The sequence below is a fragment of the Pseudomonas lini genome, from assembly GCF_030812475.1.
Lineage (GTDB): Bacteria > Pseudomonadota > Gammaproteobacteria > Pseudomonadales > Pseudomonadaceae > Aquipseudomonas > Aquipseudomonas lini_A.
In genome coordinates, this window is sequence record NZ_JAUSSR010000009.1 from 1 (window position 1) to 226,476 (window position 226,476).

226 protein-coding genes, 1 tRNA gene and 8 pseudogenes (1 of these 235 only partly in view) are annotated in these 226,476 nt (G+C 57.7%); 144 read left to right on the forward strand and 91 right to left on the reverse strand.

The features are described from left to right. Positions 1-488: 488 nt before the first annotated feature. The 3 genes from J2W17_RS17700 to J2W17_RS17710 form a co-directional block, all read right to left on the reverse strand. On the reverse strand, positions 489-1,178 hold the full coding sequence (locus J2W17_RS17700) for an endonuclease I family protein (RefSeq protein ID WP_307336732.1): 690 nt from the start codon (positions 1,176-1,178) through the stop codon (positions 489-491). A gap of 4 nt (positions 1,179-1,182) precedes the next feature. Then, on the reverse strand, positions 1,183-1,452 hold the full coding sequence (locus J2W17_RS17705) for a DUF1654 domain-containing protein (protein WP_307336735.1): 270 nt from the start codon (positions 1,450-1,452) through the stop codon (positions 1,183-1,185). A 195-nt stretch (positions 1,453-1,647) separates the two neighbouring features. Then, positions 1,648-2,736: an asparaginase gene (locus J2W17_RS17710; protein WP_307336739.1), complete on the reverse strand. Its 1,089-nt coding sequence runs from the start codon at positions 2,734-2,736 to the stop codon at positions 1,648-1,650. Between the two features lie 463 nt (positions 2,737-3,199). Here J2W17_RS17710 and J2W17_RS17715 point away from each other — a divergent pair, with 463 nt between their 5' ends. The 7 genes from J2W17_RS17715 to J2W17_RS17745 all read left to right on the forward strand — a co-directional run bounded on the left by J2W17_RS17715 (position 3,200) and on the right by J2W17_RS17745 (position 10,274). Beyond that, a complete protein-coding gene (locus J2W17_RS17715) occupies positions 3,200-4,156 on the forward strand; it encodes a sugar ABC transporter substrate-binding protein (RefSeq protein WP_307336742.1) in 957 nt (318 codons plus the stop codon). 57 nt (positions 4,157-4,213) lie between these two features. Continuing rightward, complete coding sequence (locus tag J2W17_RS17720) at positions 4,214-5,767, forward strand: sugar ABC transporter ATP-binding protein (protein ID WP_307336745.1); 1,554 nt, start codon at positions 4,214-4,216, stop codon at positions 5,765-5,767. Continuing rightward, complete coding sequence (locus J2W17_RS17725) at positions 5,764-6,741, forward strand: ABC transporter permease (protein ID WP_307336748.1); 978 nt, start codon at positions 5,764-5,766, stop codon at positions 6,739-6,741. The genes J2W17_RS17720 and J2W17_RS17725 overlap by 4 nt, the downstream gene beginning before the upstream one ends. Before the next feature lie 3 nt (positions 6,742-6,744). Beyond that, a complete protein-coding gene (locus J2W17_RS17730; RefSeq protein WP_307336751.1) occupies positions 6,745-7,764 on the forward strand; it encodes a LacI family DNA-binding transcriptional regulator in 1,020 nt (339 codons plus the stop codon). Between the two features lie 117 nt (positions 7,765-7,881). Next, a complete protein-coding gene (rbsK, locus tag J2W17_RS17735; protein WP_307336754.1) occupies positions 7,882-8,799 on the forward strand; it encodes a ribokinase in 918 nt (305 codons plus the stop codon). Then, positions 8,796-9,200 carry a D-ribose pyranase gene (gene rbsD / locus J2W17_RS17740; protein ID WP_307336757.1) on the forward strand — a complete coding sequence of 135 codons (405 nt, stop codon included), beginning with the start codon at positions 8,796-8,798 and terminating at the stop codon, positions 9,198-9,200. The genes rbsK and rbsD overlap by 4 nt, the downstream gene beginning before the upstream one ends. Positions 9,201-9,245: 45 nt before the next feature. Next, positions 9,246-10,274: a nucleoside hydrolase gene (locus tag J2W17_RS17745; protein WP_307336761.1), complete on the forward strand. Its 1,029-nt coding sequence runs from the start codon at positions 9,246-9,248 to the stop codon at positions 10,272-10,274. Between the two features lie 29 nt (positions 10,275-10,303). Here the strand turns inward: J2W17_RS17745 and J2W17_RS17750 are convergent, their stop codons facing one another. Further along, positions 10,304-10,516, reverse strand: coding sequence for a hypothetical protein (locus tag J2W17_RS17750; protein WP_307336764.1), 213 nt, complete (start codon positions 10,514-10,516; stop codon positions 10,304-10,306). Between the two features lie 132 nt (positions 10,517-10,648). Here J2W17_RS17750 and J2W17_RS17755 point away from each other — a divergent pair, with 132 nt between their 5' ends. Beyond that, positions 10,649-10,954: a hypothetical protein gene (locus tag J2W17_RS17755; RefSeq protein ID WP_307336767.1), complete on the forward strand. Its 306-nt coding sequence runs from the start codon at positions 10,649-10,651 to the stop codon at positions 10,952-10,954. Between the two features lie 165 nt (positions 10,955-11,119). Continuing rightward, on the forward strand, positions 11,120-11,440 hold the full coding sequence (locus J2W17_RS17760) for an I78 family peptidase inhibitor (RefSeq protein ID WP_307336770.1): 321 nt from the start codon (positions 11,120-11,122) through the stop codon (positions 11,438-11,440). A 72-nt stretch (positions 11,441-11,512) separates the two neighbouring features. Here J2W17_RS17760 and J2W17_RS17765 read toward each other — a convergent pair whose 3' ends face one another. Continuing rightward, the gene (locus J2W17_RS17765; protein ID WP_007905882.1) at positions 11,513-11,725 is read right to left on the reverse strand and encodes a cold-shock protein; all 213 of its coding nucleotides are present in this window, start codon (positions 11,723-11,725) and stop codon (positions 11,513-11,515) included. 292 nt (positions 11,726-12,017) lie between these two features. Beyond that, positions 12,018-12,320 (reverse strand): hypothetical protein, encoded by a 303-nt coding sequence (locus J2W17_RS17770; RefSeq protein WP_307336774.1) that lies wholly within the window; start codon positions 12,318-12,320, stop codon positions 12,018-12,020. A 373-nt stretch (positions 12,321-12,693) separates the two neighbouring features. Between J2W17_RS17770 and thrS the strand changes: the two genes are divergently transcribed. The 9 genes from thrS (at position 12,694) to J2W17_RS17815 (ending at position 20,150) form a co-directional block, all read left to right on the forward strand. Beyond that, entirely contained in the window at positions 12,694-14,616 is a 1,923-nt protein-coding gene (thrS, locus tag J2W17_RS17775) for a threonine--tRNA ligase (RefSeq protein WP_307336778.1), read from the forward strand. Next, complete coding sequence (infC, locus tag J2W17_RS17780) at positions 14,616-15,167, forward strand: translation initiation factor IF-3 (RefSeq protein WP_176469887.1); 552 nt, start codon at positions 14,616-14,618, stop codon at positions 15,165-15,167. Before thrS ends, infC begins: the two co-directional genes overlap by 1 nt. 60 nt (positions 15,168-15,227) lie before the next feature. Next, a complete protein-coding gene (rpmI, locus tag J2W17_RS17785; RefSeq protein ID WP_002553160.1) occupies positions 15,228-15,422 on the forward strand; it encodes a 50S ribosomal protein L35 in 195 nt (64 codons plus the stop codon). Positions 15,423-15,450: 28 nt separating this feature from the next. Then, the gene (gene rplT / locus J2W17_RS17790) at positions 15,451-15,807 is read left to right on the forward strand and encodes a 50S ribosomal protein L20 (RefSeq protein WP_307336783.1); all 357 of its coding nucleotides are present in this window, start codon (positions 15,451-15,453) and stop codon (positions 15,805-15,807) included. 109 nt (positions 15,808-15,916) lie between these two features. After that, positions 15,917-16,933 (forward strand): phenylalanine--tRNA ligase subunit alpha, encoded by a 1,017-nt coding sequence (gene pheS / locus J2W17_RS17795; RefSeq protein WP_007905876.1) that lies wholly within the window; start codon positions 15,917-15,919, stop codon positions 16,931-16,933. A 26-nt stretch (positions 16,934-16,959) separates the two neighbouring features. Beyond that, entirely contained in the window at positions 16,960-19,341 is a 2,382-nt protein-coding gene (gene pheT, locus J2W17_RS17800) for a phenylalanine--tRNA ligase subunit beta (protein ID WP_307336786.1), read from the forward strand. Between the two features lie 3 nt (positions 19,342-19,344). Then, entirely contained in the window at positions 19,345-19,647 is a 303-nt protein-coding gene (ihfA, locus tag J2W17_RS17805; protein ID WP_002553164.1) for an integration host factor subunit alpha, read from the forward strand. Next, positions 19,628-19,984, forward strand: coding sequence for a MerR family transcriptional regulator (locus J2W17_RS17810; RefSeq protein WP_003179985.1), 357 nt, complete (start codon positions 19,628-19,630; stop codon positions 19,982-19,984). The genes ihfA and J2W17_RS17810 overlap by 20 nt, the downstream gene beginning before the upstream one ends. An 89-nt stretch (positions 19,985-20,073) precedes the next feature. Next, positions 20,074-20,150, forward strand: a tRNA-Pro gene (locus J2W17_RS17815). 78 nt (positions 20,151-20,228) lie between these two features. On the opposite strand, the gene J2W17_RS17820 is transcribed toward J2W17_RS17815, so the two are convergent. The 6 genes from J2W17_RS17820 to J2W17_RS17845 form a co-directional block, all read right to left on the reverse strand. Then, on the reverse strand, positions 20,229-21,392 hold the full coding sequence (locus J2W17_RS17820) for a tyrosine-type recombinase/integrase (protein ID WP_307337677.1): 1,164 nt from the start codon (positions 21,390-21,392) through the stop codon (positions 20,229-20,231). Next, a complete protein-coding gene (locus J2W17_RS17825; RefSeq protein ID WP_307336793.1) occupies positions 21,278-21,697 on the reverse strand; it encodes a hypothetical protein in 420 nt (139 codons plus the stop codon). The genes J2W17_RS17820 and J2W17_RS17825 overlap by 115 nt, the downstream gene beginning before the upstream one ends. A gap of 42 nt (positions 21,698-21,739) precedes the next feature. Beyond that, entirely contained in the window at positions 21,740-22,024 is a 285-nt protein-coding gene (locus J2W17_RS17830) for a hypothetical protein (RefSeq protein WP_307336794.1), read from the reverse strand. 58 nt (positions 22,025-22,082) lie between these two features. Next, positions 22,083-22,475, reverse strand: a complete 393-nt coding sequence (locus J2W17_RS17835) for an ASCH domain-containing protein (protein WP_307336797.1) — start codon at positions 22,473-22,475, stop codon at positions 22,083-22,085. A 4-nt stretch (positions 22,476-22,479) separates the two neighbouring features. After that, entirely contained in the window at positions 22,480-22,791 is a 312-nt protein-coding gene (locus J2W17_RS17840) for a hypothetical protein (RefSeq protein ID WP_307336800.1), read from the reverse strand. 1,152 nt (positions 22,792-23,943) lie between these two features. Further along, a complete protein-coding gene (locus tag J2W17_RS17845; RefSeq protein WP_307336803.1) occupies positions 23,944-25,041 on the reverse strand; it encodes an HNH endonuclease in 1,098 nt (365 codons plus the stop codon). Between the two features lie 220 nt (positions 25,042-25,261). On the opposite strand from J2W17_RS17845, the gene J2W17_RS17850 reads away from it, so the two are divergent. Further along, positions 25,262-25,909 (forward strand): SLATT domain-containing protein, encoded by a 648-nt coding sequence (locus tag J2W17_RS17850; RefSeq protein ID WP_307336806.1) that lies wholly within the window; start codon positions 25,262-25,264, stop codon positions 25,907-25,909. Here the strand turns inward: J2W17_RS17850 and J2W17_RS17855 are convergent. After that, entirely contained in the window at positions 25,906-26,775 is an 870-nt protein-coding gene (locus J2W17_RS17855) for a hypothetical protein (RefSeq protein WP_307336808.1), read from the reverse strand. The two genes, J2W17_RS17850 and J2W17_RS17855, sit on opposite strands and share 4 nt — an antisense overlap. Before the next feature lie 87 nt (positions 26,776-26,862). On the opposite strand from J2W17_RS17855, the gene J2W17_RS17860 reads away from it, so the two are divergent. Continuing rightward, positions 26,863-27,120, forward strand: a complete 258-nt coding sequence (locus J2W17_RS17860; protein WP_307336815.1) for a hypothetical protein — start codon at positions 26,863-26,865, stop codon at positions 27,118-27,120. Between the two features lie 85 nt (positions 27,121-27,205). Beyond that, on the forward strand, positions 27,206-27,772 hold the full coding sequence (locus tag J2W17_RS17865) for a hypothetical protein (protein WP_307336818.1): 567 nt from the start codon (positions 27,206-27,208) through the stop codon (positions 27,770-27,772). Here the strand turns inward: J2W17_RS17865 and J2W17_RS17870 are convergent. The 10 genes from J2W17_RS17870 to J2W17_RS17915 all read right to left on the reverse strand — a co-directional run bounded on the left by J2W17_RS17870 (position 27,737) and on the right by J2W17_RS17915 (position 32,930). Next, positions 27,737-28,087 carry a hypothetical protein gene (locus J2W17_RS17870; RefSeq protein WP_307336820.1) on the reverse strand — a complete coding sequence of 117 codons (351 nt, stop codon included), beginning with the start codon at positions 28,085-28,087 and terminating at the stop codon, positions 27,737-27,739. The genes J2W17_RS17865 and J2W17_RS17870 overlap by 36 nt on opposite strands. 72 nt (positions 28,088-28,159) lie before the next feature. Continuing rightward, positions 28,160-28,693: a hypothetical protein gene (locus tag J2W17_RS17875; protein WP_307336823.1), complete on the reverse strand. Its 534-nt coding sequence runs from the start codon at positions 28,691-28,693 to the stop codon at positions 28,160-28,162. Then, positions 28,690-29,457: a lambda exonuclease family protein gene (locus J2W17_RS17880; protein ID WP_307336826.1), complete on the reverse strand. Its 768-nt coding sequence runs from the start codon at positions 29,455-29,457 to the stop codon at positions 28,690-28,692. The genes J2W17_RS17875 and J2W17_RS17880 overlap by 4 nt, the downstream gene beginning before the upstream one ends. Next, positions 29,454-30,212 carry an ERF family protein gene (locus J2W17_RS17885; RefSeq protein WP_307336829.1) on the reverse strand — a complete coding sequence of 253 codons (759 nt, stop codon included), beginning with the start codon at positions 30,210-30,212 and terminating at the stop codon, positions 29,454-29,456. The genes J2W17_RS17880 and J2W17_RS17885 overlap by 4 nt, the downstream gene beginning before the upstream one ends. Before the next feature lie 10 nt (positions 30,213-30,222). After that, complete coding sequence (locus J2W17_RS17890) at positions 30,223-31,380, reverse strand: hypothetical protein (protein WP_307336832.1); 1,158 nt, start codon at positions 31,378-31,380, stop codon at positions 30,223-30,225. A 153-nt stretch (positions 31,381-31,533) separates the two neighbouring features. Further along, entirely contained in the window at positions 31,534-31,773 is a 240-nt protein-coding gene (locus J2W17_RS17895) for a hypothetical protein (protein ID WP_307336837.1), read from the reverse strand. Continuing rightward, entirely contained in the window at positions 31,770-31,964 is a 195-nt protein-coding gene (locus tag J2W17_RS17900) for a hypothetical protein (RefSeq protein ID WP_307336840.1), read from the reverse strand. The genes J2W17_RS17895 and J2W17_RS17900 overlap by 4 nt, the downstream gene beginning before the upstream one ends. Then, entirely contained in the window at positions 31,961-32,152 is a 192-nt protein-coding gene (locus J2W17_RS17905; protein WP_307336842.1) for a hypothetical protein, read from the reverse strand. Before J2W17_RS17905 ends, J2W17_RS17900 begins: the two co-directional genes overlap by 4 nt. Next, entirely contained in the window at positions 32,149-32,568 is a 420-nt protein-coding gene (locus J2W17_RS17910) for a hypothetical protein (protein WP_307336844.1), read from the reverse strand. Before J2W17_RS17910 ends, J2W17_RS17905 begins: the two co-directional genes overlap by 4 nt. Before the next feature lie 101 nt (positions 32,569-32,669). Further along, complete coding sequence (locus J2W17_RS17915; protein WP_307336847.1) at positions 32,670-32,930, reverse strand: hypothetical protein; 261 nt, start codon at positions 32,928-32,930, stop codon at positions 32,670-32,672. A gap of 631 nt (positions 32,931-33,561) precedes the next feature. Between J2W17_RS17915 and J2W17_RS17920 the strand changes: the two genes are divergently transcribed. Both J2W17_RS17920 and J2W17_RS17925 read left to right on the forward strand, forming a co-directional pair. Continuing rightward, positions 33,562-33,891, forward strand: a complete 330-nt coding sequence (locus J2W17_RS17920; protein ID WP_307336850.1) for a DUF1654 domain-containing protein — start codon at positions 33,562-33,564, stop codon at positions 33,889-33,891. Between the two features lie 150 nt (positions 33,892-34,041). Continuing rightward, positions 34,042-34,299 carry a hypothetical protein gene (locus tag J2W17_RS17925; RefSeq protein ID WP_307336854.1) on the forward strand — a complete coding sequence of 86 codons (258 nt, stop codon included), beginning with the start codon at positions 34,042-34,044 and terminating at the stop codon, positions 34,297-34,299. A 125-nt stretch (positions 34,300-34,424) separates the two neighbouring features. On the opposite strand, the gene J2W17_RS17930 is transcribed toward J2W17_RS17925, so the two are convergent. The 3 genes from J2W17_RS17930 to J2W17_RS17940 form a co-directional block, all read right to left on the reverse strand. Further along, on the reverse strand, positions 34,425-34,919 hold the full coding sequence (locus J2W17_RS17930) for a DUF4411 family protein (RefSeq protein ID WP_307336856.1): 495 nt from the start codon (positions 34,917-34,919) through the stop codon (positions 34,425-34,427). 25 nt (positions 34,920-34,944) lie between these two features. Continuing rightward, complete coding sequence (locus tag J2W17_RS17935) at positions 34,945-36,117, reverse strand: XRE family transcriptional regulator (protein WP_307336859.1); 1,173 nt, start codon at positions 36,115-36,117, stop codon at positions 34,945-34,947. Positions 36,118-36,238: 121 nt separating this feature from the next. Further along, positions 36,239-37,105, reverse strand: coding sequence for a LexA family transcriptional regulator (locus tag J2W17_RS17940; protein ID WP_307337680.1), 867 nt, complete (start codon positions 37,103-37,105; stop codon positions 36,239-36,241). Between the two features lie 83 nt (positions 37,106-37,188). Here J2W17_RS17940 and J2W17_RS17945 point away from each other — a divergent pair, with 83 nt between their 5' ends. The 11 genes from J2W17_RS17945 (at position 37,189) to J2W17_RS17995 (ending at position 43,556) form a co-directional block, all read left to right on the forward strand. Continuing rightward, a complete protein-coding gene (locus J2W17_RS17945; protein ID WP_307336862.1) occupies positions 37,189-37,428 on the forward strand; it encodes a hypothetical protein in 240 nt (79 codons plus the stop codon). Between the two features lie 35 nt (positions 37,429-37,463). Further along, positions 37,464-37,817 (forward strand): hypothetical protein, encoded by a 354-nt coding sequence (locus J2W17_RS17950; protein ID WP_307336865.1) that lies wholly within the window; start codon positions 37,464-37,466, stop codon positions 37,815-37,817. A 22-nt stretch (positions 37,818-37,839) separates the two neighbouring features. Continuing rightward, positions 37,840-38,079 (forward strand): hypothetical protein, encoded by a 240-nt coding sequence (locus tag J2W17_RS17955; RefSeq protein ID WP_307336867.1) that lies wholly within the window; start codon positions 37,840-37,842, stop codon positions 38,077-38,079. A 171-nt stretch (positions 38,080-38,250) separates the two neighbouring features. Further along, a complete protein-coding gene (locus J2W17_RS17960) occupies positions 38,251-38,673 on the forward strand; it encodes a phage regulatory CII family protein (RefSeq protein WP_307336870.1) in 423 nt (140 codons plus the stop codon). A gap of 169 nt (positions 38,674-38,842) precedes the next feature. Continuing rightward, entirely contained in the window at positions 38,843-39,718 is an 876-nt protein-coding gene (locus J2W17_RS17965) for a replication protein (RefSeq protein ID WP_307336872.1), read from the forward strand. Next, the gene (locus J2W17_RS17970; RefSeq protein ID WP_307336875.1) at positions 39,708-40,514 is read left to right on the forward strand and encodes an ATP-binding protein; all 807 of its coding nucleotides are present in this window, start codon (positions 39,708-39,710) and stop codon (positions 40,512-40,514) included. The genes J2W17_RS17965 and J2W17_RS17970 overlap by 11 nt, the downstream gene beginning before the upstream one ends. Continuing rightward, positions 40,514-40,702 (forward strand): DUF1382 family protein, encoded by a 189-nt coding sequence (locus J2W17_RS17975; RefSeq protein WP_307336879.1) that lies wholly within the window; start codon positions 40,514-40,516, stop codon positions 40,700-40,702. The genes J2W17_RS17970 and J2W17_RS17975 overlap by 1 nt, the downstream gene beginning before the upstream one ends. Continuing rightward, on the forward strand, positions 40,699-41,169 hold the full coding sequence (locus J2W17_RS17980; protein WP_307336882.1) for a hypothetical protein: 471 nt from the start codon (positions 40,699-40,701) through the stop codon (positions 41,167-41,169). The genes J2W17_RS17975 and J2W17_RS17980 overlap by 4 nt, the downstream gene beginning before the upstream one ends. Positions 41,170-41,275: 106 nt before the next feature. Further along, positions 41,276-41,878: a recombination protein NinG gene (locus J2W17_RS17985; protein ID WP_307336885.1), complete on the forward strand. Its 603-nt coding sequence runs from the start codon at positions 41,276-41,278 to the stop codon at positions 41,876-41,878. Beyond that, the gene (locus J2W17_RS17990; protein ID WP_307336888.1) at positions 41,875-42,552 is read left to right on the forward strand and encodes a hypothetical protein; all 678 of its coding nucleotides are present in this window, start codon (positions 41,875-41,877) and stop codon (positions 42,550-42,552) included. Before J2W17_RS17985 ends, J2W17_RS17990 begins: the two co-directional genes overlap by 4 nt. A 494-nt stretch (positions 42,553-43,046) precedes the next feature. Further along, on the forward strand, positions 43,047-43,556 hold the full coding sequence (locus J2W17_RS17995; protein ID WP_307336892.1) for a hypothetical protein: 510 nt from the start codon (positions 43,047-43,049) through the stop codon (positions 43,554-43,556). 647 nt (positions 43,557-44,203) lie between these two features. Here the strand turns inward: J2W17_RS17995 and J2W17_RS18000 are convergent. Then, positions 44,204-44,920, reverse strand: coding sequence for a type II toxin-antitoxin system HicB family antitoxin (locus tag J2W17_RS18000; protein ID WP_307336895.1), 717 nt, complete (start codon positions 44,918-44,920; stop codon positions 44,204-44,206). Between the two features lie 51 nt (positions 44,921-44,971). After that, positions 44,972-45,151 (reverse strand): type II toxin-antitoxin system HicA family toxin, encoded by a 180-nt coding sequence (locus tag J2W17_RS18005; RefSeq protein WP_307337683.1) that lies wholly within the window; start codon positions 45,149-45,151, stop codon positions 44,972-44,974. A 147-nt stretch (positions 45,152-45,298) separates the two neighbouring features. On the opposite strand from J2W17_RS18005, the gene J2W17_RS18010 reads away from it, so the two are divergent. Beyond that, positions 45,299-45,622, forward strand: coding sequence for a phage holin, lambda family (locus J2W17_RS18010; protein ID WP_307336898.1), 324 nt, complete (start codon positions 45,299-45,301; stop codon positions 45,620-45,622). Continuing rightward, positions 45,619-45,996, forward strand: coding sequence for a hypothetical protein (locus J2W17_RS18015; protein WP_307336901.1), 378 nt, complete (start codon positions 45,619-45,621; stop codon positions 45,994-45,996). Before J2W17_RS18010 ends, J2W17_RS18015 begins: the two co-directional genes overlap by 4 nt. 240 nt (positions 45,997-46,236) lie before the next feature. On the opposite strand, the gene J2W17_RS18020 is transcribed toward J2W17_RS18015, so the two are convergent. Beyond that, positions 46,237-46,428, reverse strand: coding sequence for a hypothetical protein (locus J2W17_RS18020; RefSeq protein WP_307336904.1), 192 nt, complete (start codon positions 46,426-46,428; stop codon positions 46,237-46,239). A gap of 75 nt (positions 46,429-46,503) precedes the next feature. Between J2W17_RS18020 and J2W17_RS18025 the strand changes: the two genes are divergently transcribed. The 17 genes from J2W17_RS18025 (at position 46,504) to J2W17_RS18105 (ending at position 61,077) form a co-directional block, all read left to right on the forward strand. Next, positions 46,504-47,112 (forward strand): hypothetical protein, encoded by a 609-nt coding sequence (locus J2W17_RS18025; protein ID WP_307336907.1) that lies wholly within the window; start codon positions 46,504-46,506, stop codon positions 47,110-47,112. 1 nt (position 47,113) lies between these two features. Next, positions 47,114-48,595, forward strand: coding sequence for a terminase (locus J2W17_RS18030; protein WP_307336910.1), 1,482 nt, complete (start codon positions 47,114-47,116; stop codon positions 48,593-48,595). Positions 48,596-48,673: 78 nt separating this feature from the next. After that, entirely contained in the window at positions 48,674-49,987 is a 1,314-nt protein-coding gene (locus J2W17_RS18035) for a DUF4055 domain-containing protein (RefSeq protein ID WP_307336913.1), read from the forward strand. A 119-nt stretch (positions 49,988-50,106) separates the two neighbouring features. After that, the gene (locus tag J2W17_RS18040) at positions 50,107-50,865 is read left to right on the forward strand and encodes a DUF6651 domain-containing protein (RefSeq protein WP_307336916.1); all 759 of its coding nucleotides are present in this window, start codon (positions 50,107-50,109) and stop codon (positions 50,863-50,865) included. Between the two features lie 16 nt (positions 50,866-50,881). After that, complete coding sequence (locus tag J2W17_RS18045) at positions 50,882-52,036, forward strand: P22 coat - protein 5 family protein (RefSeq protein ID WP_307336919.1); 1,155 nt, start codon at positions 50,882-50,884, stop codon at positions 52,034-52,036. Between the two features lie 51 nt (positions 52,037-52,087). Continuing rightward, positions 52,088-52,261: a hypothetical protein gene (locus J2W17_RS18050; protein ID WP_307336922.1), complete on the forward strand. Its 174-nt coding sequence runs from the start codon at positions 52,088-52,090 to the stop codon at positions 52,259-52,261. Between the two features lie 41 nt (positions 52,262-52,302). Beyond that, on the forward strand, positions 52,303-52,695 hold the full coding sequence (locus J2W17_RS18055; protein ID WP_307336925.1) for a hypothetical protein: 393 nt from the start codon (positions 52,303-52,305) through the stop codon (positions 52,693-52,695). A gap of 1 nt (position 52,696) precedes the next feature. Then, entirely contained in the window at positions 52,697-53,335 is a 639-nt protein-coding gene (locus J2W17_RS18060) for a hypothetical protein (protein ID WP_307336927.1), read from the forward strand. A 2-nt stretch (positions 53,336-53,337) separates the two neighbouring features. Beyond that, on the forward strand, positions 53,338-54,213 hold the full coding sequence (locus J2W17_RS18065) for a hypothetical protein (RefSeq protein ID WP_307336930.1): 876 nt from the start codon (positions 53,338-53,340) through the stop codon (positions 54,211-54,213). After that, a complete protein-coding gene (locus J2W17_RS18070) occupies positions 54,210-54,731 on the forward strand; it encodes a hypothetical protein (protein ID WP_307336933.1) in 522 nt (173 codons plus the stop codon). Before J2W17_RS18065 ends, J2W17_RS18070 begins: the two co-directional genes overlap by 4 nt. Continuing rightward, on the forward strand, positions 54,724-57,555 hold the full coding sequence (locus J2W17_RS18075) for a phage tail protein (protein WP_307336936.1): 2,832 nt from the start codon (positions 54,724-54,726) through the stop codon (positions 57,553-57,555). The genes J2W17_RS18070 and J2W17_RS18075 overlap by 8 nt, the downstream gene beginning before the upstream one ends. 82 nt (positions 57,556-57,637) lie before the next feature. Further along, positions 57,638-57,808, forward strand: coding sequence for a hypothetical protein (locus J2W17_RS18080; RefSeq protein WP_307336938.1), 171 nt, complete (start codon positions 57,638-57,640; stop codon positions 57,806-57,808). A 61-nt stretch (positions 57,809-57,869) separates the two neighbouring features. Further along, complete coding sequence (locus J2W17_RS18085; protein WP_307336940.1) at positions 57,870-59,426, forward strand: phage tail protein; 1,557 nt, start codon at positions 57,870-57,872, stop codon at positions 59,424-59,426. A gap of 57 nt (positions 59,427-59,483) precedes the next feature. Next, complete coding sequence (locus tag J2W17_RS18090) at positions 59,484-59,909, forward strand: hypothetical protein (RefSeq protein WP_307336943.1); 426 nt, start codon at positions 59,484-59,486, stop codon at positions 59,907-59,909. Between the two features lie 90 nt (positions 59,910-59,999). Continuing rightward, positions 60,000-60,407 carry a hypothetical protein gene (locus J2W17_RS18095; RefSeq protein ID WP_307336946.1) on the forward strand — a complete coding sequence of 136 codons (408 nt, stop codon included), beginning with the start codon at positions 60,000-60,002 and terminating at the stop codon, positions 60,405-60,407. A gap of 35 nt (positions 60,408-60,442) precedes the next feature. Further along, positions 60,443-60,589, forward strand: a complete 147-nt coding sequence (locus J2W17_RS18100; protein ID WP_307336949.1) for a hypothetical protein — start codon at positions 60,443-60,445, stop codon at positions 60,587-60,589. 2 nt (positions 60,590-60,591) lie between these two features. Then, positions 60,592-61,077: a hypothetical protein gene (locus J2W17_RS18105; RefSeq protein ID WP_307336952.1), complete on the forward strand. Its 486-nt coding sequence runs from the start codon at positions 60,592-60,594 to the stop codon at positions 61,075-61,077. Here the strand turns inward: J2W17_RS18105 and J2W17_RS18110 are convergent. Both J2W17_RS18110 and J2W17_RS18115 read right to left on the reverse strand, forming a co-directional pair. Further along, positions 61,067-61,375, reverse strand: coding sequence for a hypothetical protein (locus J2W17_RS18110; protein ID WP_307336955.1), 309 nt, complete (start codon positions 61,373-61,375; stop codon positions 61,067-61,069). The two genes, J2W17_RS18105 and J2W17_RS18110, sit on opposite strands and share 11 nt — an antisense overlap. A 4-nt stretch (positions 61,376-61,379) precedes the next feature. Continuing rightward, positions 61,380-61,622, reverse strand: coding sequence for a hypothetical protein (locus tag J2W17_RS18115; RefSeq protein ID WP_307336958.1), 243 nt, complete (start codon positions 61,620-61,622; stop codon positions 61,380-61,382). 31 nt (positions 61,623-61,653) lie between these two features. On the opposite strand from J2W17_RS18115, the gene J2W17_RS18120 reads away from it, so the two are divergent. From J2W17_RS18120 to J2W17_RS18160, 9 genes are read left to right on the forward strand one after another with little or no spacing between them, the layout of a single operon-like run. Continuing rightward, positions 61,654-63,768: a hypothetical protein gene (locus J2W17_RS18120; RefSeq protein WP_307336961.1), complete on the forward strand. Its 2,115-nt coding sequence runs from the start codon at positions 61,654-61,656 to the stop codon at positions 63,766-63,768. 3 nt (positions 63,769-63,771) lie between these two features. Next, positions 63,772-64,755 carry a hypothetical protein gene (locus tag J2W17_RS18125; RefSeq protein ID WP_307336964.1) on the forward strand — a complete coding sequence of 328 codons (984 nt, stop codon included), beginning with the start codon at positions 63,772-63,774 and terminating at the stop codon, positions 64,753-64,755. Next, positions 64,748-65,863, forward strand: a complete 1,116-nt coding sequence (locus tag J2W17_RS18130; protein ID WP_307336967.1) for a rhs element Vgr protein — start codon at positions 64,748-64,750, stop codon at positions 65,861-65,863. The genes J2W17_RS18125 and J2W17_RS18130 overlap by 8 nt, the downstream gene beginning before the upstream one ends. Further along, positions 65,860-66,438, forward strand: a complete 579-nt coding sequence (locus J2W17_RS18135; protein ID WP_307336970.1) for a phage baseplate assembly protein V — start codon at positions 65,860-65,862, stop codon at positions 66,436-66,438. The genes J2W17_RS18130 and J2W17_RS18135 overlap by 4 nt, the downstream gene beginning before the upstream one ends. Beyond that, on the forward strand, positions 66,435-66,800 hold the full coding sequence (locus J2W17_RS18140) for a phage tail protein (protein ID WP_307336972.1): 366 nt from the start codon (positions 66,435-66,437) through the stop codon (positions 66,798-66,800). The genes J2W17_RS18135 and J2W17_RS18140 overlap by 4 nt, the downstream gene beginning before the upstream one ends. Before the next feature lies 1 nt (position 66,801). Then, entirely contained in the window at positions 66,802-67,929 is a 1,128-nt protein-coding gene (locus J2W17_RS18145; protein WP_307336975.1) for a baseplate J/gp47 family protein, read from the forward strand. Then, the gene (locus tag J2W17_RS18150; protein ID WP_307336978.1) at positions 67,930-69,246 is read left to right on the forward strand and encodes a phage head spike fiber domain-containing protein; all 1,317 of its coding nucleotides are present in this window, start codon (positions 67,930-67,932) and stop codon (positions 69,244-69,246) included. Positions 69,247-69,301: 55 nt separating this feature from the next. Next, complete coding sequence (locus tag J2W17_RS18155) at positions 69,302-71,056, forward strand: hypothetical protein (RefSeq protein WP_307336981.1); 1,755 nt, start codon at positions 69,302-69,304, stop codon at positions 71,054-71,056. 2 nt (positions 71,057-71,058) lie between these two features. Beyond that, a complete protein-coding gene (locus tag J2W17_RS18160; protein WP_307336983.1) occupies positions 71,059-71,298 on the forward strand; it encodes a hypothetical protein in 240 nt (79 codons plus the stop codon). Between the two features lie 52 nt (positions 71,299-71,350). On the opposite strand, the gene J2W17_RS18165 is transcribed toward J2W17_RS18160, so the two are convergent. Then, positions 71,351-73,264 carry an acyltransferase family protein gene (locus J2W17_RS18165; protein WP_307336986.1) on the reverse strand — a complete coding sequence of 638 codons (1,914 nt, stop codon included), beginning with the start codon at positions 73,262-73,264 and terminating at the stop codon, positions 71,351-71,353. A gap of 87 nt (positions 73,265-73,351) precedes the next feature. On the opposite strand from J2W17_RS18165, the gene J2W17_RS18170 reads away from it, so the two are divergent. After that, on the forward strand, positions 73,352-73,777 hold the full coding sequence (locus J2W17_RS18170; protein WP_307336989.1) for a cell wall hydrolase: 426 nt from the start codon (positions 73,352-73,354) through the stop codon (positions 73,775-73,777). A 100-nt stretch (positions 73,778-73,877) separates the two neighbouring features. After that, complete coding sequence (locus J2W17_RS18175) at positions 73,878-74,192, forward strand: hypothetical protein (RefSeq protein ID WP_307336992.1); 315 nt, start codon at positions 73,878-73,880, stop codon at positions 74,190-74,192. A gap of 5 nt (positions 74,193-74,197) precedes the next feature. Here the strand turns inward: J2W17_RS18175 and J2W17_RS18180 are convergent, their stop codons facing one another. Next, positions 74,198-74,407, reverse strand: coding sequence for a hypothetical protein (locus J2W17_RS18180; protein ID WP_282314828.1), 210 nt, complete (start codon positions 74,405-74,407; stop codon positions 74,198-74,200). Between the two features lie 520 nt (positions 74,408-74,927). Between J2W17_RS18180 and J2W17_RS18185 the strand changes: the two are divergent. Beyond that, positions 74,928-75,052: pseudogene (locus J2W17_RS18185) on the forward strand (MFS transporter); the annotation flags it as partial. Between the two features lie 205 nt (positions 75,053-75,257). On the opposite strand, the pseudogene J2W17_RS18190 reads toward J2W17_RS18185, so the two are convergent. The 5 genes and pseudogenes from J2W17_RS18190 to J2W17_RS18210 all read right to left on the reverse strand — a co-directional run. After that, positions 75,258-75,564 (reverse strand): annotated as a pseudogene (locus tag J2W17_RS18190) (DeoR family transcriptional regulator); the annotation flags it as partial. Between the two features lie 117 nt (positions 75,565-75,681). Continuing rightward, positions 75,682-77,025 (reverse strand): CitMHS family transporter, encoded by a 1,344-nt coding sequence (locus J2W17_RS18195; RefSeq protein ID WP_307336996.1) that lies wholly within the window; start codon positions 77,023-77,025, stop codon positions 75,682-75,684. A gap of 119 nt (positions 77,026-77,144) precedes the next feature. Next, on the reverse strand, positions 77,145-77,888 hold the full coding sequence (phbB, locus tag J2W17_RS18200; RefSeq protein ID WP_307336999.1) for an acetoacetyl-CoA reductase: 744 nt from the start codon (positions 77,886-77,888) through the stop codon (positions 77,145-77,147). A 133-nt stretch (positions 77,889-78,021) separates the two neighbouring features. Further along, positions 78,022-78,810 carry a hydroxypyruvate isomerase family protein gene (locus tag J2W17_RS18205; RefSeq protein ID WP_307337002.1) on the reverse strand — a complete coding sequence of 263 codons (789 nt, stop codon included), beginning with the start codon at positions 78,808-78,810 and terminating at the stop codon, positions 78,022-78,024. Positions 78,811-78,839: 29 nt separating this feature from the next. Beyond that, positions 78,840-79,499: an aspartate/glutamate racemase family protein gene (locus J2W17_RS18210; RefSeq protein ID WP_307337005.1), complete on the reverse strand. Its 660-nt coding sequence runs from the start codon at positions 79,497-79,499 to the stop codon at positions 78,840-78,842. Positions 79,500-79,662: 163 nt separating this feature from the next. Here J2W17_RS18210 and J2W17_RS18215 point away from each other — a divergent pair, with 163 nt between their 5' ends. Beyond that, positions 79,663-80,601, forward strand: a complete 939-nt coding sequence (locus tag J2W17_RS18215) for a GntR family transcriptional regulator (protein WP_178964931.1) — start codon at positions 79,663-79,665, stop codon at positions 80,599-80,601. Here J2W17_RS18215 and rraA read toward each other — a convergent pair. Continuing rightward, positions 80,594-81,076 (reverse strand): ribonuclease E activity regulator RraA, encoded by a 483-nt coding sequence (rraA, locus tag J2W17_RS18220; protein WP_307337009.1) that lies wholly within the window; start codon positions 81,074-81,076, stop codon positions 80,594-80,596. The genes J2W17_RS18215 and rraA overlap by 8 nt on opposite strands. A 194-nt stretch (positions 81,077-81,270) precedes the next feature. Between rraA and J2W17_RS18225 the strand changes: the two genes are divergently transcribed. The 5 genes from J2W17_RS18225 to J2W17_RS18245 all read left to right on the forward strand — a co-directional run bounded on the left by J2W17_RS18225 (position 81,271) and on the right by J2W17_RS18245 (position 86,790). Beyond that, positions 81,271-82,407 (forward strand): isocitrate/isopropylmalate dehydrogenase family protein, encoded by a 1,137-nt coding sequence (locus tag J2W17_RS18225; protein WP_307337011.1) that lies wholly within the window; start codon positions 81,271-81,273, stop codon positions 82,405-82,407. Positions 82,408-82,513: 106 nt separating this feature from the next. Then, on the forward strand, positions 82,514-83,782 hold the full coding sequence (otnK, locus tag J2W17_RS18230; RefSeq protein ID WP_307337014.1) for a 3-oxo-tetronate kinase: 1,269 nt from the start codon (positions 82,514-82,516) through the stop codon (positions 83,780-83,782). Then, on the forward strand, positions 83,772-84,653 hold the full coding sequence (locus J2W17_RS18235; RefSeq protein WP_087694042.1) for a LysR family transcriptional regulator: 882 nt from the start codon (positions 83,772-83,774) through the stop codon (positions 84,651-84,653). The genes otnK and J2W17_RS18235 overlap by 11 nt, the downstream gene beginning before the upstream one ends. A gap of 35 nt (positions 84,654-84,688) precedes the next feature. Then, the gene (locus J2W17_RS18240) at positions 84,689-85,753 is read left to right on the forward strand and encodes a lactonase family protein (protein WP_307337019.1); all 1,065 of its coding nucleotides are present in this window, start codon (positions 84,689-84,691) and stop codon (positions 85,751-85,753) included. Further along, positions 85,750-86,790, forward strand: a complete 1,041-nt coding sequence (locus J2W17_RS18245; RefSeq protein ID WP_307337022.1) for an AbrB family transcriptional regulator — start codon at positions 85,750-85,752, stop codon at positions 86,788-86,790. The genes J2W17_RS18240 and J2W17_RS18245 overlap by 4 nt, the downstream gene beginning before the upstream one ends. Positions 86,791-86,827: 37 nt before the next feature. Here J2W17_RS18245 and J2W17_RS18250 read toward each other — a convergent pair whose 3' ends face one another. Further along, complete coding sequence (locus J2W17_RS18250) at positions 86,828-87,568, reverse strand: ABC transporter substrate-binding protein (RefSeq protein ID WP_307337024.1); 741 nt, start codon at positions 87,566-87,568, stop codon at positions 86,828-86,830. A 214-nt stretch (positions 87,569-87,782) separates the two neighbouring features. On the opposite strand from J2W17_RS18250, the gene acnA reads away from it, so the two are divergent. Then, the gene (gene acnA / locus J2W17_RS18255) at positions 87,783-90,467 is read left to right on the forward strand and encodes an aconitate hydratase AcnA (RefSeq protein WP_307337027.1); all 2,685 of its coding nucleotides are present in this window, start codon (positions 87,783-87,785) and stop codon (positions 90,465-90,467) included. 65 nt (positions 90,468-90,532) lie between these two features. On the opposite strand, the gene otnC is transcribed toward acnA, so the two are convergent. The 4 genes and pseudogenes from otnC to J2W17_RS31150 form a co-directional block, all read right to left on the reverse strand. Further along, positions 90,533-91,171 (reverse strand): 3-oxo-tetronate 4-phosphate decarboxylase, encoded by a 639-nt coding sequence (gene otnC, locus J2W17_RS18260; RefSeq protein WP_307337031.1) that lies wholly within the window; start codon positions 91,169-91,171, stop codon positions 90,533-90,535. A gap of 20 nt (positions 91,172-91,191) precedes the next feature. Continuing rightward, entirely contained in the window at positions 91,192-92,133 is a 942-nt protein-coding gene (locus tag J2W17_RS18265) for a GntR family transcriptional regulator (RefSeq protein WP_307337035.1), read from the reverse strand. Positions 92,134-92,288: 155 nt separating this feature from the next. After that, positions 92,289-93,152, reverse strand: a complete 864-nt coding sequence (locus J2W17_RS31145) for a methyl-accepting chemotaxis protein (protein WP_373459998.1) — start codon at positions 93,150-93,152, stop codon at positions 92,289-92,291. After that, positions 93,150-93,917: pseudogene (locus J2W17_RS31150) on the reverse strand (MCP four helix bundle domain-containing protein); the annotation flags it as partial. The pseudogene J2W17_RS31150 and the gene J2W17_RS31145, both read right to left, overlap by 3 nt. 303 nt (positions 93,918-94,220) lie before the next feature. Between J2W17_RS31150 and pyk the strand changes: the two are divergent. The 7 genes from pyk (at position 94,221) to J2W17_RS18305 (ending at position 102,051) form a co-directional block, all read left to right on the forward strand. Beyond that, positions 94,221-95,669: a pyruvate kinase gene (gene pyk / locus J2W17_RS18275; RefSeq protein ID WP_307337041.1), complete on the forward strand. Its 1,449-nt coding sequence runs from the start codon at positions 94,221-94,223 to the stop codon at positions 95,667-95,669. Between the two features lie 14 nt (positions 95,670-95,683). Next, the gene (locus tag J2W17_RS18280; protein ID WP_307337043.1) at positions 95,684-95,845 is read left to right on the forward strand and encodes a hypothetical protein; all 162 of its coding nucleotides are present in this window, start codon (positions 95,684-95,686) and stop codon (positions 95,843-95,845) included. Continuing rightward, positions 95,838-97,139, forward strand: a complete 1,302-nt coding sequence (gene eno / locus J2W17_RS18285) for a phosphopyruvate hydratase (protein ID WP_307337046.1) — start codon at positions 95,838-95,840, stop codon at positions 97,137-97,139. The genes J2W17_RS18280 and eno overlap by 8 nt, the downstream gene beginning before the upstream one ends. 3 nt (positions 97,140-97,142) lie before the next feature. Continuing rightward, positions 97,143-97,940 (forward strand): triose-phosphate isomerase, encoded by a 798-nt coding sequence (gene tpiA, locus J2W17_RS18290; RefSeq protein WP_307337049.1) that lies wholly within the window; start codon positions 97,143-97,145, stop codon positions 97,938-97,940. Positions 97,941-98,018: 78 nt separating this feature from the next. After that, positions 98,019-99,644, forward strand: coding sequence for an NADP-dependent glyceraldehyde-3-phosphate dehydrogenase (locus tag J2W17_RS18295; protein ID WP_307337052.1), 1,626 nt, complete (start codon positions 98,019-98,021; stop codon positions 99,642-99,644). 8 nt (positions 99,645-99,652) lie between these two features. After that, positions 99,653-101,176: a 2,3-bisphosphoglycerate-independent phosphoglycerate mutase gene (gpmI, locus tag J2W17_RS18300; RefSeq protein ID WP_307337056.1), complete on the forward strand. Its 1,524-nt coding sequence runs from the start codon at positions 99,653-99,655 to the stop codon at positions 101,174-101,176. A 158-nt stretch (positions 101,177-101,334) separates the two neighbouring features. Next, entirely contained in the window at positions 101,335-102,051 is a 717-nt protein-coding gene (locus J2W17_RS18305) for a TerC family protein (RefSeq protein WP_307337059.1), read from the forward strand. 58 nt (positions 102,052-102,109) lie between these two features. Here J2W17_RS18305 and J2W17_RS18310 read toward each other — a convergent pair whose 3' ends face one another. The 3 genes from J2W17_RS18310 to J2W17_RS18320 are packed head-to-tail and all read right to left on the reverse strand — an operon-like array spanning position 102,110 to position 104,096. Beyond that, positions 102,110-102,589, reverse strand: coding sequence for a MaoC family dehydratase (locus J2W17_RS18310; protein WP_307337062.1), 480 nt, complete (start codon positions 102,587-102,589; stop codon positions 102,110-102,112). Between the two features lie 31 nt (positions 102,590-102,620). Then, positions 102,621-103,454 (reverse strand): 3-methyl-2-oxobutanoate hydroxymethyltransferase, encoded by an 834-nt coding sequence (gene panB, locus J2W17_RS18315; protein WP_307337065.1) that lies wholly within the window; start codon positions 103,452-103,454, stop codon positions 102,621-102,623. Between the two features lie 24 nt (positions 103,455-103,478). Next, on the reverse strand, positions 103,479-104,096 hold the full coding sequence (locus tag J2W17_RS18320) for a LysE family translocator (RefSeq protein WP_087693308.1): 618 nt from the start codon (positions 104,094-104,096) through the stop codon (positions 103,479-103,481). Between the two features lie 147 nt (positions 104,097-104,243). Between J2W17_RS18320 and J2W17_RS18325 the strand changes: the two genes are divergently transcribed. Continuing rightward, entirely contained in the window at positions 104,244-104,696 is a 453-nt protein-coding gene (locus J2W17_RS18325) for an Lrp/AsnC family transcriptional regulator (RefSeq protein ID WP_087693310.1), read from the forward strand. A 311-nt stretch (positions 104,697-105,007) separates the two neighbouring features. On the opposite strand, the pseudogene J2W17_RS18330 reads toward J2W17_RS18325, so the two are convergent. Then, a pseudogene (locus tag J2W17_RS18330) lies at positions 105,008-105,264 on the reverse strand (Arm DNA-binding domain-containing protein); the annotation flags it as partial. A gap of 956 nt (positions 105,265-106,220) precedes the next feature. On the opposite strand from J2W17_RS18330, the pseudogene J2W17_RS18335 reads away from it, so the two are divergent. Then, positions 106,221-106,355 (forward strand): annotated as a pseudogene (locus J2W17_RS18335) (IS3 family transposase); the annotation flags it as partial. Between the two features lie 151 nt (positions 106,356-106,506). Here the strand turns inward: J2W17_RS18335 and J2W17_RS18340 are convergent. Then, complete coding sequence (locus J2W17_RS18340; protein ID WP_307337687.1) at positions 106,507-107,439, reverse strand: TIGR03571 family LLM class oxidoreductase; 933 nt, start codon at positions 107,437-107,439, stop codon at positions 106,507-106,509. A gap of 405 nt (positions 107,440-107,844) precedes the next feature. Next, positions 107,845-108,705 (reverse strand): type 1 glutamine amidotransferase domain-containing protein, encoded by an 861-nt coding sequence (locus tag J2W17_RS18345; protein ID WP_307337071.1) that lies wholly within the window; start codon positions 108,703-108,705, stop codon positions 107,845-107,847. A gap of 124 nt (positions 108,706-108,829) precedes the next feature. On the opposite strand from J2W17_RS18345, the gene J2W17_RS18350 reads away from it, so the two are divergent. Continuing rightward, positions 108,830-109,774 (forward strand): LysR family transcriptional regulator, encoded by a 945-nt coding sequence (locus J2W17_RS18350; protein WP_307337074.1) that lies wholly within the window; start codon positions 108,830-108,832, stop codon positions 109,772-109,774. Here the strand turns inward: J2W17_RS18350 and J2W17_RS18355 are convergent. Beyond that, the gene (locus tag J2W17_RS18355) at positions 109,759-110,859 is read right to left on the reverse strand and encodes an alkene reductase (RefSeq protein WP_307337077.1); all 1,101 of its coding nucleotides are present in this window, start codon (positions 110,857-110,859) and stop codon (positions 109,759-109,761) included. The two genes, J2W17_RS18350 and J2W17_RS18355, sit on opposite strands and share 16 nt — an antisense overlap. Before the next feature lie 254 nt (positions 110,860-111,113). On the opposite strand from J2W17_RS18355, the gene J2W17_RS18360 reads away from it, so the two are divergent. Beyond that, on the forward strand, positions 111,114-112,016 hold the full coding sequence (locus J2W17_RS18360) for a LysR family transcriptional regulator (RefSeq protein ID WP_307337080.1): 903 nt from the start codon (positions 111,114-111,116) through the stop codon (positions 112,014-112,016). A 14-nt stretch (positions 112,017-112,030) separates the two neighbouring features. Here J2W17_RS18360 and J2W17_RS18365 read toward each other — a convergent pair whose 3' ends face one another. Genes J2W17_RS18365 through J2W17_RS18385 form a run of 5 tightly spaced genes read right to left on the reverse strand, consistent with a single transcriptional unit; the run spans position 112,031 to position 115,642 of the window. Beyond that, positions 112,031-112,450, reverse strand: coding sequence for an SRPBCC family protein (locus tag J2W17_RS18365; RefSeq protein WP_307337083.1), 420 nt, complete (start codon positions 112,448-112,450; stop codon positions 112,031-112,033). Beyond that, complete coding sequence (locus J2W17_RS18370; protein ID WP_307337086.1) at positions 112,447-113,769, reverse strand: Nramp family divalent metal transporter; 1,323 nt, start codon at positions 113,767-113,769, stop codon at positions 112,447-112,449. The genes J2W17_RS18365 and J2W17_RS18370 overlap by 4 nt, the downstream gene beginning before the upstream one ends. 3 nt (positions 113,770-113,772) lie before the next feature. Beyond that, positions 113,773-114,150 carry a hypothetical protein gene (locus J2W17_RS18375; protein ID WP_307337088.1) on the reverse strand — a complete coding sequence of 126 codons (378 nt, stop codon included), beginning with the start codon at positions 114,148-114,150 and terminating at the stop codon, positions 113,773-113,775. Then, positions 114,147-115,205 (reverse strand): L-dopachrome tautomerase-related protein, encoded by a 1,059-nt coding sequence (locus J2W17_RS18380; RefSeq protein ID WP_307337091.1) that lies wholly within the window; start codon positions 115,203-115,205, stop codon positions 114,147-114,149. The genes J2W17_RS18375 and J2W17_RS18380 overlap by 4 nt, the downstream gene beginning before the upstream one ends. Then, complete coding sequence (locus J2W17_RS18385) at positions 115,202-115,642, reverse strand: cupin domain-containing protein (RefSeq protein ID WP_008024140.1); 441 nt, start codon at positions 115,640-115,642, stop codon at positions 115,202-115,204. The genes J2W17_RS18380 and J2W17_RS18385 overlap by 4 nt, the downstream gene beginning before the upstream one ends. Positions 115,643-115,916: 274 nt before the next feature. Between J2W17_RS18385 and J2W17_RS18390 the strand changes: the two genes are divergently transcribed. From J2W17_RS18390 to J2W17_RS18415, 6 genes are all read left to right on the forward strand, one after another. After that, on the forward strand, positions 115,917-117,041 hold the full coding sequence (locus tag J2W17_RS18390) for a zinc-dependent alcohol dehydrogenase family protein (RefSeq protein WP_307337094.1): 1,125 nt from the start codon (positions 115,917-115,919) through the stop codon (positions 117,039-117,041). A gap of 11 nt (positions 117,042-117,052) precedes the next feature. Further along, positions 117,053-118,531: an NADP-dependent succinate-semialdehyde dehydrogenase gene (gene gabD / locus J2W17_RS18395; protein WP_307337097.1), complete on the forward strand. Its 1,479-nt coding sequence runs from the start codon at positions 117,053-117,055 to the stop codon at positions 118,529-118,531. A gap of 289 nt (positions 118,532-118,820) precedes the next feature. Then, positions 118,821-118,958 (forward strand): hypothetical protein, encoded by a 138-nt coding sequence (locus J2W17_RS18400; protein ID WP_307337100.1) that lies wholly within the window; start codon positions 118,821-118,823, stop codon positions 118,956-118,958. A 61-nt stretch (positions 118,959-119,019) separates the two neighbouring features. Next, on the forward strand, positions 119,020-120,228 hold the full coding sequence (locus J2W17_RS18405; protein WP_307337103.1) for an efflux RND transporter periplasmic adaptor subunit: 1,209 nt from the start codon (positions 119,020-119,022) through the stop codon (positions 120,226-120,228). After that, on the forward strand, positions 120,225-123,407 hold the full coding sequence (locus J2W17_RS18410) for an efflux RND transporter permease subunit (RefSeq protein ID WP_307337106.1): 3,183 nt from the start codon (positions 120,225-120,227) through the stop codon (positions 123,405-123,407). The genes J2W17_RS18405 and J2W17_RS18410 overlap by 4 nt, the downstream gene beginning before the upstream one ends. Continuing rightward, positions 123,400-124,782 (forward strand): efflux transporter outer membrane subunit, encoded by a 1,383-nt coding sequence (locus J2W17_RS18415; protein ID WP_307337109.1) that lies wholly within the window; start codon positions 123,400-123,402, stop codon positions 124,780-124,782. Before J2W17_RS18410 ends, J2W17_RS18415 begins: the two co-directional genes overlap by 8 nt. 130 nt (positions 124,783-124,912) lie before the next feature. On the opposite strand, the gene J2W17_RS18420 is transcribed toward J2W17_RS18415, so the two are convergent. The 7 genes from J2W17_RS18420 to J2W17_RS18450 all read right to left on the reverse strand — a co-directional run bounded on the left by J2W17_RS18420 (position 124,913) and on the right by J2W17_RS18450 (position 132,764). Beyond that, the gene (locus tag J2W17_RS18420; RefSeq protein ID WP_307337112.1) at positions 124,913-126,220 is read right to left on the reverse strand and encodes an MFS transporter; all 1,308 of its coding nucleotides are present in this window, start codon (positions 126,218-126,220) and stop codon (positions 124,913-124,915) included. Between the two features lie 203 nt (positions 126,221-126,423). Then, positions 126,424-127,404, reverse strand: a complete 981-nt coding sequence (locus tag J2W17_RS18425) for a transketolase family protein (protein WP_307337115.1) — start codon at positions 127,402-127,404, stop codon at positions 126,424-126,426. A gap of 2 nt (positions 127,405-127,406) precedes the next feature. Further along, on the reverse strand, positions 127,407-128,294 hold the full coding sequence (locus J2W17_RS18430) for a transketolase (protein WP_307337118.1): 888 nt from the start codon (positions 128,292-128,294) through the stop codon (positions 127,407-127,409). Positions 128,295-128,399: 105 nt separating this feature from the next. Continuing rightward, the gene (locus J2W17_RS18435) at positions 128,400-129,491 is read right to left on the reverse strand and encodes a glycerol dehydrogenase (RefSeq protein ID WP_307337121.1); all 1,092 of its coding nucleotides are present in this window, start codon (positions 129,489-129,491) and stop codon (positions 128,400-128,402) included. A 129-nt stretch (positions 129,492-129,620) separates the two neighbouring features. Next, complete coding sequence (locus tag J2W17_RS18440) at positions 129,621-130,313, reverse strand: SDR family NAD(P)-dependent oxidoreductase (protein WP_307337124.1); 693 nt, start codon at positions 130,311-130,313, stop codon at positions 129,621-129,623. A gap of 30 nt (positions 130,314-130,343) precedes the next feature. Next, entirely contained in the window at positions 130,344-131,144 is an 801-nt protein-coding gene (locus tag J2W17_RS18445) for a shikimate dehydrogenase family protein (RefSeq protein WP_307337127.1), read from the reverse strand. Between the two features lie 15 nt (positions 131,145-131,159). Next, positions 131,160-132,764 (reverse strand): GMC family oxidoreductase, encoded by a 1,605-nt coding sequence (locus J2W17_RS18450; protein WP_307337130.1) that lies wholly within the window; start codon positions 132,762-132,764, stop codon positions 131,160-131,162. Positions 132,765-132,985: 221 nt separating this feature from the next. Between J2W17_RS18450 and J2W17_RS18455 the strand changes: the two genes are divergently transcribed. The 8 genes from J2W17_RS18455 to J2W17_RS18490 all read left to right on the forward strand — a co-directional run bounded on the left by J2W17_RS18455 (position 132,986) and on the right by J2W17_RS18490 (position 143,176). Then, positions 132,986-134,137 carry a glycerol dehydrogenase gene (locus J2W17_RS18455; protein WP_307337133.1) on the forward strand — a complete coding sequence of 384 codons (1,152 nt, stop codon included), beginning with the start codon at positions 132,986-132,988 and terminating at the stop codon, positions 134,135-134,137. Between the two features lie 40 nt (positions 134,138-134,177). Continuing rightward, the gene (locus J2W17_RS18460) at positions 134,178-135,350 is read left to right on the forward strand and encodes an iron-containing alcohol dehydrogenase (RefSeq protein WP_307337137.1); all 1,173 of its coding nucleotides are present in this window, start codon (positions 134,178-134,180) and stop codon (positions 135,348-135,350) included. Between the two features lie 125 nt (positions 135,351-135,475). Continuing rightward, positions 135,476-136,753, forward strand: a complete 1,278-nt coding sequence (locus J2W17_RS18465; protein ID WP_307337139.1) for a carbohydrate porin — start codon at positions 135,476-135,478, stop codon at positions 136,751-136,753. A gap of 141 nt (positions 136,754-136,894) precedes the next feature. Continuing rightward, positions 136,895-138,400: an aldehyde dehydrogenase gene (locus J2W17_RS18470; protein WP_307337141.1), complete on the forward strand. Its 1,506-nt coding sequence runs from the start codon at positions 136,895-136,897 to the stop codon at positions 138,398-138,400. A gap of 79 nt (positions 138,401-138,479) precedes the next feature. Then, positions 138,480-139,721, forward strand: coding sequence for a sugar ABC transporter substrate-binding protein (locus J2W17_RS18475; protein ID WP_307337144.1), 1,242 nt, complete (start codon positions 138,480-138,482; stop codon positions 139,719-139,721). An 87-nt stretch (positions 139,722-139,808) separates the two neighbouring features. Then, entirely contained in the window at positions 139,809-141,320 is a 1,512-nt protein-coding gene (locus J2W17_RS18480) for a sugar ABC transporter ATP-binding protein (RefSeq protein ID WP_307337147.1), read from the forward strand. Further along, positions 141,313-142,368, forward strand: coding sequence for an ABC transporter permease (locus J2W17_RS18485; RefSeq protein ID WP_307337152.1), 1,056 nt, complete (start codon positions 141,313-141,315; stop codon positions 142,366-142,368). The genes J2W17_RS18480 and J2W17_RS18485 overlap by 8 nt, the downstream gene beginning before the upstream one ends. A gap of 127 nt (positions 142,369-142,495) precedes the next feature. Next, positions 142,496-143,176 (forward strand): GntR family transcriptional regulator, encoded by a 681-nt coding sequence (locus tag J2W17_RS18490; protein ID WP_307337155.1) that lies wholly within the window; start codon positions 142,496-142,498, stop codon positions 143,174-143,176. An 84-nt stretch (positions 143,177-143,260) separates the two neighbouring features. On the opposite strand, the gene J2W17_RS18495 is transcribed toward J2W17_RS18490, so the two are convergent. Beyond that, positions 143,261-144,265 (reverse strand): zinc-binding dehydrogenase, encoded by a 1,005-nt coding sequence (locus J2W17_RS18495; protein WP_307337159.1) that lies wholly within the window; start codon positions 144,263-144,265, stop codon positions 143,261-143,263. 229 nt (positions 144,266-144,494) lie between these two features. Between J2W17_RS18495 and J2W17_RS18500 the strand changes: the two genes are divergently transcribed. Beyond that, positions 144,495-146,063 carry a xylulokinase gene (locus tag J2W17_RS18500; protein WP_307337162.1) on the forward strand — a complete coding sequence of 523 codons (1,569 nt, stop codon included), beginning with the start codon at positions 144,495-144,497 and terminating at the stop codon, positions 146,061-146,063. A gap of 17 nt (positions 146,064-146,080) precedes the next feature. Here J2W17_RS18500 and J2W17_RS18505 read toward each other — a convergent pair whose 3' ends face one another. Continuing rightward, complete coding sequence (locus J2W17_RS18505) at positions 146,081-147,007, reverse strand: LysR family transcriptional regulator (protein ID WP_307337165.1); 927 nt, start codon at positions 147,005-147,007, stop codon at positions 146,081-146,083. 290 nt (positions 147,008-147,297) lie between these two features. Here J2W17_RS18505 and J2W17_RS18510 point away from each other — a divergent pair, with 290 nt between their 5' ends. The 8 genes from J2W17_RS18510 (at position 147,298) to J2W17_RS18545 (ending at position 155,435) form a co-directional block, all read left to right on the forward strand. Beyond that, the gene (locus J2W17_RS18510; RefSeq protein ID WP_307337168.1) at positions 147,298-147,813 is read left to right on the forward strand and encodes a flavin reductase family protein; all 516 of its coding nucleotides are present in this window, start codon (positions 147,298-147,300) and stop codon (positions 147,811-147,813) included. A gap of 58 nt (positions 147,814-147,871) precedes the next feature. Beyond that, a complete protein-coding gene (locus tag J2W17_RS18515) occupies positions 147,872-148,858 on the forward strand; it encodes an ABC transporter permease (protein WP_307337171.1) in 987 nt (328 codons plus the stop codon). A gap of 59 nt (positions 148,859-148,917) precedes the next feature. Beyond that, the gene (locus J2W17_RS18520; protein ID WP_307337175.1) at positions 148,918-149,868 is read left to right on the forward strand and encodes a sugar ABC transporter substrate-binding protein; all 951 of its coding nucleotides are present in this window, start codon (positions 148,918-148,920) and stop codon (positions 149,866-149,868) included. A 22-nt stretch (positions 149,869-149,890) separates the two neighbouring features. Beyond that, on the forward strand, positions 149,891-151,402 hold the full coding sequence (locus J2W17_RS18525; protein WP_307337177.1) for a sugar ABC transporter ATP-binding protein: 1,512 nt from the start codon (positions 149,891-149,893) through the stop codon (positions 151,400-151,402). 29 nt (positions 151,403-151,431) lie between these two features. Then, complete coding sequence (locus tag J2W17_RS18530) at positions 151,432-152,229, forward strand: SDR family NAD(P)-dependent oxidoreductase (protein WP_307337180.1); 798 nt, start codon at positions 151,432-151,434, stop codon at positions 152,227-152,229. Positions 152,230-152,377: 148 nt separating this feature from the next. Continuing rightward, the gene (locus J2W17_RS18535; protein ID WP_307337182.1) at positions 152,378-153,481 is read left to right on the forward strand and encodes an LLM class flavin-dependent oxidoreductase; all 1,104 of its coding nucleotides are present in this window, start codon (positions 152,378-152,380) and stop codon (positions 153,479-153,481) included. Positions 153,482-153,560: 79 nt separating this feature from the next. Continuing rightward, positions 153,561-154,451 (forward strand): transketolase, encoded by an 891-nt coding sequence (locus tag J2W17_RS18540; RefSeq protein ID WP_307337185.1) that lies wholly within the window; start codon positions 153,561-153,563, stop codon positions 154,449-154,451. A 3-nt stretch (positions 154,452-154,454) separates the two neighbouring features. Next, positions 154,455-155,435, forward strand: a complete 981-nt coding sequence (locus J2W17_RS18545; RefSeq protein WP_307337188.1) for a transketolase family protein — start codon at positions 154,455-154,457, stop codon at positions 155,433-155,435. A gap of 425 nt (positions 155,436-155,860) precedes the next feature. Here J2W17_RS18545 and J2W17_RS18550 read toward each other — a convergent pair whose 3' ends face one another. After that, positions 155,861-156,886: an IS110 family transposase gene (locus J2W17_RS18550; protein ID WP_307337193.1), complete on the reverse strand. Its 1,026-nt coding sequence runs from the start codon at positions 156,884-156,886 to the stop codon at positions 155,861-155,863. Positions 156,887-157,478: 592 nt separating this feature from the next. Further along, positions 157,479-158,384 carry an NAD-dependent epimerase/dehydratase family protein gene (locus tag J2W17_RS18555; RefSeq protein WP_307337197.1) on the reverse strand — a complete coding sequence of 302 codons (906 nt, stop codon included), beginning with the start codon at positions 158,382-158,384 and terminating at the stop codon, positions 157,479-157,481. Between the two features lie 146 nt (positions 158,385-158,530). On the opposite strand from J2W17_RS18555, the gene J2W17_RS18560 reads away from it, so the two are divergent. Together J2W17_RS18560 and J2W17_RS18565 are read left to right on the forward strand one after the other, a co-directional pair. Next, entirely contained in the window at positions 158,531-159,454 is a 924-nt protein-coding gene (locus tag J2W17_RS18560; RefSeq protein WP_307337201.1) for a LysR family transcriptional regulator, read from the forward strand. Between the two features lie 117 nt (positions 159,455-159,571). Further along, positions 159,572-160,354: an SDR family NAD(P)-dependent oxidoreductase gene (locus J2W17_RS18565; RefSeq protein WP_307337204.1), complete on the forward strand. Its 783-nt coding sequence runs from the start codon at positions 159,572-159,574 to the stop codon at positions 160,352-160,354. Between the two features lie 100 nt (positions 160,355-160,454). On the opposite strand, the pseudogene J2W17_RS18570 reads toward J2W17_RS18565, so the two are convergent. Then, a pseudogene (locus J2W17_RS18570) lies at positions 160,455-160,974 on the reverse strand (aldehyde dehydrogenase family protein); the annotation flags it as partial. A 605-nt stretch (positions 160,975-161,579) separates the two neighbouring features. Between J2W17_RS18570 and J2W17_RS18575 the strand changes: the two are divergent. Beyond that, on the forward strand, positions 161,580-161,936 hold the full coding sequence (locus tag J2W17_RS18575; RefSeq protein ID WP_307337208.1) for a hypothetical protein: 357 nt from the start codon (positions 161,580-161,582) through the stop codon (positions 161,934-161,936). Positions 161,937-162,612: 676 nt separating this feature from the next. Beyond that, positions 162,613-163,380, forward strand: a complete 768-nt coding sequence (locus tag J2W17_RS18580) for an SDR family NAD(P)-dependent oxidoreductase (RefSeq protein ID WP_307337211.1) — start codon at positions 162,613-162,615, stop codon at positions 163,378-163,380. Between the two features lie 35 nt (positions 163,381-163,415). Here J2W17_RS18580 and J2W17_RS18585 read toward each other — a convergent pair whose 3' ends face one another. Beyond that, the gene (locus J2W17_RS18585) at positions 163,416-164,294 is read right to left on the reverse strand and encodes a LysR substrate-binding domain-containing protein (RefSeq protein WP_307337214.1); all 879 of its coding nucleotides are present in this window, start codon (positions 164,292-164,294) and stop codon (positions 163,416-163,418) included. Between the two features lie 180 nt (positions 164,295-164,474). On the opposite strand from J2W17_RS18585, the gene J2W17_RS18590 reads away from it, so the two are divergent. From J2W17_RS18590 to J2W17_RS18605, 4 genes and pseudogenes are all read left to right on the forward strand, one after another. Continuing rightward, on the forward strand, positions 164,475-165,752 hold the full coding sequence (locus tag J2W17_RS18590) for a ribulose-bisphosphate carboxylase large subunit family protein (protein ID WP_307337218.1): 1,278 nt from the start codon (positions 164,475-164,477) through the stop codon (positions 165,750-165,752). Positions 165,753-165,755: 3 nt separating this feature from the next. Further along, positions 165,756-167,144, forward strand: a complete 1,389-nt coding sequence (locus tag J2W17_RS18595; protein WP_307337222.1) for a four-carbon acid sugar kinase family protein — start codon at positions 165,756-165,758, stop codon at positions 167,142-167,144. Positions 167,145-167,213: 69 nt separating this feature from the next. Beyond that, positions 167,214-168,557 carry an MFS transporter gene (locus J2W17_RS18600; RefSeq protein ID WP_307337225.1) on the forward strand — a complete coding sequence of 448 codons (1,344 nt, stop codon included), beginning with the start codon at positions 167,214-167,216 and terminating at the stop codon, positions 168,555-168,557. A gap of 154 nt (positions 168,558-168,711) precedes the next feature. Further along, a pseudogene (locus J2W17_RS18605) lies at positions 168,712-169,370 on the forward strand (pyruvate kinase); the annotation flags it as partial. A 439-nt stretch (positions 169,371-169,809) separates the two neighbouring features. On the opposite strand, the gene J2W17_RS18610 reads toward J2W17_RS18605, so the two are convergent. After that, positions 169,810-170,556, reverse strand: coding sequence for an SDR family oxidoreductase (locus tag J2W17_RS18610; RefSeq protein WP_307337229.1), 747 nt, complete (start codon positions 170,554-170,556; stop codon positions 169,810-169,812). A 135-nt stretch (positions 170,557-170,691) separates the two neighbouring features. On the opposite strand from J2W17_RS18610, the gene J2W17_RS18615 reads away from it, so the two are divergent. Then, positions 170,692-171,579, forward strand: a complete 888-nt coding sequence (locus J2W17_RS18615; RefSeq protein WP_307337233.1) for a LysR family transcriptional regulator — start codon at positions 170,692-170,694, stop codon at positions 171,577-171,579. Between the two features lie 405 nt (positions 171,580-171,984). On the opposite strand, the gene J2W17_RS18620 is transcribed toward J2W17_RS18615, so the two are convergent. Beyond that, positions 171,985-172,560 carry a TetR/AcrR family transcriptional regulator gene (locus J2W17_RS18620; RefSeq protein WP_307337236.1) on the reverse strand — a complete coding sequence of 192 codons (576 nt, stop codon included), beginning with the start codon at positions 172,558-172,560 and terminating at the stop codon, positions 171,985-171,987. A 146-nt stretch (positions 172,561-172,706) separates the two neighbouring features. Between J2W17_RS18620 and J2W17_RS18625 the strand changes: the two genes are divergently transcribed. The 4 genes and pseudogenes from J2W17_RS18625 (at position 172,707) to J2W17_RS18640 (ending at position 175,996) form a co-directional block, all read left to right on the forward strand. Then, the gene (locus J2W17_RS18625; protein ID WP_307337239.1) at positions 172,707-173,807 is read left to right on the forward strand and encodes an alkene reductase; all 1,101 of its coding nucleotides are present in this window, start codon (positions 172,707-172,709) and stop codon (positions 173,805-173,807) included. Positions 173,808-173,834: 27 nt separating this feature from the next. Continuing rightward, a pseudogene (locus tag J2W17_RS18630) lies at positions 173,835-174,005 on the forward strand (SDR family NAD(P)-dependent oxidoreductase); the annotation flags it as partial. A 47-nt stretch (positions 174,006-174,052) separates the two neighbouring features. Beyond that, entirely contained in the window at positions 174,053-174,922 is an 870-nt protein-coding gene (locus tag J2W17_RS18635) for an alpha/beta fold hydrolase (RefSeq protein ID WP_307337243.1), read from the forward strand. A 75-nt stretch (positions 174,923-174,997) separates the two neighbouring features. Continuing rightward, positions 174,998-175,996 (forward strand): NADP-dependent oxidoreductase, encoded by a 999-nt coding sequence (locus J2W17_RS18640; RefSeq protein WP_307337248.1) that lies wholly within the window; start codon positions 174,998-175,000, stop codon positions 175,994-175,996. A 239-nt stretch (positions 175,997-176,235) separates the two neighbouring features. Here J2W17_RS18640 and J2W17_RS18645 read toward each other — a convergent pair whose 3' ends face one another. Beyond that, positions 176,236-177,294 (reverse strand): hypothetical protein, encoded by a 1,059-nt coding sequence (locus J2W17_RS18645; protein ID WP_307337251.1) that lies wholly within the window; start codon positions 177,292-177,294, stop codon positions 176,236-176,238. A gap of 245 nt (positions 177,295-177,539) precedes the next feature. Between J2W17_RS18645 and J2W17_RS18650 the strand changes: the two genes are divergently transcribed. Further along, complete coding sequence (locus tag J2W17_RS18650) at positions 177,540-178,466, forward strand: FadR/GntR family transcriptional regulator (protein WP_307337253.1); 927 nt, start codon at positions 177,540-177,542, stop codon at positions 178,464-178,466. A 134-nt stretch (positions 178,467-178,600) separates the two neighbouring features. Here the strand turns inward: J2W17_RS18650 and J2W17_RS18655 are convergent, their stop codons facing one another. Next, entirely contained in the window at positions 178,601-179,287 is a 687-nt protein-coding gene (locus tag J2W17_RS18655; RefSeq protein WP_307337258.1) for a TetR/AcrR family transcriptional regulator, read from the reverse strand. 171 nt (positions 179,288-179,458) lie between these two features. On the opposite strand from J2W17_RS18655, the gene J2W17_RS18660 reads away from it, so the two are divergent. The 6 genes from J2W17_RS18660 (at position 179,459) to J2W17_RS18685 (ending at position 185,757) form a co-directional block, all read left to right on the forward strand. Beyond that, positions 179,459-180,598, forward strand: a complete 1,140-nt coding sequence (locus tag J2W17_RS18660) for a hypothetical protein (protein WP_307337260.1) — start codon at positions 179,459-179,461, stop codon at positions 180,596-180,598. 203 nt (positions 180,599-180,801) lie between these two features. Continuing rightward, a complete protein-coding gene (locus tag J2W17_RS18665; RefSeq protein WP_307337263.1) occupies positions 180,802-181,725 on the forward strand; it encodes an SDR family NAD(P)-dependent oxidoreductase in 924 nt (307 codons plus the stop codon). Between the two features lie 177 nt (positions 181,726-181,902). After that, positions 181,903-182,817 (forward strand): crotonase/enoyl-CoA hydratase family protein, encoded by a 915-nt coding sequence (locus J2W17_RS18670; RefSeq protein WP_307337266.1) that lies wholly within the window; start codon positions 181,903-181,905, stop codon positions 182,815-182,817. Beyond that, a complete protein-coding gene (locus tag J2W17_RS18675; protein ID WP_307337269.1) occupies positions 182,817-183,626 on the forward strand; it encodes an enoyl-CoA hydratase-related protein in 810 nt (269 codons plus the stop codon). The genes J2W17_RS18670 and J2W17_RS18675 overlap by 1 nt, the downstream gene beginning before the upstream one ends. 80 nt (positions 183,627-183,706) lie before the next feature. Beyond that, positions 183,707-184,606, forward strand: coding sequence for a crotonase/enoyl-CoA hydratase family protein (locus tag J2W17_RS18680; RefSeq protein WP_307337272.1), 900 nt, complete (start codon positions 183,707-183,709; stop codon positions 184,604-184,606). 59 nt (positions 184,607-184,665) lie between these two features. Beyond that, positions 184,666-185,757, forward strand: coding sequence for an NAD(P)H-dependent flavin oxidoreductase (locus J2W17_RS18685; protein ID WP_307337275.1), 1,092 nt, complete (start codon positions 184,666-184,668; stop codon positions 185,755-185,757). An 83-nt stretch (positions 185,758-185,840) separates the two neighbouring features. Here the strand turns inward: J2W17_RS18685 and J2W17_RS18690 are convergent, their stop codons facing one another. From J2W17_RS18690 to J2W17_RS18700, 3 genes are read right to left on the reverse strand one after another with little or no spacing between them, the layout of a single operon-like run. Next, positions 185,841-186,644: an enoyl-CoA hydratase/isomerase family protein gene (locus J2W17_RS18690; protein ID WP_307337278.1), complete on the reverse strand. Its 804-nt coding sequence runs from the start codon at positions 186,642-186,644 to the stop codon at positions 185,841-185,843. A 40-nt stretch (positions 186,645-186,684) separates the two neighbouring features. After that, positions 186,685-187,617, reverse strand: coding sequence for an NmrA/HSCARG family protein (locus J2W17_RS18695; RefSeq protein WP_307337281.1), 933 nt, complete (start codon positions 187,615-187,617; stop codon positions 186,685-186,687). Between the two features lie 34 nt (positions 187,618-187,651). Further along, positions 187,652-188,443 carry an IclR family transcriptional regulator gene (locus J2W17_RS18700; protein WP_307337284.1) on the reverse strand — a complete coding sequence of 264 codons (792 nt, stop codon included), beginning with the start codon at positions 188,441-188,443 and terminating at the stop codon, positions 187,652-187,654. 90 nt (positions 188,444-188,533) lie between these two features. Here J2W17_RS18700 and J2W17_RS18705 point away from each other — a divergent pair, with 90 nt between their 5' ends. The 3 genes from J2W17_RS18705 to J2W17_RS18715 are packed head-to-tail and all read left to right on the forward strand — an operon-like array spanning position 188,534 to position 191,705. Then, entirely contained in the window at positions 188,534-189,310 is a 777-nt protein-coding gene (locus J2W17_RS18705) for an SDR family NAD(P)-dependent oxidoreductase (protein ID WP_307337287.1), read from the forward strand. Positions 189,311-189,322: 12 nt separating this feature from the next. After that, entirely contained in the window at positions 189,323-190,534 is a 1,212-nt protein-coding gene (locus tag J2W17_RS18710; RefSeq protein ID WP_307337290.1) for an acyl-CoA dehydrogenase family protein, read from the forward strand. Positions 190,535-190,544: 10 nt separating this feature from the next. Further along, complete coding sequence (locus J2W17_RS18715; RefSeq protein WP_307337293.1) at positions 190,545-191,705, forward strand: acyl-CoA dehydrogenase family protein; 1,161 nt, start codon at positions 190,545-190,547, stop codon at positions 191,703-191,705. Positions 191,706-191,771: 66 nt separating this feature from the next. Here the strand turns inward: J2W17_RS18715 and J2W17_RS18720 are convergent, their stop codons facing one another. Next, positions 191,772-192,566: an IclR family transcriptional regulator gene (locus tag J2W17_RS18720; RefSeq protein ID WP_307337296.1), complete on the reverse strand. Its 795-nt coding sequence runs from the start codon at positions 192,564-192,566 to the stop codon at positions 191,772-191,774. A gap of 326 nt (positions 192,567-192,892) precedes the next feature. Here J2W17_RS18720 and J2W17_RS18725 point away from each other — a divergent pair, with 326 nt between their 5' ends. Both J2W17_RS18725 and J2W17_RS18730 read left to right on the forward strand, forming a co-directional pair. Then, positions 192,893-193,807, forward strand: coding sequence for an SDR family oxidoreductase (locus J2W17_RS18725; RefSeq protein ID WP_307337299.1), 915 nt, complete (start codon positions 192,893-192,895; stop codon positions 193,805-193,807). An 83-nt stretch (positions 193,808-193,890) separates the two neighbouring features. After that, positions 193,891-194,685, forward strand: coding sequence for an enoyl-CoA hydratase/isomerase family protein (locus J2W17_RS18730; protein WP_307337302.1), 795 nt, complete (start codon positions 193,891-193,893; stop codon positions 194,683-194,685). Between the two features lie 91 nt (positions 194,686-194,776). On the opposite strand, the gene J2W17_RS18735 is transcribed toward J2W17_RS18730, so the two are convergent. Genes J2W17_RS18735 through J2W17_RS18750 form a run of 4 tightly spaced genes read right to left on the reverse strand, consistent with a single transcriptional unit; the run spans position 194,777 to position 198,750 of the window. Continuing rightward, positions 194,777-195,973, reverse strand: a complete 1,197-nt coding sequence (locus tag J2W17_RS18735; protein WP_307337305.1) for an acetyl-CoA C-acetyltransferase — start codon at positions 195,971-195,973, stop codon at positions 194,777-194,779. 19 nt (positions 195,974-195,992) lie between these two features. Then, entirely contained in the window at positions 195,993-197,249 is a 1,257-nt protein-coding gene (locus J2W17_RS18740; RefSeq protein ID WP_307337307.1) for an acetyl-CoA hydrolase/transferase family protein, read from the reverse strand. Further along, positions 197,242-198,255 carry an NAD(P)H-dependent flavin oxidoreductase gene (locus tag J2W17_RS18745; protein WP_307337310.1) on the reverse strand — a complete coding sequence of 338 codons (1,014 nt, stop codon included), beginning with the start codon at positions 198,253-198,255 and terminating at the stop codon, positions 197,242-197,244. Before J2W17_RS18745 ends, J2W17_RS18740 begins: the two co-directional genes overlap by 8 nt. A 6-nt stretch (positions 198,256-198,261) precedes the next feature. Beyond that, complete coding sequence (locus tag J2W17_RS18750; RefSeq protein WP_307337313.1) at positions 198,262-198,750, reverse strand: PaaI family thioesterase; 489 nt, start codon at positions 198,748-198,750, stop codon at positions 198,262-198,264. 354 nt (positions 198,751-199,104) lie between these two features. Between J2W17_RS18750 and J2W17_RS18755 the strand changes: the two genes are divergently transcribed. From J2W17_RS18755 to J2W17_RS18775, 5 genes are all read left to right on the forward strand, one after another. After that, positions 199,105-200,697, forward strand: a complete 1,593-nt coding sequence (locus J2W17_RS18755) for a DUF1302 domain-containing protein (protein WP_307337316.1) — start codon at positions 199,105-199,107, stop codon at positions 200,695-200,697. A 29-nt stretch (positions 200,698-200,726) separates the two neighbouring features. Beyond that, positions 200,727-202,100, forward strand: a complete 1,374-nt coding sequence (locus J2W17_RS18760) for a DUF1329 domain-containing protein (protein ID WP_307337319.1) — start codon at positions 200,727-200,729, stop codon at positions 202,098-202,100. Between the two features lie 61 nt (positions 202,101-202,161). Beyond that, positions 202,162-203,244, forward strand: coding sequence for a WD40/YVTN/BNR-like repeat-containing protein (locus tag J2W17_RS18765; RefSeq protein WP_307337323.1), 1,083 nt, complete (start codon positions 202,162-202,164; stop codon positions 203,242-203,244). Between the two features lie 10 nt (positions 203,245-203,254). Continuing rightward, positions 203,255-205,654, forward strand: a complete 2,400-nt coding sequence (locus J2W17_RS18770) for an efflux RND transporter permease subunit (RefSeq protein ID WP_307337326.1) — start codon at positions 203,255-203,257, stop codon at positions 205,652-205,654. Next, on the forward strand, positions 205,651-207,006 hold the full coding sequence (locus tag J2W17_RS18775) for a spinster family MFS transporter (RefSeq protein ID WP_307337330.1): 1,356 nt from the start codon (positions 205,651-205,653) through the stop codon (positions 207,004-207,006). Before J2W17_RS18770 ends, J2W17_RS18775 begins: the two co-directional genes overlap by 4 nt. Positions 207,007-207,100: 94 nt before the next feature. On the opposite strand, the gene J2W17_RS18780 is transcribed toward J2W17_RS18775, so the two are convergent. The 5 genes from J2W17_RS18780 to J2W17_RS18800 are packed head-to-tail and all read right to left on the reverse strand — an operon-like array spanning position 207,101 to position 214,155. Continuing rightward, entirely contained in the window at positions 207,101-207,541 is a 441-nt protein-coding gene (locus J2W17_RS18780; RefSeq protein WP_307337333.1) for a PaaI family thioesterase, read from the reverse strand. A gap of 8 nt (positions 207,542-207,549) precedes the next feature. Continuing rightward, positions 207,550-208,326 carry an enoyl-CoA hydratase gene (locus J2W17_RS18785; RefSeq protein ID WP_307337335.1) on the reverse strand — a complete coding sequence of 259 codons (777 nt, stop codon included), beginning with the start codon at positions 208,324-208,326 and terminating at the stop codon, positions 207,550-207,552. 44 nt (positions 208,327-208,370) lie between these two features. Beyond that, positions 208,371-210,011 (reverse strand): electron transfer flavoprotein-ubiquinone oxidoreductase, encoded by a 1,641-nt coding sequence (locus J2W17_RS18790; protein ID WP_307337339.1) that lies wholly within the window; start codon positions 210,009-210,011, stop codon positions 208,371-208,373. Positions 210,012-210,069: 58 nt separating this feature from the next. Then, positions 210,070-211,680 carry an MFS transporter gene (locus tag J2W17_RS18795; protein ID WP_307337342.1) on the reverse strand — a complete coding sequence of 537 codons (1,611 nt, stop codon included), beginning with the start codon at positions 211,678-211,680 and terminating at the stop codon, positions 210,070-210,072. A gap of 51 nt (positions 211,681-211,731) precedes the next feature. Continuing rightward, a complete protein-coding gene (locus J2W17_RS18800) occupies positions 211,732-214,155 on the reverse strand; it encodes an alpha/beta fold hydrolase (RefSeq protein WP_307337345.1) in 2,424 nt (807 codons plus the stop codon). Positions 214,156-214,428: 273 nt separating this feature from the next. Here J2W17_RS18800 and J2W17_RS18805 point away from each other — a divergent pair, with 273 nt between their 5' ends. After that, positions 214,429-215,229, forward strand: coding sequence for a crotonase/enoyl-CoA hydratase family protein (locus J2W17_RS18805; RefSeq protein ID WP_307337348.1), 801 nt, complete (start codon positions 214,429-214,431; stop codon positions 215,227-215,229). A gap of 18 nt (positions 215,230-215,247) precedes the next feature. Next, positions 215,248-216,483 carry a CaiB/BaiF CoA transferase family protein gene (locus tag J2W17_RS18810; protein ID WP_307337351.1) on the forward strand — a complete coding sequence of 412 codons (1,236 nt, stop codon included), beginning with the start codon at positions 215,248-215,250 and terminating at the stop codon, positions 216,481-216,483. 236 nt (positions 216,484-216,719) lie between these two features. Here the strand turns inward: J2W17_RS18810 and J2W17_RS18815 are convergent, their stop codons facing one another. Genes J2W17_RS18815 through J2W17_RS18835 form a run of 5 tightly spaced genes read right to left on the reverse strand, consistent with a single transcriptional unit; the run spans position 216,720 to position 221,323 of the window. Further along, positions 216,720-217,496, reverse strand: coding sequence for an enoyl-CoA hydratase-related protein (locus J2W17_RS18815; protein WP_307337354.1), 777 nt, complete (start codon positions 217,494-217,496; stop codon positions 216,720-216,722). A 28-nt stretch (positions 217,497-217,524) separates the two neighbouring features. Then, positions 217,525-218,289, reverse strand: a complete 765-nt coding sequence (locus tag J2W17_RS18820) for a glucose 1-dehydrogenase (RefSeq protein WP_307337357.1) — start codon at positions 218,287-218,289, stop codon at positions 217,525-217,527. Between the two features lie 21 nt (positions 218,290-218,310). Then, positions 218,311-219,603 carry a CaiB/BaiF CoA transferase family protein gene (locus tag J2W17_RS18825; protein WP_307337360.1) on the reverse strand — a complete coding sequence of 431 codons (1,293 nt, stop codon included), beginning with the start codon at positions 219,601-219,603 and terminating at the stop codon, positions 218,311-218,313. Between the two features lie 2 nt (positions 219,604-219,605). Further along, a complete protein-coding gene (locus tag J2W17_RS18830; RefSeq protein ID WP_201195554.1) occupies positions 219,606-220,085 on the reverse strand; it encodes a MaoC family dehydratase in 480 nt (159 codons plus the stop codon). A 50-nt stretch (positions 220,086-220,135) separates the two neighbouring features. Then, a complete protein-coding gene (locus tag J2W17_RS18835; protein ID WP_307337368.1) occupies positions 220,136-221,323 on the reverse strand; it encodes an acyl-CoA dehydrogenase family protein in 1,188 nt (395 codons plus the stop codon). Between the two features lie 420 nt (positions 221,324-221,743). On the opposite strand from J2W17_RS18835, the gene J2W17_RS18840 reads away from it, so the two are divergent. The 6 genes in view from J2W17_RS18840 to J2W17_RS18865 are tightly spaced (at most 58 nt apart) and all read left to right on the forward strand, a layout consistent with a single transcriptional unit that may run on beyond the window. Then, positions 221,744-222,055 carry a Zn-ribbon domain-containing OB-fold protein gene (locus tag J2W17_RS18840; protein ID WP_307337371.1) on the forward strand — a complete coding sequence of 104 codons (312 nt, stop codon included), beginning with the start codon at positions 221,744-221,746 and terminating at the stop codon, positions 222,053-222,055. Positions 222,056-222,113: 58 nt separating this feature from the next. Then, a complete protein-coding gene (locus J2W17_RS18845) occupies positions 222,114-223,265 on the forward strand; it encodes a thiolase (protein WP_307337374.1) in 1,152 nt (383 codons plus the stop codon). Then, entirely contained in the window at positions 223,157-224,059 is a 903-nt protein-coding gene (locus tag J2W17_RS18850) for an enoyl-CoA hydratase/isomerase family protein (RefSeq protein ID WP_307337376.1), read from the forward strand. The genes J2W17_RS18845 and J2W17_RS18850 overlap by 109 nt, the downstream gene beginning before the upstream one ends. Before the next feature lie 10 nt (positions 224,060-224,069). Then, positions 224,070-224,858: an enoyl-CoA hydratase/isomerase family protein gene (locus J2W17_RS18855; protein ID WP_307337380.1), complete on the forward strand. Its 789-nt coding sequence runs from the start codon at positions 224,070-224,072 to the stop codon at positions 224,856-224,858. Between the two features lie 10 nt (positions 224,859-224,868). Then, a complete protein-coding gene (locus J2W17_RS18860) occupies positions 224,869-225,660 on the forward strand; it encodes an enoyl-CoA hydratase/isomerase family protein (protein ID WP_307337383.1) in 792 nt (263 codons plus the stop codon). Between the two features lie 3 nt (positions 225,661-225,663). Then, positions 225,664-226,476: the 5' portion of an SDR family oxidoreductase gene (locus J2W17_RS18865; protein ID WP_307337386.1), read on the forward strand. It continues 39 nt past the right edge of the window; only the first 813 of its 852 coding nucleotides appear in the window; it begins with the start codon at positions 225,664-225,666; its stop codon lies beyond the right edge, outside the window.

Here is a 226,476-nt window from a genome sequence, read left to right on the forward strand (position 1 = left end):
GCGGCGTTCCGACGATGGTCGCAAGGGCGACGCGTTTATTCAGACGATACGCATCATCGTTGTCGTCCATCGCGAGCAGGCTCGCTCCCACAGGGTCGCCTTTGTAGGAGCCAGCTTGCTGCGGGCGGCGTTCCGACGATGGTCTCAAGGGCGACGCGTTTATTCAGACGATACGCATCATCGTTGTCGTCCATCGCGAGCAGGCTCGCTCTCACAGGGTCGCCTTTGTAGGAGCCAGCTTGCTGCGGGCGGCGTTCCGACGATGGTCGCAAGGGCGACGCGTTTATTCAGACGATACGCATCATCGTTGTCGTCCATCGCGAGCAGGCTCGCTCCCACAGGGCCGCCTTTGTAGGAGCCAGCTTGCTGGCGATGGTCTCAAGGGCGACGCCTTCATTCAGACGATACGGGTTATCGTTGACCACCATCGTCGGAGCGCCGCCTGGAGCAAGCTGGCTCCTGCACCGAGCTACAGCAACGATGCCCGCTTAACCGCAGGCTTTCAAATCAACCGGCCCGACAAACTCGTTGCCGCGCCCCATCACGCAGCCCACGCTCTGGTTGCGCTGACGCTCCCAAGCCTCCACCGGATAGGTTTTGTTCCAGGCTTCGTATAGTTGTCGATCCTGTTTCGACAGGCGCAAACCATACTGCTTGCTCATGTAGAAATACGTCCGGGCGATCATGCCGCGAATGGAAGGGCGGGGCATGACCTTCTTCGCCTTGAAGTCGACCTGGGTCAGGCACGAGCCGTATTGACCGCTCTGCACCGGCAACCAGCCGAAGCTGAAATTGCTCCGGTCGCCATTCACCTCGCCGATGCTCGGCACCAGGTTATGCAGGTCGGCCTCGGCCTTCTGGTAGACCGGATCGTAGCGTGTGCAGTTCTTGCGCCCGCCTTCTTGCCAGCACTGACGCTGATGGCCGATTTGCCAGGCCGGGACGATGTGTTCCCACTCGATGCGGGACGCGCGCTTGGCGTTTTTGCGCGGGACATAACCGCAGGCCGCGAGATTGACCTTGTTGCCGGTGTATTTACAGCCGCAATAAAACTCGGTGGATTGCGGGGCGTACAGCTTCCAGGCGACTTTCTTGGCCTCGCTGAAGGTGCGTGGGGCGCCAGCCTGGGCGCCAAGGGAGATCGATAGAAACAGCAAAGCAAACCAGCGGGCACTCATCGACTCAGTCTTCCTTCGGCACAACCCAGAAAATCTGCACGCCACCATCGTCGCGATACGCGAGGGTGACGTTGTCGTTCTCATCGATCTCTTCGAGCAATTGTTCCCACTCGTCCACGGGTTCGTCCGGCAGACGAAAGATCAAGGCGGCTTTGGCTTTTTGTGCGGTGGGGGAATTGATGATTTTCTGAACGCGAAGACCCATGCGTACATAGGTGTCAGGAGAAACAGAGCTGGAGGCCACGGAATTATCCTTATTAAGCTGTACGTGCATACAGTATTTAACTGTAGGCAATTTCGCAACTACTTAAAATTCAAGAAAATCCTCTGACAGCTGTTTTTTCCGTTTGGTGTAGGAAGATGGAAAATTTTTATCGGAATATCGGAAGGCGGTGATCACCACTCGCCAACGCTGGCGAGTGGTGGATTCAGTGCCCGACCGGAACCGGTCAGGCGAGGGCGAGGCGAATCAATATTCCCAGAACATCCGCTGCAGCTCTTTGCTGTCATTGGTCTTGGTCAGCGCGACCATGGCCAGGATGCGAGCCTTCTGCGGGTTCAGGTCATGGGCCACGACCCAGTCGTACTTGTCGTCAGGCTGTTCGGCGTTGCGCAGCACGAAACCGCCGGCGTTGACGTGGGAGGAGCGGATGATCTGCACGCCGTCCTTGCGCAAGTCCTGCAGGGCTGGAACCACCCGCGAAGAGACCGAGCCGTTGCCGGTACCGGCGTGGATGATGGCTTTGGCGCCCGACTGCGCCAGGGCTTTGTAGGCGGTATCGCTCACATTGCCGTAGGAGTAGGCGATTTCGACGTTCGGCAGGCTCTCGATGGTTTTGATGTCGAATTCCGAATCCATGGTGTGGCGCTTGGACGGCAGGCGGAACCAGTAGGATTTGCCTTCCACAACCATGCCCAGTGGGCCCCAGGCGCTTTTGAACGCTTCGGTCTTGATATTGATCATCTTGCTGACGTCGCGACCCGACTGGATTTCATCGTTCATGGTCACGAGTACGCCTTTGCCCCGGGCATCTTTGCTGCTGGCCACGGCCACGGCGTTGTACAGGTTGAGCATGCCGTCGGCGGACATCGCGGTGCCCGGGCGCATGGAGCCGACGACGATGATCGGCTTGTCGGTTTTTTCCACCAGATTCAGGAAGTACGCGGTTTCTTCCAGGGTGTCGGTGCCGTGGGTGATGACGATGCCGTCGACGTCGTTGCTGTCGGCCAGTTCGGCGACGCGACGACCCAGTTGCAGCAGGTTGTCGTTGGTGATGCTTTCGGAGGCGATCTGCATGACCTGTTCGCCGCGAACGTTGGCCAGCTGGCTCAGTTCCGGAACCCCGGCGATCAATTGTTCGATGCCTACTTTCGCCGCCTGGTAAGTCGCGCTATTGGCCGCGCTGGCACCGGCGCCGGCAATGGTGCCGCCGGTGGCCAGGATCACCACGTTTGCCAGTTTTTGTTGGGGTTGCGCTTCTTTGGCCTGAAGGGCGGTGGGCAGCAGTAGCAGGAGGGCCAAGGCGCCCGGAACGAAGGTCTTGAAAACAGATGTCATTATTTTTCTCTCTTGTAGTCAGACGGTGCTGATGCAGGATCATCTAGATACGCCCCAAGGCGAGCTGAACGCTGGGGTTTACGAGAGGGAGCAGGATTCATACCAGACATGCCTTGTATTGGAAATAACTCGTAACCTAATGATTTGTATCATTATTTCTTAAACAATTTTAAACGGATCAGCGTCGGGTCGTCCGGATTTCCGAACATCTGCGGCATTCGTGTTCGGCTCTCCGAGCGCACCGATCCAGTTAGCATTGCCAATTACCTATTGCCTGCCTATGCGGCGCCAACGGATACAAAACAATCCTTTGCCGTCGTTGACAAATGTCCGCAGCCTTCGCATAGTTCGTTACTCGCAAACGTTTGCGCGATGTTGCCGATGGCTTGATCCACGGCGAGCGCGATATGCATTACGCCAACGCAAGCGTTGCTCACAATAATCATAAGATCGGAGTGAACCCATGAAGCTGCCATTCGCTGGACGTCTTCTTGCTGTCGCTATGCTGGCTGCCGCATCCGCCGCGCTGCCCGTCTCCTCGGCATTCGCCGAAACCCCTGAAAAACCCAAAGTCGCGCTGGTCATGAAATCCCTGGCCAACGAGTTCTTCCTGACCATGGAAGACGGCGCCAAGGCTTACCAGAAAGACCACTCCGGCGACTTCGAGCTGATTTCCAATGGCATCAAGGACGAAACGGACACCGCGAACCAGATCCGCATCGTCGAGCAAATGATCGTCTCCAGGGTCAACGCGCTGGTCATCGCGCCCGCAGACTCCAAGGCCATGGTGCCGGTGATCAAGAAAGCGGTGGATGCCGGCATCACCGTGGTCAACATCGATAACCAACTGGACCCGGCGGTGGTCAAGAGCAAAAACATCACAGTGCCGTTCGTAGGTCCGGATAACCGCAAAGGCGCGCGTCTGGTAGGCGAGTACCTGGCGAAACAGCTGAAGGCCGGTGACGAAGTCGGCATCATCGAAGGCGTCTCCACCACTACCAACGCCCAGGCCCGCACCGCAGGCTTCAAGGATGCGATGGAGGCGGCGCAGATCAAGGTCGTGTCCCTGCAATCCGGCGATTGGGAAATCAACAAGGGCAACCAGGTTGCCGCCTCCATGCTCAGCGAATACCCGAACATCAAGGCCCTGCTGGCGGGCAACGACAGCATGGCCGTCGGCGCAGTGTCTGCCGTGCGCGCCGCCGGCAAGGCCGGCAAGGTGCAAGTGGTCGGCTACGACAACATCAACGCCATCAAGCCCATGCTCAAGGATGGCCGCGTACTGGCCACCGCTGACCAGTTCGCCGCCAGGCAGGCCGTGTTCGGCATAGAGACCGCGCTGAAGATCATCAAGGGCGAGAAAGTCGACAGCGGCGTCAATGGCGTCATTGAAACTCCGGTTGAGCTGGTAACCCAGTAGTCCTTCTGGCGACACAAACTGTGCTCGCCCGTAACGGCGAGCACGTGGAGAGTTTTTATGTCAGTTTTCGCCCCGAACGCTGTGCTCTCGGTCAGCGGCATCGGCAAGACCTACGCCCAACCGGTGCTGAGCGGCATCGACCTGACGCTGATGCGCGGTGAAGTGCTGGCGCTGACCGGCGAGAACGGCGCCGGCAAAAGTACGCTGTCGAAGATCATTGGCGGGCTGGTGACCCCGACCACCGGCCAGATGCAGTTCCAGGGTCAGGCGTATCGGCCCGGCAGCCGGACCCAGGCTGAAAACCTGGGCATCCGCATGGTCATGCAGGAGCTCAATCTGCTGCCGACCCTGTCGGTGGCGGAAAACCTGTTTCTGCACAACTTGCCCAGTCACGGTGGCTGGATCAGCCGCAAGCAACTGCGCCAGGCGGCAATCGAGGCCATGGCCCAGGTCGGGCTCGACGCCATCGACCCGGACACCCTGGTCGGCGAACTCGGTATCGGCCATCAGCAAATGGTCGAGATCGCGCGCAACCTGATTGGAGACTGCCATGTGCTGATCCTCGACGAACCGACCGCGATGCTCACCGCCCGGGAAGTCGAGATGCTGTTCGAGCAGATCACCCGCCTGCAGGCGCGCGGCGTATCGATCATCTACATTTCCCATCGCCTTGAAGAGCTGGCACGGGTCGCCCAGCGCATCGCGGTATTGCGTGACGGCCACCTGGTCTGCGTCGAGCCGATGGCCAATTACAACAGCGAGCAACTGGTCACCTTGATGGTCGGTCGTGAACTCGGCGAACACATCGACATGGGCCCGCGCCAGATCGGTGCGCCGGCGTTGACGGTCACAGGCCTGAGCCGTTCCGACAAGGTTCGCGACGTGTCCTTTGAAGTGCGCGCCGGCGAGATCTACGGGATTTCCGGTTTGATCGGGGCAGGGCGCACCGAGTTGCTGCGCCTGATTTTCGGCGCGGATACGGCAGACAGCGGCACCGTTGCGCTGGGCTCGCCGGCGCAAGTCGTGAGCATCCGTTCACCGGCGGATGCAGTCGGGCACGGCATCGCCCTGATCACCGAGGACCGCAAGGGCGAAGGCCTGCTGCTGACCCAATCGATCAGCGCCAATATCGCCCTGGGCAATATGCCGGTGATTTCCAGCGGCGGCTTCGTCAACAACGGCGACGAGATTGCCCTGGCCCGGCGTCAGATCGACGCCATGCGCATCCGCAGTTCCAGCCCCACGCAGTTGGTGTCGGAACTGTCCGGCGGCAACCAGCAGAAAGTCGTGATCGGCCGCTGGCTGGAGCGCGACTGCTCGGTGATGCTGTTCGATGAGCCGACCCGCGGCATCGACATTGGCGCCAAGTTCGACATCTATGCCTTGCTCGGCGAGTTGACCCGTCAGGGCAAGGCGCTGGTGGTAGTGTCCAGCGACCTGCGCGAACTGATGCTGATCTGCGACCGCATCGGCGTGCTCTCGGCGGGGCGTCTGATCGACACCTTCGAGCGTGCCAGCTGGACCCAGGATGAGTTGCTTGCCGCCGCATTCGCCGGCTATCAAAAACGTGATGCGTTGCTCGACGAAGCAGCGCCAAGGGATTTTTCATGACGACTGCAACGTCCATCGGCAAACGTAGTGGCAACTTTTATGGCCTCGGTACTTATCTGGGACTGGCCGGCGCCTTGCTGGCCATGGTCGCGCTGTTTTCGGTCCTGAGCAGCCATTTCCTGTCGTACGACACTTTCAGCACCCTGGCCAACCAGATCCCGGACCTGATGGTATTGGCGGTCGGCATGACGTTCGTGTTGATCATCGGCGGCATCGACCTGTCGGTCGGTTCGGTGTTGGCGCTGGCGGCATCGACGGTCAGCGTGGCGATTCTCGGCTGGGGCTGGAGCGTGCTGCCGGCGGCGTTGTTGGGGATGGGCGCTGCGGCGTTGGCCGGGACCATCACCGGCTCGATCACTGTCGCCTGGCGGATTCCGTCGTTCATCGTGTCCCTTGGCGTGCTGGAAATGGCTCGCGGCGTGGCGTATCAGATGACCGGCTCGCGCACGGCCTACATCGGTGACGCCTTCGCCTGGCTGTCCAACCCGATCGTCTTTGGCATCTCGCCGTCGTTCATCATCGCCTTGTTGATCATTTTCATTGCCCAGGCCGTGCTGACCCGGACCGTGTTCGGTCGCTACCTGATCGGCATCGGCACCAACGAAGAAGCGGTGCGCCTGGCCGGGATCAATCCGAAACCCTACAAGATCCTGGTGTTCAGCCTGATGGGGCTGCTGGCCGGTGTCGCCGCGCTGTTCCAGATTTCCCGGCTGGAAGCGGCGGACCCGAATGCCGGCTCCGGCCTGGAGCTGCAAGTGATCGCCGCGGTGGTGATTGGCGGCACCAGCCTGATGGGCGGGCGCGGCTCGGTCATCAGTACTTTCTTCGGCGTGTTGATCATCTCGGTACTGGCCGCCGGTCTGGCGCAGATCGGCGCGACCGAACCGACCAAACGCATCATCACCGGCGCGGTCATCGTGGTGGCGGTGGTGCTCGATACTTATCGCAGTCAGCGCGCAAGCCGGCGGACCTGAGTCATGGCAACCATCAAGGATGTAGCGGCACTGGCGGGAATCTCCTACACCACGGTTTCCCATGTGGTGAACAAGACCCGGCCGGTCAGCGAAGAAGTACGGGTGAAGGTCGAGGCCGCGATCCAGACGCTCGACTACGTACCCAGCGCGGTCGCCCGATCGCTCAAGGCCAAGACCACGGCGACCATCGGCCTGTTGGTGCCCAATAGCCTCAACCCGTACTTCGCCGAACTGGCGCGGGGTATCGAGGACTACTGCGAGCGTAATGGCTATTGCGTGATCCTGTGCAATTCCGACGACAACCCGGACAAGCAGCGCAGCTACCTGCGGGTGCTGCTGGAAAAGCGTATCGACGGCTTGATCGTGGCATCGGCCGGCGGCGACGCGGGGCTGGCGCAAGGCCTGGCTGGCGTGCGCACGCCAATGGTAATCGTCGACCGGGGGCTGGAGGGTGTCGACGCCGACCTGGTGCGCATCGATCACGAGTACGGCGCCTGGCTGGCGACGAAGCACTTGTTGGAACTGGGGCATCGCGACATTGCCACCATCGGCGGTCCGGCGAACACCAGCGTGGCGCAGATGCGCCTTGCCGGTTATTGCCGTGCCTTGAAGGAGGCGGGTGTCACGGTGCCTCGTGAACGCATGCTGGAAAGCGATTTCACCAGCACCGGCGGCTACAGCGCGGCGGCGATCCTGCTGGAAAAGAACCCGCCCAGCGCGATATTTGCCGGCAACGACATGATCGGCATCGGCGTGCTGCGAGCCGCCGCCGAGCGCAATATCCGAGTGCCGACCGAACTGTCGGTGATCGGCTTCGACGATATCCAGATGAGCCGTTATGTCTATCCGGCGCTGACCACCGTCGGCCAGTCGATCCTGCAACTGGGCGAGATGGCCGCTGAAGTGCTGCTGCGCCGGATCGCCACACCGGCCATGGCCACCGATCAACGGATCGTGACGCCCAGTATTGTCCTGCGCGAATCGACGGCGCCGCTGGCCGGGGTGTTTTCTGAATATCGCTGAGCCTGAAGTTCGATTGAACCGAATGCTCAAAAAACGACGCTCCATAAAACGAAAGCTCTATAAAACGACGCTCCATAAAACGAAAGCTCCGCTGAAACCCGAATTGAGTAGTGACGCATGCCAAAAAAAGTAGTGGTGATAGGCAGCCTGAACATGGACCTGGTGACCCGCGCACCGCGACTGCCCCGTGGCGGCGAAACGCTGATCGGCCAGTCGTTCGTCACGGTCTGCGGTGGCAAGGGCGCCAATCAGGCGGTGGCGGCGGCTCGGCTGGGCGCGCAAGTGTCGATGGTCGGTTGCGTGGGCAGCGACGCCTATGGCGAACAGCTGCGCGGGGCGCTGTTGGCCGAGCAGATCGATTGCCAGGCGGTCAGCGTGGTCGACGACTCCAGCGGCGTGGCCTTGATCGTGGTCGATGACAACAGCCAGAACGCGATCGTGATTGTCGCCGGTGCCAACGGCGCACTGACGCCGGAAGTGATCGACCGTTTCGACGCGGTATTGCAGGCGGCGGATGTGATCATCTGCCAGCTGGAAGTGCCGGATGCCACGGTCGGCCACGCGCTCAAGCGCGGCCGCGAGTTGGGCAAAACCGTGATCCTCAACCCGGCCCCGGCCAGTCGCCCGTTGCCGGCGGACTGGTACGCGGCCATCGATTACCTGATTCCCAACGAAAGCGAGGCCTCGGCCCTCAGCGGGTTGCCCGTGGACTCCCTGGTTACCGCCGAAATTGCCGCCACTCGCTTGCTCGCCCTGGGTGCCGCCAAGGTGATCATTACCCTGGGTGCGCAGGGCTCGCTGTTTGCCAATGGCGCCGGCATCGAACATTTTCCGGCGCTGCAGGTAAAGGCAGTCGATACCACCGCGGCCGGCGACACGTTCGTCGGTGGTTTCGCCGCCGCGCTGGCGGCCGGCAAAAGCGAAGCCGAGGCGATCCGTTTTGGCCAGGGCGCTGCGGCGCTGTCGGTGACCCGTGCCGGTGCGCAACCGTCGATCCCCACTTTGTCCGACGTACAGGCCTTTGAAGCACCATGAAAAAGACACCCTTGCTCAACGTCGCCCTGTCGCGACTGATCGCTTCCCTGGGCCATGGCGACCGGGTGGTGATTGGTGATGCCGGCCTGCCGGTGCCACCGGGCGTCGAACTGATCGACCTGGCGCTGACCCACGGCATTCCGGATTTCGTCAGCACCTTGAAGGTCGTGCTCAGCGAGATGCAGGTCGAAAGCCACGTGCTGGCGCAAGAGATTCTGGGCAAGAAACCCCCGGCACTGGCGACGCTGGATGAGCTGGATGCCGAAGGTGCACTGGGTCGGCGTGAGTGGCTCAGCCATGAACAATTCAAAATTCTCAGCCGCCAGGCGCGAGCGATTGTCCGCACCGGCGAATGCCAGCCGTACAGCAACATCATTCTGGTGGCCGGGGTCACGTTTTAATGACCACTTTTTAATGTTTGATACTTCATGCACAAGGAGTGCGCCATGTACCGCTATGCTCAGAAACTGCATCACCTGCTACGGAGTCTGCTGCTTTTGTCCCTGATGACCGCAACAAGCGCCCGGGCGGCGCAACAGATCGACCTGATCATCGACACCGATCCCGGTGCCGACGACGTGGTGGCCTTGCTGTTTGCCCTGGCGTCGCCGCAAGAACTGAGCATCCGCGCGCTGACCACCGTTGCCGGCAATGTGCGACTGGACAAGACATCGCGCAATGCACGGCTGGCCCGCGAGTGGGCAGGGCGCGAAGAGGTGCCGGTGTATGCGGGCGCGCCGAAACCGCTGATACGCACGCCTATCTACGCCGAGGACATCCATGGCAAGGAGGGCTTGTCGGGTGTCGCCGTCCACGAGCCGAAGGCGGGCCTGGCCGAAGGCAGCGCGGTCAACTACCTGATCGAGACCTTGAAGGCCGCCAGGCCCCACAGCATCACCCTCGCCATGCTCGGTCCGCAGACCAACCTGGCATTGGCCCTGATCCAGGAGCCCGGAATCGTCCAGGGCATCAAAGAGGTGGTGGTCATGGGCGGGGCGCACTTCAACGGCGGCAATATCACGCCAGTGGCCGAGTTCAACCTGTTCGCCGACCCGCAGGCCGCTGAGGTCGTGCTCAGGAGTGGCGTGAAGCTGACCTACTTGCCGCTGGATGTGACCCACAAGATTCTCACCAGTGAGGCGCGCCTGAAGCAGATCGCGGCGATCGACAACACTGCCAGCAAGCTGGTGAGCGATATTCTCAATGAGTACGTCAAGGGCGACATGGAGCACTACGGCCTTGCGGGTGGCCCGGTGCATGACGCCACGGTGATCGCCTACCTGCTCAAGCCTGAGCTGTTCACCGGCCGTTCAGTGAACGTGGTGGTCGATAGCCGCGAAGGCCCGACCTTCGGCCAGACCATCGTCGACTGGTATGACGGCCTGAAAGCGCCGAAGAATGCTTTCTGGGTCGAAAGCGGCGACGCCCAGGGCTTCTTTGACCTGCTGACCGAGCGCCTGGCACGTCTGAGGTAAGCTGCCGGCCCGCAGTTGCCCGCCTGCGCTCAGTTCCTGGCTGTCTGGGCGATGCCCTGGTAGGTTTCCGGGTACTTGGTGAACACCTGGGTGATGAATGAGCGGGCGGCTTCGGTGCCCAGTTCCTTGACCAATAGATCGATCGCGATGATTGCCAACTCTTCCGGGCTGCCGGGGCTGTAGGAACTATGGCCCTGTGGCCAGCTGGCATTGATATTGGCGTCGATGCTTACGGTGGTCATGATGGTGCTCGAGATGTCGGGAAAGTCTGAGTGTGAAGTTAACCATTTTGCGCGACGTTTGGCACTCCGACTTAGGCATCAGAGGAGGGCTATGCGACACTTGGCCTTTGATCAATTTTCAAGGACCGTGCCGTGCAGATCGATTTGAACACCCCCGACGGCTTGACCCTTGAAGCGGTGCGCCAGATGCTGGCCTCTGCCAGCGATGATGAGCACACGCAGTTGCGGGTGACCAAGGGCGGCATCGCCTATATCTCGTCGGGTGTCGTGGGTGGCACCGATATCGACGGGCTGTTGTTTCGCCTGGAAACCTGGGCCAAGGGCTCCGGTTATGTCGGGCGTGTCGCGGCCAGTGACGAGGTCTGGGTCATGCAGATCTTCAATGCGCTGAAACAGAACTGGCCGAATCCGCCTTTCGATTACATCGACGTCTATTGAGACTTGTTCATATTCAGTCATGATTATGCAGTGGACAGTCGCGGATGCTCAGGCAAACTCGCCGCTTTTCATGATCGAGGGCAGGGCGCTGGCACGCCCCGGGAAACCAAACGCCAGATTGGCGGTCGCACGATCTCAGCTCAACTATTGAAAAAAGGAGGCTTCATGCCTTGGAAGCTCGCGTCATTGGGTACTTTGCTGGCCGCTGCCCTGTTGGCAGGTTGCAGCACTACCTCCACCGAGTCGACAACAGACCCTGTCACCACCACTGACACGGGGCACAGCCGTTGTGAGGCAAAAGCTGCCGAATTCACCATTGGCAAAAAGGCTTCGCCCGAACTGCTGGAACAGGCACGCACCCGAGCAGGCGCACAGAATGCACGGTTCCTCCTGCCCACCGACATGGTGACCCTGGAGTACCGCTCCGATCGCCTGAACCTGAACACCGATGCCAGCCGGGTGGTCACCCGCGTCAACTGCGGCTGATCGTTTCAGGCTTTTGTTTCGCTCATAAAAAACCCCGTCACATGGACGGGGTTTTTTTAGTGCGGCTGAAAATTACTCAGCGCGGACTTGTGCAGCTTGCATACCCTTTTGGCCTTTCTCAGCCACGAAGGAAACGGTCTGGCCTTCTTTCAGGCTTTTGAAACCGTCGCTTTCGATAGCTTTGAAGTGTACGAACAGGTCGTCACCGCCACCTTGAGGAGTGATGAAGCCGAAGCCTTTTTCATCGTTGAACCATTTAACGGTGCCGGTTTGGCGATTAGACATGGTGTATCTCCAAGAAACATATATTTTCAGTAGTGCTGTGCTGCTCAGGCCAACTGGGCACACCGGGGTATCATAGTCGAAATGTTCGCTTTGGGAGCCCCCCGGACGTGCTGTTTGTCCTACAGTAGCCCGTTCTTTGTTGCTTTGTATGGCTGAAAGCCCCGGTTTTAAAGGCTCTCAGCCGAAAGTAAAGACGATAAAAAAAGCTGTAGAACCTGCAAAAATCGTAGGAAAAAACCCTTTTTAGTGGCTTTTCATTGTCGATCGAGGCCCTGAAAGCCGTCAGTCCGGCTTACTTTTTCGCCTTGGGATCGGCCTTGCACGAAGCGATTTTCGTCAGTGCTTTCTGTTTCAAGGCGTCATTCGCCGTGTTGTCCATCAAGGCCTGGATATCGCCGGCCGGGTACGATTTGATCGCATCAGCCCCGCAAGCACAGTGAGATTTGGCTGCGGCCGCGCCGATCTGAGGGGTGGCTGCCTCGGTACACTGAGCCATGTATTTCTCGCGCTCGCCCTTTGGCCAATCGGCATGGGCGGCCAGTGGCAGCAGCAGGACGACGGGGGCGATTACCGCGAATAAACGATTCAGACGCATGCTCGGATGCTCCTTGTGGGTCAATGTCTTGTTATCTGAGGGGTAAAGCGGGGTTCAAGTTCAGCACTCTCGCATAAAAACCGTTGATTTGCCCCCGTAGCGGTGCCGCTGCGGCGACGACCGTTCATCTGTGCTAGCATGCCTCGCTCGGGCGTTTGCAAGCTCCGGATGACCTTCAGTCCCGGTGGCGGCAAGAGCGCGAATAACCCTGATTTGAATCCCAGTCACTCTGGTTCGGTTTTCCGGTTGGCCGCAAGGCTCCTGCCGCTGTAAGGCAGGCGTTCGTCATTGAATGGCCTGGACCGGATCTTGTACTGGCTCATCCCAACCCACGTGACCTTTGGTAGGGGTCACCACTAGGAGAGGAGGCGCCATGCCAACTATTACTCTTCCCGACGGCAGTCAACGTTCATTCGATCACCCGGTTTCCGTAGCCGAGGTCGCCGCCTCCATTGGTGCCGGCCTGGCCAAGGCCACCGTGGCCGGCAAGGTCGATGGCAAGCTGGTCGACGCCAGCGACATCATCGACAGCGATTCCACGCTGCAAATCATTACGCCAAAGGATGAAGAGGGGCTGGAGATCATTCGCCACTCTTGCGCCCACCTGGTTGGCCACGCGGTCAAGCAGCTGTACCCGACCGCGAAAATGGTCATCGGCCCGGTCATCGACGAAGGCTTCTATTACGACATCGCCTTCGAGCGTCCTTTCACTCCGGACGACCTGGCCGCCATCGAACAGCGCATGCAACAGCTGATCGAAAAAGATTACGACGTGATCAAGAAAGTCACTCCGCGCGCCGAAGTGATCGAAGTGTTCAAGGCCCGTGGCGAGGACTACAAGCTGCGCCTGGTCGAGGACATGCCGAACGAACAGGCCATGGGTCTGTACTATCACGAAGAATACGTCGACATGTGCCGCGGTCCGCACGTGCCGAACACGCGCTTCCTGAAATCCTTCAAGCTGACCAAGCTGTCCGGCGCCTACTGGCGTGGCGATGCCAAGAACGAGCAATTGCAGCGCGTCTACGGCACCGCCTGGGCCGACAAGAAGCAGTTGGCGGCTTACATCCAGCGCATCGAAGAAGCCGAGAAGCGCGATCACCGCAAGATCGGCAAGCGCCTGGGCCTGTTCCACACCCAGGAAGAGTCGCCGGGCATGGTGTTCTGGCACCCGAACGGCTGGACTCTGTACCAGGTGCTCGAGCAGTACATGCGCAAGGTTCAGCGTGACAACGGCTACCTGGAAATCAAGACGCCGCAAGTCGTCGACCGCAGCCTGTGGGAGAAATCCGGACACTGGGCCAACTACGGCGACAACATGTTCACCACCCAGTCGGAAAACCGCGACTACGCGATCAAGCCGATGAACTGCCCGTGCCACGTGCAGGTGTTCAACCAGGGCCTGAAAAGCTACCGCGAGTTGCCGATGCGCCTGGCCGAATTCGGTGCCTGCCACCGTAACGAGCCGTCGGGTGCGCTGCACGGCATCATGCGCGTGCGTGCGTTCACCCAGGACGACGCTCACATCTTCTGCACCGAAGAGCAGATGCAGGCCGAATCCGCGGCGTTCATCAAGCTGACCATGGACGTCTATGCCGACTTCGGCTTTAAAGACGTCGAGATGAAGCTGTCCACTCGTCCGGAAAAACGCGTCGGTTCCGACGAGCTGTGGGATCGCGCCGAAGCGGCATTGGCTGCAGCCCTTGATAGTGCTGGGCTGCCGTACGATCTGCAGCCGGGCGAGGGGGCGTTCTACGGTCCGAAGATCGAATTCTCGCTGAAAGATTGCCTTGGCCGTGTCTGGCAATGTGGTACCCTTCAGCTCGATTTTAACCTGCCTATCCGTCTGGGAGCCGAATATGTCTCCGAAGACAACAGTCGCAAGCACCCGGTTATGTTGCACCGGGCGATCCTGGGCTCCTTCGAACGTTTCGTCGGAATCCTGATCGAGCACTACGAGGGTGCGTTCCCCGCGTGGCTGGCTCCGACCCAGGCAGTGATCATGAATATCACTGATAAACAGGCCGATTTCGCCGCCGAGGTTGAAAAAACCCTCAACGAAAGCGGATTTCGTGCCAAGTCTGACTTGAGAAATGAAAAGATCGGCTTTAAAATCCGCGAGCATACCTTGCTCAAGGTTCCCTATCTCTTGGTTATCGGAGATCGGGAAGTCGAGATGCAGACTGTCGCTGTGCGTACTCGTGAAGGTGCTGACCTGGGCTCGATGCCCGTCGCCCAGTTCGCTGAGTTTCTCGCGCAAGCGGTTTCCCGGCGTGGTCGCCCAGATTCGGAGTAATTACTATTAAGCGTGAAATGAGACAAGATAAACGAGCTGCACCGAAAGCCCCGATCAACGAGAATATCTCGGCACGCGAGGTTCGGTTAATTGGAGCTGAGGGTGAACAGCTTGGGATTGTGTCAATTGAAGACGCGCTTCTTAAGGCTGAAGAGGCCAAACTGGATCTGGTGGAAATTTCCGCCGATGCAGTACCCCCTGTTTGCAAACTGATGGACTACGGCAAATCGATCTTCGAAAAGAAGAAGCAGGTTGCCGCGGCCAAGAAAAACCAGAAGCAGATTCAGGTTAAAGAAATCAAGTTTCGTCCAGGGACGGAGGAAGGGGATTACCAGGTAAAACTGCGCAACCTGGTACGTTTCCTGAGTGATGGGGACAGGGCCAAGGTATCCTTGCGATTCCGCGGCCGTGAGATGGCCCACCAGGAGCTGGGGATGGAACTGCTCAAGCGGGTTGAAGGTGACCTGCTCGAATACGGTTCGGTCGAACAGCATCCTAAGATGGAAGGACGCCAGCTGATCATGGTCATCGCCCCGAAAAAGAAGAAGTAATCATCAGGGCACGGCAGGCCTTCTGATTATGTTTATCAACTGAATGCGGAGTATCCGAACATGCCAAAAATGAAAACGAAAAGTGGTGCTGCTAAGCGGTTTTTGAAAACTGCTAACGGTATCAAGCACAAGCACGCTTTCAAGAGCCACATCCTGACTAAAATGTCGACCAAGCGTAAGCGTCAACTGCGCGGTAGCAGCTTGCTGCATCCGTCTGACGTGGCAAAAGTCGAGCGCATGCTGCGCCTTCGTTAATTTTAGTCAAGAATAGAGGAAGTAACTCATGGCTCGTGTAAAGCGTGGCGTCATTGCCCGTAAACGTCACAAAAAAATTCTGAAACTTGCTAAAGGCTACTACGGCGCTCGCTCGCGCGTATTCCGTGTTGCCAAGCAAGCGGTAATCAAGGCAGGCCAATACGCCTACCGTGACCGTCGTCAGAAAAAACGTCAGTTCCGCGCTCTGTGGATCGCTCGTATCAACGCTGGTGCACGTATCAACGGTCTGTCCTACAGCCGTTTCATCGCCGGCCTGAAAAAAGCGTCCATCGAGATCGACCGTAAGGTTCTGGCTGATCTGGCAGTGAGCGAAAAAGCGGCGTTTGCTGCGATTGTCGAGAAAGCTAAAGCCAGCCTGGCTTAAGTACCCCCGACAGTTACCCGGCCTCACCTCTGTGGGGCCAGGTGCTAAACGTCATAAATAGGGGAAGAGCCTTCAAGCTCTTCCCCTATTTTGTATCTGGAGTCTGTACATGGAAAACCTGGATGCGCTCGTCTCTCAAGCACTAGAGGCTGTGCAAAGCGCTGAAGATATCAATGCCCTGGAGCAAATCCGGGTTCACTACCTTGGCAAGAAGGGCGAATTGACTCAGGTGATGAAGACCCTGGGGAATCTGCCGGCCGAAGAGCGTCCGCAAGTCGGCGCCCTGATCAACGTTGCCAAGGAGCGTGTCACAGAGGTTCTCAATGCGCGCAAGGCACTGTTTGAAGAGGCCGACCTGGCCGCCAAACTGTCCGCCGAGTCCATTGACGTGACCCTGCCTGGCCGCGGCCAGACCTCGGGTGGTCTGCATCCGGTTACTCGCACTCTGGAACGTATCGAACAGTTCTTCACCCATATCGGCTACGGCATTGCCGAAGGCCCTGAGGTCGAAGACGACTACCACAACTTCGAAGCGCTCAACATCCCAGGCCATCACCCGGCCCGGTCGATGCATGACACCTTCTATTTCAATGCCAACATGTTGCTGCGCACCCATACCTCGCCGGTACAGGTCCGCACCATGGAATCGAAGCAGCCGCCGATCCGCATCGTCTGCCCGGGCCGTGTGTACCGCAGCGACTCCGATATCACCCACTCGCCGATGTTCCACCAGGTCGAAGGCCTGCTGGTCGATCGCGACATCAATTTCGCCGACCTCAAAGGCACCATCGAAGAGTTCCTGCGCGTGTTCTTCGAAAAAGAGCTGGCCGTGCGTTTCCGTCCCTCGTACTTCCCGTTCACCGAGCCATCCGCTGAAGTCGACATGGAATGCGTGATGTGCAGCGGTAAAGGCTGCCGTGTCTGCAAACAGACCGGCTGGCTGGAAGTGATGGGCTGCGGCATGGTTCATCCGAACGTGTTGCGCATGTCCGGGATCGATCCGGAAGAGTTTTCGGGCTTTGCCTTCGGCATGGGCGTTGAGCGTCTGGCCATGCTGCGTTACGGCGTGAACGACTTGCGTCTGTTCTTCGACAACGACTTGCGGTTCCTCGCGCAATTTCGCTAGTCGTAACGAATTTTTAGGAGAGCAGGATGAAATTCAGTGAAAAATGGCTGCGTGCCTGGGTTAGCCCGCAGGTAAGTCGCGACGAGCTGGTTGCCCGTCTGTCGATGGCCGGTCTTGAGGTCGATAGCGTAACGCCGGCCGCCGGCGAATTCACCGGTGTGGTGGTGGGCGAGGTGTTGAGCACCGAGCAGCACCCGGACGCCGACAAGCTGCGCGTATGCCAGGTCAGCAATGGTTCGCAGACCTTCCAGGTAGTATGCGGTGCACCCAACGTGCGCCCGGGCCTGAAGATCCCGTTCGCCATGATCGGTGCCGAACTGCCAGGCGACTTCAAGATCAAGAAAGCCAAGCTGCGGGGCGTAGAGTCCAACGGCATGCTGTGCTCGCAAGCCGAGCTGCAAGTCGGCGAAGGCAACGACGGCCTGATGGAATTGCCGGCCGATGCGCCGGTTGGCGAAGACATCCGTGAATACCTGGGCCTGGACGACTCGAGCATCGAAGTCGACCTGACCCCGAACCGCGGCGACTGCCTGTCCCTGGCCGGCCTGGCCCGTGAAGTCGGCGCGCTGTACGCCACCGGAGTCACCCGTCCGGTCACCGCCACCGTGCCGGCCGTGCACGACGAAGTGCGTTCGGTAGAAGTGCTGGCGCCCGCCGCCTGCCCGCGTTACCTGGGTCGCGTGATCCGTAACGTCGACCTGTCCAGGGCGACGCCGCTGTGGATGGTCGAGCGTCTGCGCCGTGCCGACGTGCGCAGCATCGACGCCGCCGTCGACATCACCAACTACGTGATGCTGGAACTGGGTCAACCGCTGCACGCGTTCGACCTCGCCGAAATCAATGGCGGCATTCGCGTGCGCATGGCCGAAGAAGGCGAAAAGCTGGTACTGCTCGACGGTCAGGAAGTCAGCCTGCGTAGCGATACCCTGGTGATCGCCGACCACACCCGCGCCCTGGCCATCGCCGGCGTCATGGGCGGCGAGCACAGCGGCGTCAACACCGCGACCACCCGCGACGTATTCCTCGAAAGCGCATTCTTCGACCAGATCGCCGTCGCCGGCAAGGCCCGCTCCTACGGCCTGCACACCGACGCCTCGCACCGCTACGAGCGTGGCGTGGACTGGCAGCTGGCCCGTGAAGCCATGGAGCGCGCCACTGGCCTGCTGCTGGACATCACCGGCGGCGAAGCCGGCCCGATCATCGAAACCGTGAGCGAGCAACACCTGCCGAAAATCGCGCCGGTCACCCTGCGTGCCCAGCGCATCACCCAGATGCTCGGCATGGAAATGCAACCGGCCGAAGTCGAGCGCCTGCTCAACGCCCTGGGCCTGACCGTATCCGCCGACGGGGCAGGGCAGTGGCGCGTAGAAGTGCCAAGCCATCGCTTCGACATCAGCCTGGAAGTCGACCTGATCGAAGAACTGGCTCGCCTGTACGGCTACAACCGTCTGCCGGTCCGCTACCCGCAAGCACGCCTGGCCCCCCAAGCCAAGGCCGAAGCCCGTAGCGACCTGCCCGAGTTGCGCCGTCTGCTGGTGGCACGTGGCTACCAGGAAGCGATCACCTACAGCTTCATCGATCCGAAACAATTCGAATTGTTTAATCCAGGTGTCGAACCGCTGCTACTGGCGAACCCGATCTCCAACGACATGGCCGCCATGCGCTCATCGTTGTGGCCGGGTCTGGTCAAGGCACTGCAGCACAACCTTAACCGCCAGCAGGATCGCGTCCGCCTGTTCGAAAGTGGCCTGCGCTTCGTCGGCCAGCTGGACGGTTTGAAGCAAGAGCCGATGATCGCTGGTGTGGTTTGCGGCAGTCGCCTGCCGGAAGGCTGGGCACAAGGTCGCGATGTCGTCGACTTCTTCGACGTCAAGGCCGACGTCGAAGCCGTACTCGGTTTCGCCGGTGCCCTGGATTCGTTCACCTTCGTGCCGGGCAAACACCCTGCGTTGCACCCGGGTCAAACCGCGCGCATCGAACGTGAAGGTCGCCTGGTGGGCTACGTCGGCGCGATCCACCCCGAACTGTCGAAAACCCTCGGTCTCGACCGTCCGGTCTTCGTCTTCGAGCTGATTCTGGCCGAAGTGGCGTTGGGTAAAATGCCTAAATTCCAGGAGTTATCGCGCTTTCCTGAAGTGCGACGTGACCTGGCCCTGATCGCGCACAAAGACGTCGCCGCCAGCGCCGTACTGGACGTAATCCGTGAAAATGCAGGCGAGTGGCTGACAGACCTCAGGCTATTTGACGTGTATCAGGGTAAAGGCATTGATCCTGATAGAAAAAGCCTTGCAGTCGGCTTGACCTGGCAGCATCCATCGCGCACTCTTAATGACGATGAGGTGAATTCCACGACACAAAACATCCTCACCTCGCTCGAACAAAGGTTGAACGCCACGTTAAGGAAGTGACGTATGGGGGCTTTGACGAAAGCTGAGATGGCGGAACGTCTGTATGAAGAGCTGGGCCTGAACAAACGGGAAGCCAAGGAATTGGTCGAACTGTTTTTTGAAGAAATCAGGCACGCTCTTGAAGACAACGAACAGGTCAAATTGTCCGGTTTCGGCAATTTCGACCTCCGGGACAAACGCCAGCGGCCTGGCCGCAATCCGAAAACGGGGGAAGAAATCCCGATCACGGCTCGCCGTGTGGTCACCTTTCGTCCAGGGCAGAAGTTGAAGGCCCGAGTTGAGGCTTATGCTGGAACCAAGTCATAACGACGAACTCCCCGTCATCCCTGGCAAACGCTACTTCACCATCGGTGAAGTCAGCGAGCTGTGCGCCGTAAAGCCGCACGTGCTGCGCTACTGGGAGCAGGAGTTTCCTCAACTCAACCCCGTCAAGCGCCGCGGAAACCGCCGGTATTATCAGCGCCAGGACGTGCTGATGATCCGGCAGATCCGCGCGCTCCTTTACGATCAGGGGTTCACCATCGGCGGCGCGCGCTTGCGTTTGTCCGGCGATGAAGCCAAAGATGACACCACCCAGTACAAACAGATGATCCGGCAAATGATTGCCGAGTTGGAGGATGTGCTGGTTGTGCTCAAGAAATAAATTTCTGCTTTTAAATACTTCCAGTTTTCAAAAGCTTGGGATATATTCTTGAGCGTCCCTCGAGATGAGGGACGAGTTTCACGCCTAGTCGGGGCGTAGCGCAGTCCGGTAGCGCACTAGCATGGGGTGCTAGGGGTCGAGTGTTCGAATCACTCCGTCCCGACCATATTTTTCAATGACTTAGCCCAGCTTTCGCGAGTTGGGCTTTTTCATGTGCGTGACTTTTGCGTGACTTCTCCTTTTCTCACGCCTGCTTCCTCTTCAAAATTGTCAGGACCGGTCCACGCGAATCGGTTGCTGATACCATATTCGCAGCTTCAATCAGATGCCCGAGCTCCGCGCCCGAGTAGTGACTGGTGATGCTGCCGTTCTTGTGGCCCAGAAGAGCCTTGCGGTCTTCCTCGGTGACGCCTGCTGCGCGTAGCCGACGGCCAAATGTGTGTTTGAGGTCGTGGATCCTTATGGATGCATAACCTGGGTGAGCGGGGCGAAGGTTTTCCTCCTGCCAGAGTTTCGCCGCTCTCACCCGAGCCTTCTTCCAGGCCGTGTCGTTCATTCGATGCATCGCGGTGCCGTTGTAAGGGAAAACCCATTCCTTGCTCAGACCTCGCTGCTTGTCGATGATCGACTTGGCCACGTTGTTGAGCACGACCAACCGCTCATCACCGTTTTTCACTCCGGACCGTTCGTGGCGGCCGCCAAAGTCAGCCGGTATCAGAAAAACGCTGGTCCCGAGTTCCGGTACCGAAATCTCCCAATCCCATCTCAGTTTGCAGACCTCCTGCTCGCGCGTGCCGGTGTTCACCTTGAACAACGCCATCGTCTGCAGGTGGGGCGGCAATTCCGCAAACAGAATTGACTGCTCCGGCCATGACATCGGGTACGGCTTGCGGCTCGACTTCTTCTCTTCCAGCTTCGTGAGCATCGGCACGCTATCCAGCCACGGCCTTCGCTCATCGTCTCGCCACTTCCTGGCACATAACGACAAAACCCGAACCACTCGCTCGATCGAGATATTCACCGTTCTGTTGCTCACACCCTTCTTTACCTTCCCGCCCTCGAGCTTCTTGGTCGCCAACCTGTCCTTGATGAATGGCTCCAGGGCCTGGTCATCAATGTGGGTCAGCTGCATGTCGCCTATGAACGGGTCCAGCTGAGAAAGGTGGTGCGCTGACAACTTGATGGAAGGTTGATCCTTGAACTCCAGCAGGAAGCGAGTGGCCGCCTCCCGCCATGTCCTGACCCTCTTCACGCCATACACCTTCTGTTGCCGGATCTGCTCCAGCCGGTAGATCAGGTAGCGTTCCGCTTCTTCCCGGTCACCAGTTCTAGTGCTTTCGTAAAGTCGTTCTCCGTTGATTTTCTTGTCGATATGCCAGATGCCTTTCCTTTCGGAGAGGCCTGTGATCGATTTTCGCGCCATGATTTATCTCCTTTCAGGCGCTCGCTGCGGGGCAATTGTTGCTCCGGGGCGCGTTTTTTATCAATTGCTTTGGCCTCGACGTACGCCGTTGCCCAGTCATCCAGCTCCTGTCGATCGAAGCCGACACCGCGCTCACCGATCGGGAACTCGCTGACATAAGGGCGCACGGTTTTGTCGAACTCGGCACGGCACATCCCCAGGTAGATGGGAGCGGCGCCGGCCCTGATGAAGCGTGGGAGGATGTTTTCGCGCTTGGGCCGGGAGGGCGCCTGCGCCAGTTCAGCAGACATAGGTGCTCCATGCCGCGCCTGGCGGCAGAAGGTGGGATGGATTTACGCGTCCTTGAACGGGGCGACGTTTTCGAGTTCGTGCTTTACGCCGCCTGCATCGCGGAAGGCTTGCCATTCGGCGTAGTGGGCGGGGCAGTAGTCGATGTCGATTCCGACCTTGGCTGAGTGGTAGCCGCAGATCGACCGGTCGCAGGTCTTCCCCTTGCCGACCGGGAAGTCGCAGAGGTTCACCCCGACATCGCCGCATTCAGTGCAGTGCGGCCCGAGCTTGCCGCACATGATTCCGATCTTTCGCCGATCCTGGTCGTACACGGCGTAGCAGGTCATCGCCGCGGGCCCGAATAGATGAGCGAGGCCATGTAGGCGAGGGCGTAGACTGGGATGATCATGGCGTCACCAGTTCGTCAGGTACTTCGAAGAAGTTGAGTCGGCCCTTCAGCGGCACAAAGGGCAGCGGCTTAGGATCGACCAGCAGAAACGCCTTCTCGCCCATGTACCAGGGCGATTCGCTGGTGTCGACGCTATCAACGAGCTCAACAGAGCCGACGATTCCGCCACGTTGCAGCTCCTCAAACGGGGCGAAGTCCACCAGTAGGTCGGTAGGCCCGAAACTTGCGACGAACATGACAGCGTCCTGGTATTCGGCACGAGTCATTCCTTGTGCAGCGTGAACCAGGAACCGTCCTCGGTGCTTGGTGTGCCAGCTGCGGTTTTCAACATCTTTCCAGCCGTGGACGATAAGCCAGGCCCACGGCTGGCGAATTGATAGTGCCTTCATGGCCTTACTCCGTACCCATCAGGTAGGTGGGTTCAGTTGCTTCCGCCAGCCAATCCCGCAAGCATCCGCATTCGGCGTGCGGCGGATCTTCATCAGTCCACTGCATATCGAGCGTCTTGTCGCTCGTCAGCTCCACATCCCAATCCGCATATTCGACTGGATCGTCGCCGTTCATTTCAGCCAGGACGCGCCGCGCCTCGTGTTCGCTTGTAGCGGCAACCCAGTCTTGATCGCCGACACTGTAGCAGCGCAGATCGGGGCGAGCCGGCTGGCTGCCATCGAGTTTGAATGTCTGAGCTTGGTTTTCTTCAGGCATGACTTCGTCCTTGCCGCTATAGCGGCTGACACTTATGGTTAAATAGGATTAATTCTTAAAGGGAGGTTCGTGTTATGGAAAACGTATTCAAGCGACCATTGTTCGTAGTTGGGATGCCTCTATTCGTTGTGGGCATTTGCACCGCAGTCCCGGGTATTTGGATCCCCGGAATTGTCTTCATGATTATTTGCGTGTCGCAGCGGCCAAAGGATTGAGAGGAAAGCTGCAGACGTCTTTGCGCTATAGCGGCTGCTTTGAGGGAGAAATTAGGCTGGTCTTTAATTTTCTGTACGTTACGCATGATTCAGGTAGAGAGCCTTGATGATAAATAAGGAAATTCATATGAGATAAGTGCATTGTTTTACTGATTTTTAATTGTTGACAATAAAATTCTTAAAAGCCAGGTGGTTCATTTTTGAAACAAGTAGTGTTTCAGGCTTGAGCAAACGCTTCATTCTAAATTTCAAAAGCTCATAAAGGGTCAGTTAGTTATTAGGATTAGATTTGATAATTTAATTATTTTTAGAATTTGCCTGCTATCCTATTTGGTGCGGCTTTGATAAGTAAATCATACCAACAAAAAAAGTTTGTTTTTTTGGATATTTCATAAGCGAAAGGAGCTCTTTGATGAAATCTACAGAATCAAAAAGTACCATCAGCTTGTCCGGGCCAGAAGTTCGAACAATAAACGCACCGAATATAGGCAAGGATAAAGAAAAACCGCCGACAGTAACTGAGAGTGATTACTCTGTTTGTATAATAAATATGTCTAGTGCATGTTTAACAATTTCCGGATTTCGACGTAGAGGAGGGTCCGATGCAGAATGGAAATGGAGCGCCATTCCTCGGACATGTCGTAATTGTACCTCTAGCTACAATCAGTGTTTTCAGGAGAAAAAATGGAGCGTGATAGAGGTTATTGGGTGTAGCGCGGCGCCTTACGACCTTTTTGTCGGATCGGAAATTGGCAATGGAGACGTACAGGGAGCAATTCTACCAGTCGACCCAGATTGTAGTAGCGCCGGTGGCGTTTGGGGGATTGTCGATTAGTATCTAGTTTGGTCCAGTCTGCCGAAAAATATTGGCAGACTGGATTCAAGTTGTGTATGGAGATCGAGTTTATGTTGGGTCATGATTGGTCGTTAAATGTAATCATTTTAATCGCTCGATGCTTGCGACATAAATTTTTAGGTGTTCGTTTTTCACTTCTCCATTCAGACCGTGGTGTATCTCACGGTGGCAGTCTGGGCAGATAGCGCCGATGTACCGCGGATGATCGAGCCCGCCGTCTGATACTCGATTAACGTGGTGTGGCTCCAGATAAGGCAAACCATTTTTCTTAACGAATGGCGCTGGCTTTTCACAGCTTTCGCATTTCCCATCAGCTCTCCTTAAGACGTAATTAGCGATACACTTACTACGACGGTAAACAGCCCTCAAGGCAGTTCCCTTTCCTCCTGTAGCAGCTGCTTCAGCCGCCGAAAGCGCGAGCCTCCTTGACTCTTCGAGCGAAATTTTTGGGGAGGTTTCGTCCTCGTCGTCGAAGCCTTTTAAACCGAGTTCAAGCCCTACAGGCACGAGATTAAACACGACGACTTGGCGATCGTTACCGTACTTGTCGAGGCCACTGCGCCATTCATGGCTTGCGCACGCATATTCCCCTACGTATCGCTGACCGTGGCTTTTGCCTAGAGCTTCGAACACATGAAGAGAGCGCCCCTTCGCGGCATGCTGGAGGATGGAGAGGTTTCCCTTGGTGAGGGTCATGTCGTTTGATTGGCCCTCGCCGGTATAGGAAAAAACACCATCATTGCCATGTGTATCTTCATAACCGTATTGCCCACCCGAATCACCTGTGAAAATGAAAATTGCCGGCGATTGAGCTGACGGAGAAATACCACTCCTCGAATTTCCGCCGAACAGGTCGTGGATTTCAGTTTGTCTGTCATAAACCTGGCCAACTTCAAACCGGAGTTCTGGCTCTGATGATCTCGGTAGATTGACGATTGTGAACCCGTGGCGCTTCAGAAAACCGTTAGTGGGGTGTCCGCCTGAGAAGTCACCTACAGGCGTGCCAGTTGCCAAGGAGACTATTTTCTTCGCGGGGTAAAGCTGATCGTTCGCGCTGATAGCGTAACGGTGAGCTTGATTGTCCATCCAGCCTTTCCACTCCGGTCTGTGCCGGAATTTTTCGTCAAACTGCCTAAGAGCGCGCTCTAGCTTTTCTTTTTTTACAGCTGGCAATTTCAAAGTGACTTCCTTGTGGGTGGCGTATTCATAAGGAAGGGAATGCTCGCTCGTCCAACAGTTTGGCGCAATAGTCCCTGAACGGTCTTCGTGATGCTGCTGCCGGCGCGAATGTCCAAAGGTGACCAGGCTGTCTCCAAGATGTCTGAGCAAATCGAACCGTAAGTGGTGGGAGTCGGGCGGCTTGGCGGATATGATGCGGACCTGGGAAGGGAGGAACGCAATGGCACAGTCGGACAGCTTTAAAAATCTATACAAAAAAATGGATGCAACGTCAAAAACGAGGTTTCACGCTGCACGAAGGCTGAAGCTGCATGCGAAGCTTTCTACCTATACCGTTGTAGTTTTGTCTCTGGTGCTGATTCTTGTGTCCCTGATGCAGGCGTACGATCTGGGAGTGAATATTAAAAAGAAAGAAGTCGTTCTGCTTCAGGTCTTCGCTTCGATAGCGGTATTGGTGTACTCGCTTCTCATGGAGAAAAACGATTTCTCCAGCCGTTCAGAAAAAATGTACTCCTGCGCGTCAAAGCTAGGCGAGCTGAAGCAAAAGTCACATCCCAAGGCAAATGACGATGCTTTTGATAAAGATACATATGACTCTTGCTGGAAAGAGTATCACGACGTTTTGAAGCTGTATGAGACACACTCCAGCAATGATTTTAGAGGCGACTACCTTAGGGCGAAGCTAGAGATGCCAGAGCATTACCCTATTGAAGGTCGAGCGAAATTTCTCGCAAGCGCGAAGGTTTGGTTTCTGTATTTACTGGACTTTGTGGCTTATCCCGTCGTTGCCGCAGTGCTTTTGCTAGCGCTTTACTGGGTCTGGATTGGATTCAGTTCAGCTCTCAGCGTGCCGCTCGCCGGTACTTAATCTCCGCAAAAGCACTCAATGTCTCCCGCGAGATAGTCAAAATCGAAGTCGGTCTGCCGGGATCGCTGCTCGGCAGACCAGCCCATCGTCTTGTAGTCGGCACGATCCTGCCGGAACACTTGGCCAAAACGCTCTTCAGTACCTGACCACCAGATTACCCGCGACGGGTCATCCATGATGGTCTTGATCAGCTTGCCTTCGTTCTTCTTCCAGCACAGGTCGCAGTTGCCGAAGTCCGAATCTATGCCGAGATCGAAGGGCTGTGCCGCCCAGAACTCGGCGACATCTTCCTTCGTGACACCGGCGGTGTAGGAGGGGCAGACATTGTCCCAGCGGGTGCCGCCTCGTTCGTTTGCGGCCATCATGCGGTGATAGCGCTTCGGTTCGTCGTAGCGAATCCCAACAGCGCAATCCCACTCGGTGTAGCCCAAGGCGCGCATGTGCTTCTCGCCAATCTTCACCTTCAAGTACGCGGTGCACATATTGTTCGAGAAGTTCGGCAGCACCGGAGGCAGGTTCTTTTCTGCTTTTCGATATGCGGCGTAATACTCGAGCATCATGGTGAATGGCTCACCCTTGCGGCTGGCAGTCTCGAAGTCCACCAGCTTGTACCAGGGCGCTTCATCAGGCTGGCCGTACACGCGGCACCATTCCATCCAAACGATGTTCACGTTCCAGCGCTTGGCGATTTGATCGATGAACACCAATGTTTCCTCTCGCTCTTTGCCGGTGTTCTGGAAGAACAGGTGCATATCAGGCGGTAGGGTGCCGCCGTGCGCTTCAAGGATCTTGTAGACCATGTGCCCGCTGGTGCGGCCACCACTAATGCCGATCTGGGTCGGGCCGGTGATCAGGTAGGGATTCATAATTGCTCCAGACAGCCGATTGCCTCGCCGGCTGGCGTGATCCGTAGAAGTGGGGTAAATAGACTCAAAAATAATCCGAGGTATTGAATGAACAGTCTTAAGTTGTTGCTTACCGTATTGCTTTGCGCGTGCTCGATAATTTCCTGTTTTTGCTGGGCGAAGTCCGCACTTGCAAAAGTACCTGCGAAAATTCCAGGCAGTCACTTGGTATGGACCGACGAGAGTGGTTTTGAAACTGACCTCGTAGCGACAGCGCAGGCGCAGACAAAATGGAATAAAGTAGCCGCTGCATTTGCTTCCGTAGCAGCCATCGCTCAAGGCGCCTTGGTTGCGATCACCTGGTAGCTTCGCCGCCCTCCGTGACTGGTGGTGGCTATTTGATTTGGGTTGGTGTCTGATACGCGGCTGATTATTTTCCGCCGGAACCTTTATGAAAGAAGATCTACTAGTTCCAGCTATCGCCGCCCTCGTCGTTGGCCTGATTGCAGCCGTTGTGTCTCTGGTTGTCTCCATTCTTGCCAAGGACCAGAAAACCTCAGAGTTCCGGCAGGCGTGGATCGATGCCCTAAGGAATGATGTCTCTCAGCTGATAGCTCAGCTTGGGGTCAAAATAACTACCACCGAAATTATCCGAGGTAAGTCAACGGAACAGGTTGATGAGTATTTGCTCGCTCATCAGAAGGATTATGTGGAGATCGGTATGTTGATCTCTCGAATTCGACTGCGCCTTAACCCGGGAGAGCATGAGAAACTGATTCATCTACTGATGAACATGGACAATTTCCAAGACAGCGGAATGGAAGCCAGGATCGAGGCTATATCGGTCGAGACACAGCAGATTCTGAAAACCGAGTGGGATCGGGTAAAGGTAGGTGAGCCATCGTTTGTTTGGTTGAAGAGAATTTCAAAAGCTGGCTTCTTCTCTGTTTTGGCTGTTGGCGTAGGTGTGTGCGCTGCAGTCTTATCTGATCACATCGGCATTTACTGGAGCAGGTGACAGTATTTCATCCCCCGGATCTTGCTGAATCATCTGCAGGCTCTTTCGGTGAAAAGCCAGCGACATGTTTTGGGATACCTCAATAACGTGTCGCGGCGGATCAAGCAGCGGCAGGCACTTTTGAGGCCCTAACTCATGTAGCCGGTGAATCATCAGCGTGATGGCCTCGCCCTGTTCCTCGATGCCGCTCCAGGCCATCAGCTCAGCCAGGGCCTGTCGGGTGCCGGCCATGCAATGCAGCCTGATTTCTTCCTCGCCGCGAGTCTTTCGCCTCGCCGCAGTCTTTGCCGATCGTTCTTTCTGCGCGGCTGCCATGGTTTACCTCTTCTATTCCGCTGGCCGGGATACCCAGCCAGGTCTGTCGTTTGCGTTGCTGGGCTCGGAGTTTCATCGAAAGGCGGGCTTCATTTTCGGATAGTCGATTGCGTAGTCTTTGATCAGCCTGAGAAGTAGCGTGCTGCTGATGCTTAGGGTCTTTGCGCACTGGCTTCGGTTGATGCCCTTCGCCACGCAATCCTTAACTCGAATGACAAGCAAGGCCTCTGATGCCGCCGTCGCCTTATTCGGTGCAAAGGCCTTCTTCGGTCCGACCTTGAATTCGATGCTGTAACGCCTGCCGATCCCTCGCAGCACGCCGAGCGATATACCTTCCTTCTCGCAGATCTCGCTGCGGTTTAGAGTCTTGGCCATCGCGCGAATGCGTACCACCAGCTCGCCAGAGTCAACCTTTGCAGCCTCACCCTGGAAATTCGGCGTCATGCTACGGTTGTAATTCGGTGGTCGGTGCGCGATTCCGCAGCTGGGGAGCTCCTGAATAGCCCCTCCTTTGAGGATGAAGACGTCCTGAAGCATCGCCAGCTCATGACGGAGCGGGTCGAGCATCTGGATCATGCTGAGTTCGGTGCTGACGTATGCGCTCATGCTGCTTTACTCCTAAGCGCCTTCTCATACCCATCAACCAGCAACTTGAACTCCCATAGGTCTTCTTCAAGTTTTTCGATGTAGTCGTGGTCGCGCTTGAACTCGCGCCACCAAAGCTGCCGGCCGACTGGCTTGAGAAGAGGGCAGTACATTCCGATGTGCCACCATTTCCGGTCGGTGATCCACATACAGCCCTGAACCTGGTCGATCACGTCGCTCGCGTCGTTATCGATATGGAAAGAACGGAGTTTGTCGGGCGCCAGGAAGCACTTGTACTCGGAGCCACCATCCTCACCGATGAAGCCATCGGCACTGGCACCAAACACGCCGTCATCCGTCTTCACCAGACCAACTTGAGTAACAATCAGCCCGGTCTGGATTTCATGTTCCATGCGGGCTTCAGGCTCCAGCTCATGGCCTCGGCGCATCTGCCAAGTTTCGAATCCGCCGTCCAGTGGCGCGCCGCCGATGCGCTCAACAGCCAATTCGAAGGCGTAGCTCAGTGCGGCGTTTGATGGTTCTCCGACGCTCTCGCCGTCCAGGGCGCGCTGAACAACTTCAGCCTTCGGCCCGGCCTTATAGCCAGCCAAGTCCCTGGCGCGGGATTCACTGTGACCAGACAGGATGGCGTCCACATAAGTGCGCTGCTGTGCGGTAAGACCGTTCACTTTCGAGCGGGCCGTGCTGAACATGCTGGCAGTGATGACGCCGGCACGGGCTTGCAGCCACTCTTTTGAGCCTTGCGTGCAATTGACGATGATCATTCTGGCTTCTCCAAAATCGCTTTGTGCGCCGTTACGGCAGTCTTCACCGTGCTATAGCCGTGCGTATCACCAGACGCCTGCAAGACTTTCAAGCTCGCCTGCCAAACATCCTTCAGCTCGTCCGGGGTTTTCGTTTGCTGGACTCGCTCGATGATGTCTGCGACCACTTGGGCGCGCATATCGCTGGTGTCCGACCCGTCAGATGACTGGGCGTCATCGTCACGCGTTTCGCCGGTAGTTATGTTGAGCAGGGCGCACATGACGTAGCGCTTGCCGTAGGTGGTTGACGAGCCGACCGCCTGCACGTCGTTCCGGCCTTTCCCGATGTCTATCGGAAGAGTCATGGCGGTCTGTTCGCGATGCCCCTCCCGATGCATCAATATCCCTGTCACCTTGATGATCTTTTCCGCATTGTCGACCTTGAAGGTGATTGCAAACCCGTGCCGCTGCATGATCGGCTTCAAGGCGCGAGTGATGTCGTCCAGGGTGGCATAGGCATTGCCGGTATGCAGGTTCACTGCACCCTCGAATACCGTTGGAATTTCGCACTGCATTTCAGCCATGCCAGAGTTGAAAGCCTGCTCGGCTGTCTTGGCTTGCATGCGCTCATGCATCTGCATCAGACGTTCTAGCTTGTCGATATCGCAGGCCGGATCGGCAGCGGCACGGCTGATGACCGCCATGATGCTGGTGTCGTTGGAGATTGGCGCCACAGCCTGGCGGCGCTGCTCCGGCATGATGATTTCGGTGCCCATGCTGGTTGCCTCAGTAGGAAATGGTGATTGCTGGGATCTTGCGCTGAGCGATCAGGGTGACTGCCTGCTTGGCGCACGCCTCGGGCATGCCGCCGGCAATGAAGGCTTCGAGCGCAGCCCGGTTGATTGCGGCCTTGTGAACTTTGTCCGCTTCGCGCATTTTCTCTTGGCGGATGATTTCGTCGGCTGCCGCTTTCTGGCGGGCGACTTCAGCAAGGCGGGCATTCTCAGAGGCCTGCTCTGCGCGCTTTTCGGCGGCTACGCGCTCCTGCTCGGCCCATTGCTCGGCTGCGATGCGGCTGGCTTCTGCCTGCTCGGCTGCGCGCTGGGCCTGTTCAGTCTGCAACTGCAGTTGTAGGCGCTGACGTTCGGCGGCTGCCTCGGCATCGCGAGCCGCTTGATCTGCTGCGCGTTGTGCCGCAGCTGCTTGATCAATCAGAGCCTGCTCACGGTTGGCGGCGGCATCACGCTCGGCCTGCTGCTCCAGGGCAACGCGCTGGCGCTCCAACTCAACAGCTTGTTCCTGCGCTAGCCGGATTCGATCCTGCTCGGCGCGCTCTTCTGCTTCGCGGCGCAGGCGTGCCAGTTCGGCCTGCTCGGCTTCGTAACGCTGAAGCTCGACGAGAATTGCTCGGAGCGTCTTAATAGCGAGATCCTTTACGCTGGCCGCCTCCGCCTTGAACTCTTCCCACTTGTCGTCAATCGCCACCGCTTCGGCCTGCTCAATCAGGCCCTGTACGTGGGTAGACGTAACACCGGTCAAGTTCAGCGGCAGTCCGCGCAGCCATTCCAGCCGATCGTTGTGCGCATCAATCCGTGCATCATTGGCTGTTTCCCAATCCGTCAGCGGCTGGCGAGTGGCATCGCGGAGGGCGTCCATTTTAGTGACGAACTCGCGCAATTCTGTCTCGACCACCTTGGGCATTTCCTTCAGGCGCTTCAGGTAATCACGGCCCGGCTTTTCTACAGCAGCCTTGGATTTGCTGACCTTGGCTGCCAGTGATGCGATGCGCTCGCGGCCCTTGCGGGTGGAGAGATCAGGCACCTCGGCGGTTACCTCTTTCTCTACCGCGCTGAAGAACTGACCCAGCCCGCCGGTGACGTAAATGGTCGGAGCGTTGTCGGCGCTGATGTCGTCGATGGTGATGACTTGCTGTTCTGCGGACATGAGGAATCCTTGCCGCGATGCACGCAGCGTTTGAAGATGTGGGTTATTTGGTGAGCTGAGAGCAGTAGGAGCTGGCGAGCATCCAGAGCGTGCAACAGAGAAGGGTTATTGCAGATCCGCGCCAATACGCCACTCGGCGGGCTTGTTGGCGGGTCATGGCGAACACATCGGCAGACTGCCGTAGCAGTAGAAGCGCTGCTCCTGGCCGTCGTCGTAGTTTACTTCGCCGTGTGCGCCGCAACCGCAGTCAGCCAGCTCCGGCTCATCCTCTTCTGGCTGATCTTGCCGCTGGCAGTTCGTTCCCCCGCAGTGCGGGCATTCGGTACCGGTCAAGTTGCCGAATGGGCCAACCCAGTGGATGCCGATTTTGTTGCAGTTGCTGCAGATCATCATGGTCGAACCCTCACCGCAATCCGCCCACCCTTCATGCTCGCCGCCAAGCGCCGGGGCAGACTCGCCACCTTGCGCTCCCGCGGCAGACCGATAACTTCGTTAAACGGAAGGCCGAAGCCGAGCATGATCAGCTTCGACTCAATTTCGTCGAGCTGCTCATCGATCAGCGTTTTGACTGGTGCAGTACTCATTGCAACTCCTTGCGCTGCTGGCAGTGTTTGAGCAGGCGCTTGCAGTAGTGGCTGAACTCTTCGAGGGTGATGAGATGATCAGTCATCAGGTTGGTGATGATCCGCTGCACCAGGATGGTGTTGCCGGGCGGGCTATCTGGATGATCAAGACTATCGAGCGCCTCATCAATCAGGATGTGCGGGCTCAACACTCGTCATCCTCGGCCTTGGCCATCAGGGCGTCATCAGCGAGGGGCTCAAGCAGTGCCTCGGCAATCTCGCCCAGTTTGCCGAGTGGGTGATCGCTATTGCCCATCAGTTCAGCAACAGCAGTCTTGTCAGCGTTTCCGGCCGTCGCCGTGATCAGCAGCCAGCCCAGCGCCGAGGTGTGAACCTCGCTGTCGGCAAGGCGGTTATTCACGTACTCATCAACTGCCAAGGTGAATTCCTGAGCGGTCACGCCTTGAGGAGGGCGCATGCGGCGCTGGAAAGACACGTTGTTACCGCGCAGAAGTTCTTCCGTTGCGTTGTACAGCCACTCGGCCCGAGCATCATCGTGCGGGCTGCGGTTCACTGGAGGCTGCTTGCGGTGGTGTGTAGGCAGAGAGCTATGCGTGGTGTTCATGATCGCCTCCAGAATCGGCGAAATGGATCCAGGCGAGAGCCGCCCTGCATCCTTTTTAAGAATATTGACCGCGGGCTATTCGGCGCGATCCGTTGGCCTGATCAGGCGGACATTGCCGCGAGCATGGCGTCGGCTTCAATGAAGCGAACCTCAGCTATCCACGCAGCCAGCTCGTTTATCGTTGGGTGGCGCCCATGCTTTCGGTAGAACGAGTCGACAGGCGCGTACACTTTGATATCGCACTTGGCTGCGAAGAAATCGCGAAGCGACATGCCAAGGAATGCGTCAGGATTTCCCTCGCCGAATCGCGCAACCGCTGCTTCTGGGGCCGGAAACGCCGGACCACCATCGTCTTTGCTCATAACTCTCTCCAATGATGTCGCCTGTATTCGTCAGCACTCATGCATCCCGCTGGTTGCCGATGGGCGCGGGGAGAGTGCTGACGGGTAGAGGCGGATAACACAACAGCGGTGAGCCTTAACGTGCATAAGGCTCACCGTGTTGCGCTTTAAATGAGTTGCCGGGTACGTCTCCGGCGCCGAGGCCGGTTAGTTTCCCAATGCACCCGGGTAACCAGGTGCATCAGTGAAATGTTCCGTTCCTGCTGGCTCTGCTTATCGGGTCATTCACGCGGTTCGAGCATTTCGCTCTAGTCAGCCGTCGAGGTGGTCCTCGCGTTGGTAGCCTTTCGGGGCTATCTGATCTCCGGTCGCCGTAGAGGCAGTGCCGTCTTTGTTCGTATTACGCTGATTGATAAAGAGCGGGTCAGGCCCTTTGAGGCCCTTCGCGCTTGGCCCCTGATTGGGTGCCGGTTGCGATGGAGTGAATATGTACTAATGGTTCACATAGTTCAAGTACCAAAAGTACATATTTTTCTAAAAGTACAGAGAATGTCTAAAAACCACCGTCGGTTGGTTTAGGTATTTACCGTAGGGAATCGCTTCGCTATAGTCGGTCTTATACTGGATGCATATACAGCAGTCTGAGGGAAAAATGGCAAAGGTGAAGAAGCAGGCAAAACCAACAATCCGCGAGGAAATCAGCGGTGTGCAGCGGCTTGGGATGCGCGTGTCATCAATGATCAATCACCCGGTCGCGCAGACTCAACGCTGGGTGACGATCCATCGACTCGACACGGATGGTGACTTGGAGTGGGAGGAGGTGATGGGGTTGCTGGCCGAGACGCCAGAACTGGACCTGACGTTCAATGACGACGAAAGCGTGACGGTTCGGTGGGAGCCGCAGAGCGTGGACGATCGAGATGACCTGGTTGTGGAAAAGGGTTGGGAGAATGAGCGGCTAGAGGAGGAGGCGCCTTTCTGAAAGGAAAGTATGCGAACTGCCCACCCATCCAGCATGGATGGAAGCCAGTAGCTACTTCGTCGGCGTCGTAGTACGGTCCGCCTTCAACAAACCACCCGGTTCGCTGCCTCCAATCCCACGGACCGGGACACTGACGACCTGGGAGGTCGAATGGAAGTCGCTCGAAAGATCAGTCAACAAGAATTGGATAAAGCTTTGATAGCGTTTGCTCGCTACAAAATCGGAGAAATTAAGATCTTCGACTTAGAGCAGGCGATGAGCTTCGAAGCAGGCGACGTCTTATCTAAAAGCGTGCTGGTCCGGTTCTCAATTACAAAGATGGTGTCAGGACGTTATCGCATCAGCGATGAAGGGGAGAACGCCATCACAGAGGCTGGTCGGGATCGCCTGGAGGTGATTCGAGGCTGATGCGTGGCTTTCTCCTAGAGGAGGCCGCAGTCGCATCCTATGGCCATCCGCTATCACGAAGGCAATAAAAAAGCCCGCTCAATAGCGGGCATTTTGGAAGTTAGTACCTGCAATAAGATGTGCGCTTACAGTGCTTTTTGCCAGCCCGTGTGGAATCCTAAAGCGCGCATCATCCCAAATACGTCGCAGCAGTCAGCTCCCAGATCTCTACATACGTCCGGCACCCGACGATTTTGACGTTTAGTAGATGGCTTGGAAGCTTCCAGTGAGACTATGCATCGGTCTGGAGCTCCTAAGGCATAGGAGATCAGAAAAGGATCTCTACCAATGTATGCCAGCTCGTTTTCGTTTAAGTCTGGGGCGTACCCTTTATAAGTAACTTGTGCGACTGTGGCGGGGTTAGCATTCTCATTAAGTACTATATGTGCTTTGACCGCAGGATTTTTAATCCACTTCGTGAGGGGGTCATCATTACCCGCGATGACTTCCTCGTAGATTTCAATCGGCATTTTCACTCTGCCAGACACACCTTGGTGAAGCAGCCAAGACCAGAGTTCAGGCACCATGGCTTGGGGGTAATAAACCCCCTGGGAGGTGATCAGCGTGTTCGCGTCCAGCAAGTACAGCTTCCTGTCGTCTGCCATCTTATATGCCAACCAAGTTATAAACATTAGCTGGCTTCACGCCCAGCACTTTGCTCGCTTTTGTTGCGGTTAATACGCCTTCTCGCATAGTTCGATTCACAAGATCTATGATGGCTCCGCCAACTTTATGTCGCTTAACTACATAATAGCTAGGGCCGCTTCCGTCCCCCCTATCTTCTTTCTGCGCGGCTTTCTGCATTAGCCATAACTTTCGAAGTTTCTCGGAGACGCTTGTCCAGGAATCAAGACCGATAATTCCGGCAGAATAGAGACGGTATGCCACCATAGAACCGCTAACATTTATGCCTCTTGCACGACCCGATATAGCTCGAATCAACATTTCTTCATCGTGAATTGGCCAGTCGAAAGCCTCAATTTCTCCAATAGGCATGAGTATGATGCTGGCAATGTCATTGCAGTATCTCTCAATTTTAGTCTCTGCTCGGCTGCCGCTGAGGCCTGTAGCGCCAAGGAGAATATGCGCTACCTCATGCAAAAGAGTAAATGACCTTGCGGCCGGAGCATCTTGATCATTTATGACGATGATTGGTGCTATTTCGTCTGCAAGAGCGAAGCCGCGAAATGCTTCAACTGGAATATTGGTATGATGGCTTCCCAAGTTTCCAATGAGCAGCACGAATATACCAATGTTCTCTACGCGCTTTCTCAGATAAGAAAATGCATCTTCGGGCTTTGCGCACTTTCTAAATGCCAATAGATTGAAATCTATTATTGAAGCAAGCTTGATAGCAGCATCCGGGACGCTAAATTCAAGGCTCAGGCTCCTTACGTACGCTTTCGGCTGGGCCTCTTCTATATCTTTAAGGACGTCTCGAATTAGTTCTTTTCTGACAAAAATGTCGCGGACTAACGCGTCCAGACTGCCTTTGCTCTCAAGTCGGATTTCTTCTGGAACTGTACGAAAATCTTCTCCTTTCTCTGCCGCGGCGGGAGGCTTTGGGAGATAGAACACCAGCAGCGGGCGGCGATAGGTAGAGGCCATCTTCGCTAGCAATGCACGAGATACTTCCTTGCGGCCTTGCTCGTATTGCAGCAGCGCTTCCTCTGGGCTAGATTTCGATCCGCCCAAAGCTAGTGATTTAGCTGCTTTTGCTACCGTTAGCCCAGCACTCTCCCTAGCCCAGACCAGCACTGCAGGGTTAATTTCTGGCATGACTCACCGCCTAGGCTCCGTAAACATTGATCATCCATTATCACAGCGGTTGTTGATGTTCGATACTGGCTTGCTTCACCGCCCATCGCAAGGGGCGCCGGCGAATTAGTGTCGCAACAGGTCAAACCAAGTGAGCATTCCACACCAGCAGTACCCGCGCCTGGATGAAGGTTTCGTCGGCCCTGATGGTCTGCGGCGGATGCCGTGGGTTATCTGAAAGCATCGAGATCTGCTCGTCGCCAATCCACTGGAGCCGCTTGATGTACAGATGCCCCTCCCAGGAGAACATGTAGATCCCATCCCCTGAGAATTCGCGAACGCTCACGTCAACCAGGAGCGGGTCGCGGTGTTTAATCGTGGGCGCCATCGACTGGCCCCAGCCCGTCACCATCTTCAGATGGAAATGCTCTTTGAACTCGACACCCATTTCGCGCAGATGCTGGGGGCTGACGCGCACGTCCTGAAACATCTCGGGGTAGTCGTGCGGAATCTGACCGCCACCCATAGCGGCGCGGACGTCGTAATGCGCGATCCAGACCTCGTCACCCATCGCTCCGGGACGGTAGTAATCCAGCTCAATGACACTGCCGCCGTCATCGGCTTCAGCAACTGCGAGTAACCGCCTGCGAGCATCATCAGACAATCCTTTCCCTTGCTTGGAAAGCATGTTCCGCACGATGTCCGCTGCCGATTGAGACTGATTTTCGCTGGCGCCACTCTCTACCTCGGCGAGCTTTGAAAAACTAGGCTCGTCGCCTGCGCCGTGCTGAAGCCATTCGATTTTTACGCCTAGCGCATCCGCAATAGCGTTCATCTTGGCGGGCCCCGGCAAGGCCTCGCCATTTAGCCACTTGCTCGAAGCCTTGGGCGTGACCTTAGCAATTTCTGCCAGCCGAGCGCCTGCGCCCCACTGGTCAATGCCGTGGGCGGATAACGCCTTTTTGAGGCGAGCAACGAACGCCGCGCGAATTTCTTCTATCTGAACCATTGGTACAGCATCGCATGCCCTTGCATGTACTTTCAGTTCCGACATAATATGTACTGTAAGTTCATAATTGACTCGGAGGCCTTATGCGGCCGCTTAAGAAATCGATCGATGATGCTGGCGGCGTGCCGGTGGTTGCGCTGGCCTGCGGAAAGTCTCCTCGGGCCATTTACAAGTGGCTTACCGCTGACTGTCTGCCACGCACTGAATATACCGGTGAGACGCGCTATGCCGAGCGAATAGCTGCCCTGGCTGCTGCCAATGGAAAGCCGTTCGAGCCGTCTTGGTTGCTCGCGGAAGCCCATCCAAAGAAAGCCGCCGCCTAATCCAGTCCCGTCACACCGACCTCGGAAGTGAACCAATGGCCTACAAAAATAAGACGCATCGCAACACTCACCAGTTGAAGTCGCGCCTCAATGACGCCGCTTACGCCGCGCTCCAAGCGGAAGCGCTGGCGCGTGAGATTCAGCCGGGCGCCTTGGTTCGAGATCTCACTTTGGCGGCGCTGCGATTCAAAGAGGATTACGGGTACTTACCTTTGATCGACGACGTCGAGTCGGACGAGCTGGACGGCTTCCCGGCGCTGGGTGAGCTGGCACGAGAGCTGAAGATTCAACCCGGTGCACTGGCGCGCGAACTCATTCGGTCAGCCCTGCAAGCGAAGCGAGAACAGGACGCTATGCCCCAGACCAACGATAAAAAGCTCAGGGCCTGACTAGGCCATGGAGGAGGCACCAATGCCTGCATTACCAGAAGTAGGGCAGTACACGCAGGTCGAGAAGGACGAGCTTGAGAAGTGGGCTGACGAGGTCGGTATCGGCATGGATCAGTTGGCTGATCGAATCCTGCAGATGACGGAGCGTGCGATCGAGCGGCGCAGCGCGTCTCGTCTCGCAGCGGATAAAGCAGCTCTACGATGCCGCCTCGCACAAAGGGCGCAGGCAGAAAACGTAGTTTCCATTTTCCCTGGAAGGTAGCGGTCCGGCCCCTAATAAGGGGCCGCAGCAGAGACTGGGCCGGGCGGGGCTGGCACCTAATAAGGGGCCAAAAAGCAAAGACGGTCATGGGTTCATCCCTGATCAGTTGATGACCCAATTATCTCCTTGTGGGCATAACGCCACCACGGAAACAGAAGCGAGGTTTTACGAATGGAAGACTTTCTGCGGGCCTGCCAGAGCGCTGTTCTGGATAACGAGGCAAAAGCACTGGCGGCAAAGATGGGCGTTCCGCATGTCGGCCTGCTCCAGCGCGCTAACCCAGATAACGACGCTCACCATCTGACGGTTGAGCACCTGTTCGGAATATTGCTGCACACCACCGACATGCGCCCGCTAGTGGCCCTGGCCAATGAGTTCGGATTTGACCTGGTGTCGAGGGAAGCCCCCAAACCTCAAGCGCTCACGTCCTCGCTGATCAACGTCGGCAAGGAAGTGGCAGACCTGACCATCGCCGTTCATGAAGCCCTGGACGACAACCACGTCAGCTCCTTCGAGAAAGCATTGATCCGCCAAGAGATCGACCACGTTCGCAAGAGCCTGGACGTGATGGATGTATCGGTAAAGGCCGCCTGAATTGCAGGCACAAAAAAGCCGACGGTCGAGGTCGGCTAGTTGCTACATCTGAGGAATTCAGTATGCACACACAAGTCCCCACCGGCAATACCCCAGCCAACGTCGCGACACGTTTTCTTCAAGCGCAAAACGTGTCGCGTCTTAAATCTCGTTTTCGGGGAGTCAAGCAATGACCTCTGACAACATCGTTAACCTCAACAGCAGCAGGGGCTTCACCCGAATGGACAACAGCCTCATGGAGGCTTTGGCTACGGTTGACCTGCCAGCGCGTGAACTGCGCGTTCTCATGGCCATTGCAAGGCAGACCATCGGCTATCAACTTGAAACCAAACGCCTGACTGCCGACGAGATCGGCAAGCACACCAACATGCGCCGCGACGTTACTTCGAAGGCGATCAGTCATCTGCTCGAGCGCCGGATCATTTACCGGGTGGGCGGAAGCCGAGGCGATATCGGTATCTCGCCTATCCGGGAATGGTCCTTTTACGAGAAAAAACCGTCCAATCTCACTGAGACCAAATCATCTCACTCGGCCCAAATCGTCTCACTGAGACCTGAAACGAGTGAGACCAAAACGGCAACTTCCCTTCTTTATGGAAAGAAAGAACCCCTATTAACTCTTTCTTCGAAAGAGATTAATCCGCCCCAAGAGCAATCCGAACCGCCAAAGCCTGATCGCAAGGCTCCGTTTGGCATGACCCAACTGCTGGCAGACAACCCGCACAGCGTACCTGAGCAACTTCTGGCCGACTGGCTGACCCAGCGCAAGGCCAAGCGCGCAGCTGTCACCGCTACCGTCTGGTCAACCGTCAACGCTGAGCTGGCCAAATGTGTCGAAGCCGGAATTTCGGCATCCGATGCGATCACTGAGGCGCTGACCGCTGGATGGCAGGGATTCAAGGCGTCCTGGGTGATCAAGCGTCTGGCTGAGTGGACGCCACCCGCGCCACCGACGCCGTCTTCACCTTCACGCCACACCGGCTTCGCTGATCGCGACTACACCGCCGGACTGATTCAGCGAGAGGACGGTTCCTATGCGCTCTGAGAACGTTGTATCGATCTCGGACGGCGTGCTGCCGATCCGTACCCAGCCAGCAGAATGCGAGAAGCACGGGAAGTTTGACCAGAAGGTCGTTGTCATCCTGGGTCGGGAGCTGAAGGGCGGTTGTCCTGAGTGCCTGCGCGCTATTGCTGCCGAGCGCGAAGCTGGCGACAAGGCCAGTAAGACTTACGAACAGCGCCTGTCACTGGCCCGTAAGCTCGGAGACGCATTGATTCCGAAGCGCTTCCTGACCCGCACGCTGGATAACTACCAGGTCGAGCATGACGAGCAACGTCGAGCCCTGAAGTTCTGCCGACACTACGTCGCCACCTTCGACCAGATCCGCGAAGCGGGCCGTTGCATGGTGCTGATAGGAAAACCTGGGACCGGCAAGACTCACCTTGGCGCGGCCATAGCCAACGAGCTGCTGCACAAGACGTCCAGAACGGCTGTGTACCGCACTGTCGGGGCCGTCCTGCAGGCAATCAAGGCAACCTTTGACCGCAAAAGCGAGCTGTCCGAGTCGGACATCCTGTCGAGCCTGATCAATCCCGACCTGCTGATCCTCGATGAGATCGGCGTGAGCAAGGAAACGCCGAGCGACTTCGAGCTGACCACCCTGTTCGCAATCATCAATGGCCGGTACGAGCGTGAGGCGCCGACGGTGATCATTTCGAATCTAGGTGCCAACGAACTGGGCCGGGCAATGGGTGACCGCTGCGTGGATCGGTTGCGGGAGGGTGGCTTGATCGTCGTTCCGTTCGAGTGGGAATCACAGCGCGGAAAGGAGGGGTTCTGATGAAACGAGCAAGCCCAGTACAGCTACGCCGATCACTTGAGGTAGCCAGCGCCTTGGTGAAGCACGGGATCAACTTCGTATGCATGCCGGTGGTGGATGAGGCCGACGGAGTCAACTTGGCAAGTCAGGCATCCGAGCGCCTTGAGCGTCTGGCAGTGCTCGCAGAAGCAGCGGAGCAACGGACATGACCGACAAGATCAGCGTCAACAGCCAGGCCAAGCTCACCGAAGCCATCACCTGCCTCAACACAATGTTCCGCGAGAAGAAGTTCGTCGTCATGTCCCTTCGCCCTGGCAAAGATCGCACGCTCCACCAGAACGCGCTGTGGTTCGCCCTATACCAGCGCATCGCCCAGATGACGCAGATCGGCGACGTCGATGACGCCCGCCGTTACTGCAAGCTGCACTTCGGGGTTCAGATACTGCTGAACGAGGACGACGATTTCCGCAACGGGTGGTACCGGACCATGCGGCACCTGACCTACGGGGAAAAGCTCGAGTTGATGGGTGGGAACGCACTGTTCGGGCCTGATGGGTTCCCGGTCACCCGGCTGTTCAGTCGGGCCCAAGGCATCGCTTACACCGATCGCATCGTGGCCGAATTCACGGAGCGCGGCGTGGTGTTCACGGATCTGTTGAGCGAGGAGGCCGCATGATCGACCCAATCACTCTGCTTGTCCTGATGATCCTCTCCTGCTGGGGGATCCTAGAGAAATGCCGCCGTATCCATAGCCGGCATCGCAGGATTTATGGGGGCAGGGCATGAGCCTTTCAGCAAAACAGCCCCGACCGAGGAAATGCCGCGTCGCTGAGTGCGGGGCCTCATTCGTTCCTGCGCGCTTAGGTCAGGCTGTTTGCAGCCCGGCCTGCGCAATTCTGGATGCACCCACCAACCGGGAGAAGGCACGCAAGTCGCTCGCCCAGGTCGAGCGCCGGGAAATCAGGGTTCGCAAGGAGAAGCTGAAGAGCCGGGCCGACCATCTGCGCGAGGCTCAGGCCGCGATGAACGAGTATGTGCGCCTGCGTGACGCGCACCTGCCGTGCATCAGCTGCGATTCCAATCCAAGTGATCACGACCTCATCACCGGCAGCCGCTGGGACGCAGGGCATTACCGGTCCGTTGGCGCTTGTCCGGAGCTGCGGTTTGAACCGCTCAACATCCACCGGCAGTGCGTGAGGTGCAACCGGAACTTGTCCGGTAACGCTGTGGAGTACCGCATTCGGTTGGTGGCGCGCATCGGCTACGACCAGGTTGCGTGGATTGAAGGGCCTCATCCGGCTCGCAAGTACACCGTAGAAGAGATCAAGGCCATCAAGGCTGAATACCGGGCAATGGCCAAATACTTGAAAAAGGACGCAGCATGAGACTGATCAATGCAAGGCAGGTATGGACCGAAGCTCAGCACGAATCGAACGCGTCGATCAGCGCTGTGGCGATCGAGAAGGGGGAGTCGGCACCGGCGAAGAAGAGCATTCGCCTGCGCCGCCATGAGGCCGTGTTCGCCGCCCTGGGCGAGGACAAGGAGGAGCGTATCCAGGTGGTTCGGCAGAAGATCAGCATCAGCGAGACTCGCCGCACTCCCATCGGCCGATCCACCGCCCGCGCCGCGCACCTGGCGACCATCGGCAAGGTCCTGCGCGCCATCGACACACTGCCGTTTCAGGTGCAGCAGTTCGGGCACTACCTCTATCACCCGGTAATGAACATGCGTCACCTGCTGAATGCGGTGCTGCTCGTAACCGCGAAGGCTCAATTGCCGGACCTGACATCAGCCAAGCGCGTGAAGGCGCAGTACCTGGTCACACTGGCCCTGCAGTCGTACAAGGGGGAGGTGCACGGTGCCGCGGAGTGGGGGCCGGCCCGGGTAGCCACGGAGATGAATGCCTTCTTTGGCGTCACCATCGATCCGAAGAACTGGAAGCGCGACTGGCTGGACCTGTGGGAATCTCTAAAAGCAGTGATCAAAGAAGTGGATATTCAGGCGCAGCAGCCGTTGTGGCAGGTGATCTACGCGGAAAAAGCCCAGGAGGCGGCATAATCATTTGACATGACGGCGTTTTGAACGTACTTTTCCCATAGTGCACAAGTAACGCGAAACGCACACAAATCCCTGAGCCCGGCCACTGCGCCGGGTTATTTCTGGCAATGTTTAGATTGCTCGAAACCCCATGTACAATCGAGTTTCAGCCAGGCTTCTGTCTTGGCTCCCAGTTTCTGGGGCTTTCGGGTGCGACTCCCGTGGCGATGGCAATCTCAACCCTCGGCGTAATGTGTTTGGCTGCTGTAAAAGCTGTTGTTCTTAGCCACGCGATACCGGTCGCAGCGGAATTAACTGCGAAAGGGGATAATAAAATGGGAAAAATCTTCGGAAATGCTGTACTTGAAACGATTCATTCCGTGGGTTCAAGTTGTCTCGCAGCTAGTGCTAGCCTCTCCGTGATTTGAGCTGATGCTCATCGAAACCCGACCTTCAATCTGGGTTTTTTATTGCTAGTGGCTTGTGTACTGTTCTCCATCCTAGGAGAGCATGGCATGTACAAATTTTTTCATGCGGACAGAAAATCATCCCTCACACCTGCGCAAGAGCTGGTTGTTGATGAGCGAGGTCTGTCCGCTTTCGGCACAGTATATTGGTCATTGATTCAAACGGAGCCACCGCCTGACGCAGACCCTGCATTGATACGGGAGTATTGCGCCGAAAAGGCTTTGGGCATGGTTGGGTTTTGTTGGTCGAGGCATTGCTCGCTTTTCGCCGCCGAAACCATTGAGCAAGCAATAGAATTTGCGCATGCAGTTACCCCCGCGCCTAATCAACCAATTCCGATTTTTGAGATTTTTGCAGAGAGGGCGTCGAGGCACGATATGAATTGGCTCGACTATGGGGTTGGCGTGGATGCTCGGATCGAATATGCCTGCGCATACTGGAGAATGGAGGAGTCGAACCACAAACCCGCAGAGGGGCCACGAAAGCTGCCGCAATGGGAAATCCTTATTCCCCTTCCTGCAAGGGTTGGGGCGCAAGTAGCGACGGTATTGTTTTAGAGTTGGTTACTTTTTTTCAAGGGCCTCAGCATTCGCTGGGGCCTTTTCGTTTTCGGCTCAGCCACACCCATTGCTCCGAGCTGGGAGTGCTGCTGTAGCCGACTCCACCACTGCAGGCGAAAGACCGGAAAGACCCTCCTGCCAAATCGACGCCAGAGGATCTACCGATGTCTCACATCACCCGCTGCAAAATGACTCTTCGCGCCAAAGGGCCTGTTCAGGGCTCATCGGAATCACTGACGCGCCTTAACTTCGGAGCGGTGTGGTCGGCCAATCCAGCCGAAGAGGATGCGATCTACGGTAAGTACACCTTACGGCGAATACGTCGTGAACGTGGCTGCCGATCGAGCCGAGCATTTCGAGGAAGGGAAGGATTACTACTTCGACATCTCGCCAGCTTTTTGAATCCACCGCAGCCAGGGCGGCCTCTCGGAAGGCCTGGACACTGATAAGCCGGCAAGTGCAGTGCTACGGAAAAACACCGGCCGCCCGTGTACCTCGTCCTCACCATGCTTACGGGGTAGCGCGAGACTGGATCAGCGAGATCGATGCAGAAGGGCGTCGACTCAGTGAGAGTCTTATGGCAGACAGCGGGAAAGACTGCGCACCTATTCAAGATCGGTACAAGTAAGGCTAATGCTGCCGCTTTACTTGAGTTTCAGCACCGCTGCCTTCCGCACTCCTGCCGCCCGAGGAAGATGCTCAAACAAGCCTGTATCAACCAGGTCCGCAATTACCTGTTGCACAGCCTGCATGGTGTTTGGATTTCTCGCATAGCGAGTGCGCAAGAGGTAATCCAGAGAGTCTGGTTTCACAATGTCTAAATTACTTTTTGTTGCACCGATCTCGATCTCGCTGACCTGGCGCTCATTGAAGACGTCTACCAGACGCGCCGCATAGAAACCGGCCTGGGCTCCGCCATAGGGAAGATCGATCCATCCAAGATCAGGAGTGGTCACACGAATCGATGTATCTAGAGCCTCAAGTGCTGCTTCCAGTTGCTCCATCTTGGAGGTATGCAGAAAGTCGACCAGGCGATCGCCCTGAGTCTGAGCAACGCCGAGTAGCCGGCGCAGATCGGCTTTACGCATTCCGCGCTTCATCATTTCATTCCATAGCGCGATTTTGGCCACTGTGACGGCTGGTAGAGAGATGACTTCTTCATCGTTTTCAGGCGGAGTGGCTTCAGGAATCGCGCGGCGCTGGTCGACGTAGATGGATAGGGTTGTCTCAATCGCATCCACCGCTTCGCGCTTGGCGTGCTCGCGGTCATCCCCATAGCTGTTTAGCTCTGGAAGATCACGGCAGAAAACAGCCAGTCCTGATGAGTCGTCTCGTTCAAAGCGGATTGCGTAGTTGTACATCGTGACTCCTTGGAAGTGATGGTCCAGCGTTCAGATGTGGTGAAGGGGCTCTTAGAGCCCCAGTTGTTTAATGATCGCCTTGCGGGTCGGTTCTGGCATTTCCTTGCTGCCGTGATCCGCGAAGGTGCTCTTGTTGCCATTCGGGGCGGTGACTTTGAAGTGGCTTCCTTTGCCTGCTTCGAAGGTCACCCCTTGGGCCTTCAACCATCGTCTGAACTCGCTGAACTTCATCACCTCGCCTCGTTGTTTGGATGAGTCCATTCTACAACATTTTTGTTCTAATACAACACTTTTGTTTTATTTGTTTTAGCACCTATTCAGACCTCAGCATTTGCCGAGGCCTTTTCGTTTCTGCTCCCTACGAGGGAGATCACCGGAATGCTCAATATGCCAGACAGACCTGAGAGCTGGGCCAAGTTCTGGGAGGCAATGAGCAATCCGCTCCTACAGGGCGCAATCATGGCGATCCTCATCTCCCTCTTGCGCGTGCTGTACGACGCCAAAGAAACCAGCAAGCGCCGAATCATCTTCGAGGCGTTGATCTGCGGAGGCTTGAGCCTATCGGCCAGCAGCGTCATTGCCTGGATGGAGTGGCCGTCGAATTTGTCCGTTGCTGCCGGCGGAGCCATTGGCTTCCTCGGCGTGACAGCGATCCGCGAAATGGTGACCCGCTTCATAGGTCGCAAGGCTGATTCGCTATGAAGGCCTTCGCAGCTGCCGCCATCATCGTGCTGGTCGCCATCCTGTTGCTGGGAATCCAGCGCTACCAGGTGATCGCGCTCCAAGGCCAGGTAACGATCGAGGCCAAGAGCAAGGATGACGCCATCGAGGCAAACAAGGTGAGCCAGGCAACGATCACCACCCTACAGGCCGAAGCCAAGCGCAATGCTGACTACCTGAAAGACCTGAACAAGCGAATCAAGGCCAGTGAAGCCAAAGCCAAGAAGGCGGAGAAGAACTTTGAAGATCTCAAACGCAACAGCAAGCCTGTTCGTGATTGGGCTGCTCAGCCTTTGCCTGACGGCCTGCGCGGGAAAGCCGGGACTGGTAACAAAGACGTCCGCCCTAAGAATTGAAGCCCCCGAGCTGATCCCCTGTGAGCGAATCGACCAAGCCGAGTCTGAAGCCGGTCTTCGCATGAATGGGGATGTCTGGGAGCTGAAGGATCAAGCCATCAAGCTGCTAGACACCTGTGCGGATCAAGTGGATGCACAGATTGTGCGCAGTCAGAGCAAGTAATCCGCGACACATTTCGTGAAGTTCAAATTGTGTCGCGGAATGGTGGGTGTGCCGCAGGTAAGTGCAGCACGGGTGAATCACTTCCCGGTCAGCGCTGCTTGTATGGTATCGGCGTATTGGGAAAGCCTTGAGAGTTCCGCTTCTAAAATGCCACCAGTAGTGTTGTTGGTGACTCGAACTGCGATGAGTTCTAGCGCCGCATTGACTGCCAGCAGGCGCTGGTCCGCGTCGTCACCGTTGGCGTACTTAACATCATCTAAAAGAGCCATGTTGCATTCCTTGCTATGAGTTGAATTCCATCAATACCGGCAACCGGCCACTATTTCAAGTATCAGCGAGCCTCTATGACAACGAAGCAACCCGACTGGGAGGCAATCGAACGCGCCTACCGGGCCGGATTGCTTTCCATCCGAGAGATCGCATCAACTCAAGGCATCACCCATGGCGCAATCAACAAGCGCGCCAAGCGGGATGGCTGGGAGCGAAACCTCAAGGCGAAGATCCAGGCCAAGGCCGACGCACTGGTATCCAAACGCACGGTATCCACTGTGGTATCCAGCAAACAGGCGGATACCGAAAGAGAGATCATTGAGGTCAACGCTGAGGTCATTGCGAACATCCGCATGGCTCATCGCGGCGACATCTCGCGTGGCCGGCGCCTCACGAACAAACTGCTGGATGAACTCGAAGGCCTGACTGACAACCGCCACCTGTTCGAAGAGTTGGGCGAGCTGATGCGCTCCGAAGACGACAACGGACAGGACAAGCGAAACGACCTGTACCAGAAGATCATCGACTTGCCGGGCCGCTCCAAGACGATGAAGGAAATGGCGGAGACGCTCAAGACTCTGATCTCCCTGGAGCGTCAAGCCTACGACCTCGACACCAAGACTGGCAGCAATGATGCCGACGAACTCTCGAAACTGATGGACGATCTATCGAAGGAAGCCTGACATGAAGCCCGAGCATTTGAAGCTGCTCCGGGACAAGAGATGGCGCCTGAACAACCTCTACTTCATCACGGACAAGCAGGGCAAGAAGGTCCGCTTCCGGATGACGGACGAGCAGATCGAGTACTTCGATGGGATGCACACCCGCAACATTATCCTGAAAGCTCGACAGCTCGGCTTCACCACCGAGTGCTGCATCATCCAATTGGACGCGGCTCTGTTTGAGTCGGCTAAGTGCGCCCTGATCGCTCATACCCTGAACGACGCCAAGCGCCTGTTCCGGGAAAAGGTGAAGTACGCCTACGACAACCTGCCGAGCGAAATCCGCGCGGCTAACCCTGCGCACAACGATGCAGCTGGCGAGCTGGTGTTCAGTAAAGGCGGCTCGATCTACGTTTCTACGTCCTTCCGGGGCGGCACATTGCGCTATCTGCACGTGTCCGAGTTCGGGAAGATCTGCGCCAAGTTCCCGCATAAGGCGCGCGAGATCGTCACCGGTGCGTTCGAGGCCGTTGCCACCGACTGTTTCGTCACGATCGAATCGACTGCAGAGGGGCGGGCCGGTTACTTCTTCGACTACAGCCAAACGGCAGAGAAACAAGCCTCTTCAGGCGCTCCGATCGGTCCGCTGGACTGGAAATTCTTCTTTTTCGCCTGGTGGAAGAACGCTCAGTACGCACTTGAGCCGCTTGCCGCCATCCCACAGCGCCTGCTGGACTATTTTGCCGAACTGAAGGCAAAGCATGGCATCAACATCAGCGCTGCTCAGGCAGCCTGGTACGCAGCCAAGGAAAAGTCGCTCGGCGACGACATGAAGCGCGAATACCCGTCGTTACCGGCGGAAGCGTTCCAGCAGTCGATCGAGGGCGCCTACTACGCCAAGCAGTTCGCCAAGCTCTACGCCAATCAGCGTGTCGGCGTGATCCCAAGCAACGATCACCTTCCAGTGCACACGTTCTGGGACATCGGTGTGGGCGACTCCACGGCTATCTGGTTCGTCCGGACGGTCGGCGAGGAATACCACATCATCGATTTCTACGAGAACAGCGGCGAAGGCCTGCGGCACTACATGAAAACGCTGAAGGATCGAGGCTACACCTACGGCGAGCACTGGGGTCCGCACGACATCGACAACCGTGAGTTCGGCAGCGACGGCAAGACCCGCCGCGAACTGGCCCGAGAGGGCTACGAGATCGACGGCAACAAATACAGCATCAAATTCAGCGTTGTGCCAAAGCTCGGCATCGACGAAGGCATTGAGCAGGCCCGGGAGATCCTGGCCCGCTGCGCCTTCGATGATTCCAAATGCGAGAAAGGGGTTTCCGCCCTGGAGAACTATCGCAAGGAATGGGATGACAAGCGCGGCTGCTGGAAAGACAAGCCGCTCCATGACTGGTCATCCCACGCCGCTGACGCCTTCCGTTACTTCGCCGTGGCCAAAGGCCGCCGTAAACGCACCGCCACCAGCGAACCTCTGAGAATGTGAATTATGAGTGATGACCCGAGCAAAACGCTCCCTGCCGTAGATGACATGCGACAGGACTGGGCCATCGTTGACGCTCTCATGGGTGGCACGAGGGCCATGCGCAAGGCCGGCAAGAAGTTCCTGCCGCAGTGGCCGAAGGAAGAGAGCGATGCCTACAAAGCGCGGCTCGACACCTCGACCTTGCTGCCTGCGCTGAGCGAGACCGTACAGAACATGACTGGGCGCGTATTCGCTGACCCGATCACGTTCACCGAGGACGTGCATGACCAGATCAAGGAGATGGCCGAGGACTTCGACCTCCAAGGCAACAACCTGCAGGTCTGGGCTCAGTCGTTCTTCAGTGGCGGCCTGTCGCACGGACTCTTCCATGTGCTGGTCGATCACCCAAAAGCTGAAGGCATCAAAACCAAGGCCGAAGAGAAGTCAGCCGGGGTTCGCCCTTACGCAGTGGTCATCAAGCCGGGCCAAGTGCTCGGCTGGCGGTCTGCGAACAAAGGCGGCAAACAGTTCCTGACGCAATTCCGCTACATGGAGTGCGTCGAGGTCGAAGATGGCGAGTTCGGTACCAAGAGCGTGGATCAGATTCGCGTGCTGGTCCCGGGCGGCTGGGCCACCTACATCGAAGTCGATGACGGCAAGGGCGGGAAGAGCTGGCAGAAGAACGACGAGGGCCAGACAAGCCTCGACGTGATTCCGCTGACGACCTTCTACACCAAGCGCACCGGCTTCCTGACTGCAACGCCGCCTCTGCTCGAACTGGCGAACATGAACGTCAAGCACTGGCAGTCCCAGAGCGACCAGGACAACATCCTGCACATCGCCCGCGTGCCGATGCTCGCAGTGATCGGCCTCGACGAAGGGGACGACATCACCGTCGGCGCAGGCTCAGCCACTCGGCTGCCAAAAGACTGCGACATGAAGTGGGTTGAGCACACTGGCAAAGCCATTGAGGCAGGCCGCACGTCGCTGCAGGACTTGGTCGACGACATGCGACTGGCTGGGGCCAAGCTGCTCCAGAAGGACAAACAGTCTGTCAAGACAGCCACGCAGGCCGAGGATGAAGCGGCTCAGGAGATGAGCCCGCTGCAAACCATGGCCGGGCAACTCGAAGACGCGCTTGACCAGGTGCTCCAGTACTTCGCGCTTTGGATGAAGATCGACAAAGGTGGGCACATACAGGTCAATGGCAACTTCGAGGTCGACTTCAGCCCTGAAACCACGATGCCGTTCCTGCTGAACATGAACAAGGCCCGCATCCTCTCGGACGAAAGCCTGTTCAGGGAAGTGCAGCGCCGCGGCATGCTCGGCGAAGACCTGAAGTGGGAGGAGGAGAAGGTGAAAGTCGCTGCTCAGCCCACGAAGCCCGAGCCGACCAAGTCTGCTCAGCCGTAACGAACACCGAATACAGCCCTGGCATACGCCGGGGCTTTTTTATGGGCGCGATTCCGGATGGATAGCGCCGCGCCGGGCCGGATGGCTCAACAAATGGGCGGATGCCCGGAGATGCATCAATGAAACTGAAATTGGATGACCAAGGCCACGTTGTACTGCAAGACGGCAAGCCTGTGTACGTGTACGAAGACGGCAAAGAGGTCGCATTTGATGCGCCTGGCACCGTCAGCACGATCACCCGGCTGAACACCGAAGCCAAGACCCACCGCGAAGGCAAAGAGGCGGCTGAAAAGGCCCTAAAGGCGTTCGACGGGATCGAGGACGGTGCTGCCGCCAAGAAGGCCCTGGAGATCGTTTCCAAGCTCGATCAGAAAAAGCTGGTGGATGCCGGCGAGATCGACACGGTGCGCACTGAGATCAGCAAGGCCTTTCAAGGTCAGGTTGACGAGTGGTCCACCAAGGCGGCGACCTTCGAAAAGCAGCTCTACGAAGAAAAGATCGGCGGTGCATTCAGTCGTTCCAAGTACATCGGCGAGAAGCTGGCAATCCCCGCAGACCTGGTTCAGTCCAAATTCGGCGCCGCCTTCAAAGTCGAGGATGGCAAGACCATCGCTTACGACCAGCACGGCCAAAAGATCTACAGCCGCACCCGGCCGGGCGAAGTCGCTGAGTTCGACGAAGCAATCGAAACCCTTGTTGAGCAATACCCGCACCGCGATCACATCTTGAAAGGAACCGGCGCCAATGGCTCAGGGGCTCCGAACAACGGTGGGAATGGCGGCAATGGCAACAAAACCATCTCTCGCACCCAATTTGATGCTCTTGACCCAGCGGGCAAGCAGGCACACGTGAAAGCGGGCGGCGACGTTACCGACTGATCCTTAGGAGCAATCCATGAGCAACACTCTCACCAGCCTGACCACCACGATCTACAACGCACTGGACGTTGTGTCCCGCGAACTGGTTGGGTTCATCCCTGCCGTTTCGTCCGACATGACCTACGACCGTGCCGCTGTAGGTCAAACCGTCACTTCCCCAGTGGCGCCGGCTGCTACTGCATCCGACATCACTCCGGCTGTAACCCCGCCAAACGACGGCGACCAGACCATCGGCACCGTGTCGATGACCATTCAGAAGGCTCGCCGGGTACCGGTGCGCTGGAACGGTGAAGAGAAACGCGGCCTCGACAACAACGGTGCCTCGTTCAACGTCATCCTGCGCGATCAGCTCGCTCAGGGCATGCGCGCTCTGGTCAACGAGGTTGAGGCTGACCTCGCCGGTCTATTTCTGAAGGCGTCTCGTGCCTACGGCGCGGCTGGTACTACCCCGTTCGCCACCAACCTGGCCGAAACCGCTCAGGCTCGTAAGATCCTGTCGGACAACGGCGCACCATTGGGCGACTTGCAGATGGTGATCGACACCTCCGCCGGCGCAAACATGCGCACCTTGGGCCAGCTGACCAAGGCGAACGAGGCTGCCGACACCAACTTGCTGCGCCGCGGCGTTCTGCTCGACGTGCATGGCTTCGCGATCCGCGAGTCTGCTCAGGTCAAGACCGTCGTCTCTGGCACTGGCGCTTCCGGTACCACTAACAACGCCGGTTATGCCGCAGGCGCGACTGCCATCACCCTGGCCTCGGCGGGTACCGGCTCGGTTCTGGCCGGCGACGTGATCACCTTCGCGGGCGACACCAACAAGTACGTTGTGGCTTCCGGCGATGCTGACGTCTCCAACGGCGGCACCATCACTCTGGCGGCACCCGGCCTGCGCAAAGCGATCCCTGCTGCTGCGACCCTGGTCACCGTAATCGCGGCGACCACTCGCAACATGGCGTTTGCCCGTTCCGCCATCGCCCTGGCCACTCGTGCTCCGGCTCTGCCGAAGGGCGGCGACAGCGCTGATGACCGCATGCTGATCACTGACTCCGTCAGCGGCCTGACCTTCGAAATCTCGCTGTACAAGCAATACCGCCAGATCCAGTACGAAATCGCACTGGCCTGGGGTGTGGCTGCCGTCAAAACCGAGCACATGTCTCTGCTGCTCGGCTGATAACTGCGCCCGGGACTTCGGCTCCGGGCTCACCCTCTTCTGGAGATACACATGAGCGACAAAGTTCTGAAAGTAGAGCCATGGGGCCAAGGTCAAGGCGATTACGTCCTGATCGATGCCGAAAGCTTCGACGAGAGCGTCCACAAGCTGTACGTGGAAGTCGTCGAGAAAGAGCCGTCTGCCAAGGACAAAAAGTCCGTGGCCGATAGCAAGAATTCGCACTAACACGCCAAACCGGCGACAACGACAGGCAGTGGGAGCCGAACATGCTTACTGATCAGCAAAAGTCGGACGCCAGACGCTTCGCCGGTTACCCGATGCAGGGAGACGTGACGCTCGATGACCGCCGTGATACAGCTTGGGGTTGGGTGGCGCCGATGATTTGGCAGACGCTGAATCACCGGCTCGACAGCATGCGGCCAGAGGAGGAGGTCACCATGACGTCCTTCCTGACCAAGATCGCCGGGCTCGAAGCTGACGTCCTGTCCGCGACCGAGAACCTCGACACGGATCAAGCGGCCGTCTGGGTGCACAACAAGAACGAGGTGTTTGACCGGATGAAGCTCTACCGGATCTGGCGCCGCGAGTTGTGTGGCTTCCTCGGCGTGCCACCGGGCCCGTCACTCGGCACGGGCGGCATAAGCCTGGCAAGGGGCTGACATGGACGGCACGAAGCTCCAGTCCAAGATCTACATCGGCTACGGCAAGGCCGCCAAGCGAATCGGTTTCGACTACCAGCAATTTCGCGCTACCAACGCCAGTAACCCGCTGACGTCAACCGCTTTGCAGACGCTGCCGGTGTCGTTCACCACAAATTTCAGCTACTCGGCGCCCAATAAATACGGCAAGGCTGAGTGGTTGGGCCTGTTCGATGCGCGAGAGTTTGCCGTCGGTGACTTCCTCGTGGGCCGCCAAGGCACGTTCTTCATCGCAGCCATGCAGGACACGCTTCCGATCCTCTGCGTGCAGACCAATCGCGTCATAGACGTGCTGCGGGTGGGCATGGATGAAGGTGTCGGTCTGGGTGGCTGGGCAGGCGGCAGGCGGGCGGATGAAGCCCCAATCATGCGGGGCTGGCCAGCCAGCATCTTGCAGGGCACCAAGGGCGAGACGAACGAGGCGAAGCTGCCACAGGACGTGAAAACTCCGTGGTGGGCGATCCTGCTTCCTGCCTGGCCCGGCGTTGTGTTCCGCACCAGCGACATCATCCGCGACGATCTCGACCGCAAATACGTGATTTCCAGCGCTGAACTGACCGACATGGGCTGGCGCATCACCGCAATGCAAGCGCAGGTGTAACGATGGCGAGCCTAACCGACGTAATGAAGCAGGTTGCGGCGCAGGTTGCGGCGATCGCCTACCCGAACGGGACGGGACAGCCCAGCGCTGCCGGTATCCCGATCCGGGTTTACCCTGGCTGGCCGATTCCGAACGTACTTGAGGAGGACCTTGCAGCGGGCTGGTCGCATATCAGCGTCTACCCGCACGGCAAGGACCGCAAGACCACGCGCAACATCGGTCGCGGCTGGGAACCACTGCAAAGCCCGACGCACACGGTCGTGATGACCGTCGAAGGCTCGGTCGTGACGCTGTCCGGCACCATCAGCAAGCAGAACCTGCTGATCAAGCTGAACGGCGTCAACTACATCTACGCGATGCAGATCACGGACACCCTGACGAGTGCTGCTACGGCGCTCGCCTCGATGGTGCCCGGCGCCTCAAGCGTTGGCCCGGTCATCACCATCACGGGCGCACACGGCCTCATCGCCCTTGTGGGTGGCTTCGGTACCGCAATCAAGGAAACGAAGCGCCAGGAACAGGCGGTGCAGATCATCATCTGGGCCAATTCCCCGGAAGCGCGCGCCGCAGTGGCCGATCCGATCGATTCGGCACTGTCCGACGGCAACAACATCGCGTTTCTCGACGGATCAACCGGAATCATCCGCTCCTCCGATTCGCTGATGACCGACCAGCTACAGAAGGCCGATCTCTACCGGATGGACCTGTTCTACACCGTCGACTACGCCACTACGCAGATCCAGCAGGCCACCGAGATCATCGCGCCGACGCTGGATATCGACGAAAGCATGCTCGAATTCGACGAATTTAAGCGCTCTGTGGCTCTCGCGCACCATTTCACCAATGTCGAACTAGCAGAATTCTTGGGGACCCTATGAGCTATCTGAGCGAGCTGCAAGCAGTCGAAATTGCCAAGCTGCAGGCCCTCGGGGCCGCGTGGCACCTGTTTCACCATGGCTCCAAGACTGATCGGGTCCCCACAGATTCTGGCGACATACCAACACTGTCCGGGCTTGGCGAAATCGTATTAGAGGCTATGGGCGGTGTACTGCTACCTGTTGTCGAAACCATTGAAGCCGCCGGAGTGGCGCAGGCTCTGGATATCGAGACTGCCCGCCGGGTATCTGCGTTCGATATCACGCTGACCGCGCCCGTGTGTGTGCTGAGCTTGCTCAATGAACAAGTACCGGCAGGCTTTCAGTCGGCCATAACGCTGACGCTGCGCCAAGGCACCGGTGCGAACAAAGTCACCTGGCCCAGCAACGTTGTGTGGCAGTTCAATCGCCCGCCAGTGCTGGCTTACGTGCAAGGGATGTCCGACATGGTCACGTTGGTCTCGGATCCGGTGACCAGCAAGTGGCGCGGCATGGTGGATGGGGGCTGGTTCAATGTTTAACACCACCTTGAACAGTCGGCGCGTGGTCAGCGGCAACGCCCCGGGCGTGGTTAATGCCATGTCCATGATCGAGGGCCACCATCGCTTTCTGGTGAGCAACACCGGCGACACTACCGACGCTACGGTGCAGCACTACGTGCAAAACACGCAGGGCGTGCTGTCCAACAACCGGCATTTCATCGCGCACTCGCAGATGGAGTACCAGCCCAATGGTGACGGCACGACTGAAGGTCAGGCGCTGCACATCATCGGCTATGCCTATGCGTACCTGGCCACTCAAAAGCCTGAGTATCTGGAAGCCGCGCGCTGGCACTGGGATGCGTACCTACAGTATTTCTATGCAGGCCAGCCGATCCCTGAGACGCCTTCGCGCTGGATTGCCAACTGGATCGTGAACTCGAAAGAGCCGGTCCTTTCCAACTGGCCTGTTGATCCTGTTTCGCCAACGCACAGCGGCTTCAAGGGTGTCCCTTTTACCTTCACCAACGGCTTCACGCTGATTCCGCACGGCGCGCCGCATTGGGGCGAATACCTGGACAAGGCAACCTTTGCCTTCGACGGCGTGCTGGCCTGGGAAGCGATCAACGCGTCTGTTCAGGGATTCAAGCCAGACGGGTCCGCTGACTGGGACAATGCTGGCGCGCAGTACGACGTGGATTGGATCATTGCCCACACCGGGCAAAAGATAAACTGGGATGGCGACGTGCTGTCGGAAGGGCATCCGGTAGAGATGCGCGGGTCTGTTCAGCTGAAAAACACCGCGCTCAATGGCTCGTACAAGTTTAATTACGCCACCCGCCAGCCGGTGGAGCACGGGGGCTATCTGATCCCGCGCAATGCGGTGCAGCACAACCGCCCGCTGCATGTCCCGTTGCTGGGCAGCGTCAACCAGATGGGTAACGCGGCCGACGGTGAGGAGTGGTTCGCCGACGCCTGTTATCTGATGTGGAAGATCACCGGTGAGACGTCTTACAAAAAGGCGCTGGATTCGTGCCTATTCACCGCGCACGAATACACACAAATCGACTCGGTGGATAAATTTTTTCGTCAGTCAATCGAGGCGACCACGCCGTTCACCGATGGCATTTCATACGATTTCGTCTACCCAAGCACCGTAGAAGTCACTTACGGGCGCGATGCCAGCGGGTACATCACTATCGACTGTGATGAGCCTGGCAGCGTGTCGCTCGAGCAGCAATCGGTGTGGTTTCGCGTCACTAAGGATTCGCTGATACGCACTGCCTATGGTGGCCTGGACAGCAATGGCGGCCCGCTTGCGGCCAAGATTGAGATCACTATTTCAGAAGACAAATCTGAGGGCAGCGGGATCAAGTACGCCTGCACGCCGCCTAAGTCAGTCTCCGGCGCCGTGGTGACGCATGACATACCGCTGTCGCAGTTCACCCGCATGGAGAAGGACGACGGCAGCGAGTACATCATGGCCGACCTCCGCGCCGTGTCGAACTCTAACGATATCGTCTCTGTGGAAAACTATGAGCCGGTCATTTTTGCCGGGCGCGCAGGCACGGTGGTGAGTTCATTCTTCCCGGATGACAGTGGTTGGTACTCGATCGGTCACTACCTGTTGGAAGGTGAAAAGGCGCCGATGCACAGCATCACCTATCGGGCCGACGGCTATTTCAATCTGCGATTCGCGGACGACAACGGCTGGCGTTGGTGGTGGATGCTGCCGCCGACAGCTGGCGCTTTCGTGACATTAGCGATCCTCCCGGGAGACGCCACGCTGTCTGGTTATCAGCCAGACGCTGAAGGTCGTCCGGACCCAGAGGCGCCGGTCTATTCGGAAATCGAGGAATTCAGCATTCTGATGGACTCCTCGGACACCAATCTGACGTTTGAGTATTACTGCATCAACGACCTGCCGCCGGCCTTCGCCGAGGACGACGGCTACACGCTGAAATACCGCCTGACGGTCAGTGGTGGAGATCCGTTCCTGGCTCTGCTTGGCGATTGCACCGTGACCGGCTACCGCGATGATTCTCTGGCCTACACGCCGGGGCTGATCCCCTTCTCGAACATCTACGAAGAAGGCTCAACGCAGATCGGCGCGTGGCATGGCATGCCGTACCCGGGCTATCAGTATCCGTTTATCTATTGCCTGGAACCCGTCCAGTATTCGCGGCACCTGGGCAACATGATCGACTTCCTGTACGACTCGCAGCAGTGGTACTTCACCCGCTTTGGTGAACTGGGTCCGGGGGCGAGTGCCTACATCTGGAACCGTTGGGACAACTACAAGTACGGCGCGCCCGACACCTTCACCATGTATCACTGGGGTGATGGCACTGCCTGGTCAGGTTATCAACCGCGCGCTTTCCAGGGTGCGTGCCGAGCTTGGCAGGAGTTGGTCGAGCAGGGTCATGCCGTGCCTGTGAAGCTGAAGACCTACGTTGAAAACTGGATCGGATGGCTGGCCGACTTTCAAAGCCAGCACAACGGCGTGCTACCGACCGATTTCCCCATGACCAGCGTGCCGCAACCGTTGCCGGACGACTTCACGGGGCATATGACCGGGCTATGGCTCGCCGGATCGTGCATGGCGGCCATGGCGGGTTGTCAGCATCCAAAGCTGGATGAGTTGATTGAAGCCTGCGTGACAGAGCTGCAAAACAACTACGTGGTGACTCCGGTGCCAGGCCAGCCAATGAATGGAAGTTGGTCCCCGGCGGTTCGTCTGGGCACTGATAACGGAATGTTCTTCGGCTTCTGGGCGGGCGAAATCATGCGCGGGCTCTCCATGTACATCCTGCTCAAAGAACTGGGGCCGGGCGCAAGCATCTTCTCCCGCCAGCCACTCGCTTAACGTGCCCTGGGCCACGGCCTTGGTCATGTAATCCTCCAAGCCTGCGGGCTTCCCATAATCGCGTGAACCCTTGAGGCCCGACATGGACTCCGAAACCAAGCCGGCGAAGGCAAAAACCTCGCCCTACAAGCTGATTGTGAAATTCGCCTTTGCTGATTACCAAGTCGGCCATGAGATTACGAATCCCGATGAAGTCGCCGCCGTTCTGGCCGGCGAGTGCGCGGGCAACGTCCTGAAAGTCGCCAACGCCTAACAGGCGAAACCCACACACAAGAAACCGCCCATCGAGGCGGTTTTTTCATTAGGAGGACGCCATGCCCATTTACCCGGCAGGCAGCTTGAACACGGCGGCGCTCACAGCCCCGGATTTGTACATTCAGATCCAGCCACCGAAAACCCGCTACATCAACGGCGTGGCTACCGACATCCTCGGCATCGTCGGCGTAGCTGACTGGGGCCCGGTAGGCGCGGCCACCCTGATTGGCTCACCTGGCGACGCCTCGCAGCAATTCGGCACCCAAGTCGTGCGCAAGTACGACCTGTGCACCGCGATCGCTGTCTCGATCCAGGGCGGCGCCTCGAACATCCGGGCTGTCCGGGTGACCGATGGCACCGACACTGCGGCCACCTCGGCGCTGAAGGACACTGCGGCGGCTACCGGAGCCACGTTGACGGCGCGCTACACCGGCACGCTGGGCAACCAGCTCAGCGCCACGCTGTCGGCTGGCTCGGCCGCTGCAAGCTGGAAGCTGATCATCTCGCTGCCGGGCATCGCGCCTGAAGTGTTCGACAACATCATCGGCTCCGGCCTTGCGTTGTGGACGAACATCGTCAGCGCCGTGAACAACGGCCAGTCGGGCATTCGCGGTCCTTCGCAGCTGGTAGTCGCCACGGTTGGCGCGACCACGCTCGCACCGGTGGCCTTGGGTCAGACCGTTGTGTTTGCCGCCGGCACCTCCGGCAACACCACCATCACTGACGCGGTTCTGATCGGTGTCGATGGCGTGACCGGCGCAACCCGCAAAGGCATGTACGCCTTGCGCGGCAGCGGCGCCCAAGTCGCAAACCTGGTGGATGTCACCGACGGCACCCAATGGCCGACCATGCTCACCTACGGCTTGTCCGAAGGCTGCTACATGATCTCCCAGGGGGCAGCAGGTGCGTCCTACGTCACCGTTTCCTCCGCGCTGACCACCGCCGGCTGTGACAGCTACGCGCTGAAGGTGATGGTTGGCGACTGGGTGTACTGGCAGGACCAAGTGAACGGCCAGCAGCGCATGATCGCCCCGGCGACCTTCGCGGCCGCCAAGATCGCCTCGCAGTCGCCGAACCAGAGCGCACTGAACAAGCCGATCACCAACGCGGTATCGACTCAGCGCAACCTGACGCAGCAGCCGTACAGCATTCCCGAGATTGGCGCGATCAACACCGCGCGCCTGGACGTCATCACCAACCCTTGCCCGGGTGGCAGCTACTTCGGCCACCGCTCCGGCTTGAACTGCTCCAGCAATGCCGCGGTGAACGGCGACAACTACACCCGGATGACCAACTTCATCGCGCTGACCTTGGCGGCGAGCTTCGGCGGGACCATTGGCCGACTTCAGACGCCGGATGTGCGCCGTGAAACGAAGTCGACCATGGAAAGCTTCCTACAGACCCTCGTCGACCAAGGAATGATCGGCGACGTCAACGGCGGCCCGGCGTTCTCGGTGCAGCTCGACAAGGCGAACAACCCTGATGCACGGGTTGCCCTGGGTTATATGCAGGCTGACGTGCAGGTCAAATATCTGTCCGTGATTCGATACTTCCTGGTGAATTTGGAAGGCGGCCAGGCGGTATCGATCGTCGCATCCGCTACCCCGCGCACTTAAGCGCTGAAACCACCATCCAGCCCGGCCTAGCGCCGGGTTTTTCATTTGGAGAACGCCATGCAAGGTGGATACAACACGGGTAAGGATGTCTCGGTCGACATCAACACCCCGACCGGGCCTCTGCGGCTCGGCAAGATCATGAACTTCAAGTCCAAGCCGAAGGTGAGCAACACCGAAATTGTGCCGCTCAACGGCCAAACGGATGAATTGCAGATCCCCAAGGGCTGGACCGGTAGCTTTGATGCCGAGCGGATTGATTCGACGCTCGATGATTGGTGGGCGCAGTTCGAAGCTGACTACTACGCCGGCGTCAATCGCGACCCGGCAACCATCACCGAAACCATCGAGGAAGTCGGCGGCGGCATCACGACCTGGCGCTACACCAACGTGATTCTCACCCTCGACAACGCCGGCGATAAGGAAGGGGACAAGACGATCCGTCAGTCCATGTCCTTCACCGCCCGTCGTCGCCTCAAGGTTTAACCCTGTTCGCATGGCAGCCCGGCAGGGCGCGGGACTCGTCACCCCGCACGCCATGCACCTTTGACGACTCGCTGACCAGAGGTTTTACCCATGGCTAAAATTACCGTTAACGAAGCAGCAGCACCTGTTCATGTAGACCAGAAGCCGCGCTTCGAAACGATCCAGGATTCGAAAGGCCGCACCATCCAGCTGCGCAAGCTCGGCCCGCTCGAGCAGGGCCGCGTTGTGATGGCTGTAGGCGGCGACACGGCTGGCAACCAGACCTACATGTCGGGTTTCGCGCTGCCGGCCGCCATGGTCGTCTACATCGACGACACCGGCTTCGGTTTGCCGCAGTCGCAGAAGCAGATCGACGCGGTATTGAGCGAGCTGGGCGAGGAGGGCATGAACGCCATCAACGAACACTTCCTCAAGAAGTACGAGACCGCCAAGGCTGAAGCGGACGCCAAAGCACTGCAGGAAGGCCTCGGCGCCGAGCAGGCCGCAGCAAAAAACTAGCAACGAACCCCGAGTTTCGCCGGGATTGCTGGCTGGTGAAAAACGGGGTTCCGTTTGATCGTTTGTTCGAATGCGGACCGTTGACCGACTACGAGCGCTTCGCCTTTTCCATCCTGTTCTCGGAATTCGAGGGCTCGGGCATCTGGAACTGGTCGAGCATGCAGTTCGACAAGAAGGAGTGACCATGGAATTCAAGAGCTTGGGCAGCCTTGCGCTGCACATGGCTGCTCAGGAAGTCGTATTGCTGGCCAGTCTGCGCGCAGGGCTTGAAAAGTGCGCAGTGAAGATCGAGGCGACCGCCAAGGGGGAGATCGGCCATTACCAGTCCGGGATTGGCCCGTTCCCGGCCTGGGCAGACCTCGCTGACTCCACCGAGTCGCAGAAGTCGAAGATGGGCTACCCGTCAGACGCCCCATTGCTCGCCAGTGGCGACATGCAGAAAAGCATCAGCCACACCACGCACGCGCTTGAGACCGTCATAGGTTCAACGGACGAGAAGATGGTCTATCACGAGTTCGGCACGCTGAAGATGCCGGCGCGTCCAGTGATGGGGCCGGCTGTCTTTCGCAACAAGGAGTACATCAGGCGAGTGCTGGGGATGGCGACCGTTTCAGGATTGATTGGTGGTCTGGCGATTCACAAATCGCTGGGTTATGACGTTACTCCGTGACCCACATCGGGCCGTGCTCGGTCTTGACCTGTGTGTACATGCCTTCGCGCTTCAACACGCGGTACTGACCTGTCAGCGGCTTGCACATGTAGGTGGAGAGATTCACCAGGGATTCGCGCATCTCAGCCCGCTGCGCCACATAGTGCGGGTTGCTCGACATGATGTTCTGCATCAGTACCAGTCGTGATTGCTGGGTGCCCTGGTCTTCACAGCCGTATTCGCCATCAAGCTTGAGCTCGGCTGCCATTGCAGTGGGGGAGAGTGCGGCCATCACCACAAGCATCAATGCCTTTTTCATGTGGTCACCGGATGAAGATTGCGTAGAGGGTGAAGAGAATCGCGGCAAGTGCGCCGCCGGCGAAGACCATAACAAGGCTGCTGCAGGTGAATACGAGAAGCGCGGTCTGCACGTCCAGGCCTGTCGTTCGGCGCTCCGCCTTCTTCGCTGGTCGCGGCGCCGCCTCCCTCAGTCTTATCGGGCGCATAGAGCCAACGTCCTGGATGCGGCCGTTGACCCACTGATACGTGCGATGACCATTTGCCATGTGATTCACCCACCGAATAGGAATTTCAATTATGGCATTTGAGGCGTATTCCGTCGCCGTCAAGCTGTCGCTGATCAACCACGTCAGCGCCGGCATGCTGATGATCAGCAAGAGTCTGGCCACCGCCGGCCAAGATGTCGACAAGCTCAATGCTAAGTTGGCATCGATCGGTAAGCAAGGCGCTATCGGGGGCCTCATGGTCGCCGGCGGCCTCGGCATTGCCGCGATGTTCAAGGCGCCGCTCGACGAAGCGAAGAGATTCCAGAACGAGGTTGAGCGTTTCCGCTCTCTCGGCTTGGGCGACAAGGTGACCAATGACGCTGTGAAATTCGCCAGCGGCATGAACACCTACGGCACCTCCATTCGCGAAAACCTTGGCCTGCTGCGTGATGCCCAGACGGTCTTTGGTGACTTCCACGAAGCGCAAATGGTCGTGCCGCTGCTGTCCAAAATGAAGTTTGCCAACACAGCCCTTTACGGCGACGAAGGCGGCGCAATGAAAGACCGCGCCTTCATGGACATGCTCAAAGTGATCGAGATGCGGGGCGGCCTGAAAAGCGAGGCAGCTTTCAACAAGCAAGCGAACATGATCCAGCAGGTGCAAACAGCCACCGGCGGGCGTGTTGGCGCCAATGAATACCTGAACTTCATCAAGACGGGTGGCGTTGCTGCCAAGGGCATGCTGGACGACAAGTTCTACTACAACATGGAGCCGTTGATTCAAGAAATGGGCGGTTTCCGGGTTGGTACCGGCCTGATGTCCGGCTATCAGAACCTCGTGCAAGGGCGCACCACCGCCCGCGCTGCCGAGGAGATGATGCGACTGGGCATGCTCGATCCGAAGAAGGTCGTCTACAACAAGATCGGCAACATCAAGCACATCAAGCCCGGCGCTGTGTCTGGCACCGATTTGATGGTTGAAGACCCGTTCGAGTGGATGAAAAAGGTCATGCTGCCGGCCTTCGCCAGTAAAGGAATCACCTCCCAACAGGCAATCCTTAACGAAATCGGGGCGATCTTCACCAATCGCACGGCTTCCAACCTGTACTCGACGATGTTCTTGCAGCAAGCAAACATTGAAAAGAACATGAAGTTGAACGCAGGCGCAGCCGGCATCGACGAGCTCGATAAAAACGCCAAGAACACGCTCTCCGGCAAACAGCTGGAGTTCGGCGCCAAGTGGCGCGACCTGATGCTCAATCTGGGCGCTGTCGTGCTGCCGCTGGCTATCAAGGTGCTCGATAAGCTCAATCCAGCGCTGAAGGACCTGGCGCACTGGATGGGCGAGAACCAGGGCAAGGTGAAGGGTTTCACCTACGCGCTTCTCGGCCTCTCGGCGTTTCTGATCACCGGCGGCCTGATCAACCTGATTATTGCGGCCGGTCGCGGGTTCTGGCTGCTCGGCCAGGCCATGATATTCGTCACCGGTACCGCGCTCGCACCGCTGATTCCGGCGATTGCGCGCTTCGGTACGTACTTGCTGGTCTTTGCAATTGACTTCGCCAGGGCGATGGCTGGATTTGTCCTGGCATCTGGGTTTGTACGCGGCTTTCTGATGGCGTTTTTGGCGCCAATCAAGCTGATCGGGACGGCGCTGTACTTCTTCCTGTCGCCGCTGACGCTGCTGCTGACCCCTGTGGGCCTGGTAGTGATCGGCGTCGCCGCTGCCGCCTTCCTGCTCTGGAACAACTGGAAGGAAGTCAGTGGTGCGCTGAAGTTGATGTGGGGTGATATCAAGACCGGCGTCATCCAGCTGTTCCATGGCGACATCGGCGGGGCGTTCAAGTCGTTCGCCCTGATCTTCCTGACCGGTTGGCAGACGATCTTCAACACGCTGATCGCTGGTGCAAACCTGATCCTGCCGGCGTCGATGCAGATCTCCAAGACGTCCTTCGCGGACGACTTCAGGGGCAAGGGCGCAGCACGCGAGCCGTGGTCGCCGCTGGTGGCTCCGGTGCCCGGCAAGTCGTCCGGCGGCAGCGATCAGCCGATCAACCTCTACATCGACGGCAAGAAGGTAACGGATGTCGTCATCCAGCGCATGGCCAAGGAAGCGGCCAAGCCTCAGACAGGGACGCAGGGCTTTGACCCATCACGCAGCATGCTGATGCCTGGGACCCCGAGCGCAGCCTACCCAAGGGGATAACCGATGAGCTTCACAAGCTTCCTGGACAACTTCGCTCCGGGCGGAGATCCCTTCGCCACTCGTTTGATCGTCGGGGATTTCGAATTCACCAGCCTGGAGGTTCCAGAGTCGGTGACGATCGGCGCCAAACAGCAGATGGTCGTACACAAGCTGGTGGGTGGCAGACGGATCGTCGACGTGCTCGGCGTGGATTACGAGAATATCGGCTGGTCCGGTTGGATGACCGGCGCTACCGCGGGAGAACGAGTCAGCGCACTTGAGACCCTGCGCGATGAGGGTCTGCCACTTACCTTTAACATGGACGGCTACTACTTCAGCGTCCTGATCCAGTCGTTCCATGCACGCTTTGAGCACGTCTTCCGCCGCAACTACAGCATCGAGCTTGTGGTGGTCTCGCGCCTGGACGCGCCGATCACGGCCAACGCCTTGGCCGGCACGCTGGATGCGCTGATCAATAGTGATGTCGGCGAGTCGCTCGGCCTGGCCGGCATCATCAACTCTGACGCGGTGAGTGCCAGCATTGATGCGGTGAAAGAGGCCGTGTCGCAGGTGCAGGGCTTCGCGAACGCCACGATAGACACGGTGCAGACGGTTGTTCGGCCTCTGGTGGCGGCTCAAGCAGTCGTGCAGTCGGTCATCGCGCAAGTTGGGGGTTCGATCAACGACATCACCACACTGGGCGGGCTGATCCCCGGCAACCCGGTATCGACCGCGGCAAACAACGTGCTCCGCCAGAGCGCCGCGCTCACCCAGCTCGCGCCGCTGTACCAGATGCAGAGCGTGCTGGAGCGGATACAGAAGAACGTGCTCGCCGGGCCGCTGGCGAACGGTACATCCAGCGTCACCACCAGCAACTCGACGCTGCAGAAGGTCGCCGCCGACAGTTACGGCGATCAGTCGCGCTGGACCGAGATCGCCGCCGCCAACAGCATCGTTGACCCGCAACTCGACGGCATCCAAACGATAAAAATCCCGATAGGTGAATAAGTTGGATCTGAACACGGCTGAGACAGAGCAGATCGTCCGGCAGGTAGTCGGCCGCCTTCTAGTCAACGGGACCCAGGTGCCGTTCTACTCATTCGACGTAGAAAGCAACGCGTTTTACTCGGCCGACACCTTCTCGGTGCTGCTGCCGATGTCCGATCTGCCGCCGCCCTACGACACCATCAAGTGGTGGGGTGATCAGCTGTCGATCGAGGTTTCCATCTCGGTCGGGCTGATCGATCAGAACGTCGAGGACTGGCGCACGCTGATCATCGGCACCGTGGACCGGTTGAGCGTCCGTCCGGCCAAGTTCGAGGTGTACCTGGACGGTCGCGACTACACCAGCAAGCTGATCGATACCAAGACCAACGAGAAGTTCGCCAACATGACCACCAGCGAGGTGGCCACGCTGCTGGCCAAGCGTCGCGGGCTGAAACCGGTGGTGACGGCGACCAAGACGCAAGTCGGTGGCATCACCAAGTGGGACCACGCGCACGTCACTGACGAGCGCACAGAGTGGGACCTGCTGGCCTACTTCGCCGGGCTGGATGGGTTTCAGGTCTATGTGACCGGCAACGAACTGCACTACGAGCCAGCGCTTGACCCGGAAACCACTGATCAATACCTGATTCGCTGGGTTGAGCCTGGCGCATTGGCGTGTCCGCAGTCGAACACCTCCGATGACATCGTCTTCGAGCGCGATCTGACCCTGGCGCGCGGCGTCACCGTGCAGGTCATTTCGTACAAGGACGGCAAGACCTACAACGCCACGTACCCGACGAGGTCGGCCAAGGGCATCTCGCCCGGGCAGTCGACCTCAAAGCGCCAGGTCTACGTGATCAAGCGCAACGGCCTGGATCAGTACGCCGCGCAGCAGCTCGCGCAGAAGATCCACAAGCAGATCACCGACCACGAGATGCGCATGTCCTGCTCGATGCCGGGCGACAACTTCCTGATGCCAAACACCATCGTGCGGCAGGAGGGGACCGGCTCCGGCTTCGACCAACTCTATTACGTCGACTCGGTGCGGCGCTCCTTGAGCTTCGAGTCGGGCTACTCCATGAGCCTGACGGCGAAGAACCACAACCCCAACTCCCTGGTGCAGCCATGATCGAAGGCCTGACGAACGCCCTGTATCAACACGGCCAATCGAACACCACCGGGCCGCGCACCGGGACCATCTCCAGCTACGACCCCGTCAACGGGGTGGTCAAGGTGATGATCCAGCCAGAAGAGCGCGAAACCAACTGGCTGCCGCTGGACTGCCCTGGTGTGGGTAATGGCTGGGGCTTCCAGATCGGGCCGCAGATCGGCGACGAGGTCACGGTCAGCTTCGATTCCTCCGACCCCAACCTCGGCAAGGTCACAGCGCGGCACACGAACAGCCAGAACAAGCCGCTGCCGGTCCCGTCCGGGGAGATCTGGGCGGTTCACGAATCAGGCGCGCTGCTCAAGTTCAACAATGACGGCACGGTGACGCTGCACTCCGGCGTCGCCATCAACTATGACGCCCCGCAGCACAACTTCACCGGCGGCCCGGTCACGATGGACCACACGCTCACCGTGACCGACCCCGTCGGCGTGGTCGTGGTTGACGGCGATGTCTTGGCCGAGACCATCAGCCTCAAAGAGCACATCCATACGGGCGGCACCATCAGTGGCAACACGGGAGTGCCTACGCCATGAAAGACCTGAATCACTACGCCGGGGGCGACCTTGCGTTGTCCCCGACCGGGAGCCTGTCACCAGTGGAAGGCCTGGATCGCGGCAAGCAGCGAATCCTGCGCCGGCTCATCACCAATCCGGGCGACTACCTGTTTCACCCCGAATACGGCGCCGGCCTGGGCCGCTACGTCGGCGCGCTGACCAATATCCCCGAGATCATCTCGCTGATTCGCGGCCAGATCCTGCTCGAGGACTGCGTATCGAAGAAGCTGGCACCGGTGATTTCCGTCACCCCGTCGAACGAAACACTCTCCGTCAATATCAGCTACACCGATTCGCCCCTGGGTGAGCCGGTGACGCTCTCGTTTGAGGTAAATCGCTGATATGGCATCACTCAATATCAAAGACTTCACCACGCTGGTCCGCGACCAGGTAACCGCCATTCAAGGCCGCGCGGCCGGGCTTGTCGACTTCACTATCGGCTCGCTGTTGCGGGCCATCACCGAAAGCAATGCCAGCGTGATGCAGTGGCTGCAGCAACTGATCGTCACGCTGTTGGCCACGACCCGCGCCTCTACGTCGTCCGGAGCCGATCTTGACTCATGGATGGCCGACTTCGGCTTCCTGCGGCTATCCGCCAGCTTTGCCACGGGCAGCGTCACCTACTCGCGCTTCACACCAACCAACTCCGCGCTGATTCCGATCGGCTCGTTGGTCGGCTCCACGGATGGTTCGCAGCAGTTCGCGGTCACCATCGACATCACGAACCCACTGTATAACACCACACTTGGCGGCTACCTGATCCCCGCCGGCACAGCGTCGGCAACGATCCCGGTTACCGCCAGCACCGCAGGCGCTGCCGGGAACGCGCTAGTCGGTACGGTCACCGTGATCGTTGGCAGTATCTCCGGCGTCGACACGGTCACGAACACCGATGTTTTCGCAAATGGCATCGACCCAGAGACTGACTCGCGGTTTCGCGCCCGCTTCATCCTATGGGTGCAGTCGCTCTCGAAAGGAACGAAGGCAGCAATCGGCTACGCCCTGGCCTCGATGCAGCAGGGCGTCACTTACACGCTGACCGAGAATGAAGATTACGCAGGCGGGCTGAACTACGGCTACTTCTATGCGGTGGTGGACGACGGCAGCGGGGCGCCTTCTGGAGATTTCCTGACGTCTGCTGCCAATGCGGTCGAGGCTGTCCGGCCATTCACCAGCCGCTTTGGCATCTTCGGCCCGGTTCTGGTCACGGCCAACGTCGGCATGACCATCACCACAGATGCCTCCGTGTCGCATGCGGTCGTGGTCGCTCAGGTGGTTGCGGCGCTTCAGGCCTACATCTCAAGCCTGAGCTTGGGCCAGATCCTGCCTTACACAAAACTTGGACAGGTCGCCTACGCAGTCAGTCCGGCGATCACCAATGTCTCGGCCATCCTGCTCAACGGCAGCACCGCAGATCTCGCCGCAACCAACAAGCAGGTCATCCGACCGGGCACAATTACGGTGGCTTAAATGTCGACAGGCGATAACACGGACATGTTCGGCAGGCTTAAAAACCTGCTACCTGCCGGCTGGTTCGGCGACAACAACCCGATCCGCGATGCCTTGCTCTGGGGCTATGCCAATGCGCTGGCCTGGGGCTACACCCTCTATCTATATGCGAAGGATCAGACCCGGATCAAATCCGCTACGGACGGTTGGCTCGATCTGATCGGGCTGGATTTCTTCGGCGACAACCTGATCCGCTACGCGAGTCAGACGGACGCCAGCTATCGCAACCGTATCCTGGTCAACATCTTCAGGGAGCGGACCACGCGGCACGCCATGGAGCAGGTGCTTTACGATCTGACGGGGCGCTGGCCGGTAATTGTTGAGCCGGCACGGCCTGCAGATGTCGGGAGTTATGGCGCTGCGGTAGCGGTTTCCCGGGCAAGCACAGCGACGTATCGTGACCTGAATGGTCGGATCAAAACGGCGGAGGCAAACGCTCCCAGATACGACACTAGCCCGGTGACTGGAATCACAACGTTATTATTGGAATCGGAAGCCACCAATCTATTGCGCTGGTCGAATGATTTCTTGAACCCAGTTTGGGTGAGGGGCGCCGGAACCGCCCAGAGTTTCGATGGGACGCTCGGACCTGATGGAATGACGGCAGTAAAATTCACACTTTCCGGCGCCACATCTCACGAAATATCGTCACTGTTGCTCGCGCCGCTTGTGGTTGGTGTTGCCCATACATTGAGTGTGTGGGTGAATTCGGTGGCTTCGGTGCCAGGCTTTCAGTTGGGTTATTACGATGGCGGAGTATCGGTTGCTAATACGACGGTGACAATTATTCCGGGCGTGTGGACTCGATACAGCTACACCTTTACGCCATCGGTCACGCCGGTTGCGCCGAGAATCAGGCTCATTGGGTTTTCTGGAGGACTAGCCGGGTCGGCCTTCTACATGTTTGGCGCTCAGGTAGAGGTTGGAAGTGTTGCCACATCGAACATCACAACCTCCACCGCACCCGTTACCCGAGCCGCGGACATCCTTTTGAACAACATGCCGTCCGGCTCGATCGCCATTGGCGGCTACGGTGTGGCCGGATCCTACGGCTCGATCCTGCTGCCGTATCAGGCTTTTGTCACTGCATTCCGACCCAATGGCCAAGGTCTTCCTTTTGTGTCCGGCTATGGAATCTCTACCGGCGCTTACTCGACTCCAAGCCGATCCGCTTACGGGCAACTGTCTGGCGGCGATGTAACCGACGAAGACATCTACGCCGCCATCGACGCGACGAAGCCTATCGGCACTGTCGTGTGGACGCGCATTTCCGGCTGACCCACAACCTACTTTTATAGCCGCCTTCATTGGTGGCTTTTTTATGGAGCACACAATGGATCGAGTCACGATTTACCCGGGAGCTATTCCTCTCGAAACCGACCTGCTCGGCACCAACAAAAACGTGATGATTGCGCTGAGCAAGCTGTCGGCAGCGATGCTCGGTACCGGCACCGTCGCGAATGGCTTTGCTGTTGCGCCGACCGGCCCGGCTTCGCTTCAGGTTGTGGCGGCCCCTGGCGAGATCTACAACCTTCAGAACGTAGACGGTACGGCTTACAGCAGCATCGCCGCCGATACCACGCATCAGGTCGTGAAACAGGGCATCGCGCTTGACGCGACCACCCTGAGCTGCCCAGCGCCAACTACTTCCGGTCAATCCATCAACTATCTGGTCGAAGTTGCCTATCAGGATCTCGATGCAAACCCGGTGGTACTGCCGTATTACAACGCCAGCAACCCATCACAAGCCTACAGCGGCCCAGGCAACAATGGCGTGGCACAGAACACGGCCCGCCGTGGCACCGCGGCTATTCAGGTGAAGGCTGGCGCGTCGGCAACAACTGGCAGCCAAGTCACTCCGTCCCCAGACGCAGGCTACATTGGTCTGTACGTGGTAACCGTGGCGTTCGGCCAGACCACTATCACCGCGGGCAGCATCAACCAGTACAGCGGCGCGCCATTGCTGCCGAGCGGCTTGCTCCAGGCCATCCAGACCGCCGCAACCACTGGCGCAACCGATATCGGCGCCGCGAACGCTTATGCCGCCAACTTCACCCCGGCGATCACCCAACTTTCCGACAAGATGGTGCTTTGCATCAAAGCAACCAACGCCAACACCACGGCGAGTACGTTCACGCCGGCGCCGGGCGTCATTGCCGCGGCGCCAATCGTAGGGGGCAACCATGCCGCGCTCCAGGGCGGCGAGATCGTCCCAACCGGCGATGTTTGGCTGCAATGGAACAGCTCGGTCGGTGCTGGCTCGTGGATCCTGATCGACAGCACTGGCGGCGCGATGCAGGTAGCACCGGGCACCAAAAGCCAGCACGCAGCGCAGATTCAGCAGGTCGGCCACGGCCAGTGCCGCCTCGGCATCGTCAACGCGACGTCGATCAAGCTGTCCCCGTGCAACGGCAACAATCTGGTCATTGCTGGCGTTCCGCGTCAAATCCCTGCGGCCGGCGTCACGCTCACGAACGGCGGCATGGGTATCAATACCCTGTACTACATCTATGCCTACTGGACAGGCTCCGCGATCGCGCTGGAGTTTTCGGCCACGGGCCACAGCGTCGATGCCACGACTGGGATCGAAATCAAGACGGGTGACGCCTCTCGCACCCTGGTCGGCATGGTCTACGTGAATGGTTCCGCACAGTTCGCTGATGGGCCCGCTGCGCGTTTGGTGGCGAGTTACTTCAATCGCCGCACAGTTGGCGGCAACGTCACTTCGAGCGGGGTACTGTCTTTCTCGGGTACTTCTAACAGCGAGATTTCCACAGGCGTCAGGATCTTGTTCCTGAATTGGGATAATGAAGCGGTTGATGTCAAGGCTACAGGACAATACACCAACAACACCGCAACCCAATCGGTCACGATTCAGGCTTACGTTGATGCCGCGCCATACGGCAACATCAGCGCCTCCTACATCCCGGCAAACGGCGTCGGCATGGCATACGCCAGTTCCAACTCCCTCACACCAGCTGGCGCATATCTGACCGAGGGCTTCCATACTGCTTCGATCTACGGGAGCGTGACGGCCAACACCGGCAGCAGCACCCAGCTCGCCCACTCCATCGTGACGAGGATCTGATTATGGCCTTTTATTCAGGCACCAACCCCGTGCAACAGTTTTGGCAATGCGACAAGTTGATCGGCCCGACATTTGAACGCGAGTTGATCGCCGCCGACCTGCTTGGCGAGCACTTCACCCAGTGGCATCCTGGCTACGATGGCGCCATTGCCACTATCGAGTTCTTTGAGGACACCCCGCAGGAAGTCATCGACGGAGTACTTGCAGTATTCGAATCCCACGACCCGGCCGCTCACGCTTAGCGCACAGACAAAGGCCCCACCGGAGCGGGGCCTTTTGTTCGAGAGATGACTATCAGTTGCTCAGCATGTCATCCAATATCCGCTTGGAGGCAATTAGAGAGCCGTCTATGGATAGATGACTCCCGTCGGAGTACAGGATTTTCCCATCCCTTACCGTTTCACACTTGTCGTTTTTGCAGAAGGCAGAGCTGGCATCCAAGTAGAAAGTATTGGGGTGGCTTGCCGCGAATTTCTTCAGCACCTGATTAATTTCATATGTTGACGAGGCTTCAAGTGGATATTGCAGATACTTTTCGCACCACTGCGTGACGTATCTCGGGCGCAGAAGGCAAGAAGCGATATTCATTTTGCCAAACATATATGGCTGACTGCCAATTAGGATAAATTGACGCTCGCCGATATCGTTTCTGGCTTTCACCAATAAGTCTTCTATCACTGCGGAGTAGGGCCGGCCCTTGCCCTGGCTGTTCGCACCGTTGTGATCCGCGATGATGTTTTGATAGCCTTCCCAACTTTGAGCAAAAATGAATGGCAGGTTATTGTCTTTCAATGCCGACAGCGCAGTCTGGTAAGCATCTTTGCAGTCTTGGCGCGGAACGTTGTTCAGGATCCGCGTGTACTCTTTGGACAGAACGCAGCCATGACGGAACACCCCAGTGACGGAGATGCCTCGCTCTTGCAGAGCTTTATCCATGCCGCTTGCGTACTGCAGCGCAAAACTGTCCCCCGCCATTATTGCGAGTCGCTGGCCGTTTTTGTCGCCAAGGGTTGTGTCGAGGTCATAGCCATGGCCGCCATAGTTGTTGATATGGAAGCTTTCTGGCTCGGACACGAGGGCAAGATAGCTGGCTGGAACTCTTGAGTACATGCCCTTGTGATCTACTACTATCATCGCCCCAACTGCAAGCACGGCTACAGACGCCGCCACGGCAGTCAGACCGACCGGCTTCACATGCTTCGTCATAAACAGTCGCTCTACTGTTCTGTAGAGTAAAGCGCCTGCAATGATAGATGCTGTTAGCAGCATGGTTTTCTCGAAAACCGTAATGTTTCGGAAAACATAGTATTTGTAAAAAACTGCAATCGGCCAGTGCACCAGGTACACCGAATAGGACATGAGGCCGATCTTCACCATTGGGCCGTATCGAAGGATTGCGCCAACGCGAGAGCGTCCGGCATAGATACAGGCGGCAGCGCCCAGGCAGGGGATCAGCGCAAGCACGCCGGGAAATGGTGAGCTTGCATCAAGCGCGAAAGCAGATCCCACGACCAGCATCATGCCTACGGCTGCAATGCCAGATTCCAGTGCGGCGCCTGCTCTATTCCTCACAAAGAACACAACCAGTGCCCCGAGAGACAGCTCGAACACTCGAAACGGCATCATGAAGTATGCCGCTGACGAGTCGTAGGAGAGCATAACCTGCGAGCCGACCAGCGATACGAGCGTCATAACTGCCAATAGTCCGAGCAGGAATCTGTCGGATATCTTGAGTGCAGCCCATACAATGAACGGCCAAACAATATAGAACTGCCATTCAGCGGCGAGTGACCATGTATGCAGTAAAGGCTGAGTTTGCGCGGACGCGTCAAAGTAGCCTTGATTCAGCCAGAAGTAGAAGTTGGATGCGGAAAATATAGAATATTGTGCAGACTGCGCAAGACTGCTGAATGATGCCGGGTCCATGATCAGGAATCCCGCACACAGACACGCCGCAACAGTCACCAGCAGCGCCGGGTGCAGGCGAAGTAATCGACGGCTATAAAAATCAATAAACGAGAACCGATGGTTTGCAACGGCGTTGCGAATTACTTCAGTTATCAGAAACCCGGATATCACGAAGAAAACATCAACCCCAATAAACCCGCCTGATACACCCAAGTCGAAATGGAACAGAAGTACGAGGATGACGGCAATAGCCCGAAGGCCGTCGATGTCAGGTCTATAGGCAGTGTTTTTGCTGTGCATGAGTTCCTACTCTTCGGAAATCCATGGAGGGAGTGAAAGCCGGGCGGATTGTACAGACGAATTCGTTTTTTTGTAGGGAGAAAAGTTATGACCGCAACCGAGAACGAACGCGACATTCTTGCCCGCACGCTATGGGGCGAGGCTCGCGGCGAAAGCCTGGCCGGCCAGATCGCCGTGGCCTGGACCATCCGCAACCGGGTATACGACGGAAAGGCCAAGTCGTGGTGGGGCGAAGGCTATGCTGGCGTGTGCCAGAAGCCGTATCAATTCAGCTGCTGGAACAAGAACGATCCGAACTACGCTTACCTGATCGGTGTGAAGCCGATCCCATTCCGTGAGTATGCTCAAGCGCAGATTGCCGCTGACCAGGTGCTGGCCGGCAAGACTACAGATCCCACCGGAGGCGCGACCCACTACTACGCGACGACCATGCCGAGGCCGCCGGTTTGGGCGAAGGGTGCCAAGCAGACGCTGAAGCTGGGCCATCACGTCTTCTTCAAGGATGTGCCGTAATTTGTGCTGGCCTGGTGCAATTCTTGTCTGTAGTGTCAAGTTACCCCATGATCTGAGACCACTAAACTGACTGACATCTGCATATGGACAAGCAACTGGCATGGCTTCCATTCCTGATGGTAACCATCTGGATTTCTGTAGTTGTACTGGTGATGTATTGGATGGCGAACTAGAGGACGCTGCCGTGGAGCACGTAGAGCTGAGCCAAAAGATCGAGCGCGAAGCCGACAAGCTTCTTGCTCAGATCGCCCGGGCAGATTCGATGATGGTTGCGGCAAAGGCGGGCGCCCGGGCTGAGGGCTTTGTACTGGGCCTGGAATCGGCCGGCGCGCTGAACGATTCGACCATTGATAAACTCTACGTCATCTTCGATGTTGCCACTGAAGAGCGGCTGAAATCACTGGCGCAGCCTTAATCAGGTCACTCTGGCGTCATGAGGACCGCGAGCGTCAGCTTGATGAATTCCTCATTCTTGTCGATGGTGTCCAGGGCACCGCGCACATTGTCGGCGACGTCGGCTGAGCCTCTGGCCTCTACCCAGTTCGAAAGCTCCAGAATGGCAGCCTCAAGTGCGAGCTGGTTTTCGTTGATTTTGAAAAGCAGGGACGGGAGCAGGTCTGAATTCGGCAAGGCGATTCCTCTATTGATGAGGGAAAGCGTAGCAGCAGGAAAGGGATTGGTGTTCGGTCGGCAGGACGCCGGAGAAGGGTGCGTGACTTTTGCGTGACTCTCTCACGCAGTTGTAAGCTCTTGTAGGCATTCGATTGCAGCGAGCGCCAATAAAAACAGCCACTTAACAAGGTCTTACAGAGGTACTGCGTGCATGGGGTGCTAGGGGTCGAGTGTTCGAATCACTCCGTCCCGACCATATGATTCAAGGGGTTGCGAGATTTTATCTCGCGACCCTTTTTTATTTTAAGCCGTTTTTACCCCTGCAAAACGGCTGGCTCTGGGTGGATTTTTCGGATGTGTTACCAATACCGGATTTTGTCCTAGAGGCTTTTGGCAGGCGGATTGCTCCGGCCTACCTAGCGGCCATTCGATGAGGGAATGAGAATTCAGTAACGACCAAAGGCACATTACGGCTCTGTCATCCCGCCATCAGCTAAAGAGGTGCCCCCTGACTGGCCAATTCCGGCACTCCATTGGTGCTATTGCAGCACCCGTCGGCTGGTGGAGTTGGATTGCGCAAGCGCTACCCGGGACGGCGGCGGCCTGATGGTGGCCGTGATTCAGTTGGCCCTCGCTTTGGGGTCTACCGTTGGCGGCCTGCTCCTGCTGTTCGATTCTTTAGTGCGGCCTGGATGACGAACTGCGGGCCGCGTACCTTTGACGGAGAGCTTTACTCGTGATGACATTCGTCGATGAAAGTCAGCGAACTGATTAAGCTCTGCTTGTCTACCGGAACGTCTTTGGGCATTAGCAGCGTGACTTGAGCAGCGATGATGTTCAGGCCCTTGTTGCGCACTTTGATGCGTGCACGGCTATCCTTGTTGGCCATAGCCTGCTTCTGTGGCAACTCGACCACCGCCCTGAGCTGATGGCTGTGCTCACTATTGAGCTGACTGGCGATCCGCACCCCACCCGTTACCGAGTAAGCACGACCTTCCTGCTCCAGCAACGCGATGTCGCGGCGAATAGTCATGTGCGAACAGTCGAACATTTCCATCATTTGATGAACGCGCTCAGCACCTGATGCTTGCGCAACTGTCCATCATAAATTCATGGCGCTGTTCAGGAATCATCGGTGCGCCGCTTTCGGCGGCGATGTCTTTTTGGCTAGGCATTAGTGCTCCAAAGTGATCTCTGATTGACCGAACCCAAAAAATCCCGAAAGCATTTCTGTTTCCGGGATTTTTCATTGTTTCGCAGCGGTGAGGACTACAGCTCTCCTCTTTTATCCCTTAGACACCAGCTGCCAGAGGGAACAGTCCCAGCAGCAAACAAGCGAGCAAAATAAGGAAGCTCAGCGCGAACGCCCATTTCATGGTGTATTTCTGGTGGTCACTGAACTCCACACCTGCCAAGCCACAGAGCAGGTAGGTCGAGGCCACAAGAGGACTGAGCAAGTGGACAGGTTGACCCACCAATGATGCTCGTCCGATTTCTGCCGCGGAGATGCCATAAGCTGCAGCAGCTTTGGCAAGCACGGGCAGAACACCATAGTAGAAGGCGTCATTGGACATGAAGAAGGTGCCCGGAATACTCGCCAACGCAGTGATCGGCGCCATGTAGGGGCCCCAGGTCGCTGGCAGCATGGCCAGGAAGCTCGCTGACATCGCATTGACCATGCCCGTTCCGGACAGAATGCCTGCCAGGATGCCGGCTGCCAAAAAGATCGCGATCTGGTTCAAAGCCGTTGGAGCGTGCGAGGAAATACGGCGACGCTGATCGTTTATATGCGGGTAGTTGATCACCAAAGCGATGGAGAACGCGACCATGAACAAAATGGAAAGTGGCAACACCTCTGTCACCAGGCCAGCCATCAGGCCGATCGTCAGAGCGGCGTTCAACCAGAACATTTTTGGACGACGCAGCTCGGCATTTTCGTCTGACATTGATGGCAGACCTTCGTCGTCAGCTTCATCGTCAAACACGGTGGCGGCAGCGCCCAGCGACTGGGGAAGGGTAAGTGCGCCCAAGCGTTGACGCTCACGAATGCCGATGAAGTAAGCCAGTGCCAGAACGCCCAGGAAGCCCACCACCATGACCGGAATAAGCGGGACAAACAGCTCGGAAGTATCGACCTGCAAGGACGCAGCGGCACGAGCCAGTGGACCGCCCCATGGCAGTAGATTGGTCACACTCGCCGCAAGAATCACCACGCAGGTGAGGGATAGCGGTTCGAGTCGCAGGCGCTTGAACAGCGGCAGCATCGCGGTGACGGTAATCATGTAGGTCGTCGAACCGTCGCCATCGAGCGATACCAGGCCTGCCAGCAGCGCGGCAAAGACCACCGCCTTCATCGGGTCGCCGTTGATCAGTTTGATGAACTTGCGAATGATCGGATCGAACAGGCCGGTATCGAACATCACGCCGAAGTAGAGGATCGCGAACATCACCATGACCGCGGTTGGCGCCACCTTGCGCAGACCTTCGATCATCATATCGCCCATATCCGGGCCAAATCCGGCCAGGAGAGCGAATACGATCGGAACTGTTGTCATCGCTACCAACGGCGACAACCGCTTGGTCATGATCAGTGCCATGAAGGTCACGATCATGCCGTAGCCGAGTAATGAGAGCATTTGTATCACCTTGACGTAAAGTACAATTGTTTTTATGGGATCTGCGCTGAAAGCGCATCAAGGTTCCCGCTGCATTTTTGGTTTGATCCAGCGGGTTGCCGCTGAGTCTCACACGAGTGTCAACTCATGTGAAGGCCACCATTCAGCGAGAAGTCAGCACCATTCGCATACCCAGCCTCATCGGAGGCAAGCCAGGCACACACAGCGGCGATCTCCTCAGGTGTTCCAAGACGCCGAGTCGGAATGTCCTGGATGATGCGGTCCATGACGTCGGCAGTTGTGACGGACTTAAGCTTGGCAGTGGCTATGTAACCAGGAGACACGGTATTGACCGTGACACCGCGAGAGCCGACTTCCCGTGCCATGGCGCGAGTAAAGCCGCGAATTGCCGACTTGGCAGTGGAGTAGTTGACCTGACCCACTTGACCCAGTTGGGCGTTGACTGAAGAGATGTTGATCACCCGACCCCAGCCTCTTTCGGTCATGCCATCGATAACCTGTTTGGTTACGTTGAACAGCGAATTGAGGTTGGTATCGATGACGGTTGTCCAGTCATTGGGCTGCATTTCCTGAAAGACAACGTTGCGAGCGGTGCCGGCGTTGTTGATCAGGACATCGACTGGCCCGACATTTTTCTTGATCTGCTCAAACGCTTGGCGGCACGAATCCCAATCAGCAACGCTCCCTTCAGAGGCAATGAAGTTAAAGCCAAGCTCCTTTTGCTGAGCGAGCCAAGTGTCTTTCAATGGGGAATTGGGACCGCATCCTGCGACAACGGTAAATCCATCTCGGGCGAGTCGCTGGCAAACTGCTGTGCCCAGGTTTCCCATGCCAGCAGTAACAAAGGCGATCTTCTTGGTCATGCGTTAACTCCTTTTGTGTTTTTTGTGGGGAGCATTGCGTGCAACCTTCAAGGGCTACTGGTCCCTAATAAACTCCACTAGAAATTGTTTTGCAAGGTAACGCGGTACAATTTCTCCAAAAAGAAACGATTTCTTACCAGCGGTCATCTTCGTGCGGATTGTGTTTCATCGTCCTCCATAAGCCGTCGAGCCCGTCGACAGTGGAGGCGCGAGGGCGATATTCGCATCCCACCCAGCCCTGATATGCACGGTCTTTCAGCATCGAGAGCAGCTTCGGGAAATCGATATCGCCTGTACCTGGCTCATTGCGGCCTGGGAAGTCGGCCACCTGGATATGCTTCACCCGCGACCACCATCGATTGAGCGTACTTAGGCAATCCCTGCCGAGTAGTTCGGTGTGATAGGTGTCAAGGATCAGGCCAAGGTTTGGTATGGCCTCCAACATCTCCTCTGCAAAGTCGAAGCGGCTCATCAGGTAGCCTGGGACCTCATTTGAGCTAATGACTTCAATCAAAGGCTCAATGCCTTCTCCAGACAAGAATTCAGCCGCGTACTTCAGATTGCGACGGTAAACGCTGCTATTGGCAATCACCCCAAGCTCAGCCTGCGACACACCTGACATCAGGTGAACCATTTTGCAGTCGAGCACCTTTGCATAATCAACGGCCTGGGTCAGCTCCGACAGGAAGACCTGCTTCGAGCTGCAAATACCGGTATTGCCTTTTGATGACCCGGATGGCGCGGCGAATTGCACCATCTCGAGTTGGTGCTCATGCAAAATCTGCGCTATCTGTGTCGCTTCATATTCATAGGGCGAGGGGAACTCGACCGCTTGAAATCCTGCTTTTGCGGCTGCTGAAAACCGCTCCAGGAAGGGTAATTCCGTAAATTGGAAACCAATGTGTGCGTTTAACCTGGTCATGTCTTACTCCTTCAATCTTTGAAACTGCATCAGGCTTGCAGGAGGCTACGCAGCTTCAACACAGCGCTGTCAGGTGTGGTCAATACCGGCAGGCCGCTCACTTGGCTCGCCTGTTGCGCTGCGCTGGTCATGGAAAATTGCGCGAAACACAGCAATTCGCTGTTCGTTGGCGTACGAGCGCAATCGACAATCAAAGTGTCGTGACGATCAGTGTTTCCCTTGCGCAGTTCGTCGAATGCCCCAGGGCAGGCAAAGGTGTTGAGTTCGATCTCGACGCCTTGCTGCCGGGCATAGCTCTGAAATTCTTCAGTCATCGATGCGATGGCAGGCTCGAAGGTCGCGAGGATGGAAATTTTTCGAGTCCGTTGAATGGCTTCCTCGATCATGGCTTCGTTCGGTTTCAGCACCGGGATGCTCAGGGAGCGTTTGCACCGATCAATGGCGTCGCCGAATGCCGAGCAGGTAAACAAGATCGCATCAGCACCCGACTCTGCGGCATAGGTAGCGAGTTTCAAGAAGCGCTCATTCAATGCCGGCGTGAGTTCGCCGGCTTGCGCCAGGTCGCTGGAAAGCGAGTCTTCCAGTAGATTGGCCAGCCTGGCTTCGGGCCAAAGCCGTGTGAACGCTTCAGTGATGGGTGCAATGGCGACTGGTGTTGCATGGATCAAATAAATGCGTGGTGCGGTCATGATGTTTCCCCGAGTTGTAATGGATTGATTGGGTGGACTCTGTGTCACCTGTAGTGCAGCGGCGTGTGGCTGGTCATCAGGTGTGGTATTTTTTCTTTCACACCTCGAATACTGGTTTCAACAATTGAATCTCGAACAATCCTTGGCGGGCGAACCATCCAAAATGAAGCCCAAGATCAAAAAAGACCTTGCGGAGCAGTTGGCTCCCAAGATCATCGATATGGCGAGAGCCAGGTCGATGCGCGCCGGAGATCCGCTGCGCGAAGAATCTTTCGCCAAGGAGTTGGGGGTTTCGCGTTCGCCAATACGACGTGGTTTCGCATTGCTGGCCGAGTTGGGCCTGGCCACCAAAGAGCCGAATCGGGGCTATTTCCTGACGGCTGACGCGCGAGGCATCGACAGCCGCAAACTCCCCCTGGAAGTCGACCCGTTTGAAGACTTCTATCTGCGCGTTGTTGACGACGTACTGCGCGGCGACATCCCCACGACTTTTTTTGAAGCTGAACTGATGCGCAGATATGAGGTGCCGAGAGGGCAGCTCATGAAGGTTCTGACCCGGCTGGCCAATGAGGCAATGATTGAGCGCAAGCCGGGGCAGGGGTGGGAGATCAACAGTTTTCTGCACGACTCCAAGGCGCATATTCAGAGCTACCGTTTTCGCATGGCCATCGAACCGGCTGCCGTACTGGAGCCTGGATACGAGGTGGATAAGGCCGCGTTTGCCAAAGCCCGGGAAGTCCAGCAGCAATTGCTGGATGGCGACATTTTCACCTTGTCGCGATCGCAGCTGTTTCAGATCGGTGCGCAGCTTCATGAGCTGGTGGTCCGCTGCTCGGGCAACGCTTTTTTTCTCGAAGCTATCCGTCGGCAGAACCAGTTGCGTCGTTTCATGGCCTACAAGGCCAACGTGGATCGGCCTCGGTTGATCAACCAGTGTAAAGAGCACATCCATCTACTTGATCTCATCGAAAGTGGACAGCGAGAGGCTGCCGCGGAGTTCCTGCGCAACCACCTCGATGTCGTCGGGCGGCAAAAAACCGACAAAGAGGCCAAGGATGAGCTGGAGTACCAGCGCAGCCTTGAGGTCTCGGTGGTCAGTTAAGGCGCGGTTCGTTCAGCAACACCACGCCGTCATCGTCGCCGTACAACTGGTCGCCGTCAGCGATGGAGTGTCCGGCGAAATTCAGCGTTATTCCGATTTGCCCCTCGTTACGCTTGACGGTCTTGCGCGGTGAAGTGCCCAGTGCCTTGATCGCGATTGGCATGTCGCGCAAAGCGGCTTTGTCGCGGATGTATCCGTAGATCAATACGCCGCCCCAGCCGTTCTTCACCAGGTCCTCAGCAATCACGTCGCCGAACAATGCGAAGCGATCGCTACCCCCACCGTCTACCACCAGCACTCTACCTTGACCCGGCAAACTGCTTATTTCCTTGATCCTGGAATTGTCCTCAAAGCATTTCAGGGTGAAGGCACGTCCCTCGAAATCGTTCTTGCCGCCAAAGTCATGAAACATTGGGGTCAGAACGCGAATTGTCTCTGGGTACTGATCGCACAGATCGGATGTTTTAACTGTCATGGAGGATTCTCCTGCTTCGTTTGGTGGATGACCGTTGAGCGAAAAGATTGCACAAACTGAATATTCATGCAATAAAATGCAATCTGTCGAAGGCGAGAACGACACTGCTCCAGAAAAATCTCAGGACGAACGGGAGCAAATGGTTAAGGACTTCGCCTCGCCAATATTGTACTTTGTATTTACGATGTACATAAATGGAGCTGGTTCCTGATACACCGGCTTTGAAAAATTATGCTCAAACAATAAGTAAGGGGTTTGCGATGCGTATTTTGGTTCTTCCTGGTGATGGTATTGGTCCAGAAATCGTTGAGTCTTCGATGTCGGTGCTGAACGCAGCCAACACAAAATTCGATCTGGGCCTGAGCTTCGATTACGACGATGTCGGTTTTACGAGCCTGGACAAATACGGCACCACCTTGCGTGATGAAGTGTTGGAAAAGGCTAAAGGCTACGATGGCATCATTCTCGGCACCCAATCGCACGCCGACTATCCAGTCCCTGAAAAGGGCGGTCGTAACGTTTCCGCGGGCTTTCGTATTGGCCTGGATCTTTACGCCAACGTGCGTCCTGCCCGCACTCGTCCATTCCTGACTTCGAACATGAAGGAAGGCAAGACGATGGACCTGGTGATCATGCGTGAAGCGACTGAAGGGTTTTATCCGGACCGCAACATGAGCCGTGGTTGGGGTGAAATGATGCCAACCCCTGATATGGCTTTATCCACGCGTAAAATCACACGTCATTGCAGTGAGCGTATTGCTCGTCGCGCGTTCGAGCTGGCTATGAAACGTGGCAAGAAGGTCACCGCCATTCACAAAGCCAACAGCTTTCACATGACCGATGGCCTGTTCCTGGAATGCGTTCGCAATGTGGCGAAAGACTTCCCTGAAGTCGCTTTGGACGATTTGCTGGTCGATGCGTCGACGGCTCACCTGGTGCGCAGCCCTGAACGCTTCGACGTACTGGTTGCCACGAACTTCTACGGCGACATCATCAGTGACCTCGCCAGCGAACTGTCGGGCAGCCTGGGTCTCGCCGGGTCCATGATGGCCAGCGATGTTCATTGCTGCGCCCAGGCACAGCATGGCTCCGCACCGGATATCGCCGGTCAGGACAAGGCCAACCCGGTCTCGATGATCCTCTCCGTTGGCATGCTCCTGCAGTGGATGGGCGAGCACCATAACAATGAAGCATTGATCAACGCCGGCCTGGAAATGGACAAGGCTGTCGATGCGGTTCTGAAAGATCCTAGGCAGCGCACTCCGGATCTGGGCGGCTCCAGCGGTACCAAAGCTTTTGGTGAAGCCGTCGCCAAGGTGATCCTGGGCTGATCGACTCGGGCGGCATGCCAGTCATGCCGCCCGCGTGTGGGATTTATAACAAGAAATGCCTGTTCTTCCTTGAGGTCATCCAAGGAGAGGGCTAGAGGAGAGTGCAGTGAGTCAATTACTACTCGGTTGCATCGCTGACGACTTCACCGGCGGTACGGATCTGGCCAGCACGTTAGTGCGTGCCGGAATGCGCACCCTGCAAGTGATTGGCGTACCTGAAGGGCCGTTGCCGGACGATATCGATGCTGTCGTCCTTGCTCTGAAAAGCCGCACCATCAGCGCCGAAGAGGCCGTTACTCAGTCGCTCGAAGCGTTGGAGTGGTTGCGTGCTGCGGGTTGCCAACAGTTTTTTTTCAAATACTGCTCGACGTTTGATTCCACGTCTCGCGGGAACATCGGCCCGGTGGCGGATGCCCTCGCCGATGCACTGGGTGTGTCATTTGCCGTGGCTTGCCCTGCGTTTCCGGAAAACAAACGCACCATTTTTAACGGTCATCTGTTCGTTGGCGACCAGTTGTTAAGCGAATCCGGGATGCGCAATCATCCGTTGACGCCCATGACCGACTCCAATCTGGTTCGGGTGTTGCAGCAACAGACGCTTAAGCCGGTCGGGCTCGTTGCGCATTCGGTCGTCAGCAAAGGCGCGCAAGCCATTTCGACGGCCTTCAGTAACCTTGAGGCGCAGGGCCAGGGATACGCCATCGTCGACGCGATCGACGACGAGGATCTGTATGCGATCGGCGGGGCCGTTGCAGACCATAAGCTCGTTACCGGCGGGTCCGGCGTTGCGCTGGGTCTACCTGAAAACTTCCGCCGTGCAGGTTTACTCGGTAAATCCGAGACGGCTTCGGTGCTACCCGTCATTGACGGGTTGGGCGCGGTGGTTTCCGGCAGTTGTTCAGTGGCGACCAACAGCCAGGTCGAGCACTGGAAAAAGAGCCGTCCGAGTTTCTCCCTTGATCCACTGCTCCTGGCGAATGGTCATGATCAGGTAGCCCAAGCACTCGCCTGGGCGAAGGACTTGATTCAGCAAGGACCGATTCTGATTTACGGCAGTGCGCAGCCAGAGACGGTCAAGCTTGCCCAGCAGAAGCTCGGTGTTGAAGCCGCTGGGCAGATCGTTGAAGACGCGCTGTCCGCCGTGGCTGTTGGCCTGTATGAGATGGGCGTGCGCAAGCTCGTGGTGGCCGGTGGCGAAACGTCGGGTGCTGTGGTCAAGGCACTGAAGATCAAGGCGCTGAGAATCGGAGCGACGATTGATCCAGGCGTCCCATGGACGCTCGGTTTGCGGGACGACCCGGTAGCCCTGGCGCTGAAGTCCGGCAATTTCGGAACAGTAGACTTCTTTGAGAAGGCATTGGCCAATGCGCCATGATCTGTTGAGTCTCGAAATCTTCATGGCAGTGGCAGAGCAGCGCAACCTGACAAAGGCTTCGCAACTCTGCCACCTGGCGACGTCCGCGGTGAGTAAACGGATTAGCGAGCTTGAAGAAAAAGTGGGCTCAGCGTTGTTCATTCGATACCCACGCGGAATGGAGCTCACTCCTGCGGGACAGTCGCTTCGTCACTATGCTTTGCAGCTCAATGAAACACTCCAGAAAATGGATCAGGAGCTAAGTGAGTACGGTGCGGGTATCAAAGGTCACGTTCGCTTGCACGCCATTACCTCCGCGCTGGCACAACAACTGAGCCTGGACATCGGCACGTTCCTGGAAACCTATCCCGATATCAAATTCGACGTCGAGGAACGTGTCGGTGCGGCGATCGTCCGAGCGGTGTCGGACGGTCGCGCGGATGTCGGCATCATTGCCGAACAGACGCCATCCCTGGGGTTGGAAACACTGGCCTATCGCGTGGACGAATTGGTGATCGCGGTTCCCGAACACCATCCACTGGCGGGGCACGCGCACGCCACGTTCGATCAGGCGTTGCACTATGAATTCATCGGTCCTCACGTAGAAAGCTCAGTGCACCTGCTGCTGACTGAGCAAGCTGCACTGTTAGGGCAGACGGTCAGGCAGCGGGTTCGAGTTTCCAGTTTTGAATGCATGTGCCGGATGGTCTCGACCAATCTGGGCATCTGTATTTTGCCTCGTGATGTATTACGCCCCTATCTGCGTCCCTTTCAATTACACGCTGTGACCCTGGCCGAGCCCTGGGCCAAGCGTCAGTTGCAGATCGTTGCTCGACGATTCGAATCCTTGCCACCGACTGCCCGCGCGTTCGTCGCGCACTTGACCGCGTGACAGGCGCCGTTCAATTCACCCTTTGAGATGAGCTCATGTTTATTTACGTTGGCTGTCGTACCACTCGTGAAAGAAATGCTCGGGGTAACGGGATCAACGTCTACAGCGTCGACCCGCAAACGGGATGCCTGACTCATGTGCAGTTGGTCGATGGCTTGGTTAACCCCTCTTTTCTGGCCATCAGCAAGCAACAGGATTTTCTGTATTGCGTCCATGGCGATACGGACCAAGCCAGTGCGTTCAGAATCAACTCCGATGGCACGCTGAGCTATCTCAATAGCCAAAGCACCCACGGCCACAATCCCGCGCATCTGGCGATTTCACCGGACGGTGGTTTTCTGGTTGTGAGCAATCATTACAGTGGTTCAGTTGTTGTTCTGCCGATCCTCGCCTCGGGTGAGCTTGGCGAACTCTGTGACCAGGTGCTGACCGAAGGGCCGATCGGACCCCATCGGATTGAGCAAAAAGGCCCGAAACCTCATTTCAATCCATTCGATCCCAGTGGAAAAAATGTGGTGGTGCCGGACAAAGGGCTGGACCGGATTTTCATCTATCGATTCGATTCGCGACTGGGCAAGCTGCTGCCGGCTGCTTGCCCGTTTGTGGCGACTCGCAAAGGGGCGGGGCCTAGGCACGTGGCGTTTCATCCCGGGCTGCCGGTGGTCTACTCGGTCAATGAGCTGGATTCCACCGTCGGCACCTACCGCTTCAACAACGAAAGCGGCGAGCTTCAGCCACAGCAGGTGATCTCTGCGCTGCCTGATTCTTTTACCGGCGACAGCACGGCGGCAGAGATCGAAGTCGATGGAACGGGGCGATTCCTGTACGCCTCGAACAGAGGCAGCGACACCCTCACGGTCTTCAGAATCGACCCGCAATCGGGTTGGCTGACGTTTGAATCGGCGACGCCAACGGAAGGCCGGACACCACGATTTTTTGCGTTGTCACCCGATGGAAAAGCCATGTACGTCGCCAATGAGGACAGCGATACGATCGTGATTTTCTGTGTTGATCCGGCGACTGGAGCCTTGACCCCGACGGGTGGAGTTGTCGAGACGGGAAGTCCGGTATGCATGGTCTTCGGTGGATCGAGGGCATGAAAGCGTTCTTCACCTCAATGGGATTGTGGTGGGCAACACCGTTGGTGGGAATTGCCGGGGCTCTGCTTGCCAGCTACCTGAACTGGCCTTTGCCCTGGATCATTGGATCAATGTTGGCGGTGATCCTGGTGCGTTGCCTGGGCTGGCGGGTGGGGGAGATTCCCAATGGCCGCCTGACCGGGCAGTGGATGATCGCAACGTCCATCGGCTTGCACTTTACGCCTGTGGTGCTCGAGCAGATCCTGGGGCATTTCGCGATGATGCTGTTCGCGGCGTTTCTGACCCTGTTCCTGGCACTGCTCGGCGTCGAGTTCATGCGCCGTCGAGGAATGGACCTGACGACCGCGTTTTTCGCCTTCATGCCCGCCAACTTTTCAGAAATGATCCAGTCAGGCATCAGGCACAACGCCGACGTCAGCCAGATCGCCGCGGCTCACAGCGTACGTTTGGTATTGATTGTTCTCTGTGTGCCGCCGGCGATGTTTTTCACCGCGAAAATCTCTCCGGCAGTGGTCCATGCCCGTTTGCCCAGTGATTGGTATTGGCTGCTACCGTTGCTGATCGGAGGGGCGCTGACGGCAATGATCTGGAAGCGCTACAAGCTACCGAACCCCTGGATGTTCGGGCCGATGGCCCTGTGCGCGTTGTTCACGGCCAGCTTCAATTTGCAAACTGCACTGCCTGTGGAACTCAGTCATTACGGCCAGCTCATGATCGGATGCGCGCTCGGCGGGTATTTTGATCGGCAGTTCTTCAGGGCTTCGCCGAAGTTCTTGCTCAAGGTCTCGCTATTCAACCTGATCATGATCTTCTGCACCTTGGTTCTGGCGCTTGGAATAGGCTATTTGCTGGGCTTTCCAGTGTTGACCCTGGCGTTGGGCATGATGCCGGGAAGCAGTACGGAGATGTACCTGACGGCCGAAGCCCTGAACCTGAGTGTCGGCGTTGTCACGGCGATGCAAATCATGCGTCTGGTGGTGGTGATGCTCTGTGCCGAGCCGGTGCACAAAGTCTGGTTGAAACGCCTTCGCCGCTGAGCGGGCAATTGCGTTTCAACCTGCCATGTGCGATGTGTTAATGGTCCTGCAAGGGGGCAACGGTGACGTCGCTCTGACCGCTGTCGATGAGTGCCTTGAGGACGAAGCCGTTGGCTTTCTGTTCTTCCAGGAACGCCCTGACGTAAGCCGCGCCCGCAACGCATTGCACAGGAACGCCCATCGCTTGGCGAATCGACGTGAAGTAACCGTCCAGCACACGCAGTTCGCAATTGGCTTCGGCAACCTTGAGCAGTGGCTGGCGCACCCCCGCAGCAGCCTCCAGGTTTTCGTCGAGAAACAGATCGACCGCGCCAGCGGATGTCGGCGCACGGACGAGGGTCGCGTGCTGTTGAGTTCGGCTCAGGTACAAGTCGTAAGCAGCGCCCTTGCCGACGGCGATCCGCACGCCGGGCTGATCCAAATCTTCCATTTTGAAGAACGGAGAGCTGTTCTTGACCAGATAAGTGCCTTCGATGATCACGTAAGGTTCGCTGAAGGCGACTTGAGCTTCACGCACAGGTTCGATGGCCAGGAATGCAATGTTCCATTGCTTCTGCGCTAAAGCCTCGAACACCTTGCCCGCAGCGTCATAGGTAATGAACTCAACAGGGACGCCTAAGTGCTTGCCCAGTGCCACAGCCAGGCTGACGGACACCCCTTGAGGCTTTCCTGTCTCAGCGTTGCGCTGTGCAAGCACCGGGTTGCCGAAGTTGATGGCGGCACGGAGAACGCCAGTCGGCGCCAGATCTTTGAGGACTTCTGCGGTAGGGGCGGGCATAAATGGTCTCCTGGGAAAATGTCATCGGTCCCGAGAGTAGGGAAGTGCGCAAGACCTGACAATTTCAGGCTCACCAAGGCTGCGTTCTCCGTTGACGAACGATGGCTTGCTCAACGCTCAATTTTACTCGGGTCGGCCTTTGATTACGCTAGGTCCAACTGAACGACCGAATAGAGTCGTTTGTTCATGCACTCAACCGGTGAATGATAAACCCATGATTTCAGCTATCGACGCACGTCATCAAAGCCACCTTCAAGTGGGCGACACCCGTTACGCCTACGTGGATCTGCACAAGATACTGACCCCGGACGAGCTCTTTAGCTTGCCCTATTCGATCCGCATCCTGCTGGAGAATGTGGCGCGTTGTTCACCGGCGTCTCTGGACAATTTCATTGCGTGCATACGCGAAGGGGCGCCTGCCTGCGAAGTGCCTTTTTATCCCAACAGGTTGATGTTCCACGATACGACGTGCCTGCCGGCGCTGGCTGATTTTGCCGGCATGCGCGACATGGTGGCGGAAATGGGCGGTGCACCGGAAACCATGAACCCGATGATTCCTGCAGTGCTGGTCATCGATCATTCGGTGATTGTCGAGCGCTACGCCGAGGTGGATGCCGTCGAGAAGAACCTCGACATCGATTATCGCCGCAACTCCGAGCGCTATGAATTCATCAAGTGGGCACAAAAGAGCCTGACCAATTTCAAGGTGGTGCCGCCGGGCACCGGGATCATCCACCAGGTCAACATGGAGTCACTGGCTACCGTTGTCTGGGAAAGCCAGACTGCCGACGGCCAGCCGCTGCTGCATCCTGACGATATCGTCGCGACCGACAGCCACACGCCCATGATCAACGCCATCGGCGTGCTGGGCTGGGGCGTGGGCGGGCTGGAAGGGCAGGCTGCCATGCTGGGCGAGCCGGTGCCGATCAGCTTTCCTGAGGTTGTCGGGATACGCTTGAGCAACGAACTGCGGCCCGGCGTGACGGCTACCGATCTGGCATTACGCATCACTCAGATGCTGCGTGCGAAAGGCGTGGTGGGCAAGTTCGTCGAGTTCTGCGGGCCTGGTTTGTCGAAACTCAGTTGGGCGGCGCGCGGTACGTTGTCGAACATGGCTCCCGAGTATGGCGCCACCGTGGTGTTCTTCCCGTTCGACGACAGCACGATGGAATATATGCATCTGACCGGGCGGAGTGAGGACACTATTGCGCGCATTGAAGCGTACCTCGAAGCGCAAGGCCTATGGCGCCACGACTCGTTGCCCGAGCCGCATTTCGATGACTTGATCGAGCTGGACCTGGCGGCCATCGAACCGAGTGTCGCCGGGCCTCATCAGCCGCATCAGTGGCGCAAACTGGCGGACGCCGCACCGTCCTTTCGCCAGGACATTCTGGGTGAGCGGGAGGGTGTGATCGCTCGCTCCTCGGATACTGAGGCCGAATATTTCGAGCCTTCGTTTGGTCAGGCGCTGACCCATGGCGCCATCTCCCTGGCGGCGATCACCAGTTGCACCAACACGGCGAACCCGAGCCAGATGATCCAGGCCGGATTGCTGGCCCGCAACGCCCGGCGTCGCGGCTTGCGCAGCAAGCCCTGGGTCAAGACATCGCTGTCGCCAGGCTCGCGGGTGGTCGCGGACTACCTGGAAAAAGCCCATCTGCTGAGCGACTTCTCGGCCCTGGGTTTTGACCTGGCCGGGTTTGGCTGCATGACCTGCATCGGCAACTCCGGCAGCCTCGAAGAACACATGGAGCGCTTCTCGGACCAGGGCCTGAAAACCGTGGTGGTGCTGTCCGGCAATCGCAATTTCGAAGGGCGGGTCAATCCTCGCGTGCAGGTCGGTTACCTGGCTTCACCGGCGCTGGTCGTCGCTTACGCGTTAGTCGGCACCATCAACATGGATATACAAACTGAGCCGTTGGGTCAGGATTCGGCGGGCAACGACGTGTATCTGCATGAACTGATGCCGACTGAAGAGCAAATTCAGGCGCTGGTCAGCGAGACCGTTCGCCCGGACCTGTTCCGCAAACGCAACGCCATGCTGTGGGACGGCACTCATCACTGGCAGGCACTGTCGGCCAGTGGCAGTGTGCAATTTCCTTGGGCGCCGGATTCGACTTATCTGCGTCGCCCCGTTTATCTGCAAAACGTCAAACCCCAGGCTTCCACTGAGCTGTCGATTCATGACGCGCGGGTGTTGATGGTGCTGGGCGACAACGTCACCACCGACCACATCTCACCCGCCAGTGCGATTCCACTCGAAAGCCAGGCCGGACAGTGGTTGACCGAGCGCGGCGAAAACCCGAACGATCTCAATCAATACTCGACCCGGCGCAGCAACCACGAAGTGATGATGCGCGGCGCGTTCGTCAATCGGGCAGTGAAGAATCGATTGTTGGATCAACAGCCGGGAGAAGGTGGATTTGCGGCGTCTTATGATGGCTCCATTCAGCGGGTATACGACGCGGCGCTGAGCTATGTCGCCAAGGATGTACCGCTGGTGATTTTCGCCGGGTTCAACTACGGCGCGGGCTCCAGCCGTGACTGGGCCGCCAAGGCGCAAGCCACGCTGGGCGTCAAAGCCGTCATCGCGCAAAGTTTTGAGCGTATCCACCGCAGCAACCTGATCGGCATGGGCATTCTGCCCATCACCTTTGCAGCAGGTGTCGATGCCCAGAGCTTGCAGATGGCGGGTAATGAGTCACTGGACTTCAGCGGACTGGAGACGTTGCAGGTGGGGGCCAATCCGGTGCGCTTGACGATCAGTGGTACTGACAGAGGGCAGATGTCGGTGTCGTTGATTCTGCAACTTGATTCCCAGCAGGAGATTCTGTACTTGAAGGAGGGCGGGATTTTGCCCTATGTCGTGCGTAAGGTTGTCGCCGAGGCGGTGGCCTAAACGAAAGACCGGCCCTTGAACACTGTCTGCTCCGTGCTCAAGGGCCGCTTTGGCGGAAAGAGGGATTACCACTTAACAGAGAACACCCGGCGCAGGTCTTCAATTGCCTCTTCGCCCAGCGGTGCAGGCTTGGGATTGCTCATCATCCAAAGCTTGGCCGTTTCCTCAAGCTCTTCCAGCGCAAAGCTGGCTTTCGACACAGAGCTTTCCCAAACGACAGGGCCCAACCGCTCCAGCATCACGCCTCGCACAGTGTTGGCTAATTGCGCCACTTGCACAGCCACATCTGGAGAGCCGGGACGCTGATAAGCGATCAATGGGATGTGACCAACCTTCATGACTTGGTAAGGCGTCAAGGGTGGAAGGATATCGTCGTTGTTCCAGACCCCTGCAAGTGTCAGCGCTACGAGCGAGGTCGAATGGGTGTGAACCACGCCGTTCACTTCAGGGTTGCGGTCATACACTTGGCGATGCAATTCCAGGGTCTTGGACGGTTTGCTGCCCGAGACCCAAGTGCCGTCCTTGCTGACTTTTGCGATCTCTTGCGGCTTCAATCTTCCCAGGCAGGCGTCGGTGGGGGTGATCAACCAGCCATCTTCCAAACGTGCGCTGATGTTGCCTGCACTGCCCACGGTATAACCGCGGTCATAGAGACTTTTTCCGACAATGCAGATTTCTTCGCGTAGTTGCTCTTCGGTACTCAACGTGTGCTCTCCTCGAATAGTTATGTGGGGCCAGTGTTGAGGCCTGAAAGTGAAGGGGTAATTTCGGCGGACTCCGATCGCAGTTTCAGGATCGGCGATTTGTGAGCAAAAGAGCCGCTCAAGTGCTGCTTCATCAAATGTGCGGCTTCCAGGTTATTGCCCTGTTCCACCAGTTCGATCATCCGAATGTGTTCGGCACATTGCTTGTAGAGTCGCTTGCGGTCGATCATTGAGCGGTATTCGATCAGCCGCCGCATGTTGTTCATCTGCACCAAAATCATGTGATACAGCGGGTTACCAGACAGCTTGATGAACTCCTCGTGGAAGCGGATACCATTTTTTAGGAGAACATCCGCCGGCAGGCTATCAATGCCGCCGTTGAGCAGGTCCTGCTGCTCTTTTTTCAAGCGTTGCAGCTTGCCCAAATCGTGCAGATAAGTCGGCTCCAACAGTGCCGCGGGCTCGATCAGCGAGCGCACCTTGTAGATTTGTTCAAGGGTTTCGGGTGTCTTCGCCACATCCAGAAAACGCCAGCCATAACCAGGCTTCGGCTCAGCCCATCCGACTTTGGCGGCGCGATTGAGAATATCGATGACCTGGGCTTTGGTCAGGTCATAGCGAGTGCGAAGAAACTGCTCCGTCACTTCCCCCGGGATTGCGTTGTTCAACCAGTCTTCCGAGAGTCGGTAGTATTCATCCGGCTCTTCAAGAGGAAGCACCTCATCTTGGATCTGCGAAGGATCCTGCACTGACTCCAATACGAAGAACCCGCGATTGGGCAGTTGCTCAAGAACGGTTTGCTCCGAGAGCAAGACCAGTGCTTCGCGCGCCGGAGAACGAGAGACGCTGAATTCGTCGGCGACTTTTTGTGCGCTCAAGTGAGCGCCCAGCGATAGCTCTCCGGTCTGGATTTTCTGCCGGATCTCGGCAGCGATTCGTTGTACGAGCGCGCTTGAGGCCATATTTGTGTTCACTTACGCAATGGGGTGGCGACAAACACAAACCGGTTGAACCGGAATGTGGGATCAAATGAGGCATTGCTTGATTCGATCAGGTTTTGTCGCGCATGACTACTTTTTAACGTGGCATTATGCAAAAAATTGCACGGCTGCCACCGTTACATCTTGAAGTGTTGAACCATGGAATTCAGCTCATGGGCCAGCAACCCGAGGGATTGAGACGCACGGGTGGTTTGTTGTGAGCCTGTGGCTGATTGAACAGACAGGTCCCGGATGTTTAGCAAGTTCTGGTCGACCGAACGCGCAACATGGGCTTGTTCCTCAGTCGCCGTCGTGATCATCAAATTTCGTTGGTTGATGTCGTCGTTGGCGGCCACGATTTCTGCCAAAGCACTTTGGGTGGACTGGGCCAAAGAGAGTGTGAGGCGGGTGTTTTCACTGCTGCTGAGCATGGTCGACACGGCAGTGTCCGTGCCGCTCTGGATCCCGCTGATCATTTCTTCAATTTCTCGCGTTGACTGCGCGGTACGGTGAGCGAGCGCACGGACTTCATCGGCGACCACGGCGAAGCCCCGTCCCGCATCACCCGCCCGCGCTGCTTCAATGGCAGCGTTCAGCGCCAACAGATTGGTTTGCTCGGCTATCGTGCGAATCACGTCCAGAACCTTGCCGATGCCTTGTGCCTGATCCGCCAGACCTTCCACTTGTTTTGAGCTGAGTTGCACGTCTCGGGTGAGTGTTTCGATGGCCCCGAGGGTTTCTACCATGCGCTGCTGGCCACGTAGTGCAATGTCCCTGGAAGCCAGTGACAACTCTGAAGTCGACAGCGCATTACGGGCCACCTCCTCAATGGCCGCTGTCATCTCATTGACCGCCGTGGCTGCCTGTTCGATCTCTGCATGTTGCTGATGGATATCCTGGCCTGACGTCTCTGCAGCGGTGTTCAGTTGAGCGGTGGCGCAGGTCAGCTGCTTCGAGGATCCGGAGATTTGACTCAGGGTTTTGATCAGGTTGTTCTGCATGGTCGCCAGGGATTCGAGCAGGCGAGTGGCTTCATCATTACCGGTCGGTTGGATGGGTTTACTTAAATCCCCCTCGGCAATTGTTCTGGCCGCTCTTACGGCTTCATTCAGCGGTGCAGTGATGCTACGGGTCAGTAGCCACGCCACCAGAATAGTGCCGATGCCTACCATGATAATGACCAGCACCACGCCTCTGACAGCTCGTTGATAGGCATCGATTGATTGATTGCCCGCGGCCTCTGCCCCTTGGTTCGAGCGATCAATCAGGTCATCGAAGTTCTTGGTCATCTGGTCGTACGAGTCTCTGATGGTCATCAAAAACTCCCTTGCGCCGGACTTATCGCCTAGCCGAGATAGCTTGAGTAAGTCGAGGTGATTCTTTGCATACACCTCAAGGCTGGCGTTAAACGCGCTCAAGCGGCCTCTGTCTTCATCGCTGGTCAGCAACTGAGCATAGGTTTGCATTTGCTCCCGGACTTGCTGCAACCGCCCGGCGGTTTTGTCCTCGTAGGACTGCATGTCTTTTTCGCTGACCGAAAGAATGTGCTGCATCGATCCCATCCGATAGCGATTCAGTGCGGCATTCGCGGCACCCAACGCACGGACTCGCTGAAGCCAGTTGTCCTTGATTTGGATCGATTGATCTTGCACCTCGTCAATCTGCCGCAGTGCGAATACCCCCAGGGCGACGCTCAGCGCAGCAATGATGAAGAACCCGAGAACCATTCGACTGGCGATTGAGAGGTGTCTTGGCAGCATGAGCATTGTCCCTTTGGCAGGATCCGGGTCTTGGCCGGATGCGTGTATTTGTGCTGACTAAAATAGCATTGCATTTTGGTGTGTCAATGTGCCAATATTTTTTAGGCGATTTTTCTAGGCGGCTCACCTTGAAGATTTGCGTGTAAGGCAGGAGCTATGAGGTTTAAAGGATTTAATCGAGCCGAGGTTGTTAGCGCGACCGATCAGATTGCTTTGCTCTGATTGGTTATTTACACGCTAATAGCCATAAATAGAATCCAGATTTCCTTTGCATTCAATAATAAAACCCTGTTCGAGGAAGCATCTGTCATGCAGCGCAGAACCAAGATCGTGGCCACGTTAGGGCCAGCAACAGAATCATTCGAAGCCATCGAGGGATTGGTGAAAGCGGGCGTAGATGTCGTGCGTCTGAATTTTTCCCACGGCAAGGCCGAGGATCACATCGCCCGTGCCAGATTGGTTCGTGAGTTGGCTGCCAAGCACGGTCGCTTCGTGGCGGTACTGGCAGATTTGCAAGGTCCGAAAATTCGCATTGCGCGGTTTGCTGAAGGAAAAGTGATCCTCGAAAAGGGTCAGCAGTTCGTTCTCGACGCTTCTCTGGACAAGAATGCGGGGAACAAGCAGCGAGTCGGTATTGACTACGAAGCGCTGATTACCGATAGCCGCCCAGACGACATTCTGCTGCTCGATGATGGACGAATTGAGCTTAAGGTCTTGAAGGTCGAGGCCACGCAACTGATCTGCGAAGTTCTGGTCAGCGGGCCGCTTTCGAACAACAAAGGCATCAACCGTAAAGGTGGCGGGTTGTCTGCATCGGCGCTGACCGAAAAGGACTTCGCCGATATCAAGACTGCCGCAGAAATGCAGGTGGATTACCTCGCCGTGTCGTTCCCGCGCGATGCGTCGGACATGCAGTTGGCTCGTCGGCTGCTGCATGAAGCAGGAGGGCAGGCAGGTCTGATCGCCAAGATTGAGCGGGCAGAAACCGTCAATGACCTACGCATTCTGGATGCGATTATTGAAGCGTCGGAAGGTGTAATGGTCGCTCGTGGCGATCTAGGCGTCGAGATTGGCGACGCAGAATTGGTTGCCGTGCAAAAGCTGATTATCGACCGTGCCCGCACGCTGAATCGCGTAGTCATCACGGCGACGCAGATGATGGAGTCGATGATCACTCAATCGATGCCGACCCGCGCTGAAGTGTTCGACGTGGCCAATGCCGTGCTTGATGGCACCGATGCGGTGATGCTCTCCGCTGAAACTGCAGCCGGTGCCTATCCGATCGAGACGGTTGAGGCCATGCACCGGATCATCATCGGCGCCGAAAAACACCCGCAGTCCCATCGCTCCAAGCATCGTGTCGATCAAGTGTTCCACAAGATCGATGAATCCATTGCCATGTCGGCAATGTATGCAGCGAACCATCTGCATGGCGTCAAAGCCATTATCTGCATGACGGAAAGCGGCGATACCCCCCGTTTGATGTCGCGCATACGCTCACACCTGCCCATTTTTGCATTCTCTCGCAACCTGGCTACTCAGAATCGGGTCACGCTTTTTCGTGGTGTCACCACCATTCCATTCGACAGCGATGATTTCGCCCCAGAGTTGGTGAATGAGAAGGCCGTTGCGGAGCTGACCCAGCGTGGCGTCGTGAAAGCTGGCGATCACGTTCTGATTACCAAAGGCGACTACGCAAACGCCCAAGGCGGCACTAACTCCCTTCGAGTCGTGTGCGTCGGTGAAGCCATTCGCTGAGTGAGGAAGCACTGATGAGTGAGATCAATTCAGCAGACCAGGACTCGACTGAAAGTGAATCGTGGCCAAGAGATTTCGATTTTCGTGAGCAGTACGCGGAGCAGCAGGAATTACTGACGTCGCAGAGCGACGACACGTTAGCTCCGAACCATCCGAAGGGGGAAAACCATGCTTAACAAGAACAGCCAAATACAACAAATCAGCGCTCGGGAAATTCTGGACTCGCGAGGGAACCCGACTGTTGAAGCCGTGGTAACTCTCGTGAATGGAGTGACGGCCACCGCCAGCGTCCCCTCTGGTGCCTCGACCGGTTCACGCGAGGCGCTTGAACTGCGAGACAACGCATCGCGCTACATGGGCAAAGGTGTCATGCGGGCGGTCGAGAATGTAAACAACCCGATCCGCGAGTGCCTGATCGGACTGGATGCATTGAATCAGCGCGAAATCGACAATGTCATGATCGCCCTGGATGGCACGGAAAGTAAGAGCATTCTGGGAGCCAACGCGATTCTTGCCGTTTCGCTGGCGACCGCCAAAGCGGCTGCCAAGGTTCAGAACATTCCCTTATACGAACATTTGGCTGCGCTATACGGCTCGCCGGGCAAGTTCAGCATGCCGGTTCCGATGATGAACATCATCAACGGTGGTGAGCACGCCGATAACAACATTGATATTCAGGAGTTCATGATTCAGCCAGTCGGAGCATCGTCGTTCCGGGAAGGGCTGCGCATGGGCGCCGAGGTGTTCCATTCCTTGAAGAAAGTGTTGTCGGAGCGTGGCCTGAGCACCGCGGTGGGGGATGAAGGTGGTTTTGCTCCTTCCCTGGCCTCCAACGAAGAAGCGCTGGTTGTTATCAAGGAAGCAGTCAGTAGAGCGGGTTACGAGCTGGGAAAAGACATTACCCTGGCACTCGATTGTGCTGCCTCTGAGTTTTACAAGGGCGGTCAATATGTGCTCTCCGGTGAAGATCAGGCATTCAGTTCGGCAGGCTTCGCTGATTACCTGGCGATGCTCTGTGACAAATACCCGATTATTTCTATTGAAGATGGGATGGACGAAAGCGATTGGGACGGCTGGGCAGGCCTGACTCAAAAACTGGGTCACCTGCAATTGGTGGGTGACGACCTGTTCGTGACCAACACCAAAATACTGCGAGAAGGAATTCAGAAAGGAATCGGTAATTCGATCCTGATCAAGTTCAACCAGATCGGAACACTCAGCGAGACGCTGGACGCCATCCGCATGGCGCAAGATGCTGGTTACACCGCAGTCATTTCCCATCGTTCGGGTGAGACCGAGGACACCACCATAGCCGATCTCGCCGTCGCCACCTGCGCGGGGCAGATCAAGACAGGCTCCCTCAGCCGCTCGGATCGTGTAGGTAAATACAACCGTTTGTTGCGCATTGAAGAGGCCTTGCAGGAGCGAGCGCCCTACAACACCGCTGCGCTTTTGAACAGGAAAGCCTGAATCATGCAGACCTCTTCGAACAGAAAAAAGCTGGTGATCGGCAACTGGAAAATGAACGGGAGCAGCACTGCCAATGCGTCATTGCTGCGTAGCGTACTTCCGGTGATTTCGCGTTTTGAAAGCGTTGAAGTAGCAGTCTGCCCGCCGTTTCCCTACCTGACGACGGTCGCTGATTTGCTGGATGATTCAGACGTTTCGCTCGGTGCTCAGAATCTTAGCTCCCAGCTATCAGGCGCTCATACCGGTGAAGTCAGCGCTTCGATGCTCCACGACATCGGCTGCCGCTTCGTGTTGGTCGGACATTCGGAACGTCGGGCACTTTACTCAGAGAACGATGACCTGGTGGCAGAGAAATTTGCTGCTGCGCTTCGCGCTGGGCTCATTCCGGTTTTGTGTGTGGGCGAAACCCTGGCGCAACGTCAGGGCGGCGAAACTGAAGCGATCGTCACCACTCAGTTGAGCGCGGTACTGAAGGCTGTTGGCATTCAGGATCTGGTTAAAGGCGTCATTGCCTACGAGCCTGTCTGGGCAATTGGTACCGGTGAAACGGCGACGCCAGAGCAGGCGCAAGCAGTGCATCGACACATCCGCCAGTGGTTGGCTGACGAAGACCGCGCAGCCGCCGCTGATTGCCGGATTTTGTACGGTGGAAGTGTCAAGGCCGACAACGCCGAGCAACTGTTCAATCAACCCGATATCGACGGCGGCTTGATCGGCGGAGCGTCTCTGGATGCGATGTCTTTCGCGGCCATTTGCAGGGCGGCTGAGGCCAACCCAACGACCGAATCTATCGCGATCTGAATTCTTTTCAATGTGTAGGCGCTGCGTGTCCGTTCACTGTCTACGGGCAGCGCCTGGTGCAGGCACCGAGGTATAAATATGACTTTGAACAATCGACTTGAGGCGTTGTTTCCTAGCGCTGACGAAATTCCTGCCGTTTTCCGTCCAGGACCGGCTATCGAACAGCGCGACTATCTCGTCAATGGCGAGTTGCGGTTGTGGGACGGTCCATTAGCTCCGGTCCGTAGCCCTGTGTGCCTGAAGAAAGAGTCGGGATATGAGTCAGTCATTTTGGGCAGTACACCGCTTTTGGATGCACAGACTGCCATGACCGCATTGGATGCTGCGGTGCAAGCATATGATCGTGGTCAGGGCGCGTGGCCGACCATGCGTGTCGTCGAGCGTATTCGTCACGTGGAGGCATTCCTCAAGCGTATGCGCCAACAACGTGAAGCCGTGGTGAAGTTGTTGATGTGGGAGATCGGCAAGAACCTGAAGGACTCGGAGAAAGAGTTCGATCGCACTTGTGATTACATCGTCGACACCATCAATGCCCTGAAGGAACTGGATCGTCGTTCAAGCCGTTTCGAGCTTGAGCAAGACACCTTGGGACAGATTCGCCGCGTTCCCTTGGGTGTGACTCTGTGCATGGGGCCTTACAACTATCCCCTGAACGAGACGTTCACTACGTTGATCCCGGCTTTGATCATGGGCAATACCGTGGTGTTCAAACCCGCCAAGTTCGGTGTTTTGCTGATCCGGCCTCTGCTCGAAGCGTTCCGTGACAGCTTTCCGGCTGGGGTCATCAACATCATCTACGGCAGTGGCCGAGAAACTGTCAGCGCTTTGATGGCCAGCGGCAAGATCGATGTCTTCGCGTTCATCGGTACCAACAAGGCTGCCAGTGATCTAAAAAAGCTGCACCCCAAGCCGCACCGCCTGCGTGCAGCACTTGGCCTGGATGCGAAAAACCCAGGCATCGTCCTGCCTGATGTCGATTTGGATAACGCCGTTTCAGAGGCCGTTACCGGTTCACTGTCTTTCAATGGCCAACGATGCACGGCGCTGAAAATTCTTTTTGTGCATGAAAACGTCGTTGATGCCTTCCTCGATAAGTTTCAGTCGAAGCTTGCCCAGCTGAAACCGGGCATGCCTTGGGAGGCAGGGGTTGCTTTAACGCCACTGCCAGAGCCAGGTAAGACTGATTTCCTCACCGGTCTTGTGGCCGATGCTGTCAGCAAAGGCGCCAAAGTCGTCAATGCGGGTGGCGGTCAAGTCTGCGAAACATTCTTCTATCCAGCCTTGTTGTACCCAGTGACATCTGACATGCGCGTGTACCACGAGGAGCAGTTCGGCCCGGTGGTGCCAGTGGTGGTTTACCGCGATCTGGAGACAGTCATCAACTATGTCCTCGAATCAGATTTCGGCCAGCAACTGAGCATCTTCGGTAACAACTCCGCGCAGGTTGGGCGATTGGTCGATGCGTTTGCCAACCAAGTTGGACGTATCAACATCAACGCGCAATGCCAGCGCGGTCCGGACAGCTTTCCCTTCAACGGGCGCAAAAACTCTGCCGAAGGCACACTGTCGGTTGACGACGCCTTGCGGGTGTTCTCCATCCGGACGTTGGTCGCCACCAAATTCCAGGAGAGCAATAAAGAGCTGGTCAGCGACATCATCCGTCATCGTGAGTCGAGTTTCTTGACCACCGACTACATCTTCTAGGGGGAAAGATGACTACGCGCTCTTTGATTATTCTCGACGGTGTCGGCATTCGTCAGGCAACTGACTCGAACGCTTTTGCAGCGGCCAGAAAGCCTACATTCGATGCGCTGCTTGCGCGCTTTGCGAACAGCCAGATCGAAACATCAGGTTTGGCGGTTGGGCTCCCTCAAGGTCAGATGGGGAATTCCGAAGTAGGCCATATGAACCTGGGAGCAGGCAGGGTGGTTTACCAAAGCCTGACCCGGATTGATAAGGCGCTCGCGGATGGAGAGTTCGCACACAACCCAGCGTTGCTGGAACTGCTCCAGGGGGTGAAGTCCCGCGATGGCGCTGTGCATGTCATGGGCCTGCTTTCTCCCGGTGGTGTTCATAGCCACATCGATCAGATTGTCGCGGCATGCGGGTGTCTGGTTGAGCAGGGGATCGAGAAGATCTACGTGCATGGCTTTCTCGATGGTCGGGATACTCCGCCCAAGAGCGCGCAGGCATCGCTTGAGGCCTTGGAGCGTGAATTTGCTCGACTGGGCGCCGGCCGGATCGTCTCGCTGGTTGGTCGTTACTATGCGATGGATCGCGACAACCGCTGGCCGCGGATTGAAGCCGCTTACCGTCTGATTGTTTCAGCAAAGGCTGAGCGTCACGCGACAACGGCTTGTGAGGCTTTGTCCGCTGCTTACGAATGCGGGGAGTCGGATGAGTTCGTCAAGCCGACAACGATTGGCCAGCCCGTCAGTTTTGGCGCCGATGACGCTATGATCTTCATGAACTTCCGTCCTGATCGAGCACGGGAATTGACCCGGGCATTTATCGGGCCTGACTTCGACGCGTTTGAGCGGCCATTTGTGTTGCCCAAGGATCGGCTGCTGACATTGACCCGATATTCCGAAGCGCTGGACTGCCCGTGTGCGTTCGGTCCCGAGGCCATCAGCAACAGCTTGGGCGAGCATCTGGCGATGCTTGGAAAGAGGCAATTACGTATTGCCGAGACCGAAAAATACGCCCATGTAACGTTCTTCTTCAACGGTGGCAGAGAGCTGCCTTTCGAGGGAGAGGAGCGGATCCTGATTCCTTCACCGGACGTTGCTTCCTACGATCTCCAGCCTGAGATGAGTGCACCGCTCTTGACGGATCATCTGGTCAACGCCATCGCCGGCGGCACATTCGATCTGATCGTTTGCAACTATGCCAATGGTGACATGGTGGGCCACACCGGGTCTTTTGACGCTGCTGTAAAGGCCGTAGAAGTGCTTGATGACTGTCTGCGCCGGGTGGTTGAAGCGACGCTCGCCGCAGGTGGCGAATGCCTGATTACAGCCGACCATGGCAACGTCGAACAAATGCTCGACGTCGAGTCTGGTCAGGCACACACGGCTCACACCTTGAACCCTGTGCCCCTGATTCTGGTGAGTGAACTGCACGGTCGCGCGGGGCTGAAGAATGGTCGGCTGTGCGATATCGCTCCGACTTTATTGCAGATGTTGAATTTGTCTATTCCATCAGAAATGGATGGCAAATCGCTTCTTACCGTCTGATTGGCTGACAGGTGCCATCAGTGCATCGCCGCACCGACGATTGGTTTGGTCGCCCCCGTCGAGGCGATGCGGCTTACCACGACTCGCTCATTTGAGCATGCAGGCATTACCAATATTGGTAGTGCCTTTTTTTCTGATCAATCGAGAGTTTTGACGTTATGGAATGGTTTCTCAATCCGGAAATCTGGATCGCATTTTTTACCCTGACGGTGTTGGAAATTGTCTTGGGTATCGACAACATCATCATGATTTCGATTCTGGTCAGCCGCATGCCGAAAGCCATGCAGCCGCAAACGCGTTTCTTCGGATTGGCGCTGGCCATGGTCACTCGCATTCTTCTGCTGCTTTCCATCACCTGGATCATGCGGCTGACGGCAAATCTCTTTCAGGTTTTCGATCAAGGGATTTCGGGCCGTGATCTGATTCTGTTTTTCGGTGGATTGTTTCTGTTATGGAAAAGCAGCAGCGAGATCTTTCAAGAACTTGAAGGTGGAGAAGAGGGGGAGTCTGAGTTTGGTAAAAAAGGCGCTGGCTTTTTGAGCACCATTATTCAGATCGCGATCATCGATATCGTATTTTCTCTGGATTCGGTCATCACTGCTGTGGGGATGGTCTCCCATGTGCCGGTGATGGTCGCGGCCATTGTGGTCGCTGTGCTGATCATGATGCTTGCGGCTGGAGCGATCAGTGCGTTTATCGACAAGCACCCGAGCTTGAAAATGCTTGCCCTGGCGTTCTTGATTGTCGTGGGCGTTGTGCTCATCGCGGACGCCATGGGGCAACACGTGCCTAAAGGGTATGTCTACTTTGCCATGGCTTTTACGCTGGCGGTGGAGGCATTGAATATTCGGTTCAGAACGCTAAAGGCCGCATAAAATCGTGACAACGGGGCAAGGACGCCTCACTTCAGTGAGCCATTTCCAAGCCATCAATTCATGGATTGGCAGCACCGTTGGTGGGATCTCCTTCAGAGAGCATCAGCTTGAGACATTCACGCTCTTCAGTTCCAGGTAGCACACCAGAAGTTGTTGCCTCCATCACAGTGATGCCTTCTGCATTCATTATCCTGACTTCGGCTTTAGCATGGCCGCGTTCATCGATGTCCGCGATGAGCCAGTGGCAGGTGATCTGCTCTCCCGCGTAAACCGGTCGCTTGAACACGAAATTCATCCCGGTTGCCAGCCAACCGATTTGCCCGCCAATCTCGGTCACTAGACTGGCTGTTAGTAGTCCATGGGCAATGGGTGCCTTGAACTTATGCCGCTGGGCATAGCGTGCGTCGCAATGGACCGGGCTGTAGTCGCGGGAAACCTGCGCGAAATGACGAATATCGTCATCTGAGAAACAGCGGGCAATTGTGAACCGATCACCGACCTGGAGGCCTTCGGCGGCACGTTGCCTCAGACTCTTCATTAAGGCTCCCTGGATTGATGAGGGTGGACGGTTAAAACGTATGTTCAGGGCTTGGAAATGTCCCTTCACCGACTTCGCGTGCAAAGTCGCTCGCTGCCGTGTGAAGTACCGAACGAAGGTCGGCGTACTGTTTGACGAAGCGTGGTAGGCGACCGGTGCGCAGCCCTGCCATGTCCTGCCACACCAGCACTTGGGCATCGCATTGGTTACCCGCGCCAATCCCGACGGTAGGAATTGAAACGGCTTCAGTGATTGCTCGCCCCACATCCCCCGGCACCATCTCAATCAAAATAGCGAATGCGCCTGCTGCTTCAAATGCCTTGGCACTGTCTATCAGACGCTGTGCATCATCGCCCCGGCCCTGGACGCGGTAGCCACCCAGTTGATGTTCCATCTGAGGTGTGAAGCCAATGTGTGCCATGACCGGTATGCCTGAGCTAACAAGCTTCTCGACCTGAGGCAGCATTTCGATGCCGCCTTCGAGCTTGACCGCCTGCGCACCGGCCTCTTTCATGAATCGCACGGCCGTGTGGAAGCATTGCTCCGCCGATGCTTGATAAGAGCCGAAAGGCAGGTCGGCAATCACCAGTGCCCGCCGTGTCGAACGGCTGACGGCGCGAACCAGAGAAATCAGTTCGTCTACGGTAACGGATAACGTGGAGTCATTGCCGTAGACATTGTTGGACGCGGAGTCGCCCACCAGCAGGACGGGTATTCCGGCTTCTTCGAAAATTGCGGCGCTGTACATGTCATACGCGGTAAGCATTGCCCATTTCTGGCCTTCAATTTTCATCTGCTTCAGATGCGGGATTCGGACTCGTGTCGTCGGTTTGGTGTTTCCATACGGGGAAGGCTGATCGCTCATGAGGTTGTCTCGCTAAAAAATGAACTAACCGAGCATCTGCTCGCTGAGCAAAACGACGGCGATGATGATCATGGCCGCTCCGGAGAAACGGCTGACGAATCGGGCCGCTGCGGGACGCGCTTGCAGTACGACCTGAGAGCCAAATCCGACCAGCAGATAGATCACGCCGCAACTAACGGTGTGGATGAGCCCCAGCGCAATCATCTGCATTGGCACAGACCAGGCAGCGGCAGCGTCGGTGAATTGAGGCAATAGTGCCAGGAACAGCAGAAACACCTTCGGATTCAGCCCGCTTACGCAAAGGCCCTTGATCGCCCAACGCTTCCATGAGCCCGATGCCTGAATGTCATCTGCGTGGGGTGTAGCAGGGCAGGCAAGCATGTTGATGCCCAACCACAGTAAATAACCCGCACCAGTAACGGTAAGTACCGACAAGGCAACTGGGTGGTTCGCCACCAGCGTGCCGACACCACCTGCAACAATCACCGTTGCGAGCAAGTGACCGGACAACAGCCCGCCAACGGCGGGTATGACTACCCGTCCCCTCAACCCCGCCGAAATCGCGTATGCCCAATCAGCACCTGGGGTGATGACGAACAAAATCGACACCGCCCAGAAGGCCACGAAAATACTTAAGGTCATGGCGCTACCCATTCCCGCAGATAACACACCGCGCTTTGCATCGTCCCGCTCCAACAATAATTTGTGTGAGGAAGAATAAGTAAAACTTGTTAGAATTTGTTTTCAAAAATGGTCATGAAACCATTCAAGAGTGGGAGATTCTTCTAAATGGACAGGATTGATCGCAAGATTCTTTCTGAGTTGCAAAAAGATGGTCGCCTGTCGGTCACCGAGCTTGCCGAACGCGTGGGGCTGAGCCTTTCCCCTTGCCACCGGCGCGTGCGGGCACTGGAAGAGTCGGGTGTGTTGCTTGGCTACAGAGCACAACTGGACCCGAGTGCATTGGGTCTCAACTTCTCCGCCATGGTATTTGCCACGCTGCGTGAGGGAGACAGGCAGGCTGTCGAAGCGTTTGAGACGGCACTCATCGATATCCCGCAAGTGGTCGATGCCCAGCGGTTGTTTGGCGAGCCGGACTACCTGCTGCATGTCATCACCCAGGATCTACCGGCCTTTCAGCAGCTCTACGATGAGAGCCTTTCGACATTGCCCAATGTTCAACGATTGACCTCAACGCTTGTTATGAAGCGTGTCGTGCAGGATCGACCTCTGCCGCTGTAGTGTGAAATGCGGGAGTAGAAAACCTACGAGCTTGATCTGCTGAAGGTCCGTTTTTGGCTGTGGATGCAACCGGTCGACGCAACACAACTAAATTCTGTGAAAGCAGCCTGAGCTTGCCGTCAACGGTTGAATTACAGCAGTAATTTTGAGGAAATCACCCAACGGGATTGTTTGGATATTTTTACCGGCGGAGGAATCAAGTCACATGCACCTTTTGACTCGAAGACGAAGTCACTCCGGCGCCATCAGCACTGCGAGTGTCATATTGATAAACGCTTCGTTCCTACTGATTGCTTCTAAGGCCGCGAACCGTTGGGATTCATCTGTTCATCAATAAGTGCTCGGGTCTGGTTGCGTGCCTTGCGGATGTCCGCCAGGGATTTGCGCGGCCAAGACGCCGCAGGCGTACTTTTTGTTCTGCTCGCCCCACCGATAGCGAGAAAAAGCTGACCGACACACCGTCCTTACGGGCTGAAATTCGACCGGCGAGATTGCCATCCTCCCTGAGTATCCGGCCGGCATCATTAACGGTCAGCGACTCGAGTTCTTTGATGGTGATTTTGGCCATAAAATGGGTTCCCCCTACTTTTCCCCCCACAAAAACGTCGGCTCTTGATGGACGTTCCTGGACTCTCGTAGAGCAAAATGCCGCTGGAACTCAAGTAAATACTAGCTTGGAAAAATCCAGAGTAAAATTTTGGAAGCTTTCAAGAAGTATGAAAAAGGAGATGGGGTGCTAGGGGTCGAGTGTTCGAATCACTCCGTCCCGACCATATAATTCAAGGGGTTGCGAGATTTTATCTCGCGACCCCTTTTTGTTTTTGGTCGTTTTTACCCCTGCAAAACGGCTGGCTTTCGGTGGAATCCTCACCTCTTGGGGAGGAGATGGGCGCAAGATTTCGGTGTGCCAATGCCCCCCCAGGAAGTTGGCGATGGAGGGCATGGATGGACCTAGTTGGCGGCACACATCACCCTCCTACTTTGTTTGCGGCAACAGAGCCGACGTTACTCAGCTGTTGAAAACTACACCGGCCACCAAGCTCACGTTTTCCGTGATCGGTGTTCAGCCTGGAATTCGCCGCTTGGCGATCAATGCTCACCTTAGTGATCTGATGGTGTTCTGTATCAGTTACGCGAGACAGGGAGGGGCAGCGAAGGTTTACTGGCTGGTCAACGAACCAGAGAATTGATTCCACGAAGCTGCTTAGGAGTAACCTGGCTGCTTCTTGTATTTCGCCATCGTGGATGACCTAGATTTGCCTAGCGTTAGCGAAGTTAGCTTGCGATGGTGACGCCACGTACTTGGCGCATAAAGCGCATTACGTGCTCCGAGAGCGGTTGGCAAAATGCTGTATTCGTATTCCCTTTGGGTGATCATGGATCGTTTTATTGAGAGCAACGCGCTTGCTGAGCTCTACAGTGTTGCCGCGATCAGAGTTGATTGTGATGCGGGGTGTCGGACACAGCCCAACCTTTGAGCAACCGGCCATCGTTCTGCCGAAACTCTTGCCCGTTTCTACCTCATCCAAATTCAATAATCTCGATGAGCTTGAAGCCGGGTTGAGGGAGTACACACACCTCTGCAATCATTCGAGTATCAGACTGAAGCTAGGTAGCCTGAGCCCTGTTGAATACAGGGCTCAGGCCGGTAGGGGATAGAAAAGCGTCCAATTTTTCGGGGGCAGATCAAATCTACGTGGATACTGTCGCGCTGCGTGTTTAGATAAGAAATATATGTTGGTCGGACGGTCCCCCTAAATGACGGGAGAGGGACGTTGCATGACCTTCAGGTGCCGCTCCCTACAGCACGTCAGACTACGTCGTGAAATCTGGGCAAAACGTACTCGGCGATCTCTTCAACCACCTCCGCAACGGGGCGTTCGCTGTGACGTAGATGCAGGCCAACATGCTGCACACCTGACTCACGCAACGCCTCTAGCTCCTCAATGAGCGCCATTCGCCCGCCGCGTCCACCGAAACGCAGCGGTTTCATTGGCGAATGCGGATTGGCTTCAAGGTCCAGATGCAGAAAGGTGATATAGGGTTTGTCAGCCCCCACCTCACGCCAGAGCCCTACACGCCGACGATGTTCCTGCGGCGTTCCAGGGTAGGCGAGCCATCCATCCATGTGCTCTCCAATCCAGGTCGGTGATTGTTGGCCAAGTCCGGCAACCAGCAGGGGAAAGGGCTCTTCACGCTGCGGTAATAGTTGGGCTCCCTCCGGCAGATGTCCAATGCCTTGGCTTTTCAGCAGTTCGACGGTGCTGCGAAAAAGCGCTCCCCGTTGGTCGTAGTCGACACCGAACAGCGGGTACTCCATCGGTCGATCGCCACTGGCCACCCCCAATAGCAGGCGGCCCTCGCTCAGTTCGTCGATGCTATTGGCAGCCTTGAGGGTCAACCACGGTTGTCGTAGCGGCAACACTACCGCGGCAGTGCCGAGCATGATGTTTTGGGTGATGCCGGCCAGATAACCCAAGTAGGAAAAGATCTCAAAAACCTGTGCAGCATCTCCAAAATTTGGGTCATAGACCGGCACATCCCGAACCCACAGGGCTCGAAAACCACTGTTGTCCGCCAATCGGGCCAGTTGGGCATGTTGCTTCAGATCGGGGACGCCAAAAGGGCGCTTTTCCAACATGCGCAAGCGTTGGCCGGCAGTGGACCAATCATTGTCCAGCGGTAATTCCAGTCCGATGGAGAAGTTGTTAGGGCCGAGCAAACGTTGAAAATGTGAGTTCATCAGGTCTCCTGCGCCTTGCATGATGCAGGGCGACTCCATGGGTGAATACCGACAGTATCTGCGGCTCCATCCCGGAGAAAAATGCATCAGACAGCACAATAGTCTTGATTAAAATGCACGATTAGAAAGCTTTCCTGTCTGGAGGAGGAAGGGGCAATCGCTGCGAGTCTCGCTTCCCGTTCAAAACTCAAAAAAATGCCGCTAATTGAGCGGCGTTATGTTTGTGCGTGATTTGTGGTAATGACTGTCCGGCCGACTAGTCGTGGTTCGTTCACTTCATTTGTTCCCCTATTTCCCAAGTGGAGGAGCTTCAGGCCTACGCCTTCACGTTGCGTAAGCGGCGGCCTAAAGACAATCCCAGCGGCAATGTACTGTCGGTGAAAAAAGTGAGAGTTTGTGAATCGATCAGTCTTTCGCTTGGCTCTGGGACTTGAGTCGATCGAGTATCACCTTACCCACATCCAGCGCTGAACCAGGGTTTTGACCGGTCACCAGTTCGCGATCGATGACGATATGGCTGGTCCACGGTGAAGTGTTGCTACTGTATACGCCGCCGGCTTGTTCCAGTGCCGTTTGCGGATAGAACTTCATCGCACCGCCATTCAACAAGCCCTTGGCCAGTTCCTCTTCCTGATTGCTGATGACCGTGAATTTGTATCCTGCATAAGTCCAGCCATGTGTTGGGGCTTTGCCGTCGACTTCGAGTTTCCGAGTGAAGGCTGTTGGGTCGGACAGAGTCGACAGTAGCGCAATCGGGCCATGGCAAACGAGGGCGGTTGTCTTGCCGTTGTTATGGAAGTTGTTCAGCAACTTCCCCAATGCGGCGCTATGCAGCAGATCCTCCATAGGTGCATGGCCACCAGGTACATAGACAGCATCGAAGTTCTCGTAGCCGATCTGTTCGACCCGCGACAGGCTAATGACCGGTGACTCACCCGGCGAAGTGATCTTGAGGTGCTCTAGCAGCGCCTTGTACTCCTGCAGTGCCGCAACGTCATCGTTGAAATACATCTTGTCGGCGGACGATTTGTCCAAAGTCGGCGCCTTGCCTGTAGGCGTCGCAAAGGTCACCGAGTGCCCGGCATCGAGCATCAGTTTTACCGGTTGCATCAATTCGTTCAGGTAAAAGCCGGTTGCAAAGACTTTCTTGTCCTTGAGCTCAAGATGGTCTGAATCAGACAGCACGACCAGGACGTTACTGGCCTGTGCGTTGAAGGCTGAGGTGCAAATGGTCATTGCAAGGGCGAGTCGAGTGATAGGGCGCATGGGATTTCCGAGCAGTAGAGAGTGAATTCGATCAGTAGGTGTCTGATCCCGATACGACTATATTCATGCCTCCATGGGCGATAAACTTGCGTAAAGTAAAATCACTTGTTCTTTGGAGGTAAAGGTGAGCCGGCGATTCGATTATCTCGCAGACGTAGAAGTCTTCATCACTGTGGTGGAGAAGGGCTCCCTAAGCGCTGGGGCCGTTCTTCTGGCGACTACCCCGTCAGTGGTCAGCCGTGCGATCTCACGTCTGGAAACACGCCTGGGTGTTCAGTTGTTAAGGCGCACAACTCGACGCCTGAGCCTGACCGAGGCGGGACTGCTTTATCTCGAACAGTCCCGCGCAGCGTTCTCGCTAATCGATGATGCAGAGCGGACGATCCAAGGGCAGGAAGGCGCGTTGACTGGCCGTGTACGGCTTAGTGTGCCGACGACTTACGGCCATTACCGGTTGCCTGTAGTGCTCTGCCGCTTTGCTCGGCAGTACCCGCAGGTGCGCATTGAGTTGAGCATCAGCAATCGAAATGTGGATCTGGTGGCCGAAGGGTATGACTTGGCCATTCGCCTTGGGCCATTACCTGACAGTGGCCTGATTGGACGCAAACTTGAGGACGCTCGTTTGTGCGTGGTTGCCGCGCCGGATTATCTCCGGCGTGCAGGTACGCCGCACAGCGTCGACGAACTGCCAGCGCATGCCTGCCTGCCATTTGTGATGCCCAGCAGCGGTCGGGTCGGCCCCTGGCTGTTCTGTGAGCAGGGTATTGATCGGGAGTGGATACCTGAGGCGAGTGTTCAAGTGTCCGATGACGTGCTGGGCACTGTGTCTTTGGCCGAGCACGGTATGGGGATTTGTCAGACCTACGATTTTATTGTTCGGGAGCGGATTGAAAGCGGACGCCTGGTGCCGCTGCTCGAACAGTCGGGTGGACGGTCCCGACCGTTCTCGGTGATTTTCCCGCCTCATCGCCAGCTATCGGCTGCGTCCCGGGCGCTGATCGACTTCCTGATTCGCGGGGTGGCAGATCAAGCCCACATGCCACTCAACGAGCGTCAAGCGATCGAGTAGGTTGGGTAATCGGTATATCCCTTGGCGCCGCCACCATAACTCAGCGCGCGGTCTGGTTTTAAGAGCGGCCAGTCGTTGTGCAAGCGTTCAACCAGGTCGGGGTTGGCGATAAAGGGTTCACCGAATGCGGCGAGGTCAATCAACCCGTTGCGCAGGAATTTCTCGGCACGCTCTTTGGTCATGCCCCCGGCGAGAACCAATGTTCCTTGGTAGTGGCTGCGAAATTTTTTCAGGAAGTCGTTTGGAATCGGCGAGCTGCCACGAGACAGTTGATCCATGAAATGGACGTAGGCCAATCCACGCTGAGAAAGCTGATCGGCGACATACAGGTAGGTTTCTTCGACGTCCTCGTAAAGCCCCATGTCGAACAGGCCGCCAAACGGTGACAGGCGTATGGCTGTGCGTTGCGCACCAATTCGATCAATGACGCTATCAACCACTTCCAGCAAAAAGCGCGCGCGGTTTTCGAGGGTATCGCTGCGGTACTCGTCCGACCGGTCATTGACCAACGGATTGAGGAACTGCTCGATCAGGTAGCCGTTCGCTCCATGCAGTTCAATGCCATCGAAGCCGGCATCAATCGCATTGGCGGCTGCCTGGGCAAAGTCACGAATGACCTCTTTGACTTCGTGTGTGCCGAGGGCACGGGGGGTGGAGACATCGACTGGCCCGGGCTCACCATTTTCAGTCATGCCCCAGGCCTGGGAGTTGCGGGCAATCCGAGAGGTCGAGCTGACCGGTGCGATACCGTCCGGCTGAATGCTGACATGGGAAACACGTCCGACATGCCATAGCTGCGTAAAGATAACGCCACCGGCATCGTGGACAGCCTGAGTTACTTTGCGCCAGCCATTGATCTGTGGCGTGGTGTAGATGCCGGGGATGGCCAGAAAGCCTTCAGCCGAGCGTGAAATCGGAGTGCCTTCGGTAATGATCAGTCCGGCGCTGGCCCGTTGGCTGTAGTAAAGCGCGGTCAGTTCGTTGGCGACGCCATCGGGGTTGCGAGCCCGGGTCATCGGTGCCATTGCGATGCGATTACGTAGCGTCAGCACGCCAGCCTGGCAGGGGTCGAATAATGTGCTCATAGAAACCTGTCCTCATTTGATGATGCTCAAGAGCGTAGGCGCCGGGTAGCTCGCTGATAACCTGGCAACGCTGAACATGTTCTGTGAGGGCGTTTCACAACTGCGCCGGATGCCGATGAGTGCATCGAGGCGTTGGAGAGGGCTATATATGTGAATTTTATTCATAAGATAAGTGAACGTTACCCCATTATTTATGTGCTTTTTAGTGAAGCGCCTGTGATATTTTTTCACTAATAATTCAGAGAGAGAATGACGTGGATAACAGAGCGGGTGAGATGTCGGTCTTCGTGCGGGTTGTCGATGCCGGTAGCTTTTCGCAAGCCGCGCGCCAGATGCTGATGACGCCTTCAACGGTCAGCAAATTGATTGTTCGCCTGGAGTTGCGTCTGGGCGTTCGCTTGCTGGAGCGCTCGACACGCAAGCTGTCGTTGACGGATGAAGGACGCATCTACTATGAACGCAGTAACGCTTTGCTGGCAGAGCTCGACGACGTTGAAAGAGTGTTGGCCCAAGGCGCACAAAAAGCACGCGGAACTGTGCGCATCAATGCCTCGGTTGCGTTTGGCACAATGGCGATCGAACCCAATTTGCCGGCCTTCTGGGAAGCCCACCCGAACATCCAGATCAACCTGTCCTTGAGTGATGACATCGTTGACATGTACCTGGATCGAACAGACGTTGCCTTCCGTGTTGGCGTGTTGACTGATTCGACTTTACGTGCGAGGAGTATCGGTATTGCTCGGCGCAAGATCGTTGCTTCTCCGGATTACCTGGAAAAGTACGGAGTGCCCGAAACCCTGGAAGACCTCGCCGAACACAATTGTTTGAGCTTCAATTTCCGCCGCTCCAGTCCGGTCTGGCCCATGAATCAGAGCGGCCGTATCGTTGATCGGATCGTCCAGGGCAACCTGCAAGCCAACAATGGTGAGACGGTCCGGCGCATGGCCATCGCCGGTGTCGGGATCGCCCGATTGGCGGATTTTCACATTGATGAAGACCTGGCCACGGGGCGCCTGGTCGAGGTGCTCGCGCAAAGCGGTCATGATTGCGAGGAAGTCCATGCGCTGTATCAGGGTGGGCAACATGTGCCCCAGCGTATCCGGACGTTCCTCGACTTTATGGTGCCGCGTCTTCAAGCCTTTATGGACCGCGGGTGAAACCGCCGCCTTCGTCAGTCGCTGGATTCAATGACGGCTTTTAGGCGCTCTAGGCCTTTGCGATAGAGGGCCTCGAAATGCGAGGTGACCTGCGCTTCATCGGCACCCTGGACCACAAAGGTGCTCGACCAGGACGCCAGCGTTCCGCCTTTGCCATCGGCTTGCGCTGACATCGTGCCGACATAGTCGATGACCGGCGAGGGCCCTTCAAGTAGGGCATAGCTGTAGTGTTTGTCATCTTCGTCAAACGTAAGCAAACGCTCGACAATGATCGCCCCGTCAGCGGTTTTCAGATGGCGCAGACGTCCTCCGTCACTGAGGGTGCTGCTGGCGATAACATCGAGCCAGCGGGGCAGCCAGTCAAAGCCGCCGAGAAGCGACCAGACCTGTTCGATGGGACGTTCAATGGCAATCCAGACGTGGACTTCACTCATGTTTTCACCTGTAGCGGAGGGGGGGGGCAAGGGATGACTGATGCGACCAGCCATAAATTGGCGGCACTGATCAGCAGGAAAATCAGCCAGGCCATGACAGCGACCGGGCGTGAAATAGCGAACTCGCCCATCAGCGTTTTATCGCGGGTGAAACGAATCAACGGATAGACCGCAAACGGCAGTTGTATCGATAGCACCACCTGGGAAAACACCAACAGATCGCCCACTGCGCGATCCCCCAGCCAGAGGATAGCGCTCAGCGTCGGCACAATGGCCAGCAGGCGGGTGACGACGCGCTGCTTCCACAATGAAACCTTCAGCTTCAGGAAACCTTCGAGCACCACTTGACCGGCGAGGGTCCCGGTCAGCGTCGCGCTTTGGCCGGACGCGAGCAGTGCCAGGGCAAACAGTACGGCGGCGAGGGCTCCCCCCGTCAGGGGCGCCAGTAGTTGATGGGCTTGCTCGATGCTGCCAACCTCGGCGTGCCCGCTGTCATGGAACACGGCGGCGGCCACCAACAGAATGGCAACCTGTACGGCGGCGGCGATCGAAAGCGCGCGGGTCGTGTCGTTGGAACCCCGGCGCAGCGATTGTCTGACCTGCTGACCGTCATTGATGCGGGTGGGGGACCGAGCCAGTGATGAATGCAGGTAGAGGTTGTGCGGCATAATGGTGGCGCCGATGATGCCCACTGCAACGAACAGGGCTCCTGGCTGAGCCAGCGTGTCCAGAGAAGGCACAAACCCCTGGACCATGGCCATTGTATCGAGCGTGATCAAGGCCAGTTCAACAGCAAAGCACAGGACAATGGTCGCCACCAGTACCAGGACGATCTTCTGCACCCGGCCATTTGCAGCCCCCTTCAGGCCGAGGATGACCAAGGTGCTGACCGCGGTCAGTAAAATGCCGACGGCCAGTGGCAGGTTAAACAGTAATTTGAACGCCAGCGCGGCACCCAAGACCTCGGCAATATCGGTGGCAATGATGGCAATCTCCGCCATTGCCCAATGCGCGAATGTGGCTGGCTTGCCGTAGTGAAGTCGACAGGTCTGGGCCAGGTCCTGTCCTGTGACAACGCCCAACCGTAAGGCCAGCGTCTGCAACAACATGGCCGCCAGACTCGACAACACCACCATGAACAGCAGGCTGTAACCGAACTGCGCACCCGCTGCGATGCCGGTCGCCCAGTTGCCGGGGTCCATGTAACCCACCGCGATCAACAGACCGGGGCCCATCAACAGCGACAGGCGCTGCGGCGTGGGCGAAGGTCGAGTGGCGGGCACGCTGGGGCATTCCGATAACAAGGTCTGTGTCGTCATCGATCAGTGCATCCTTTGCGGTCGGGAAAGCCGGGGCAGACGCGCGAGCGCCAAGGTATGAATGAACAGCAGAAGACCGGCAACCGAGAGGACTGCCGATGTTTTCCCGCTCACATAATGGGCTGACAGCAAGCACACCAGCGCCGCCATTTGGGTCAACAGACGATGGGCCAGGTAGGTCCGTGAGGCTCTCGATCCGTCGAACAGGCGACCGGGCCAACAGTCTGGCCTGGCACGCGAGAACGTTATGGCCGCGATGGCCACCATGACGTAGATCCAGACACCGATCCCGACACCGCTTTCGGTCAGCGCCAAGGCGATGGCGCTGACCGTCATCAGCAACAGTGCAATAGCCACTGGCGCAACACAGCTATTGCTCATCGTGTTTCGCTCAACCCCATCGGTGCGTCCACCCGCAAACGCAACACGTGAAAGGGTGGCTGGCTGTCGTCTTCACCAGCATTGAGCAGCGGATGGCGGTGCAATTGGTTGGCCGTGATGTAGAGCCATTTACCCTGGGCATCAAGTTCAACACCATCCGGCCAGCCGAGCAGACGGTCATCCTGGGCGAGAATGCGGTAGCCGGCCGGCGACGCCAGCCCGATCGCGTTGTTGGCGATATCGGTCACATAGACGTTGCCCTGGGCGTCGACATCAAAACCGTCGCAATGCGGCTTCTCGCACCAGTACTCCACCGCCTCGCTCAGCAGCGCTGTGCTTGCGGGTTGCGCGAGGATTTCAGTGGCGATGCGGTAGACCTTGCGCGCAGACATCGAACCGAAATACACCCAGCGGCCCAACGGGTCGATTGCGATGGGGTTGAGACCATATTGGTAAGGGATGACCTCGCCTTCGGGTGTGCGCAACGACAGTGGTTTACCCGCAACCATCAACGGCACATCGCCAGGCATCAGTCCTGGATAGCACTCCAACGATCGCCACGAAAGCCCGGTTTGCAGGTCGACCACGACGATGGCGGGATAGTCGCTGACGCCTGTAGGGTTCATCGTCATGTCGGCGATGTAAATGCGCTGGCGTCGCCAGTCGATGACAAAGTCCTGGGTGAAGGAACTGGGGCGCAGGACGTTCTGTGGCAACACGATCAGGCGGTGCAGACTTTGCTCTTTGTCATTCCAGGCGATGAGCCGGGGCTGTTGCTGCGCATTGCCCATGTCGAGTATCCAGACGATACCCTCGGGGTCGGTACGGATGCCTATCACGGCGGACATACCGCGTCCATCGGCGCCAGGTTTGCCGGCCCAGGCCTCATTGGGATAGGCCGAATGCGCGCCGTCCTCCGACACTGCGCGCACCGAGATATCCGGTGCGATGATGGCGGATACCGACACCAGCACTCGTCCGTCAGGCATCACCGTAGGATTGCCCGGACGTTCGACCGGGAAGGTCGCAAAAATCTCCAGAGGCTTGCTGTTCATGGCTTGGCCTGCACGAACGATTCAGCGGTGCCGCTGGAAGGATCGACAAAAATGATGTCGCTTGGATCGCGCCGCGGGGTGTCGACCGACACCATGAACAGCGGATGTTCGAGGATCTTCGGCATGCCGTGAATGGTGAACTTCTTGAAGAACAACATTTCGCCTGGGCCCACCTCGAACTCTTCACGGTCACCCATGAAAAAGGTCGCACGCCCTGACAGCACAATCAGGTATTCGTCACAGGTGGCGTGGTAGTGCGCAGGGGTCGGGTGATAAACCCGAAAGACGCGGGCGCTGGCTTCGTCTTCATCGGTCAGTCGGGTGTCGACCAAGAGCGTTTCGGCAGTTTCGGGGAACGTTTTGACGATCTCGTCGAGATTGAAAGAGGCGTGGGGGGCGGCCTCGACCAGTTTTTTTCGGGTGCTTGCTTCGGTCATCTTGAAACCCTCGTTCAGGCGTCGTTGGAAGGACGCTGCGATGTTGTTTGTGGGTTTAGGATAAGCACTGCATGGAAGGCAGGGAATGCCGTGGCCGGGCACAAGATTTGAGAATCCAAATAACAATTCGCCCCGCCGGCGTGCCCGTCGGGATGTGGTGCTTTTGCGAATTCAATTCCAAAGAGCTACGCCCGGCGATGCGTTTCTGACGCGGGCGGGCTGCGGCATAGTGATAAGTACTCACTATCGAGTCCAGCTGCGTTGGAGACGGAAGATGCAAGTCAGAGCTGCTGTTCTAAGACACATGAATGTTGCGCCGCCGTATGCCCAGAGCAAACCGATCGCGATCGAAACCATTGAGCTGGCACCACCGGGGCCGGGCGAGGTGCTGGTGCGTATTCGCGCCGCCGGCCTTTGCCATTCCGACCTTTCGGTCATCAATGGCGACCGCCCACGGCCAATGCCCATGGCGCTGGGGCACGAAGCGGCAGGTGTCGTCGAAACATTGGGTGAAGGGGTCAGTGACCTTGAACCGGGCGATCATGTGGTTATGGTGTTCATGCCCAGTTGTGGTCATTGCCTGCCTTGTGCCGAAGGCCGTCCGGCGCTCTGCGAGCCGGGTGCGAAGGCAAACGCCGCCGGCACGCTGATCAACGGAACCGTGCGTTTGAGCAGCCCCGCCGGTCACGTCCATCACCACCTCGGTGTTTCGGCGTTTGCCGAGTACGCCGTAGTGTCGCGCAACTCGGTGGTCAAGATTGACCGCGATTTGCCTTTTGTCGAAGCCGCTCTGTTTGGTTGCGCGGTGTTGACGGGCGTCGGGGCGGTAGTCAATACCGCGCAATTACGGGCGGGTTCGACCGCCGTGGTTATCGGGCTGGGCGGCGTAGGGCTGGCTTCGGTGTTAGGCGCAAGGGCTGCCGGGGCGAGTAAAATCATTGCGGTCGACCTGTCGCCCGAGAAGCTAGCACTGGCCAGGGAAGTCGGGGCTACCGCGGTGGTCAATGGCGGCGACGCGGACGCGGTTGAGCAGGTGAGGCGGTTGACCGGGGGCGGCGCTGACTATGTGTTCGAAATGGCCGGGTCAATCCGTGCACTGGAGAACGCCATGCAAATGACCAAACGCGGAGGCATGACCGTCACTGCCGGCCTGCCACCGCCCGGTTCGGCGCTGGCGGTCAATGTCGTGCAACTGGTGGGTGAGGAACGCACGCTCAAGGGCAGCTACATTGGCACCTGCGTACCGCTGCGCGATATTCCGCGGTTCATCGAACTCTATCGTGACGGCCGCCTGCCGGTAGACCGGTTGTTGAGCGGCAAGCTCAAACTCGACGATATCAACGAAGGTTTCGATCGCTTGCATGATGGCAGCGCGGTGCGCCAGGTCATTGAATTTTGAGGAGCGACAGCATGGCTGATACACACTTCCTGGCAACACTCGATGACCCGTCGCTGTTTCGTGAGGCGAACTACATCAACGGCCAATGGCTGGAGGTGGGCGAGGGGCGCAGTATCACCGTCACCAACCCGGCTACCGGTAAAGCGCTGGGGCGCGTGCCTTCACTCGGGGCTGACGAAACGGTAATGGCCATCGCTGCCGCCAAACGCGCGCAACCGGCATGGCGAGCGCTGACCGCCAAGGAGCGCGCGGTAAAACTGCGGCACTTGTTCGAATTGATGATCACCCACCGCGAAGACCTCGCACGGATCATGACGGCCGAGCAAGGCAAACCACTGGCCGAAAGTCGTGGCGAGATCACCTACGCGGCTTCATTTATCGAGTGGTTCGCGGAGGAGGGCAAGCGGGTCTACGGCGACACCATCGCCTCCCATTCACCCAACAGCCGGATCATCGTTCAGAAAGAACCTATCGGCGTGTTTGCGGCGATCACCCCGTGGAATTTCCCCGCCGCGATGATCACGCGCAAGGCCGGGCCTGGGTGGGCGGCCGGTTGCACCGGTGTGTTGCGCCCGGCCAGCCAGACGCCGTTTTCGGCGATTGCTATTGCCGTGCTGTCCGAGCGTGCCGGCCTGCCTGCGGGCGTGTGCAACGTGATTACCGGGCCAGGCAGTGAGATCGGTGGCGAGCTGACTTCCAACCCGGACGTGCGCAAACTGTCCTTCACCGGCAGCACTGAAGTGGGCGCGACACTGTTGGCCCAATGCGCACCCACGATTAAAAAGACCAGCATGGAACTCGGTGGCAACGCGCCTTTCATCGTGTTCGACGACGCCGATCTGGATGCCGCCGTGCAGGGCGCAATGGCGTCCAAGTACCGCAACGCCGGACAGACCTGCGTCTGTGCCAATCGCTTGCTGGTGCAGGACGGTATTTACGATGCCTTTGCGGCGAAACTGAAAACCGCCGTCGAGGCCTTGAAGGTCGGCGACGGCTTTGCAGACGGTGTAACGATCGGTCCGCTGATTGATGACAACGCAGTGCGCAAGGCAGAAGAACATGTCGCCGATGCTGTCGAGCGTGGCGCATCCATATTGACCGGTGGCGAGCGTCATCCGCTGGGAGGCAGCTTTTACCGGCCGACGATCCTGGTGAACGTGCCAAGGGAATCAAAGGTGTTTCGCGAGGAAACGTTCGGTCCCGTGGCGCCGTTGTTCCGTTTCAGCACTGAGGCGCAAGCCATCGAAATGGCCAACGACACCGAGTTTGGCCTGGCCTCGTATTTCTACAGTCGTGATATCGGACGGATCATGCGTGTGGCCGAAGCACTGGAGTGCGGAATTGTCGGAATCAACGAAGGGTTGATCTCGACGGAAGTCGCGCCCTTCGGTGGCGTCAAATCGTCGGGGCTGGGCCGTGAAGGTTCGAAGTACGGCATCGAGGACTATCTCGAGATTAAATACTTGTGTCTGGGAGGTATTGATCGCTGATAGTTGAGGGGGATGATCGCCGGGTCATCTCCCTTTTTTTAAAGTTAAACAGTTCCGCGCTTTAATCTCTTGGTTTATCGCCTGTCTTAATAAACACTCTTTGGTGAATGCGCTTCACAAGTCATTGTCGCTTGGCGCCGAACCGTTGCGATGGTGTTTGTAAAACCCTTGTGATAGAGCGTTCGCTCTTGTCTTTTAGTCAATATTGTTTTCGTATTCTTGCGGTTTATCTTCGGTGAGTAGTGCTGGAAAATCCTTTCCATCTTATTCACTACCGAGATTGCCCCACATGACTTACTTCAAAAAACTGGTTGCCGCAATTGCTACGTTTACAGCTCTATCCGCATCATTTGCACTTCATGCAGAAGAGTCGGGTGCCTTGGTTGATCGCAATAAGGCATTGAATGAGCGCGCTGTCGGAAGTTGATTAAACCTGTTCTAAACGATTGAGCGGATGTTTTGGTTTTTTTAACTTCGGAGTAGGAAAAATGAATGTGCATACAACGGGGAAATCGCCCGCATTGCCAATCAAATCGAAGCTGATAAAAGGCGCGGCTTTTTCAGCGATCAGTCTTGCACTGACGGCTGCCCTGAGCGGTTGCGGTCCCGATAATACCAGCAGCAAAACGGTGGCGCCGAGCGTCACGGTCAGCCAGCCAGTCAAATCGGTAATCACCGACTGGGACGGTTTTACCGGGCGTTTCGAGGCCACCGACTCGGTGGACGTTCGTTCGCGGGTCAGTGGCTATCTGGAGAAAGTCGCGTTTCAGGATGGGGCCATCGTCAAGAAGGGCGATCTGCTGTTCGTGATCGATTCGCGCTCGTTCCAGGCAGCGGTGGTCCAGGCTCAAGGCAAACTGGCCCAGGTGCGCTCGCAACTGGCGCTGGCCGAGCAGGAGTTTGCCCGGGCCAACGTCCTGATCGAATCCAAAACCATCGCCCGCAGCCTTTACGAGCAGCGCTTGCAGGCACGTCAGGCGGCACAAGCCGAAGTCCTGAGCGCCGAAGGTGCGCTAACCAACGCCAGGCTGGATCTGGAGTTCACCCGGATCACCGCGCCCATGAGCGGACGCATCAGCCGCAAGCTGATCAGCGAGGGCAACCTGGTCAACGGTGGCAACAGCAGCGCGACATTGCTGACCACCATCGTGTCGCTTGACCCGATCGATATCTACTTTGATATCGACGAGCAAAGCCACCTCAAATACCGTCGCCAGGCGAACACTGCCGCCAACCAGAGCCAAGTGCGGATTGCCTTGCCGGGTGAAGTCGAACCGAGCATGACCGGCCGTATGGACTTCATCGATAACCGGCTCGACCCGTCCACCGGCACCTTGCGCCAGCGTGCCCGGGTCAGCAATAAAGACCTGCAGTTGAGCCCCGGGCAGTTTGGCCGGGTGCAGTTCTCCAGTCAGGCGGCTTACCCGGCGTTGTTGCTACCGGACACCGCGATCAGCGTCGACGCCACCCGCAAAGTCGTCTACGTGCTCAACCCGCAGAACAAGGTCGAAATTCGCCCCGTGACGCTCGGCAAACTGCACGACGGTTTGCGCGAAATCTCCAGCGGTCTGCAGGAGCAGGACCGGGTGATCGTCGATGGTTTGCAGCGCGTCCGTGCTGGCGATACCGCCACGGCCGAGGATCGAGTGGTGGCCCAAGCCGCGAAAACCCCTGAAACCCAAGGGGCGCCGTTATGAGCCTGGGACGCACATCCATCGAACAACCGGTGCTGGCGATTGTGCTTTCAATCGTTTTGATGATCATCGGTGGCTTGGCTTATCTGGTTTTGCCGACGTCCGAGTACCCGGACATCGCACCGCCCACAGTGGTGGTGACCGCGACCTATCCCGGCGCCTCAGCGCAGACCGTGGCCGAGACATTGGCGATCCCGATCGAGCAGGAGGTCAACGGCGTTGAAGACATGCTCTACATGTACAGCCAGGCGACGTCCGATGGCAGCCTGAACCTGACCGTGACCTTCAAGAGCGGCACCGATGTCGATAAGGCGCAGGTGTTGGTGCAGAACCGTGTGGCACTGGCCACGCCGCGTTTGCCGGAACCGGTGCAGCGCAGTGGCGTGACGGTGCGCAAGTCATCGCCGACGCAGCTGTCGACGATCTTCATTTCCTCGCCGAAGGGCACTTACGACCAGCTCTACGTTTCCAACTTTGCGATCCGTAATGTCGCCGATGTGCTCAAGCGCATCGACGGGGTTGGCGACATCAACCCGCTGGGTGCGCGTGAGTATTCGATGCGCATCTGGCTGGATCCGGAACGTGTTGCAGCCTTCAACCTGACACCCGCCGACATCATCGCCGCCGTGCGTTCGCAGAACACGCAAGTGGCTGGTGGCGTGATCGCGCAGCCGCCGGTGGCGTCCCAGGCCTTTCAGCCCAACCTGATTTTCGAGGGCCGACTGAAAGAGCCTGCCGACTTTGACAACATCGTCCTCAAGTCAGGTACGGCGGGTCGTCTGGTGAGACTCAAGGACGTCGCGCGCACGGAAATCGCCGGGCTCGCGTACGTCAACAACACCTATTACTTGCGTAACCCGGCCATCGGTCTGCAAGTGCTCCAACGTCCGGGCGCCAACGCGCTGGCGACGATGAAAGTGGTCGAAGAGACCATGCAGAAAATCGGCAAGGAATTCCCGGAGGGCATCGAATACAGCATCGGTTACAACCCGACGGCGTTTATTGCCGACAGCATCGGTGAGCTGGGCAAGACCATCTACGAGGCGGTCATCCTCGTAGTGCTGGTGATCATGATTTTCCTGCAAGGCTGGCGTCCGTCGATCATTCCGATCCTGGCGATTCCGGTGTCGTTGGTCGGTACGTTTGCGGTCATGGCGATGCTCGGTTACTCGATCAACAACCTGACCCTGTTCGGGCTGGTATTGGCGGTGGGGATTGTGGTCGACAACGCCATCGTGGTGGTGGAGAACGTCGAGCGACATCTGGCTGATGGCAAGAACCCGCTGGAAGCGACGATCGTCACCATGCAGGAAATCGGCGGCGCTTTGATCGCCATTACCCTGGTGTTGTGTGCAGTGTTTATTCCGACTGCGTTCATTCCGGGTATTTCCGGTGAGTTCTTCCGCCAGTTCGGAATCACGATTGCGGTGGCCACAGCGATCTCGTTGTTTAATTCGGTGACCTTGTCGCCGGCGCTGGCGGCGATGATTCTGCGCCGACATGATCCTGAAGCTCATCAGCAGCCGAAGAAAGGCATCTTTGGTGTGCTCAAACGTGCCGCCGATGGCTTCAACAGCGGCTTCCTGAAACTCTCTTCAGGCTACGCCGGCAGCGTGCGTGGCCTGGTGGCAAAAACTCCATTGATGCTGGCGATTTACGCGGTGTTGATTGCCGCGACAGCTTATCTATTGGTGTCGACGCCCAAGGGCTTCATTCCGGTTCAGGATCGCGGTTATCTGGTGGTCATCGTGCAGCTCCCGGACGGCGCGTCGCTGGAGCGGACCAACGAAATTTCCCAGCAGATCGAGGCTATTGCCCTGGATGTGCCGGGGGTGGATCGCGTGCCGACGTTCTCCGGTTTCTCGATGGTGACCGGCACCAGTTCCTCGAACTCGGCCGGTCTGGCGCCTGTGTTCCAGCCGTGGTCCGTGCGTAAAGTGCATGGGTTGACGTCGGACAAGATCGCCGAAGATTTACGCGAGCGTTTGAAAGTGGTCAGCGGTGCAACGGTGATTGTCGCCACGCCACCCCCGGTTCAAGGGTTGGGTAGCACCGGCGGTTTCTCCATGCGTTTGCAGGACACGGCAGGGCTGGGCACCGAAGCATTGGCCAAGGCAACCGACGACCTGATTGCTGCCGCCAACGCCACTCAAGGCATGACCGGCGTTTACTCACCGTTCTCGGCCAGGACGCCACAAGTGTTCGTCGAGTTGGACCGCGAGCGCGCTGAAATGCTGGGCGTACCAAGCAGCCAGATCAACCAGGCCATCGAGACGTACTTTGGCTCGTCCTACATTAACGATTTCAACCTCGTGGGACGTACTTATCGAGTGACGGCGCAGGCGGACTTGCCATACAGAGTCACGCCAGAGGATCTGTCACGGGTCAAGGTGCGCAACGATGCCGGTCAGATGGTGCCGATTGCCAGTGTGACGCGTCTGCATGAGGCGCTGGGTGTGGAGCGATTCCCGCGCTACAACCTGTTTCCGACTGCGGAAATTAATGGCGATACATTGCCGGGCCTGGGTTCCGAATTCGGCATCAAGACCATGGAACGTCTGGCGGAAGAGACGCTGCCGGCAGGCATAACCTATCAGTGGACTGACCTGAGCTATCAGCAAACCACGGCCGGCAACATGGGGCTGTTGGTGTTCCCGTTGTGTGTGATTTTCGTGTACCTGGTGCTGGCGGCGCAGTACGGCAGCTGGAGTCTGCCGCTGGCGATCCTGTTGATCGTCCCGATGTGTCTGCTGGCAGCTGCCGGTGGCGTACGCCTGATGGGGCTGGACATCAATATCCTGACGCAGATCGGTTTCATCGTACTGGTGGGACTGGCGGCGAAGAACGCGATTCTGATCGTCGAAGTAGCCAGGCAACAGGAGAAAGAAGGACAGGGCATCGTTGATGCGGTCGTCGAGGCGTGTCGTCTGCGTTTGCGCCCGATTCTGATGACTTCGCTGGCCTTCGTTCTCGGTGTGTTGCCGTTGGTGATGTCCGAGGGTGCGGGTTCAGAGATGCGTCAGGCAGTCGGTTCGGCGGTGTTCTTCGGAATGATCGGCGTCACGTTGTTCGGTCTGCTGTTCACGCCGGTCTTCTATGTGTTGATTCGCCGAATGGCCGGTGGCGAGCGTCAGGCACAGCCTCAATCCATCCATTCTGAACAGGGCGTGGCCCATGAATAATTATCTCAGCGTCCCGGGTCTGTTACTTGGGGCAGCGCTACTCAGCGCGTGTGCCTCCCCGGTCATGCCGCCCAAGAGCGACTTGCCGGTCGAGAGTTTCGTCAACGCTCAAGCGGTCGCACCCGCCAGCGCGACAGACAATTGGTGGAAGCTTTATCAGGACCCGTTGCTCGACCGTCTGGTGGAGCGCGCACTCGGGGGAAACCTTGACCTGCAGATCGCATTGGCGCGGATCGATGCCGGGCGCGCATTGCGTAATATCGCCGGGGCTTCCGGCAGCCCTCAGGTTGATCTGGGGGCGAGTGTCGCGCGTCAGCGGATCTCGGCGGATCAGGCGGGTTTCACTGACTCGCTGATCACCGAGCCGACCTCGGTCGGGTTGAGTGCTGCCTGGGAGATCGATCTGTTCGGCCGTATTCGCGAAGGCGTGCGGGCTGCCGACGCCGACCTCAACGCGACCGAAGAGGAGGCGCGAGGGGTGCGTGTGGCGCTGATCACTGAAGTGGTTCAAGCCTATGCCGAGGCGCGTGGGCTGGAGGAGCGCCTGGCGATCGTCAAGCAAAGTGCCGCCAGTCAGGCTGAAGCCTTGCAGTTGACTGAGCAGTTGTACGCAGCGGGGGACAGTCCTGAAGCGGATTTGCTTCGCGCCCGTTCGCAGTCCGATTCCACCGCCGCCCAAGTGCCAGCGCTGCAACTGAACTGGCAACGTTCGCTGCATCGCTTGTCAGTGCTGCTCGCCCAGCCGACCGATACGCTTTATCAGCAGTTCAAGGAGCGTCCGGCGAACGTCTCGACGGCGTCGTTGCTGGATGCCGGTACGCCTGCAGATCTGCTACGTCGCCGTCCCGACATACGCGCCGCCGAAGCACGCTTGATTGCGGCCTATGCGCGGGTCGGTGTGGCCAAGGCGGATCTGATGCCGCGCTTGAGCCTGTCGGCTACGTTGGGGTCTTTGATTAATGGTGTGAGCGCCGCTTATCTGGCCAGTTCGACGTTCTGGCTGGCCGGCTTGAATGCCAGTGTGCCGGTGGTCGATGGCGGTCGTCGGCGCAACGTGGTCGATCTTCGGGATGCCGAAGCGCGGCAGGCGTTGCTGAGTTATCGACGCACCGTGTTGACGGCCGTTTCCGAGGTGGAGTCAGCGCTGGCTGCTGCCCAACGCAATGCCGAACGTCAGACTTTCCTGGCCAGTGCGGCCAGTCAAGCCAGCTCAGCCGCCGAGCAGATTCAGCGCGCCTGGCAGGCCGGGGAGACGCCGTTCCTTGATGTGCTGCAGGCTCAGCGGGTGCAACTGGCGGCGCAGAATGCGCTGTCCCAGGTCAAGACCGCTCAGTGGCAGAATCAAGCGGCGTTGGTGAATGCGTTGGGCGGTTAACCCAGCTGTAGAACCTTGTAGAGAACCTGTGTGGGAGCGAGCTTGCTCGCGAAGACGGCCGGACATTCAACATCGATGTTGACTGCCTTACTGCCTTCGCAAGCAAGCTCGCTCTCACAGGTCATTCATTTCAGATTTTATCGATCGGTACACCGTGGTTGTTTTTCCACATCATCACCACGGCGCTTGCAATGACCGCGACAACGATCAAATAGATGTTGAAGATCCAGCCAATGTTTTCCGAGTACAACCACGTTGTCAGGTAGGAGGCTGTGCCGCCGAACACTGCCACACCGAGAGAAATACACACCCCGAACATCCGAGTGCGATAGCGGGTCGGGATCTGTTCGGAGATCGAGGCCGGTTTACAACCGGTGATAAAGGCGACCAACAACAAGCCTGCGGTTTGCGCCACCATCAACGTCCACGGTTCACTGGAAATCAGACCCCACAGCGGGAACAGCGTGGCGGCAATCCCCAGCAAGGAAATCAGCGCCGAAATCTTGCGTCCCCACAGATCCGAGATCCAGCCGGAAACCGGCAGGAAGATCAGGTAGATGACCTGTGCAATGCAACTCATGGTAAACGCGCTGCGTGGGTCCATGCCTTTGACGCTGATGGCGTAGATCGAGGCCGAGGTGACCCAGGTGTAGTAGGTCAATGTGGCACCGGCTTCATAGAGAAACAGACGCACGCCGTGCTGGATGATCTTGCCTCGACTCCAGGCTGGCGCTGTTGATTCACCGCCAGCACTCGGCGAGTGTTCACTTTCCATCATGTTGCGACGCAGCCACAAGGCAAAGACGGCCAACAGACCACCTGTGGCGAAGGGGATACGCCAGCCCCACTCCTGCATTTCACTCACGGACAACAATGACGTCAGCAATGCCATGTAGAACGTCGCCAGCAACGAGCCGCAGCCAACCGCGATAAACACCGTGCTTGACCACAACCCTCGTTTCTTCGGCGGTGCGATTTCGGCGATGTAGGCGTAGGAGGTGGTGGTTTCACCACCATGGGCAAAACCTTGTACCAGCCTGGCGAGCAGCAAGAGTCCTGAAGCCCAACTGCCAATCGAATCATAAGAGGGAATAAAGGCGATCAGCAAACTCGCGCCAGCCATCAACAGCATGGTGCTGAGCAACACCACGCGCCTTCCCAGTTTGTCGGCGAGGATGCCGAAGAAGATCCCGCCGATAGGCCGCAACAGAAACCCCGCGGCAAAGACCGCGAGGGTGTTCAGCAATGCAGACGTTGCGTTGCTTTTATCGAAGAGTGCGGCGGCGATGTACACCGACGCGACGGTGTAAATAGTCCAGTCAAACCACTCCAGCAAGTTGCCGACGCCGGTGGCCATCAATGACTTTCTGCGCAGAGAGGTACGTGTTTTGGCCTGTCCGGTCGAGTAATCGGACATGGTCTCGGTGATGTTATTCATTGTTGGCTCCGAGATGTTTCATGAACCACGGGACGTGGTGGGTGACGATGGAGTGCGTAAAGCTCCCTGAAAAAACGAGGTGTCCCTTCAAACTAAAATCCAGAGTGGGAGCGGGCTTGCTCGCGAAGGCGTTGGGTCAGATGACTTGACGGTTACTGACACACCGCTTTCGCGAGCAAGCCCGCTCCCACAAGGAATGTGTGTCAGGCGTTGATGTGCGCCAGTGCCACTTCCTCGATACCGGCGGCATCCAGCTTGTAGTGTTGGTACAAGTGCGTCGGCGGAGCGATCAGGCTGTATTCGTCGTAGATACCGTGGCGCTTGAGCTTCACGCCGACGCCTTCGTCCGACAGCACTTCAGCGACCGCAGCCCCCAGGCCACCCAGCACGTTGTGCTCTTCGACGGTCATCATGCGTTTGCTGCGTGCAGCGGCGCGCAGGATGGCATCACGGTCGATCGGCTTGATCGAGGCCATGTCGATCACGCCCACGGAACGTCCTTCAGCGTTCATTTTGCGAGCCGCTGTCAGCGCCGCGTGCACGGTGATACCGCAAGCGATGATGGTCAGTTCTTCACCTTCGATGTGCTCATGGGCCTTGCCGAATTCGAAGACGACGTCGTCGTTGTAAACGATCGGATCGCGACCGCGACCGATACGGAAATACACCGGCTTGTCGTAGGTGGCCGACGCCCGGATCGCCGCGACCAGTTGCGGACCGTCGGCAGGGGAAACGACCGCCAGGTCGGCAATGGAACGCATGGTGGCGATGTCTTCAGTGGCGTGGTGCGAAGTACCGTAAAAGCCCAGGGAAATGCCGGTGTGGTGCCCGATCAAGCGCACCGGTTGCGCCGAGTAGGCGACGTCCATGCGGATCTGTTCGCAGCACAACAGGCCGAGGAACGATGCAAAAGTCGCCACGAACGGCATCACGCCACAGGTGGCCAGGCCCGCGGCGGCGGTCACCATGTTCTGCTCGGAGATACCGAACTGCAGGTAGCGCTCTGGGTACTCACCGGCAAATTTGTTCAGGCCGTTGGAGTACTGCAAGTCAGCCGAACCGGCCATCACCGGGTAGCCGGCCTTGGTCAGTTCAATCAGCGCATCGGACAAATAGGACAGGCCCGGGTTGAGGGCGTTGAGGCCACGGTACTGCCAGGAATTGGGGGAAAGAGGGGCATTCATGTTCAGATCTCCATGGCTTCAATTTCAGCGATAGCACGTTTGGCGTCTTCCGGGTCGAGGTAACCGAGGTGCCAGCCGGGTTCGGTTTCCATGTAGGAAACGCCTTTGCCCTTGACGGTTTTGGCGATGATGCACACCGGTTTGTCGCGAGTTTCGTCGGCTTTCACTCGACGCAGGGTTTCGGTCACTTCAGCGATGTTGTGGCCGTCGATGACATGCACTTCCCAGCCAAAGGCGCGCCATTTTTCGTCCAGCGGTTCGATGCCGATCACGTCGTCGACCGAGCCGTCGAGCTGGAAGCCGTTGCGGTCGACTATCGCGATCAAGTGTTTGGCCTTGTGGTGGGCGGCGCTCATCGCGGCTTCCCAGACCTGGCCTTCCTGCATTTCACCGTCGCCGAGCATGACGAACACGTCGTAGACTTCGCCGGTGAAGCGTTGGGCCAGGCACATGCCCAGGCCGCCGGAGAGGGCGTGGCCGATGGAGCCGGAAGAGAAATCGATGCCGGGCACTTTACGCATGTCAGGGTGATCGCCCAGAGGGCTGCCCAGGCGGGTGTATTCATCGAGCCATTCCTTGGGGAACACGCCAAGGTCTGCCAGTATCGGGAACTGGCCCACGGCGGCGTGGCCCTTGCCCATCAGGAAGCGGTCGCGGCCGGGCCACTTCGGTTCATCGGGACGAATCGTCATCACGTCGTAGTACAGCGCGGAGAACAATTCAGCGGCGGAAAACACCGAGGTGTAGTGGCCGGTCTTGGCGATTTCGATCAGGCGGATTGTTTCAAGACGAACGAATTTCGCCCGGTCTTTCAACTTGATAACCGTCTCGGCGGAAGGCACAAAGTTGCTGGCTTTCCACTGTTCGAGTGTTTTTCGGGGTGCAGACATCTCTACCTCCAATCACAGGCATGAATTTGTTGAAGTTGAATCTCAGTGGCGGGGTTTGAACTTCAACGGGGTGGTTGTGTGTTCAACAGGGTTTTGAGTCAGTGCTCAGTGGGTCAGCCCTTCGAGCGCGCGCATCGCCCCGATCAGTTCGTCGCACGTCGGTGCGCCGCCTGAGGCCGTGGCAAAGTTGCGAGCGTGTGGGGCTTTCAAGGTGGGCTCGGCCACTTGCATCAGTACCGAATCGTCGACGTTGAGGACGCCCAGTTCGGTCAGGTTGCGAGGCAAGCCGATACGCTGATAGAAGCTCAACATATCACCCATCAGTTCGGCATCGCGGTCCTCCAGCACCAGCTGCACCAGCAAGCCATACGCCACTTGCCAGCCGTGAACCTGCTGTTGTGCACCGGGGATTTTCGACAGGCCGCGTGTCATCGCGTGGGCAATCGACAGGCCGCCGCTCTCGAACCCCAGACCGCTCATCAACAGCACGGCTTCGATCAGGTGATCGAAGGCGACCGTTACCTCGCCGGTGCCGGCCTGGGCCAGCGCCGGCTCGGCGTATTGACGAATGATGCGGTAGCACTCGCGTGCCAGCACCAGCCCCGACAGCGCCGGGCGTGCGCCGAACATGTTCACGCCACCGGATTTGTAGCACTGCTCGGCTTCGAATTTTTTGGTCAGCGCATCGGCAATCCCGGCGAGCAGGAATTGGCGCGGGGCCTGGGCAATCAGCGAGGTGTCCACCAGCACGTAGCGAGGGCTGACGAGCAGATGCCCGACTTCGCTGAGTTGATGATGAGCGTCGTAGACCACGTAGTTTTTCGACGTGGGCGCATCGTTGGAGGCCACGGTCGGCATGGTGATCAGCGCACGACCGGAGGTGTGGGCGAGGGCCTTGCCGGCGTCGATGCATTTGCCGCCACCGACGGCCAGGATCATGTCGAACCCGACCTCAGCGGCAGCCGCTCGTAGGCCGGCAATCCCGTCGGCGGTGATCTCGCCGTCGAAGGTGATGTAGTGCAACTCGACGTCCGATTGCGCGCAAGTGTCATCGAGTCGTTGGCGGATCAGACCCAGCACATAGCTGTCGATGACCACCACGGCCTTGCGTCCGCAGTGCGCCAGATAAGTGCCCGCCTGAGCGAGCACTTCAGTGCCCTGGACGTACCGTCCGGGCGAGCCGAAAACCAGATTCATTCAGCACCTCTCACTTCACTGCTTATTGTTATTCGAGGCTCGGCGGCAGGTTGCCAAGTGCTCGGTCTTGTTGTGATGCATGATATATCATGTTTTTAAACGGTCAAGCACTCAAGCGACGAGATGACGTCAGGCGATCGAATACCCGCCATCGACGGGCAACGTCGTACCCGTCACGTAGCGCGCGTTGTCGGAAACGAGGAAGGCGATCACATTGGCCACGTCTTCCGGCGCGCCCCAGCTTTTCATCGGAATACGCGCCATGATGCCTTCCGAGCGCGCCGGATCTTCGAACGCCCGTCGCGACAGGTTGGTCAGAATCCAGCCCGGCGCCACCGCATTTGCGCGCACGCCATCGGTCGCCCACGCAACTGCCATGCAGCGTGTAAGCTCGGAGATGGCGGCTTTGCTCGACGCATACGCCGGGGTCTTAGCAGAACCGAAAATCCCCCACATCGAGGCGAAGTTCACCACTGCGCCGCGAGCGGCTTTCAGGCCGGGCAGGGCGGCGTTGGTGAGGCGCAGCACGGCCGTGAGATTGACGTCCATGACCCGGCTGAAACCGTCCAGCTCCCACTCGCGGTTGTGGTCAATGATCCCGGCGGCATTGACGATGGCGTCGACGCGCTCGAACGGGCCGAAGAAGCTCTTCACCGCGTCGTCATTGGTCACGTCGAGTTCCTGGTAATGAATGCCTTCGACGCGCTGCTCGGGTTCGCCGAGCCCGACGGTGAACACCTCATAACCGTCAGCGAGCAGACGTTGTGCGGTGGCCAGGCCGATACCGGAGCCGCCGCCAGTAATGATTGCAGTCTTTTTCATGGTCTTTCCTTATGCATTGCGGAGGGCGTGTTAAACACCGGTTTTGGAAAACAGAAACTCGGCCAGCAGATCGATCTGGCCGGTGATCATGTGCGCACCTTTGTGGATGACGCAGCCGCGCTTGGCGGCGGCGCTCAACAGCGGCGTGATGTCCGGGTTCATGACCACTTCACCGACCACCGTTCCGGGGGCGAGCGTGTCGGCGGGCAGCGGCAACGGGTCGTGAGCTTTTAGGCCTAACGCCGTGCCGTTGATCACCACATCGAAACCCGTCGCGTCGGCGGGGCCGGCATTGATCTGCCGGTCAGGGAAAATCTGCCGCAGTTCACGCACCAGCTCTTCGGCCTTGGCCGGTGTGCGGTTGCTGATCACCAGTTCTTCAATCGCTTCGGCGAGCAACGCATGGGCGATGCCGGTCGCCGCGCCGCCCGCACCCAGCAACAGCACGCGTTTATTGCTCAGGTCGTGGCCCTGTTTTTTCAGGCCGCCGACAAAGCCGTCGCCGTCAAACATGCGCCCGCTGAAGCGCCCGTCGGGCAGGCGTTTGGCAACGTTGCACACGTTGAGCACACGGGCCGTGCCTTGCAGTTCATCGCACAATTTCGCCACCTCCAGCTTGTGCGGAACGGTGACAATCACCCCCGCCAGATTCTCGATCCCGCGTAATCCTTCCCACGCGGTGGCAAGGTTGTCCGGGGAGACTTCCCAGGGCACCAGCACGCCGTCATAGCCCAGCCGTTCCAGCAACGGGTTGAAGAATTCCGGGGTGCGCAAGTGTTTGGCCGGGTAGGTAAGGTGCACGACGACTCGGGTTTTACCGCTGATGGGCATGTGGAGACTCCTCTTTCAAAAATGTGCTGTAGACGCCGGCAACGCGGCTCGCCCGAGGATCATGTCCGCGGCTTTTTCGCCGATCATGATTGACGGTGCATTGGTGTTGCCGGAGATCAGGTTGGGCATGATCGAGGCGTCGACCACCCGCAGATTGCGCACGCCGCGAACCCGCAGTTGCGGGTCGACCACGGCCATTTCGTCGTCACCCATCTTGCAGGTGCCAACCGGGTGGTAAACGGTCTTGGCGCGCTGGTTGATGTAGCTGAGCAATGCTTCATCGCTGCGCACGCTCAGTCCCGGGAATACCTCTTCGCCGGTGTACGCACGCATGGCCGGTTGCGCGAGAATTTCCCGCGACAGGTTCAAGCCCTTGATCGCGACACGCCGGTCTTCCGGGTGGGCAAAATAACGAGGATCAATGCGTGGCGGGGTGTCGGCCTTGTTGTCGCCCAGGCGGATTTCGCCTCGGCTCATCGGGCGCAGCACGCAGGTGTTGATGGTCGCGCCGGGTTTTTTGATGACGTCCTGATCGAGGTCGAAAAACACGATCGGCACGAAATGCATCTGCGCGTTGGGCCTTTCCTGGGCGTTGTCGGTGTTGACGAACGCACAGGCCTCGGTGACGTTTGAACTGACCGGGCCACTGCCGAACATCAAGTACTGCAGACCGTTCTTGACCGTGTTGAGGGCGCTGTCCTGGCCGTAGTAACCGTACTTTCCGTGGCAGTAGGCAATGCTGCCGACTTCCGCGTGGTCTTGCAGGTTCTGGCCGACGCCGGGCAGCTCATGCAGCAGCGGAATGCCATGGCGCTGAAGCTCTTCGGCACTACCGATTCCGGACAGCATCAACAGCTTGGGTGACTGAATGGCGCCAGCACTGAGGATCACTTCTTTGCTGCCTCGCGCCTGCACCCGTTGGCCTTTATGGATGTACTCGACCCCAGCGGCCTGTTCGCCTTCGATGAGGATTCGTTGCACCGTGGCGTCGGTGACGACCGTGAGGAGATCGGATTTTTCCGCCTCACGCAGGTACGCCACGGCTGCGCTGCAGCGGCGATTGTTGCGCGCGGTGATCTGATTGAAGCCGACGCCGTTCTGGCGTTCGCCATTGAAATCGGGCGTGAAGGGGATACCGGCTTGCTGCGCAGCGCGCACGAAACCACGGGACAGTTCGCACACTTGCTTGAGGTCAGAAACACCGAGCGGGCCGCCAGTAGCGTGGTAGCCATTGTCGAAGCGCTCGTTGTCCTCGGCACGCTTGAAGTACGGCAGCACTTCGCGAAACGACCAGCCATTGCAGCCGGCGCTGGCCCAGTCGTCGTAGTCCTCGTGCTGGCCGCGGATATAGATCAGCGCATTCACCGAGCTTCCACCGCCCAGCACTCGACCCTGCGGAAGAATGCGTTTGCGTCCGTCCATGGTTGTTTGCGGTTGGGTTTCGTGGCGTGACAGCAGCGGGCTGGACAGCAGCCGGGTAAACCCGGCGGGGATATGAATCAACGGGTGAGTATCGCGTGGGCCCGCCTCGATCAGCAGAACCGAGGCGCCTGCCTCGATCAGGCGACCCGTCAACGCGCAGCCCGCCGAGCCGCCTCCAATGACAATGTAATCGTGCATGCCTTTCTCCAAACCGCGTCGTTTTTATTTTCATGCATCATATATCTTCATCCCCCCCAAGCGTCAATCCCGGGTTTTCAGCGCTCTGCATTCCGGCGAAAAGCTGTTGGCGGTTATAAATAAAATATGATATATCATCTCTCCGCCGAGAGATGAGATTCTCGCAAACGTCCTCAAAGCAATAAAAAAAGCCTCCTCGACGAGGCCAGGATGACGATGACATGACTCAAATGTTTGCTGCACCCGGCCGCTATATCCAGGGCTACAAGGAACTCGATCGACTGCACCGGCATGTGGCCTGGTTCGGTCGGCGGTTTTTGGTAATCACCACTCAGGGTCGCCTCGACAGCCTGAAACAGACCCTGAGCGCCAGTTTCGATGCCGAGCGCACTCAGTTGCATTACGCGATTTTTTCCGGCGAAGTGACGCGGCAGGAAATCCAGCGGCTCACGGCAAGCATCAGCGCGCTTGAATGCGACGGTGTGATTGGTGTCGGTGGCGGCAAGGTGCTCGACGCCGCCAAAGCCGTTGCCAATCAGGCCAAAGTGCCGCTGTGCATCGTCCCCACTATCGTTTCCAACGACGCACCCACCAGTTCGCTGTCGGTGCTGTACACCGAAGCGGGCGCGTTTGACGACGTGCTTTTTTATGAACGCAGCCCGGACGTGGTGGTGGTCGATACCTGGATCATCGCCCAGGCGCCGGTGCGTCTGCTGGTAGCTGGAATGGGCGATGCGCTGTCGACGTATTTCGAAGCGCGCACCTGTGTCGAATCGCACCGGGACAATTTTCTCGGCAATGCCGGTGTGGGATTGAAGGACGGCGGCGGCGGTGCGAAATCGACGCTGACCTCCATGGCCATCGCCGAGCTGTGTTATCGGGTGCTGCTTGAGGATGGCCTGCAAGCCATGCGCGCCGCTGAACAGCAATGCGTGACCAAAGCCTTCAATCGCGTGGTGGAAGCCAATGCGCTCATGAGCGGTATCGGTTTCGAAAGCAACGGCGTGGCGACTGCCCATGCGGTGTATTGCGGGTTCAGCGAACTGGGGGGCCGGGCGACCATGTACCACGGCGAGTACGTGGCTTTCGGCGTGCTGGTGATGCTGGTGCTCGAAGGCAAATCCAGCCGTGAACTGGATACGGTGCTGAGGTTCTGCCTGAGCATCGGTTTGCCGGTCACCTTCGAAGACCTGGGGCTGGCCGACATCACCGCAAACGAACTCGACTGCGTGGCGCGCACGGCCGCCGACCCTGGCCAGACCAGCAACGTTGAGCCATTTGAAGTGACCTTCGACGAAATGAAAGCGGCACTGATCTCGGCCAGCGACCTTGGCCAACTCTACAAAAAAGGTGGGTCGTTGCTGGCGGGATGAACCCGTCTGCAGCGCACACGCCATTACAACAGGTGAACTGATGAAAGCATTTCAGGCAAGTCTGCCGCTGACCCTGGACTTTGAAGTCGGGGCGATCAAGCGCATGGGCGAGAAGGTCGAGCCGTTCGGCAAAAAGGTCTTCTTGATGGTCGACCCGTTTCTCCAAGGCAGCGATCTGGTCGCGCAAATTACCGGCAGTTTCGCCGAGCGTGGCCTGCAGTTTGTCGAGTTCTACGACATCGTGCCCAACCCACGGCATACCACGATTGATCGAGCGGTCGAGCACGTTCGCCATAGCGCTTGTGATGTGGTGGTGGCGGTGGGCGGCGGCAGTGCGATCGACTCGGCCAAAGCCGTGGCGTTCGTTGCCGTTCATGGCGGCAATTGCTGGGACTATACCGAGCGCCTCGGTGAAGCCGTGACCCGCCCGCAAAGCCGTGGGCTGCCTTTGCTGGTGGTGCCGACCACCTCGGGCACCGGTACCGAAGCGACTCCGTTTGCGGTGATCAACAATCCTGAACTGGGCCTGAAATGCGCCATCGTCAACCCGTTCATCTACCCCGATGTTGCCTTGATTGACCCGAAGATTCTGGTGTCGAAACCGCCGAAGCTGACCGCGTTGACCGCAGTCGACACCTTCTGCCACGCGCTCGAGGCGTACATCAGTATTCACTGCACGCCCTGGGTGGAAATGGTCGCGCTGGAGTCGATTCGACTGTTCGCGGCCAATGCACGGCAGTGCGTGGAACACGGCGAAGATCTGGAGGCGCGCGCCCGCATGGCGTTTGCTTCGACCCTCGGCGGCATGGCGATTGCCAGTGCCGGCGTCACGGTGTCCCATGCCCTGGGTCAGCCATTGGGGGCGATGACCGACGCACCGCATGGCGGCACCGTCGCGGCAAGCACACCACATGTCATCCGCTGGACGCTGCCGGTGTGCGCGGACAAGTTCGCGCGGGTGGCCGGGATTCTCGATCCGTCGACGCTGAGTCTTGCTGAAACCGAACGCGCCGCGCGCCTTCCGGACATCCTGCAAAAACTGTTTACCACTCTGGGCGTCACCGACACTTTCCGCAGCTATGGTTTGCGCCCGGAGCAGATCGAAGAGTTTTCCCAAACCGTCTGGACCAGTTTCAACCAGGACCTGGCCTGTCATCCGAAGAAAATCAACAGCAAAGAGGAGGTCGCCGACATCGTCAGAATGTGTTTCTAACCGAAGTCTCTGTCACGAAGTTCTGAAGAAAGAAGTTTGACCGACCCGTCAGTTGGGTTGGCGGGGTTTTGCATGCTCGAAAAACACTAAGACCAACAATAAAAACAGTTTCGGGAACAATAATAATGACCAACAGAACGATAGTTGCCGTCGGACTTTTGAGCGCCTGCGCATTACCGGGTGCTCATGCGGCCAGTTACTCGCCGAATAATTTTTTGCTGGGGGACTGGAACGGCGAACGCACTCGCTTGCATGAGAAGGGCGTGGATTTTCAACTGACCTACGTTAACGAACTGGCCTACAACACCCAGGGCGGAGACGAACACAAAGGGACTTACAGCGATCAGCTGATGATTGATACCAACTTTGATCTGCAGAAGTTGGTGGGCTGGCAAGGGGCGAGTTTTCGCATGACCTTCAGCAACCGCAATGGCGAAAACCTCACCGCGGAGGCCGGCACCAACACCTTGCTGGCTGCCCAGGAAATCTACGGCTACGGCAGCGTTACCCGCCTGGTGCAGTTCTATTACCAGCAGGCGCTGCTGGATGATCGACTGGTGGTGAAACTGGGGCGCTTGCCAATGAGTGGCGATGTGTTCCCGTTTTCCTGCAAGTTTCAAAACCTGACGTTCTGCGGCACGGTGCCGGGTTACATCACCCCCAATTGGTTCACCTGGCCCGTCAGCCAGTGGGGGGCTGCGGTGGCGGCGAAGCTGACTGACGAGCTGTCGCTCAATGCCTCGCTGTATCAGGTCAACCCTCGCTTCACCGAAAACTCCCAGGGCCTGGACTTCGGCAGTCCTTCGGGCACCACCGGTTATCTGGCGGTCGGCGAGTTGGCGTGGACGCCGACCCTAAACGGTCTGCCCGGCAGCTATCGTGCGGGGATCTGGCGCAATACCGGCGATTTCAACGATGTCTATCACGACATCAATGGCCAGCCCATCGGCCTGACCGGCAATGCGCCGGATCAGCACGATCAGGCCAGCGGTTACTACGGCATGGCCGAGCAGCGGGTCTATCAGGACCCGAGCAACAGCGCCCGTGGATTAACCCTGTTCGCAAACTTCATCCAATCGGATCGCGATGTGTCCTACGTGGAAAAGGTCTTTCACGTCGGCGCGTTTATCAGCGGCCCGTTTGCAGCGCGGCCTCAGGATGAAATCGGCCTGGCGATCGGTCGCCTTGAGGTGAATGAAAAATCCGCCAAGCGTATTCGACAGCAAAACGCTTTCACCCAACCGGCGCCGGACACCGAATATCCGATGGAGTTGTACTACGGCATCAGCGTGACGCCGGCCCTGACCCTGCGACCCAATGTGCAATACGTCGCCAATCCCGGTGGACTGAGCGGGGACAAAAGCGTCGTGGTCTTCGGCCTGAAAACCGAGGTCAGTTTTTAAGGGATTACACGTTTTTTACGAACATCACTTGTTAATAAAACACCCTGAATCAGGGCATTTCTTCGCTTGTAATTTCGATAATGCATGATATATCGTCGTTGGGCGCCTACGCCTACAACAACAAACAGGAGACGCAACAGCATGAACACTCTCGTTGATATCGCTGCGGTCCAGCAGCGAGTCGCCGCCCTGAATCTGCCAGGGAAAGCCTTTATCAATGGCCGGTTCGTCGATGCCTTGAGCGGCGAAACCTTCGCCAACATTTCTCCGCGCAACGGCCAGGTGCTGAATCACGTGGCATCCTGCCAGGCCGAAGACGTCGACGTCGCAGTCAAGGCCGCTCGACAGGCGTTCGACAGCGGCGTGTGGTCGCAACTGGCACCCAAGGAACGCAAGAAAGTTCTGCTGCGGTTCGCTGCGTTGTTCGAACAGCACATGACTGAACTGGCGTTGCTGGAAACCCTCGATATGGGCAAACCGGTGTCCGAAAGCGCCGGCTTTGATGTGCATGCGGTGCTTGAATGCCTGCAGTGGTACGCCGAATGTTGCGACAAGGTCTACGACGAAATTGCCCCTTCAGGACCGGGCGCACTGGGCATGATTACCCGCGAAGCCATTGGCGTGGTTGCCGCCGTGACCCCATGGAATTTCCCGATGCTGATGGCGATGTGGAAAGTCGCCCCGGCGCTGGCGATGGGCAACTCAGTGATTCTCAAACCCGCCGAACAGTCTCCGCTGACCGCACTGCGCATCGCCGAGCTGGCTGCACAAGCGGGCATTCCACCGGGTGTGTTCAACGTGTTGCCGGGCTTCGGTCCTACCGCTGGCCGTGCGCTTGGGCTGCACATGGATGTCGATACGCTGGTGTTCACCGGTTCCGGTGAGGTCGGCAAACTGTTCCTGCAGTACGCCGGCCAGTCGAATATGAAACGGGTGTGGCTGGAGTGCGGTGGCAAGACTCCGAACATCATTCTCAATGACTGCCGCAACCTGGAAAAAGCCGCGACAACCGCTGCCCGGTCGATGTTTTTCAACCAGGGTGAAGTGTGCGTGGCGCCGTCGCGATTGATCGTGGAGGAGGGCATTCGCAACGAGTTTGTCGCCGAAGTGTTGAAAGTCGCCCGGACCATCGCCATCGGTGACCCGCTTGATCCCGCCACCCAACTCGGTGCAATGGTCGACAAGGCGCAGATGGATCGCGTGCTCGGCTACATCCGAAAAGGCTCGGAAGAGGGCGCCCGCATCATCCTTGGCGGCGAGCGTGCCAGTGGAGCCTTGGCCGACGGTTTTTTCATCCCGCCGACGATCTTCGACGACGTCACCAATGACATGACCATTGCCCGCGAGGAAATCTTCGGCCCTGTGTTGTCGGTGATCAACGCCAGGGATCATCTGGATGCGGTGCGCATCGCCAATGATTCGCCTTACGGCCTGGCAGCCAGTCTCTGGACCAGCGACCTCTCGCGGGCCCATTCGATCATCCGCTCGCTGCGCGCCGGCAGCGTCTGGGTCAACTGCTTCGACGGTGGCGACATCACCATGCCGTTTGGCGGTTACAAGCAATCGGGCAACGGTCGTGACCGCTCAATGCACGCACTGGACAAATACTCGGAACTCAAATCTGCCTGGATCGATTTGCAGGACTGAGCCGTCAATGAGCAACCGGTGCTGTGTGTAACAGCACCTGCAGCACTGAACAAAATCAGCGCACCGGAGAATAATAATTATGAAGCTGTCAGCTGTTCGATCGATCACCACATTGGCCTTGCTGGGCCTGATCGGCACTCACGCCTGGGCTGCGCCCAAGCATGAAATTTATAGTTTGATGCCCAACACCGCCTTGTCCGGGGTGATTGACCCCGACATGCCTGATCGCACGTCGATCAACAAAGCCTTGCCGCTGAAAAAGAAGGGCGAGCGTCTGCGGATCGGCTGGACTGAAATCACACTGGGCAACCCCTGGTTTGTCTCGATGATCGACGATTCGAAAACCATAGCCAAAAAGTACAACTACGACATCGAACTGCAAGTGGCGGACAGTGATGTCGCCAAGCAGAGCGCCCAGGTCGATAACTTCATTACCCTGGGCGTCGACCTGATCGTGATTGACCCAACCGACGTTCTCGGCTCGGTGTCGGATGTCGAACGTGCGGTGGCCGCCGGCATTCCGGTGATCACCGTTGGTACCGCCCCGGACGCTCGCGCTCCAGTCATCACCACCAGCACCGGCAACCCGTACGGCAGTGGTTTCGAGGCCGGGCGTTACGTGGCCGCCAAGACCGATCCGGCCAAGGTGATCAACGCCGCGATGGTCATCGGGGTGATGGGCAACTCCACGTCCGAAAGCCGGCTCAACGGCATGATCTCCGGGATCGTCTATGCCCGTGCACAAGAGCGCAAGCTGGGTTTGTCCAAAGAAGACGCGATGCTCAAAGGCTTCAAGCTGTTCCAGCAGGTCAAGGCCAAAGGTAGCTTCAGCTGGCCCGAAGGTGGCTTCAACGTGCTGGCCTGGGGCCGTGGCGACTGGACTGAAGAAGGTGGTCTGGCCGCCACAGAAGATATCCTTTCGTCCCAAGGCGACAAGCTCAATCTGGTCTTGGCAGAGAACGACTTCATCGCCATTGGTGCGATCAATGCGCTTGAAAATGCCGGCAAGAAAAACAGCGTGATGGTCGCGTCAGGCGCCGGCAGCTTTCGGGTGGCGCTGGACTTGATCAAACAAGGCAAATTGTTGGTGAGCGCCACCAATAGTGGTTCGGAAACCGGTGTGGCGGCCATCGAGTTGATCCACCAGATTCTCGAAAAGGGCCTGAATGCCAACAATCTGCCGCTGGCCTCGTACTTTCCTGTAACTCTGATCACACCGGATAACGTCGACACGTTCATCAAGGCTGACAGCCTGCCGCCGACGACCGACACCGTCCCTCCCTTCCGTTCCATCGAGCAGATCAAAACCGCGATGAAGTGATTTCGCGAGAGTGAACCGGCCTGTGACCACCGCTTTTTTGTCGGTGGTTACAGTTCGAACGTTGACGGCTTATAGACGGTGAACAGTATGAATGCGATGCACAAACCTGCCGTAGAGATGCACGACATCTCAAAGAAATTCGGCGGTATCAGCGCGCTGAACAATGCGAGTTTCTCGGCAAGAGCAGGGGAAATTCACGCGCTGATGGGTGAGAACGGCGCCGGCAAGTCAACCTTGATGAAGATCCTGTCCGGCGCCTATGTGCGCGATACGGGCGGGGTCAGCCTGAACGGCGAAAAAGTCGATATTCGCAACCCTGGCGATGCCTTGAAACTGGGTATTTCGATCATCTACCAGGAGTTTGCCCTGGCCCCGCATTTGTCGGTGGCGGAGAACATCTGCATCGATGACCTGGGGAAGAGCAAGGGTTTCGTGCAATGGGCGACGATGCGCAAAAAGGCCCGGGCGGTTCTCGATGAACTGGGTTTCAGCGATATCGATGTGCGCCAGCCCGTCGGCAGTTTGCCGGTGGCGTATCAGCAGGCGGTGGAGATCTGCAAGGCGCTGTCGCGTAATTCGTCGGTGCTGGTTTTCGATGAACCAACGGCGGTGCTGACCTCTCATGAGGCCGAGAAGCTGTTCAAAATCCTTGATGAGTTGCGCCGCAAAGGCGCCTGTATTGTCTACGTCTCGCACCGCATGGATGAAATATTCCGCATTTGCAATCGCGCGACGGTGCTCAAGGACGGCAAGACGGTGGGCACGCTGGAACTGGCCGACATTACCGAGCGTGGCCTGATCGAAATGATGATCGGTCGAGAGCTCAGCGACCTATTTCCTCCGCGCAACAAACAGCTTGGCGAGGTCTTGCTCAAGGTTGAGCAACTGAATGCCGGACGTCTGGTGCGCGATGTCAGTTTTGAGGTCCGAGCGGGGGAGGTGCTGGGTTTTTGTGGGCTGGTGGGCGCCGGACGTACTGAAACCATGCGGGCGATTTTCGGCGCGGACCGGAAAACCTCCGGCAGCCTTTATCTCGAAGGGCGAGAGATCCATAACCGCACCCCCCGTGAAGCGATTGCCAATGGCATCGGCCTGTTGCCTGAGGACCGCAAGCAGCAAGGCGTGCTGCTGGAAATGTCGATCAGGGTCAACGGCGCGCTGCGCCCCGACAGTCCCTACACCGGACGTATGGGCTGGATTGCCAGTGGTCGGGAAACCCGGGGAATCGAAGCCTTGCGCCAGCAACTGGCGGTCAAGACACACTCGATCGAGCAGTTGGTCGGCGACCTTTCAGGCGGTAATCAACAAAAAGTCGCCCTGATGAAATGGGTCGATGCGGGCTGCCGTGTGTTGATCCTCGACGAGCCGACCCGCGGGGTCGATGTCGGGGCCAAAACCGAAATCTACCGGGTGATCAATGACCTCGCCGAACAAGGCGTTGCGATCATCATGGTCTCTTCGGAAATGATTGAAATCATCGGCATGTGTGATCGCGTGCTGGTGATGCGCGAAGGCGCGATTGCCGGCGAACTTGCCGGCGAGCGCATTAAAGAACAGCAAATGATATGCCTGGCAATGGGAGTCGAGCACCATGAGTAACCCTAATTCCAAGCTGGCCACGGCTGAGCTTCTGCAGGAACACAATCGCGCCGACGGGGGCCGGGCTGACCGACGTTCGCTGCAACGGCTGTTTCTGCAACACAACGCGCTGGTGATGCTGGTGATACTGATCATCGTCGCGAGCGTGCTGTCGGCGGACTTCTTCACCTACCAGAATATCGGCAATCTGTTGCGCCAATTGACACCGTTGCTGCTGGTCAGCGTCGGCATGCTGATCGTGATCCTCACGGCGGGGATCGATTTGTCTGTGGCGTCGGTCGCGGCAGTGGGCGGCATCGTGGTTGCCATGACGCTGAATGTGCTGCCGGTCGAAGGCAGTCTCGGGTTGCTGCTCGCCGTAGCGATTGCGGTGGCGGCAGGTGTCCTGATGGGCCTGGTGACGGGCACTTTTATCGCCTACTTTCGCATGGCGCCTTTTATCGCAACGCTGGCAATGATGACGGTCGCCCGTGGCTTGGCGTTCATCCTGTCCAACGGCCAGCCACAACGTCTGGATGACAGGTTGGTCAGTGCCCAATTGCTGCGTGATTTCGGCCGGCTGGCCGATGGCGTGCTGGGCATCCCGTGGCCAGTGTGGCTGGCGGTGTTGGTGACGGTCGTGTTTGCCTTGATCCTGCGCTACAACGCTTATGGTCGCCTGACCATTGCCAGCGGCAGCAACGAAACAGCGGTGCGCCTGGCCGGGATTCCGGTAGAGCGCTACAAACTCGCCGCGTATGGTATTTGCGGTGGCCTGGCGGCATTGGCCGGAGTGGTGATTGCCTCGCGTTCGGGGGTGGCAACACCCAGTGCGGGCATGGCGCTTGAACTGGACGCGATCGCCGCTTGCGTTATCGGAGGCGCGTTGTTGTCCGGTGGCAAAGGTACGATTTTTTACACCGTCGTCGGCGTGCTGGTGTTGGGGCTGATCGGCAATATCATGAACCTGTTGAGTGTGCCGGCCTATCCGCAGCAAATCATCAAAGGCGCGATTATCGTCATCGCGGTGCTGCTGCAAGGCGTTGGTCGCCGGGATGCGCGCATTTAAGGAGATCCGTCGGGTGGAGTGGCAGGCGTATTTTGATGATGTATGATGCGTTTTCGACGTTACAGGTCGATGGATTCACAAGTCTGTCGCCCGACGCACAGTAATCGACCATGGAGACCGAGTCATAGTGACCGTGCATAAGCCCATTGATAAAGGCAACTTGAGCGAACGGGTCTATTCCATCATCCGTACCGCATTGATGGACGGGCAATATCAACCCGGGGATCGGCTGCGCATCAGCACATTGGCCGAGGAATTCGGCGTCTCGATCACTCCCGTGCGGGAAGCTATTTTCCGCCTGGTCAGCGATCATGCGCTGGACATGAAGGCGGCCACTTCGATCTACGTGCCGGAGCTGACGGTCAGTCAATTGCGGGAAATCCAGTTGATCCGTCATCTGCTGGAAGGTGAAGCGGCAGGCGTTGCGGCGCAGCGGATCACCCAACCGGAACTGGCGAAACTCGAAGCCATTCAGGACGCGTTCCAGAAGGCGGTCACGGTCGATTACCGACAGGCCGCGTTGCTCAACCGGGAGTTCCACTTCGGTTTGATCTCGGCGGCGCGCATGCCTGTGGTATCGAAAACCCTGGAAAACATGTGGGTCATCATGGGGCCACTGCTGAGCCGGTTCCACGCCGAGGTGCCCAAGCGGGAACTGGCCAGTGCCAAGCACAAGCACTTTGAAGTGCTGGAAGGTTTGCGTACTCGTGACTCGACCAAAGCCAAAGACGCCTTGCAGGCGGATATCGCCTGGGGCGAGTTGATGATCGAATGGCTGGAAAAAAAGGAAAACCTGGCTGAGGCGTAGTCACAACGCCGCTGCGCGATTGCGCTGAACCTGTCGCCCGAGCTCCACTCCAGGAGCCTCGGGCGATGTGGTTTTTACGGTTGGCTATTCGACCTGGTTCGAGCCCTCCAGCCGGGCTACCCATTTGCCACCGTCGCCACCTTGCTTGAGGGCATGCAACGCCTGCGGCAGGTTGTAGAAGTCGAAGTTCTGGCGCTTGGGGACGTTCAGGCTGCCGGCGAGCACGTCTTCGAGCAGACGTTCGCCGGCTTGGCGCAGCGACTGCCGATCGCTCAGGCTGGCGTGGGCATGGAAACTGTTGAGTGCCACCTCATGCAAGGAAATCGCGGTACTGAAAGCCGGCAGCGGGGCTGTTTCCTGACGATCCTGAATACACACCAAATGCCCGTTGTAGCCCAGCAGCGGGGCCAGACTGGCAGCATGAGCGGCGCTGACGGTGTCGAACACTGCCTTCAATCGGCGCTCGCCAAGATGCGCTTGCAGGGTTTTCTGCCAGTTGCCGTCCCGGTAATCGAATACACCAACGACCCCCAGCGTCTTCAAATTCTCGTGATGTTTTGTGGCTGCAGTGGCCCACACGCGATAGCCACGTTGGACGGCCATTTGTACCAACAGCAGACCGACCGCACCACCGGCCCCGACGACCAACACATCGCTCGGGCCGATCATCGGCACTTTGTCCAAGGCCTGCCAGGCGGTCAGGCCGGGGCAGGGCAACGACGCTGCGACAGTGTCATCCAGAGCGGCCGGCACCGTCAGCACGGTAGCGGCATCGAGCAAACAGAATTCGGCAAAACTGCCATCGCGCTCCAGTGACTGGTGATACGCCACGCGAGTGCCTGGCTTGATCGACACACCGACACCTGATGCAACGACCACTCCCATGCCATCGACGCCGGGCACGCGGCCGGTGTTCCAGGCGGGGTGGCCCCATTCAATGATTTTCCAGTCCACCGGATTCAGCGCCAGTGCGCGGTTAGCCACCAATACTTCCCCACGGCCGGGTTGCACCAGCGGTTTGCGGATCAGTTCCAGACCGTCGATACCTTTACCCGAAGTCCAGGACCAGGCGGCGAAATCAGCGAGCATAGTGCGTCCTCATGAAGACCGGATCGAAGCTGATTCAATCCGGCGGAAAGTGTTGAGCAGTGAACGAAGCACCACCCTTGAGAAAGGCAGTATCCTTGCCAGCAAAGCGGAGCAGAACACTTGATTGCGCAAAGGTGTTGTGAACAAAAATCAATAATCGTCCAACGTATCCGCAGTCACGGGCGGGCGCTGGAAATTAATGTCGATGGCATTGTTTCAGTGCTGTTTGATGACTGTATTCTGTGCCCATAACCCTCAGCGTTTTTTGTGCGAGTACCTGTCTTTGAAGAGTCGAGCATTGCTGGTTGGGGTGGACATGGGCACTTCGAGTACTCGAGTGGTTGTGCTCGATGAAGACGGCCGCAGCCTCGCAGCGGCCAGTCGTCCCACGCAGTTGTTGAACCCGTCACGCCAGGTGTTCGAGCAAGACCCGGAGCAGATGTATACGTCGGTGTTGTTGGCCATTAACGATGTGCTGAGCGCTGGCGATCTCCACGTCGCGGACATTGTCGGCATCGCCATGTGCGGACAAATGGCCGGGATTTCAACCATCGGCAGGGATTGGCAAGCGGTAACGCCCTATGACTCCTGGCTGGATATGCGCTGTGCAGGCCAGGTGTCCCGGCTCAAGGCCTACGAGCAACAGATCATTGAAAGCTCAGGCGGGCCGGCCGGCGCCAATCACGCGGCGAAATGGCTGTACTGGTGCGAGCAACAGCCCGCGATCTATCGCAAGATCAGCAAAATCATCATGCCGGCGGCTTACGTGGCCGGGCGCATGGCACAGTTACCCAGCGATGACGCGTTCATGGATTACACCTATCTGGGTTTCAACAGCTTTGCCGACAGTCGCACGATGGCATGGAACACTTCTCTCATCGATGAATTCAAGCTGGATGTCGATCGACTGCCTAAGCTGGTCAAACCCTGGGATCAAATAGGCGCGGTTTCTGCGAACGCTGCCGGTGTTTGCGGACTGTTGGCCGGTACGCCGATTTTCGCCGGCAGCGGGGATATCGCCGCGTCGTTGCTTGGTGCCGCGACCTTCAAACCCGGACAACTGCTCGACATTGCCGGCACCGGCTCGGTGCTGGCAACCGTGCTCGATCATTACGCGGTCGACACACAACACAAGACCCTCACGACATTCAGGCATTGCCTGCCCGAGCTCTTTTACTCGGTGGCCTATGTCGGTGGTGCAGGCATCAGCTTCAACAGGTTCGGCCTGGATGACAGCGAATGCCGGCGACTGGAGAAACAGGCCTCGGCACCATTGTCCGAGCGCAACAAACTGTTGTTCCTGCCGCACCTGGGCGGGCGCCATGCGCCGTTCGATGCGACCTTGGCGGGAGCCTTCGTCGGCCTCGACTGGATGCATGACCGTACCGACCAGTACCGAGCGATGATGGAGTCGATTGCGTACGAATATGCGCGTTTTCTAGGGTGCATGCGGGACATGAAGGTCGCCGTCGACGACAGCGGTGTCTTCAGTCTGGGCGGCGGTTCCTGTAGTCCGTTGTTCAGCCAGATCAAGGCGGACGTGCTGGGCGTGCCTTATCGCAAACTACCCGCCGCCGAGTACGGCGTGCTGGGTGCTGCAATGCTCGCCGGCAAGGGCGCAGGCGTTTTCGCGGATTTGCAACAGACGGCCATCGACTGGCAAAAACCGATTGAGGCCGTGACACTGCCGGACGCCTCGAAACATCAATTCTATGCGGGCATGCGCAAGGCTTATGAGCAGATGCTGAAAAGCCTCAAGCCGGTATTCGACGAACTGCAATCGGTCGGGCTTCCCTGATCGCCAGAGCCTCGACGCTAGGGCGGGGGCAGCAGGTAGCGCGACGGTGTGTCAAGGTTCTTGAAGTAATGCACGGCAAAATCGACGAAGGATTTGACCCGTAACGGCAGTTTCTTACCGCCCTCGGTGAGCAGATGAAAACCGGTGGTCGGGCATTGATACTCTTCAAGCAGCGGCACCAGGCGTTTGGCCTGAATATCTTCCGCCACCTCCCAGCCCGACTTCCAGATAATCCCCAACCCTTGAACCGCCCATTGACGCAGGGTGAAACCGTCATTGGCCAGCCGATTGCCCTTGACCTGAATCGTGGTCGACACGCCCTTGTTCATGAACTTCCAGCGGTCCAGCGCGAAGTCGGCACGCAGTTGCACCAGGCAATTGTGATGGTGCAGGTCTTCAGGGCTGAGCGGCGCGCCGTGTTGCTCAAGGTACTGCGCAGAACAGCAAAGAATTTGGCGATCGACGCCAAGCGAACGGGCGATCAGTGAGCTGTCCGGGAGGTCGCCGAAACGGATCGCGATGTCCGAGCCGGACTCGACAAAGTCCAGTATCCGGTCGGTGAAAAACAGGCGGATGCTGACGTGCGGGTTTTCGCTGATGAAGGCATCGACCATTTGGCTGATCCACTGCCGACCCAGGTCGGTAGGGCAGGTCAGGCCGATGGTCCCCAGCAGATCGCTCTGGCCGTTTTTGATGATGCTGTCGAGGGCGTCGACCTCTTCCAGAATCTTCAGGGCATTCTCAAACAGCAACTGCCCTTCGGCGGTGGGGCTCAAGCTGCGGGTGTTGCGTTTGAGCAGCCGCAAACCATAGAACTCCTCCATCGCCTTGAGGCGGCCACTCATGGCCGCTGGCGACAGACCCATTTGCCGACCCGCCGTTGAAAGCGACCCCGTCTGAACGACCAGGCGAAACAGCCGCATGTCCTGTAATCGATCAACCATGGTAATTACGTCTCGCGCAAGTTGCTTTTTTATTGTCTGCAAAGTATTAGCCAATTATTCAGCAAATACTATATTGGCAAAAATTCAGGCACTTGGGTGAATGGCGGGCAAACCGCTTTAGGCCGGGCATTAGAAGCCAGCTGTGAAGGTAATTCAAATGTGTTTGTTGTTCGGTTCATCTTTCAGAAATAGTGAAGAGTCAATTTTTTAAAATCGAATAGAAAAGTACAGGCGATTGTTAATAATGAATGCCAGTGCTTGTGAGTCACAATAAAAAAGAGGGTTCATGTATGCGTGTTCAATATCAAGAGGCCGCCCCTTCGATAGACCTGGCGGGTCAGTTCAAAATGGCAATGGGCCGCTTTGCCTCCTCTATAACCCTGATCACCACACTCGATGATGATGGTCATCCCCACGGTCTTGCCGCGACCGCTTTTTCTTCGGTGTCGATGGACCCGGCCTCGGCCCTGATCTGCATCAACAGAACCGCCAGCGCCTCGCCTGTGATCAAGCGATCCGGGCTGTTCTGCGTGAACATGCTGCAGAACCGGCACGAAGCGATCTGCAAGATTTTCAGCCAGCCCGACCTGCGCGAGCGACGCTTTGTCGAGGGCCAGTGGAAGACCGGTGTTCACGGTATTCGTTACTTGACCGACGCGCAGGCGGCGATATTTTGCGAAGTGGTCCAGGAGATCGAACACGGCACCCATACCGTCATTATCGGCAACGTCATCGATGTCATCACGCAACCCATGGACGAACCGCTTTTGTACATGGGCGGCCGTTACAGGGAGTTGAGTCGTTAATTCATTTGTTGCGCAGTGCTCGAGTCTTATAACAATTAAATAAGAAGTGGATATGGGTATGAGTAATCAGTTGCTGGTGAAGTCAGGCATATCCGGGTCGATTCCGAAGTGGATCGGCCTAGAAACTAATGTCGCAGGTCCGATGATCGGCCTTTTGTTGTTGTGCACGGTATTAACCCTCTTCACCGATAGTTTTCTGACGTTGAGCAACCTGCTCAATGTACTGGATCAAGTCACTGTGCTAGGCATCATGGCGCTGGGCATGACCCTGGTGATTCTTATCGGCGGTATCGACCTGTCGGTGGGTGCGGTGCTGGCGGTTGCGATCATGGTCATGAGCTGGCTGGAACAGGTGCTCGGCCTGCCGATGTGGGTGGCGATGCTCGGGGCCATGGCCGCCGGTGCTGCGTGTGGCTCAACCACGGCGTTGCTGGTGGTCAAGGCGGGCTTGCCGTCGTTCATTGCGACGCTGGCGATGATGTCCATCGCGCGGGGCTTGGCCTACATGGTCACGGATGGCGCGCAGGTCAGTGGCTTCCCCGAATGGTTCAGCAACCTTTCGGTGATTCGTTACGGCGGCGTGCTCTCCCTGACCGTGACCTGCTTTGTCGTGCTGGCCCTGGTGTTCTGGTTCGTTCTCAAGTTCACGGTGCCCGGTCGCAGCCTGTATGCCATTGGCGGCAGCAGCAAGGTGGCCAAGCTCGCTGGCATCCGGGTCAACGCCTACACCAGCGCGGTCTACATCATTTCCGGTATTTGCGCAGCTTTGGGCGGAATCATCATGACCTCGCGCCTGGACACCGCCGGCGCCGGCGCGGGTGTTGGTTATGAGCTGGATGTGATTGCCGCCGTGGTGATCGGTGGCGGCAGCCTCAAGGGCGGCGCCGGGAGCGTGGTCGGCACGATTGTCGGGGTATTGATCATTGGCGTTTTGCGTAACGGCTTGAACCTGGCCGGCATTTCACCTTTCGTCCAGCAAGTGGTCATCGGTGCGGTGATTGCCTTCGCGGTGATGCTCGATTTGCTCAAGCGCAAGACTGACTGAACCCGAGTGTCTGCGCTGTCGCAAGGCTCCCTTCAACACAGAATAAAAAGGATAAAAACATGAACCTGTCCGCTCTCCCTGTGCGTTATCTGTGGCTACCGCTCCTGGCCTGCCTGATGTCTGGTGCCGCGCACGCACAAAGTAAACCTGCGAATGAAATGACCGTCGGGATGTCGATCCCGAGCCTGCAATGGGTGTTCTATCTGATGGTTCGTGACGGCGTCATGGAGCAGGCCAAGACCCTCGGCATCAAGAATGTGCTGGTCGCCGATGCACAGGCCGATCCGGCGCGGCAGGTCAGTCAGATTCAGGACATGTTGAGCAAGGGCATTGATGTGCTGCTCTACACCGCCACCGGCAGCGCCGCCTCGGCGGTCCCGGTGCGGCTCGCGCGCCAGCAAGGTGTGCCGGTGATCTGCATCGACAACTTTCCGAAAAACGTCGAGTGCGACGCCTATATCTCCACCGACAACCTGGCCGCGGCGGGAGAACTGGCCCGACAGATGATCAAGCTGACCGGTGGCAAGGCTGAAATCGGCTTGCTCCAGGGCACCTTGGGCGACTCGACTGAAATTGCCCGAGCCAAAGGCCTGGAGGCCGTGTTGTCCGAAGCGCCGGAGATGAAAGTCGTCGACAAAAAGCCCACTGACTGGCTGCAGGACAACGGCTTCAAGGTCGCTCAGGACATGCTGCAAAAGAACCCGAAGATCAACGTGTTCATCGGTCGCTCCGATGCGCCGGCGCTCGGTGCGGCTCAGGCGGTCAAGGTCGCCAACATCGATCACAAGGTCTGGGTATTCGGCTATGACGGTTTGCCCTCCGCGCTGGAGGCCATTCGTGACGGCAAGCTGGACATGACCATCACCCAACAGGCGGTGGAAATGGGCCGTAACGCATTGCGCACCGCCGTGGATCTGCAACAAGGCAAACAGGTGACCAAGACCCAGCTGCTGCCGGCCTTCGTCACCACCCGGGAAAACGTGGCGACTTTCCTTGAACAGCATCCTTGAGACCGGCGAAGGAGGGCACGTCATGAATGCGATTGAAGTCTCGGGCCAAACCGCTCAGGCGCCTTTGTTCAGGGCCGTCGGCATCGGTAAGTCGTTCAATTCGGTGAGGGTGCTGGACGACATCAGCCTCGACATCGGTTACGGCGAAGTGGTGGCGTTGCTGGGGGAGAACGGCGCGGGTAAATCAACCTTTTCCTCGATCGTCGCCGGGGCGCAGGCACCGTCCAAAGGCACGATGTTTCTCGCAGGGGAAGCCTATGCGCCGGCGGGTCCCGGAGCAGCCATTGCCTTGGGCATCAACATGATCCATCAAGAGATCCACCTGCTGCCGGACCTGAGTGTGGCGGAGAACGTTTTCCTCGGTCATTTGCCGACGCGCGACGGGATGATCGATCGCAAGAAAATGTACCGCGAAACCGAGAAACAACTGCGTCGGCTGGGCCTGGATATTTCACCGGACACGCCGGTTCGACAGCTGAAAATCGCTGCCCAGCAACTCGTGGAAATCGCGCGTGCGTTGACGCTCAACTCGCGGTTGCTGATTCTCGACGAGCCCACCGCAGCACTGGGCAAGGACGAAACCGACCTGCTGTTCAAGCAAATCGAGGAGCTGAAAAAAGAGGGTGTGTCGTTTATCTACATCAGCCATCGGATGGACGAGATCGCCAGGATCGCCGACAAGGTCGTGGTCATGCGTGACGGCCACTTGATTGCCCGTCACGAGAGCGGCAATGCCGAGGTCAGCGTGCTGGTGGCGCAGATGGTGGGGCGCTCGATCGACCGATTGTTTCCGCAGCTGCCGGCGCCTCGGGACGATGTGGTGTTGAGCGTGGAACACCTGTCGGACAAGGCCGGGCGCTTCCACGATGTGTCCTTTTCGGTGAAGACAGGCGAAGTGTTTGGCATTGCCGGAATCGTCGGCGCCGGTCGCACGGAGCTGGTTCAGGCGATTGCCGGGTTGAGTGCGCTGAGTGCCGGCAAGGTGACGCTGGGCGGTCAGCACCTGCCCGCCAATAACGTCCTGGCGGCTATCCGCGCCGGGGTGGTGCTGATTCCCGAAGATCGCAAGTCCGAAGGCGTGGTGCTTGGCCAGACCATTGCCGAAAACCTCGCCTACTGCAATCTCGATAGCCTGAGTTCCTGCGGCGTCATGGCCAATCAGCGGGTATTGGCGTTCGCCCATGAACGCATTGCGACGTTGGGAATCAAGGGCGCGGCGGGGCAGATGCTCGACAAATTGTCGGGGGGGAATCAGCAGAAGGTAGTCATCGCGAAATGGATCGCACGCAATCCCAAAGTGATCATTCTTGATGAGCCGACCCGAGGCATCGACATGGGCGCTCGCGCAGCGATTTACGAGCTGATCATCGACCTGGCGAAAACCGGCGTATCGGTGATTGTCGTGAGTTCCGACCTGGAAGAAGTCATTGGCCTGTCCCACAGGGTGATGGTCATGGCGCGCGGGTGTTCCCAGGGCATCTTGCAGCGGCCGCACATTGCCCCCGACGCCATCATGACCCTGGCCACCGCGTGATGACGGACGCTAACCGAGGAGCTGCAAACATGTCTGCGTCGTATCAGGCCTTGCCTTATCAACCCTTCGTCGGATTGCTCGACTTATCCGGCAAGACCGCCGTCGTCACCGGAGGTGGCAGCGGCATCGGTTTTGCCGTCAGCCAGCGTCTGGCCGAGGCCGGGGCCAACGTGCTGATCGGGAGTCTGGCACCGGAGCGTAGCGAGGAATTGGTGAAGGCCGGTTTCGCCGTTTCGTTCCAGGCCACCGATGTCAGTCGCCCAGCCGAGATCCAGCGACTGCTGGACACGGCTGTCGAGCGCTATGGCCGTGTCGATATCTGGATCAACAACGCGGGTGTCTATCCGTTGAAGCCTATCGATGACATCGACGAGGGTTTCTGGGACGGGCTGCATGTCATTAATACCCGCGCGGTGTTTCTGGGGGCGCAGGCGGCACAACGGCAGATGCGCAAGCAGGCGAGCGCCGGTGCGATTGTCAATCTGTCGTCCATTTGCGGGCATCGACCGATGGCCAATCACTGCACCTACGACGCGTCCAAGGGCGCGGTGTTGGCCATGACCCGAAGCCTGGCCAAAGACCTGAGCGCCTTCAACATTCGCGTCAACTCGGTCTCTCCCGGGTTGACGGCGACCCCAGGCAATCTGGAGCCGGAGCTGCTTGAGCAACACCGGCAGAACAACGTGTTGCACAACATCGCCCTGGGCCGACCGGCAGAACCTTATGAGATTGCCAACGCGGTGCTGTTCCTGGTTTCGCCCCTGTCGTCCTACGTGACAGGCGTCGATTTGCTGGTGGACGGCGGCTGGTTGCTGCACGGCAGTTAAGGCCCCGGATAGTTAACGCATTCCTTGAACGTTGCGACTTGCAGCGCCGGCATTGGCACGCCTGCGAAACGAGCGCTCGTCATGCAAACGGTGGGTTGCGCCTTGAATGGCGTAGCGCACCGGTCACTGAAAACAGCAGGAGAACGACATGAAACTTGCCATGTTCATGCAGCCGCTACACCACAAGGGCTGGGACTATCACGAGATGTACGATCAGGATATTGCCTGTGCCGTGCATGCCGACAGCGTCGGTTTCGATGAGCTGTGGGTCGGTGAGCACACCTCGCAGCGCACTGAGCCGATCACCAATGCCTTGCAGTTTCTTTCCAGCCTGATTCCGCTGACAAGGCGCATGAAACTGTGCACCGGCGTGCTGAATCTGCCGCATCATTTTCCGGCGCGTATCGCCGCCGATGCCGCGATGTTCGATCACATGTCCAAGGGGCGCTTCATCATGGGGATCGGCCCGGGTGGGCTGGCGTCCGACTTCGAGGTGTACGGCAGCAACGGCAAGGACCGCGGGCAGATGATGGTCGAATGCTACGAGATGATCCGTGCCATCTGGAACTCGACTGCGCCCTACGAGTTTGCCTCCGAGCACTATCAGGTCAGCCTCAAGGACGCGGTGCACCACGAGCTGGAAATCGGCTACATGCCGACACCCTTCCAGAAACCTTTCCCACGGGTGGCAACCACGGCGATGAGTCCTTTTTCCGGAACCGCGAAACTGGCCGGCGCCAAGGATTGGGACCTGATGTCTGCCAACTTCAACCCGACAGCGACCGTGGCGTCCCACTGGCAGGCTTACTGCCAGGGCGCCGAGAGTGCGGGTATCAAGGCCGATGCGAACAACTGGCGCGTGGCCCGTTCGGTTTTTGTCGCCGACTCCCAGGCCCAGGCTGAAGACTATCTGGCGCAGGAGAGCTGCACCCTGCGCCGCTACTTCGACTACATGATCGATAACCTCGCGACTAACCACTACACCAAGATCTTCAAGACCCGCCCCGACATGACCGACGAGGAAGTGACGGTCGATCATTGCATCAAGGAAATGGTGATTTACGGCGATGTCAATTCGGTCACCGAGCAACTGGTCGCGTTCAGTGAACAGACCGGGCCGTTCGGCACCTTGATGACCACGTTCCACGAGTGGGACGACGAAGCCCTCTGGCGGCGTTCGATGGAATTGACCGCGCAGCAGGTCATGCCGCGCCTCAACGACTACATGACACCACGCTTGAAAGCGCAGTAATCGCCCGATTGCGTTGGGCTTATGTGCGGTCGCATCGCGGATGCGGCCGAAACTCTGGTAATGCGCCTGGACACGACACATGACTGATTTGACAAGGCAAGAAGTGCGCGACAGCGCTGATCGCGATTTTCAACTGACCGACAAGGAACTGGCCCGGCTGCGTGAAAAGGCGCAGTTCATTCGCCTGGAAACCATTCGCCTGATCGAGATCGCCAAGGTCGGCCACTACACCTCGGTGTTCTCCGCCGCCGAGCTGTTCGCCGCGCTGTATTACGACGTTATGGACCTGCGGTTTGCCGAGCCGAAGTGGCCGGATCGCGACCGTTTCATGATGGGCAAGGGGCATGCGGCGGTCGGGCTGTTTCCGGTGCTGGTGGAGTGGGGCTTCTTCGAGAAAGAGATCCTCGACAACTACACGCGCCTCGGTAACCCGCTGGGCGATCACCCCGATATGCGCAAAGTTCCCGGTGTGGATTTCTCATCCGGGTCCATCGGTCACGCGCTCTCCGGCGGACTGGGCATGGCCCTGGCCGGGCGGATGCTGGGCAAGTCGTTCACCACCTACGTCATGCTCGGTGACGGTGAGATGCAAGAAGGCCAGGTCTGGGAGGCGGCACTGGGAGCGGCCCATCATAAAACCGCGAACCTGGTGGCGATCATCGACCGCAATGGCTACCAGCTCGACGGTAATGTCGACGACGTCATCGGCATCGAGCCACTGGCGGACAAGTGGATCGCGTTCGGCTGGGAAACCCACGTGGTTGACGGGCATGACCTGGCTGCTGTGACCCGCCTTTTGCGTCGCCTCAAGGCCGATACCTCCCGCACCCGCCCGGTCTGCATCATCGCCAATACGGTCAAGGGCAAAGGTGTTTCCTACATGGAAACCGAGCCGGGCTGGCACCTCGGTTATCTCGATCCCGAAGACGCGCAACGTGCTATCGACGAAATCAAAAGCAAGGTGATTTAACTCATGAATACCGCACCTCTGTCGAACAACTCCTGGCAGTACCGGGAACTGAACAGCCAGACACCCAGCTTGAATGCCTTGTCCGATGCCCTGATCGAACTGGTCGAGCAGGGCGAGCCGATTGTCGCCGGCACCGCCGACCTGCAGTACTCCAACGGCCTGTCGAAATTTGCGCGGCTGCATCCTGAGCGCTTTGTGCAATTCGGCATTTCCGAACAGAACATGGTGTCCGCCGCGGCCGGAATGGCCGCGGTGGGCATGAAGCCTTTCGTGGCAACGTTTGCCTCTTTTCTGCCGTTGCTGTGCTGCGAACAAATTCGCATGGACGTGGCGTACTCGGCGCTGCCGGTACGCCTGATCGGCCATCACGCCGGGATTTCCCTGGGGTTCTACGGCACGTCGCACCACGCCACCGAAGATCTGGCGATCATGCGTTCGATCGCCGACATCACGGTCGTCGCGCCGGCGGATGGCAATCAGCTCAAGGCGGCCATTCTCGCCTCGGCCAACTACCCGCAACCGATCTACTTCCGTATCCAGCGCGGGCGTGATCCAGTGGTGTATGAAACCGTTCCTGAATTTGTCTTCGGCAAAGCCACCGTCCACCTGACGGGCGGTGAACTGACGATTATAGCCACCGGTTCCACGGTTCATCCGGCCCTTGAGGCGGCACGTGCCTTGAATGCAGCAGGGCGTTCGGTGGGTGTGATCGACATGACCACTATTAAACCGCTGGACCGCGAGGCGGTACTGACGGCCGCGCGCAACAGCCGGGCGATTCTCACTGTTGAGGAGCACAACATCATTGGCGGACTGGGCGGGGCGGTGTGTGAGGTGATTGCGGAGGAGGGCATCGGCGTCAAGGTACGGCGTCATGGTCTTTACGATGAGTACAGTCTGATTGCGCCACCGACCCATCTTTACCGGCACTACCGGCTTGACGCCGCCGGGATCGAAAGCGTGGCGCTGGAAGTGCTTGGTTGATTCCATTGTTTCATTCAGTGACTGGTCGGGGCGTCGTGCTGCAGGGCGCCTTTGATTGATCCTTTTCAGGCTTAATGGGCCTGCACGTGCAACCAGGATGTTCATTGAAGAACACCCTGGTTGCACGTTTTTTTTTGCGTGTGATTTTTCTGGGGGGGGGGGCATAAAATCTATGGTCACCCCCATTTTTGCAATACTGATTAACGGATGGTGTGGTTGGTTTGCTTAAATCTATCCGGCGTCTGTTTGGGCATGCCCCAGCGCCACGATGAGAGTCGCGCCTGACGATCCTAAAAAGCCCATCGGCTTCTAAAGCCGATTTTTATGCCAGGATCTTCGCCAGGCCGGTAGGCCGTTCACGTCATCCGTTGTTCAGCTATCGCAAAACCTGAAGGGTGAATCGTGGTACTGCAACAACTGCAGGGTCAGGCGTTCAAGGCGTCTGGCCCTGCTTCATATTGCGTATGGTGAGTCGCGATCGCCCAAGCGATACGTGCCAGTTTGTTAGCCAGGGCACAGGCCACGACATTCGAATGTCGTCGACTGAGCAAGGCTCGAACCCAGTCAGCCAGTGCCCCTTTCTGATGCTCCAGCCTCTGCATATAGACCCTGGAACATTGCACCAACAGTTGTCGCAGGTGCTTGTCACCCCGCTTGCTGATCCCGAGCAAATTCGCCTTACCGCCCGTGCTGTACTGCCTGGGCACCAGGCCCACTGAGGCGGCAAAATCGCGACTGCACCGGTACTGCTTAGCATCACCCATTTCCACAGCCAGCAGGCTGGCGGTGATCGGGCCGACACATGGCATGCTCAGCAAGCGACTACCAAGATCATCGTCGGCCAGTTGGCTCGACAGCTCTTTATCCAGCGCCCTGATTTGCTCATCCAGGTAGACCAAGTGATCGTGCAGACGTTGTAACAACACCGTCAAACGAACGGGCAACTCGTGCTCGGCCAAGACATTTGTCAAACGTTTCATAATTGTCAGGCCTCTGGGCAGGCTGACGCCAAATTCCAGTAGGAAACCGTGCATCTGATTAGCCGTTTTTGTGCGGTCATGCACCAACGATTCGCGCATCCGACGCAGAACAGACAGGGTTTGCTGGGACTCGGTTTTAGGCGTCACAAAGCGCATAGATGGACGGGAAGCCGCTTCACAGATCGCTTCAGCGTCGACGAAATCATTTTTGTTGCCTTTGACGAAAGGCTTAACGAACTGCGGGGAAATCAGCTTGGCCGTGTGTCCCATTGCCGCTAGCTGACGAGCGACAAAATGCGCCCCGGCACAGGCTTCCATCACAACGACACAACTCGGCACGTTACCGAAAAGCTGCATCATCTGCGCCCGAGAGAGCTTCTTGCGAAACACCTCGCGGCCTGATTTATCCTGGCCGTGAAGGTGGAAATTATGTTTGCCGAGATCGATACCGATCAGTGCTGACTGGATCATGATGATGGCCTCCGAAAACAAAACACCCTGCGAAAGCGTAGCCCTCGCAGGGTGTGGGGGTGACCATCTCATTAGCTCACCGAAGTGAGAATTCTGGAGGTGGGCTTTGAAGCGCTGATCAAGCTTTTTGATTGTGTGCATATTCGTTGCGGCGGTCACGGCGGCCTATGGTTTCGCCCTTATGTGTGGTCTCGCCCACACTGGCTACCTGCTTTTCAAACATTGCTACCCGGTTGCATTTATATATAAGGCCTGTTCGAGGAGCAACCAAGGGTTCTTGCCCCGTTCGTTCGGTGCCTCGCTCCGCACCTGCTCCGTGAGCTGTACGAGGTGGGGCGTCAAAATTAAAAGCTGCAGGTGAGCTAACGCTCGGCCTTGAGTGGTGGAAGCGGCGGGTGCACACCGGCCTTTTTCTGTAGGAGCTGACTTGCCAGCGAAGGACGTCCACGATGACGCGTTTCAACAGGATAGCCATTGTTCATTTGAGTTCTTCGCAGGCAAGCCGCCTCCTACAGGGAGGCGGTGGTTTTCAAATGGACCAAAAAAACGGATATGCCCCCCCAAAACACAGCTTGACGACAGTGGTCGGCTATTACCACCGCACCCCACTCGTCTCGATCCACTGCAAAATCGATTCCCGCTTTGGCGCCCAACCCAGCAACGTCCGGGCATTTACCGCCCGTACGCGGCTGTTGGAGCCGATAGCAAAACGCGCCCAATCCCCAAGCTCCGCAATCGCCTCATCAGCCGGCCAGCTTTGAATATCACCGCTAAAGCCAAGTGATTTGCTGATGGACGTGGCGATCTCCAAAAACGATGCCTCGCCGTTTTCAGCAAAAAACAACGAAGCCGAAGGAGCCTTTTCGATAGCCAGGCGATACAACTCCGCCAGGTCCTCGATGTGCACATTGGACCAACGATGCACCCCGGCCCCCATGTAAGCCCCGGCGCCATACTTGCGCGATTGAGCAAACAGCTTGGGCAATTGGTCGCTTTTGGCCGGCAAACCCAACGACTCACCGTAGATCATGGTCGGGCAGAACACGATGCTGCGAATACCTTGTTCAACCCCTGCGCGGCGCACGGTCTGATTGATTTCAACACGGTCCTTGCGGATGTCCATAGGGGTGAATGGCGTCTCGTCGGTGAAGATCTCGGCACGCTCATAAGCACCGCGAGCATCGTCGCCGACAACACTCGAACCGGAGGTGTGCAGCAGCACTTTTCCGCTGCCGCTCAAGGCGCTGATGAAGGTTTCTACAGAGGCCCGATGATCTGAGTTGGCCGCGTTGACGACCACGTCGGCGGCACGCGCCTGTTCACTGAGTATAAAGGCGTCATCCAGGGTGCCGAGCACAGGGGTGATACCCAATGCCTGCAAGGCACTGCGTTGTTCCGGGTTACGCAGCAGACCACTGACTTCATGACCCGCATCTACCAGGTATTTGGCCACGGAACCGCCGATGTAACCGGTCACGCCGGTAACGAAAATTTTCAATGGTTTGTCTCCCTCGTTCTTGATTGATGCCTGGCCTTTATTCGGACCAAGACGTAGGCATTCCCGTCAAGGAATCCATTCACAATACGATCTGGTCTGTATATGAGCTAGACTGCTGTAACTACAAGTATCTGTGAATTCAGTTCATGCTAAATATCAAAGACATTAACCGTTCTGGCGAAATGGAAGTCTTCACCCGTGTCGTCAACGCTGGCACCTTTTCTGAAGCCGCCAGACAACTGGACATGTCGCCCTCGGCGGTCAGCAAGTTGATTGCCCGCATGGAGACGCGTTTGGGGGCTCGCTTGCTGCATCGATCCACCCGGCGTCTGGAACTCACGGCCGAAGGCGAGCGGTTCAACAATGAATGCCTGCGGATTCTTGAACTAATAGACTCCGCCGAGCGTGATATCGCCAACGTAACCAAGCCCAGCGGGCTGATTCAGGTCAATGCCAACCTTCCGTTCGGCCTGCATTGCCTGCTCCCCCTGTTGCCTGATTTTCTCGCGGCGTTTCCGGACATCACCCTGAACGTGGAGTTGACCGACACTGTCGTGGATCTTCTGGAGCGACGCGCGGATGTCGCGATCCGTACCGGCCCGATGAGGGAATCGAGCCTGGTTCAGAGGCGCCTGGGCGAGAGCCCAATGATCACGGTCGCTTCGCCGGGCTATATCGCGCGATTCGGCAAGCCGAATACCCTGGATGATTTGAAACGGCATAACCGGCTCAGCTTTGGTTTTCACCGTCAATTCCAGGCCTGGGTTTTTCGTAGCCCCGAAGGTCAACGGATCGAGATCGAGCCCAAAGGCAACGTCTTGCTCAGTGATGGCGAGAGCATGCGCCAATCGGCATTGGCAGGATTAGGGATTGCCCGACTGGCGAGCTTTCATATCCATGCCGATATCGAGTCGGGACGCCTGGTGCCGCTGCTGGAGCAATACGACAGTGGTGAAACCGAGGCGATTCACGCTGTGTTTATCGGTCCGGGTCAGCAACTGCCCCATCGCGTGCGGGTGTTCATTGATTTTCTGCTGGAGCGGATCGGGCCGCAGCTGACTTCGTCGTGACGGCAGTCAAGTATCCGCCTTCGGATTTTTGCTGAATCAGTCTTCGGCAATCCTTGAAAGTCGTCTGCCCGGGCCTGGGGCATGATTGTGCGCATAACAACAGAAAAGGCGGCGCTCATGGATTATCAACTGACTGGAAAAACCGCGCTGATCACCGGCGGGGCTACGGGCATTGGCAAGGCCATCGCCCAGCGCTTCATCCTCGAAGGTGCCAACGTGGTCATCAGCGGGCTTTTGGCGGAGGAGGTTAACGCGGCCGTCGAGGAGCTGGGTAATTGCAGTAAGGGGCTGGTTGCCGATCTGACCCAAGAGGGGGCGGCGGAGCGTCTGGTAGCGTTGGCGCTTGAGTTTGGCCCAATCGATTTCCTGATCAATAACGTCGGGATATTCGAGGTCCGGGACTTTTTCGAAACGGACGATGCCCAGTGGTTTCATTACTTCAACGTCAATGTCATGAGCGGCGTGCGCATGACGCGCGTGGTCATGAAGGAGATGCTCAATCGCGGGAAGGGATCGATCGTCTTTATCAGCAGTGAGTCCGCCGTCAAGCCACAGCCGTGGATGGTGCACTATGGCGCGATGAAAACCTGTCTGCTGGGTATCTCCAGAGCACTGGCAGAATTGACCAAAGGCACGGCCGTGCGGGTCAACTCGATTCTGCCCGGGCCGACCTCCACCGAAGCGGTCAAACGCTACCACCGGGAAATCGCAACCGAGAAGGGCATCACGGCGCAACAGGTGGTGGACGATTATTTTGACGAGACCGAACCGACGTCCCTGATCAGGCGCATGATCGAGCCCGATGAAGTGGCCTGCAGTGTCCTGCACCTGGCCGCATCACCAGCGCTCAATGGCATGGCCATGCGTATAGAAGGCGGGACCATCCGATCGATACTGTGAGTTCCCGTTTGTCTTCTGAAAAGCCTTCAAAATAAAAACCATCATGACAGTTGCTCCCACATTGGATGGCGCTGGCTGAGCCAGCCAGGTTGAAGCACAATCAGTTCCGATCCAGCCACACCGTCTGGGCATTGCAAAAATCGCGTCCCCCGAAATGCGACAGTTCGCGGCCAAAAACTTTTCTTCACGCCGCGAAAGGTGACGCGCGGGTCGCTGGCGCAGTAGCCATTGATAAACACGCCACCGGTTTCCAGTTGGTCGGGGTAACGGCCAATCACGGCGGCTTTGACCGCTTCGTCCAGGTCGGCATCGTTGAGCACGATGAAGGGGTCCGACCCACCCAGTTCCAGCACGCACTGCTTCATGGCCGCACCGGTATGGGCAACAATGGCGATACCGGCGCGCACGCTGCCGGTGACGGTCACTGCGGCATGCGTGGATCGGCGATCACTCGCAAACTGCGCGCACTTTTCAATTTCACCGCGTGCCTGAGTGATCGGCTTACCCATTTCCTGGGTGATCATGCTGGCCATTTTTTCGGCGATGTCGCGCAATACCTGAGCCGGGGAGATCAACAATTGCGAACGTTGTGCAACGGGGCTGGCACTCCAGACGCGGAACCGGCACAGCGGTATGAGCTGTTAAGAACCGCTCAGGGACCTGAACCTGATTGGTTGGGGGCTAGGTGAGTTACCTGCTGAAAGAAAAGACTTGGGTCTCACGCGCATCCTGAAAGTGGATCGCTTGCGAATACGTGGCGTCACGCTGACTGCCGCGGTACAGAACCTGCGACGGCTGGCGAAACTTACTCTCAAGGGCCACCGCTCATGGATAGGTGCGTCTGCATTTCGCAAAAAACGTCAACCCAACCGACTAAGAGAGCAGCAATGTCAACGAAGAGCCGAGAAACCACTCAACGTGGTGAGCAGGCTCTCCGGTAGTGCTCGTGCCTGAGTTGAGGCGAGTTAAAAGTCGGACTTTGCAATGACGTTGTGTTAGGAGAGGTTACCGCCAAACCCCTCACTTTGGACGACTGGTTCAAGTATCAAAAGGGTGAGCCTCTGTCCGTAGAGATCAGTGGGCGCGTGATGTGGGAAGCAACACTTCTAATCCTGAAGTACCTCCGGTAGGCACTTGGGTCAGTAGAATTCTGCAGATTGATCCGTCGATTAAGAACGAAAGCATTTGCTTGGTGGATGACGGGTGGCTCCCGTTGATCTATTGCTTGGCCGGTACCAATATTTTCGTAGACAAGAATGTTGTGGCGGAAATCAAGGCGAGATTCGAAGGGGGTGAGATCAAGCCTGGTGTAGCATCGGAAAAGGACTTTCTTGATCTGCTGGTTCAGCAACCTTGTAGCAGCTCACTGAATCCCCTGCCTTACGGGCTTGAAGGCAACATCCAAGGTCTCCCGGACGTAGATCTCGTGCATGAACAGCTTCGGATTGCCCTAGCTGACCTTGCGCATGCCATCCCTGATGTCAAGGTATGGCCGAAATCTTATGAGCGAGCGGAAACCCAAACCACTCTCGATAGCTGTCACCCTTACTTTTCTAAGGGAATGGAATTCCTCACTCTTTGAGCTAATCAGTGAAGATTTCGATATGCCTCTCTACCATGCGCAGGATCTGAGCCCGGGGACAACATGAGTTGCCTCGGGCTCGGTTTTTTAAGGGCGTAATAATGGGATGAGGTGACTGGTTTTTAGCGTCAAGCTTGCGGTTATCAAATATACACAAACCGTAACGGCTCAGTTTGTTTTGCAGTACGGCAAATTGGCATTAAGCGATTTAGTATTCCGGCGCAGTTACAGCCTAATCCAGCGACATTCGAAACCGAGTGGGCGGTGATTGAGTCACTCACGCTGGTCACACTTCACCTGGACGCATGGATGTATCAATGGCTCCAGCACGGTTCTGCTTTATGCAGTGATCAGGGCTGTGAGGCGCTCCAAGCGTTTACCAAGTAAAGCGAAACGGATTTCAAAGCATGTGTGTTGGCGCTGACATGACTTTGACCCAGGCTGCTGATTTTGACTGGCCTGAATTCGGTCTCTGAAATCCCGCGCAAAGACATCGTTTACTGAGTATTCGGGTGGGTCAATTATTTCCGGCCCCTGGGTCAATCGCATCAGCGCCAACATTGTGTGAGCTTTCAGCACGCCTTCGCGAGTTTTTATCGTTTGCATAGCACCTTCTGCAGCTCTAGCCTTGAAAGATCCGATAAGCCTTTGGCGATCATAACAAGAGAGGGTTTCGATGAAGTACGCAGATAAAAAAGTCGCGGTAGTCACGGGCGGTGCGATGGGCATTGGAGCTGAAGCTGCCACTTCATTGGCAAAAGACGGTCACCACGTCGTAATTTGCGACATCAACGCGCAAGAATCGGAGCGGTTCTCACGACACCTTCGGGAAGAGGGCTTTACAGCTGATGCCTGCCAGATGGACGTTGGAGCGCTGGACTCTGTCTCTGATGCGTTTTCCTGGATTGAGAGAGAGTTTGGCCGCTGTGATGTTTTGGTAAACTCGGCAGGTATCGCCAAAACTATGCCGTTTCTGGACTTCGACCTGGACGTCTTCAACAAAACGATGCTCATCAACGTCACTGGTACATTCATGTGCTGCCAGCTAGCCGCACGTATCATGCGTAAAAATGGTTTTGGCAGGATCATCAATATTGCTTCCGTTGCAGGAATGCGGGCGGTGGGTAAAGGGCGAACTGCCTATGGCACCTCCAAAGGTGCGGTGATCGCAATGACCCGACAGATGGCGGTAGAGCTGAATGAGTTTGGCATCACGGCTAATGCTATTGCCCCTGGGCCGGTTGATACCCCCATGACCAAAGAGCTACACAGCGATGCTTTCCGCCAGGCATACAGCAATGCCATCCCGGCCAAGCGATACGGAACTACTCAAGAGATCGCAGGTGCGGTGAGTTATCTTGCGTCTGATGTAGCAGCTTATGTGAATGGCATCGTGTTGCCAGTTGACGGTGGATTCCTCGCATGGGGTGCGGGTGATCTTTAATCGCCGTCATCGCGAGCGCCCATTAGGGCGCTCGTTCAACTGTCAGACATTTCCTTCCTGATCCACTTTTCGAGATCTGCAGTGTCAGACCGCAACCTCGCGTTGGGAGAGACCCACAAAACCAGCTTGGCCGCGCCTTGAACGAAGCCAAAAGGTGCTACCAGTGCGCCACTCTCAAGCTCCGCCTCAACCAGCATGCGGGGTACGCAGGCAAATCCCAGTCCCACCTTGGCCGCTTGTATCAACAGATAAAAGTGTTCAAAAAACTCCATCTCCAGTAAGTCACTTGCATCTACCTGTAGCGATGAGTACCAGTCTTTCCAGGCCTGAGGCCGGGTTTTGGTGGTCAATAGTCGCTCTTTGCTGAGGTCGCTCACGTCTCGAACACCTGAAGTAGCGAGGTAATCAGGCGAACAAATAGCTCCCACCCATTCATTGGTAAGCGCTATAGGCTCGATACCTGGAGGGGGTTCAATGCTATCCAGTCGTATCGCGACACTAACTCCCTCCTGAGCGAAGTCAATTGGGCCGTGCCCCGTTCTTAGACCCAATTCCATGGTGGGAAAACTACTGTGAAGTTTTGCCAGCCGAGGCAGCAGCCAGTGCATCATGATCGACGCAGAACAAGAAAGCTCCAGGGGGCGTGGGCGAACCTCGTCAATGCTTTCCTGGATTAGAGCGAACGCCCTGCTTAGCCCAGCTGCAAGTCTGGCCCCCTCAGGTGTAAGCCTGGTGCCGTGGGCATTCCGAGTGAGAAGAACGACACCTAACGAGTCCTCCAGGCTTCGGATGTGTCGGCTGATAGCGCCATGAGTTACGCATAGCGCGTCTGCCGCATCACTAAAAGTTCCTTTGCGCGCGATCATCTCAAACGCCCTCAGGGCATTGAGCGAAGGCCTGGCGGGTGATGACATTCCAATACCTCTCCGAAGGCGAAGCGCTCTCGTTGGCCTCAGTGGTTAGTGTGAGTTTTACTCACGCTCGCCGGAAATCATATCGATTGGATCGGTGTGGGGTCAATGTATATTGGTTTGAAACTGCTTAGGAAAAAACCGAGCAGATTCACAATAACAACTAAAGTCGAGGCAACCATCATGGTCGATCTCAAGGCCGGGCGAGAGGAGTTTTCTGCCCGCTTTTTTGTGGAGAGCAGCTACCCCATTGAGCGGGTGAGTGAGGTGATCGCAGGTGAGCAGTCGAGCGGCACCTTCATTTCTCTTCCAGGTGAATCGGCAGAGCTCAATGAGCGCTCCCGCGCGCGTGTTGTATCCATCGATCCTCTTCCAGAAACTACAGGTGCATCGCTTTATAGCGAATTCTTATCCAGGCGTAACCCTTCTGATAAGTATTACCGTGGGGAAGTTGCCATCGCTTTTCCAACGGCCAACATCGGGAATAACATTCCCGCCTTGTTGACTACTATTGCCGGTAATCTTTTTGAAATCGGCGAAGTAAGCGGTCTCCGAATTCTTGACCTGGAACTTCCTGAGCGATTTGCAGCTGGGTTCCAAGGGCCACGATTTGGTATAGAGGGCACGAGGGCTTTATGTGGTGTGCATGACCGTCCCATTATCGGCACCATCATCAAACCTAGCATTGGGTTAACACCAGAGCAAACTGCATCTGTGGCCGATGAACTCTGCACAGGTGGCATTGATTTCCTCAAAGACGATGAGTTGCTCATCGATCCTACTTATGCCTCGTTTGACGCACGCTTGAAGGCTGTGATGCCGATCCTTCATAAGCATGCTGACCGGCTGGGTCGCATGCCAATGTACGCGATCAACATCTCCGGCAGCATCGACGAAATGTTACGCCGGCAAGATGCTGTGTTGGCGGCGGGCGGCACATGCGTGATGCTTTGCCTGAACTGGGTCGGTCATTCTGCGGTCGAGCACATCCGCAAGCATGCACAGCTCCCGATCCATGGTCATCGTGCCGGCTGGGGTGCGTTAACCCGCTACCCTCAACTCGGTTTCTCGTTTGAGGTCTATCAAAAGATTTGGCGACTGGCCGGAATTGATCATCTCCATGTCAATGGGATTCAAAGCAAATTCTGGGAACCGGACGATTCTGTCATTTCATCTGCTAAAAGCTGCCTGGCACCGTTCGCTGGCATACAACCTTTGATGCCGGTGTTTTCCTCCGGTCAATGGGCAGCACAGGCGCCAGTACTGTTCAACAAGCTGAAGTCCGTCGATCTCATGCACCTCGCCGGTGGCGGTATCATCGGCCATCCGTTGGGTATTGCGGCTGGTGTGCAAAGCATGCGTGAAGGATGGGAGGCCGCCGTCCAAAACGTACCGTTGGAGCACTATGCAGAGGGTAAACCTGCTTTATCCGCCGCCTTGCAAAAATTCGGAGGCGTGTAACTCATGAGCTCCTATCAAACCTCCAATCTCTCCCTGGTATTTTATGGAGATGATTTCACTGGTTCGACCGATGCGTTGGAGGTTCTCACGGCAGCTGGGCTCAAGTGCGCATTGTTCTTGACTTCACCTACCCCGGAACTGCTGGCCGAAATGGGTGGATTCGATGCTATCGGAATCGCCGGAGACAGCCGTGCGTTGTCCAACTCGGAGATGGATGATGTGCTGCCTGAGATTTTCCAGGCGATCAAGCGTCTGTCTCCATCGCTCGTTCACTACAAGGTCTGTTCCACATTCGACAGCGCGTCGACTGTAGGCAGCATCGGTCATGTTATTGAGCTGGCTGCACGTACCTTCGGGGCTAAAGGCATCCCGATCATCGCGGGCAATCCGGCACTGGGTCGTTACTGTGTCTTCGGTAACCTGTACGCGCTGTCTAAAACTGATCATACGGTTCATAGGATCGACCGCCATCCGATCATGCGGGCTCACCCGATCACGCCGATGCATGAGGCCGACCTGAGTATCCATATCGGTCAACAAAAAAACTTGTCGATCAGCAAGATCGATATTCGTCAGATGGAGCAAAACTGCGACCTCCCCAATTTGGTAAAAAAACTGGCTGGCCAGCACGATGCCGTATTGTTCGACGGCACAACTGAAGCGCACATGACGACTGCTGGTCGAGTGCTGACTGAGCTGTCATCGAGTGATGCGCCGTTATTTGTAGTCGGCTCTTCCGGTGTCGAATATGGACTGACACAGCACTGGCGTTCAGCCGGCCTGATGGAAGCGCGCAAAGCGCAGATGGAGCCATTGAAGTCGGTAGAGCAGGTGCTGGTTATTTCTGGTAGCGCCTCACCCCTGAGCCAAGCGCAGATCGACGCCGCGATTGATTACGGATTTGTCGAACTTGAAGTTGATGCCGCTGCGTTGATTGTTGACGCTCCCCGGAGTGCAGCGGTACGCGACGTAGTCACTGCTGCAGTATCGCACCTTGAAAAAGGGCGATCCGTGTTGATCCATACGGCCAAGGGGCCGAATGATCCGCGAATTGAGCAGATGATTGAGGCAATGCTTCTCGAAGGCTTGCTTCGTGATGAAGCTAGAGTTCAAGGAGGCAAAAAACTGGCTGTAGAGCTTGGGCGCGTCGTGCTTGAGATTCTTAAAACCTATCCGTTGAAGCGACTGGTTGTATCAGGAGGAGATACTTCTAGTCAGGTTACTAAGATTCTTGCCCCTGATGCTCTGGTCATCAAATCTGAAATTTCGCCTGGAGCTCCGTTGTGTCAGATGCATTCTAATAAGCCTTATCTCTCGAAGTTGGAAGTTGCCCTGAAGGGCGGTCAGATGGGAGATCGAGATTACTTCATCAAAACTTTAAGAGGCGCTTAGTAGTTTATCTGAACGCTCACGCAAACAAGAAAAGATACTTGCATATTTACAATAACAAAAGGTGAAATCATGCAAACCACTATCTCGAATCCTGTCGAGCAAAATCTCGAACATTTGGACGATTGTGAAAAAAAGTCCATGAAGAACGTAGTTGCCGGAAGTCTCTTCGGGACAGCGCTGGAAACTTACGACCTGTATCTCTATGGTACTGCCGCCGCACTGATCTTTGGCCCGCTGTTTTTCCCCGGTAGCGATGACGCTGTTTCTCGTCTTGCATCGCTTGCGTCTTTTGCCATTTCATTTGTGGCGCGTCCACTAGGGTCTCTGGTACTCGGACATTTCGGAGATCGTATTGGCCGCAAGAAACTCCTTTATCTCACCCTTATTGTCATGGGGTTGAGCACTGTTGGTATCGGCCTCCTGCCAACGTATGCGAGCATCGGTATCTGGGCACCAATCATGCTTTGTGTGCTGCGCTTCATCCAAGGCTTCGCCTTTGCTGGTGAGTATAGCGGGGCAGTTTTAATGCTTTTGGAACACGCACCCAGGCGCAAACGAGGGTTTTATGCTGCTATCAACAACATCGGCCCAGTATTTGGTTTCATCGCCTCCGCAGGCATGTTGCTAGCCGTTAGCGCGGTGTTGTCCAAAGAAGATTTCTACTCTTGGGGATGGCGCATTCCATTCGTCGCAAGTATCGTCTTATTGGCTGTCGGAATCTTCGTGCGTTCGAAAGTACCCGAATCGCCGGTGTTTGAGAAAACCGCTAAGAAGCGGGCAGTAACTTCAGAACCATCGCAGTCGCCTGCCATGCGGTTGTTCACCCGATATCCAAAGCAATTGCTGCTGGTTGCAGGTGCGAACATCTGCCATTTCTCCACCTTCTACCTCTTCACAGTGTTCGCACTCAGCTACGGACAGCGGGAGCTTGGGTTGTCTAATGCTTTCGTGCTTTCGGTCGCGATGGTTGCTATTTGTACCCACCTGGTGGTGGTGCCATTTGCCGGTGCCATGGCTGATCGAATCGGTCGACGCAGGATGATGCTCATCGGCTTTGCCGTAACCGCCTTCGCTGCTTTTCCATTCTGGTACCTTTTCTCCACCGGAGAGTTTTGGCCGATGGTCGCAGGCTCCTGCCTATTCATGACTGGCTATGGTTTGGTCTACGGTGCTGTGCCGTCCTTCACTGGCGAGGCGTTTGGACCAAGCGCCCGGTTCACCGGTTTTGCAATGTCCACCAACCTCGGTGGAATCATTGGCGGCGGCACCGCGCCAATCCTGGGAGCATTCCTGCTCAGCCACTATGGTACGCCCTACGCTATTTCCGTACTCACAATAGCGCTTGCAGCGTTTTCAGCACTATGCGTTTTCCTGTCCGCTGAAACCAGGGACACGGATATTGTGGACGAATGACAAGCACGTGTACGACACGCCCGGCGGCGGGGTGTCGTACGTGCCCTGAAGTGTATTGAGCGTCTGTGCTGTTCCATCTACAGCAAATAGCTCTCGTACTTTATTTATAAAGGGACGCTGAGAATTTGCCTCAGCCCCCTGAAAGGAGCTTTGTATGACCATCCGCAGAACTAAGATCGTTGCAACCCTCGGGCCGGCTAGTAGTTCCCCACAAGTGATTGAACAGTTGATACTCGCAGGTCTGGATGTTGCGCGATTGAACTTCTCTCACGGTACTCCCGCCGAGCATATCGCGCGTGCCCGTATGATTCGTGAAATCGCTGCACAGCATGGTAGACACGTTGCTTTGCTAGGCGATTTGCAAGGGCCAAAAATCCGCATCGCCAAGTTCACCAGCAAGCGTGTTGAGTTAAAGGTCGGAGATAAGTTTTTGATCGCTGCGATGAGAGCATAGCCCTTGCTGCTCTGTACACCGCAAATCACTTTCCAGGCGTTAAGGCGATCATCTCTCTGACAGAAAGTGGCTACACGCCATTGATCATGTCCCGCCTACGCTCGCATGTGCCTATCTATGCCATGTCGCCGCATCGGGCTACACAGGCCCGCACATCTATGTTTCGTGGCGTTTACCCGATAGCTTTCGACCTCGTTTCGCTCCCCCTGGAAAGAGTAAGCGATGCGGCAATCAATGAGCTACTCCGGCGTGATCTTGTTGCTTCCGGCGACTGGGTCATTCTCACGAAGGGCGACAGTTACAACGTCGTGGGTGGCATCAATGGACTCAAAATACTTCAGATTCCTAATTCCGTGAGCTCTTCGAGCTCCTCCTGGCACCATCTCGAACACTCCGCTTCAGCAATGCTTTACGCGAGGATTCGATAGCTGGGCTCTACTGGCCCGAAGCATCGACTATAGGAAACACCGGCTGAAGTCCATGCCGTCGGAGCCAGTCACATACCCGTCGCATTAATCATCGGCATTTTTCTTACTCATATACCTAAAGAGGCATCCAAAGCACCTGAGTTTATGGCAATACTGTTTTGAGGAGCCTGTCCTTCAAATCCACATCAACCCGTTGGAATGGAGCCTCTTTTTCGAGGAGTAAAATGGCTACTCGCTGAACAAACGGACAAAGCCCGTGGCTAACAAGCGTGAGCCGTGATTGCGACATTTGAATACCCACTGTTATTTCGACAGCAGCCGCTTCCGAGCGGGAAGCGGGCTGTATAGAAGTGAAGTTGTGACTAGCCCATTAAAGCGAGCGCCCACCATCAACAATAATTTCCGTTCCGACCGTCCAACGAGACTCGTCCGACGCGAGGTACAGCACCGCCTTAGCTACTTCTTCAGGCGTGCCGAAACGGCCAAAGGGTATAGTCGCAGCAATATCTTTGTTGACCTGCTCGCGGTAGGCATCGGGTATACCCGCCTTGTCGTACAGCGGAGTATCGATCGGGCCAGGGCTGATCGCGTTTACACGAACACCACGCGGGAGAAGCTCGCTAGAGAGCGTTTTCGACATGTTCAGAAACGCCGCCTTCGTTGCCGCATAAACGGATGAACGCGCGACGCCCAGGTGCGCACTTACCGAGGTGTTAAGAATCACCGATGCAGGATTGGAAAAGGCCGGCAGCAGTGCTTGCAGGAGGAAGTAAGGGCCTTTGACATTGATGTCGAAGGAGCGATCAAACATCTCCTCGTTCCAGTCTTCGATTGGCATCCAGACGGATACGCCAGCATTGAGGAATGCAACGTCGAGCTGCCCGTAATGAGACTGAACAGCCTGCGCCAGCTCCTTCTGGGCTGCGACACTAGCTGAGTCGGCTCGCAGCACCAGGACTTCGCTACCTAAAATAGCTTGAGCATTTGCCATGGACTCAGGATTAACACCTGTGACGATCACGCGTGCGCCTTCGGCGAGAAATTGCTTGGCGGTCTCCAGACCGATGCCGCTTGTACCGCCAGTGATGAGGGTACGCTTGCCTTGTAAACGGGACATGTAAATTTTCTCTCTGTTGGGGGCGGCCAGCCGGACGACTGACCTTCTGAGAGCAACTATGTATTCATGCCGGCGCGCTGATAAGATGGGCAAACAGAATAGATCTCATGCAAAATCTGCATGAAAAGGGGCGTGATGGACCGGTTGTTACTGATGAGCTGTTTTGTACGCGCTGTCGAGACAGGTAGTTTTTCTGCTGCGGGACGTGGTCTAGGACTAGGGCAACCGAGCGTCAGTCGTTACGTCGCTGCTCTTGAAGACCATTTGCAAACCAGGCTGCTTCACCGATCCACACGAAAGCTGATGCTCACGCCCGAGGGTGAACGGTACTACGCAGATGCGCGGCGTATTCTGGACTCAGTGGAACAGTCAGAGTCCTCACTGAGAGGGAACGTAGCGCCGTCTGGGTTACTGCGCGTCGCTTGCCCGACCGCATTGGCTCATACCTTCATCGTACCGCACGTCGCGAGCTTTCTAGGGCGCTATCCCGAACTGTCGCTCGATCTTCAAATCAATGATCGCTACGTCAATTTAGTCGACGAGGGGGCAGAACTCGCGATTCGTATTGGGCACCTGGAGGACAGTGCAATGCGAGCCCGGCCACTAGCGTGGTTCGAGCGTGTGTGCGTTGCCAGCCGTGCGTACCTAGAGAAACGTGGCTCTCCCTCTTCGCCTGATGACCTGAAGGAACACGACTGCCTCATTTATACCCTCCTATCCACTGGAACCAACTGGCGGTTTAAGGATACTGATGTCCCGATCTCCGGACGACTGCGTGTCAACTCGCCTGAGGCGATACGTGAGTACGTCAATGCAGGATTGGGAATCGCGCAGGGGCCTCATTGGCTTTATGAGGAAGGGCTGAGAAGTGGCAATCTTCAATTGCTGCTTAACGAATACGTGGCGCCACCCGTCCCAATCCAAGTCGTATACTTAGCGAATCGGCTGCTGCCCCAGCGAGCCATCGTTTTCATGGATTTTATGGCGGATGTTTTTGCTGCATTCCATGAGCGCCCTAAATAGCCCCCTAGCCCAAGCCCAGGGTGCGAACGGAGAATCATCAGCATGGCGGCCCCTTGGGCGAAAATCGCTACACACTCACCATTCTTGCTCGTCAACGGGGCTTTAAGTAGTCACACCGGACTGCAGAGCTTGCCTCTCAAAAGTGTCCTGATTTATTGCCAACGCCGATTCGATACATCTCTAAATCAAAGGTGCAACGCTCATCTCAAGAAAACGGGGGCATATTAGAAAACGTAGGAAAACGGGGGCAGATTTATTTATTTGAATCACCGACCGCTTCTTGGCCGATTGCTGCCTGTGCGTTGGGAAGCAATCGGCCAAAACGGTCATTCGTGCGTGTTGTCCAACGACGAAGCGAGTCAGCGCCCTTTGTGCAACATCCATTTATCCCCTCTACGACTGAATCTACGATTGAATAGATAATGATGCGGTCATTTGCGCGTGACACACCGCCAGAATTTCATCGGCCAACGCCGAGTCGTCAGGACAGGCGCGCGATAACATGATCGCGCCGACTGCGCGCGCTAGCAGGTCGATCATTTTCACCCTCGCCTCACCCGGCGCCGCGCCCGGCCCGGTCGGGTATTTTTCGCCAAGCGTTTGCAACGTGCGCTCGATGCCTTCAGCGAATGTCGACTTCAAATCGCCGGACTGACGCGCAGCGTCGCCGCACAACGCCGCCATGGTGCAACCCGTGGCGCGCCCGTCGCGATGATCCCTGGACATATACACATCGATGAAATCCTTCATGCTCAATGCTTCAGCACTGGCCAGTGACTGCGCAAGACTGTTGGCCGAGGCTTCGGCCATCAGGTCAGCCTTCGAACCGAAATGTTTATAGAAACCGCCATGGGTGAAACCGGCGGCGGCCATCAGGTCGGCCACGCCGACACCGTCAAAACCGCGCTCGCGAAACACGACTGAGGCCGTTTCGACGATGTGCTCCCGATTTGCCTGGGCCTGGGCCTTGGACACTCGCATGTTCGATACCTCGCTACCGCTGGAAATTCATCGGCTGATGATACATAGATGTCGACCATAATCAAAATTGTTGACAGTTTAGATTTCGATCATCATCCTAAATGCCAGCAATATGAAATTCACCAACGGGCACGGAACACACACCCATGAGCGACCAGAATCTGTTTACCCCTTACATGCTTGGCGCCGTGACGCTGTCGAACCGCGTGGTTCTCGCTCCACTGACGCGCAATCGCGCAGGCAAAGGCTTTGTGCCGAGTGAGTTTGCTGCTGCCTATTACAGCCAGCGGGCCAGCGCGGGCTTGCTAATTTCCGAAGCCTCGCAGATCTCTCAGCAGGGACAGGGCTATCAGGACACACCGGGCATTTACACGCAGTCGCAGATAGAGGGATGGCGCAAGGTGACCGATGCCGTACACGCCAAGGGCGGGAGAATTTTCCTGCAGCTGTGGCATGTGGGCCGTGTTTCCCACGTGGATCTGCAACAGCAAGGCGCGGCGCCGGTGGCCCCTTCCGCGCTTCGTCCCGCGACCAAGGTATTCGTCAACAATCGCTTCGAGGACGTTTCCGAGCCGCGAGCGCTGGAGACTGACGAACTGCCGGGCATCGTCAACGATTTCCGCCAAGCGGCGGCAAACGCCATTGCGGCAGGCTTCGACGGCGTGGAAATCCACGGTGCAAACGGCTATTTGCTGGATCAGTTCATCAAGGACGGCGCCAACCTGCGTACTGATGCCTACGGCGGCTCGATCGAAAACCGTGCGCGCCTGCTGCTGGAAGTAACGGCCGCGGTGGCCGCCGAGATTGGTGCTGACCGCACAGGCATTCGCCTTTCGCCTGTCTCGCCGGCCAATGGTGTATCGAGCAGTGATCCACAGGCTCAATTCGATTACATCGTCGACCAACTCAATGCTCTGGACATCGTTTATCTGCACGTAGTCGAAGGCGCGACCGGTGGGCCACGCGACGTGGCGCCCTTTGATTTCGACGCTTTGCGCCAGCGCTTCAAGAACACCTACATCGCCAACAACGGCTATGACCTGGCCCTGGCCACGGCACGCCTTACGCATGACAAGGCCGACCTGATCGCCTTTGGCCGCCCTTTTATCGGTAACCCTGATCTGGTGGAGCGGCTCAAGAACGGTGCGCCACTGTCCGCCTTCGACCCCTCCACGCTCTACGGCGGCGGTGCGGCGGGATACATCGACTACCCGACGCTTGCCGAATCAAGCGCTGTCGCGAACTAGGCACTGACTGATCGAGCCTGGTTTTAAGTGGGTGATCTGGTCGATGCCGCACTGGTTGGTTTCGACCGTCGCGAACCGGTGACCATTCCTCCGTTGCAAGAAGGCGAGCGTTGGGATGCCTTGCAAGCCGCGCGCCAGGGGCTTTTGTCGCAGATCAGGCAATCCGCCGTGGCGCAACGCTATTTGACTCAGGTCTGAACCATGTCGAGCAGGTCAGCCTCGCCCCGCAATCGGAGGGAATAAACATGACCCCCATGGCTAGCAGCAATCACCCGGGTTCGCAGCCTTCATTTATCAATGCGGTGAACCAGTCGGTTCTGATTGGCGGGATACCTTTCGCCTATCGTGACCTGGGACCCAGGACGGAGGTCCCGCTGGTCATGTTCAACCATTGGGGGGCCGTGCTGGATAACTTTGACCCCCGCATCGTCGACGGTCTGGCAAAAAACCGGCGTGTCATCGCGACCGATTACCGCGGTATCGGTGGCTCGGGCGGCGCCGCGCCATTGACCGTCGGTGAAATGGCTGACGATGCAATCGGCCTGATTCGTGCGCTGGGTTTTGACAAGGTTGACTTGCTCGGTTTTTCACTCGGCGGCTTCGTCGCTCAAGACATCGCCCTGAAAGCTCCCGAACGAGTGCGCAGATTGATCCTCACCGGAAGCGGACCGGCCGGTGGCACAGGCATCGACAGCCTCGGTTCGGTGACCTGGCCCTTGATGATCAAAGGTTTGCTGACGCTGCGAGAACCCAAGTTCTATCTGTTCTTTACCACCACGGCCAATGACCAACGCGCCGCGTCGGAGTATGTGCAACGTTTGAAAGAGCGCCAGGAAGATCGGGACAAAGGCCCGACACCCCGCGCGTTTCTACGGCAGTTCAAAGCCATTACTGCGTGGGGCAGGCAGGCCGCGCAAGATCTCGGTCGCCTGCGGATGCCGACCCTGATCGTCAACGGAGACAACGACATCATGGTGCCCACCGTGAACTCGATCGAGCTGGCGCAGCGAATCCCCAACGCGCAACTGATCATTTATCAGGACGCCGGGCACGGCAGCATTTTCCAGTACCACACCGATTTCGTGGCCAAGGCCGTGGCGTTCCTCGACGCCTGACGGCCTGTGCCTCTAACGCATCAAGGTTGCCGTGGCCGCGCCCATTCTCACTTCACCGACAAGAGTATCTGCAACATGAAGGCATTTTTTATCGACCGCTACGGCAAGCAGAACGGAATGCTTGGCGAAGTGCCCGACCCTGTGGTCGGTGTGCATGACGTTTTGATCCAGGTGCATGCAACGAGCGTGAACCCGTTGGACTCAAAGATCAGAACGGGGGAGTTCAAGCTGATCCTGCCCTATACCTTTCCATTGGTATTGGGCAATGACCTGGCCGGAGTTGTCGTTCGCACGGGGTCGGCGGTGAAGCGATTCAAGCCTGGAGACGAAGTCTATGCCCGTCCTCCCGAGGCACGGATCGGCACCTTTGCCGAACTGATCGCCGTGAACGAAAGCGCGCTCGCGCTGAAACCCTTGAATCTCGATATGGCCGAAGCGGCTTCCATTCCCTTGGCTTTCTTGACGGCCTGGCAGGCGCTGGTTGAGATCGCCCAGGTGAAAAAAGGCCAGAAGGTGTTGATTCATGCCGGATCCGGCGGTGTCGGCACGCTTGCCATCCAGCTCGCCAAACACCTCGGCGCCTTCGTTGCGACCACCACCAGCACGGCGAATGTCGAATGGGTGAAAGCACTCGGGGCGGATGTGGTCATCGATTACAAACAGCAGGATTTTGCAAACGAGTTACGTGATTTCGACGTGGTGTTGAACAGCCTCGGCGCCGATGTACTGGAGAACTCGCTCAAGGTTCTCAAGGCTGGCGGACAGCTCATTTCCCTTTCGGGGCCGCCGACCGCGCAATTTGCCCAAGAGCAAGGTTTGTCCTGGGTGCTGGGGCAAGTCATGCGCCTGCTGAGCAGCGGTATTCGCAGAAAAGCCCGCAAGCACGGGGTGAGCTATACATTTTTGTTTATGCGTGCCAACGGGATGCAACTGCAGAAAATCACCTCGCTAATCGAGGCTGGCGTCATCAAACCGGTCATCGATCGTTCCTTCCCTTTTGAATCGACTGCAGAGGCGTTGCGGTACGTCGAGCAGGGCAGATCAAAAGGCAAAGTCACCATAACAATCAAATAAGCGCACTACAAAAAATGTCAGTAGATAACGTGCATGCCGCCAAGTATCAGACTCCAGCGCCTGAACCAGAGGAGCAACCACCGCACAACAGGCCCACACAGGAGCAGCTGCAATCGGAAGTCGCGCCGGTAGAAAAGCCGATGATCATTTGGCGTAGCTAGGGCAGGGCGAGTTATTCGCCCTGACCCTTAATCAGATGAAAATTCCCGCTCAAAAACTCAAGTCCTGCGTGCAAGACATCAGTACTTCTTGAAGTCGACACCGATTCGGTCGCCCAAATCAGTAAAGCGGTTGACCGGTTGATGGCCGTTTTCTGGCGCCGCCTCTCCCCAAGCAAACCAGACATCCGGCTCGCGAGTATCTCCGACTCGACGCCAGCGACCATCCACCTGCGGATTCTTCAGCGTGCCTAACCCAACTAAGCGGCCCTTAGGGTCGGGGATAAATTCCCATTCTTCACCAAACGCCGAGTAGCGAATGCCTTCTTGCCAATAGCCATTGGCGCCAAAATCCACTGTGCCAGTGACATCATAGGTGAAGCGAACTTCACCTCGTTCATTGGTGAGAATAGCGAATCCAAACTGATCATTGCCCAACGTGAAGTGGCCTGCATCAATACTGCCATCTTTGTAGCGGGTAGCCCACGTGTACCAAACCAGTTCAAGCTTTTCCTGCACCAAGGCGTCCTTGGTCTTGTAGATTTCACCGCCCTCATACATGTAGATGGGATCAAAGCCGATCATCCCACGCACTTTTTTGCCCAGGATGGTCCCTTCCATTTCGAAGATATTGGCAACGTAGTACATGCCTGCATCGGCGCCGGGGAGATACCAATGCATGCCGGGCTTGACGAGCGTCCCGCGGATATCCATGACACCTTCTTCTCGCCAACTGCAGTCTTCTGGACTCCAGGTCACGTGAAAGGGGTTACCAGCCATATTGGGGTCACTTCGCCAGTGAACATGATCAGTCTCAAGCGTCCGGCGACAATTGTCGTTGGGTACAGAGTCCCGGCCGGCAGGATGCATGTGCATGCCATCTTCATGACCTGCTGTGGTCAGCAGGTAAAAACGCCGGCGCGAATCTTTGGCATCTCCAGGCAGGCCAGCGGGGATGCGGCGCATGGCGGTATAAATTTCGCCGTCCTCGTCGCGGAACGTGCCCCACAGGTAAAGCGCTTCCGGTGGCATACCGAAATAGGAGCGATCGGACATCATATCTTCAAGAGTGGGATCAAAGGCGCTCACGAGGGGCTGCCAGCCAAAGCCGCCGCGACGGGGGCGAGTTAGATTGACCATAGAGATTTTCCTTTTTGTTTGTGAGGTCTCGGTTCCGGGCCGTTGAGGCTTGTGGCAAGATTAAAGGGACCTATTTCGTGACGCAAAGCCTTTTGAGGCGAGGTTAAATGCGCCGAGATTAATTTGGGTAAATAGGTTCGTAGTTTCGGACTTTCGCTGTTGATGCATAACGGTTTTTGAGTACGCACATCATTTTTACATAGTAAAAAAATTCTATCGTTACATGTAACGAAAAGGTGGTTCACTTGCCAAAAACAACTGCAGAACGCGTTGCCAGCTTTCGTGCGCGAAAGAAATCTGAAGGATTTACCACCGTGTCGGTGCTTATACCCACGCAAGACACTGAATTGTTTATGGAACTCGCGGCTCAGCGACGCAAGCAGCGAAGCGAGCTGCCTGAAAGCGATTTCGCTTCGCGTCAGTGGCTGGCCGCTGTGGCACTGCATGCTCGAGCACTGAGTACGGGCGGGGAACAAGTAGCCAACGGTCACAGGCAAGGGATGAGCCAGGCTGAAGCGCTGGTTGGCGAAATCATGAAGCGTATCTACCAACTCGGATGGCCCGTAGGGCTGCCTTTGGGGTCGCAGTCGGACTTGATGCAGGAGTACAGAGTCAGTCGTGCAGTTTTACGACAGGCAATTCGTTTACTCGAGCATGATTCGATTGCAATGGTCCAACGAGGTGCAGGGGGCGGCCTGGTAGTAGCTAGGCCCGATATGCAGGCCACTACTCGTGCCATCAAAGTTTATTTGGAGTACGCGAGAATTGGCCCAAGTGAGATTTTAGCTACGCGGCAGACACTGGAGGCCGCCACTGTAAGTCTAGTGGTTGCACGTTTGAATCAGGAAGGGGAGCAGCGTCTGAGGGACCAAATCGCAACTGAGGCGGGGCTGGACGGTCGGGCAGACGCCGATGAGCTTTTGCAATTTCATTTCTTACTCGGTGAATTGTGTGGCGATGCGGCCTTGCGCCTGTTCACCAGCGTGGTCTTGCAATTGGCTGATGCGCATTCGACTTTCCATTTTCGCTCTTTGCATGATCGAAATGCAGTTGTTAAACGGGTTAAACATTTACATGCTCGAATCGCTGAGGCACTTATCGCACGCGACAAAGAACAGGCGTTGGCATTAATGGATCATTATATTGGCGGCATCAAGGCTTGGTTGACTTGAGACCGTGCCATCGCACTTCGATTTTTGGATGGTGTTTTTCAACCGCCTGGCCCCAAAGCGGTCGGTCACGAATGTAGCAACGACTGCCTCGGCAAAACGTGCATTGTCGCATCTGTCCCGGTGACTGGCCCGCTCTACTTGGGCCGCACGAAAATTCCGTAAAGGATGAGATCGATAGCTTCCGGCAAGTAGTCAATTGACATCGATGCTTCGCCGCTGGATGTCGGATGATTAATCACCTTACGTCTGGGCTGCGTAACGAGTATGTCGAAGATGATCGATGCCGCGATTGGAATGGATTTTCCTTCGATCTCACCTCTGGCGGCGGTTTTTTCCAGGACAGATTCAATCAACGACAATCGCCCCTTCTGAATGGTCCCCGAAACCTGCTGGTAAACCTCGGGCATTCGCTGAGAGATCGAGGTGAGAAGCCGTTCGAGCCCGATGACCTCCTGCTGTAAGGAGATCGTGATCATCTCTGCCCCGATATAAAGGAGCTGGTCGCGTAGCGTACCTGCCGGAATGGTATTCGACAGCCGCGTCAGTAACCGCTCAATCCCGTGCTCTATCGCCGCGACCAGGAGGTCGTCACGGTCTCGGAATCGAGTATAAAGCGTGCGTTTGGATACTTTCGCTTCACGAGCAATTTCGCTCAGCGTTACTCCCTCCACACCGTGCCGGCTGTACTCGCGAAGGGCTACTTCAAGAATATGGCCGCGCAATTGTGCCGCGACTTCCCGGCTGGGCCGGCCTCCTTTGCCGGAGCGGCCGTCAGAAACAGCCAGATTTTCTTCGTTATGTTCAATTAATCCCGAATTCACTCGCGTGTTCCCTGAATGGCGTTTTCAGCATAAAAGTGCGGTCCGTCAATAACGGTACCCTAGAGTATACTTTAGGCGCGTAAATCTGTAATTTTCTCGTTGCAACGACTTTCTGCCGTCTGCGTCCTGGCGGCATTCGAACCTGAACACAGAAAATGAAAGGATCGATCAATGAGCGATGATTACAATTCAAAGTACAAGTCCATCAATCATTCCCACTCGGCGATTACGCTCGATGATGAGGGAACGCATTTCGACTCACTGTCGAAACCTGCGGCAGAAACGGATTTTTGGGAAGAGACGGCACTGGGGCTGGTCGGGCAGGCCGGTGACAATGATGTGCTCCTCTGGGCTGCCGGTTATTTCCTGTCTGGCAACGGTAAGGGCATCTGGGGGGAGGGCATCACCGCCGAGCGCGAGATACAGCTTATTGTTGTTCCACGGGCGCAACGGGGGACGATGAGTGACAACAACTTCCTGCGCGTTGGCTGGACGCCATCCGAAAGACTGTCCACCGATCAGGTCAAGGTTTCACGCGACGATGAACGCGTCATCTGGGATTTCGACGGCTTGCGTTTCGAAGCTGCGCCACCGAACTTGGCGCTGAAGGGGGAGGCCGGGGGCGCCCATTTCGATCTTACTTATGAGCAAAATGGCACTCCACTCTGGAATTGGGGCCCCTTCGCGAACGCCGCTCAGTCCGATCGCGCGGGTTACGACGCGTTCGTGACCGCCAGCGGCACCATTAAGTTGCCTGAACAGACGCTGGAACTGATCAACGCTTACGGCGTACGAGAACATATCCTGACCGGGCAAATGAACGACCCGGTGAAGAATCTCCCTGCACCCAACTGGATGTGGTGGCTCTACACCATTGAAGGGGACGTCAAGGTCAATTTCTTCCAGATCAACGATCAGATGCAACTCGGTTTCGTGAAATATGGCGAACACGAGCAGGTGAACATTTCCTCGCAGAACGAAGAGGAGAAGATTCGCTTCGTTGTGACGGAGAAATGGGAGGATCCGCGGACAGGTATGAATCTACCGGTCAAATGGAGACTGGATATGGAGCGAGCGGGTTGCAAGGTGGCCGTGGACATCGCCGCCCATGGTCGCGCCTACAGCCATTGGCCAACGGCGCATGGCACCCGCATGTATTGCTATTTGCTTTCCACGATGACCGGGACGGTGGACTTGCCAGATGGACGGACAATTGAGCTCAAGGAACACCTGACGGTCAACTCCTTCTGTCGCACCATTTTGACTGCGACTGAAAGCACTACGGGCTCTGCAGCGCAACGCCCTGTTTAACCGACATACACCGAGGGCGGTCGGCCAGGTTCAGCGGCCGCTCCTCTCTGACTTCATCCTGCGGACCAGCGAAGCTTCATTCCGTCTCACACTGTGTTATAAATTCACGATGCGGATGATAAATTCGCAGTGCAAATTAAAACAATAATCATCAGAACAGTGTCGTCTTCCAGTGCAGACCTTGGATGACGAGGAGAACAACCATGAACAAACAGGAACTTCGTTTCGACGGGCAAGTCGCGATCGTTTCAGGAGCGGGCCGTGGCTTGGGCCGAGCGATAGCATTGAATCTTGCTGCACGTGGTGCCGCCGTTGTGGTCAACGATTATGGATGCGCCCTCACGGGCGAACAGGGCGGTAATGCGGGCCCTGCGGAGTCTGTCGTCGCGCAGATACGTGCGGCAGGCGGCGTGGCTGTGCCAGTCGTGGCCGATATTGGCAGTGCTCAAGGTGTTGGCGAAGTGATCAAGGCCGCCGTTGCATTGGGCGGTGTACATATAGTCATCCACAACGCCAGCCCGGTGATGCCCATGACTTCCCTCGAGGAGGCGGCGCAGGAAGGTTTTGACACGAGCCTGAGAGTGAACGCTGTGGGCAGTTGGGAGCTTGCCCGTCAGTGTTGGCCGCTTTTCCGCGCCCAGGGATATGGGCGCATGGTATTGATCAATTCCGCGGCGGGGCTTTGGGGGCGAGTAGGCATGCCGGCGTATTCGATGGCAAAGTCGGCGATGTCGGGTTTTGCCAAGTACCTGGCCAAGGAGGGGGAGGACCATGGCATTCGCGTCAATTGCATCGCGCCAGTGGCCGCGACACGCGCTTGGGACGGCCAGGATGTACCCGAGGCACTTACACAGCTGACGACTGCAGAGTACGTCGCTGAATCCGTCGCACTCTTCGCGCATCGTTCATGCCCGGTCAATGGCGAGCTTTTTCACAGCGTGGGTCAGCATCTGTCCCGCGTTGTCGTCGGCCAGACCCGGGGGAACGCCTTTGAGTCGGCTGAAGCGCTGCTTGACGGGTTCAACGAGGTGATGGATGTCACCGGTATGGACCTGCCAGAGGAAGCCAATCAATCTGGGGCGGTGATTGCCGGTCGACTCTTCGAGCGCGAGGCGCGGCGTCGCTGAGTTCAAGTTCGACCGTCGCTGTACGAGCATATCCTCGTGTAAGGCGGATAATACAGGGCTGCAACTGCGCTGCCTGCACGCGGCGCAGTCGTCCGCCAAGCACTCAGATCAGCTTGACCATCCGCATTCATCGTTTATATTATCGACCATCGTTCATAAAATCGCATGGAGATAACAATGAATAAGCACCTCCGTAGCACCGAATATCTGCTATTCAGTGTCGAAAACCGCATCGCCCGAATTACCCTGAATCGTCCTGACAAGCGGAATGCTCTCCATCCTGCGATGCTCACCGAACTACGTGATGCCTTGCTGGAGGCTGATGATCGCAACGACGTCAACGTTGTCATCCTCGAAGGCGCAGGGAAAGACTTCTGTGCAGGTTATGACCTGGCGGGTGCGTACGCAGGTTTCGAGGGTGGTACGCCGCCGTGGGACGTCAATCGGTACCGTACGACCAACAAGTCCATTGATGATGACTGCTGGAATCTGGAGCAGACCCAGAAGTTGAACATGGTGCTGTTCGACATGCACAAGCCGGTCATTGCCAAAGTTCAGGGTAACTGCCTGGCCGGAGGCACCGACCTGGCGCTGATGTGCGATTTCGTTATCTGTACCGAGACCGCCAAGATCGGTTTCCCCGCGGCGCGGGCCAACGGAACGCCGCCCGTTCAGATGTGGATTTATCACGTCGGTCCGCAATGGGCCAAGCGCATGCTGATGACTGGCGACAATCTCTGGGGGCGTGAAGCTGCCCGAATCGGTCTGGTGCTTGACGCTGTACCGGTGGAAGAACTGGACAATGCAGTGAACGAGTTGGCTCGTCGGATCAGCTTCGTTGACGCCGAGCTGCTGTCGGCGCACAAGCGTATCGTCAATACCGCGCTGGAACTCCAGGGCGCGAAGACGCTTCAGCGTCTGGCGGCAGAAATGGATGCCCGTGCTCATCTCACTCAAGGACCGCGCCGTACCCAGTTTAAAGCCGACATGGCCGAACATGGCCTCAAGGATGCCCTGAAGAAGCGCGATGAGCCCTATGGCGATGGCATGGTCAAGGCGCACTGGTTGAACGGTGAAGAGGGAGCCAAGTGATGAGCGACAACTTTCTGATTGACGAGCCGATCGAAGGCGTCAAACGCATCACGATCAACCGCCCGGATGCGACCAACGCGTTTCAATTCGAGATGTATACGGAGCTGGCCGATCTGTTCAAGCAGATCAAATATGACCCGAGAACGCGCGTGGTTATTCTCACCGCTGCGGGAAACAGGCATTTCTGCACCGGCCATGACTTGAAAAACCCAGGAAAGGCCGACTGGGTGCCGGATGATGTCGGCAAACCTTTCTACTCGCGTTATACGATCGACGTAATCGCCTCGCTTCCGGTGCTGATGCGCAACTTGCCGCAACCGATCATCTGCGCCGTCAACGGCACTGTGGCAGGCATGGCGCTGGCTTTTCCGCTGGCGGCTGACATCACGCTGGCGGCGAAATCCGCGAAATTCGTCAATGCCATCCACAACGCCGGCTCGGGCGCCGAGCTGGGCATCAGCTATCTGTTGCCTCGTGCAGTCGGCGCACAACGTGCAGCCGAAATCCTGTTCACTTCCCGTCCCGTGCTGGCCGAAGAGGCAGAGCGCATCGGCCTGGTACTGAGGGCCGTGCCGGACGATGAACTGCAGGAGGCCTGCCTTGAGATCGCCAGAAACATCGTGGTCAACGTGCCGATGGGCATTTGGGTGACGAAGCAGTCACTGTGGCAGAACATGAACGCTGGCAGCCTGGAGCAAGCCATCGAGTTCGAGGGCCGAGGCGTGTATGTAGCACAGTCCACCGAAGACAAGGTCGAGAAACAGAAAGCATTCTTCGAGAAGCGCTCGCCAAAGTTTTCCTACAAGTAAAGCGCGCCTACGGGTAGCGGCTTCTATCAGATAAAGCAGCGCGGCGGGTCGAGACGACCCGCTGTCGAGGAGATTGACCGGTGACTTACGAAACTATTCGCTACCAGGTTGAAAACGGTATCGCCACGGTGACGCTCAATCGTCCCGAGGTGTTCAACGCCATGAACTCGGTCATGATGAATGAGCTCATCGCCCTGTTCGATGAGACTGACCGCGACGACGCAGTGCGGGTCGTCGTTGTAACGGGCGAGGGCAAAGGCTTCTGTGGTGGCGCAGACCTCTCAAAAGGTGCGGACATCTTCGACAAGGACAAGAACGGCAGTGCTCAGAAGGAGAGTCCATTTTATGCTGATGGCTCGTTCGATTACAGCAAGGAATCCGCACGTGACGGCGGTGGCAAATTGGCGTTGCGCATTTTTGCCAGCCTGAAGCCGGTGATCGGTGCCATCAACGGTGCGGGTGTCGGTATCGGTGCCTCCATGCTGCTGCCGATGGACATCCGTATTGCCAGCGAGAAGGCGCGACTGGGTTTTGTCTACGCACGCCGCGGTATCGTTTTCGAATGCTGTTCGTCCTGGTTTCTGCCGCGCATCGTGGGCATCACCAAGGCACTGGAGTGGAGTTACACCGGACGGGTCATGCCTGCCGACGAGCTGAAGGCCGGAGGCCTGGTCAGCGAGGTGGTGGCGCATGACCAACTGCTGACCCGTGCCTACGAGATCGCTCGCGAAATTGCCGACAACACGGCTCCCGTATCGGTGGCGCTGATGCGCCAGATGGCCTGGCGCAGTCTCGGGATGTCGCATCCCATGGAAGCCCATCGCATTGAAAGCCGTGGTATCTGCACCCGCGGACGCAGTCCGGATGCCAAGGAAGGGGTGAAGTCGTTCATGGAAAAACGACTGCCTGAGTTTGAATGCACAGTGTCCAAAGACATGCCGGACTATTTCCCGTGGTGGGACGAGCCGACTTACTCCTAATCCTTGAAAAAACCTAACAACAATATCCGGCGTTACCCATGCGCCCAGGGACTCAGAACATGAAAACTGCGATTACTGAACTGTTCGGGATCGATTATCCAATCCTCAATGCGGGGATGGGCCGAGTTGCGTTCCCGAACATGGTCGCGGCGGTGTCGAACGCTGGTGGCCTGGGCGTTTACGGCGCTGGCTCCAATCCGCCTGATGTGACGCGGGCAGCGATCCGGGAGATCCGGAAATTGACCGACAAACCCTTTGGTGCCAATGCGCCATTGGCACTGCCCAATGGCATGGCGAACGCCAAAGTCATGCTCGAGGAAGGCGTGCCGGTCATCAATTACTCCATGGGTAAGGGCGACTGGATCGTCAAGGCTGCGCACGCCTATGGGGGTAAGGTCGTGGCGTCGGTCAGTGACGTCAGGCTGGCGCAGCGGGCGGAGGTCCATGGTTGCGATGCAGTGATCGCCGCAGGCTACGAGGCCGCCGGCCACGCCGGTGACATCGGCAGTTTCGTTCTGATTCCGCGATTGGCCGAGTTGCTCAACATCCCCATCATCGCTGCCGGCGGGGTGGCCAACGGTGCTGGCCTGGTGGGCGCGCTGGCGCTGGGAGCCGCGGGCGTGTCAATGGGCACGCGGTTCTGGGTCACTCAGGAAGGTCCGATGCATGCCAACTTCAAGAACAAGGCGCTGGAACTGGACGTTCAAGACACCATCTTCTCTGACCGATTCGACGGTATTCCATGCCGGCAAATGAAAACGGCGGCCGCTGAACGCATGGTGAATGCGAAAATGTTGAATGTCTGGGAGATTTTTCTCAACTCGTTCACCATTGCCAAAGAGTTGAAAACGCCATGGTTCAAACTGGTAAAGCACACGCTTTCGCTGGGCCCTCGGCAGATCGAGTCGATGATGCGCATGTCCAAGATGTTGCAGATGCATGGCCTGACCATGTCGACTGGCGATCTCGACAAGGGCATGACTGCTTCCGGGCAGTCGGTTGGCCTTGTACATGACTTGCCGAGCATCGCCGAGCTGATGAAAACCTTGATCGCCGAAGCGGAAGCTGTCCAGCGTCGGCTCGCTGCCCAGATCCCCTTAAACGAAGCGCCCCGGTTCCAGGATAAGGTTGCATCCGCCCCACGCACTTGAGGGCAAGTTCTCGGTTTTGACGGGACAGTGTTGAAACAAAAGCCCCCGGAGCTACGCTTCGGGGGCTTTTGTTTTAGCGGGTTTTACTTCGCTTCTTTTTGCTTGCGTTTCTGTTGCTCGATGAATTGACTGGCGACCGCGTGGTGCTCGGGGCTGGTAGTGGCTGCCAGCTGGCGACCCAGGGTGGCGTCGAGCATGTGCGCGGCGGAGCGGTGCAGATACAGGTTCATCAATTTCTTGGTCTCGCGCAACGCCTGGCTTGGTTGCTTGAGCAGTTTGGCGGCCAGTGCCCTGGCTTCCTCGAGTAGCTTATCCGGGGCGACAACACGGTTAGCCAAGCCGTACTCGACAGCTTGCTGGGCGCTGATGCGGTCACCGGTAAAGATCAGTTCCTTCGCGCGCAACAGACTCGTGTAGAGCGGCCAGGAGACGGAGATACCGTCACCGACGACCAGCCCTATGTTGATGTGGGGCTCCGCCATGAAGGCGTTCTCGGAAATCAGGACGATGTCACATAAGGTCGCGAGCGTTGCGCCCCAGCCCACTGCCGGGCCGTTGACGGCGGCGATGATAGGAATAGGCAAGTCGATGAAACTGTGAATGGTGCGCCGAGCATTTTCCTGGACTGCGCGCGCAAAGTCGTTGTCGTCCAGTGTCTTGACGAAATGGTTCATGTCGCCGCCGGCGCTGAATGCCCGGCCCGCACCCGTCAGGATGGCGACCCTGGCGTCGGGATCTTCGGCCAGGCCGCGGAACAGTTTGGGGTAGGAAAAAAGCATCTCGGTCGTCGAGGCATTGAGGTCGTCCGGCCGGTTGAGGGTAATGATGCGAAGGCCACCTTCGGCGGTGACCATGATGTCGTCGGGAAGATCGTACAAGTTGGACATGGTTTCATCTCTTTTTGTTAGTCAGCTACAAGTAGACCTGTCACGCATCGACGTGGATTTCTCCGGCGTGTCGTTTGACCCATGCTTCAAAAGGCGTCAGCACGATGTCGCGACTGCCGAGCGACTGGACAAGTGCTGGGATGTCCGCCCGGTATCCGGCTTCGTTCGTCCACTCCTGGGAGCGTACCCAGCCTGCAAACACACCGGATTCGATCGCCTTCTCAGGACTGACCGACTCCGCACGAACCTGTTTGTCGAGGACTTGAGTGAGGGTTGAGGCCACTTCGTCCATGGTCAGGGCTTCGATGGCCAGGTCGATGTTGTGCCCGGAGAAATGTCCGGGGTCGATGAAGGCGGCACGTGCAACAACGCCGATGTCATCTGCAGCAATCAGTTGCATGCGTGTGGACGGTAAGAGGGCAGTGATGATCTTGCCCTGCGTCAGGTGGGGAAACATATGGCGCGCTTTGGGCTGGGCGAAATTCTCCATCATGAATGCCGGTTTCAGCACGGTCCAATGGGTAAACCCGGCGCCGCGAACCGCTTCTTCAACATCCCACTTATCGGTCCAGTACTTCTGCCACCAGTAATTGCTGTCCCAACGGGGGAACTGCGTATGTTTACCGGCTTCGCATACCGAGGTGTGAACGAACTGGGTAACACCCGCCGCTTTTGCTGCTTGAACCAGGGCAAAACCGTGTCGGCGTTCCGCGTCCGTACCTGCAGCATCGGGTATTTGCACCGAAAAAACTCCGGACGCACCTTCAAGGGCCGCGGCCAGGGAAGACGCGTCTTCCATGTCACCCACTACAGCCTCAGCGCCAGCGGCGATCAAGGCCTGTGCCGCAGGTGACTGCGGATTACGCGTCAGGATACGCACGTGGAAATCTGCCGACAGTAATTCTCGTGCGACGGCGCCACCTTGAGCGCCGGTGGCGCCCGTAACCAGGACCAGAGGTTTGATAGCTGACACAGGTAACTCCTTTTATGGCTGTATGGGGGGAGATTCAATCGGCGGCGACTTCAAGTTGCCGGGCCAGCTGTACAAGCCGATGACCGATAGCCTCCAGTTTTGACTGCGGCCAATCCGCAGCCAGGCCTGAAGCAGATAACGCGTAGACAGTGCCGCTGCGCAGTGAGCGAATGGGAACCGCCACCGCGTTGAGGTGCTCGTGGATAATGCCGAGGCTGGTGACAAACCCATGCTGTGCGAATTGCGCGCGGCTGTGTTCGAGTTGCGCGCGCAACGCCGGAAAAGCTTTCGGTTCGTGCTGCTCCAGCGCCAGGAGCACTGTTTCGCGCTCTTGGTCGTCGTACCCAGCGAAGCAAGCCCAGCCAGTCGGCGCAGAAGCGAACGGACGCCGGGCGCCCACCGGATCGTTCATGTAGACGAAATCACCGTGTGTGCGCTGGATATACAACATGTCCAGGCCATCACGAACGGCCAGCGACATTCCCATGCCCTCGCTGTCGGTGAGGGCCTGCATGTGCGGCAAGGCGATCCTGGGCAACGACTGCCTTACCAACGCCGCATAGCCCAAAGCCAGCGCAGGCAACCCAAGCGCCATGCGATTGTTTTCACCTGCACAGATGATGAATCCCTCTTTGCTCAGCGTATGGCACAGGCGCCATACCGTCGGCTGAGGGAGCCCTGTCATTCGCACGATTTCCTGGGGAGTGAGCTCGGGCTTGTCATGACTGAAACAACGCAGAATTTGCAGACCTCGCGCCAGCGCCGTGACGTATTGGCGGTCTTTCTCGCCCTCGGGGCTCGAGTCTGTGGGCAAAACTTGAATCATTACTTTCGCTCCAGAAGGATTTTCAGAGTATAGTCAAAATTCACAGTGTGGATAGTGTATTTGCACAGCGAATAAAAATAAGAGGTTACGATGACAGCATCTTCCTTGTTTGACCTACACGGCAAAGTCGCGATTATCACCGGCTCCAGTCGCGGTTTAGGGCTGGCGAGTGCCAAGGGTATGGCAGCGCATGGCGCGAAGGTAGTGATTTCCGGGCGCAAAGCGGATGCCTGCGAACAGGCGGCCGCCGAGATTCGCGCCGAGGGTGGAGAAGCCATTGCCGTTCCTTGCAATATCGGTAGCAAGGAAGACTTGCAGCGTCTGGTCGACAGCGCAATGCACGCCTGGGGACGGGTGGATATCGTCATGGCCAATGCGGCCATTCACCCCTGGATCGGCTCGGTGTTGGACCTGCAGGAAGCGACCTTCAATAAATTCATGCAGGTCAACGTACAAAGCAGTATCTGGCTGGCACAAATGACCGTGCCGGGCATGCTGGAGCGCGGGTATGGACGCTTCATTGTCGTGGCGTCGGTTGTCGGCTTGCTGGGTGATCCGCTCACTGGCACCTACGGCCTCACTAAAGCTGCCGACATGCAGTTGGTGCGTAATCTGGCCAACGAGTTTGCCAGCAAGGGTGTCACGGCGAACTGCATTGCGCCCGGTACCTTCAAGACCGAGATGGCGCGATCCCAGTGGGAAGACGAGGCCATGGTGAACTGGTACCGAGGACGCAACCCTTCACAGCGCTTCGGTGAAGTGGACGAACTCGCTGGGCTGGCAGTGCTGCTGGCGTCGCCTTCTGGCGGATACATCAATGGCCAGACCATCGCAGTGGATGGTGGTCATACGATTTCTTTTCGCTGAGTGGAGTCGACGATGAATTTCGAATCCAATGCTGCCAATGAAATCTTTCGGGAAGAAGTTCGGGACTTCCTGCGCGAACATCTCCCGGCCGACATGGCCTGGCGTGGCCAGCAAGGCTATTTGCCAGGTGACGATGACTCGCTGAAGTGGACTCGCATCCTCCATGAAACGCGCGGGTGGTCGGTGTCGTTCTGGCCGAAGGAGCACGGAGGCACTGACTGGACCGCCGAGCAGCGCTACATCTTCGAGGAGGAGTGCTATCTGGCTGGCGCTCCGTCTCCCAACCAGCAAGGTGTCACCCTGGTGGGGCCGGTAATTTGCGAGTTTGGCAACGAAGAGCAGAAACGCCGGTTTCTGCCGGCGATCAAAAAGGGCGAAGTGTATTGGGTGCAAGGGTTCTCCGAGCCTGAAGCGGGATCGGACCTGGCGTCCTTGCGTACGACGGCGATTCGTGACGGTGATCACTACGTCGTCAATGGCCAGAAGATCTGGACCAGCAACGGTATCTGGGGGCAGTGGTGTTTTCTGCTGGTTCGAACCGATACCGAGGCCAAACCGCAAAAAGGTATTTCCTTCCTGCTTGTCGATCTCGACACACCCGGCGTGACGGTGCGGCCGATTACCAGCCTCGACGGCTGTAACCATCTGGCCGAAGTGTTCTACGAGAACGTGCGGGTTCCGGTCGAGAACCTTGTAGGTGAAGAAAACAAAGGGTGGGGCTACACCAAGTTCCTGCTTTTCAATGAGCGCGCTTTTCTCGGTGCCGAGGCTCCAGCACTCAAACGCTACCTGTCCAAGATTCGTCGGTATGCCTCGCAGGCGCGCGCGGGTGCGCAACCCTTGATCCAGGACCCGGTGTTCGCCAACCGCCTGGCGGAATACGAACTGGAGGTCCTCGCCATCGACATGGCCGTCAAGCGAGTGTTGCACCTTGGCGTAAGCGAGCAGACGGGCGGGATGGCCGTGGGTTCAATGCTCAAAGTCCGAGGGTCGGAACTGCACCAGAAACTCACTGAAATGCTGGTGGACGTGTTGGGCGATTACGGTTCGGCCTATTACCCGGACCCAAACGAGGATCGCGAGTTGCGAGGGCAGCGTTTCATCGGTCCGGAGTTCGCCCCAGGCCTGGCCGCAGAGCTTTTCTACCGCCGTGCCTGTTCAATTTACGGTGGCTCCGCCGAGATCCAGCGCAACATCATCGCCAAGGCAATGTTCAATCTTTGAGGGGAAAGCCATGAATTTCGAATTGAGCGATGAGCAACGCATGTTGCAGGAAAACGCCCGGCGCTACATGGAGAAAAGCTACGCGTTCAACAACCGGCAGGCAATCGCCGCCGATGGCCATTTCGCCACCAGGCAGTGGCAAGAGTATGCGGAACTGGGCTGGCTGGCAGCCGGCATTCCCGAGGAATTTGGCGGAGTAGGCTTCAGCCCGGTCGAAACTACGATCCTTATGGAAGAAATGGGCCGGGGTTTGTTGCTCGAACCCTTCCTGCACGCGTGCCTGTTGCCAGCAGCCCTGATACAGCACTGCGCCAACGAGGCGCACAAGTTGCAACTGCTACCGGCTATAGGTTCGGGCGAGGCATTGATCGCGGTGGCTTGCAGTGAGCCCGAATCCAGGGGAGACGTTGCATGGGTGGCCACACGAGCGCAGCGTCGGGGTGACGATTATGTCTTGAATGGGCGCAAGAGTATGGTGGTTTGCGCCGCGCAAAGCGACTGGCTGCTGGTGGTGGCGCGTAGCGCGGGAGAGACGGGCGACACCGAGGGACTCTCGATTTTTCTGCTGCCCCGCGATACGCCGGGCGTCCTGCTGGAACCGGTGCGTTTGCTTGATGGCACGCCAGCGGCTGACCTTGTACTCAATGAAGTGGTGGTCCCGGCGGCATCCCTGTTGGGCGCCGGGGGCGCTGCGTATGCAGGATTGCAGCGAGCAATCGATGAGAGCATTGTCCACCAGTGCGCAGAGATCGTTGGTGGGATGGAAGATGTGCTCGCACTGTGCGCTGAGTACCTCAAAACCCGAAAGCAATTCGGGGTGGCAATCGGCAGTTTTCAGGCGCTCCAGCATCGCATGGCCGACATGGCCATCGAAACCATGCAGGCTCGTGCGAGCCTGCACCGTGGGCTCGCCATCCTCGCGTCGGTTTCCGCGGCAGACGATGAGCGCAGTGCGCAGATATCCGGCTGCAAAGCGCAGGTCATGCGCAGCGCTAAATTCGTCACCGCCCAGGGAATTCAGCTACACGGCGGCTATGGCGTGACGGAAGAGTTCAGGGTGGGACATCACTACCGTCGACTTGTGCTCAACAATGCCTGGTTCGGAGGGATGGACTACCACTTGGCACGCTACGCGCGCTCAATCCAACAAGCCTGCGCAGAATTGGCTTAGGTTTGCTGTTAACGTTTTGCAGGGCCTCCTCGGTACGCCGGTGAGGCCCTTGCGCAGTAGGTGGAATCAATTCTTCAACAAGCCCGATGCTTCCGCAGCGGCCTCTATCAACATTGGCCGCAAATCATTGAGCTTGTGTTGCATGCGTTCGGCGGGAGCCGCAATAACCAACGCTGCCGCAACGGTGCCGTCGGTGTCGAATACCGGGGCTGCAATACCTGCCGCACCCTCGCTCAGCTCGCTGATGCTGATGGAAATGCCGGACTCGCGGATTTCCTTGAGCTGTTTTTTGAGCGTCCCGCGGTCGGTTACAGTCCTCCACGTCATCGCCTTCAGTTTGGCCGTGCGCAGATAATGCTCCTGCACTTTTTCGTCCTGATACGCAAGAAGCAGTCTGCCAGGTGCCGTGCAGTGCAGGGGGCGGGGCGCGCCTAGGGGCGATACATAACGCACAGGATTCTGCGAGTCGATGCCATCGATGTGGGTGACCATCTGGGTGTCCATGTCAATGACGGACAGATAGATGCTCTCGCCGGTTTTGCCCGCCAGTTCATTAAGGTATGGGCGCATCATCCTTGAGAAGTTACGTGTCGCCAGGATATTGCCTGCGAGTCGATAAATGAATGGCCCCAGGTAATAGCGGCTGGTCGTGTGGTTGAGATAACCCTCGGCGACCAAAGGTCTCAATAATGTCAGCAGGCTGCTTTTCGGCGACTCCAAGGTACTGCTGAGTTCTGCCAGGGACAGGCCGTCTGGTGATTTGGCCAGGACCTCAAACAGGCCAAGGATTCGGGTGACGGAGCGGGGGCCCAGCGATACGGGCGTTTCAGCGGCGTCCACGTCGGTTTCCGTTTTTTTCATGAATGTTCCCTTTTGGGTAAAAGTCGGTGCTGCAATAGTTTGTAATGCACGCATGCCTTATGTGCAGTATATCAAATAGCGTTCACATGTGATCACTCATTCGGACTAGCACAGCTTGATGCTCTGCGCTCGGCAGTTTGTCTCGCTGTGCCGTTTTTTATAGTGGGGTCGGCGGCCCGTACGAGTACTTAGCAACCTACCTAAGGTTTGCATAGTTGAACAACGTTCATTAATATAGCTTGAGGTCGACTGGCATTGGCGCCGGTCGCATTGAGAAGCCGAGAACGCGCTAACGCAGTGCGTCTCCCGACAGGACGGAGTGAGAAATGGCTGCAATGGTCGAAGGCAAAGTCGTTTTGGTAACGGGCGCTGGCGGCGGCATTGGCCGCGATATCGCTCTGCTCATGGCTCAACATGGCGCCAAGATAGTGGTCAATGATGTAGGTGCCTCGGTCGCGGGGGAGGGGGCGGACGTCGGCCCGGCGCAGCGAGTGGTGGATGAAATAGTCGCCGCCGGTGGTGAAGCCTTGGCCAACACCGACAGCGTGTCAGACCCTGGTGCCGCTGCGCGCATGGTGGAGCAGGCGGTACAACGATTTGGTCGAATCGATTGCGTGGTGAATAACGCGGGCATCCTTCGCGACCGCTTCTTCCACAAAATGAGTGCCGAAGAATTCGACTCGGTGCTCAAGGTTCACTTGTATGGCTCCTTTTACGTCAGCAGGGCTGCGGCAAACTACTTCAAGGAGCAGGGCGCCGGCTGCTATATCCATATGACGTCCACGTCCGGGCTGATCGGTAATCTGGGCCAGGCCAATTATAATGCCGCCAAGTTGGGGATCATGGCATTGTCCAAGTCCATTGCCCTCGACATGGAAAAATTCAACGTACGTTCCAACTGCGTAGCGCCCTTTGCCTTCAGTCGCATGATCGGCGCCATTCCTACCGATACACCGGAGCAGCAGGCCCGCGTCGAGAAAATCAAGCAGATGACGCCCGCCAAGATCGCCCCCATTTGTGTGTATCTGGCCAGCGATCAGGCGAGCGACGTCAATGCGCAAGTGTTTGCGGTGCGCAACAATGAGATCTTCCTGATGAGTCAGCCTCGACCGATTCGCTCGGTGCAGCGCTCCGAAGGCTGGACGCCCGAGTCACTTGCCGAACATGGCATGCCTGCGCTCAAGGGGTCATTCGTCCCTATGGAACGCTCGGGTGACGTGTTCACCTGGGATCCTGTTTGATTCAGGCCCCACAACAGCGGGCCTTGGACACTTCGGCCTTAACAGATTGATGCGCCCCGAGCGGCTGCATGATGAGGACAACAATGAATCTTTCCAGTTACCAGGCGCTCAAAGTCGAGCGCGACAACGGCATTCTCACCATCACCTTCAATAGGCCGGACACGCTCAACGCCGTTGATGACGACATGGACAAGGAGTTGTCAAGGGTGTTTATCGAAGCCGGCCATGACCCGCAGACGCGGGTCATTATCCTGACGGGCGCAGGCAGGGCCTTCAGCGCCGGTGGTGACATCGAAGAAATGCAAAAGGTGATCGATGAGCCACAACGCTTCTTCGACAGCATGCGCCGTGGCAAGCAAATCGTGTTCTCGATGCTCGATTGCCAGAAGCCGATCATCGCCAAGATCAATGGCCATGCCATTGGCCTGGGAGCCACGCTGGCCCTCTATTGCGACATGAGCTACGCCGCCGTACACGCGAAAATCGGCGATCCGCACGTTGCGGTAGGCTTCGTCGCGGGGGACGGTGGTGCAGCCATCTGGCCGCAACTCATCGGTTTTGCCAAAGCCAAGGAATACCTGCTCACAGGTGATACCCTTACTGCCGAGCATGCCGAGAAAATCGGGCTGATCAACTACGCTGTTTCTGCGGACGAGCTCGATGAGCGCGTCCAGGAAATGGCCACCCGCCTGGCCAATGGTGCAGCTTATGCGATCCAGTGGACCAAGGCCTCCATGAACATCGTACTCAAACAGGCGGTGACTTCGGTGATCGATGCATCGCTGGCCTACGAGGCGCTTTCCAACTTGACTGAAGACCATCAGGAGGCGGTCAACGCTTTTCGTGAAAAACGCAAGCCAGTCTTCAAAGGTCGGTGATCGCCGACATCCGATATGGAATGGATGCGCGCGTATAAAAAGGGCCGCAGTGCGGCCCGGGATTTACACTGACCGCATCCACCTCACGCGGTCAGTAACGCTCGAAAATAGCAGCCAGCCCTTGTCCGCCACCGATGCACATGGTTTCCAGGCCATAGCGTCCCTGGCGGCGCTGCAGCTCGTGCAACAGAGTGGCCATCATCCGCACTCCGGTGGCGCCGATCGGGTGGCCCAGCGAGATGCCGGAACCATTGACGTTCAATCGATCTGTGTCGTGCCACTGCCATCCCTTGAGCACTGCGAGCACCTGACAGGCGAATGCCTCATTCAATTCAACCAGGTCCATTTGCGCCAGGCTCAGGCCGGTTTTTGCCAGCAGCTTGTGCACGGCGGGCACCGGGCCGATACCCATTTGCGAGGGCTCACAACCCGCGGCGGCCCAGCCGACCAAATAGCCCATCGGTTCAAGTCCCAATTCGGCCAGCTTGTCCTCAGCCACTACCAGGCAGGCAGCTGCGGCATCGTTCTGTTGGCTGGAGTTGCCCGCAGTCACGGTGCCATCGCGCATCAGCGTGCGCAGCTTGCTCAGGCTTTCCATACTGGTTTCGGCGCGGATGCCTTCATCACGGCTGAACAGTACCGGCTCGCCCTTGCGTTGCGGGACGCTGATGGGGACTACTTCCGCCTGAAACCGTCCTTCAGACCATGCCTGCGCTGCGCGTCGATGGCTTTGCATGGCATACGCATCGCTGTCTTCGCGGCTGATGCCGTAGACGCGGGCCAGGTTTTCAGCGGTTTCGATCATTCCGGAAATATGGCCGAAGCGCTCTTCAGGCTGCGAACGTTCCCGACCTCGCTCCAGGCGGTCATGCATTTTGACTGTGCCTGCGCGCGAGCCCCAGCGCATATCCGTACTGTAATACTCGATGTTGCTCATGCTCTCGACGCCGCCCGCCACGACCACGTCAGCCACCCCGGTCTGTATCATCATCGCAGCGTTCAGTACGGCTTGCAGGCCACCACCGCAGCGCCGGTCAAGCTGCATCCCGGGCACTTCGACCGGCAGCCCTGCTTGCAAGCCGATCCAGCGCCCCACGCAAGGGGTTTCGCTGTTGGCGTACGATTGTGCAAAGACTATATCGTCGATGCGTGCCGGATCCAGCCCGCTTTTGCTCAGTACGGCATTGACGACATGGGCCCCCAACACCTCTACGGCGAGCGGTCGCAGGCTGCCTCCAAAGGTGCCTACGGGGGTTCGCAGTGGGGCGACAATTGCTGCACGTCTCATGTTTTGCTCCTGTTGCCAGTTACAGGCTGGCGGCGTCTTGTTTGAGTTGTTCGCGAAAATCCGGATGAGCGATCTCTATCATGCAGCGAGCGCGCTGGCTCAGACTCAGCCCGCGCAGGTCGGCGACGCCATATTCAGTAATGATCAGTCCGGCGTCGCTGCGCGGTGTGCTCACCGGCCCACTCAGGCGAGACACGATCCGACTGCGCGGCCCGGCAGTGGAGGGCAGGGCAATGATGGGCAGCCCTCCACGCGATTGTCGTGCTCCGCGCAGGAAGTCAACTGCGCCGCCCAAGGCGCCGATGTACTGGCCACCCGCGCTTTCCGCATTGATTTGCCCTGTCAGGTCCACCTCAATCGCCGAGTTGATAGCTACCAGGCGATCCTGAGCCGCCAGGACCTGCGGTGAATGGGTATATTCGGTGGAGCGCATGCGGATCAATGGATTGCGATGAGCGAAGCGGTGGATCAGTTCGCTGCCCATCAGCACCCCAGCCACGGTAACTCCTTTGTCCAGACTCTTGCGGGAATTGGTGATGACGCCCCGTCGCATGAGCTCGGCCACCCCGTCACCAATGGTCCCGGAGTGCACGCCGAGCTCCCGATGGTCATGCAGAGCTTGAAGTACGGCTTCGGGGATCGCGCCAATTCCAAGTTGAAGCGTAGCGCCGTTTTCAATGCGCTCGGCAACGCGCTGGGCGATGGCACGCTCCACTGGCCCAGGCTCCACCGTCCGGCTTTGCAGGGGCGGGCGATCGGTGTGCAGTATGACGTCCAGCTCGTCCTGGATCAGGTAGCGCTCACCGAATGTCCATGGGCATGCCTGGTTGACTTCGGCTATGACAACCCTGGCGGTTTCCAGGGCGGGCAGCAGGTATTCGTGTGCAAGCCCCAGGCTGAACCGTCCCAGCTCATCTGGCGGTGCCAATTGCAACATCAGCACGTCGACGCTCAGCAGGCCCTGGCGAATCAACGTGGGGAATTCGGAATAATGGCAAGGCAGGATATTAAGTACGCCCGCCTTGGTCAGTGCTCTGTTGTGCCCGCTGCCGCAATACGAGACAAACTCGACGCAGTCGGCATGTTCAGGGAGGCAGGTGTCGCTGTCGGTGATGCCCAGAAAGGCGCGCAAATGTCCGATGCGCCGACGGCTAAGCATCAGCGCGTTCGTCAACGGCACAGGTTCGGCATTGGCCTGCCCCCACATCACGGTCTCGCCGGGCCGGATGATGCAGCTGAGGTCGAGCGAGTCTTCGTGGGTGAAAATTTTAGTCATGGTCATTTTTCAGTTGGCGAGTCAGTTGCCCCAGGCGTGTGAGGGCATTGCGGGCGTCATCAATCATTTCATCAAAGATGGATTCCACAGGCTTGATGGCATCGGCAAACACCACCGCCGGCCCGTAATCGAGCATCCCCTGGCGGCTATCGCCGCTTCGATAGGCTTGAGTTGCGAGGGCACCCATCACATGCGCTCGATATTGCTCGAATTCGCTGGAGCCGCTGGCATCGAGCGCTGCAACAGCCTTGGCGCTGTCATTGACCAGAACCCGGTGATGGTCTTTCAGGCCGGTTTTCACCACGATGCTCTCCGTGCCGTCACCGCGGACCACCTGCTTTTTGTAGGCGTCATGGATTGCGAGCTCCTTGGCGACCAGCATGCGTGAGCCCATCAGGATAGCGTCAGCGCCCATCGCCAGACTGGCTGCCAGTTGCCGGCCTGTGCCTATGCCACCGGCAATCACGATTGGCAGACTGAGTTCTGCGGTAGCCTGCGCGGCTTGCACCATGCTGCTGATGCCATAGATCCCGGGGTGCCCCCCGCAATCATTGCCCACCACGATCACTCCATCGACGCCCAGCCGCGCCGCCGTGTGGGCATACCGCACCGCAGGCACTTTGTGCAGCACCTTCACACCGGCGTCGCGCAGCATGGGCAGCACCGGTTCGGGGCTTGCACCTGCCGTTTCGACACACTTCACACCTGCTTCAATCAGGATTTGCAAATGGCGCTCCAGCCGTTGCGCCCCTCCGGCCTGGCGAGAGATATAGAGGTTTACGCCAAAGCCCTTGCCGCCGGTCAGCAGGCGGCATCGCGTCAACTGTTCGCGAAATGCGTCGGGGTCGGGAAAACCGGCCGCCACAATGAAGCCCATGCCGCCCGCGTTGACCACGGCTGCTACATAGTCGGCGTCGGCAATTGCAGGACCCAGACCACCGCAAAGTATCGGATGGCGAATACCCAGCATTTCGGTGATGCGAGTGGTGAAGAGTGCTTCACGCATCGGCTGTTACCTTTGGTGATGGACGCCGGACAGGGCACCTGCCAGCGACTCGGGCGCAAGTACAGGATGGACATCCCGACTCATGTAGAGGGTGCTGCGGCCGCTGGCGAGAAGAATTCCGGCGCAGCATGTCACGCGCGCTTGCGCTGTCCAAAGGCGGCCTCCCTGATGTAGCACGCTGCCTTCGATGCGTAACTCACCCAGGCTCGCGGCGCGATGAAAGTCGGTTTGCAGGTTGACCGTGCTGACGCCACGGCCGCTGATGCACAGCGCCGCATAACCGCAGGCAACATCGATAAGGCTGCTGATGATGCCACCATGCAGCCGCCGCAGTGCCTCGGTTCCCAGCATCTCTGGGCGGCTCGGCAAACGCAGCTCGAGTCCTCTTTCATCGATTCGGTGAACACGCAATTGCATCCAGGTACTGAAGGGGTTGGCGTCGATGACCTGTTGCAATTGGATCGGCGTCAACGGTCGCAGGCATGAGTCACTCATGTGAGAGTCCGTGTACGGTTGCCTCACCGACGCCGGCCTTTTTCAAACGCTTCATGTGATTTTTGCCCTCAACCCCGAGCTCGCGGCGCTAGTGCGGCGCTACTGATGGGGCTTAATTTATAATGAACGACGTTCATATATCAATACGTTTTTTTCGTCTCGTCCTCGCGGCTTCTTCCGTTCGTGGCCCCTTTTTGCACAATTGCTGCTTGTACTCCCCGAATTAGGCGAGAAATAAAAAATCATTAGTTTTCTTGCGCAGCACCAATATCTCTACTATTTATGAAACGCCATTCACATTAGTGAATATGCAGTTGCCGCACCCTCACAAATAAAAAGTCAAAAGGGTTATCAATGATGATGAAGGCTGCGGGGCGATTGCCGCCCCATTTGCTCGGCGTCACGATTGCGTTCATGACAGTGGGCCAGGTTCAGGCGTTCGAGGCAGACATGGGTGATTCCGATTTTCACCTGAGGTGGGACAACACCGCCCGGTACAACTGGGGGATGCGCCTTCAGGACCAGAGTCATCTGGTCGATCGTGCAAGCGGTGGCGCATACGACCAGAGCAACGCCGCGTTCGACAAATACGACACCATAACCAACCGGCTCGATTTGCTCACCGAACTGGACCTGAATTATCAGGGCCTGTACGGCGCGCGCCTCAGTGCAGCCGCCTGGTATGACGAGGCCTATGATGGCAAGCATCCGGCATCGGTCCCTGGCGGCACCAGCTACGTCGACAATCAATTCACCCCTATCGTCAAGCGCTACTACGCGGGACCCTCGGGCGAGTTCTTGGATGCCTACGTGTACGGACGTTTCGAACCTGCAGGCCTGGCCACCGATGTGCGCGCTGGCCAGCATGCGGTGATCTGGGGCGAGGGACTTTTCGGCAGCACCAACGCAGTGTCCTATTCGCAAGCGCCCGCTGATCTGCGCAAGGGCACCGCCAACCCCGGCGCCTCTGCGAAGGAAACGGCGCTGCCTGTCGATCAGATCTCCTTCATGACTCAACTCAGCGACGACATCGTGTTGGCGGGGCAGTATCTGTTCGAGTGGAAACCTAACCGCATCCCCGAGGGCGGGACCTACTTTGCGGGGAGCGACGCGATACTCGAGGGCCCCAACGTGGGGCGGGGCAAGGCCATCGAGGGCGACAAGGGCGACTACGGCGTGTCGCTACGGTATCGACCGGAATGGTTCGATGGCACGCTCGGTTTCTACTATCGCCGCTTCGATGAGAAGTCGGCATGGGTTTCCCAGCGCGACTTTGCCACAGGCCTGGTGCACGCGGTTTATGCCAAGGACATCGAGCTGTACGGTGTCAGCGTCAGCAGTAACCTGGGGGGTGTTTCAGTCGGGGCCGAATTGTCCTACCGCGAAAATATGCCACTCAATTCAAGTGGCGCGGCCGCAGACCAGGCGCATCACCTGGAAGGCGCTCGCGGTTCGACCTGGCATGGGTTGCTCAATGCAGTGCAGACGTATGGTGACACGGCGTTCTTCGACTCGGCCAGCCTGTCTGGCGAGCTGGCGTGGGCAAGGCTGGATAAAGTCACCGACAACCGTGGCGCCTACCGTGCCAAGGGTTATAACGCCGGTTGCAACAGCAACGCCACCATGCTCGGTTGCTCAGATGATGAGTTCTATTCGATTTCAGTGGCGTTTACCCCGACCTGGGTCCAGGTCTTCCCCGGCATCGACCTCAAGCTGCCGATTTTCCTCTCGCGAAATCTCAGCGGAAACGCGCCCACCAACGGCGGAGGCAGTGAAGGCTTCACCACGGCGAAGGCAGGCATTTCTGCAGAGGCTTACGCCCGTCATTTCGTGGATCTGGCCGTGACCTACTACGACCAGAAAAAAAGCCAGTCGGACAACCTGATTCTCGGCGCTCCCTATCTGGATAAGGCCTGGGTATCACTGACCTACCAGACCTCCTTTTGACTCGCCGACCATTCTATCGAGGCACTCCCATGTTTAAAGAAACCTTTGCAGCTTGCGCAATCGCAAGCCTGTGTGGCCATGCGCTCGCCGCAGTCAGCGCCGATGAAGCGGCGCAGTTGGGCGCCGGCCTGACGCTGTTTGGCGCCCAGGCGCAGGCCAACGCAGACGGCAGCATTCCCGCCTACAACGGCGGCCTTCCTACCTCGACCAATCCCGCCGGCTTCGTCAAGGACAGCGGAAAATGGGTCAACCCCTATGCGGCGGAGAAGCCCCTGTACGTGATCACCGCCGCTAACATGGCTGACTACACGGACAAGCTGTCGGAAGGCACCAAGGAAATGCTGCGCCGGCAGCCCACCTACCGGCTTGATGTGTATCCCACTCATCGAAGTGTCAATTACCCGCAGTACATCCTGGACAAGACCCGTAGCAATGCGACCCGGGCCAGCCTCGGCAAGGGGGGCGATGCCCTGCAGGGTGCAATTGGTGGGATTCCGTTTCCGATCCCGAAAACCGGCCAGGAAGTGATGTGGAACCATATGACGCGGTACAACGGTATCGCGGTCGAAGATCACATGCGCAACTTCTACGTCGATAGCAACGGCAAATTGATCAACTCAGGCGAAATCAAGCTGTCGCGCAATTTCGCCTTTCACAACACGGAGGGCACGGCAGAGTCGATCAAGAAGAACGATTCGTTCATCTTCCAGAATGCTTACCACTTCACCGGCCCGGCACGCAGCGTCGGTGATGCGACCATGTATTACGACACTGTCGACCTGGTCGACATGCCCCGGCGTGCCTATGCCTATTCGGCGAGTACGCGCCGTGTGCGTCTTAGTCCGGACATCGCCTACGACACCCCTATCGCTTCGCAGGGAGGGGTTACCACGTATGACGATGCTGAACTCTACACCGGCCGTCTCGATCGTTTTGACTGGAAGTTGGTGGGCAAACGTGAACTCTACATCCCCTACAACATTTATGACCTGAGCTTCAAGGTGACCTCGGACAAGTCACTGACACCCAAGCACGTGAATCCCGACCATGTGCGCTGGGAGCTGCACCGGGTGTGGGTCGTGGAGGGAACGCTCAAGCCTGGCGTGCGTCACGTCTACAGCAAACGGGTGTACTACTTCGATGAAGACTGGTCGGGCGCAGGGGTTGCTGATGAGTACGACGGTTCGGGCAAGCTGTATAAGTCGCTGCAGCAGGGCATGAGCCAGCTGTACGACAAGCAGGCTCCCATGTCGCGCACCTATTGGGCATATGACTTCGCAACCGGAGCCTATTCTTTTTCCCAGCATTATGCCGATCTGAAATTCGGCTGGAAGGTGCTGGACAAGTTGCTCCCCCGTTCAACATTCATCCCGGAAGCCTTGCAGGCTCGTAGCGGCCGCTGAGCGGTTGCCGTCATCGACTGGCGTCGCATGACGCCAGGCGTCACCTACAAGGATCATTGCGATGCGACTGATACAACAAACCCTATTGGCGTTTGCCGGGTTGCTGTTCGGCTTGGCTGGCGTCATGGCAGCCGAGTTCCGCGACCCTCTGGACTTGCCGGCCAGCCCCAGCGCATTGGCCCGCAGCAGCATGTTGACCGGCATCACTCAGGTGCCCAATGGCCGATGGGTGGCCGTCGGCCGACGTGGACACATCCTGTATTCCGATGACGCTGCCACCTGGCATCAGGCGAGTGTGCCGGTCTCGGTAGATTTGGTCGCTGTGCATTTCCCCACCGCGGAGCAGGGCTGGGCGGTTGGCCATGGCGCGGTCATCCTGCATACCGCCGATGGCGGCCGAACCTGGGTCAAGCAAATGGACGGGCGGCTATTGGCGGATCTGTTGATTGCGTACTGGCAACCGCTCGCCGCCAGTGCCAGTGACGACGAGCCTGGCGCATCCCTGGCGCTGATGGACGCCGAACGTTTGAAGGCGGAGGGGCCTGGCCGGCCCTTCCTGGATGTACGCTTCGCCGATGCGCTGAATGGCTACGCGGTGGGTGCATACAATCTCTTGCTGCAGACGCGCGACGGAGGTCAGACCTGGCAGTCACTGGCAAGTCGAACGGACAACCCGGGAGGCTTGCACTTCAACGCCGTCGGGCTGGGCGACGGCGGCCGCGTTTACCTGGCTGGGGAGCAGGGCTTGTTGCTGCAAGACAATCCGCTGACAGGGCGATTCGAAGCGCTGGCTACACCTTATGGCGGCACTTGGTTCGGAATGCTTGAGCAGCCTGGGCGCCTGCTGCTTTTTGGTCTTCGCGGCAACGCCTACGTCAGTCATGACGGTGGGCGCCACTGGCGACAGGCGAGTACCCAAAGCGAAAGTACGATAACCGCGGCGACGCCCCTGGGCGACGGCCGAGTGGTCCTCATCACCCAGGCAGGCGAAGTGTTGCTCAGTGACGATGATTCGGCTGAACGGTACCGCCCGGTTGCCAGCCAGCAATCGATCCCTTTGTACGGTGTAACTCCGGCAGGAGGTGAAGCCATCGTCGCCGTTGGCCTCGGTGGGGTGACGCGCATCGAACTTGGACGTCAGTGAGGAGACCGACATGACCATTTTTTTGGACAACGATGCCGATCACCGGCGCGTGGTCAGCGAACGCTCGCAATTTGATTCGAACTCGGGCAGCGCTCTGGAGCGCCTCCTGTTCAACCATCGTGGCATTATCATGCTGGTGTGCGGTTTGCTGACCGTCCTGTGTGCCTTCCAGGCAAGCAAGCTGCAGGTCAACGCAGGGTTTGAAGACATCATTCCCCAGTCGCACCCCTATATCCGCAACTACCTGGAGAACAAAACAGACCTTCGGGGGCTCGGCAACAATCTTCGCGTCGTCGTGGAAAATACCCAGGGCGACATCTACGACCCCGAATACCTGGAGGCGCTCAGGCAAGTGAACGACAAGCTGTTCCTGATGCCGGGCGTGAACCGCTCCTTCGTGAAATCGATCTGGATGCCTGTCGTGCGCTGGACCGAGGTCACCGAGGAGGGGTTCCGCGGTGGCCCGGTGATGCCGGACACCTATGATGGCTCCGCCCGAGCGATCAGTGACCTGCGACTGAACGTCAGCCGAGCAGGGCTTCGCGCGAATCTAGTAGCCAACGATCAGCGCTCGGCCATGATCGTCGCGCCTTTGCTGGAGCGTTATGCCGACACCGGCAAGGCCATTGATTACCGCCAGCTTTACCATCAGCTCGAAACCTTGCGTTCAATGCAGGACACTGCCGTGCCGGACAAGCCGGGGAAAATTCGTGTCCACATCGTCGGGTTCGGGAAACTGGCCGGTGACCTGATCAGCGGTTTGTATCAGGTCATGCTCTACTTTGCTATCGCGGCCCTGGTGACCATTGTCATCCTGTTTTTCTACACCCGTTGCGTGCGCAGCACAGTCCTGGTAGTTGCCTGTTCACTGGTGGCGGTTGTGTGGCAACTGGGCATGGTGCGCGCGCTGGGTTATTCGCTCGATCCCTACTCCATACTCGTTCCGTTCCTGGTGTTTGCCATCGGCATTTCGCACGGCGCCCAGAAAATGAACGGCATCATGCAGGACATCGCCAGCGGTACGCACAAATACGTCGCGGCGCGTTTTACCTTTCGCCGATTGTTCTTGGCCGGGTTGACTGCACTGGTCGCCGACGCAGTCGGCTTCGCCGTGCTCATGATCATCGACATCCCGGTGATCAAGTCGTTGGCACTGACCGCAAGTATTGGCGTTGCCGTGCTGGTATTCACCAACCTCATCCTGTTGCCAATTCTTCTGTCCTGCGTCGGTGTCGGCGCAGCGGCAGCACGGCGAAGCCACGAGGCCGTGCAGAATCCACCTGGCGCCTGGAACGTGCTGGTACGTTTCACTGAGCCTGCGTGGGCGATATCTGCGATCGGCGTGGCCGTCATACTCTCGGTTCTGGGCTTTGTCCTCAGCCTGCAGTTGCAGATTGGTGATCTTGACGCTGGCGCGCCGGAGCTGCGACCAGACGCGAGGTACAACCAGGACGCAGCATTCATCACGGACCACTACAGGCTGTCCAGTGATCAATTTGCTGTGATGGTAAAGACGCCGCCAGGAGGTTGCGAAGCCTGGCAGACTCAGATGGAAATAGATCGTCTTGAATGGGCGTTGCAACAGGTGCCGGGCGTGCAGAGCACGGTGTCCCTGGCGGGCGCAGTCAGTCGGCTGTCCTCGGCCCTGTTCGAAGCCTCGCCGAAATGGATCACCATCAGCCATAACCAGGCACTGGTGAACACCTCGGTGCTGCGGGCTCAGGAAGCCAATCCGGACCTGGTCAATTCGGATTGTTCGATGGTGCCCGTCATCGCTTATCTGGCCGATCACAAGGCGCAGACGCTGAATCGGGTTTTGCTGGCCGTGGAAGCTTTCGCCCGCGAGCATGACTCCGATCGTGCTTTGTTCCTCCCGGCCGCAGGTTCCGCGGGGATCGAAGCGGTGACAAATATTGTGGTGCGGGACGCCAATCGCACCATGCTGGTGTTCGTTTATCTGGCGGTGGCCGTGCTGTGTTTTATCACGTTCCGCAGTTGGCGAGCGGTCGTGGTGGCCTTGGTGCCACTGATCGTGACTTCGATTTTGTGCGAGGCGCTGATGGTCGCGCTGGGGATCGGCGTCAAGGTTGCGACACTGCCCGTGATTGCCCTGGGGGTTGGCATCGGTGTCGACTACGCCTTGTACCTGCTCAGCGTGCAACTGGCCCAGCAGCGTAACGGGGTGCCGTTGGCGCAAGCCTACCGGCATGCGTTGCTGTTCACCGGCAAGGTGGTCGCGCTGGTAGGCGTCACACTCGCTGCTGGCGTCATCACCTGGGCATGGTCGCCTATCAAATTTCAGGCAGATATGGGCATTTTGCTGACCTTCATGTTCGTGTGGAACATGCTCGGTGCGCTGATCCTCATTCCAGCCTTGTCTTGCTTCCTGCTACGGAGTGCATCGCGATGAAACTGGAAATTCCCGGACCTGCAGCGAGCCTGCAAGCATTCCCCAAGCCGGCCACGGCGTGGTACATGACGGGCGTGCTCTTCCTGCTCTACTGGTTGTCGCTGCTGGATCGACTGGTCATCTCGCTGCTGGTCGACCCGATTCGCCGCGACCTGGGCATCACTGATTTCGAATTGTCACTGCTGCAAGGTTTTGCCTTCGGCGTCTTTTACGCAGTGTGCGGGTTACCTTTGGGCTGGCTGGTGGATCGCTTCAGTCGACGTTGGGTCATTTTCGGCGGCGTAACTATCTGGACGCTGGCCACCACTTTCTGCGGCGTGGCTCACAGCTATTGGCAGCTTTTTCTGGCGCGTGTCGGTGTCGGCGCAGGGGAGGCCGCCTTGAGTCCGGCGGCGTATTCGCTGATGGCCGATAGCTTCCCGGCGCACCGGCTGACGACTGCCCTGGCGGTCTATTCCCTCGGCTCGCTGTTCGGAACCGGCATGGCCTATCTACTGGGCGGTGTCATCGTCGGCCTGGTCAGTGAGCATCACTCGGTGCTGCTACCGCTGGTTGGCGAAGTGCGCTCATGGCAACTGGTCTTCATCGCCATTGGCCTTCCTGGTGTGTTCCTGGGTTTGTTGGTATTCACCTTCCGCGAGCCTCCCCGGCGCACCACTGCTTCCTCGCGCCCATCCACCGCCCTGGTGGGCCAAGTGTTCGGCGAGGTCTTTCGGCATATTCGCCGCCACGGACGGTTTTTCTTCTGTCACCATATAGGCTTCACGCTGTGCGTCATGGCTGTCGCGGGAATGGCACTATGGGCGCCCACCTACCTTTATCGCGCTTTCGCGTGGAAGCCTGCACAGGTGGGAATCTGGCTTGGCGTGGTGGGTACGTTGGGCGGGGTCATCGGTGCGTTGGGATGCGGTCAGTTGATTGATCGGCAGGTCGCCCGAGGGCGCCTTGACGCTCACATGCGGTTGTTCAGCCTGACCTCCCTCGTGAGCGTGCCGGTCGCGGTGGTCGGAGTGCTGTGGCACGACCCGTATATATTCCTGGCGGCCTTCTTCCTCATCCAGGTGCTGGTCAGCCCGATCATGGGCATTTCAGCCGCGGCCCTGCAAATCGCTGCCCCGGCTCACCTGCGTGGTCGTCTGTCCTCGCTCTATCTATTCGTGATGATCTTGCTGGGAATTGGCGCTGGACCCTCAGTCGTCGCCGCATTCACCGATTTCATTTTCCAGGACGATGCCAAGGTGGGTTATTCGCTCGCGTTGATCTTCGTCCTGGCCTGTCCGTTATCCGCACTTGCCCTCCACTTGGGCCGTCCGGCCATGCGCTCGGCCGTGGTAGAAAACTTGGCGGTCTGAGTGCTGGCAACGTAAGCAAAAAAATGAGGCGTGATGCGGCACGCCTCTTGAGGGGAATCAACGAAGGGGTATTTCTAGTTTTTCCGGATACTGCTCACGGAGCATCGTCACCGGGCAGGTGGACGAACTTGAAGGTCCCGCTGGCGCTGGCCACAAGCCGTCCTTGCTCATCAAACAGGTCGCCGTCGCAAAATGCGAGACTCTTGCTGGCGTATCGCAACCGGCCACGTGCCGACAGTCTCCCGGCGGCGCCACCAGGACGCAGGAAATTGGTTTTCATTTCCACCGTCACACATGAACGGCATTTGGGATCTGAAGTGCGGGCCGCTGCCGCCATGGCCATATCGAGCAGGGTCATCATCAATCCCCCATGCGCCTGGCCAGCGCCATTGAGGTGTTTGTGCTCCAGATCGACAACCAGGCACGGGGGCTCGGGGTCTGGTTCGACGAGGATATCCAGGTAGTCAAGAAAGGGAACATCCACACGGTAATCAGCGTAACGGACGGCTCTTTTTCTGGTGTCGTGATCAGCCATGTGGTCTCCTAACGGTGCTTGAATTGCGGCGGGCGTTTTTCCACGAATGCGGCCAGGCCTTCGCTCTGGTCTTCGGTGCCAAACGTGACATAGGCCATACGACGCTCGTAAAGAACCCCTTCGCTGAGACTGCTTTCAAACGCCCTGTTGACGCATTCCTTGGCCAATGCCACGACCGGTTGCGAGAACCCAGCCATTTTGGCCGCCAATGCCAATGCCTCATTACGAAGTTCAGCGAGCGGTACCACACGGCTGACCAGGCCGCTGCGTTCGGCTTCTTCTGCCAGCATCGGACGGCCACTGAGGATCATTTCCATGGCCTTGTACTTGCCAACGGCGCGTGTAAGACGTTGAGTGCCTCCGGCGCCAGGAATGGTCGCCAGAGTGATTTCGGGCAGGGCGAAACGTGCGTTATCGGCAGCGATGATGACATCGCACATCATCGCCAGCTCACAACCGCCACCGAGTGCCAGACCACTCACCGCCGCGATTACCGGTTTACGACAGCACGCGGCGCGCTCCCAGTTGGCGGTGATGAACTGCCGCTTGAAGACGTCCATCATGCTCCACTCGCGCATCATCTTGATGTCTGCGCCGGCAGCGAAGGCCTTGTCGCTGCCGATCAGCACGATGGCGCCGATCGTGTCATCCGCCTCCAGCTCGTCGAGCACGGTGGTCAGCTCGTCCATCAACTGATCGTTTAATGCGTTGTAGGCTTCTGGTCGGTTCAGGCGTACTACGCCGACATTTTCCTGTTTTTCCAGGATGAGGGTTTCAAAAGGCATATTTCCGCTCCTGTGGAAGCAGGCGCTGAGGCGCCAGGGTTGCGTTACATGTTGGGGTAGTTGGGGCCGCCAGCGCCTTCAGGGGGCACCCACGTGATGTTTTGCGCAGGGTCCTTGATGTCGCAGGTCTTGCAATGCACGCAATTCTGCGCATTGATCTGGAAGCGCTTATGACCGTCCTCCTGCGTCACCACTTCGTACACGCCGGCCGGGCAATACCGCTGCGCGGGCTCGTCGTACAGCGGCAGGTTGCTGGTCAGGGGGACATCCGGATCGGCGAGCCTTAAATGGCAAGGTTGTTCCTCTTCATGATTGGTGTTGGAGAGAAACACCGACGACAGCTTGTCGAAGCTGAGCTTGCCGTCCGGTCTGGGGTAGCTGATTTTTTCGGATTTGGCCGCAGGCTTGAGGCAGGCATGATCCGGTTTGTTGTCGTGGAGCGTAAACGGCAGCTTTCCGCCGAAGACATTCTGGTCAATGAAGTTGAAAGCACCGCCAGCCAGCGCGCCAAACTTGTGCAGGGCGGCACCAAAGTTGCGGCTACGGAACAACTCGTCGTACAGCCAACTGGCCTTGAAGCCCTCGACGTATTCATGAAGCATGTCGCCACCTTCGCGGCCGGCGAGCAGGGCATCGGCTACTGCTTGCGCAGCAAGCATGCCGGACTTCATGGCGGTATGGCTGCCTTTGATCTTGGCGAAATTCAGGGTCCCAAGGTCGCAGCCAATCAGTGCGCCGCCAGGAAATATCATTTTTGGAAGCGAGTTCAAACCGCCCTTGCAAATGGCGCGGGCGCCGTAGGACAAGCGTTTGCCGCCTTCCAGATAGTGTGCGACCACCGGGTGATGCTTGTACCGTTGGAATTCGTCGAACGGCGACAGGTACGGGTTGCTGTAGGACAGGTCGACAATCAGCCCGACCACCACCTGGTTGTTTTCCAGGTGATAAAGGAAAGAGCCGCCGGGATTGTCGTCATTGAGCGGCCAACCTGCGGTGTGCACCACGAGCCCAGGTTCGTGCCGAGTGGGGTCGATTTCCCAGATTTCCTTGACGCCTATTCCGTAATGCTGGGCATCTGCCTCGCTATCGAGCTGATATTGTTTGATCAGTTGTTTGCCAATGTGTCCACGGCAGCCCTCGGCAAACAAGGTGTACTTGCCGCGCAATTCCATGCCGGGTGTGTACAGGCCATCTTTGGGCTGGCCGTCACGATCCACCCCAAGGTCACCCGTCACAATGCCGCGCACCACGCCTGCTTTGTCGATCAACGCTTGCTGGGCCGCAAAGCCTGGGTAGATCTCGACGCCCAGGTTCTCCGCCTGCTGGCCAAGCCACCGGCAAAGATTACCGAGCGAAATGATGTAGTTACCTTCGTTGTGCATCGTCTTGGGCACAAAGAATGCCGGTATCTGGGTGGCGGTATCCGGCCCCTGCAGCAGATAGATGTCGTCGCGGGTCACTGGCGTGTTGAGCGGCGCACCCCGTTCGTGCCAATCGGGGAATAACTCGTCCAGGGCGCGAGTTTCAAACACTGCGCCTGAGAGGATATGGGCGCCGACCTCGGAACCTTTTTCGACCACACACACGCTGATCTCCCGGCCCGCATCAGTGGCAAGCTGTTTCAGTCGGCACGCCGCTGACAGGCCGGAGGGGCCTGCGCCCACGATGACAACGTCAAATTCCATGTACTCACGATCGGACAACAGATTTTCTCCTATGCCACGTCTGCGGTGGCGACCAGTTTCACGGTAGCGTCGCAGTCGCGACGAGCAGGTAGTGGGACACCGAAGGGACAGTCCCGGGTTTCAGGTAATGTGTCAGTTGGCTTTCCTGCTCGAAATCAGCCAGCGTGCTTCTTTGGCGCTGCAGCAGATGCTCGCCCCAGGAGGCAATGATGAAGCGCTCGCTGAAACGCTGGGGGTCGGCAAGATCCTGATACAGGAGCCAGTGGCTGGCGCCGTCGCGTTTGCGGATGCGCCCCAGGCGAAACAGCTGATTGCAGAATCGATCCTGGTGCTCGGCCACAATCTGATAGTCGACCTGGACCGCCACCGGCCCGTCACTGGCATTCGGGCTGCCGTACACGCGTGGCTCCGCCCAGTGTGCCGACAAGGTCACCTCGGCTTCCTGGCCCATGCGCAATGGATAATGACGGGTAAAAAACAGACCGATGGCGATCAAGCCCGCGGCAAGGGTCAGCGTCCACGAAACCCCCATGTAGTTGGCCACTGCGCCCCAGAGCATGCCGCCAATGGCCATGGAACCCTGGAACGTCAGCATGAAGATGGCCAATGCCCGCGCCCGCACCCAGGCCGGGAGGGTGGTCTGGTAGGCAGCACTGGTGGTCGAATTGAAGTTGATCCAGGCCGCGCCGGCTAATACCAGGGTGATGCTGGTCAGGTAGAGGAAGGGGGTCCAGGCCGCAACCAGCATTGCCAGCATGAAGATGACGCTGGATATCGCCGCCAGGCGCTGCAGATTATTGATGCGCGACCTGAACTGGTTGAGCAGGACTCCGCCCAGAACGGCGCCGGCGCCCAGACTGCCCACCAGCAGGCCGTAGCCGCCCACCTCGTCGCCGCCAGCGACCAACGGCAGCAAGGCCCAGAGGCTGCTCGCGCAACTGATGAAGAACAAAGTCCGCAGGATGTGACCATGCAGCGGATACGCATGGCGAACATACCGCAGGCCGGTACGCATGGCGGTCAGCAGTGGCTCCCTTGGCGCAGGCGTCGTAGGGCCAGGTCGATACCCGAAAATGAATATCGCGAGCACGGCCACCAGCAACACGATGTTCAGAGCGAACACCCATTGCAGGCTCGAACTGGCAATGATGATGCCGGCGAGGGCGGGCCCCACGGCACGGGCTGCGTTATAGGCGATCGCATTGAGATTGATGGCTGCGCCCAGAACACTGCGAGGCACCGCATCCGACGTCGTCGCCTGCCAGGCGGGGATACTCACCGCGCTGCCGGTTCCGAGGCTGAACGCCAACAGTAAGAGACCCCACGGCGTAAGCTGATCATTGATCAACAACAAGAAGAGCAACACAGTCGCAGCCAGCATCCAGGCGTGAGTGACGATCAGGATCCGCCGCTTGTCGATGAAGTCGGCATAAACGCCGGCCGGCAGACCGAAGAGGAAAGCCGGCAAGGTGATTGCCGTCTGCACCAGCGCCACCATCAACGGAGAGGGATCGAACTGGACCATCAACCACGCTGCCGCGACGTTCTGCATCCACAGGCAGATGTTCGCTGTCAGCGTTGCGCACCAGACGGCCCGAAACAACGCATAACGCAACGGTGGCAGGTTATCGGCCGTTGTTTGATGGCCTGTGGATCCGTCTGGCTGCATGCTGGGCCTGTCGGGGGTGTGACCCCTATTTATTATAATGAACGGTGTTTACTATTCTGAATGCGTTTTTTGGTTGCTGTCAACCGCTAGCTCGACGACGGGTGCCAGCAGTGCCCTGATGACGGCCACCAAAGCCAATGGCTGATCGAGCATCAGATGATGGTGACTGTTGGGAATGCCAATAGCGCCTCGGCAGTGACGTAACCGAGAGGCGATTCGCTCGGCGCGCCAGCGTTCGACGACGATGCTTTCTTCGCCGTAAACGAAGTCCACCGGTACTTCGATACTTCCCAGCAAAGTGTCGCCATCTTTTTCATTCAGGGTAAACGGTAGGGTCGGATCAAGGCGCCAATGCCAGCCCTCGGGACTCTGCGCGATGGAATGGAATGCAACGTGCTCAAAGGTGTCCGCGAGGGGTAGCGGCTGGTCGGGGATTACCCGGTAGCGCTCCCGAATGGTCGCGTAATCAGGGTAATGCCGCGCCCGACCGCTGCGCGCTGGCGGCAGCGGAAAGCTCGACTTTGGTTCATCGAGGAAACGCACCCGGCTGTCGAGAATAACGGCCCGTCGGACCAGATCCGGTCGGTGGGCGCAGACGCTGAGCGTGCGCAAACCGCCATAGCTGTGACCGACCACGGTGGCAGGGCCGAGCGCGTTCTCGAGAATGGCGATCAGGTCATCGGAGAAAGCCTGCGCGCTGTAAGTCTGTCGAGCTCCGCTTTCGCCCATCCCGGAAAAATCCATTGCGAAAACCCGATAGCGATCGACGAAGTAGGGCGCAATGAAATCCCACCAGTGGCTGTTGGCCCGGTAGCCGTGAGCGAACAGCAGAACCGGTTTCTCGGCATCGCTCGCGTTCCAGCTGCGGTAGTGCAACCGTGTCTCTGGAATCTGCAGAAAATGCGAGCGTGTCGGGGCGTCGACGGCGCGCAGCAGCCAAGGTTGTGCATCGCGATATAGTGGCGTAGGCGAGGGTCCTCCACCATTTGGCGCATCATCCAGTGCCGCCGCCAGGCTCGCCAGCCTGGCTTTCCAGATCTTGCCTGTGCTGCCTTGGGGCAATTGCTCCAGAATGACGATACGACCTGGTCGCTTGTAAGGTGCAATCAGCTCGCGCAAGGCGTTGTCGATACTCGACGCGTCGATCTTGTGGCCGGCTTGTGGCTCGACGAACGCAACGACTTCTTCATCACCTTCTGCAAGGGCTCGCCCCACGACGCCCGAGGCGGCAACACCTGGCAGGCTGTTGAGCGCCGCTTCCACTTCCGCGGGGTAAACGTTGAAGCCTGAGCGGATGATCATTTCCTTCTGGCGACCGGCAATGGCGAGTGCGCCGTCAGGAAGGCGTTTGCCGAGGTCCCCGGTGGCGATCCATCCCCCAGGACGCAAGGTGGCAGCGGTTTCCGTCGGGTTACGGTAGTAGCCGAGCATCGTTGCCGGCGCCCGCATCCATAGCTCACCGATGCTGCCGTCGCTCACGTCGCAGCCTTTGGCGTCGACGAAACGGATCTCGACGCCCTCTTCAGGGAAGCCGATAGTGCCGGGTTCGCTCAGGCGGTCACCCGGGGTTCGGGCACCCGGTGCGCACTCGGTCATTCCATAGCCATTGACCAACGGTATGCCGAACAGCAACTGGACCCGCCGTTGCAGGGTGGCATCGAGCGGCGCACCGCCGCAGCTGATGTAGCGCAGCTGATGGCCCGAGACGTCCAGCCGTTGGGCGACGATGTAATCGAGCAGCCGGGAGTAGATGATCGGAACGAACGACAGATGCGAAATACTGCCGTCGGCGATGCCGGCTGCCAGCTGCGGCAACGCCAGGCGAGCCATCAGGCGCAGACTGGCGCCTGCCGCCATCACCGACATGAGATTGGCGATTCCCATGATGTGCGCAAGGGGTGCGACGCCGTTGTAGCAGTCGGTAGCGCTGACGCGACGCGAGCGACTGAGGATCGAGCCGAGCGCCAGAAGCCCGCCGTGGCTGTGCATCACGGCCTTGGGCTGTCCGGTGGTGCCAGAGGTAAAGATGAGCAGCCCCACATTCGTGTCGGCCGACGGCGGCTGTGCTTCGGTGGTATCGCTAGCGCTGAGCGCGACCGGCCCCGCGAGCAAACCCTCGACAGGCACGGCGCCGGCTTTCGATGCCTGGGCTTCACACGCTTCGCTGTCTTCCACCGCGTACAGAGAGAGCCGGGGCTCGACCAGTGCCTTGAGTCCCTCCAGCTCTGCTGCCGGCAGGCGTGCATTCACCACCGCGGGCCATGCATTGACGCGCTGGCAGGCGAAGAGGGCGACGACGGCGGCGATATTGTTTTCGGCAACAATGAGTACCCGGTCACCCGGTAAGACACCTTGCCCTGAAATCAGGGTGGCCAATTCTTCAACAGCCAGCGCGAACTGGCTGTAGTCCAGCGAGCGGCTCGCGTCACTCAGCGCGGGGGCAGAGGGCGTGACACTCGCCCAATGATGTACCACGTCACATGCCCGAGAAAGGCTCGAAATCGAGGTTGAATCAAGCGTGATAGAGCGGTTCTTGTCGGTCATGGCACTTATGTCGATGAGGTTGGCAAGGCAAAATGTTGTTCGAATATAGGTCCGTTGTTCTAATATGTGAAGTAGTTTGATACTTTACAGCCTTGTCGGCGGCCGCTTTTTGCCGCGGAAATTTGGCTCGGTTGGAGGTCTGGTCGCGCAAATGCGCCCAGAACGAACCCGGTACCGACGGCTCTTTCAACGAGGAACGAACCTATGAATGAGGCACAACGCGATCCAGATGGCCGGATCAAGCTGGAACAACGCGGAGCCCTGTTGCTGATCGGGATCGATCGTCCCGAGAAGCGCAATGGCTTTACCCCGAAAATGTTTGCCGAGTTGGCCGCCGCCTACACGCGGCTGGAACAGGACCCTGAGCTGCGAGTGGGCGTGTTGTACGCTGAAGGCGACCATTTCACCGCCGGGCTCGATATGCCCAAATGCGCGCCGCTTCGCAAAGAGGGCAAGCCTTATATCCCGCCAGCCGAAGTCGACCCCTTCAACTTGCGCGAACCACTGCGCAGCAAACCGGTGGTCATGGCGCTCAAGGGCATCAGTTTCACCGTAGCCATCGAGTTGATGCTTGCGGCTGACATCGTCATCGCCGCGCAGGATTGCCGCTTTTCCCAGATTGAGGTCAAGCGCGGCATCATGGCTGGCTGCGGTGCGACGTTCCGGTTTGTTGAACGCGCCGGCTGGGGCAACGCAATGAAGCTCTTGCTGACCGGTGACGAGTTCGACGCCGCCGAAGCATTGCGGCTCAATTTCGTGCAGGAGGTCGTACCCGTTGGCGAGGAGCTGCCAAGGGCTATCGCACTGGCTGAACGTATCGCCGAGCAAGCCCCGCTCGCGGTACAAGCGACCCTGCACAATGCACATACGGCGGTGAATTTCGGGTGGCAGGCCGCGTATGCTTCCATAGCCAACACCCAGCGTCGGTTGTTCAACACCGAAGATGCCAAGGAAGGTGTGCAGTCTTTCATCGAAAAGCGGCCTGCACATTTTGTTGGGCGATAACAATAAGAGGAGAACATGATGACTAAAGGCCCGCTGAGCAACATCCGCGTGCTTGATATGAGCCGCATTCTCGCCGGACCCTGGGCGGCGCAGATGCTTGCGGACCTGGGCGCCGAGGTGATCAAGATCGAGCGTCCGGGAAAAGGCGACGATTCGCGACAGTTCGGCCCGCCGTTTCTGAAAGACGCCGAGGGACGCAACACCCGTGAATCCTCGTTCTACATCAGTACCAACCGCAACAAGAAGTCCATTACCTGCGATATTGCGAAACCCGAAGGACAGGCGCTTGTACGCAAGCTCGTCGCGAAGTGCGACGTGCTGCTGGAGAACTACAAGGTGGGTGATCTTAAGCGGTATGGCCTGGACTATGCCTCTTTGAGTGAAGAAAACCCGCGCCTGATCTACTGTTCACTGACCGGCTTCGGGCAGACGGGGCCTTACGCGCCACGTCCGGGTTACGACTCGATTTTTCAGGCCATGGGCGGACTGATGAGCATCACCGGCCTGCCGGATGATATCCCCGGCGGCGGCCCGATGAAAACCGGACCGAGCCTGGCTGACATACTGGCGGGTCAGTATGCGGCCTACGCCATCCAGGCGGCGCTGTACGCTCGCGACGTCAACGCAGCGCCCGGTCAGCACATCGACATTGCCCTGCTGGATGCATTGATAGCATCGACGTCTCACTATGCTTCTCAGTACCTGGTCTCTGGAGACGTACCCGTGCGGCGTGGCACCGAGGGCAACGGCGGCATGCCTTCGCGGATGTTCCGCTGTGCCGACGGCGATATCATGATTGTCGCCGGCAATAACGAACAGTACGCGCGCTTTTGCGAAGTGCTGGGTCATCCGGAGTTGACGACTGACGCCCGGTTTGCCGAGATTTCGCTGCGGGTGGTCAACCGCCGGGCGCTAGGGGACGTGTTCGAGCCGCTGGTGGCGGCTTGGAAAGTGCTCGACTTGCTGCACGCCCTGGATAAGGCGGGCGTGCCAGCAGGCCCAATCAACAATCTGGAGCAAGTGTTCGCCGATCCTCATGTTCAGGCGCGCGGAATGTGTGTGGAAAGCCACCATGCCGCTTCTGCCGATGGAAAAGTGCGGATGGTTGCCAACCCGGTGAAATTCTCGGCAACGCCCATTGTTGATTACAAGGCACCGCCCACCCAGGGAGAGCACACCGAGACCCTCCTGGGCGAATGGCTGGGCATGGACGAAGGTGAGATTCGAGCACTGCGTGACAAAGGCGTAATCTGACGAAGGGCTTAGTGATAGCTGCCAGCGTCTGAATAAATCCCGGCCCGTACGCGCAGCCGGGATTTTTTTTGGCAAGCAGACGATTCGCAGGTGGACTAAGAGCACTGGCAAAAAAAATGCCGCCTGCACAAGGCGGGCGGCAAAAGGGTACCAAGCTCAGTTGCGTCAATGACCTGCGTTAACCCCGGCACAGCGCTCACCGGAGGGCATGGGTCACCGTACGTTCATCCGGTCGATCATTTGACGTATTTGCGGAACTCAGGCTTGCGCTTCTCGCGAAAGGCGTTGCCGCCTTCCTTGGATTCGTCGGTCTCGTAATACATGGCCAGGGCCTGCATCGCGAATGCGCCGATGCCGCGAATATTCTCGTTGTCCATGTTGAACGAACGCTTGGCGAGGGCGATGGCGGTCGGGCTCATCTGCAGGATTTCGTCACACCATTTTTTGACTTCGGCATCCAGCTCGTCCGCCGGAACCACCGCGTTGACCAGGCCCCAGTCCAGCGCTTGCTTGGCGCTATAACGACGGCACAGATACCAAATCTCGCGGGCACGCTTGTCGCCGGCCAGACGGGCGAGCAGGGCGGTGCCGAAGCCGGGGTCCACCGAGCCGACTTTCGGGCCAACCTGACCCAGTTGCGCAGTCTCGGCAGCGATGGCGAGGTCGCACAAAGTCACCAGCACGTTGCCGCCGCCGATCGCGTAGCCGTTGACTCGAGCGATCACAGGTTTGGGAATGTCGCGAATAATGCTCTGTAATTCTTCGATCGGCAGGCCAACCACGCCGCGACCCTTGTGTCGGCCACCCGATTGGTCACTGCCGGTGCAGAATGCCTTGTCACCTGCACCGGTGAGTACGACGACGCCGATGTCCTTGCTGTACCCGGCCAGGCTGAACGCCTGGATCAATTCCTCACAGGTATCGGCGGTGAAAGCGTTGTAGACCTGAGGGCGATTGATGGTGATGGTCGCGATGCCATTGTCTTCGGTGTAGAGAATATCTTTGAATTCCATGTGTCTCTCCTCTTGGAAAAAATGAGCCTCAGCCCACCATCGTCAAGCCGCCGGAAACGCTGATCACCTGGCCGGTGATGAACGCTGCGTCGTCGCTAGCCAGGAACAGCACCGTTCCGGCGATGTCCTCGGGTTGGCCCATGCGTCCGAAGGGCACAGCCTTGACCAGCCCCGCCTTGATCCTCTCGCCTTTCTCACCTTGGGCAAGATTGTCCAGTAGTGCCGTGGCCGTCGGCCCGGGACAGACCACGTTGACCGGAATTTGCTGGCGGGCCATTTCCCGGGCCATGGTTTTGCTGAAGGCGATCAGCCCGCCCTTGCAGAAGGAGTACACAGCCTCCATCGAGGAGCCGACGCGGCCCGCATCGGAGGAAATGTTGACCACACGACCGTGACCGCGCTCACTCATGCGGCGCAGGACGGCATGGTGCATGTTCAATGGTCCATACAGGTTGATGGCCACGACCTTGTCCCAGAACGGTTTTTCGGTCTGCAGGAAGAACGCGCCTGTGTCCCAGCCGGCGTTGTTGACCAGTACATCGATCGGGCCCAGCTCCTGCTCGACACGCTCGACTGCGGCGTGGACCGCCTCGTGGTCGGTGATGTCCACGCTGTAATCGCGGGCACGGCCACCGGCGGTTTCGATTTCGCCCACCAGGGCACTTGCCGCCTGGGCGTTGAGGTCGAAAACCGCCACAATGGCGCCTGCTTCGGTGAAGCGCCTGCAAATGGCGCTGCCGATGCCGCCTGCGCCCCCAGTTACCACCACGACCTTATCTTTCAACCCTTTCATTTTCACTACCTTTGCTTTTTATCAGGGGCGCGGCTGTGCCGCGGTTTCGGCGATCATGCCCTCGGCGCCGGCTTGTTGCAGCGGTGCAGGTGGGTGCGTCGGTGCCGCAGCCTGGTTACGCGAGGCGCACAGTGAGGTGATCTGCTCGGCGCTGTAGCCAAGTTCGCCAAGGATTTCGTCACTGTGTTCACCCAGGTTCGGTGGCAAATAACGCACGTTGCCTGGGGAGGCGGAAAACTCCACGGGAATCGAGGTCATGACCAGCTCGCCCTCGGTCGGGTGCTGAACCTTCTTGAAAAACTCGGTTTCGCGTAGATATTCGTCGTCCATCAGGTCGTGCAGTTCGCGCACCTGGCCATGCGGCACGTCGGCTTCATCGAAGATTTTTTCCCAATGCGCCGAGGTCTGCGTAGCGATCACGTCCCCGAGGATGCTGTACAGCTCGTTGATATGGAGCATGCGTTCCGTCATGCGACAAAAGCGCGGATCAGTCAGCAGTTCCGGTCGACCTATCGCCGTCAATACTCGCCGCCACTGTTCGTCATTGACCGCCAGCAGACAGATATAGCCGTCGCGGGTCGAGTAGGGGCGCCGATTGGTGGAGAACATGCGCGTGTACCCCAGGCCGTCCGATTTGCCCAACGCACCTTCCCAAAGGTGCTCGAACAGGTTGAACTGGAGCATGGTCTCCATCATGGGCACGCGCACTTCCTGCCCCTCACCCGTGCGTTCGCGGTGCAGCAACGCCATGCTGATGGACGACGCCAGGACATAGCCGCAGAACTTGTCGACGATTACCGTCGGGAAGTATCGCGGTCGGCCATCAGCGTCACGGTTGATGGCTGCCAAACCGCTTTCACCCTGGATCACGTCGTCGAAAGCCGGCATGTTGGCGTTTGGTCCGTCGCTTCGGTAACCGGGAGCAAAGGCGTAGATGATCTTCGGATTGCGTGCCCGGATTTTTTCGTAACAGATGCCCAGGCGTTTGGCCGCGCTCGGACGCATGCTGTGCACGATGACATCGGCGGTCTCAACCAGTTTGAGCAATGCCTCCATGCATTCCGGCTGCTTGAGATCGAGCACGACGCTGCGCTTGTTGCGGTTCATTATGAGGTAGAACACCGACATGCCAGGGTTCCGGCCCGGCCCGTTCTGCCGATTCTGGTCGCCCGTTGGCGGCTCCACCTTGATGACGTCCGCCCCCATGTCGCCCAGTATCTGTGTGGCGACTGGCCCCAGAACGTTAATTGTGAGGTCTATCACACGCAGCCCTGACAGCGGGCCGGTGGGTTGTGCCAATGCCCGTTGTGCCATGATCAGTCAGCCCTGTAGTCCTTGCCTTTGACAAGGCGCAGAGGGGTGTACTCCTGCACCAGAGTGCCGTCCTGTTTGTAGATGCGGTTGCGCGTACGCACGAGCCCCAGACCAGGACGGCCATTGCTTTCACGGCATTCGATGACTTCACATTCCACGTGGATGGTGTCGCCGACGAAGACCGGTCCCTTGATGTCCAGTTCCATGTTGAGGAACGCGAAACCCACTCCCTGCATGGTGGCCTGTGTCAGCAGACCCTCGGCGAATGTGAAGACCAGCGCACCAGGGGCAACGCGGCCTTTGATGGCTGATTGTTCCTTGAGGAATTCCACGTTGGTGAAAAGCACTTCAAGCATGCCGGTTACCGAGACGAAGTTAACGACATCGGCCTCAGTCACGGTTCGACCTACGGTTTTGAATCGGCGCCCAACCGGGAGATCTTCCCAGTGAATGCCCAGGCCCACGGTTTCGATCTGTTCCATCTTATTGTTTCCTGGCGTTGGTTATGTGGAACTGCAATGGGTACATCGCCTCAGCGAACTTTCGAGTCGCTGCGGGCAATACGGCCGAGCACGCTGTCGGCAATGATGTTGCGCTGTATCTGATTGGTGCCTTCGATGATCTGCACGACTTTGGCATCACGGAAATACCGATTGATCGGGTATTCATTGGAAATGCCTGCCGCACCGAACAGTTGCACCGCGTCTGTGGCAACCTTCATCGCAACATCGGAGGCAAACAATTTCGACATGGCCGCCATCGGGGCCAGGGTGCGTCCTGACACTCCGGCGTCGACCATGGACGCGGTGCGGTAGACGAGCTGCCGTGCGGCTTCGGTTTGCGTCACCATGTCCGCAACCATCCAGCGTATCCCCTGGAAGTCGCTGACTTTCTGCTTGAAGGCCACGCGGTTCTGGATGTAATCGACCGAATGATCGATAGCGCCCTGTGCCAGGCCCACCGCTCGAGCGGCCACCAAGGGGCGACTGGTATTGAGGGCTTCCATAGCAACTTTGAAACCTTCACCGCCTTCAGGGCCCACGCGGTTGGCGACCGGAATGAAGGCGTTGTCGAAGAACAGCGGGCAGGCCGCGACCCCCCGTGCACCCATCTTGTGTTCCGGCGCGCCGATGGTCAGTCCTTCCGTACCCCGGTCAACAATAAAGAGATTGATGCCCAGGGCCGAGCCGTCCTCGGCCACCGTCTTGGCGGCTACCAGGATGAAGTCAGCCATGTTGGAGTTGGTGCACCAGATCTTGGCGCCGTTGAGGACGTAGCCGCCTTCGGTTCGACGTGCGGAAGTCTTGATGCCTGAGACATCAGAGCCGCTTTGCGGCTCGGTGATCGACAGCGCGCCGCGCAAGTCGCCACTGGCCAGCCCTGGCAGCAAGCGTTGTTTTTGCTCATCGGTTCCACCGGCAAGGATGGCGCCGAACGGGGTCCATTGCACGACCAGGAGATAGCCGGTGTTGTAGCAGACCCGGCCCAGTTCCTCGACGGCGATGCAGGCGGACAGCAAGCTGTTGGTGCCGCCGTACTCGGTTGGGAAGGGGAGTGCGAACAGCCCCAGCTCCTTGAGCAGGGCAAACATGTCATGGGGATATTCCGCCGTGCGGTCGATCTCATCCGCTCTGGGCGCGACCTTTTCCCGGGCAACCCGACGGATCAGGTCCTGGATTTCTCGCTGTTCATCGGTCAATTCGTAATTCACGGTTTTCATGGCTCCAGTCATGGACTGCACCCGCTGCATGATCGGTCGCTACAGGGCAAGGTGATATTCTGAACGATGTTCGTAAAAGTAAACGACGGTCATCGAAAGTGTCAAGCTGATGTGAGCGGACATTTGTCCGCGTGTGCTTCGATATCTGGGCGTAACCAGAGTGTGCGGGCGTTTCGGTCCGTCTTGAAAAATTTTGCGAAGGGTCAAACGAGCGACAAATATTAGAAATTAATGGAAACGCCGTTTCGCATAGTGCATAAGAGTAGGCAGAGCCGCCGTCGATGGCTTGACGAATTACGAAGCTAGCGTTTACTATTCGGAACGATGTTCATAAAAACATAGCCGCTTGTCACTGGAGAGCTCATGCAAAGCCTGCAGCCAGAATCCGACTACCAACGGTTCCTTAATGAGGGACGCTTCATGTTGCAGCGCAGTCGCCAGAACGGTGGCTACTTCTTCTATCCGCGCGTCGCCCAGCCTGGAACCGGAAACACCGACCTGGAGTGGGTGCAAGCCAGCGGACTGGGCGTGGTCTACTCCTCGACCGTGGTCCGCCAGCGTCCTCCAACGCCTAACTACAATGTGGCGTTGATTGATCTGGAGGAGGGCGTACGGATGATGTCTCGTGTCGAAGGGGTGCCGCCTGAAGAGGTGCGCATCGGTATGCCGGTGCGGGCAAAGATCGTAGCGCTGGACGCTGATGCGTCGGTGCTGGTGTTCGAGCCAGTCTGATCGGCGCGGTGCACAATAATTGCAAACCTGCAGCCATAACAACAAAGGCAGGAAACTAATGAATCAAAGTCTACGTGGACAAACGGCCATTGTGGCGGGCGCCACTTATGGGATGGGCGAAGCCCCTGGTCTGTCATCCATGGACCTGGCAGCAGCGGCCAGCGTTCGCGCACTGGCACAGGTGGGGTTGACGCCAGCGGATGTGGATGGACTGTTCGTCAGCGTACCCGACGACATGCTCTCCGGCCTGACCTTCTCGGAATATCTGGGTATCCATCCGCGCTTTACCGACAACAATCGTACCGGTGGATCGGCGTTTCAGATTTACGCCCACACCGCTGCAATGGCTCTGGCTGCGGGGCAGATCGATGTAGCTCTCATTGCCTATGGCAGCAACCAGAAAAGCTCGTCCGGCAAGCTGGTGCAATCGTCGCGCCCATCGCCTTGGGAAACCCCGTACCGGCCGATGAATCCGGTGTCTTCGTACGCGCTGGCCGCCGCCAGGCACATGCATCAGTACGGCACCACGCGCGAGCAGCTCGCCGAAGTCGCTGTTGCAGCGCGTAAATGGGCACAGCTCAATCCGGACGCTTATATGCGCGATCCCTTGAGCATCGATGATGTGTTGAATGCGCGAATGGTGTCCGATCCGTTGACTGTGCGTGACTGTTGCCTGGTGACCGATGGTGCTGCGGCCGTAGTCATGGTCCGAGCCGACCGTGCCCGTGACCTGGTTGCCCGACCGGCTTATCTGTTGGGCGCAGGTTCGGCCACTTCACACCGCGAGATTGCTTCGATGCCCGACCTGACCGTCACCGCTGCTCGTGAATCAGGGCAGCGTGCCTATGCCATGGCGGGCGTCGACCCCAAGGACATTGATGTCGTCATGCTTTACGACGCGTTCACCATCAATCCGATCCTGTTTCTCGAAGACCTGGGGTTCTGTCCGAAAGGCGAAGGCGGTCGATTCGTGTCAGGAGGCGCCATTGCCCCCGGCGGAACACTGGCGGTCAATACCAATGGCGGTGGACTCTCGTGCGTCCATCCCGGCATGTATGGCCTGTTCACCATGGTCGAGGCCACCCAGCAGTTGATGGGCCAATGCGGCGCGCGCCAAGTGCCGCAGGCCAGGCTCGCGATTGCCCACGGCAATGGCGGCGTGTTGTCCAGCCAGGCGACGTTGATTCTTGGTACGGAGGACACGCTGTGAGCCAGGAGCCGACCATTACCGATTCAATCGTTCAAGTCGAGCAGTCTGACGACGTTGCCGTTGTGACCTTGAACTACCCTCAGCGACGTAATGCATTTTCGCTGAAAATGCGCGAAACCCTGTATGAGGTCCTTTACCGGCTGATGTATGAGGACGGCTCTTGCCGGGCCATCGTCCTGACCGGCGCCAACGGCGTCTTCTGCGCCGGCGGCGATATTTCCGAGATGAAGGAACGCACGGTGATGCAATACCGTGAACGTAACCTTTTGCCGTTGAATATCTTCCGCCTGCTGGTCGAAGGGCCCAAGGCCGTGATCGCAGCGGTCGAAGGGTTCGCCATGGGTGCGGGGGTTTCTTTGGCAGCGGCCAGTGATTATGTGGTCTGTGCGCCCGATACGCGTTATGCCTGCGCCTTCGTGAAGGTCGGCCTGATGCCTGATACAGGTCTTTTCTGGTCGCTCGCCCAAAGGGTCGGTGCCGCCAAGGCGCGTGAGTTGATGCTTACCGCTGACGAGTTCAACGGCGAGCAAGCGCTGCGCATCGGATTTGCAAACCAACTGGCACCATCGGGCGAAACCCGTCAGGCCGCCGTCGACATCGCCCGCCAATATGCGCTCATGCCGCCGTTGGCGCTCGCACACCTGAAAGCTGCACTGGCCAACGGCATTGGTTCGCTCGATCAGGCGATCGAAACCGAGGTCAATCTGCAGCCGATCATGCGTCGCAGCCAGGACCACCAGGAAGCCGCCAAGGCCTTCATGGAAAAACGTCCTGCCGTATTCGTTGGCAATTGAGGAGAGCGCAATGTCCGAACATACCGACGAACGTATTCAAGTCACCCGCGATGGCGAAGTGGCGATCATCACCCTGAACAATCCCGGACGGCGTAATGCGATGGGCCGCCAGATGCGCCTCGCGTTGCGCGACACGGTGCATCGGCTCATGGTCGCTGACCCCGAGTCACGTGCCATCGTCCTGACCGGTGCGGGCGGGCAATTCAGCGCCGGCGCCGATATCTCCGAAATGACCAAGCGAACCGTGTTGCAGAGTCGGGAAATACTCGAAGAATCCTGTGAAGTGGTGCGTGATTTGCTCGGGGGGCCGAAACCGGTCGTGACGGCAGTGGAGGGCGTGGCTTTTGGTGCCGGTCTTTCGCTGGCGGTGGCGAGCGACTATCTGGTGGCGGCATCCAGCGCCAGGTTTTGTGCGGCGTTTCTGCGTATCGGACTGATTCCCGATACCGGCGTGCTGTGGACGCTGCCCAAGAAGATTGGGCCGGCCAAGGCCCGCGAGTTGCTGTCACTGGCGCGTGAAATCGACGGCGTCGAAGCGGGGCGTATCGGCCTGGCTAACCGGGTTGTCGAGCCCGGACAGGCGCTGAGCGCGGCCATCGACTACGCCAAGACCCTGGCCAAGCTGCCACCGCTTGGCGTGGCATTGACCAAAGCAGCGTTGACGTTCTCGTCCGATGACATGGACGCCGCACTGCGCGCCGAGATCGACTTCCAGCCGCTGTTGCGCCAATCGAGTGACCATATCGAGGCGGCCAATGCCTTCCTCGAAAAGCGCTCCCCTGTATTCACTGGCCAATAAGGAACCTGTGATGACTCAACACAGCGACATCGTCCAGGTAGAACATCGGGGCAGCGTGGCAATCGTCACCATGAACTATCCCGAACGACGCAACGCCTTCTCGTTGAATATGCGTTTGGCACTGCTGGAAACCTTCCACCGGCTGCACCACCAGGACGACAGCTGCCGTGCCATCGTGCTGACTGGTGCTGGCGGACATTTCTGTGCCGGCGGCGACTTGTCTGAAATGACTACCGTATCGCCTTCGTTGCTGCAGATGCGCGAGCGCATCAGCATCGGTGTGCGCCTATTTCGATTGCTGTTCACCGGAGACAAACCGGTGGTCGCGGCGGTAGAGGGCAACTGCATGGGCGCCGGCATTTCGTTGGCCGCCGCCTGTGACCTGGCGGTCGGTAGCGAAGCGGCCAAGTTGGCCTGCGTTTTCGTCAAGGTCGGCCTGCTACCCGATACAGGCCTGTTGTGGACCCTTCCGCAGAAAGTCGGCGCAAGCAAGGCTCGCGAACTGATGCTGGGTGCAGAACCTTTCGATGGCATCCAGGCGGGGCAATTCGGCCTCTTCAATCAGGTCGTCGCACCAGGCGAAGCCCTGGAAGCGGCTGTGGTTCGAGCTCAGCACCTGGCAGCGTTGCCGCCGGTCACCCTGGCCTTGCTCAAGTCATCGCTGGTACGTGGCGGCGACAGCATCGAGGCCGCATGGCGCCGGGAGGTGGATCTCAACCCGCTGACCCGCCAGACCCAGGATCACCAGGAGGCTGTTACGGCCTTCATGGAAAAACGTCAACCCAATTTCAGCGGGAATTGAACCATGTTTGCGAGCAACCTTTTGGCAGGCAAAAAAATCCTGATTACCGGTGGTGGTACCGGATTGGGCAAGAGCATCGGCCGACGTTTCCTGGAGCTGGGCGCGGAGCTGGTCATCGCCGGTCGGCGCAAGGAAGTGCTGGACGCTACCGCTGAGGAGTTTCGCGATGCACTGCCGACAGCGCAAGTCAGTACCGTGCAGGCCGATGTGCGCGACGCTGAGTCGGTCGAAGCCATGATGGAAGAGATCTGGCGCAGCGGGCCTTTGGACGTGCTCATGTGTAACGCTGCCGCCAATTTCATCGCACGCACCGAGACGCTGTCGCCGCGAGCGGTGGACGCGGTGCTGGATATCGTCCTGCACGGCAGCTTCTATTGCGCCATCGCCGCCGGTAAGCGCTGGATCGCCGAGGGGCGTGGCGGCAATGTGATCAGCACCGTTTCCACCCCGACCATGACCGGATCGGCGTTCACCGCGCCCAGCGCTGCCGCCAAAGCCGGGGTGCTGGCCATGACCCGCAGCCTGGCCGTGGAATGGGGGCCCAAGGGCATTCGTCTCAATTGCGTGGCCCCCGGGTTGTTTCCAACACCTGGTGCGTGGGAGCAGCTCTATCCACCGGGTTCGCAGGTCGAACCCCAGGAAAAGAGCGTTCCGCTGCGCCGTTTTGGCGACCATCGCGAATTGGCGGACCTGTACAGCTATCTGGCCAGTGAGGGCTCCGCCTATATCAACGGCGAAATGATCGTGATGGATGGCGGGCGCTGGATGCAGGGTGTGGGCGGGCCGAGCTTCCGTGCCATGCAGGACTGGAACGAA

Coding starts and splice junctions, on each gene's coding strand:
- J2W17_RS18530 (WP_307337180.1), top strand. CDS start 151,432: ATGTCTGCGTCGTATCAGGCCTTGCCTTATCAACCCTTCGTCGGATTG.
- J2W17_RS18825 (WP_307337360.1), bottom strand. CDS start 219,603: ATGGCACAACGGGCATTGGCACAACCCACCGGCCCGCTGTCAGGGCTG.
- J2W17_RS31145 (WP_373459998.1), bottom strand. CDS start 93,152: ATGCAGAACAACCTGATCAAAACCCTGAGTCAAATCTCCGGATCCTCG.
- J2W17_RS18475 (WP_307337144.1), top strand. CDS start 138,480: ATGAAGCTGTCAGCTGTTCGATCGATCACCACATTGGCCTTGCTGGGC.
- J2W17_RS17750 (WP_307336764.1), bottom strand. CDS start 10,516: ATGACCACCGTAAGCATCGACGCCAATATCAATGCCAGCTGGCCACAG.
- J2W17_RS18240 (WP_307337019.1), top strand. CDS start 84,689: ATGTTTATTTACGTTGGCTGTCGTACCACTCGTGAAAGAAATGCTCGG.
- J2W17_RS18755 (WP_307337316.1), top strand. CDS start 199,105: ATGATGATGAAGGCTGCGGGGCGATTGCCGCCCCATTTGCTCGGCGTC.
- J2W17_RS18405 (WP_307337103.1), top strand. CDS start 119,020: ATGAATGTGCATACAACGGGGAAATCGCCCGCATTGCCAATCAAATCG.
- J2W17_RS18645 (WP_307337251.1), bottom strand. CDS start 177,294: ATGGTCAATCTAACTCGCCCCCGTCGCGGCGGCTTTGGCTGGCAGCCC.
- pheT (WP_307336786.1), top strand. CDS start 16,960: ATGAAATTCAGTGAAAAATGGCTGCGTGCCTGGGTTAGCCCGCAGGTA.
- J2W17_RS18715 (WP_307337293.1), top strand. CDS start 190,545: ATGAATTTCGAATTGAGCGATGAGCAACGCATGTTGCAGGAAAACGCC.
- J2W17_RS17770 (WP_307336774.1), bottom strand. CDS start 12,320: ATGCGTCTGAATCGTTTATTCGCGGTAATCGCCCCCGTCGTCCTGCTG.
- J2W17_RS18845 (WP_307337374.1), top strand. CDS start 222,114: ATGAATCAAAGTCTACGTGGACAAACGGCCATTGTGGCGGGCGCCACT.
- J2W17_RS18465 (WP_307337139.1), top strand. CDS start 135,476: ATGACCAACAGAACGATAGTTGCCGTCGGACTTTTGAGCGCCTGCGCA.
- J2W17_RS17725 (WP_307336748.1), top strand. CDS start 5,764: ATGACGACTGCAACGTCCATCGGCAAACGTAGTGGCAACTTTTATGGC.
- J2W17_RS18420 (WP_307337112.1), bottom strand. CDS start 126,220: ATGAATAACATCACCGAGACCATGTCCGATTACTCGACCGGACAGGCC.
- J2W17_RS18235 (WP_087694042.1), top strand. CDS start 83,772: ATGCGCCATGATCTGTTGAGTCTCGAAATCTTCATGGCAGTGGCAGAG.
- pyk (WP_307337041.1), top strand. CDS start 94,221: ATGCAGCGCAGAACCAAGATCGTGGCCACGTTAGGGCCAGCAACAGAA.
- J2W17_RS18045 (WP_307336919.1), top strand. CDS start 50,882: ATGAGCAACACTCTCACCAGCCTGACCACCACGATCTACAACGCACTG.
- J2W17_RS18010 (WP_307336898.1), top strand. CDS start 45,299: ATGCTCAATATGCCAGACAGACCTGAGAGCTGGGCCAAGTTCTGGGAG.
- J2W17_RS18205 (WP_307337002.1), bottom strand. CDS start 78,810: ATGACCAGGTTAAACGCACACATTGGTTTCCAATTTACGGAATTACCC.
- J2W17_RS18840 (WP_307337371.1), top strand. CDS start 221,744: ATGTTGCAGCGCAGTCGCCAGAACGGTGGCTACTTCTTCTATCCGCGC.
- J2W17_RS17745 (WP_307336761.1), top strand. CDS start 9,246: ATGTACCGCTATGCTCAGAAACTGCATCACCTGCTACGGAGTCTGCTG.
- J2W17_RS18325 (WP_087693310.1), top strand. CDS start 104,244: ATGGACAGGATTGATCGCAAGATTCTTTCTGAGTTGCAAAAAGATGGT.
- rraA (WP_307337009.1), bottom strand. CDS start 81,076: ATGACAGTTAAAACATCCGATCTGTGCGATCAGTACCCAGAGACAATT.
- J2W17_RS18310 (WP_307337062.1), bottom strand. CDS start 102,589: ATGAAGAGTCTGAGGCAACGTGCCGCCGAAGGCCTCCAGGTCGGTGAT.
- J2W17_RS17870 (WP_307336820.1), bottom strand. CDS start 28,087: ATGGCAGCCGCGCAGAAAGAACGATCGGCAAAGACTGCGGCGAGGCGA.
- J2W17_RS18505 (WP_307337165.1), bottom strand. CDS start 147,007: ATGGTTGATCGATTACAGGACATGCGGCTGTTTCGCCTGGTCGTTCAG.
- J2W17_RS17875 (WP_307336823.1), bottom strand. CDS start 28,693: ATGAGCGCATACGTCAGCACCGAACTCAGCATGATCCAGATGCTCGAC.
- J2W17_RS17990 (WP_307336888.1), top strand. CDS start 41,875: ATGAGACTGATCAATGCAAGGCAGGTATGGACCGAAGCTCAGCACGAA.
- J2W17_RS18345 (WP_307337071.1), bottom strand. CDS start 108,705: ATGCGCCCTATCACTCGACTCGCCCTTGCAATGACCATTTGCACCTCA.
- J2W17_RS18740 (WP_307337307.1), bottom strand. CDS start 197,249: ATGACTAAAATTTTCACCCACGAAGACTCGCTCGACCTCAGCTGCATC.
- J2W17_RS18835 (WP_307337368.1), bottom strand. CDS start 221,323: ATGAAAACCGTGAATTACGAATTGACCGATGAACAGCGAGAAATCCAG.
- J2W17_RS18600 (WP_307337225.1), top strand. CDS start 167,214: ATGCAAACCACTATCTCGAATCCTGTCGAGCAAAATCTCGAACATTTG.
- J2W17_RS18055 (WP_307336925.1), top strand. CDS start 52,303: ATGCTTACTGATCAGCAAAAGTCGGACGCCAGACGCTTCGCCGGTTAC.
- J2W17_RS18790 (WP_307337339.1), bottom strand. CDS start 210,011: ATGGAATTTGACGTTGTCATCGTGGGCGCAGGCCCCTCCGGCCTGTCA.
- J2W17_RS18445 (WP_307337127.1), bottom strand. CDS start 131,144: ATGCCCATCAGCGGTAAAACCCGAGTCGTCGTGCACCTTACCTACCCG.
- J2W17_RS18710 (WP_307337290.1), top strand. CDS start 189,323: ATGAATTTCGAATCCAATGCTGCCAATGAAATCTTTCGGGAAGAAGTT.
- thrS (WP_307336778.1), top strand. CDS start 12,694: ATGCCAACTATTACTCTTCCCGACGGCAGTCAACGTTCATTCGATCAC.
- J2W17_RS18070 (WP_307336933.1), top strand. CDS start 54,210: ATGAGCTATCTGAGCGAGCTGCAAGCAGTCGAAATTGCCAAGCTGCAG.
- J2W17_RS18535 (WP_307337182.1), top strand. CDS start 152,378: ATGAAACTTGCCATGTTCATGCAGCCGCTACACCACAAGGGCTGGGAC.
- J2W17_RS18775 (WP_307337330.1), top strand. CDS start 205,651: ATGAAACTGGAAATTCCCGGACCTGCAGCGAGCCTGCAAGCATTCCCC.
- J2W17_RS17915 (WP_307336847.1), bottom strand. CDS start 32,930: ATGAGCAAAGACGATGGTGGTCCGGCGTTTCCGGCCCCAGAAGCAGCG.
- J2W17_RS18375 (WP_307337088.1), bottom strand. CDS start 114,150: ATGAGCAATAGCTGTGTTGCGCCAGTGGCTATTGCACTGTTGCTGATG.
- J2W17_RS18585 (WP_307337214.1), bottom strand. CDS start 164,294: ATGTCATCACCCGCCAGGCCTTCGCTCAATGCCCTGAGGGCGTTTGAG.
- J2W17_RS18455 (WP_307337133.1), top strand. CDS start 132,986: ATGACTCAAATGTTTGCTGCACCCGGCCGCTATATCCAGGGCTACAAG.
- J2W17_RS18495 (WP_307337159.1), bottom strand. CDS start 144,265: ATGCTCGCTGATTTCGCCGCCTGGTCCTGGACTTCGGGTAAAGGTATC.
- J2W17_RS17995 (WP_307336892.1), top strand. CDS start 43,047: ATGTACAAATTTTTTCATGCGGACAGAAAATCATCCCTCACACCTGCG.
- J2W17_RS18105 (WP_307336952.1), top strand. CDS start 60,592: ATGGAATTCAAGAGCTTGGGCAGCCTTGCGCTGCACATGGCTGCTCAG.
- J2W17_RS18705 (WP_307337287.1), top strand. CDS start 188,534: ATGACAGCATCTTCCTTGTTTGACCTACACGGCAAAGTCGCGATTATC.
- rbsD (WP_307336757.1), top strand. CDS start 8,796: ATGAAAAAGACACCCTTGCTCAACGTCGCCCTGTCGCGACTGATCGCT.
- J2W17_RS18050 (WP_307336922.1), top strand. CDS start 52,088: ATGAGCGACAAAGTTCTGAAAGTAGAGCCATGGGGCCAAGGTCAAGGC.
- J2W17_RS17940 (WP_307337680.1), bottom strand. CDS start 37,105: ATGGTTCAGATAGAAGAAATTCGCGCGGCGTTCGTTGCTCGCCTCAAA.
- J2W17_RS18080 (WP_307336938.1), top strand. CDS start 57,638: ATGGACTCCGAAACCAAGCCGGCGAAGGCAAAAACCTCGCCCTACAAG.
- J2W17_RS18145 (WP_307336975.1), top strand. CDS start 66,802: ATGGCATCACTCAATATCAAAGACTTCACCACGCTGGTCCGCGACCAG.
- J2W17_RS18110 (WP_307336955.1), bottom strand. CDS start 61,375: ATGAAAAAGGCATTGATGCTTGTGGTGATGGCCGCACTCTCCCCCACT.
- J2W17_RS18120 (WP_307336961.1), top strand. CDS start 61,654: ATGGCATTTGAGGCGTATTCCGTCGCCGTCAAGCTGTCGCTGATCAAC.
- acnA (WP_307337027.1), top strand. CDS start 87,783: ATGATTTCAGCTATCGACGCACGTCATCAAAGCCACCTTCAAGTGGGC.
- J2W17_RS18435 (WP_307337121.1), bottom strand. CDS start 129,491: ATGAATCTGGTTTTCGGCTCGCCCGGACGGTACGTCCAGGGCACTGAA.
- J2W17_RS18690 (WP_307337278.1), bottom strand. CDS start 186,644: ATGTCCAACTTGTACGATCTTCCCGACGACATCATGGTCACCGCCGAA.
- J2W17_RS18425 (WP_307337115.1), bottom strand. CDS start 127,404: ATGAATGCCCCTCTTTCCCCCAATTCCTGGCAGTACCGTGGCCTCAAC.
- J2W17_RS18510 (WP_307337168.1), top strand. CDS start 147,298: ATGCGTGTTCAATATCAAGAGGCCGCCCCTTCGATAGACCTGGCGGGT.
- ihfA (WP_002553164.1), top strand. CDS start 19,345: ATGGGGGCTTTGACGAAAGCTGAGATGGCGGAACGTCTGTATGAAGAG.
- J2W17_RS18060 (WP_307336927.1), top strand. CDS start 52,697: ATGGACGGCACGAAGCTCCAGTCCAAGATCTACATCGGCTACGGCAAG.
- J2W17_RS18385 (WP_008024140.1), bottom strand. CDS start 115,642: ATGACCGAAGCAAGCACCCGAAAAAAACTGGTCGAGGCCGCCCCCCAC.
- J2W17_RS18700 (WP_307337284.1), bottom strand. CDS start 188,443: ATGATTCAAGTTTTGCCCACAGACTCGAGCCCCGAGGGCGAGAAAGAC.
- J2W17_RS17910 (WP_307336844.1), bottom strand. CDS start 32,568: ATGAACACCACGCATAGCTCTCTGCCTACACACCACCGCAAGCAGCCT.
- J2W17_RS18415 (WP_307337109.1), top strand. CDS start 123,400: ATGAATAATTATCTCAGCGTCCCGGGTCTGTTACTTGGGGCAGCGCTA.
- J2W17_RS17900 (WP_307336840.1), bottom strand. CDS start 31,964: ATGAGTACTGCACCAGTCAAAACGCTGATCGATGAGCAGCTCGACGAA.
- J2W17_RS18855 (WP_307337380.1), top strand. CDS start 224,070: ATGTCCGAACATACCGACGAACGTATTCAAGTCACCCGCGATGGCGAA.
- J2W17_RS18480 (WP_307337147.1), top strand. CDS start 139,809: ATGAATGCGATGCACAAACCTGCCGTAGAGATGCACGACATCTCAAAG.
- J2W17_RS17935 (WP_307336859.1), bottom strand. CDS start 36,117: ATGCCAGAAATTAACCCTGCAGTGCTGGTCTGGGCTAGGGAGAGTGCT.
- J2W17_RS17925 (WP_307336854.1), top strand. CDS start 34,042: ATGGAAGTCGCTCGAAAGATCAGTCAACAAGAATTGGATAAAGCTTTG.
- J2W17_RS17810 (WP_003179985.1), top strand. CDS start 19,628: ATGCTGGAACCAAGTCATAACGACGAACTCCCCGTCATCCCTGGCAAA.
- tpiA (WP_307337049.1), top strand. CDS start 97,143: ATGCAGACCTCTTCGAACAGAAAAAAGCTGGTGATCGGCAACTGGAAA.
- J2W17_RS17970 (WP_307336875.1), top strand. CDS start 39,708: ATGCGCTCTGAGAACGTTGTATCGATCTCGGACGGCGTGCTGCCGATC.
- J2W17_RS17945 (WP_307336862.1), top strand. CDS start 37,189: ATGCGGCCGCTTAAGAAATCGATCGATGATGCTGGCGGCGTGCCGGTG.
- J2W17_RS17920 (WP_307336850.1), top strand. CDS start 33,562: ATGGCAAAGGTGAAGAAGCAGGCAAAACCAACAATCCGCGAGGAAATC.
- J2W17_RS18670 (WP_307337266.1), top strand. CDS start 181,903: ATGAATAAGCACCTCCGTAGCACCGAATATCTGCTATTCAGTGTCGAA.
- J2W17_RS17895 (WP_307336837.1), bottom strand. CDS start 31,773: ATGATGATCTGCAGCAACTGCAACAAAATCGGCATCCACTGGGTTGGC.
- J2W17_RS18175 (WP_307336992.1), top strand. CDS start 73,878: ATGGCTTCCATTCCTGATGGTAACCATCTGGATTTCTGTAGTTGTACT.
- rplT (WP_307336783.1), top strand. CDS start 15,451: ATGGCTCGTGTAAAGCGTGGCGTCATTGCCCGTAAACGTCACAAAAAA.
- J2W17_RS18665 (WP_307337263.1), top strand. CDS start 180,802: ATGAACAAACAGGAACTTCGTTTCGACGGGCAAGTCGCGATCGTTTCA.
- gpmI (WP_307337056.1), top strand. CDS start 99,653: ATGACTACGCGCTCTTTGATTATTCTCGACGGTGTCGGCATTCGTCAG.
- J2W17_RS18735 (WP_307337305.1), bottom strand. CDS start 195,973: ATGAGACGTGCAGCAATTGTCGCCCCACTGCGAACCCCCGTAGGCACC.
- J2W17_RS18685 (WP_307337275.1), top strand. CDS start 184,666: ATGAAAACTGCGATTACTGAACTGTTCGGGATCGATTATCCAATCCTC.
- J2W17_RS18460 (WP_307337137.1), top strand. CDS start 134,178: ATGAAAGCATTTCAGGCAAGTCTGCCGCTGACCCTGGACTTTGAAGTC.
- J2W17_RS18595 (WP_307337222.1), top strand. CDS start 165,756: ATGAGCTCCTATCAAACCTCCAATCTCTCCCTGGTATTTTATGGAGAT.
- J2W17_RS18140 (WP_307336972.1), top strand. CDS start 66,435: ATGAAAGACCTGAATCACTACGCCGGGGGCGACCTTGCGTTGTCCCCG.
- J2W17_RS18165 (WP_307336986.1), bottom strand. CDS start 73,264: ATGCACAGCAAAAACACTGCCTATAGACCTGACATCGACGGCCTTCGG.
- phbB (WP_307336999.1), bottom strand. CDS start 77,888: ATGACCAAGAAGATCGCCTTTGTTACTGCTGGCATGGGAAACCTGGGC.
- J2W17_RS18610 (WP_307337229.1), bottom strand. CDS start 170,556: ATGTCCCGTTTACAAGGCAAGCGTACCCTCATCACTGGCGGTACAAGC.
- J2W17_RS18725 (WP_307337299.1), top strand. CDS start 192,893: ATGGCTGCAATGGTCGAAGGCAAAGTCGTTTTGGTAACGGGCGCTGGC.
- J2W17_RS18615 (WP_307337233.1), top strand. CDS start 170,692: ATGGACCGGTTGTTACTGATGAGCTGTTTTGTACGCGCTGTCGAGACA.
- J2W17_RS18115 (WP_307336958.1), bottom strand. CDS start 61,622: ATGGCAAATGGTCATCGCACGTATCAGTGGGTCAACGGCCGCATCCAG.
- J2W17_RS17865 (WP_307336818.1), top strand. CDS start 27,206: ATGAAAGAAGATCTACTAGTTCCAGCTATCGCCGCCCTCGTCGTTGGC.
- J2W17_RS18545 (WP_307337188.1), top strand. CDS start 154,455: ATGAATACCGCACCTCTGTCGAACAACTCCTGGCAGTACCGGGAACTG.
- J2W17_RS18485 (WP_307337152.1), top strand. CDS start 141,313: ATGAGTAACCCTAATTCCAAGCTGGCCACGGCTGAGCTTCTGCAGGAA.
- J2W17_RS18760 (WP_307337319.1), top strand. CDS start 200,727: ATGTTTAAAGAAACCTTTGCAGCTTGCGCAATCGCAAGCCTGTGTGGC.
- J2W17_RS18280 (WP_307337043.1), top strand. CDS start 95,684: ATGAGTGAGATCAATTCAGCAGACCAGGACTCGACTGAAAGTGAATCG.
- J2W17_RS18320 (WP_087693308.1), bottom strand. CDS start 104,096: ATGACCTTAAGTATTTTCGTGGCCTTCTGGGCGGTGTCGATTTTGTTC.
- J2W17_RS17730 (WP_307336751.1), top strand. CDS start 6,745: ATGGCAACCATCAAGGATGTAGCGGCACTGGCGGGAATCTCCTACACC.
- J2W17_RS18125 (WP_307336964.1), top strand. CDS start 63,772: ATGAGCTTCACAAGCTTCCTGGACAACTTCGCTCCGGGCGGAGATCCC.
- J2W17_RS18500 (WP_307337162.1), top strand. CDS start 144,495: ATGACTGTATTCTGTGCCCATAACCCTCAGCGTTTTTTGTGCGAGTAC.
- J2W17_RS18745 (WP_307337310.1), bottom strand. CDS start 198,255: ATGCGTGAAGCACTCTTCACCACTCGCATCACCGAAATGCTGGGTATT.
- J2W17_RS18365 (WP_307337083.1), bottom strand. CDS start 112,450: ATGAGTGAAGTCCACGTCTGGATTGCCATTGAACGTCCCATCGAACAG.
- J2W17_RS18340 (WP_307337687.1), bottom strand. CDS start 107,439: ATGAACTCACATTTTCAACGTTTGCTCGGCCCTAACAACTTCTCCATC.
- J2W17_RS17880 (WP_307336826.1), bottom strand. CDS start 29,457: ATGATCATCGTCAATTGCACGCAAGGCTCAAAAGAGTGGCTGCAAGCC.
- J2W17_RS18560 (WP_307337201.1), top strand. CDS start 158,531: ATGCTAAATATCAAAGACATTAACCGTTCTGGCGAAATGGAAGTCTTC.
- J2W17_RS17835 (WP_307336797.1), bottom strand. CDS start 22,475: ATGAAGGCACTATCAATTCGCCAGCCGTGGGCCTGGCTTATCGTCCAC.
- J2W17_RS17860 (WP_307336815.1), top strand. CDS start 26,863: ATGAACAGTCTTAAGTTGTTGCTTACCGTATTGCTTTGCGCGTGCTCG.
- J2W17_RS17955 (WP_307336867.1), top strand. CDS start 37,840: ATGCCTGCATTACCAGAAGTAGGGCAGTACACGCAGGTCGAGAAGGAC.
- J2W17_RS18005 (WP_307337683.1), bottom strand. CDS start 45,151: ATGAAGTTCAGCGAGTTCAGACGATGGTTGAAGGCCCAAGGGGTGACC.
- J2W17_RS18035 (WP_307336913.1), top strand. CDS start 48,674: ATGGGTGGCACGAGGGCCATGCGCAAGGCCGGCAAGAAGTTCCTGCCG.
- J2W17_RS18550 (WP_307337193.1), bottom strand. CDS start 156,886: ATGATCCAGTCAGCACTGATCGGTATCGATCTCGGCAAACATAATTTC.
- J2W17_RS18750 (WP_307337313.1), bottom strand. CDS start 198,750: ATGAGTGACTCATGCCTGCGACCGTTGACGCCGATCCAATTGCAACAG.
- J2W17_RS18660 (WP_307337260.1), top strand. CDS start 179,459: ATGAGCGATGATTACAATTCAAAGTACAAGTCCATCAATCATTCCCAC.
- gabD (WP_307337097.1), top strand. CDS start 117,053: ATGGCTGATACACACTTCCTGGCAACACTCGATGACCCGTCGCTGTTT.
- J2W17_RS18810 (WP_307337351.1), top strand. CDS start 215,248: ATGACTAAAGGCCCGCTGAGCAACATCCGCGTGCTTGATATGAGCCGC.
- J2W17_RS18400 (WP_307337100.1), top strand. CDS start 118,821: ATGACTTACTTCAAAAAACTGGTTGCCGCAATTGCTACGTTTACAGCT.
- J2W17_RS18635 (WP_307337243.1), top strand. CDS start 174,053: ATGACCCCCATGGCTAGCAGCAATCACCCGGGTTCGCAGCCTTCATTT.
- J2W17_RS18225 (WP_307337011.1), top strand. CDS start 81,271: ATGGAGCTGGTTCCTGATACACCGGCTTTGAAAAATTATGCTCAAACA.
- J2W17_RS17705 (WP_307336735.1), bottom strand. CDS start 1,452: ATGCACGTACAGCTTAATAAGGATAATTCCGTGGCCTCCAGCTCTGTT.
- J2W17_RS18430 (WP_307337118.1), bottom strand. CDS start 128,294: ATGTCTGCACCCCGAAAAACACTCGAACAGTGGAAAGCCAGCAACTTT.
- rpmI (WP_002553160.1), top strand. CDS start 15,228: ATGCCAAAAATGAAAACGAAAAGTGGTGCTGCTAAGCGGTTTTTGAAA.
- J2W17_RS18860 (WP_307337383.1), top strand. CDS start 224,869: ATGACTCAACACAGCGACATCGTCCAGGTAGAACATCGGGGCAGCGTG.
- J2W17_RS17980 (WP_307336882.1), top strand. CDS start 40,699: ATGACCGACAAGATCAGCGTCAACAGCCAGGCCAAGCTCACCGAAGCC.
- J2W17_RS17760 (WP_307336770.1), top strand. CDS start 11,120: ATGCCTTGGAAGCTCGCGTCATTGGGTACTTTGCTGGCCGCTGCCCTG.
- J2W17_RS17700 (WP_307336732.1), bottom strand. CDS start 1,178: ATGAGTGCCCGCTGGTTTGCTTTGCTGTTTCTATCGATCTCCCTTGGC.
- J2W17_RS17885 (WP_307336829.1), bottom strand. CDS start 30,212: ATGGGCACCGAAATCATCATGCCGGAGCAGCGCCGCCAGGCTGTGGCG.
- J2W17_RS18370 (WP_307337086.1), bottom strand. CDS start 113,769: ATGACGACACAGACCTTGTTATCGGAATGCCCCAGCGTGCCCGCCACT.
- J2W17_RS18590 (WP_307337218.1), top strand. CDS start 164,475: ATGGTCGATCTCAAGGCCGGGCGAGAGGAGTTTTCTGCCCGCTTTTTT.
- J2W17_RS18075 (WP_307336936.1), top strand. CDS start 54,724: ATGTTTAACACCACCTTGAACAGTCGGCGCGTGGTCAGCGGCAACGCC.
- J2W17_RS18215 (WP_178964931.1), top strand. CDS start 79,663: ATGAAGCCCAAGATCAAAAAAGACCTTGCGGAGCAGTTGGCTCCCAAG.
- J2W17_RS17840 (WP_307336800.1), bottom strand. CDS start 22,791: ATGCCTGAAGAAAACCAAGCTCAGACATTCAAACTCGATGGCAGCCAG.
- J2W17_RS18540 (WP_307337185.1), top strand. CDS start 153,561: ATGACTGATTTGACAAGGCAAGAAGTGCGCGACAGCGCTGATCGCGAT.
- J2W17_RS18440 (WP_307337124.1), bottom strand. CDS start 130,313: ATGAAAAAGACTGCAATCATTACTGGCGGCGGCTCCGGTATCGGCCTG.
- J2W17_RS17855 (WP_307336808.1), bottom strand. CDS start 26,775: ATGAATCCCTACCTGATCACCGGCCCGACCCAGATCGGCATTAGTGGT.
- J2W17_RS18520 (WP_307337175.1), top strand. CDS start 148,918: ATGAACCTGTCCGCTCTCCCTGTGCGTTATCTGTGGCTACCGCTCCTG.
- J2W17_RS18030 (WP_307336910.1), top strand. CDS start 47,114: ATGAAGCCCGAGCATTTGAAGCTGCTCCGGGACAAGAGATGGCGCCTG.
- J2W17_RS18065 (WP_307336930.1), top strand. CDS start 53,338: ATGGCGAGCCTAACCGACGTAATGAAGCAGGTTGCGGCGCAGGTTGCG.
- J2W17_RS17950 (WP_307336865.1), top strand. CDS start 37,464: ATGGCCTACAAAAATAAGACGCATCGCAACACTCACCAGTTGAAGTCG.
- J2W17_RS18295 (WP_307337052.1), top strand. CDS start 98,019: ATGACTTTGAACAATCGACTTGAGGCGTTGTTTCCTAGCGCTGACGAA.
- J2W17_RS18390 (WP_307337094.1), top strand. CDS start 115,917: ATGCAAGTCAGAGCTGCTGTTCTAAGACACATGAATGTTGCGCCGCCG.
- J2W17_RS18850 (WP_307337376.1), top strand. CDS start 223,157: ATGCGGCGCGCGCCAAGTGCCGCAGGCCAGGCTCGCGATTGCCCACGG.
- J2W17_RS18170 (WP_307336989.1), top strand. CDS start 73,352: ATGACCGCAACCGAGAACGAACGCGACATTCTTGCCCGCACGCTATGG.
- J2W17_RS18160 (WP_307336983.1), top strand. CDS start 71,059: ATGGCCTTTTATTCAGGCACCAACCCCGTGCAACAGTTTTGGCAATGC.
- J2W17_RS18525 (WP_307337177.1), top strand. CDS start 149,891: ATGAATGCGATTGAAGTCTCGGGCCAAACCGCTCAGGCGCCTTTGTTC.
- J2W17_RS17710 (WP_307336739.1), bottom strand. CDS start 2,736: ATGACATCTGTTTTCAAGACCTTCGTTCCGGGCGCCTTGGCCCTCCTG.
- J2W17_RS17715 (WP_307336742.1), top strand. CDS start 3,200: ATGAAGCTGCCATTCGCTGGACGTCTTCTTGCTGTCGCTATGCTGGCT.
- J2W17_RS18730 (WP_307337302.1), top strand. CDS start 193,891: ATGAATCTTTCCAGTTACCAGGCGCTCAAAGTCGAGCGCGACAACGGC.
- rbsK (WP_307336754.1), top strand. CDS start 7,882: ATGCCAAAAAAAGTAGTGGTGATAGGCAGCCTGAACATGGACCTGGTG.
- pheS (WP_007905876.1), top strand. CDS start 15,917: ATGGAAAACCTGGATGCGCTCGTCTCTCAAGCACTAGAGGCTGTGCAA.
- J2W17_RS18095 (WP_307336946.1), top strand. CDS start 60,000: ATGGCTAAAATTACCGTTAACGAAGCAGCAGCACCTGTTCATGTAGAC.
- J2W17_RS17960 (WP_307336870.1), top strand. CDS start 38,251: ATGGAAGACTTTCTGCGGGCCTGCCAGAGCGCTGTTCTGGATAACGAG.
- J2W17_RS18780 (WP_307337333.1), bottom strand. CDS start 207,541: ATGGCTGATCACGACACCAGAAAAAGAGCCGTCCGTTACGCTGATTAC.
- J2W17_RS18155 (WP_307336981.1), top strand. CDS start 69,302: ATGGATCGAGTCACGATTTACCCGGGAGCTATTCCTCTCGAAACCGAC.
- J2W17_RS18250 (WP_307337024.1), bottom strand. CDS start 87,568: ATGCCCGCCCCTACCGCAGAAGTCCTCAAAGATCTGGCGCCGACTGGC.
- J2W17_RS18515 (WP_307337171.1), top strand. CDS start 147,872: ATGAGTAATCAGTTGCTGGTGAAGTCAGGCATATCCGGGTCGATTCCG.
- panB (WP_307337065.1), bottom strand. CDS start 103,454: ATGAGCGATCAGCCTTCCCCGTATGGAAACACCAAACCGACGACACGA.
- J2W17_RS18720 (WP_307337296.1), bottom strand. CDS start 192,566: ATGAAAAAAACGGAAACCGACGTGGACGCCGCTGAAACGCCCGTATCG.
- J2W17_RS18815 (WP_307337354.1), bottom strand. CDS start 217,496: ATGGAATTCAAAGATATTCTCTACACCGAAGACAATGGCATCGCGACC.
- J2W17_RS18090 (WP_307336943.1), top strand. CDS start 59,484: ATGCAAGGTGGATACAACACGGGTAAGGATGTCTCGGTCGACATCAAC.
- J2W17_RS18640 (WP_307337248.1), top strand. CDS start 174,998: ATGAAGGCATTTTTTATCGACCGCTACGGCAAGCAGAACGGAATGCTT.
- J2W17_RS18470 (WP_307337141.1), top strand. CDS start 136,895: ATGAACACTCTCGTTGATATCGCTGCGGTCCAGCAGCGAGTCGCCGCC.
- J2W17_RS18580 (WP_307337211.1), top strand. CDS start 162,613: ATGAAGTACGCAGATAAAAAAGTCGCGGTAGTCACGGGCGGTGCGATG.
- J2W17_RS18085 (WP_307336940.1), top strand. CDS start 57,870: ATGCCCATTTACCCGGCAGGCAGCTTGAACACGGCGGCGCTCACAGCC.
- J2W17_RS18380 (WP_307337091.1), bottom strand. CDS start 115,205: ATGAACAGCAAGCCTCTGGAGATTTTTGCGACCTTCCCGGTCGAACGT.
- J2W17_RS18020 (WP_307336904.1), bottom strand. CDS start 46,428: ATGGCTCTTTTAGATGATGTTAAGTACGCCAACGGTGACGACGCGGAC.
- J2W17_RS18620 (WP_307337236.1), bottom strand. CDS start 172,560: ATGCGAGTGTCCAAGGCCCAGGCCCAGGCAAATCGGGAGCACATCGTC.
- J2W17_RS18765 (WP_307337323.1), top strand. CDS start 202,162: ATGCGACTGATACAACAAACCCTATTGGCGTTTGCCGGGTTGCTGTTC.
- J2W17_RS17850 (WP_307336806.1), top strand. CDS start 25,262: ATGGCACAGTCGGACAGCTTTAAAAATCTATACAAAAAAATGGATGCA.
- J2W17_RS18450 (WP_307337130.1), bottom strand. CDS start 132,764: ATGCACGATTACATTGTCATTGGAGGCGGCTCGGCGGGCTGCGCGTTG.
- J2W17_RS18830 (WP_201195554.1), bottom strand. CDS start 220,085: ATGGAACAGATCGAAACCGTGGGCCTGGGCATTCACTGGGAAGATCTC.
- J2W17_RS18150 (WP_307336978.1), top strand. CDS start 67,930: ATGTCGACAGGCGATAACACGGACATGTTCGGCAGGCTTAAAAACCTG.
- J2W17_RS18015 (WP_307336901.1), top strand. CDS start 45,619: ATGAAGGCCTTCGCAGCTGCCGCCATCATCGTGCTGGTCGCCATCCTG.
- eno (WP_307337046.1), top strand. CDS start 95,838: ATGCTTAACAAGAACAGCCAAATACAACAAATCAGCGCTCGGGAAATT.
- J2W17_RS17975 (WP_307336879.1), top strand. CDS start 40,514: ATGAAACGAGCAAGCCCAGTACAGCTACGCCGATCACTTGAGGTAGCC.
- J2W17_RS18245 (WP_307337022.1), top strand. CDS start 85,750: ATGAAAGCGTTCTTCACCTCAATGGGATTGTGGTGGGCAACACCGTTG.
- J2W17_RS18210 (WP_307337005.1), bottom strand. CDS start 79,499: ATGACCGCACCACGCATTTATTTGATCCATGCAACACCAGTCGCCATT.
- J2W17_RS18195 (WP_307336996.1), bottom strand. CDS start 77,025: ATGCTCTCATTACTCGGCTACGGCATGATCGTGACCTTCATGGCACTG.
- J2W17_RS18040 (WP_307336916.1), top strand. CDS start 50,107: ATGAAACTGAAATTGGATGACCAAGGCCACGTTGTACTGCAAGACGGC.
- J2W17_RS18625 (WP_307337239.1), top strand. CDS start 172,707: ATGAGCGACCAGAATCTGTTTACCCCTTACATGCTTGGCGCCGTGACG.
- J2W17_RS17965 (WP_307336872.1), top strand. CDS start 38,843: ATGACCTCTGACAACATCGTTAACCTCAACAGCAGCAGGGGCTTCACC.
- J2W17_RS18265 (WP_307337035.1), bottom strand. CDS start 92,133: ATGGCCTCAAGCGCGCTCGTACAACGAATCGCTGCCGAGATCCGGCAG.
- J2W17_RS18565 (WP_307337204.1), top strand. CDS start 159,572: ATGGATTATCAACTGACTGGAAAAACCGCGCTGATCACCGGCGGGGCT.
- J2W17_RS18795 (WP_307337342.1), bottom strand. CDS start 211,680: ATGCAGCCAGACGGATCCACAGGCCATCAAACAACGGCCGATAACCTG.
- J2W17_RS18785 (WP_307337335.1), bottom strand. CDS start 208,326: ATGCCTTTTGAAACCCTCATCCTGGAAAAACAGGAAAATGTCGGCGTA.
- J2W17_RS18355 (WP_307337077.1), bottom strand. CDS start 110,859: ATGAGCACATTATTCGACCCCTGCCAGGCTGGCGTGCTGACGCTACGT.
- J2W17_RS18820 (WP_307337357.1), bottom strand. CDS start 218,289: ATGAAAGGGTTGAAAGATAAGGTCGTGGTGGTAACTGGGGGCGCAGGC.
- J2W17_RS17890 (WP_307336832.1), bottom strand. CDS start 31,380: ATGTCCGCAGAACAGCAAGTCATCACCATCGACGACATCAGCGCCGAC.
- J2W17_RS18805 (WP_307337348.1), top strand. CDS start 214,429: ATGAATGAGGCACAACGCGATCCAGATGGCCGGATCAAGCTGGAACAA.
- J2W17_RS18025 (WP_307336907.1), top strand. CDS start 46,504: ATGACAACGAAGCAACCCGACTGGGAGGCAATCGAACGCGCCTACCGG.
- J2W17_RS17825 (WP_307336793.1), bottom strand. CDS start 21,697: ATGTCTGCTGAACTGGCGCAGGCGCCCTCCCGGCCCAAGCGCGAAAAC.
- J2W17_RS17985 (WP_307336885.1), top strand. CDS start 41,276: ATGAGCCTTTCAGCAAAACAGCCCCGACCGAGGAAATGCCGCGTCGCT.
- J2W17_RS17830 (WP_307336794.1), bottom strand. CDS start 22,024: ATGACCTGCTACGCCGTGTACGACCAGGATCGGCGAAAGATCGGAATC.
- J2W17_RS18770 (WP_307337326.1), top strand. CDS start 203,255: ATGACCATTTTTTTGGACAACGATGCCGATCACCGGCGCGTGGTCAGC.
- J2W17_RS18135 (WP_307336970.1), top strand. CDS start 65,860: ATGATCGAAGGCCTGACGAACGCCCTGTATCAACACGGCCAATCGAAC.
- J2W17_RS18000 (WP_307336895.1), bottom strand. CDS start 44,920: ATGTACAACTACGCAATCCGCTTTGAACGAGACGACTCATCAGGACTG.
- J2W17_RS17720 (WP_307336745.1), top strand. CDS start 4,214: ATGTCAGTTTTCGCCCCGAACGCTGTGCTCTCGGTCAGCGGCATCGGC.
- J2W17_RS18305 (WP_307337059.1), top strand. CDS start 101,335: ATGGAATGGTTTCTCAATCCGGAAATCTGGATCGCATTTTTTACCCTG.
- J2W17_RS18410 (WP_307337106.1), top strand. CDS start 120,225: ATGAGCCTGGGACGCACATCCATCGAACAACCGGTGCTGGCGATTGTG.
- J2W17_RS18675 (WP_307337269.1), top strand. CDS start 182,817: ATGAGCGACAACTTTCTGATTGACGAGCCGATCGAAGGCGTCAAACGC.
- J2W17_RS17765 (WP_007905882.1), bottom strand. CDS start 11,725: ATGTCTAATCGCCAAACCGGCACCGTTAAATGGTTCAACGATGAAAAA.